This window comes from Mycobacterium sp. M23085 (assembly GCF_045343915.1).
Classification (GTDB): domain Bacteria; phylum Actinomycetota; class Actinomycetes; order Mycobacteriales; family Mycobacteriaceae; genus Mycobacterium.
In genome coordinates this window covers 5,189,884-5,420,569 of sequence record NZ_CP174280.1, presented here as the reverse complement: position 1 = coordinate 5,420,569, position 230,686 = coordinate 5,189,884, and the positions used below count along the sequence as shown (strand labels likewise).

General features: G+C 66.2%; 196 protein-coding genes, 3 tRNA genes, 1 other RNA gene and 2 pseudogenes (2 of these 202 running past the window's edge). 93 read left to right on the top strand and 109 right to left on the bottom strand.

The genetic code is table 11. The features are described from left to right. On the top strand, positions 1–1,376 hold the 3' portion of the coding sequence (gene glnA / locus ACIUM1_RS25240; protein ID WP_406815198.1) for a type I glutamate--ammonia ligase. It extends 61 nt beyond the left edge of the window; only the last 1,376 of its 1,437 coding nucleotides appear in the window; its start codon lies off the left edge, out of view; the stop codon is at positions 1,374–1,376. A 142-nt stretch (positions 1,377–1,518) separates the two neighbouring features. Here the strand turns inward: glnA (ACIUM1_RS25240) and ACIUM1_RS25235 are convergent, their stop codons facing one another. The 11 genes from ACIUM1_RS25235 to ACIUM1_RS25185 form a co-directional block, all read right to left on the bottom strand. Next, on the bottom strand, positions 1,519–1,803 hold the full coding sequence (locus tag ACIUM1_RS25235) for a hypothetical protein (protein ID WP_406815197.1): 285 nt from the start codon (positions 1,801–1,803) through the stop codon (positions 1,519–1,521). A gap of 135 nt (positions 1,804–1,938) precedes the next feature. Beyond that, positions 1,939–2,430: a hypothetical protein gene (locus ACIUM1_RS25230; protein ID WP_406815196.1), complete on the bottom strand. Its 492-nt coding sequence runs from the start codon at positions 2,428–2,430 to the stop codon at positions 1,939–1,941. Between the two features lie 106 nt (positions 2,431–2,536). Further along, positions 2,537–3,397: a TIGR03619 family F420-dependent LLM class oxidoreductase gene (locus ACIUM1_RS25225; RefSeq protein ID WP_406815195.1), complete on the bottom strand. Its 861-nt coding sequence runs from the start codon at positions 3,395–3,397 to the stop codon at positions 2,537–2,539. After that, positions 3,394–4,038: a PaaI family thioesterase gene (locus ACIUM1_RS25220; RefSeq protein ID WP_406815194.1), complete on the bottom strand. Its 645-nt coding sequence runs from the start codon at positions 4,036–4,038 to the stop codon at positions 3,394–3,396. Before ACIUM1_RS25220 ends, ACIUM1_RS25225 begins: the two co-directional genes overlap by 4 nt. Beyond that, entirely contained in the window at positions 4,035–7,019 is a 2,985-nt protein-coding gene (locus ACIUM1_RS25215) for a bifunctional [glutamine synthetase] adenylyltransferase/[glutamine synthetase]-adenylyl-L-tyrosine phosphorylase (protein ID WP_406815193.1), read from the bottom strand. Before ACIUM1_RS25215 ends, ACIUM1_RS25220 begins: the two co-directional genes overlap by 4 nt. A gap of 50 nt (positions 7,020–7,069) precedes the next feature. Continuing rightward, positions 7,070–8,410, bottom strand: a complete 1,341-nt coding sequence (gene glnA / locus ACIUM1_RS25210; protein WP_406815192.1) for a type I glutamate--ammonia ligase — start codon at positions 8,408–8,410, stop codon at positions 7,070–7,072. Between the two features lie 119 nt (positions 8,411–8,529). Beyond that, positions 8,530–8,946, bottom strand: a complete 417-nt coding sequence (locus ACIUM1_RS25205; protein WP_406815191.1) for a DUF732 domain-containing protein — start codon at positions 8,944–8,946, stop codon at positions 8,530–8,532. Between the two features lie 149 nt (positions 8,947–9,095). Next, positions 9,096–9,245, bottom strand: a complete 150-nt coding sequence (locus tag ACIUM1_RS25200) for a hypothetical protein (protein ID WP_406815190.1) — start codon at positions 9,243–9,245, stop codon at positions 9,096–9,098. Between the two features lie 271 nt (positions 9,246–9,516). Next, positions 9,517–11,085, bottom strand: a complete 1,569-nt coding sequence (locus ACIUM1_RS25195; protein ID WP_406815189.1) for an alpha/beta hydrolase — start codon at positions 11,083–11,085, stop codon at positions 9,517–9,519. Positions 11,086–11,227: 142 nt separating this feature from the next. Continuing rightward, complete coding sequence (locus tag ACIUM1_RS25190) at positions 11,228–12,790, bottom strand: alpha/beta hydrolase (protein WP_406815188.1); 1,563 nt, start codon at positions 12,788–12,790, stop codon at positions 11,228–11,230. A gap of 52 nt (positions 12,791–12,842) precedes the next feature. Then, entirely contained in the window at positions 12,843–14,234 is a 1,392-nt protein-coding gene (locus tag ACIUM1_RS25185; protein WP_406815186.1) for a WS/DGAT/MGAT family O-acyltransferase, read from the bottom strand. A 144-nt stretch (positions 14,235–14,378) separates the two neighbouring features. Between ACIUM1_RS25185 and panB the strand changes: the two genes are divergently transcribed. After that, positions 14,379–15,227, top strand: coding sequence for a 3-methyl-2-oxobutanoate hydroxymethyltransferase (gene panB / locus ACIUM1_RS25180; protein ID WP_406815185.1), 849 nt, complete (start codon positions 14,379–14,381; stop codon positions 15,225–15,227). A gap of 193 nt (positions 15,228–15,420) precedes the next feature. Further along, positions 15,421–16,611, top strand: a complete 1,191-nt coding sequence (locus ACIUM1_RS25175) for a 1,4-beta-xylanase (RefSeq protein WP_406815184.1) — start codon at positions 15,421–15,423, stop codon at positions 16,609–16,611. 9 nt (positions 16,612–16,620) lie between these two features. Here ACIUM1_RS25175 and ACIUM1_RS25170 read toward each other — a convergent pair whose 3' ends face one another. Beyond that, positions 16,621–17,001, bottom strand: a complete 381-nt coding sequence (locus tag ACIUM1_RS25170; protein WP_406815183.1) for a heme-binding protein — start codon at positions 16,999–17,001, stop codon at positions 16,621–16,623. Positions 17,002–17,183: 182 nt separating this feature from the next. Here ACIUM1_RS25170 and ACIUM1_RS25165 point away from each other — a divergent pair, with 182 nt between their 5' ends. The 3 genes from ACIUM1_RS25165 to ACIUM1_RS25155 all read left to right on the top strand — a co-directional run bounded on the left by ACIUM1_RS25165 (position 17,184) and on the right by ACIUM1_RS25155 (position 20,510). Then, the gene (locus ACIUM1_RS25165; RefSeq protein WP_406815182.1) at positions 17,184–17,429 is read left to right on the top strand and encodes a hypothetical protein; all 246 of its coding nucleotides are present in this window, start codon (positions 17,184–17,186) and stop codon (positions 17,427–17,429) included. A gap of 157 nt (positions 17,430–17,586) precedes the next feature. After that, entirely contained in the window at positions 17,587–19,134 is a 1,548-nt protein-coding gene (locus ACIUM1_RS25160; RefSeq protein WP_406815181.1) for a CHAD domain-containing protein, read from the top strand. Positions 19,135–19,382: 248 nt separating this feature from the next. Then, positions 19,383–20,510, top strand: a complete 1,128-nt coding sequence (locus ACIUM1_RS25155; protein ID WP_406815180.1) for a PPE family protein — start codon at positions 19,383–19,385, stop codon at positions 20,508–20,510. A gap of 482 nt (positions 20,511–20,992) precedes the next feature. On the opposite strand, the gene rnpB is transcribed toward ACIUM1_RS25155, so the two are convergent. After that, positions 20,993–21,394, bottom strand: an RNA gene (gene rnpB / locus ACIUM1_RS25150) — RNase P RNA component class A. A 77-nt stretch (positions 21,395–21,471) separates the two neighbouring features. Here rnpB and ACIUM1_RS25145 point away from each other — a divergent pair. After that, a complete protein-coding gene (locus ACIUM1_RS25145) occupies positions 21,472–22,182 on the top strand; it encodes a 2OG-Fe(II) oxygenase (protein ID WP_406815179.1) in 711 nt (236 codons plus the stop codon). A 6-nt stretch (positions 22,183–22,188) separates the two neighbouring features. Here ACIUM1_RS25145 and ACIUM1_RS25140 read toward each other — a convergent pair whose 3' ends face one another. Beyond that, positions 22,189–22,761, bottom strand: coding sequence for a class I SAM-dependent methyltransferase (locus ACIUM1_RS25140; protein WP_406817858.1), 573 nt, complete (start codon positions 22,759–22,761; stop codon positions 22,189–22,191). A gap of 107 nt (positions 22,762–22,868) precedes the next feature. On the opposite strand from ACIUM1_RS25140, the gene ACIUM1_RS25135 reads away from it, so the two are divergent. The 3 genes from ACIUM1_RS25135 to ACIUM1_RS25125 all read left to right on the top strand — a co-directional run bounded on the left by ACIUM1_RS25135 (position 22,869) and on the right by ACIUM1_RS25125 (position 24,774). Then, positions 22,869–23,444, top strand: coding sequence for a helix-turn-helix domain-containing protein (locus ACIUM1_RS25135; protein WP_406815178.1), 576 nt, complete (start codon positions 22,869–22,871; stop codon positions 23,442–23,444). 132 nt (positions 23,445–23,576) lie between these two features. Continuing rightward, a complete protein-coding gene (locus ACIUM1_RS25130) occupies positions 23,577–24,419 on the top strand; it encodes a helix-turn-helix domain-containing protein (RefSeq protein ID WP_406817857.1) in 843 nt (280 codons plus the stop codon). Then, complete coding sequence (locus tag ACIUM1_RS25125; protein WP_406815177.1) at positions 24,373–24,774, top strand: VOC family protein; 402 nt, start codon at positions 24,373–24,375, stop codon at positions 24,772–24,774. The genes ACIUM1_RS25130 and ACIUM1_RS25125 overlap by 47 nt, the downstream gene beginning before the upstream one ends. 46 nt (positions 24,775–24,820) lie before the next feature. On the opposite strand, the gene ACIUM1_RS25120 is transcribed toward ACIUM1_RS25125, so the two are convergent. Genes ACIUM1_RS25120 through cobC form a run of 4 tightly spaced genes read right to left on the bottom strand, consistent with a single transcriptional unit; the run spans position 24,821 to position 28,891 of the window. Further along, positions 24,821–25,963: a bifunctional RNase H/acid phosphatase gene (locus ACIUM1_RS25120; protein WP_406815176.1), complete on the bottom strand. Its 1,143-nt coding sequence runs from the start codon at positions 25,961–25,963 to the stop codon at positions 24,821–24,823. Further along, positions 25,960–26,697 carry a zinc ribbon domain-containing protein gene (locus ACIUM1_RS25115; RefSeq protein ID WP_406815175.1) on the bottom strand — a complete coding sequence of 246 codons (738 nt, stop codon included), beginning with the start codon at positions 26,695–26,697 and terminating at the stop codon, positions 25,960–25,962. The genes ACIUM1_RS25120 and ACIUM1_RS25115 overlap by 4 nt, the downstream gene beginning before the upstream one ends. Continuing rightward, positions 26,694–27,842: a Nif3-like dinuclear metal center hexameric protein gene (locus tag ACIUM1_RS25110; protein WP_406815174.1), complete on the bottom strand. Its 1,149-nt coding sequence runs from the start codon at positions 27,840–27,842 to the stop codon at positions 26,694–26,696. The genes ACIUM1_RS25115 and ACIUM1_RS25110 overlap by 4 nt, the downstream gene beginning before the upstream one ends. Continuing rightward, positions 27,839–28,891: an Rv2231c family pyridoxal phosphate-dependent protein CobC gene (gene cobC / locus ACIUM1_RS25105; protein WP_406815173.1), complete on the bottom strand. Its 1,053-nt coding sequence runs from the start codon at positions 28,889–28,891 to the stop codon at positions 27,839–27,841. The genes ACIUM1_RS25110 and cobC overlap by 4 nt, the downstream gene beginning before the upstream one ends. A 90-nt stretch (positions 28,892–28,981) precedes the next feature. Here cobC and ACIUM1_RS25100 point away from each other — a divergent pair, with 90 nt between their 5' ends. Genes ACIUM1_RS25100 through ACIUM1_RS25090 form a run of 3 tightly spaced genes read left to right on the top strand, consistent with a single transcriptional unit; the run spans position 28,982 to position 31,027 of the window. Further along, complete coding sequence (locus tag ACIUM1_RS25100; RefSeq protein WP_406815172.1) at positions 28,982–29,695, top strand: HAD-IA family hydrolase; 714 nt, start codon at positions 28,982–28,984, stop codon at positions 29,693–29,695. A gap of 55 nt (positions 29,696–29,750) precedes the next feature. Then, entirely contained in the window at positions 29,751–30,185 is a 435-nt protein-coding gene (locus ACIUM1_RS25095; RefSeq protein ID WP_406817856.1) for a low molecular weight protein-tyrosine-phosphatase, read from the top strand. Further along, positions 30,185–31,027 (top strand): SURF1 family protein, encoded by an 843-nt coding sequence (locus ACIUM1_RS25090; RefSeq protein ID WP_406815171.1) that lies wholly within the window; start codon positions 30,185–30,187, stop codon positions 31,025–31,027. Before ACIUM1_RS25095 ends, ACIUM1_RS25090 begins: the two co-directional genes overlap by 1 nt. Here ACIUM1_RS25090 and ACIUM1_RS25085 read toward each other — a convergent pair. From ACIUM1_RS25085 to ACIUM1_RS25055, 7 genes are all read right to left on the bottom strand, one after another. Then, positions 31,009–31,932: a cobalamin biosynthesis protein gene (locus tag ACIUM1_RS25085; protein WP_406817855.1), complete on the bottom strand. Its 924-nt coding sequence runs from the start codon at positions 31,930–31,932 to the stop codon at positions 31,009–31,011. The two genes, ACIUM1_RS25090 and ACIUM1_RS25085, sit on opposite strands and share 19 nt — an antisense overlap. 101 nt (positions 31,933–32,033) lie before the next feature. Next, on the bottom strand, positions 32,034–33,152 hold the full coding sequence (locus tag ACIUM1_RS25080; RefSeq protein WP_406815170.1) for an epoxide hydrolase family protein: 1,119 nt from the start codon (positions 33,150–33,152) through the stop codon (positions 32,034–32,036). A 139-nt stretch (positions 33,153–33,291) separates the two neighbouring features. Beyond that, positions 33,292–34,311 carry a DUF732 domain-containing protein gene (locus tag ACIUM1_RS25075; RefSeq protein ID WP_406815169.1) on the bottom strand — a complete coding sequence of 340 codons (1,020 nt, stop codon included), beginning with the start codon at positions 34,309–34,311 and terminating at the stop codon, positions 33,292–33,294. Between the two features lie 866 nt (positions 34,312–35,177). Next, positions 35,178–35,252, bottom strand: a tRNA-Val gene (locus ACIUM1_RS25070). A 44-nt stretch (positions 35,253–35,296) separates the two neighbouring features. Further along, the gene (locus ACIUM1_RS25065; RefSeq protein WP_406815168.1) at positions 35,297–35,758 is read right to left on the bottom strand and encodes a peroxiredoxin; all 462 of its coding nucleotides are present in this window, start codon (positions 35,756–35,758) and stop codon (positions 35,297–35,299) included. Further along, on the bottom strand, positions 35,758–36,180 hold the full coding sequence (locus tag ACIUM1_RS25060) for a DUF3052 domain-containing protein (RefSeq protein ID WP_406815167.1): 423 nt from the start codon (positions 36,178–36,180) through the stop codon (positions 35,758–35,760). The genes ACIUM1_RS25065 and ACIUM1_RS25060 overlap by 1 nt, the downstream gene beginning before the upstream one ends. An 83-nt stretch (positions 36,181–36,263) precedes the next feature. Continuing rightward, positions 36,264–36,851: a hypothetical protein gene (locus tag ACIUM1_RS25055; protein ID WP_406815166.1), complete on the bottom strand. Its 588-nt coding sequence runs from the start codon at positions 36,849–36,851 to the stop codon at positions 36,264–36,266. A gap of 184 nt (positions 36,852–37,035) precedes the next feature. On the opposite strand from ACIUM1_RS25055, the gene aceE reads away from it, so the two are divergent. The 7 genes from aceE (at position 37,036) to ACIUM1_RS25020 (ending at position 46,873) form a co-directional block, all read left to right on the top strand. Continuing rightward, entirely contained in the window at positions 37,036–39,825 is a 2,790-nt protein-coding gene (gene aceE / locus ACIUM1_RS25050; protein WP_406815165.1) for a pyruvate dehydrogenase (acetyl-transferring), homodimeric type, read from the top strand. A 187-nt stretch (positions 39,826–40,012) separates the two neighbouring features. Then, the gene (locus ACIUM1_RS25045; protein ID WP_406815164.1) at positions 40,013–41,338 is read left to right on the top strand and encodes a PucR family transcriptional regulator; all 1,326 of its coding nucleotides are present in this window, start codon (positions 40,013–40,015) and stop codon (positions 41,336–41,338) included. Between the two features lie 140 nt (positions 41,339–41,478). After that, positions 41,479–42,387: an ACP S-malonyltransferase gene (locus ACIUM1_RS25040; RefSeq protein ID WP_406815163.1), complete on the top strand. Its 909-nt coding sequence runs from the start codon at positions 41,479–41,481 to the stop codon at positions 42,385–42,387. 87 nt (positions 42,388–42,474) lie between these two features. Then, positions 42,475–42,822 carry a meromycolate extension acyl carrier protein AcpM gene (gene acpM, locus ACIUM1_RS25035; protein WP_007770614.1) on the top strand — a complete coding sequence of 116 codons (348 nt, stop codon included), beginning with the start codon at positions 42,475–42,477 and terminating at the stop codon, positions 42,820–42,822. Continuing rightward, complete coding sequence (gene kasA, locus ACIUM1_RS25030) at positions 42,819–44,069, top strand: 3-oxoacyl-ACP synthase KasA (RefSeq protein ID WP_406815162.1); 1,251 nt, start codon at positions 42,819–42,821, stop codon at positions 44,067–44,069. Before acpM ends, kasA begins: the two co-directional genes overlap by 4 nt. An 81-nt stretch (positions 44,070–44,150) precedes the next feature. Next, positions 44,151–45,410 (top strand): 3-oxoacyl-ACP synthase KasB, encoded by a 1,260-nt coding sequence (gene kasB, locus ACIUM1_RS25025; RefSeq protein WP_406815161.1) that lies wholly within the window; start codon positions 44,151–44,153, stop codon positions 45,408–45,410. 41 nt (positions 45,411–45,451) lie between these two features. Beyond that, positions 45,452–46,873, top strand: a complete 1,422-nt coding sequence (locus ACIUM1_RS25020; protein ID WP_406815160.1) for an acyl-CoA carboxylase subunit beta — start codon at positions 45,452–45,454, stop codon at positions 46,871–46,873. Between the two features lie 81 nt (positions 46,874–46,954). Here ACIUM1_RS25020 and ACIUM1_RS25015 read toward each other — a convergent pair whose 3' ends face one another. The 5 genes from ACIUM1_RS25015 to ACIUM1_RS24995 all read right to left on the bottom strand — a co-directional run bounded on the left by ACIUM1_RS25015 (position 46,955) and on the right by ACIUM1_RS24995 (position 52,163). Further along, a complete protein-coding gene (locus tag ACIUM1_RS25015; protein ID WP_406815159.1) occupies positions 46,955–47,698 on the bottom strand; it encodes an SGNH/GDSL hydrolase family protein in 744 nt (247 codons plus the stop codon). Continuing rightward, complete coding sequence (locus ACIUM1_RS25010; protein ID WP_406815158.1) at positions 47,695–49,305, bottom strand: FAD-dependent monooxygenase; 1,611 nt, start codon at positions 49,303–49,305, stop codon at positions 47,695–47,697. The genes ACIUM1_RS25015 and ACIUM1_RS25010 overlap by 4 nt, the downstream gene beginning before the upstream one ends. Positions 49,306–49,383: 78 nt before the next feature. After that, on the bottom strand, positions 49,384–50,013 hold the full coding sequence (locus ACIUM1_RS25005; RefSeq protein WP_406815157.1) for a TetR/AcrR family transcriptional regulator: 630 nt from the start codon (positions 50,011–50,013) through the stop codon (positions 49,384–49,386). Positions 50,014–50,052: 39 nt separating this feature from the next. Next, positions 50,053–51,597, bottom strand: a complete 1,545-nt coding sequence (locus ACIUM1_RS25000) for a glycerol-3-phosphate dehydrogenase/oxidase (protein ID WP_406815156.1) — start codon at positions 51,595–51,597, stop codon at positions 50,053–50,055. Beyond that, positions 51,594–52,163 carry a TetR/AcrR family transcriptional regulator gene (locus tag ACIUM1_RS24995; RefSeq protein WP_406815155.1) on the bottom strand — a complete coding sequence of 190 codons (570 nt, stop codon included), beginning with the start codon at positions 52,161–52,163 and terminating at the stop codon, positions 51,594–51,596. The genes ACIUM1_RS25000 and ACIUM1_RS24995 overlap by 4 nt, the downstream gene beginning before the upstream one ends. A 47-nt stretch (positions 52,164–52,210) precedes the next feature. On the opposite strand from ACIUM1_RS24995, the gene ACIUM1_RS24990 reads away from it, so the two are divergent. Both ACIUM1_RS24990 and ACIUM1_RS24985 read left to right on the top strand, forming a co-directional pair. Next, positions 52,211–53,791 carry an FAD-binding oxidoreductase gene (locus ACIUM1_RS24990; protein WP_406817854.1) on the top strand — a complete coding sequence of 527 codons (1,581 nt, stop codon included), beginning with the start codon at positions 52,211–52,213 and terminating at the stop codon, positions 53,789–53,791. Next, on the top strand, positions 53,788–54,714 hold the full coding sequence (locus tag ACIUM1_RS24985; RefSeq protein WP_406815154.1) for a diacylglycerol kinase: 927 nt from the start codon (positions 53,788–53,790) through the stop codon (positions 54,712–54,714). Before ACIUM1_RS24990 ends, ACIUM1_RS24985 begins: the two co-directional genes overlap by 4 nt. Positions 54,715–54,808: 94 nt before the next feature. On the opposite strand, the gene ACIUM1_RS24980 is transcribed toward ACIUM1_RS24985, so the two are convergent. The 3 genes from ACIUM1_RS24980 to ACIUM1_RS24970 all read right to left on the bottom strand — a co-directional run bounded on the left by ACIUM1_RS24980 (position 54,809) and on the right by ACIUM1_RS24970 (position 57,349). Continuing rightward, positions 54,809–55,321 (bottom strand): DUF3145 domain-containing protein, encoded by a 513-nt coding sequence (locus tag ACIUM1_RS24980; RefSeq protein WP_406815153.1) that lies wholly within the window; start codon positions 55,319–55,321, stop codon positions 54,809–54,811. 151 nt (positions 55,322–55,472) lie between these two features. After that, positions 55,473–56,291, bottom strand: coding sequence for a serine hydrolase domain-containing protein (locus ACIUM1_RS24975; RefSeq protein WP_406815152.1), 819 nt, complete (start codon positions 56,289–56,291; stop codon positions 55,473–55,475). Beyond that, complete coding sequence (locus tag ACIUM1_RS24970) at positions 56,291–57,349, bottom strand: class I SAM-dependent methyltransferase (RefSeq protein WP_406815151.1); 1,059 nt, start codon at positions 57,347–57,349, stop codon at positions 56,291–56,293. The genes ACIUM1_RS24975 and ACIUM1_RS24970 overlap by 1 nt, the downstream gene beginning before the upstream one ends. Positions 57,350–57,427: 78 nt before the next feature. On the opposite strand from ACIUM1_RS24970, the gene ACIUM1_RS24965 reads away from it, so the two are divergent. From ACIUM1_RS24965 to ACIUM1_RS24950, 4 genes are all read left to right on the top strand, one after another. Then, positions 57,428–58,513 (top strand): S-(hydroxymethyl)mycothiol dehydrogenase, encoded by a 1,086-nt coding sequence (locus tag ACIUM1_RS24965; RefSeq protein WP_406815150.1) that lies wholly within the window; start codon positions 57,428–57,430, stop codon positions 58,511–58,513. Further along, entirely contained in the window at positions 58,513–59,136 is a 624-nt protein-coding gene (locus ACIUM1_RS24960) for an MBL fold metallo-hydrolase (protein ID WP_406815149.1), read from the top strand. Before ACIUM1_RS24965 ends, ACIUM1_RS24960 begins: the two co-directional genes overlap by 1 nt. A gap of 46 nt (positions 59,137–59,182) precedes the next feature. Further along, a complete protein-coding gene (locus ACIUM1_RS24955; RefSeq protein WP_406815148.1) occupies positions 59,183–60,277 on the top strand; it encodes an SAM-dependent methyltransferase in 1,095 nt (364 codons plus the stop codon). 69 nt (positions 60,278–60,346) lie between these two features. Further along, the gene (locus tag ACIUM1_RS24950; RefSeq protein ID WP_406815147.1) at positions 60,347–60,736 is read left to right on the top strand and encodes a hypothetical protein; all 390 of its coding nucleotides are present in this window, start codon (positions 60,347–60,349) and stop codon (positions 60,734–60,736) included. A gap of 26 nt (positions 60,737–60,762) precedes the next feature. On the opposite strand, the gene ACIUM1_RS24945 is transcribed toward ACIUM1_RS24950, so the two are convergent. Beyond that, on the bottom strand, positions 60,763–62,589 hold the full coding sequence (locus ACIUM1_RS24945; protein ID WP_406815146.1) for an Hsp70 family protein: 1,827 nt from the start codon (positions 62,587–62,589) through the stop codon (positions 60,763–60,765). A gap of 107 nt (positions 62,590–62,696) precedes the next feature. Further along, the gene (locus tag ACIUM1_RS24940) at positions 62,697–63,782 is read right to left on the bottom strand and encodes a dihydrodipicolinate reductase (RefSeq protein ID WP_406815145.1); all 1,086 of its coding nucleotides are present in this window, start codon (positions 63,780–63,782) and stop codon (positions 62,697–62,699) included. A gap of 122 nt (positions 63,783–63,904) precedes the next feature. Here ACIUM1_RS24940 and ACIUM1_RS24935 point away from each other — a divergent pair, with 122 nt between their 5' ends. From ACIUM1_RS24935 to ACIUM1_RS24920, 4 genes are all read left to right on the top strand, one after another. Continuing rightward, complete coding sequence (locus ACIUM1_RS24935; protein ID WP_406815144.1) at positions 63,905–64,252, top strand: MmpS family transport accessory protein; 348 nt, start codon at positions 63,905–63,907, stop codon at positions 64,250–64,252. A 36-nt stretch (positions 64,253–64,288) separates the two neighbouring features. Further along, positions 64,289–65,596, top strand: coding sequence for a cytochrome P450 (locus ACIUM1_RS24930; protein WP_406815143.1), 1,308 nt, complete (start codon positions 64,289–64,291; stop codon positions 65,594–65,596). A gap of 82 nt (positions 65,597–65,678) precedes the next feature. Beyond that, positions 65,679–66,221 carry an ester cyclase gene (locus tag ACIUM1_RS24925; protein WP_406815142.1) on the top strand — a complete coding sequence of 181 codons (543 nt, stop codon included), beginning with the start codon at positions 65,679–65,681 and terminating at the stop codon, positions 66,219–66,221. A gap of 36 nt (positions 66,222–66,257) precedes the next feature. Beyond that, positions 66,258–66,710, top strand: coding sequence for a hypothetical protein (locus ACIUM1_RS24920; protein WP_406815141.1), 453 nt, complete (start codon positions 66,258–66,260; stop codon positions 66,708–66,710). Positions 66,711–66,715: 5 nt separating this feature from the next. Here ACIUM1_RS24920 and ACIUM1_RS24915 read toward each other — a convergent pair whose 3' ends face one another. Both ACIUM1_RS24915 and ACIUM1_RS24910 read right to left on the bottom strand, forming a co-directional pair. Continuing rightward, entirely contained in the window at positions 66,716–68,203 is a 1,488-nt protein-coding gene (locus ACIUM1_RS24915; RefSeq protein WP_406815140.1) for a flavin-containing monooxygenase, read from the bottom strand. A 303-nt stretch (positions 68,204–68,506) separates the two neighbouring features. Continuing rightward, positions 68,507–68,734, bottom strand: a complete 228-nt coding sequence (locus ACIUM1_RS24910; protein ID WP_406815139.1) for an acyl carrier protein — start codon at positions 68,732–68,734, stop codon at positions 68,507–68,509. A gap of 233 nt (positions 68,735–68,967) precedes the next feature. On the opposite strand from ACIUM1_RS24910, the gene ACIUM1_RS24905 reads away from it, so the two are divergent. Next, entirely contained in the window at positions 68,968–69,723 is a 756-nt protein-coding gene (locus ACIUM1_RS24905) for a cutinase family protein (RefSeq protein ID WP_406815138.1), read from the top strand. 54 nt (positions 69,724–69,777) lie between these two features. Here ACIUM1_RS24905 and ACIUM1_RS24900 read toward each other — a convergent pair whose 3' ends face one another. The 6 genes from ACIUM1_RS24900 to ACIUM1_RS24875 all read right to left on the bottom strand — a co-directional run bounded on the left by ACIUM1_RS24900 (position 69,778) and on the right by ACIUM1_RS24875 (position 74,198). Continuing rightward, positions 69,778–70,557, bottom strand: coding sequence for an Rv3717 family N-acetylmuramoyl-L-alanine amidase (locus tag ACIUM1_RS24900; RefSeq protein ID WP_406815137.1), 780 nt, complete (start codon positions 70,555–70,557; stop codon positions 69,778–69,780). A 183-nt stretch (positions 70,558–70,740) separates the two neighbouring features. Continuing rightward, positions 70,741–71,283, bottom strand: coding sequence for a TetR/AcrR family transcriptional regulator (locus tag ACIUM1_RS24895; protein ID WP_406817853.1), 543 nt, complete (start codon positions 71,281–71,283; stop codon positions 70,741–70,743). A gap of 111 nt (positions 71,284–71,394) precedes the next feature. Further along, positions 71,395–71,952 (bottom strand): carboxymuconolactone decarboxylase family protein, encoded by a 558-nt coding sequence (locus ACIUM1_RS24890; RefSeq protein ID WP_406815136.1) that lies wholly within the window; start codon positions 71,950–71,952, stop codon positions 71,395–71,397. After that, positions 71,949–72,473, bottom strand: coding sequence for a carboxymuconolactone decarboxylase family protein (locus tag ACIUM1_RS24885; RefSeq protein ID WP_406815135.1), 525 nt, complete (start codon positions 72,471–72,473; stop codon positions 71,949–71,951). Before ACIUM1_RS24885 ends, ACIUM1_RS24890 begins: the two co-directional genes overlap by 4 nt. Positions 72,474–72,509: 36 nt before the next feature. After that, the gene (locus ACIUM1_RS24880) at positions 72,510–73,172 is read right to left on the bottom strand and encodes a C39 family peptidase (protein ID WP_406815134.1); all 663 of its coding nucleotides are present in this window, start codon (positions 73,170–73,172) and stop codon (positions 72,510–72,512) included. A 186-nt stretch (positions 73,173–73,358) separates the two neighbouring features. Continuing rightward, a complete protein-coding gene (locus ACIUM1_RS24875; protein ID WP_406815133.1) occupies positions 73,359–74,198 on the bottom strand; it encodes an ANTAR domain-containing response regulator in 840 nt (279 codons plus the stop codon). Between the two features lie 164 nt (positions 74,199–74,362). Between ACIUM1_RS24875 and ACIUM1_RS24870 the strand changes: the two genes are divergently transcribed. Further along, on the top strand, positions 74,363–75,073 hold the full coding sequence (locus ACIUM1_RS24870) for a cutinase family protein (RefSeq protein ID WP_406815132.1): 711 nt from the start codon (positions 74,363–74,365) through the stop codon (positions 75,071–75,073). 979 nt (positions 75,074–76,052) lie between these two features. On the opposite strand, the pseudogene istB reads toward ACIUM1_RS24870, so the two are convergent. Together istB and istA are read right to left on the bottom strand one after the other, a co-directional pair. Beyond that, positions 76,053–76,845, bottom strand: a pseudogene (gene istB, locus ACIUM1_RS24865) (IS21-like element helper ATPase IstB). Next, complete coding sequence (istA, locus tag ACIUM1_RS24860) at positions 76,842–78,359, bottom strand: IS21 family transposase (protein WP_406815131.1); 1,518 nt, start codon at positions 78,357–78,359, stop codon at positions 76,842–76,844. Before istA ends, istB begins: the two are co-directional and overlap by 4 nt. A gap of 267 nt (positions 78,360–78,626) precedes the next feature. Between istA and ACIUM1_RS24855 the strand changes: the two genes are divergently transcribed. Then, positions 78,627–78,989, top strand: coding sequence for a hypothetical protein (locus tag ACIUM1_RS24855; RefSeq protein WP_406815130.1), 363 nt, complete (start codon positions 78,627–78,629; stop codon positions 78,987–78,989). Between the two features lie 223 nt (positions 78,990–79,212). Beyond that, entirely contained in the window at positions 79,213–81,066 is a 1,854-nt protein-coding gene (gene dcm, locus ACIUM1_RS24850; protein WP_406815129.1) for a DNA (cytosine-5-)-methyltransferase, read from the top strand. Here the strand turns inward: dcm and ACIUM1_RS24845 are convergent. From ACIUM1_RS24845 to ACIUM1_RS24820, 6 genes are all read right to left on the bottom strand, one after another. After that, a complete protein-coding gene (locus ACIUM1_RS24845; protein ID WP_406815128.1) occupies positions 81,063–82,337 on the bottom strand; it encodes an ATP-binding protein in 1,275 nt (424 codons plus the stop codon). The genes dcm and ACIUM1_RS24845 overlap by 4 nt on opposite strands. A gap of 29 nt (positions 82,338–82,366) precedes the next feature. Continuing rightward, positions 82,367–82,771, bottom strand: coding sequence for a very short patch repair endonuclease (locus tag ACIUM1_RS24840; protein WP_406817852.1), 405 nt, complete (start codon positions 82,769–82,771; stop codon positions 82,367–82,369). Positions 82,772–82,911: 140 nt separating this feature from the next. Then, entirely contained in the window at positions 82,912–87,990 is a 5,079-nt protein-coding gene (locus ACIUM1_RS24835) for an FtsK/SpoIIIE domain-containing protein (protein ID WP_406815127.1), read from the bottom strand. Next, positions 87,987–89,261 carry a hypothetical protein gene (locus ACIUM1_RS24830; RefSeq protein WP_406815126.1) on the bottom strand — a complete coding sequence of 425 codons (1,275 nt, stop codon included), beginning with the start codon at positions 89,259–89,261 and terminating at the stop codon, positions 87,987–87,989. The genes ACIUM1_RS24835 and ACIUM1_RS24830 overlap by 4 nt, the downstream gene beginning before the upstream one ends. A gap of 2 nt (positions 89,262–89,263) precedes the next feature. Continuing rightward, positions 89,264–91,120 carry a hypothetical protein gene (locus ACIUM1_RS24825; RefSeq protein WP_406815125.1) on the bottom strand — a complete coding sequence of 619 codons (1,857 nt, stop codon included), beginning with the start codon at positions 91,118–91,120 and terminating at the stop codon, positions 89,264–89,266. A 421-nt stretch (positions 91,121–91,541) separates the two neighbouring features. Then, complete coding sequence (locus ACIUM1_RS24820; RefSeq protein ID WP_406815124.1) at positions 91,542–91,994, bottom strand: VOC family protein; 453 nt, start codon at positions 91,992–91,994, stop codon at positions 91,542–91,544. 148 nt (positions 91,995–92,142) lie between these two features. Between ACIUM1_RS24820 and ACIUM1_RS24815 the strand changes: the two genes are divergently transcribed. Next, the gene (locus tag ACIUM1_RS24815) at positions 92,143–93,411 is read left to right on the top strand and encodes a cytochrome P450 (RefSeq protein WP_406815123.1); all 1,269 of its coding nucleotides are present in this window, start codon (positions 92,143–92,145) and stop codon (positions 93,409–93,411) included. 4 nt (positions 93,412–93,415) lie between these two features. Here ACIUM1_RS24815 and ACIUM1_RS24810 read toward each other — a convergent pair whose 3' ends face one another. After that, positions 93,416–94,024 (bottom strand): TetR/AcrR family transcriptional regulator, encoded by a 609-nt coding sequence (locus tag ACIUM1_RS24810; protein WP_406815122.1) that lies wholly within the window; start codon positions 94,022–94,024, stop codon positions 93,416–93,418. Positions 94,025–94,088: 64 nt separating this feature from the next. On the opposite strand from ACIUM1_RS24810, the gene ACIUM1_RS24805 reads away from it, so the two are divergent. Both ACIUM1_RS24805 and ACIUM1_RS24800 read left to right on the top strand, forming a co-directional pair. Further along, entirely contained in the window at positions 94,089–94,580 is a 492-nt protein-coding gene (locus ACIUM1_RS24805) for a DUF1707 domain-containing protein (RefSeq protein ID WP_406815121.1), read from the top strand. A gap of 42 nt (positions 94,581–94,622) precedes the next feature. After that, a complete protein-coding gene (locus tag ACIUM1_RS24800) occupies positions 94,623–95,150 on the top strand; it encodes an IS1096 element passenger TnpR family protein (protein WP_406815120.1) in 528 nt (175 codons plus the stop codon). Positions 95,151–95,189: 39 nt separating this feature from the next. Here ACIUM1_RS24800 and ACIUM1_RS24795 read toward each other — a convergent pair whose 3' ends face one another. After that, positions 95,190–96,677 (bottom strand): serine/threonine-protein kinase, encoded by a 1,488-nt coding sequence (locus ACIUM1_RS24795; RefSeq protein ID WP_406815119.1) that lies wholly within the window; start codon positions 96,675–96,677, stop codon positions 95,190–95,192. 261 nt (positions 96,678–96,938) lie between these two features. Here ACIUM1_RS24795 and ACIUM1_RS24790 point away from each other — a divergent pair, with 261 nt between their 5' ends. Further along, positions 96,939–98,324: an FAD-binding oxidoreductase gene (locus ACIUM1_RS24790; RefSeq protein ID WP_406815118.1), complete on the top strand. Its 1,386-nt coding sequence runs from the start codon at positions 96,939–96,941 to the stop codon at positions 98,322–98,324. A 20-nt stretch (positions 98,325–98,344) separates the two neighbouring features. Here the strand turns inward: ACIUM1_RS24790 and trxB are convergent, their stop codons facing one another. Then, positions 98,345–99,337, bottom strand: coding sequence for a thioredoxin-disulfide reductase (gene trxB / locus ACIUM1_RS24785; RefSeq protein WP_406815117.1), 993 nt, complete (start codon positions 99,335–99,337; stop codon positions 98,345–98,347). A 293-nt stretch (positions 99,338–99,630) separates the two neighbouring features. Between trxB and ACIUM1_RS24780 the strand changes: the two genes are divergently transcribed. Together ACIUM1_RS24780 and ACIUM1_RS24775 are read left to right on the top strand one after the other, a co-directional pair. Next, on the top strand, positions 99,631–101,298 hold the full coding sequence (locus ACIUM1_RS24780) for a nitrite/sulfite reductase (protein WP_406815116.1): 1,668 nt from the start codon (positions 99,631–99,633) through the stop codon (positions 101,296–101,298). A gap of 7 nt (positions 101,299–101,305) precedes the next feature. Further along, entirely contained in the window at positions 101,306–102,022 is a 717-nt protein-coding gene (locus tag ACIUM1_RS24775) for a sirohydrochlorin chelatase (RefSeq protein WP_406815115.1), read from the top strand. On the opposite strand, the gene ACIUM1_RS24770 is transcribed toward ACIUM1_RS24775, so the two are convergent. After that, complete coding sequence (locus tag ACIUM1_RS24770; protein ID WP_406815114.1) at positions 102,019–102,969, bottom strand: LysR family transcriptional regulator; 951 nt, start codon at positions 102,967–102,969, stop codon at positions 102,019–102,021. The two genes, ACIUM1_RS24775 and ACIUM1_RS24770, sit on opposite strands and share 4 nt — an antisense overlap. Before the next feature lie 183 nt (positions 102,970–103,152). On the opposite strand from ACIUM1_RS24770, the gene fdxA reads away from it, so the two are divergent. Both fdxA and ACIUM1_RS24760 read left to right on the top strand, forming a co-directional pair. Continuing rightward, the gene (gene fdxA, locus ACIUM1_RS24765) at positions 103,153–103,479 is read left to right on the top strand and encodes a ferredoxin (protein ID WP_007770504.1); all 327 of its coding nucleotides are present in this window, start codon (positions 103,153–103,155) and stop codon (positions 103,477–103,479) included. Between the two features lie 53 nt (positions 103,480–103,532). Then, on the top strand, positions 103,533–104,825 hold the full coding sequence (locus ACIUM1_RS24760) for an alpha/beta hydrolase fold domain-containing protein (protein WP_406815113.1): 1,293 nt from the start codon (positions 103,533–103,535) through the stop codon (positions 104,823–104,825). Between the two features lie 14 nt (positions 104,826–104,839). Here ACIUM1_RS24760 and ACIUM1_RS24755 read toward each other — a convergent pair whose 3' ends face one another. Both ACIUM1_RS24755 and ACIUM1_RS24750 read right to left on the bottom strand, forming a co-directional pair. Then, complete coding sequence (locus ACIUM1_RS24755; protein WP_406815112.1) at positions 104,840–105,274, bottom strand: protease inhibitor I42 family protein; 435 nt, start codon at positions 105,272–105,274, stop codon at positions 104,840–104,842. 104 nt (positions 105,275–105,378) lie between these two features. Next, on the bottom strand, positions 105,379–106,281 hold the full coding sequence (locus ACIUM1_RS24750; protein WP_406815111.1) for a helix-turn-helix domain-containing protein: 903 nt from the start codon (positions 106,279–106,281) through the stop codon (positions 105,379–105,381). Between the two features lie 119 nt (positions 106,282–106,400). On the opposite strand from ACIUM1_RS24750, the gene ACIUM1_RS24745 reads away from it, so the two are divergent. The 13 genes from ACIUM1_RS24745 to ACIUM1_RS24685 all read left to right on the top strand — a co-directional run bounded on the left by ACIUM1_RS24745 (position 106,401) and on the right by ACIUM1_RS24685 (position 120,683). Beyond that, positions 106,401–107,318 carry an alpha/beta hydrolase family protein gene (locus ACIUM1_RS24745; RefSeq protein WP_406815110.1) on the top strand — a complete coding sequence of 306 codons (918 nt, stop codon included), beginning with the start codon at positions 106,401–106,403 and terminating at the stop codon, positions 107,316–107,318. 56 nt (positions 107,319–107,374) lie between these two features. Then, positions 107,375–108,982 carry a Na+/H+ antiporter gene (locus ACIUM1_RS24740; protein WP_406815109.1) on the top strand — a complete coding sequence of 536 codons (1,608 nt, stop codon included), beginning with the start codon at positions 107,375–107,377 and terminating at the stop codon, positions 108,980–108,982. Positions 108,983–109,015: 33 nt separating this feature from the next. Beyond that, a complete protein-coding gene (locus tag ACIUM1_RS24735; protein ID WP_406815108.1) occupies positions 109,016–110,203 on the top strand; it encodes an AAA family ATPase in 1,188 nt (395 codons plus the stop codon). 85 nt (positions 110,204–110,288) lie between these two features. Next, positions 110,289–110,921, top strand: coding sequence for a TetR/AcrR family transcriptional regulator (locus tag ACIUM1_RS24730; protein WP_406815107.1), 633 nt, complete (start codon positions 110,289–110,291; stop codon positions 110,919–110,921). Beyond that, on the top strand, positions 110,914–112,434 hold the full coding sequence (locus ACIUM1_RS24725; RefSeq protein WP_406815106.1) for an FAD-dependent monooxygenase: 1,521 nt from the start codon (positions 110,914–110,916) through the stop codon (positions 112,432–112,434). Before ACIUM1_RS24730 ends, ACIUM1_RS24725 begins: the two co-directional genes overlap by 8 nt. A 26-nt stretch (positions 112,435–112,460) precedes the next feature. Further along, positions 112,461–114,143, top strand: a complete 1,683-nt coding sequence (gene alsS, locus ACIUM1_RS24720; protein WP_406815105.1) for an acetolactate synthase AlsS — start codon at positions 112,461–112,463, stop codon at positions 114,141–114,143. A gap of 5 nt (positions 114,144–114,148) precedes the next feature. Continuing rightward, positions 114,149–114,937 (top strand): acetolactate decarboxylase, encoded by a 789-nt coding sequence (gene budA, locus ACIUM1_RS24715; protein ID WP_406815104.1) that lies wholly within the window; start codon positions 114,149–114,151, stop codon positions 114,935–114,937. Positions 114,938–115,067: 130 nt separating this feature from the next. After that, positions 115,068–116,213 (top strand): glycosyltransferase, encoded by a 1,146-nt coding sequence (locus ACIUM1_RS24710; protein ID WP_406815103.1) that lies wholly within the window; start codon positions 115,068–115,070, stop codon positions 116,211–116,213. A 70-nt stretch (positions 116,214–116,283) separates the two neighbouring features. Continuing rightward, complete coding sequence (locus ACIUM1_RS24705; RefSeq protein WP_406815102.1) at positions 116,284–117,138, top strand: sulfurtransferase; 855 nt, start codon at positions 116,284–116,286, stop codon at positions 117,136–117,138. A gap of 192 nt (positions 117,139–117,330) precedes the next feature. Beyond that, a complete protein-coding gene (locus ACIUM1_RS24700; RefSeq protein WP_406815101.1) occupies positions 117,331–118,059 on the top strand; it encodes a TSUP family transporter in 729 nt (242 codons plus the stop codon). A 111-nt stretch (positions 118,060–118,170) separates the two neighbouring features. Beyond that, a complete protein-coding gene (locus tag ACIUM1_RS24695) occupies positions 118,171–118,953 on the top strand; it encodes an SDR family NAD(P)-dependent oxidoreductase (protein WP_406815100.1) in 783 nt (260 codons plus the stop codon). A 179-nt stretch (positions 118,954–119,132) separates the two neighbouring features. Then, positions 119,133–119,651: a lipoprotein LpqH gene (locus ACIUM1_RS24690; protein ID WP_406815099.1), complete on the top strand. Its 519-nt coding sequence runs from the start codon at positions 119,133–119,135 to the stop codon at positions 119,649–119,651. Between the two features lie 42 nt (positions 119,652–119,693). Then, positions 119,694–120,683, top strand: a complete 990-nt coding sequence (locus ACIUM1_RS24685) for an alpha/beta fold hydrolase (RefSeq protein ID WP_406815098.1) — start codon at positions 119,694–119,696, stop codon at positions 120,681–120,683. 53 nt (positions 120,684–120,736) lie between these two features. Here the strand turns inward: ACIUM1_RS24685 and ACIUM1_RS24680 are convergent, their stop codons facing one another. Continuing rightward, positions 120,737–121,939: a cytochrome P450 gene (locus ACIUM1_RS24680; RefSeq protein ID WP_406815097.1), complete on the bottom strand. Its 1,203-nt coding sequence runs from the start codon at positions 121,937–121,939 to the stop codon at positions 120,737–120,739. 36 nt (positions 121,940–121,975) lie between these two features. Then, positions 121,976–122,638 (bottom strand): TetR/AcrR family transcriptional regulator, encoded by a 663-nt coding sequence (locus ACIUM1_RS24675; protein ID WP_406815096.1) that lies wholly within the window; start codon positions 122,636–122,638, stop codon positions 121,976–121,978. 196 nt (positions 122,639–122,834) lie between these two features. Here ACIUM1_RS24675 and ACIUM1_RS24670 point away from each other — a divergent pair, with 196 nt between their 5' ends. After that, positions 122,835–123,620 carry a spirocyclase AveC family protein gene (locus ACIUM1_RS24670; protein ID WP_406815095.1) on the top strand — a complete coding sequence of 262 codons (786 nt, stop codon included), beginning with the start codon at positions 122,835–122,837 and terminating at the stop codon, positions 123,618–123,620. A 24-nt stretch (positions 123,621–123,644) separates the two neighbouring features. Here ACIUM1_RS24670 and ACIUM1_RS24665 read toward each other — a convergent pair whose 3' ends face one another. After that, complete coding sequence (locus ACIUM1_RS24665; protein WP_406815094.1) at positions 123,645–124,619, bottom strand: LLM class flavin-dependent oxidoreductase; 975 nt, start codon at positions 124,617–124,619, stop codon at positions 123,645–123,647. A gap of 45 nt (positions 124,620–124,664) precedes the next feature. After that, positions 124,665–125,726, bottom strand: coding sequence for a dihydrodipicolinate reductase (locus ACIUM1_RS24660; protein WP_406815093.1), 1,062 nt, complete (start codon positions 125,724–125,726; stop codon positions 124,665–124,667). 455 nt (positions 125,727–126,181) lie between these two features. On the opposite strand from ACIUM1_RS24660, the gene ACIUM1_RS24655 reads away from it, so the two are divergent. Together ACIUM1_RS24655 and ACIUM1_RS24650 are read left to right on the top strand one after the other, a co-directional pair. After that, positions 126,182–127,279: a dihydrodipicolinate reductase gene (locus ACIUM1_RS24655; protein WP_406815092.1), complete on the top strand. Its 1,098-nt coding sequence runs from the start codon at positions 126,182–126,184 to the stop codon at positions 127,277–127,279. Between the two features lie 26 nt (positions 127,280–127,305). Beyond that, positions 127,306–128,511, top strand: a complete 1,206-nt coding sequence (locus tag ACIUM1_RS24650) for a MalY/PatB family protein (protein ID WP_406815091.1) — start codon at positions 127,306–127,308, stop codon at positions 128,509–128,511. A gap of 42 nt (positions 128,512–128,553) precedes the next feature. Here the strand turns inward: ACIUM1_RS24650 and ACIUM1_RS24645 are convergent. Continuing rightward, a pseudogene (locus ACIUM1_RS24645) lies at positions 128,554–128,705 on the bottom strand (DUF2652 domain-containing protein); the annotation flags it as partial. 120 nt (positions 128,706–128,825) lie between these two features. Between ACIUM1_RS24645 and ACIUM1_RS24640 the strand changes: the two are divergent. Then, positions 128,826–129,731 carry a haloalkane dehalogenase gene (locus ACIUM1_RS24640; RefSeq protein ID WP_406815090.1) on the top strand — a complete coding sequence of 302 codons (906 nt, stop codon included), beginning with the start codon at positions 128,826–128,828 and terminating at the stop codon, positions 129,729–129,731. A 7-nt stretch (positions 129,732–129,738) separates the two neighbouring features. Here the strand turns inward: ACIUM1_RS24640 and ACIUM1_RS24635 are convergent, their stop codons facing one another. Then, positions 129,739–130,770 (bottom strand): amidohydrolase family protein, encoded by a 1,032-nt coding sequence (locus tag ACIUM1_RS24635; RefSeq protein ID WP_406815089.1) that lies wholly within the window; start codon positions 130,768–130,770, stop codon positions 129,739–129,741. Between the two features lie 320 nt (positions 130,771–131,090). Next, positions 131,091–131,819, bottom strand: coding sequence for a 3'(2'),5'-bisphosphate nucleotidase CysQ (locus ACIUM1_RS24630; RefSeq protein WP_406815088.1), 729 nt, complete (start codon positions 131,817–131,819; stop codon positions 131,091–131,093). Between the two features lie 148 nt (positions 131,820–131,967). On the opposite strand from ACIUM1_RS24630, the gene ACIUM1_RS24625 reads away from it, so the two are divergent. Next, on the top strand, positions 131,968–132,558 hold the full coding sequence (locus ACIUM1_RS24625) for a hypothetical protein (protein ID WP_406817851.1): 591 nt from the start codon (positions 131,968–131,970) through the stop codon (positions 132,556–132,558). Between the two features lie 25 nt (positions 132,559–132,583). Here ACIUM1_RS24625 and ACIUM1_RS24620 read toward each other — a convergent pair whose 3' ends face one another. After that, the gene (locus ACIUM1_RS24620; protein ID WP_406815087.1) at positions 132,584–133,759 is read right to left on the bottom strand and encodes a thiolase family protein; all 1,176 of its coding nucleotides are present in this window, start codon (positions 133,757–133,759) and stop codon (positions 132,584–132,586) included. A 223-nt stretch (positions 133,760–133,982) separates the two neighbouring features. Between ACIUM1_RS24620 and ACIUM1_RS24615 the strand changes: the two genes are divergently transcribed. From ACIUM1_RS24615 to ACIUM1_RS24595, 5 genes are all read left to right on the top strand, one after another. Then, entirely contained in the window at positions 133,983–134,375 is a 393-nt protein-coding gene (locus ACIUM1_RS24615; RefSeq protein WP_406815086.1) for a hypothetical protein, read from the top strand. Between the two features lie 106 nt (positions 134,376–134,481). Then, a complete protein-coding gene (locus ACIUM1_RS24610; RefSeq protein ID WP_406815085.1) occupies positions 134,482–135,378 on the top strand; it encodes a DMT family transporter in 897 nt (298 codons plus the stop codon). Positions 135,379–135,484: 106 nt separating this feature from the next. Continuing rightward, the gene (locus tag ACIUM1_RS24605; protein WP_406815084.1) at positions 135,485–136,234 is read left to right on the top strand and encodes a sensor domain-containing protein; all 750 of its coding nucleotides are present in this window, start codon (positions 135,485–135,487) and stop codon (positions 136,232–136,234) included. 198 nt (positions 136,235–136,432) lie between these two features. Then, entirely contained in the window at positions 136,433–137,770 is a 1,338-nt protein-coding gene (locus tag ACIUM1_RS24600) for a magnesium transporter MgtE N-terminal domain-containing protein (protein ID WP_406815083.1), read from the top strand. Next, complete coding sequence (locus ACIUM1_RS24595; RefSeq protein ID WP_406815082.1) at positions 137,767–139,452, top strand: NRAMP family divalent metal transporter; 1,686 nt, start codon at positions 137,767–137,769, stop codon at positions 139,450–139,452. Before ACIUM1_RS24600 ends, ACIUM1_RS24595 begins: the two co-directional genes overlap by 4 nt. On the opposite strand, the gene ACIUM1_RS24590 is transcribed toward ACIUM1_RS24595, so the two are convergent. From ACIUM1_RS24590 to htpG, 3 genes are all read right to left on the bottom strand, one after another. Continuing rightward, positions 139,442–140,464, bottom strand: coding sequence for a TIGR03617 family F420-dependent LLM class oxidoreductase (locus tag ACIUM1_RS24590; protein WP_406815081.1), 1,023 nt, complete (start codon positions 140,462–140,464; stop codon positions 139,442–139,444). The two genes, ACIUM1_RS24595 and ACIUM1_RS24590, sit on opposite strands and share 11 nt — an antisense overlap. A gap of 87 nt (positions 140,465–140,551) precedes the next feature. Continuing rightward, complete coding sequence (locus ACIUM1_RS24585) at positions 140,552–140,767, bottom strand: hypothetical protein (RefSeq protein WP_406815080.1); 216 nt, start codon at positions 140,765–140,767, stop codon at positions 140,552–140,554. A gap of 68 nt (positions 140,768–140,835) precedes the next feature. Then, complete coding sequence (gene htpG, locus ACIUM1_RS24580; RefSeq protein ID WP_406815079.1) at positions 140,836–142,782, bottom strand: molecular chaperone HtpG; 1,947 nt, start codon at positions 142,780–142,782, stop codon at positions 140,836–140,838. 104 nt (positions 142,783–142,886) lie between these two features. On the opposite strand from htpG, the gene ACIUM1_RS24575 reads away from it, so the two are divergent. Further along, positions 142,887–143,507 (top strand): TIGR03085 family metal-binding protein, encoded by a 621-nt coding sequence (locus ACIUM1_RS24575; RefSeq protein WP_406815078.1) that lies wholly within the window; start codon positions 142,887–142,889, stop codon positions 143,505–143,507. A 169-nt stretch (positions 143,508–143,676) separates the two neighbouring features. On the opposite strand, the gene ACIUM1_RS24570 is transcribed toward ACIUM1_RS24575, so the two are convergent. Both ACIUM1_RS24570 and ACIUM1_RS24565 read right to left on the bottom strand, forming a co-directional pair. Beyond that, positions 143,677–144,519, bottom strand: a complete 843-nt coding sequence (locus ACIUM1_RS24570) for a thioesterase family protein (protein ID WP_406815077.1) — start codon at positions 144,517–144,519, stop codon at positions 143,677–143,679. Positions 144,520–144,635: 116 nt separating this feature from the next. After that, positions 144,636–145,349, bottom strand: coding sequence for a VIT family protein (locus tag ACIUM1_RS24565; RefSeq protein WP_406815076.1), 714 nt, complete (start codon positions 145,347–145,349; stop codon positions 144,636–144,638). 297 nt (positions 145,350–145,646) lie between these two features. On the opposite strand from ACIUM1_RS24565, the gene ACIUM1_RS24560 reads away from it, so the two are divergent. Then, positions 145,647–146,420, top strand: coding sequence for a chitin-binding protein (locus ACIUM1_RS24560; RefSeq protein WP_406815075.1), 774 nt, complete (start codon positions 145,647–145,649; stop codon positions 146,418–146,420). 97 nt (positions 146,421–146,517) lie between these two features. Here ACIUM1_RS24560 and ACIUM1_RS24555 read toward each other — a convergent pair whose 3' ends face one another. The 4 genes from ACIUM1_RS24555 to ACIUM1_RS24540 form a co-directional block, all read right to left on the bottom strand. Further along, positions 146,518–147,153, bottom strand: a complete 636-nt coding sequence (locus ACIUM1_RS24555; RefSeq protein WP_406815074.1) for a class I SAM-dependent methyltransferase — start codon at positions 147,151–147,153, stop codon at positions 146,518–146,520. Then, a complete protein-coding gene (locus tag ACIUM1_RS24550; protein WP_406815073.1) occupies positions 147,150–148,082 on the bottom strand; it encodes a class I SAM-dependent methyltransferase in 933 nt (310 codons plus the stop codon). Before ACIUM1_RS24550 ends, ACIUM1_RS24555 begins: the two co-directional genes overlap by 4 nt. Positions 148,083–148,279: 197 nt before the next feature. Then, positions 148,280–148,603: an STAS domain-containing protein gene (locus ACIUM1_RS24545; protein WP_406815072.1), complete on the bottom strand. Its 324-nt coding sequence runs from the start codon at positions 148,601–148,603 to the stop codon at positions 148,280–148,282. Beyond that, on the bottom strand, positions 148,603–151,176 hold the full coding sequence (locus tag ACIUM1_RS24540; RefSeq protein WP_406815071.1) for a SpoIIE family protein phosphatase: 2,574 nt from the start codon (positions 151,174–151,176) through the stop codon (positions 148,603–148,605). Before ACIUM1_RS24540 ends, ACIUM1_RS24545 begins: the two co-directional genes overlap by 1 nt. A gap of 327 nt (positions 151,177–151,503) precedes the next feature. Here ACIUM1_RS24540 and ACIUM1_RS24535 point away from each other — a divergent pair, with 327 nt between their 5' ends. Genes ACIUM1_RS24535 through ACIUM1_RS24525 form a run of 3 tightly spaced genes read left to right on the top strand, consistent with a single transcriptional unit; the run spans position 151,504 to position 162,858 of the window. After that, the gene (locus tag ACIUM1_RS24535; protein WP_406817850.1) at positions 151,504–160,506 is read left to right on the top strand and encodes a BTAD domain-containing putative transcriptional regulator; all 9,003 of its coding nucleotides are present in this window, start codon (positions 151,504–151,506) and stop codon (positions 160,504–160,506) included. Beyond that, complete coding sequence (locus ACIUM1_RS24530) at positions 160,503–161,219, top strand: Type 1 glutamine amidotransferase-like domain-containing protein (RefSeq protein ID WP_406815070.1); 717 nt, start codon at positions 160,503–160,505, stop codon at positions 161,217–161,219. The genes ACIUM1_RS24535 and ACIUM1_RS24530 overlap by 4 nt, the downstream gene beginning before the upstream one ends. 37 nt (positions 161,220–161,256) lie before the next feature. Continuing rightward, entirely contained in the window at positions 161,257–162,858 is a 1,602-nt protein-coding gene (locus tag ACIUM1_RS24525) for an AAA family ATPase (protein ID WP_406815069.1), read from the top strand. A 57-nt stretch (positions 162,859–162,915) separates the two neighbouring features. On the opposite strand, the gene ACIUM1_RS24520 is transcribed toward ACIUM1_RS24525, so the two are convergent. Beyond that, positions 162,916–163,824, bottom strand: a complete 909-nt coding sequence (locus tag ACIUM1_RS24520) for a TPM domain-containing protein (protein ID WP_406815068.1) — start codon at positions 163,822–163,824, stop codon at positions 162,916–162,918. A gap of 217 nt (positions 163,825–164,041) precedes the next feature. Here ACIUM1_RS24520 and ACIUM1_RS24515 point away from each other — a divergent pair, with 217 nt between their 5' ends. Together ACIUM1_RS24515 and ACIUM1_RS24510 are read left to right on the top strand one after the other, a co-directional pair. Beyond that, a complete protein-coding gene (locus ACIUM1_RS24515) occupies positions 164,042–165,448 on the top strand; it encodes an aldehyde dehydrogenase family protein (protein ID WP_406815067.1) in 1,407 nt (468 codons plus the stop codon). 174 nt (positions 165,449–165,622) lie between these two features. Beyond that, a complete protein-coding gene (locus ACIUM1_RS24510) occupies positions 165,623–166,948 on the top strand; it encodes a hypothetical protein (protein ID WP_406815066.1) in 1,326 nt (441 codons plus the stop codon). Here the strand turns inward: ACIUM1_RS24510 and ACIUM1_RS24505 are convergent. Further along, complete coding sequence (locus ACIUM1_RS24505) at positions 166,945–168,201, bottom strand: fatty acid desaturase family protein (protein ID WP_406817849.1); 1,257 nt, start codon at positions 168,199–168,201, stop codon at positions 166,945–166,947. The two genes, ACIUM1_RS24510 and ACIUM1_RS24505, sit on opposite strands and share 4 nt — an antisense overlap. A 390-nt stretch (positions 168,202–168,591) precedes the next feature. On the opposite strand from ACIUM1_RS24505, the gene ACIUM1_RS24500 reads away from it, so the two are divergent. Continuing rightward, a tRNA-Cys gene (locus tag ACIUM1_RS24500) sits at positions 168,592–168,665 on the top strand. 21 nt (positions 168,666–168,686) lie between these two features. Here ACIUM1_RS24500 and ACIUM1_RS24495 read toward each other — a convergent pair. The 10 genes from ACIUM1_RS24495 to ACIUM1_RS24450 form a co-directional block, all read right to left on the bottom strand. Continuing rightward, positions 168,687–169,085 carry a YchJ family protein gene (locus ACIUM1_RS24495; protein ID WP_406815065.1) on the bottom strand — a complete coding sequence of 133 codons (399 nt, stop codon included), beginning with the start codon at positions 169,083–169,085 and terminating at the stop codon, positions 168,687–168,689. Positions 169,086–169,104: 19 nt separating this feature from the next. After that, complete coding sequence (locus ACIUM1_RS24490) at positions 169,105–169,851, bottom strand: hypothetical protein (RefSeq protein WP_406815064.1); 747 nt, start codon at positions 169,849–169,851, stop codon at positions 169,105–169,107. Next, positions 169,848–170,762, bottom strand: a complete 915-nt coding sequence (locus ACIUM1_RS24485) for a VWA domain-containing protein (protein WP_406815063.1) — start codon at positions 170,760–170,762, stop codon at positions 169,848–169,850. The genes ACIUM1_RS24490 and ACIUM1_RS24485 overlap by 4 nt, the downstream gene beginning before the upstream one ends. Beyond that, positions 170,759–171,736, bottom strand: a complete 978-nt coding sequence (locus ACIUM1_RS24480; protein ID WP_406815062.1) for a hypothetical protein — start codon at positions 171,734–171,736, stop codon at positions 170,759–170,761. The genes ACIUM1_RS24485 and ACIUM1_RS24480 overlap by 4 nt, the downstream gene beginning before the upstream one ends. Further along, positions 171,727–172,200: a hypothetical protein gene (locus ACIUM1_RS24475; RefSeq protein WP_406815061.1), complete on the bottom strand. Its 474-nt coding sequence runs from the start codon at positions 172,198–172,200 to the stop codon at positions 171,727–171,729. The genes ACIUM1_RS24480 and ACIUM1_RS24475 overlap by 10 nt, the downstream gene beginning before the upstream one ends. After that, positions 172,190–173,056, bottom strand: a complete 867-nt coding sequence (locus tag ACIUM1_RS24470; RefSeq protein ID WP_406815060.1) for a DUF58 domain-containing protein — start codon at positions 173,054–173,056, stop codon at positions 172,190–172,192. The genes ACIUM1_RS24475 and ACIUM1_RS24470 overlap by 11 nt, the downstream gene beginning before the upstream one ends. An 18-nt stretch (positions 173,057–173,074) precedes the next feature. Then, the gene (locus ACIUM1_RS24465; protein WP_406815059.1) at positions 173,075–174,076 is read right to left on the bottom strand and encodes an AAA family ATPase; all 1,002 of its coding nucleotides are present in this window, start codon (positions 174,074–174,076) and stop codon (positions 173,075–173,077) included. Positions 174,077–174,146: 70 nt separating this feature from the next. Next, on the bottom strand, positions 174,147–175,526 hold the full coding sequence (locus ACIUM1_RS24460) for a hypothetical protein (RefSeq protein WP_406815058.1): 1,380 nt from the start codon (positions 175,524–175,526) through the stop codon (positions 174,147–174,149). Between the two features lie 425 nt (positions 175,527–175,951). Beyond that, positions 175,952–178,498, bottom strand: a complete 2,547-nt coding sequence (locus ACIUM1_RS24455; protein WP_406815057.1) for an ABC transporter — start codon at positions 178,496–178,498, stop codon at positions 175,952–175,954. Between the two features lie 63 nt (positions 178,499–178,561). Then, a complete protein-coding gene (locus tag ACIUM1_RS24450; protein WP_406815056.1) occupies positions 178,562–178,780 on the bottom strand; it encodes a ferric uptake regulation protein in 219 nt (72 codons plus the stop codon). Between the two features lie 427 nt (positions 178,781–179,207). Here ACIUM1_RS24450 and ACIUM1_RS24445 point away from each other — a divergent pair, with 427 nt between their 5' ends. Then, positions 179,208–179,630, top strand: coding sequence for an MmpS family transport accessory protein (locus tag ACIUM1_RS24445; protein ID WP_406815055.1), 423 nt, complete (start codon positions 179,208–179,210; stop codon positions 179,628–179,630). Beyond that, positions 179,627–182,563 (top strand): RND family transporter, encoded by a 2,937-nt coding sequence (locus tag ACIUM1_RS24440; RefSeq protein ID WP_406815054.1) that lies wholly within the window; start codon positions 179,627–179,629, stop codon positions 182,561–182,563. Before ACIUM1_RS24445 ends, ACIUM1_RS24440 begins: the two co-directional genes overlap by 4 nt. 45 nt (positions 182,564–182,608) lie before the next feature. Here ACIUM1_RS24440 and ACIUM1_RS24435 read toward each other — a convergent pair whose 3' ends face one another. Both ACIUM1_RS24435 and ACIUM1_RS24430 read right to left on the bottom strand, forming a co-directional pair. Then, the gene (locus ACIUM1_RS24435; protein ID WP_406815053.1) at positions 182,609–183,343 is read right to left on the bottom strand and encodes a type 1 glutamine amidotransferase domain-containing protein; all 735 of its coding nucleotides are present in this window, start codon (positions 183,341–183,343) and stop codon (positions 182,609–182,611) included. 103 nt (positions 183,344–183,446) lie between these two features. Beyond that, positions 183,447–184,604, bottom strand: coding sequence for a low temperature requirement protein A (locus ACIUM1_RS24430; protein WP_406815052.1), 1,158 nt, complete (start codon positions 184,602–184,604; stop codon positions 183,447–183,449). A 628-nt stretch (positions 184,605–185,232) separates the two neighbouring features. Between ACIUM1_RS24430 and ACIUM1_RS24425 the strand changes: the two genes are divergently transcribed. The 7 genes from ACIUM1_RS24425 (at position 185,233) to ACIUM1_RS24395 (ending at position 192,381) form a co-directional block, all read left to right on the top strand. Beyond that, complete coding sequence (locus ACIUM1_RS24425; RefSeq protein WP_406815051.1) at positions 185,233–185,991, top strand: SRPBCC family protein; 759 nt, start codon at positions 185,233–185,235, stop codon at positions 185,989–185,991. Positions 185,992–186,048: 57 nt separating this feature from the next. Further along, on the top strand, positions 186,049–187,185 hold the full coding sequence (locus ACIUM1_RS24420; RefSeq protein ID WP_406815050.1) for a zinc-dependent alcohol dehydrogenase: 1,137 nt from the start codon (positions 186,049–186,051) through the stop codon (positions 187,183–187,185). An 18-nt stretch (positions 187,186–187,203) separates the two neighbouring features. After that, positions 187,204–187,761, top strand: a complete 558-nt coding sequence (locus ACIUM1_RS24415) for a type 1 glutamine amidotransferase domain-containing protein (protein WP_406815049.1) — start codon at positions 187,204–187,206, stop codon at positions 187,759–187,761. Positions 187,762–188,252: 491 nt separating this feature from the next. Continuing rightward, positions 188,253–188,924: a hypothetical protein gene (locus ACIUM1_RS24410; RefSeq protein ID WP_406815048.1), complete on the top strand. Its 672-nt coding sequence runs from the start codon at positions 188,253–188,255 to the stop codon at positions 188,922–188,924. Then, positions 188,921–189,778, top strand: a complete 858-nt coding sequence (locus ACIUM1_RS24405; RefSeq protein WP_406815047.1) for a hypothetical protein — start codon at positions 188,921–188,923, stop codon at positions 189,776–189,778. The genes ACIUM1_RS24410 and ACIUM1_RS24405 overlap by 4 nt, the downstream gene beginning before the upstream one ends. 225 nt (positions 189,779–190,003) lie before the next feature. Next, positions 190,004–191,163 (top strand): IS3 family transposase gene (locus tag ACIUM1_RS24400; protein ID WP_406815046.1). Its coding sequence is split into 2 segments (ribosomal slippage): positions 190,004–190,295 and positions 190,295–191,163, totalling 1,161 coding nucleotides; the frame shifts between segments, so codons are not numbered across the junction. A 78-nt stretch (positions 191,164–191,241) separates the two neighbouring features. After that, positions 191,242–192,381 (top strand): hypothetical protein, encoded by a 1,140-nt coding sequence (locus ACIUM1_RS24395; RefSeq protein ID WP_406815045.1) that lies wholly within the window; start codon positions 191,242–191,244, stop codon positions 192,379–192,381. Positions 192,382–192,512: 131 nt separating this feature from the next. On the opposite strand, the gene ACIUM1_RS24390 is transcribed toward ACIUM1_RS24395, so the two are convergent. From ACIUM1_RS24390 to ACIUM1_RS24365, 6 genes are all read right to left on the bottom strand, one after another. Beyond that, positions 192,513–192,586: transfer RNA gene (locus tag ACIUM1_RS24390), tRNA-Ile, on the bottom strand. Between the two features lie 130 nt (positions 192,587–192,716). Then, positions 192,717–193,091: a hypothetical protein gene (locus ACIUM1_RS24385; RefSeq protein WP_406817848.1), complete on the bottom strand. Its 375-nt coding sequence runs from the start codon at positions 193,089–193,091 to the stop codon at positions 192,717–192,719. Positions 193,092–193,467: 376 nt separating this feature from the next. After that, on the bottom strand, positions 193,468–193,893 hold the full coding sequence (locus tag ACIUM1_RS24380) for a hypothetical protein (RefSeq protein ID WP_406815044.1): 426 nt from the start codon (positions 193,891–193,893) through the stop codon (positions 193,468–193,470). Positions 193,894–194,304: 411 nt separating this feature from the next. Beyond that, positions 194,305–195,162, bottom strand: coding sequence for a carboxymuconolactone decarboxylase family protein (locus ACIUM1_RS24375; protein ID WP_406815043.1), 858 nt, complete (start codon positions 195,160–195,162; stop codon positions 194,305–194,307). Positions 195,163–195,202: 40 nt separating this feature from the next. Then, positions 195,203–196,576, bottom strand: coding sequence for a metallopeptidase TldD-related protein (locus ACIUM1_RS24370; protein WP_406815042.1), 1,374 nt, complete (start codon positions 196,574–196,576; stop codon positions 195,203–195,205). Beyond that, on the bottom strand, positions 196,573–198,090 hold the full coding sequence (locus tag ACIUM1_RS24365; protein WP_406815041.1) for a TldD/PmbA family protein: 1,518 nt from the start codon (positions 198,088–198,090) through the stop codon (positions 196,573–196,575). The genes ACIUM1_RS24370 and ACIUM1_RS24365 overlap by 4 nt, the downstream gene beginning before the upstream one ends. Before the next feature lie 73 nt (positions 198,091–198,163). Between ACIUM1_RS24365 and ACIUM1_RS24360 the strand changes: the two genes are divergently transcribed. The 3 genes from ACIUM1_RS24360 to ACIUM1_RS24350 all read left to right on the top strand — a co-directional run bounded on the left by ACIUM1_RS24360 (position 198,164) and on the right by ACIUM1_RS24350 (position 201,264). Next, complete coding sequence (locus tag ACIUM1_RS24360; protein ID WP_406817847.1) at positions 198,164–199,033, top strand: carbohydrate ABC transporter permease; 870 nt, start codon at positions 198,164–198,166, stop codon at positions 199,031–199,033. Continuing rightward, positions 199,020–199,844, top strand: coding sequence for a carbohydrate ABC transporter permease (locus ACIUM1_RS24355; RefSeq protein WP_406815040.1), 825 nt, complete (start codon positions 199,020–199,022; stop codon positions 199,842–199,844). Before ACIUM1_RS24360 ends, ACIUM1_RS24355 begins: the two co-directional genes overlap by 14 nt. 79 nt (positions 199,845–199,923) lie before the next feature. Beyond that, positions 199,924–201,264 carry an ABC transporter substrate-binding protein gene (locus ACIUM1_RS24350; RefSeq protein ID WP_406815039.1) on the top strand — a complete coding sequence of 447 codons (1,341 nt, stop codon included), beginning with the start codon at positions 199,924–199,926 and terminating at the stop codon, positions 201,262–201,264. A 7-nt stretch (positions 201,265–201,271) separates the two neighbouring features. Here the strand turns inward: ACIUM1_RS24350 and ACIUM1_RS24345 are convergent, their stop codons facing one another. From ACIUM1_RS24345 to ddaH, 3 genes are read right to left on the bottom strand one after another with little or no spacing between them, the layout of a single operon-like run. Then, on the bottom strand, positions 201,272–202,726 hold the full coding sequence (locus ACIUM1_RS24345; protein WP_406815038.1) for an amino acid permease: 1,455 nt from the start codon (positions 202,724–202,726) through the stop codon (positions 201,272–201,274). A 28-nt stretch (positions 202,727–202,754) separates the two neighbouring features. Further along, on the bottom strand, positions 202,755–203,996 hold the full coding sequence (gene rocD, locus ACIUM1_RS24340) for an ornithine--oxo-acid transaminase (RefSeq protein WP_406815037.1): 1,242 nt from the start codon (positions 203,994–203,996) through the stop codon (positions 202,755–202,757). Then, positions 203,993–204,859: a dimethylargininase gene (gene ddaH / locus ACIUM1_RS24335; protein WP_406815036.1), complete on the bottom strand. Its 867-nt coding sequence runs from the start codon at positions 204,857–204,859 to the stop codon at positions 203,993–203,995. Before ddaH ends, rocD begins: the two co-directional genes overlap by 4 nt. 122 nt (positions 204,860–204,981) lie before the next feature. On the opposite strand from ddaH, the gene ACIUM1_RS24330 reads away from it, so the two are divergent. Continuing rightward, positions 204,982–205,428: an Lrp/AsnC family transcriptional regulator gene (locus ACIUM1_RS24330; RefSeq protein ID WP_406815035.1), complete on the top strand. Its 447-nt coding sequence runs from the start codon at positions 204,982–204,984 to the stop codon at positions 205,426–205,428. Positions 205,429–205,510: 82 nt separating this feature from the next. Here the strand turns inward: ACIUM1_RS24330 and ACIUM1_RS24325 are convergent, their stop codons facing one another. Together ACIUM1_RS24325 and ACIUM1_RS24320 are read right to left on the bottom strand one after the other, a co-directional pair. After that, positions 205,511–206,365 (bottom strand): CbiQ family ECF transporter T component, encoded by an 855-nt coding sequence (locus ACIUM1_RS24325; protein WP_406815034.1) that lies wholly within the window; start codon positions 206,363–206,365, stop codon positions 205,511–205,513. Then, entirely contained in the window at positions 206,362–208,404 is a 2,043-nt protein-coding gene (locus tag ACIUM1_RS24320; protein WP_406815033.1) for an ATP-binding cassette domain-containing protein, read from the bottom strand. Before ACIUM1_RS24320 ends, ACIUM1_RS24325 begins: the two co-directional genes overlap by 4 nt. Before the next feature lie 108 nt (positions 208,405–208,512). Between ACIUM1_RS24320 and ACIUM1_RS24315 the strand changes: the two genes are divergently transcribed. From ACIUM1_RS24315 to ACIUM1_RS24305, 3 genes are all read left to right on the top strand, one after another. After that, on the top strand, positions 208,513–209,001 hold the full coding sequence (locus ACIUM1_RS24315) for a MarR family winged helix-turn-helix transcriptional regulator (RefSeq protein ID WP_406815032.1): 489 nt from the start codon (positions 208,513–208,515) through the stop codon (positions 208,999–209,001). A gap of 130 nt (positions 209,002–209,131) precedes the next feature. Next, complete coding sequence (locus ACIUM1_RS24310) at positions 209,132–211,603, top strand: ATP-binding cassette domain-containing protein (RefSeq protein WP_406815031.1); 2,472 nt, start codon at positions 209,132–209,134, stop codon at positions 211,601–211,603. A 97-nt stretch (positions 211,604–211,700) separates the two neighbouring features. Next, the gene (locus ACIUM1_RS24305; protein ID WP_406815030.1) at positions 211,701–213,653 is read left to right on the top strand and encodes an acyl-CoA dehydrogenase; all 1,953 of its coding nucleotides are present in this window, start codon (positions 211,701–211,703) and stop codon (positions 213,651–213,653) included. A gap of 55 nt (positions 213,654–213,708) precedes the next feature. On the opposite strand, the gene ACIUM1_RS24300 is transcribed toward ACIUM1_RS24305, so the two are convergent. Then, complete coding sequence (locus ACIUM1_RS24300) at positions 213,709–214,176, bottom strand: LppP/LprE family lipoprotein (RefSeq protein WP_406817846.1); 468 nt, start codon at positions 214,174–214,176, stop codon at positions 213,709–213,711. 327 nt (positions 214,177–214,503) lie between these two features. On the opposite strand from ACIUM1_RS24300, the gene ACIUM1_RS24295 reads away from it, so the two are divergent. The 4 genes from ACIUM1_RS24295 to ACIUM1_RS24280 all read left to right on the top strand — a co-directional run bounded on the left by ACIUM1_RS24295 (position 214,504) and on the right by ACIUM1_RS24280 (position 221,439). Continuing rightward, positions 214,504–218,742, top strand: a complete 4,239-nt coding sequence (locus ACIUM1_RS24295; protein WP_406817845.1) for a molybdopterin-dependent oxidoreductase — start codon at positions 214,504–214,506, stop codon at positions 218,740–218,742. Between the two features lie 147 nt (positions 218,743–218,889). After that, the gene (locus ACIUM1_RS24290) at positions 218,890–219,135 is read left to right on the top strand and encodes a hypothetical protein (protein WP_406817844.1); all 246 of its coding nucleotides are present in this window, start codon (positions 218,890–218,892) and stop codon (positions 219,133–219,135) included. Between the two features lie 282 nt (positions 219,136–219,417). After that, the gene (locus ACIUM1_RS24285; RefSeq protein WP_406817843.1) at positions 219,418–220,770 is read left to right on the top strand and encodes a rhodanese-like domain-containing protein; all 1,353 of its coding nucleotides are present in this window, start codon (positions 219,418–219,420) and stop codon (positions 220,768–220,770) included. A 69-nt stretch (positions 220,771–220,839) separates the two neighbouring features. Then, entirely contained in the window at positions 220,840–221,439 is a 600-nt protein-coding gene (locus ACIUM1_RS24280) for a rhodanese-like domain-containing protein (protein WP_406815029.1), read from the top strand. 71 nt (positions 221,440–221,510) lie between these two features. Here ACIUM1_RS24280 and ACIUM1_RS24275 read toward each other — a convergent pair whose 3' ends face one another. The 9 genes in view from ACIUM1_RS24275 to ACIUM1_RS24235 are tightly spaced (at most 17 nt apart) and all read right to left on the bottom strand, a layout consistent with a single transcriptional unit that may run on beyond the window. After that, the gene (locus ACIUM1_RS24275; RefSeq protein WP_406815028.1) at positions 221,511–222,017 is read right to left on the bottom strand and encodes a CAP domain-containing protein; all 507 of its coding nucleotides are present in this window, start codon (positions 222,015–222,017) and stop codon (positions 221,511–221,513) included. Positions 222,018–222,031: 14 nt separating this feature from the next. Next, a complete protein-coding gene (locus ACIUM1_RS24270) occupies positions 222,032–222,652 on the bottom strand; it encodes a hypothetical protein (protein WP_406815027.1) in 621 nt (206 codons plus the stop codon). Beyond that, positions 222,649–223,308, bottom strand: coding sequence for an Mce protein (locus ACIUM1_RS24265; RefSeq protein ID WP_406815026.1), 660 nt, complete (start codon positions 223,306–223,308; stop codon positions 222,649–222,651). Before ACIUM1_RS24265 ends, ACIUM1_RS24270 begins: the two co-directional genes overlap by 4 nt. A 17-nt stretch (positions 223,309–223,325) precedes the next feature. Then, positions 223,326–224,807: an MCE family protein gene (locus ACIUM1_RS24260; RefSeq protein WP_406815025.1), complete on the bottom strand. Its 1,482-nt coding sequence runs from the start codon at positions 224,805–224,807 to the stop codon at positions 223,326–223,328. Next, positions 224,808–225,929 carry an MCE family protein gene (locus ACIUM1_RS24255; protein ID WP_406815024.1) on the bottom strand — a complete coding sequence of 374 codons (1,122 nt, stop codon included), beginning with the start codon at positions 225,927–225,929 and terminating at the stop codon, positions 224,808–224,810. Next, entirely contained in the window at positions 225,926–227,284 is a 1,359-nt protein-coding gene (locus ACIUM1_RS24250) for an MCE family protein (protein WP_406815023.1), read from the bottom strand. The genes ACIUM1_RS24255 and ACIUM1_RS24250 overlap by 4 nt, the downstream gene beginning before the upstream one ends. Next, complete coding sequence (locus ACIUM1_RS24245) at positions 227,281–228,465, bottom strand: MCE family protein (protein WP_406815022.1); 1,185 nt, start codon at positions 228,463–228,465, stop codon at positions 227,281–227,283. The genes ACIUM1_RS24250 and ACIUM1_RS24245 overlap by 4 nt, the downstream gene beginning before the upstream one ends. After that, entirely contained in the window at positions 228,462–229,490 is a 1,029-nt protein-coding gene (locus tag ACIUM1_RS24240; RefSeq protein WP_406815021.1) for an MCE family protein, read from the bottom strand. The genes ACIUM1_RS24245 and ACIUM1_RS24240 overlap by 4 nt, the downstream gene beginning before the upstream one ends. After that, positions 229,487–230,686, bottom strand: partial view of an MCE family protein gene (locus ACIUM1_RS24235; protein ID WP_406815020.1) — the 3' portion only. The gene runs 69 nt beyond the window's last position; only the last 1,200 of its 1,269 coding nucleotides appear in the window; the start codon falls outside the window, past its right edge; the stop codon is at positions 229,487–229,489. Before ACIUM1_RS24235 ends, ACIUM1_RS24240 begins: the two co-directional genes overlap by 4 nt.

Below are 230,686 nucleotides of genomic sequence, written 5' to 3'. Positions count from 1 at the left end.
TCGACGTCCGGTTCTGTGACCTGCCCGGCATCATGCAGCACTTCACAATTCCGATTTCGTTCTTCGACGAGAGCGTTTTTGAGGAAGGCCTGGCCTTCGACGGCTCGTCGATTCGCGGATTCCAGTCCATTCACGAATCCGACATGCTGCTCCTCCCCGATCCCGCGACCGCGCAGATCGACCTGTTCCGCGAGGCGAAGACGCTGAACCTCAACTTCTTCGTGCACGACCCGTTCACCCTGGAGCCGTACTCGCGCGACCCGCGGAACATCGCCCGTAAGGCCGAGAACTACCTGATCAGCACGGGCGTGGCGGACACCGCCTACTTCGGCGCCGAGGCCGAGTTCTACATCTTCGACTCGGTGAGCTTCGACTCGCGCACCAACGGCTCGTTCTACGAGATCGACGCGATCGCGGGTTGGTGGAACACCGGTTCGCCGAACGAACTCGACGGCAGCCCGAACCGCGGCTACAAGGTGCGCCCCAAGGGTGGCTACTTCCCCGTCGCCCCGGTCGACCACTACGTCGACCTGCGCGACAAGATGCTGTCCAACCTGATCACGGCCGGCTTCAGCCTGGAGAAGGGCCACCACGAGGTGGGCACCGGCGGTCAGGCCGAGATCAACTACAAGTTCAACACGCTGCTGCACGCGGCCGACGACATGATGCTGTACAAGTACATCGTCAAGAACACGGCCTGGCAGCACGGCAAGACCGTCACGTTCATGCCCAAGCCGCTGTTCGGTGACAACGGCTCCGGCATGCACACCCACCAGTCGCTGTGGAAGGACGGCAGCCCGCTGATGTACGACGAGACCGGCTACGCCGGCCTGTCGGACACCGCCCGCCACTACATCGGCGGCCTGCTGCACCACGCGCCGTCGCTGCTGGCGTTCACCAACCCCACGGTGAACTCCTACAAGCGTCTGGTGCCCGGCTACGAGGCCCCGATCAACCTGGTCTACAGCCAGCGCAACCGGTCGGCGTGTGTCCGCATCCCGATCACCGGGACCAACCCCAAGGCCAAGCGGCTCGAATTCCGTTGCCCCGACTCGTCGGGCAACCCGTACCTGGCGTTCTCGGCCATGCTGATGGCCGGCCTGGACGGAATCAAGAACAAGATCGAGCCGCAGGCGCCGGTCGACAAGGACCTCTACGAGCTGCCGCCCGAGGAGGCCGCCAACATTCCGCAGGCTCCCACGCAGCTGTCCGCGGTGATCGACCGGCTGGAAGAAGACCACGAATACCTCACCGAGGGTGGCGTGTTCACGCCCGACCTCATCGAGACGTGGATCAGCTTCAAGCGGGAAAACGAGATCCTGCCGGTCCAAATCCGGCCGCACCCTTACGAATTCGCGCTGTACTACGACGTGTAGGCCAGCCGGCGCAAACCTGCCGGGACGCGCCTGATCTGGTCACCGCGTCGGCAGTAGATCCGGTGAAATCCACCCGCTCGGCGATCACAGCACCGATCGCCGGGCGGGTGGACTCATCGACGTCCGCCCTTGCTGCGCAACGTCATCCGTCAGCGGCGTCTGCTGCGGCGAGCAACGCCCTGCCCAGCTTGCGAGCTTCGGCCGGCGCGATGATCGGGGTATCGGGACAGTCGATGACGACCTGGCACTCGGCGCGCCCGTCAACGTATTGCCGCCCGACGACGGAGACCACGATATCGGTCGGTGACCCCTGGCCGGGGTAGTTGATGCTCCACTCCGGGCCGTCGAACACCCGGAAGGCCGCCCCGGCGGTGTCCCATTCGTCGACCATGGTGGCGCTGGTCGGCGGTGCAAGGTTGGGTTTCATGGCTAGATCGTCGCCGCGATTCCGCGCGCGGGCGTGAGTAGTGCGCTACTCCACTTGTATGGCGAGGGCCGGCTGACGAAACCACCCGCGTGGAGATTGCCGCGCGGGTGGTTTCGCATTTTGCCGCCTCGGCTGTTATCCGCGGCGCGCGCAGTCCTGGTCGGCGGGCGCTGACGGCCACGCGCACGCGTCGATGTCCGTTGTGCCGCCGAAGTAGCCCCCGCCGGTGAAGGCCCCGAAAGCGTTGCCATTCCTCGCGGTATACGTGGCCCCGCCGCCGCCCGGTCCGGCATCGGCGCTATCGACGATCAGCGTCCAGTTCATGCTCAACAGCGCGGTCTTGTAGGCGCGCATCACGTCGGTCGGGGACCCGTTGACGAAGAAGTGCACATGAATGCCGCCGTCGCGAAGGGCATCGGGGCCGTCGGTTCTGGTGGTCACCGGCGTCGGGATCAGCGACCGCAAATACGCGACGGCGGCGGTCGCGGTCGAGCGCGAGGCGAGGCTGGTGACCGTCGTGGCGTGTGGCCCGCGCGTGGTGGTCGCGAAGCCCGCATACGGTGAACCACCGCACCCCGCCGTCACCACTGCGATGGTGGCCGCCGCAGCGCAAACAGTGGGGCGCATGTCCACTCCGTTCGGGGTGAGGATCCCCGAAACATAGGTGATGGTCGGCCGCGCGAGCGTGCCTTGGGCGCCGATTAGGTGCCGGCGGGCGTCGAATTAGGTGTCGTCAGCCGTCGAGCGCGAGGTCTTTGCGGAAGCGTTGCATGCCGTCGATCTTGTCGTCCAGGCTGGCGTCGGGCCCGGCGTAGAACATCCACGGCATGGTGATGATGCCGGTGATGCCGGCGTCCTCGGCGCGCCGATAATCGGCGGTGGTGAACGCATCGGTCAGCGGTGTCAGAATGGTGAAATCGTGCATGCCCAAACCGTTTTCGGCGCGCATCTGGCGTAGCCGCCCGACCGCGTCGATGGCCCGCTCGGTCTTGATCAAATCGCCGATCCAGCCGTCGTTGCGGGCGGCGCGGCGCAGCGCGATATCGGACAGGCCGCCGACATACACCGGTATCGGCGGCGGAGTGGGTTGCATCTCCAGCCGCGGCGCTTGATAGAACTCGCCCTCGAACTGCGTCCAGCCCGGCGACCACAGCGCCCGCATCAGCTCGATGATCTCGTCGGTCCGCTTGCCGCGCCCCTCGAATCGTTCACCCATCAAAGCGAATTCCTCGCGGCACCAACCCACGCCGATGCCCAGCTCCACCCGGCCGGACGCCAGCACCGCCGCGGTGCCGATCGCTTTGGCCGCCGAGTACGGGTTTCGCATCGCGGGGATGTAGACGGTGTTGACGAACCGCAACCGCGTGGTGACCTGGGCCAGCGCGCCGACGAGCACCCAGGGATCGGGCCAGTCGGTGAACGGCTGCCAGCGCCGTTCGCCGTCCCTGGTGTACGGGTACGGGGTGTTCAGGGTCTCCAGATTGACGACGTGGTCGGGGATGCCGATCCCGTCGTAGCCGAGCTCGTCGGCCGCTTTGGCGAGCTCGATGATCTCGCGGGTATTCAGGAAAGCGCTGCTGATGTAGAACTTCACTGCGTCTCCTGCGCCCAGGCCGGCTCGATGAAGACGCCGTCGGCCTCGACAGTGACGCCCTCGGCATCCGAAATCGTGCCGCGCGCAAAGACTTTGCGCCCCTCCTTGCCGTCGACCCAGGCCTCACAGCGAAGCGGGCCCAGCGGGGTGCCGCGCAGATATTTCACGGTGATGGTGCCGGTGAACCGCGCCTTGGACAGCCCCTCGCTGGCCGCCTCGCCGAGCATGTGGTCGAGCACCAGCGCGCTGACGCCGCCGTGCACCAGTTTGGGCGGACCCTCGTAGGCCGAGCCGAGGATGAACTCGCTCCAGCAGCGCCCGTCGCTCTCGTGGTGCACGACGATCGGCGGCGCGATGGGGTTGCACACACCGATCGCGGCGTTGCCCAGCGGCAGCGGGCGGCCGTCGACGCGGTAGCTCACCCCGATCGGGCGGGTGCGTTGCCGCAACGACGCGGTGACGGCCTCGATCGCCCGCGTGGCTCCGGCGACGACGTCATCGTCGGCCTGGGTCCGGACGGTGGCGTCGACGAGCTCGCGGACCGCATCGGCCAGCGGAGCGTACAGCGCGGTCACCCGATCGGCCTCCGCCGCGCTGAGCACCTCGAAAATGGCGTCCAACGCGCCGGCCTCCTGACTCAACTTCCAAACACCTTGCGCACGACGGCTTTTGCGCGTCGCGTCACCCGTAAATAGTTGTCCAAGAACTCCCCGCCCTCATCGGTCGGCCAGCCCGCGGCCACGGCGACCGCGTTGAGCTGGCGCCCCGGCCCGGGCAGCTGATCGGTGGGCTTACCGCGGACCAGCACCAGCGCGTTGCGGGCCCGGGTGGCGGTCAGCCAGGCCTGCCGTAACAGCTCCACCTCGTCGGCGGGCATTAAACCGGCCGCGGCGATCGCGTCCAGACACTGCAGCGTCGACGTGTTGTGCAGCGCCGGAATCTCGTGGGCGTGCCGCAGTTGCAGCAGCTGCACGGTCCATTCGATGTCGGCCAGTCCCCCACGGCCCAGCTTGGTGTGCGTGTTGGGATCGGCACCGCGCGGCAACCGCTCGGAATCGACGCGGGCCTTGATCCGCCGGATCTCCTGCATCGCCTCACTGGACACCCCGCCGGGTGGATACCGCGTCTTGTCGGCCATCAGCAGGAACCGCTGCCCCAGCTCCGCGTCGCCGGCAACCGAGTGCGCACGCAGCAGCGCCTGGATTTCCCACGGCTGCGCCCACTGCTCGTAATAGGCGGCGTAGGACGCCAGGGTGCGCACCAGTGGACCCTGACGGCCCTCCGGCCGCAGATTGGCGTCAACTTCCAGCGGCGGGTCGACGCTGGGCGTGCCCAGCAGGGCCCGCACCTGCTCGGCGACGCCCGTCGCCCACCGCACCGCCGCGGAATCCTCGACGCCGGGCGCCGGTTCGCAGACGAACATCACGTCGGCGTCGGACCCGTAGCCCAGCTCCGCACCGCCCAGCCGGCCCATGCCGATAACGGAGATGGCCGCCGGCGCCTTGCCGTTCTCGGGCAGGTTGACCCGGATCATCGCGTCCAGCGAGGCCTGCAGCACCGCCACCCACACCGAGGTCAGCGCCGCGCAGACCTCGGTGACCTCGAGCATGCCGAGCAGGTCGGCGGACGCGATGCGGGCCAGCTCACGACGCCGCAACGTGCGCGCAGCGGCGATCGCCCGCACCGGGTCGGAGTGACGGCCGGCCGCCGCGACCAGCGCGCGGGCCACCGCGGCGGGTTCGATGGTGAGTAATTTGGGGCCGGACGGCCCGTCGCCGTAGTCCTGAATCACCCGCGGCGCGCGCATCAGCAGGTCCGGCACGTACGCCGAGGTGCCCAGCACATGCATGAGCCGACGGGCCACCGCGGGCTTGTCACGCAGCGTGGACAGGTACCAGCTTTCCCCGGCCAGCGCCTCGGACAGCCGGCGGTAGGCCAGCAGACCACCGTCAGGGTCCGGCGTGTACGACATCCAGTTCAGCAGCCTGGGCAGCAGCACCGACTGCACCCGGCCGCGCCGGCCACTCTGGTTGACCAGGGCCGACATGTGCTTCAGCGCGGTCTGCGGACCCTCGTAGCCCAACGCCGCGAGCTGCCGTTCGGCGGCTTCGGAGGTCATGCCGCGGGTCATCTCCAGCCCGGGGGGGCCGATCGATTCCAGCAGCGGCTGATAGAAGAGTTTGGCGTGCAGCTGGGACACCCGCAGGTTTTGGTGCCGCAGCTCCTCGCGCAGCACCCCGGCCGCGTCGTGGCGTCCGTCCGGCCGGATGTGGGCGGCCCGCGCCAGCCAGCGCACCGCCTCCTCGTCGTCGGCCTCGGGCAGCATGTGGGTGCGCTTGAGCCGCTGCAACTGCAGCCGGTGCTCGAGCAGCCGGAGGAACTCGTAGGAGGCGGTGAGGTTGGCCGCGTCCTCGCGGCCGATGTAGCCGCCCTGGCCCAGCGCGGCCAGCGCGTCCACCGTCGACGCCACGTGCAGCGAGTCGTCGCCGCGGCCGTGCACCAGCTGCAGGAGCTGCACGGCGAATTCCACGTCGCGCAATCCGCCGCTGCCGAGCTTGATCTCGCGGCCGCGGACCTCGGCGGGCACCAGCTGCTCGACCCGGCGGCGCATGGCCTGGACCTCGACCACGAAGTCTTCACGCTCGCAGGCGACCCAGACCATCGGCATCAGCGCGTCCAGGTAGCGCTGCCCGAGTTCCGCGTCACCCACCGCCGCACGGGCTTTGAGCAGCGCCTGGAACTCCCACGTCTTCGCCCAACGCTGGTAGTAGGCGATGTGCGACTCGACGGTGCGGACCAGTTCGCCGCTGCGTCCCTCCGGCCGCAGGCCGGCATCGACCTGAAAGAAGGCCTCGGAGGCCAGCCGCATCATCTCGCTGGCCACCCGGGTGGTGACCGTGTCGGCCTGCTCGCCGACGAAGATCACGTCGACGTCGCTGACGTAGTTCAGTTCGCGCGCACCACATTTGCCCATCGCGATGACCGCCAGCCGCGGCGGCGTCCGGTCGCCGCAGACGGTCTTCTCGGCCACCCGCAGCGCGGCGGCCAGTGCGGCGTCGGCCAGGTCCGACAGGTGGGCCCCCACCACGGGGAACGGCACCACCGGTTCGTCCTCCACGGTCGCGGCCAGATCCAGCGCCGCCAGCACCAGCAGCCGGTCGCGGTACAGGGTGCGAAGTCGCACCATGGCCGAGCCCGGCGCCGCCAGCGCCTCGTCGACGCATCGGGCGAACATGTCGCACAGCTCGTCGCGGGTGGGCAGTTTTACGTTGCCGCGCAAGAGTTTCCAGGACTCCGGCTGGGCGATCAGGTGATCGCCCAGGGCCAGCGACGAGCCGAGCACACCGAACAGCCGGCCGCGCAGCGGGCGTTCGGCGAGCAGGGCGGCGTTGAGTTGATCCCACTCGGCGTCGGGATTCTCCGACAGCCGGACCAGGGCGAGCAGCGCGGCGTCGGGATCCGCCGCGCGCGACAGCGACCAGAGCAGGTCGACGTGGGCCTGGTCGTCGTGCTCGTACCAACCCAGTTGCGCCATGCGTTCGGCCGCTTGCGGATCGACCAACCCGAGCCGGCCGACGCTGGGCAGCCTGGGGCGCTGCGTGGCGGGTTTGGTCACGACCACGACCGTAGCGCAAGCCGCCGCTCTTCAGCCCGATCGGCGCTCGATACTGGCTACAGCGACAGGTAGGTGCTCAGCTCGTAGGGGGTGACGTGGCTGCGGTAGTTGGCCCACTCCGTGCGCTTGTTGCGCAGGAAGAAGTCAAAGACGTGCTCCCCCAGGGTTTCCGCGACCAGCTCGGAGGCCTCCATGGCGCGAAGCGCGCTGTCCAGGCTGGTCGGCAGCTCGCGATATCCCATCGCGATGCGTTCCTCGGCGGTCAGGTCCCACACGTTGTCCTCGGCCTGCGGCCCCAGCACGTAGCCCTTCTCCACCCCGCGCAGCCCGGCGGCCAGCAGCACCGCGAAGGTCAGGTACGGGTTGCATGCCGAGTCGGGGCTGCGGACCTCCACCCGACGTGACGACGTCTTGTGCGGCGTGTACATGGGCACCCGCACCAGCGCGGACCGGTTGGCCGCACCCCACGACGCCGCGGTGGGCGCCTCGCCGCCGCCGACCAGTCGCTTGTAGGAGTTCACCCATTGATTGGTGACGGCGCTGATCTCCGAGGCGTGCTCGAGGATCCCGGCGATGAAGGACTTGCCCACATCGGAGAGCTGCAGCGGGTCGTCGGGGCTGTGGAACGCGTTGACGTCGCCCTCGAACAGGCTCATGTGGGTGTGCATCGCGGAGCCGGGGTGCTGCCCGAACGGCTTGGGCATGAAGGTCGCGCGAGCGCCGTTGTCGATTGCGACCTCCTTGATGACGTAGCGGAACGTCATCACGTTGTCGGCCATCGACAGCGCGTCGGCGAAGCGCAGGTCGATCTCCTGCTGGCCGGGCGCGCCCTCGTGGTGGCTGAACTCCACCGAGATGCCCATGAATTCGAGGGCTTCGATCGCGTGGCGGCGGAAGTTCGAGGCGGAGTCGTGCACGGCCTGGTCGAAGTAGCCGGCGTTGTCGACGGGGACCGGCGGCGTCCCGTCGTCCGGACCCGGCTTGAGCAGGAAGAATTCGATCTCGGGGTGCACGTAGCAGGAGAAGCCCAGGTCGTTGGCCTTCTGCAGCTGGCGGCGCAGCACGTGCCGCGGGTCCGCCCACGACGGCGATCCGTCCGGCATGGTGATGTCGCAGAACATCCGCGCCGAGTGGTGGTGGCCGTTGGCAGAGGCCCACGGCAGCACCTGAAAGGTGGACGGGTCGGGGTTGGCCACGGTGTCGGATTCGGAGACCCGCGAGAAGCCCTCGATCGAGGAGCCGTCGAAGCCGATGCCCTCCTCGAAGGCGCCCTCGAGCTCGGCTGGGGCGATGGCGACCGACTTGAGGAAACCGAGCACATCGGTAAACCACAGCCGAACGAAGCGGATGTCTCGTTCCTCGAGCGTGCGGAGGACGAATTCCTTCTGTCGATCCATAATCCGAACAGTAGGCAACGGCTGTTAACGCTGTGTTACCGATGCCCGCTCAGAAGCGTTGCGAAGCTTGCCGGGCGCTGGTCAGGACTGGCAGTCGGCACCCCGAATGCGGTTGGGCGCTACGGAAGCTCGCCTTGATGGCCCGGACAGTAGACGTCCACCGATGCGGTGACGAATTTGACGGCGGTGCGGGTGACGCGATCAGAAACTATGCGTAAGGACGGATTTTCCGTGTACGCCCTGTTCATTTCCTCGTTCACGGCGTCCTGGACCGAGGACCCGTGATCGAGTTCGCCACAAATCTCACGGGCTCGATAGACGAGCCCCGGCACGTTGTCGGTGGCCGGAATCTGTTGCTGGGCGAGCAACGCCACGAATTGCGCGTCCTGACTCGGGTCGGCCCCCGCGCCGCCGGCGCAGATAACTGGGGCGGCAAGCAGCATCGAAGTGTTGACCAGAGCCTCTGCGAGGCGGGCGATTCGGACGCGCACGGTGGAATTTTCGTTTCTTTGTGTCACCTGCTCGGCAGATCTCATCTATTGGATACCGAGCGGTAACAGCGGAGGTAGCTGGCGCCTGCAATGATCGACATCATAACCGGTCGTCGTCGTCGATCACCACAGCGCTTTCGCGCGAACCCGCAGCTGAGCGGCATCGCGCGACGGCGGCATCGGGGCGCGCCCCTTCAGGTGACGGCGTGTGCGGTGATCGCCGCGTTGCTGAGCACGCCCCCGATCGTGGCCGGCACTGCACAGCTGCCGGCGGCTCGCGCATTCAGCGCCCACGGCATAGTGTCCACCGCGTTGGTCAAGCCGGCTCCGGTAGGCGAGCTCACGCCCGATCCGCCCCAGATCCCGCCACCACCAACGGTTAAGCCGCTCGAGCCGCCTGTCGCGGCGCCCCCACCCCGGGCGGAGCAACCGCAGTCCCCGCCGCGGCAACAAGCACCCGCACCGCAACAGGACGCACCACCGCCTGCACCACCGCCTGCACCGCCGCCTCCGGCCCAGCCTCCACCGCGGGGCCATGTCCAGCTCTCACCGTGAGCCAAAGCCGGGTGAAAAAGCTATGACTCGCATCGCTCCGCGGGCGGGGGCCGGTGCTGATCAGGACTGGCAGCGGTAGCCGGCCGGCGGCGGCGCGCCGGCGACGAGATAGCGGACGACGGCGGTGTCCACGCATTGGTGGCCGTTGAACACCGCGGTGTGCTGCGTCCCGTCGTAGGTGATCAGCGGGCCGCCCAACTGGCGGGCCAGGTTCACGCCGGCCTGATACGGCGTGGCCGGGTCGTGCGTGGTGGACACGACGACGACCTTGCCGGGCGCCATGGACGGGGCGGCGTGCGGCGCCGACGTGGCCGGTACCGGCCACAGCGCGCACAAATCGCGGGGAGCGTTTCCGGTGAACTGCCCGTAGCTGAGGAAGGGTGCGGCCTGGCGGATCCGCTGATCGGCGCTCACCCAGCTGGCCTGGTCGGTCGGATTCGGCGCGTCGACGCAACGGATCGCGTTGAACGCATCCTGGTCGTTGGAGTAGTGCCCGTTCTTGTCGCGCCCCTCGTAGTCGTCGGCGAGCAGCAGCAGGTCGCCGGCGTCGGTGCCGCGCGCCAAGCCGAGCAGGCCGCTGGTCAGGTACTTCCAGTGCGCCGGTGTGTAGAGCGCGTTGATGGTGCCGGTGGTCGCGTCGGCGTAGCTCAGGCCGCGTGGGTCCGCGGTACGGCCCGGTTTGGTCGCCAGGGGGTTCACCAGCGCGTGGTACCGGTTGACGAATTGGGTCGGGTCGGTGCCCAGCGGGCAGCCCGGCGAGCGGGCGCAGTCGGTGGCGTAGTCGTTGAAAGCGGTTTGGAATCCCGCCATTTGGTTGACGTTCTCGTCGATCGGGTCGACGGTCGGGTCGATGGCGCCGTCGAGCACCATCGCGCGCACGTGGTTGCTGAACTTCTCCAGATAGGCGGTGCCCAACTCGGTGCCGTAGCTGTAGCCCAGGTAATTGATCTGGTCGTCGCCCAACGCTTGGCGTACGGCATCCATGTCCCGGGCGACCGAAGCCGTGCCGGCGTTCGCCAGAAACGCCGCGCCCATCCGGTTGACGCACTGCTGGGCCAGCTGCCGGTAGAGCTGCTCGATGTGCGCCACCCCGCCGGGGCTGTAGTCGACCATCGGCTCACGCCGGTACGCGTCGAACTCCGCGTCGGTGCGGCAGCGCAGGGCGGGTGTCGAGTGACCGACTCCCCTGGGGTCGAAGCCGACCAGGTCGAAGTTGCGCCGGATCGGGGAGTTCTCCAGTTGCGGGGCCATCGCCGCCACCATGTCGACCGCCGAGCCGCCGGGACCGCCGGGGTTGACCAGAAGGGATCCGATCCGTTGTCCCGTCGCGGGTACCCGGATCACCGCGAGCCGGGCCTGCGCGCCGCCCGGGTTGTTGTAGTCGACCGGCACCGACACGGTGGTGCACAGCGCGGCGGGGATATCGCTTGTGTCACCGACGAATTGGCCGCAGCTTCCCCAGCCCTGCGGCACCGCGGCCGACGGTGGATTCGGGCCCGGTGTCTGCCCGGCGCCGGGTTCCGGTGTGGCGACGGCTTCGTACGGCGCGACGACGCATGGACCACCGAGCAGCAGCACGAACGAAAACAGCGCCGAGCTCAGCGATCTCAGGCGCGACATGGCTGTCATCGTTGCAGCCCCGGGTACCCGTGACAGCGCGAAACGGTTACGCCTTGGTCTCGGCTGCCGTCTGCACCCAACGCGCAACCGGCTCGAAAAAACGACGAAAGTTTCGCGGCGAGTTCAGGTTCGGTTCAGCGCGAGTGCCGGGCTAGCACTTGGCGCCCTCGGGCGGGATGGACCCGCTGACCAGATACGCCGTGATGTAGTTGTCGATGCAGCCGTCGCCCTGGAAGACCACGGTGTGCTGGGTGCCGTCGTAGGTGAGCAGCGAGCTGCGCAGCTCGTTGGCCAGATCGACGCCGGCCTTGTACGGGGTCGCCGGATCGTGGGTCGTCGACACCACCACCGTGGGCGCCAGGCCGGGCGCGGAAATGGTGTGCGGCTTGCTGGTCGGCGGCACCGGCCAGAACGCGCAGGTGCCCAGTGGGGCGTTACCGGTGAACTGCCCGTAGCTCATGAACGGCGCGAGCTCGCGGGAGCGCCGGTCTTCGTCAACCACCTTGGCGCGGTCGGTGATCGGCGGCTGGTCGACGCAGTTGACCGCCACCCGCGCGTCGGTGGCGTTGCTGTAGTGGCCGTGCGAGTCGCGGCGCATGTACATGTCGGCCAGGGCGAGCAGGGTGTCGCCGTGGTGGTCGACGAGTTCGGACAGACCATCGGTCAGGTGATGCCACAGGTTCGGCGAGTACAGCGCCATGATGGTGCCGATGATCGCGTCGGAGTAGCCCAGCCCGCGTGGGTCGTTCGTCGGGACCGGCCGGCCGACCATGGGGTTGTTCGGGTCGACCAACGGGTCGACCAGGCTGTGGTAGACGTCCACCGCTTTGGCCGGGTCGGTGCCCAGCGGGCAGGTTGGTTGCTTCGCGCAGTCCGCGGCATAGTCGTTGAACGCGTCCTGAAATCCCTTGGCCTGGCGCAGGTCGGCTTCGATCTGATCGGCGTTCGGGTCGACTGCGCCGTCGAGAATCATCGCCCGCACGTTGTGCGGGAACGCCTCGGCATACGCGGAGCCGATACGGGTGCCATAGGAGTAGCCGAGGTAGGTCAGCTTCTCGTCACCGAGCGCCGCGCGAATGGCGTCGAGATCGCGTGCGACGTTGACGGTCCCGACATTGGCCAGGAAGTCTTTGCCCATCTTGTCGACGCAGCGGCCGACGAACTGTTTGGTTTCGTCCTCCATGTGGGCCACCCCCGCCGGGCTGTAGTCGACGTTGGGCTCCGTGCGCAACCGGTCGTTGTCGGCGTCGGAGTTGCACCAGACCGCCGGGCGTGACGCCCCCACCCCGCGGGGGTCGAAGCCGACGAGGTCGAATCGTTCGCGGACCTTCTTGGGCAACGACTGGACGACACCTAATGCCGCTTCGATGCCGGACTCTCCCGGGCCGCCGGGGTTGATCACCAGCGAGCCGATCTTGTCTCCGGTCGCGGGGAAACGAATCATGGCCAGCGTTGCCACGTCGCCGTCGAGGTGGTTGTAGTCGACCGGGACGGCCAGTTTGCCGCACAATGCGCCGGCCGGAAGTTTGACCTTCGGGTTCGCGGCCCGGCACGGCGTCCATTCGACGGCCTGGCCCAGCTTCGGCCCCGACATGACGGCGCGCCCGACCACCACGCGGACACAGCCCGCCGCAAGCAGCGCGACGGCAGCCATCGACGTCCAGATCAGCAGCGTGCGCGCGATCTTGGCGCGACGAGACAGGCTCATGCCCACCTATGCTGCCAGAGGAAACCTGAGATCCTGATTAGCGGCACCGCCACCGGACCTACCGCGCGAGCGCGAGCAGCTCTTCCATCGCCACCGGGAACTCGTCGGCAATATCCCACAAGTCCGGCAGCAGATCCGGGCAGGAAAGCAGGCCGATGTCGAGTTTGCCCCGCAGCGACATTGCGGTGATGTTGAGTCCCGAGCCGTGAAATATCGGCCCCAACGGATACATCGATTTGACTTCGCAGCCCAGCATGTACAGCGGAACCTGCGGTCCCGGCACGTTGGAGACCACCAAATTGTGTACCGGCATGCTGTCGGTGAATCGGGTTCTGGCATAGAGCCGCATCGCGATGCCGAAAACCGCCGGCGCGGCGAATTGCGTCCAATCCTGCAGCAACGACGCGCCGATAGCTGAACTGTGTTCTTTGGCAACCGAATTCGCCCGGGCGATGGCTTTCAGGCGTACCACCGGATCGCTGATTTGGGTATGCAGACTGGAAAACATCGCCGACACCTGATTGCGGCCCGGCCGGTCGGATTTGCCGTGCACCGAAACCGGCACCGACGCCACCAGTGACGAATCCGGCAATTCGTTTCGGTCGGTCAGGTATTGGCGAAGCACCCCGGAGACCAATGCCATCACCACGTCGTTGACTTTGACGCCGAAATGGTCCTTCACCGCTTTGATGTCGTCGATATCCAATTCGGCATAGGCGACGTTGCGACGGTCACTGATCCGGGCGTTGAACACGGTTGCCGGCGCCGCAAACGGGCGGGCCATGGTCAGGCCGTCGCGGGCCCGTCGCACCGTGGCGAGCACCGACGAGACGGTGTCGGGTACCACGTTGGCCAGGTGCAGGGGCCGGGCCGCGAAGCGGACCAGCCCGCCGGCCGCGATCTGCCACCCATGAGCCCCGCCGACGCCCTCGGCCGGTTCCGGGGCCGGGGCGTCGGCCTCGGTCGCACACAGCTGCGACATCAGGTTGGCGCCGGTCACCCCGTCGACGCCGGCGTGGTGCACCTTGGTCATCACCGCCAGCCGCCCGTCCCGGTGGCAATCCGTGCCGGCCACGCCCTCGATGACCCACATCTCCCATAGCGGCCGGCCGCGGTCCAGCGGCCTCTCGGCGATGTGGCCGCAGATCTCGGAGAGCTCGAACCGCCCTCCCGGCGCCGGGAGCGCGATGCGGTGCAGGTGGCGATCGATATTGAATTCCTCGTCGTCCACCCAGACCGGGTGGTCGAGATTCAGCGGACTGTTGGCGAGCCTTTCGCGGAACGCCGGAATCGCCTTGATGCGCAGCGCCAAGGCGTCGCGCAGCCGGTCGAACGTGTAACCGCCCGGCACCGTCGACGTGTCCAGCTCGACGATCGAACACACATGCAGGGGCTGTGACGACGTCTCCAGGTACAAGAAGCTGGCGTCCAGCCCGCTCAGCCGCTGCATGCGCGAATGGTATGTCTCACACCACCGCGGCGGTGCAACTGCGCAAAAGAAATGGCAGAATCGGGTAGTCAAACGAACCCGGGGACCAGTCAGGACGAATCCTGGCGGCCACGAGGATCGAACCGACCACCATTAGGGACAATGATGTCTGAGCACAACGTTTACGGTGTCAACTCCCCCGCGCAGCCCGAAAAGCCGCGGACCAAGATCCGCATCCATCACCTGCAGAAGATGAAGGCCGAAGGCCACAAGTGGGCCATGCTGACGGCCTACGACTATTCGACCGCCCGCATTTTCGACGAGGCCGGCATCCCGGTGCTGCTGGTCGGCGACTCGGCGGCCAACGTGGTGTACGGCTATGACACCACCGTGCCCGTCTCGATCGACGAGTTGATTCCGCTGGTGCGCGGCGTGGTCCGGGGCGCCCCGCACGCGCTGGTCGTCGCCGACCTGCCGTTCGGCAGCTACGAGGCCGGGCCGGCCGCCGCGCTGGCCGCCGCCACCCGGTTCATGAAGGAGGGCGGCGCACACGCGGTCAAGCTCGAGGGCGGCGAGCGGGTCGCCGAGCAGATCGCCTGCCTGACCGCCGCCGGCATCCCGGTGATGGCGCACATCGGGTTCACCCCGCAAAGTGTCAACGGCCTGGGCGGGTTCCGGGTGCAGGGCCGCGGTGACGCCGCTGAGCAGACGGTGCACGACGCGATCGCCGTGGCCGAGGCCGGCGCGTTCTCCGTCGTCATGGAGATGGTGCCGGCCGAATTGGCCACCCAGATCACCGGCAAGCTGACCATCCCCACCGTCGGGATCGGGGCCGGACCCAACTGCGACGCCCAGGTCCTGGTCTGGCAGGACATGGCCGGTATGAGCAGCGGTAAGGCCGCCCGCTTCGTCAAGCGGTTCGCCGACATCGGCACGGAATTGCGCCGGGCCGCAACGCAATATGCGCAAGAGGTGGCCGGCGGGGCGTTCCCCGCCGACGAGCACTGCTTCTGATCCACCGCCGATCGACCCCGCTATTTGCGCGCTAAGGCCGTCCGTCTGCGCGTCGCACCTGGTTGACGACGTTATTGCCGTCACCGCGAAACCGCTGAAAAGCGTTGCGGTACAGGGCTGTACGATTGCTCGCAGAGACTAACTCTGACGAGCAGGGGTGGACCACATCGACCGGGGGAATCGCGGTGACTTGGTGCACCGTCGAGCGGTGTTGGCCTTACCGCTGCTACTGGCGGGAGGCATGGCGCTGGCCCACACACCACGCGCGTCCGCGGAACCACCGCCTCGCACCTCGCCGCAGGCAAGCCGGTGGTCGCCCGAGCGCGCCAACCGCTGGTATCAGGCGCAGGGCTGGCCGGTCGGCGCGAACTACATCACCTCCAACGCCATCAATCAGCTGGAGATGTTCCAGCGTGAAACCTTCGACCCCCGGCGCATCGACACCGAATTGGGCTGGGCGCGCACCAACGGGTTCAACGCGATCCGGGTCTTCCTGCACGATCAGCTCTGGGCCCAGGACTCTCGCGGGTTCCAGGGCCGTCTGGCCCAGTTCGTCGACATCGCCGCCCGCCGCGGCATCAAACCGCTGTTCGTCCTGTTCGATTCGTGCTGGGATCCGTTTCCCCAGGCCGGTCCGCAGCGCGCGCCGCGGCCCGGCATCCACAACTCCGGCTGGGTGCAAAGCCCGGGGGCGGCGCGCCTCGACGATCGCGGCTACCTGCCCACCATGCGCGGCTACGTCACGGGAGTCCTGACGCAGTTCCGCACGGACGATCGCATCCTGGGCTGGGACCTGTGGAACGAGCCCGACAACCCCGCGAACGCCTACGCCTCGGTCGAGCGCAGAGACAAGGTTGATCTTGTCGCCCAGCTGCTGCCCCAGGTGTTCGAGTGGGCGCGGCTGGTTGACCCTTGCCAGCCGTTGACCAGCGGGGTCTGGCACGGCGAGTGGGTCGACCCGGGTAGCCGCAGCGTCATCAGCGGCATCCAGCTGGACAACTCCGACGTGATCACGTTTCACTCCTACGCCGAGCCGGCGGAGTTCGAAAGCCGCATCGCGGAACTGGTTCCGCTGGGCCGCCCCATTCTGTGCACCGAGTACATGGCCCGGCCGCTGGGCAGCACGGTGCAAAGCATCCTGCCGATCGCCAAGCGTGCCGGCGTCGGCGCGTTCAACTGGGGACTGGTCGCCGGCAAGACGCAGACCTACTTCCCGTGGGATTCCTGGGATCAGCCGAACCCCGACCCCGCGATGCCGCAGGAATGGTTTCACGACCTGCTGGGCCCTGACGGGCGGCCGTTCCGCGACACCGAGATCCAGACGATCCTGCAACTGAGTGACCTGGCGATGCACCTGCAACCGCCGCCACCACCGCCGGGCTGAGGCGACCGGTCAGCGGCACCGATCCTGGAAGTCGGTCAGCGGCTGGCGAATGCCCTCCAGGTCGGCATGGGTCTGCGGGTTGGCATCCATGTATTGCTTCAGCTGCGCGCGCATATCGTCACGGGGCTGCCCCTTCAAGCTGGTGAAGTACGCGTTGACGTCCGGGTGCGTGAACAGATACGCCGAGGTCGCCGCGGCAACGCCGGACGATACCTGGGCAAGGTCGGCCGCCGTGCAATTCGGTTGCGACGACGGTGCCGGTTCCGGATCGTCCATCGGCCAGTCCGCGGCTGCCGAACCCGCCGTCGCGAAAAGCGTTGCCAGACTGACCGCGCCGGCCGCCATTGCGCCGGCAACGACTCGGGCTGCCGGGCGAATAAAAGACACCATGGAAACGCTCCTTCGTCGGGCATCCGCAACCGCGGCCGTTATCCCTACCGCAAACCATAAAAGGTTTCTTCGCCGCGCATGCGCTAATCAGCCGGCAAAGAAATTTGAGGCATTCTTCGATCTCGACCCGCACGTCGGGCCGCGACGGCAGAATGCTTGTGGTGGCAGGAAGGAGGCCGCAGATGAATCGGCGCCGCTGGTTTGCCGCAGTGCTGGTGTTCGCGGGCTTTGCCGCGACTCCGGGAATCCTCGTCGTGGTGCACTCCGCCGATCGCGCGGAGGCGACCGTGTGTGTGGGCGGGGGCCGGCGCATCTCGGTCAGCGGATGCACCAACATTGCGGACAACATCGAACGCTATGTCCCGCCGCCGGCCGCTTATGCGCCGCTGCCGGAGGACGACGCGCCGCCTCCTCCCCCGCCGCCCTAGCGGCGGCCGCGACGGGCGCCGCACTCACCGGCGCCGATCCGCGGCGGTCTGGCCACTTCGGTATGGCAGGCTATGGGTGCCCATTCCCCCCGTCCATCGTGTTCACGGCCGCGGTGCCGCGCCCAACGCGCCCGCCCGGCCCTCAGTGGAGCCGAAGATGCCTGCAAAAGCGTCGCAACCCTCGCGTCATCTCGAGGTCGAGCGCAAGTTCGACGTGAGCGAATCCACCGTGTCACCCTCGTTCGAAGGGATCGCCGCGGTTGCCCACGTCGAGAAGTCGCCGACGCAAACCCTCGATGCGACGTACTTCGACACGCCCATCCACGATTTGGCGCGCAACAAGATCACCCTGCGCCGCCGTACCGGGGGCTCCGACGCGGGATGGCATTTGAAGCTGCCGGCCGGTCCCGACGCCCGAACCGAGGTCCGCCTTCCGCTGGACGCATCGGGCGGAAACGATTCGGTGCCCGAGGAGTTGACGGACGTGGTGCTGGCAATTGTCCGCGACCGTCCGCTGCAGCCCGTCGCGCGAATCACCACTCAGCGCGAGAGCCAGGTCCTGTACGACGCCGCGGGCACCGCGCTGGCCGAGTTCAGCAACGACCATGTCACGGCGTGGTCCACGCGGGGATCCGAGGACACCGACTCGGCGCCGACCGAACAGGAATGGCGCGAGTGGGAATTGGAGCTCCTCGAGGCGAGTGGGCTGGCCAACGGCACGGCCGGGGTGGAGCTGCTGAACCGGTTGACCAATCGGCTGCTGGACGCCGGGGCCGCGCCGGCGGGGCACGGCTCCAAGCTGGCCCGGGTGCTGGCCACCACGCCCTCGCCCAACGGCGCTGCGCCGTCCGACGATCCGCTGCAGCGCGCGATCGCCGAGCAAGTTCGCGAGCTTGTGGTGTGGGATCGCGCGGTGCGCGCCGACGCCTACGACGCCATTCACCAGATGCGGGTGACCACCCGCAAGCTGCGCAGCCTGCTGCGCGATTACCAGGACTCGTTCGGGCTGCCCGAGGAAGGGTGGGTCTTAGACGAGTTGCGTGAGCTCGCCGGAATCCTGGGTGTGGCCCGCGACGCCGAGGTGCTCGCCGAGCGATACGAACACGATTTGGACAGCCTCGCACCGGAATTGGTGCGAGGGCCGGTGCGCGAACGTCTGGTCGGGGGCGCTCGGCGGCGCTACCAGACCGGGCTGCGGCGGTCATTGATCGCCATGCGCTCGCAGCGGTACTTCCGCCTGCTGGACTCCCTCGACCTGATAGTGGCCCAAACCCCTGGCGCCGCCACGGCCCAGGAACCGGCGCCGGTGACCATCGATGCCGCCTACAAGAAGGTCCGCAAGGCGCAGCGGGCCGCCGCCCAGGTCGACCGCGAGCACCCGGACGACCCACACCAACGCGACGAGGCGATACACCGGATCCGCAAGCGGGCCAAGCGACTTCGCTACACCGCCTCCGCCACCGGCGCGGCGAAGGTGTCCGAACGGGCCAAGGCGGTCCAGTCGTTGCTCGGCGATCACCAAGACAGCGTCGTCAGCCGCGAGCATCTGCGGCAGGAGGCCGAAACCGCGCACGCCGCCGGCGAGGACACCTTCACCTACGGGCTGCTGTATCAGCGGGAGGCCGACCTGGCCGAGCGCTGCCGCGACCAACTCGACGACGCCCTGCGCAAACTCGCCAAGGCGGTCCGCAACGCGGGGCATTAGAACTGACGGCATCGGTTGCACCACCCGATGAACGCGGCGAGCTGACCAGGTGAATCTTTGGATTTTCGGTGTGAGTAACCGCGCGGGCGTAGGCTCCCAATCGACGAATCGGCCACGCAGCAAACACGAACGTCACCGAGGGGGCCGGCAGGTGGGACTCGACATCGGTCGTTGGGTGAGAGCCAGCGCGGCGCGGACCTGTATGCCCAACATCGACACCACGGACGCCGAATTTTGACGGGGTAGCCGTGGACTTCTGGGCTCCTCCCGAGATCACTTCAGCGCTGATTCATTCAGGGCCGGGGCCCGGGTCGTTGCTCACCGCCGCCGACGCCTGGCGGCAGCTGGCGATCGAGCTGGGGCAAACGGCCGCCAACTACGCCGCCATCGTGGCCGCCATTCCCTGGCAGGGACCATCGGCGACGGCGATGACCGCATCCACGCTGCCCTACGTCGCGTGGATGCACACCACCTCTCTGCAGGCCACTCACATGTCGGTGGCGGCGGACGCCATGGTCAGCGCGTTTGCCGTCACCCAGGCGGCCGTGGTGCATCCGAGCGTGGTCACTGCCAACCGCACGCTGCTGGCCCATCTGATCGCGACAAACATCTTCGGCGTCAACTTCCCCGCCATCGCCGCCACCGAGGCCCAATACCTGCAGATGTGGGCGGCTAACACGACGGCCATGCTCGGCTATCAGGCGACCAGCCTGCAGACCATGGCGATGCCGACGTTCGCGCCCCCATCGCCGATGACCAACCAGAACGCACCCGCGGTTCAGACGGCCGCGGTGGCCAGGGCGGCAGCCACGCCTGCAGCCGCTGCCGATCCCCCGGCCCTCAACCTTCCCACGGATCCGTTCTTCTCCAACCCCACCATCTCGGCCTTACTTAACCAGGTGGGCCAATTCGTCTCGAGCGGGTTCCCGTTCAACGCCCTCAGCGTGTTCACCGGAGGTCATGACCTCTTCCCCGGCCAGTTCCCAGACGTTCTGGCCCCCACTCCCCGCAACCTCGCTATCGCGTACAACCTCACCGGCCCCGAGGCCGTGGGAGGGGCTCCCAACTTCTACGCTCCCGCAGCGGCCGCCGCCGAGACCAGTGCAATGGAAACTTCCGTCACCGCTTCGCTGGGCAGCGGAATGTACGTCGGTAACCTGGTGGTCCCGCCTTCGGCGGTCACCTCCCCGATTCAGCTGGCGGCCGCAGAGGCGCCGTTGGTGGCAACAGCAGCCGACGGCACTCCACTGATCCCGATGTTCGTCCCGCCGATGCCACCGGGAGCGCGCAAGGCCCAGCGGGATAAGCCCGACGAGAAGGGCTATGGACCGCCCATCCCCGGCACCATCATGCGGCCGCCTCCGTCAGGCGGATGAGCGAAGGCCCGCCGCGCGGGTTCCTCAGCGCCGCAAGCAGAATGAGTATTGCCGGGATCAGGCACGTCACCGAGCTAGACTTCCCATAGCCGGTTCTTTTGTTTCACAGCCGATCTATGTCGTCCGGGGATCGGGAAGGACGGACTGATGAAGCGGTCAGTAATGGGCGTGGCGGCGCTGGCCGCCGTGGGACTGGCACCCCTCTGCGTTCCGGCGGCGCAAGCGCAGGCCGACGATCCATGCGCAAGCATCACCGATCCGGCTGCCTACCAGGCTTGCATCGACAAACGCGATAACCCCATGCACAGATACCAAGGTAATTGCGATGCATTCCCCCTGTACGGGCAGGAGGGCCAGCTTTGTCGGGACTTTTGGGTCCGAAAGTCCGCACCCCCGGAATCAGTCCTTTTCGCGTAACCGGCCCTCCACTGCCGCATTGCGGACGGAGGTATCAGCCGGATGCGTGGGCGCCACGCTGAAGGCGGACGAGTTGGCCTGTAAGCCGGATTCTGTTCCCCGCCGCCGCGCATGAGCAACGGCGGCGGGGCGGCGACCATCCATCTGGACACACCGTCACCGGGTGCCTCGAGCGGCCTACCCGCAGGCTCGGGCGAGCAGCCCTCGAACGCCTGCGCGGCCACACCTTGCGGTGCGGCCTTCTTGGCCTTGCTTCGGGTGGGGTTTGCCTAGCCACCCCGGTCACCCGGGATGCTGGTGCGCTCTTACCGCACCGTTTCACCCTTACCACCGCGAGGGTGGCGGTCTGTTTTCTGTGGCACTTTCCCGCGAGTCACCTCGGATTGCCGTTAGCAATCACCCTGCTCTGTGAAGTCCGGACTTTCCTCGAACCGCTTGCGACGGTCCGCGGCCGCCCGGCCAACTCGTCCGCGACGATCCACGGTACTACCTGCGACATGCCGGGGCCAGCAACGATGGCTCGCGCGGCTCTATCGTGGACCTGATGGAGCAGTGGCAAAAGCGTGTCGACCGCGGCGATTGGGATGCCATCGCCGCCGCTGTCGACGAGTACGGGGGCGCGCTGCTGCCCCGGCTGGTCACGCCCACGGAAGCGGCCCGGCTGCGCAAGCTCTACGCCGACGACGACCTGTTTCGGTCGACCATCGACATGGCGCCCAAACGCTACGGCGCCGGCCAATACCGCTATTTTCACGCGCCCTACCCCGACCCGATCGAACCGCTCAAGCAGGCCCTCTATCCCCGGTTGCTGCCGATAGCGCGTGACTGGTGGGGCAAGCTCGGCCGGGACGCACCGTGGCCGGACAGCCTCGACGATTGGCTGGCGACCTGTCATGCCGCCGGCCAGAGCCGATCCACTGCCCTGATGCTGAAATACGGGGCGGGCGACTGGAACGCGTTGCATCGGGATCTGTACGGGGACTTGGTCTTCCCGCTACAGGTTGTCATCAACTTGAGCAACCCCGACACCGACTACACCGGCGGCGAATTCTTGCTCGTCGAACAACGGCTGCGTGCCCAATCCCGAGGCATGGCAACACAACTGCCGCAGGGTTACGGGTACGTTTTCACTACCCGGGAACGACCGGTGCCCTCGGCCCGGGGTTGGTCCGCGGCGCCGGTGCGCCACGGCGTCTCGGTCGTCCGCTCCGGCGAGCGCTACGCGATGGGGCTGATCTTTCACGACGCGGCGTAGCCGTTGCTAGCCGGTTCGCCGCAAGACCATCAGGTTGTCGGCCGTCGTTGCGACTTCCCCGTTCGGACCGACCATTTCGCGCTCGACGGCCTCGGTTCGCAGCCGCGTCCAGCGCGGCGGGTCCAGCCGCAGCGAAGCGAGTACCTCCTCGACACCGGCGAAGTGGTGATCGTGATGCTCCGCCCACGGCGGAGGCGCTCCATGGTCGACGATCAGCAGCACACCGCCACGGTTCACCCGCTCGGCCGCGCGTTGCAGCACCCCGTCGCGCTCCAGTCGCGCCGGTGAGTGCAGATACTGCGCGGAGACCAGGTCGAAGGTCCCTTCGGGAAAGCTCTCGTTGAGATCGTGTCGTTGAAAGTCGATGTGTGCAAGCAAGTTCCGCGCCGACGCCGCGTCGGTGGCGCGCCGCAGCGCGGTGGCCGAGATATCGACGGCCACCACCTCCCAGCCGCGCTCGGCCAACCACAGCGCGTCGGCCCCTTCCCCGCAGCCCAGGTCGAGGGCCCGGCCCACCGGCAGGCCGGCGGCCACCTCGGCCAGCCGGGGATTGACCCGTCCGCTCCACACCCGCTCCATCGATCGGTAGCGCTCCTCCCAGAACCGCTGGGCGTCATCAGTTTTGCACGAATTGTCCACGTCGCAAGCTTGCCTACCCGGCACTTCTTTTGCCAAGCTGAATTGCCATGCAGGCAAAAACCACGCCCGACATCGACCTCCTGGTGCGCCGGCGACTGCGTGAACTGCGCGTGCAGCGCGGCCTGACGCTGCACGAGGTCGGCGAGCGCGCCGGCATCGACGTGTCCACGCTCAGCCGGCTGGAATCCGGAAAACGCCGGCTCGCATTGGATCACCTGCCGCGGCTTGCCCGGGCCTTGTCGGTCAGCACCGACGACCTGTTGCAGACGCCGCCGACGCCCGATCCGCGGGTGCGTGGCACCGCACACACCCACCACGGTGTGACCTATTGGCCGCTGACCCGTCAGGGCCCGGCCGGTGGCCTGCACGCGTTCAAGATCCGGGTCAGCGCGCGGCGCCGCACGCCGCCCGCCGAGCTGCCGGTGCACGAGGGCCAGGACTGGATGTATGTGCTGTCCGGCCGGCTGCGGCTCATCCTGGGCGACCGTGACTTCGCCATCGATCCGGGCCAAGCCGTCGAGTTCTCGACGTGGACGCCGCACTGGTTCGGCGTGCTGGACGGGCCGGTGGAGGCCATCGTGATCTTCGGACCCCACGGCGAGCGGCTCCACCTGCACAGTTGATCAGCGCTGTGGCTCAACGGCCTTTTCGCCCGCGGCCTTCGCGTTCGGCCGGCGCGGCGTTAGCGTGGCGTGGTGGATCGGGTTTGGGAATACGCCGTGGCGGCGCCGCGCATCGCGCCCGGTGTCGTCTCGATGGTCGGATACCGGGCGCTCGACGTTCCCGACGGCGTCCACCGCGGCATGCCGTCCTCGGCGTTGACCTTCATCGTCAGCCGCGACGACGGGGTGGAAGCCGGTGACACCGCCGACGCGCTCGCGGTCGCCCGACCCAATCCGCTTCTCCTCGCCGGCCTGCACGTGCAGGCGAGTCACGTGCGGCAACGGCGCGGCCAGGCCGGCGTGCAGCTGGCGGTGCATCCGCTCGCAGCCCGTGCGCTGTTCGGCGTACCGAGCGCCGAGCTCCTCACCGCCGACTACGACGCGACGGCCGTATTGGGCCGTGGCGCCGTCGAACTGCACGATCGGCTGACCGAACCTCACGGGTGGCCCGACGCGTTCGCGCTGGTGGCCGAATACCTCATCGATGCACGACGACGGCGGGACGGCGTCACCGTGCGTCCCGACCTCGCGTATGCCTGGCAGCTGCTGGAGCGCAGCCAGGGCATGGCACCGGTCGCCGGCCTGGCCGAAGCGGTCGGCCTGACGACGCGGCACCTGACGACGTTGTTTCGCCGGGAGGTCGGTCACTCACCGAAGACGGTGGCGATGCTCATGCGATTCCAGAACGCGACGGCGCAGATCGCCGAGTCGGCACGCCGGTACGGCCGCGTCGATCTTGCACGAGTCGCGACCGCCACCGGCTACTCCGACCAGGCGCATCTGACCCGCGAATTCGGCCGGTTCGCCGGTGTGCCGCCACGACAGTGGCTGGCCGAAGAGTTCCGAAACATTCAAGACGGCGGCCACTCGTTCAACGCAGACTGGGAGCATGACCGCTTCGAATCCGACCGTCTGGTTGACATTGCAGGCCCATGACGCACCCAAGCTGATCGATTACTACGTCGACACGTTCGGCTTCGCCCTCGCAGCGCGCTACGGGCAAGGCGAAATCGTGGATCATGCGCAACTGAACTGGCCACACGGATACGGCGGCATCATGCTGGGTAGTTACAAGCCCGGCGCCCAATGGTGCCGCGAACCCGGCACCGCCGGCGGATACATCGTCACGTCCGATCGCGACGCGCTCTACGAACGGGTCCTGCAACACAAGGCCGACGTCGTGCGCCCTCTCGCCGAAACCGATTATGGCGCACTTGAATTCACCGTTCGCGATCCGGAAGGTAACCTGTGGTCCTTTGGCGACTACCGCGGCGAAGCACTGCCGGCGTGACGCTGTGGTCCACCGTCGGCGGCGACGCCTTGAACCGATGGTGTTCTCAGCCGGTCAGATACGCCGTCTGGTTGACCAACCGCACCGAAGACGCTCCGTCGGAGTAGAACTCGGCGATGCTCAACGACGCCAGGTCGAGGTGCAGCCGGTACAGGATGCCGGGTCCGGCGTCCAGCGCCTGGCGCAGCAGCATTTTGATGGGTGTCACGTGCGACACCAACAGCACCGTCGTGCCCTGGTGTGCGGCGATGATCCGGTCGCGGACGCTCGACACCCGGTCGGCCACCGCGTCGAAACTCTCCCCGCCCGGCGGTGCGGTGCTGGTGTCGCGCAGCCAGCGACCGTGCAGTTCGGGGTCGCGCTCGGCGGCCTCGGCGAACGTCAGCCCCTCCCATTTCCCGAAGTCGGTCTCGATCAAGTCGTCGTCGACGGTCACATCCAGGCCCAGCGCCTTGGCGGCGGCCGCCGCGGTGTCGTAGGCCCGTTGCAGCGGTGAGGCGAATACCGCCGAAATCCCGCCGCGCTGCGCCAGATAACGCGCCGCCGCATCGGCCTGGCGGTGCCCCACCTCGGTCAGCGCCGGGTTGCCGCGACCCGAGTAGCGGCGCTGCACCGACAGCTCGGTCTGGCCGTGCCGCAGCAACAGCAGCCGCGTCGGGGTGCCGCGCGCGCCGGTCCAGCCGGGCGCCGGTGGGGATGCGACAGTGGCGGCGGCTGGCGGTTCGGGCTGGTCCACCGGGTCGGAACGTTGGGCCGGCTCGAGGCCTTCCGTCGCGCCGGTGGCCTGGGCCGCGGCGTCCATCGCCTCGTTGGCCAACCGATCGGCGTGCGTGTTGCGCTCCCGCGGAATCCACGAGTAGCTGATCTCGGCGAACCGTGCCGCTCGGCTTCGGGCCTGCGCGTGCAGTTCGATCAGGTCCGGGTGCTTGACCTTCCACCGCCCGGACATCTGTTCCACCAGCAGCTTGGAATCCAGGTACACCGCGGCCTCGGTGGCACCCAGGTTCAAAGCGTCGTCCAAACCGGCTATCAGGCCCCGGTATTCGGCGACATTATTGGTTGCCCGGCCGATGGCTTGCTTGGCCTCCGCCAGCACGGCGGTGCGGTCCTGGGTCCACACCACCGCACCGTATCCGGCCGGCCCGGGGTTGCCGCGTGATCCGCCGTCGGCTTCGATGATGACTTTCACTGATCGAATCCCGTGACCCGCAGCAGGATCGCGCCGCATTCCGGGCAGCGCACCACTTCGTCTTCGGCGGCCGCCGAGATGCGGGACAGCTCGCCGCGGTCGATCTCGAGGCGGCAGGCCCCGCACCGGCGCCCCAGCAGCTGCCCGGCGCCCGCGCCTCCCCCGGCACGCTGGCGTTCGTAGAGGGCGGACAGCGCCGGATCCAGGGCGGCGCTCAGCGAGTCGCGCCGCGACGACTGAAGCTCGCGGGCCTCGCTGATTTCGGCGACCGCCGCGTCGAGAGCCTGTCGGGCGCTGGCCATCTCGGCCTCCAGTGACGTGAGTGTCTGCTGCTCACCGTCCAGCTGGGATTGCAGCTCCTCGCGACGTTCCATCACCTCCAGCAGCGAGTCCTCCAGGCTGGTTTGACGACGCTGCAAGGTCTCCAGCTCGTGCTGAAGATCGGACAGTTGCTTGGCGTCGGTCGCTCCCGACTGCAGCAGCGAGCGGTCGCGGTCCTCGCGCTGGCGGACCGCATCGATCTCCGCCTCGAGCCGCGCTACCTGGGCGTCGATGTCTTCCAAGGCGATGCGGACCGTGGCCAACCGGTCACCGGCCGCCTCGAACTCCACCTGCAACCGCTCGCACGCTTCTTGTTCCGGTAGATGCTTCGCCCGGTGCGCGATCCGGGACAGCTCGGCATCCAATTTCGACAATTCAAGCAGCGAACGCTGCTGTGCCACTTCTGCTTTCATGATCCGTCACCCCCGGACTCGTTGCCAACCTGCTCGACATTCCAAGGGTCGGTGCGAATCGAGCTCACCCGCACCGGGAGCTCCGCACCGAAACGCGACCGCAGCAAGCCGGCGGCCTGTTCACACCAAGGGAATTCACTTGCCCAATGTGCCACATCGATCAAGGCCACATCCGAGGCACGGCGATGCTCGTCGGCCGGATGGTGGCGCAGGTCGGCCGTCACGTAGGCCTGCACGCCGGCACTTGCCACGGCGGTCAGCAACGAATCCCCGGCGCCGCCACAGACGGCGACCCGCGACACCGGCGAGTCGGGATCGCCCGCCGCCCGCACTCCCCACGATGTCGGCGGCAGCGCGGCTCTGACGCGGGAGACGAAGTCGCGCAACGGTTCCGGGCGTGCCAGCGTCGCAATGCGGCCCAGCCCGGCGTCGCTCGGCGGGGGCACCAGCGCGAGGATGTCGAAGGCGGGCTCCTCGTAGGGATGGGCGGCGCGCATCGCCGCCAGCACCGCCGCCCGGCAACGTGCGGGGGCGACGACCTCGAACCGGTCTTCGGCCACCCGTTCGACGTTCCCGACGCTGCCCACGGCGGGCGAGGCGCCTTCGTGCGGCAGGAACTGCCCGATGCCGCTGACGGTCCAGCTGCAGTGCGAGTAGTCGCCGATGTGGCCGGCCCCGGCCGCAAACACCGCCGCCTGCACCGCTTCGGCGTTCTCCCCGGGCACGTAGACCACCCACTTGTCCAGGTGGGGCGTTCCCGATGCCGGTTCGAGCACGGCCTCGACCGTGAGGCCCAGGGCCGCGGCCAGCGCATCGGAGACGCCGGGGCAGGCCGAGTCGGCATTGGTGTGCGCGGTGAACAACGAACGCCCGGACCGGATCAGCCGGTGTATCAGCGCACCCTTGGGCGTGCTGGCCGCCACGGTGTCCACCCCGCGCAACAGCAGCGGATGATGGGCCAGCAGCAGGCTCGCCCAGGGCAGTTCGTCGACGACCGCCGGCGTCGCGTCGACAGCGACGGTCACCGACTCCAACTCGTCGTCGGGGTCGCCGCACACCAGGCCCACCGAATCCCACGATTCAGCGAGCCGCGGTGGGTAGGCCTCATCGAGGACGGCGATGACATCGGCCAGCTTCACGCTCACCGCTGCCCCCCGATGCCCTCCACCGCGACCGCCTCCGAAATAGCCTGCACCAACTGCGGCCACTCGCGGCGCACCGCGGCCCGCAGGTACCGCTCGTCCAAGCCGACGAACGTATCACAGCGGCGAATCGCAATTCCCCTGTCATGCAGACGCTTTCGTATCTGGACCGCGTCGGGCGTGCGGAACAGCACGAACGGGGCCTCGCCATCGACCACGTCGGCGCCCGCCGAGACCAGGCCGGCCACCATGTCGGCGCGCAGCCGGGCCAATCGCGCCGCCCCGGTCGCCGCGTCGGTCACGGCGCGCCGGCTGCAGCACTCGGCGATGGCCGTCAGTTGCAGCGTCCCCACCGGCCAGTGCGCCCGCTGCGCGGTCAGCCGCGCCAGCACCTCCGGCGAACCCAGCGCATAGCCCACCCGCAACCCGGCCAGCGCCCAGGTCTTGGTCAAGCTGCGCAGCACCAGCACGTCGGGCAGCGCGTCACCGGCCAGCGATTGCGGCTCGCCGGGAATCGAGTCGGCGAACGCCTCGTCGACCACCAGGATCCGGCCGGGCCGGCGCAACGCCAGCAGCTGAGCCCGGGTGTGCAGCACCGAGGTGGGGTTGGTCGGATTACCCACCACGACCAGGTCGGCGTCGTCCGGCACCGCCGCACCGGCCAGGCCGAACGGCGGCTCCAGCACGACGTGGTGCACCGGCACCCCGGCCGCGGTCAGCGCGACGGCCGGCTCGGTGAACGCCGGCGCGATGACCGCCGCCCGCTGCGAGCGCAGGTTGCCCAGCAGGACGAATGCCTCGGCCACCCCGGCCAGCGGCAACACCTCGTCGCGGGTCCGGCCGTGTCGTTCGGCGGCCGCGTCCTGCGCCCGCTGCACGTCGTCGACGCTCGGGTAGCGCGCCAGGTCGGGCAGCCGCTGGGCCAGCCGGCGCAGCAGCCACTCCGGTGGGCGGCCGTGCCGGACGTTGACGGCGAAATCCAGCATCCCGGGCGCGACGGCCTGATCACCGTGATAGCGCGCCGCAGGCGGGCTCAGGTTCAGACTCGCCATCCGTGAAACACTAGTGCGCCGGCTATGCCGCCCGGCGGAGCATCACCAACACCGTCACACCCGGCCGCAGCCATCAAGGACAATGGTGAGGTGACAGGCACAACGTCAGCCGATCGCCAGGCTCCCGGCGACGCCACCTCCAAGGGGGCGCAGCTGGTGATCTTCGATCTCGACGGCACGCTGACCGACTCCGCGGAGGGGATCGTCGCCAGCTTCCTGCATGCGCTCGACCACATCGGCGCCCCGGTGCCACCCGGTGACCTCGTCGCGCAGATCGTCGGCCCGCCGATGGACGACACCTTCCGGGCCATGGAACTCGGTGACGACGCCGAGGAGGCGATCGCCGCCTTTCGCGCCGAGTACGGCGCCCGCGGCTGGGCGATGAACGCGCTCTTCGACGGGATCGAGGCCCTGCTGGCAGATCTGCGTGCGGCCGGTGTCCGGTTGGCGGTGGCCACCTCCAAGCTCGAGCCGACGGCCCGGCGCATCCTGGCCCACTTCGGGCTCGACCAGCACTTCGAGGTCATCGCCGGCGCCAGTCCCGACGGTTCGCGCAAGACCAAGGTCGAGGTGCTGGCCCACGCGCTGGCGCAGCTGGAGCCGCTGCCCGAGCGGGTGCTGATGGTCGGCGACCGCAGCCACGACGTGCACGGCGCGGCCGCCCACGGCATTGACACCGTGGTGGTCGGCTGGGGCTACGGCAGGGCCGACTTTCCCGATCGCGCCGCCGGCGGCAGCCCGGACGCTTCCGGCGTGACGCACGCCGCGACCATCGACGAACTACGGAGGGCGCTGGGTGTCTAGTCGTGAGCCGCTGCACGTGACGTTCGTGTGCACCGGCAACATCTGCCGTTCGGTGATGGCCGAAAAGATGTTCGCCGACCAGCTGCGCCGGCGCGGCCTCGCCGACGCGGTCCGGGTGAGCAGCGCCGGCACCGGCAACTGGCACGTCGGTGAGTGCGCCGACGAGCGGGCGGCCGGCGTGCTGCGCGCCCACGGCTACCCCACCGACCACCGCGCCACCCAGGTCGACGCCGAGCACCTGGGCGCCGATCTGGTGGTGGCTCTCGACCGCAACCACGCCCGGATGCTGCGGCACCTGGGCGCCGACGAGGACCGGGTCCGGATGCTGCGGTCCTTCGATCCGCGCACCGGCGCCCACACCCCCGATGTCGACGACCCCTACTACGGCGACACTGCCGATTTCGAACGCGTCTACACCGTCATCGAGGCCGCGCTGCCGGGCCTGCACGACTGGGTCGATGAACGGCTCGCGCAGAACGGGTCCGGTTGATGCGCCGCTTGCTCTTTCTGCTGCGCCCGGGCTGGATAGTGCTGGCGCTGGTGGTCGTCGCCTTCGCGTATCTGTGCTTCACGGTGCTCGCGCCCTGGCAGCTCGGCAAGCACAGCAGGACCTCGCAGCAGAACCGCCAGATCGAATCCTCGCTGAACACCGCGCCCGTTGCGTTGAAAACGCTGCTGCCGCAGCAGAACTCGGCGGCTACCGGCGCTCAGTGGCGTCAGGTCAACGCCACCGGGCACTACCTTCCCGGCGTGCAGGTGCTGGCCCGGTTGCGGGTGATCGATTCGAAGCCGGCGTTCGAGGTGTTGACGCCGTTCGTCGTCGACGGCGGACCGACCGTCCTGGTCGATCGCGGCTACGTGCGGCCCCTGGAGGGGTCTCGCGTTCCGCCCATCCCGCCGGCGCCGGCGCAGACGGTGACCATCACCGCGCGGCTGCGTAACTCCGAGACGGCCCCCGTGAATAAGGATCCGTTCGTCAGAGACGGTGTGCAGCAGGTGTATTCGATCGACACCGAACAGATCGCGGTGCTGACGAAAGTGCCGCTGGCCGGGTCCTACCTGCAATTGATCGACGGTCAGCCCGGCGGGCTCGGAGTGGTCGGCGTGCCGCAGCTGGACGCCGGCCCGTTCCTGTCCTATGGCATCCAGTGGATCGCGTTCGGCATCCTTGCGCCCATCGGGTTGGGCTACTTCGCCTACTCGGAGATCCGCGCCCGCCGCCAGGAGAAACAACACCGGCCGTCGCCGGAGACGGCGCCCAGGCCCGAAGCTTCGGAGGCGCCGCAGTCCGTGGAGGCCAAACTCGCCGACCGCTACGGCCGCCGGCGGTAACGGAACAGGTAGATCGAGAGGCCGGCCAGCACCGCGGCGCCCGCCTGCACCAGCGACGACAGTGCCACCGCGCGCCGCAGGTCGGTCACCGTCGGCGCCCGGCCGTCGCCGAGGGTGGGCCGGATCTGCAGCTCGTGGCGGTATTGGGTGGGGCCGCCCAGCCGCACGCCCAGCGCCCCGGCGAAGGACGCCTCGACGACGCCGGCGTTGGGGCTGGGATGGCGGCCGGCATCGCGGCGCCAGGCCCGCGCCGCACCCGACGGCGACCCGCCGACCAGCGGCGCCAGCAGGACCGCCAGCGATGCGGTCACCCGCGCGGCGGCGTAGTTGGCCACGTCATCCAATCTCGCTGCGGCCCAACCGAATCGGAGATAGCGCGGTGAGCGATGGCCGACCATCGAGTCCAGGGTGTTGATGCCTCGATACGCCAGCACAGCGGGCACGCCACCGGCCGCCGCGCACAGCAGCGGCGCCACCTGGGCGTCAGAGGTGTTCTCGGCGATCGATTCCAGCGACGCGCGGGTCAGGCCGGCGCCGTCCAGTGCGGCCGGATCACGCCCACACAGCGAGGGCAGCAGCGCCCGGGCGGCCTCGACGTCGCCGCGCTCCAGCAGCTCCGACATCGCCAGGCCGGTGCGCGCCAACGAGGTTCCGCCCAGCGAGGCCCACGTGGCCGCGGCGATCGCCGCCGTCGACCACGCCGGGCCGTGACACCCGGCGGCCCGTTGCACCGCCAGGCCGAGCAGGCCCACCGCCCCGATCAAGGCGCCGACATGGACGACGCCCGCGGCTCGGCTGTCCCGGTAGGTGACGCTTTCCAGCGCGGCGGCGGCCCGGCCGAACTGCGCGACCGGGTGGCCCCGTCGCGGGTCGCCCAGCGCCCGATCGGCCAGGTAGCCGATCATCACGCCCGCGATCCGGGTCTGCCTCGCCACCACCTCGGCAGCGTCTCACACCGGAATCTATGGGCGTTACCGGAGTTCTTCGCCCCGCCCGGCTGATCGGCTCAGCGCACCGTCGCGAAGAACGCGCGCAGGTCCTCGACGAACAGCTCCGGCTGTTCGAACGCCGCGAAGTGCCCGCCGCGCGGCATGTCCGTCCAGTGGGTGATGTTGTAGACCGGCTCGCACCAGCTGCGCGGCGCCTTGAGCAGCTCGGCGGGGAAAGCCGCGACGCCCGTGGGCAATTCGACGCGATCCCCGCCGCCCCACACCGCGAAGCTTTCCCAATACAGGCGGGCCGAGGACGCGGCGGTGTTGGTCACCCAATAGACCATCACGTTGTCGAGCAGCTCATCGCGGCTGAGCGCGTTCTCGGGGTGCCCGTCGCAATCGGCCCAGTCCCAGAACTTTTCGACGATCCAGGCCAGTTGCCCCACGGGCGAATCGGCCAGGCCGTAGCCCAGTGTCTGCGGCCGGGTGGACTGTTGCTTGGAATAGCCGGTGCCCCACTTGCGGTGGTTCGCCAATCCGGCCAGCGCTCGCTGCTCCTCCTCGGTCGGGTTCGTCAGCGAGTCCCTGGTGGGCCGGCCGACCGGCATGTTCAGGTGGATTGCCGCGCAGTGGCCGACATTGCGGCCGATCTGTGTCGTGACTGCGGCGCCCCAGTCGCCGCCCTGGGCGCCATAACGGTCATAGCCCAGGCGCAGCATGAGCGTCTCCCACGCCTGCGCGATCTTTTCCACGCCCCAGCCGGTGTGGGTGGGCTTGCCGGAGAACCCATAGCCGGGCAGCGACGGGCAGACGACGTGAAAGGCGTCCTCGGCGCGCCCGGACGCCGGGTTGGTCAACGGCTCGATCACCTTGTGGAACTCCACAATTGAGCCGGGCCAACCGTGCGTGATCACCAGCGGGAAGGCATCGGCGTGCGGGGAGCGCTGGTGGATGAAGTGGATGTCGAGGCCGTCGATGTCGGTGGTGAACTGATCGAATCGGTTGAGCGCGGCCTCCCGCGATCGCCAGTCGTAGTCGTTGGCCCAGTACTCGGCCAGTTCGCGGGTGTAGGCCAACGGCATCCCCTGGGTCCAGTCGTCGACGCATTCGGCCTCTGGCCATCGGGTGCGGGCCAGCCGCGAGCGCAGATCGTCGAGTACGTCGTCAGATACGTCGATGCGGAACGGTTTCACGCATTTGATAGTGCTCCCGCGCACGGACGCTGGCGGCGCACGCCCCCGGGAACCTTTCGCTCGCGAGCGTAAGTGCACTGCGAAATCCGCACCGATTTTTCGCAGTGGCCTTACGCTCGCGACTCGCGCGACCGCTGTCTCAGGGCGCCAGCCTGACAAACCCCGGCGCCATGGGTCGCGTTGGTGGCGGCGCTGGCGGCGCCGGCGGCGCGGGTGGTGGCGGCGGCGGGGACGCCACGGGTGGCGCGGGCGGCGGCGCCGCTGGGAGGTCACCGCCGGTGCTACCGCCGCCGGCATCTCCTGGTGCGGCCCCTGGCTGCGGAGCAACCTTGGGAAGGGGCGGCGAGTGTTGTGGTGGCGGCGGCACCCGCTGCGGTCGAGGCGGTGCCGCGATCGGCTCAGGTGGCGTCTGCAGATGCGCCACCGGCGGCGGTGGTGCCGGAAGTTGCGGTGGGTTCGGCCGATTCACCTCTCCGGAGGGAACCGCTCCAATCCGCGAACCGAGCGCTGCGCCACGCCCGCGGAAACCCGCGCCGTCGCCAAAGGTTCGGGCCATCCCCCACGCGTCGCCGTCCATCGAAGATGGCAGTCGCACCGCACCCGCGCCCGTCGATTCCTGCCAGTGCGCCCGCGTTGTGAATGTTGTTGACGCCGTGGGCGATTCCAGCTCAGCGCCTGCTGAGCTGACCGCATTGTGCGCGTGCGCGTCCCCCGGGGGCGTCGGCACATTCCATGCCGAGGCGGGATTAGCGATCAGGGAAGCGATCTTGCCGCGATCGTACGGGCAGTAGGCCCCCACTGAGGCAGTGACGAATCGCGCCTCGGTGCGCGCGAGGCGCCCCGGGTCGTAATTGCGCTCGGCCGGGTCCTGGCTGTACGCAAACTGCACCATCGCGTCCACGACGGCATTGCCCGAGAAGCCGGCGTCTACTGCCCGACAAACCTTGTGGGCGGTATCGATGAGGTATGGAACACCTTCGAGGGCGGGGATGCCTTCTTGGTCGAGGAGCGCGAGAAACTGATCGTCTTGGTTCGAGTCGGCCGCCGCTGCGCCGCCGCGCAGAATTGCAGCGCCGGTTAGCACCAGGGTGGCGGTAACCAGAGTGCCGACGTGGCTGTGCCTGGTGATGCCGGTGGACCTGGTAATGCCGGTAAACATGGCAGTACCTTCGTTCTGCTAGGGCCCGTCAGACGGCGGGCAGTGAATATTCATCTACGCCACGGGTGTGGGTAGCTGTGGGGTGGCGTTGCCTGACCAGACACAGGAGCTGCGGACACCCGGGGCGGGACTGGCGGAAATCGCACCAGGATTTCGTCGCCGTGGGCCCCCGGGTTTGATCCGCACGATATTCGGGGGCCCGCCCTGCAACGGGGTAAACCAGCCGTAGGATGGCGTGTCCAGCAATTGTTTCGCCGCTAATTAACGGCATGTCAATATCGTATCGTCGCGGTTTTGGGATGAGTTGGACAATTCCTGAGTCCTTGCTTCGCGTTAGCTGTTATCCTTTTTGCGAAGAAATGATCCAGCATGCGAAATACTAGACAAAAACGGAACATAAATACCGCATGAATCCGCTGGTGGTAGCTGCGCGCCGGTCCGCAGACGGTCTACGTCGCAATGATTCGCCGGACCGTCTTTGGGACGTTTGCAGGCCCGTTGGTTATCGGTCCCCGCGCCGCGTGAAAGGCCGTCGAATTCTGCGGCACGCATTCCGGCATCGCCGGTTTCGAAGTCGATTGCCTTGATGCTGTGGCCAAAGGTTTCTTCGCAGCTATCTACGGTGGACTTTCACACGACCCGATATCCGAATTCGCCACCGCGGTTCACTTCGCTTCGGGGCTCGTGCGCGACAGCCCGCCGTCGGCTCAGGCGGTCAAGGGAATGCCCCGCCATTTGACACCGGAGCGCCATGGAGGCGCCGAGACCGACGGTATGACGTCGCAATGGCCGCCTTGGCCCGGAAAGGGACTAGATCCTGCCTGCCAACCCAACCGGATCGCGGCCTGAGGGACCTGCAATCACTTTGGTGGGCGCGGACGGTATCGAACCGCCGACCGCTGGTGTGTAAAACCAGAGCTCTACCACTGAGCTACGCGCCCGTTGCTGCGGGCAGGCTACCCGCCCGACCGCCAAGTCCCCAAAATCAGGCCCGCAAGGCCGCCAGGGCGTCGGTCCAGAGCCGCTGATCGCGGGATTCCCCGGGCTGTTTCATCTCGGCGAAGCGAATGATCCCCGACCGGTCGACCACGAACGTCCCGCGGTTGGAGTAGCCGGCGTCCTCGTTGAACACGCCGTAGCTCTGGCTGACCGCGCCGTGCGGCCAGAAGTCGGACAGCACCGGAAAGGTGAAGCCGCTGTCCAGCGACCAGACCCGGTGCGTGGGCGGCGGACCCACCGAAATGGCCAGCGTCGCGCTGTCGTCGTTCTCGAAGTCGGGCAGGTGGTCGCGCAACTGGTCGAGCTCGCCCTGGCAGATCCCGGTGAAGGCCAGCGGGAAGAACACCAGCAGCACGTTCTTGGCGTCCCGATAGGAACTCAGCGTGACCCGCTGTTGATTCTGGTCGCGCAAAGTGAAATCCGGGGCGGCGGTGCCGACGGGCAGCATCAACGCTTCCCGGCGCGGGATTTGGGCTGCACCAACCGGCTGGCGCTCCAGTCCCCCAGGTTGACCGACGAGGTCGGCATCAGACCGGCGGTGGGGGCGGCCTCGGCGATTTCGGCCGGCAGCACATGCCCGGGTTTGCCGGTCTTGGGCGTCAGCACCCAGATCACGCCGTCTTCGGCTAGTGGGGTGATCGCGTCCATCAGGGTGTCCACCAGGTCACCGTCACCGTCACGCCACCACAGCAGCACGACGTCGACGACCTCGTCGGTGTCTTCGTCGAGCAGCTCACTGCCGCAGGCTTCCTCTACCGCGGCGCGGATCTCGTCATCGGTGTCTTCGTCCCAGCCCCACTCCTGGACAACATGGTCGGGTTGGATGCCCAGTTTGCGAGCGTAGCTCGGGGCGTCATCCGCCGCGACCACCGTGGAGCCTCCTTAACGTCCGCGCGCTATGCGATTGGGGATTATCGTCGCACAGCCGGATCCTGGTCCATACTTCCGCATCATCAGGTTGCCAGGCACAGTTTTATCGCGTTCTTTTTGGTGTCGTTGAGTTGATCGACCCGTTGGTTGAATTCCCCGGTCCCCGCGTGGGTGCCGATGGCGTTGGCCACCGCGCGGGCGGCATCGATATAGGCGTTGAAGGCGTCCTTGATCTGCTGCGACATCGCGTCGCTGAAACTGTTGCTCACCGTGGTCGCGCTGTCGTTGAGGGCGTCGATGGCCGGGCCTTCGGTCGGGCCGGTGCCGCGGCCCGCGTTGAACGCCTGGACGAATTCGTTGGTCTTGTCGATGGCGTTCTTGCTGGTGGTGATCAGCGTGGCGCAGGCGGTGCGGACCGCCCTGGTGGTCAGCGACTGTTGCCGCTGGGACTCCCGGATGCTCGAGGTCGCCGACGACGCGGACACCGACGCCGACACCGATTGCCGGTAGGCCGGCGCCACCCTGGTATCCGGCGTTGCCGTGCCGTTGGTGACGGAGGTGCACCCGACGATGCCCATCAGCGTCGCGGCGACACAACCGAGGGCCAAAGCCCCGCGCCGGGGCAAAGCCTTCACCTGCGCCTGAGAGGCGGCACCCCACCGGATGAGCACAGGCCAGACGTTACCGGGTGGGTCGCGCAGCCGTTCCATACACGCCGAGTTGGTGTTCGCCGGGTGAACCTGGATCGGCTACTCGATGTCGGCTGTCCGCGCGAAACACAGGTGCGGCACGATGGTGGGCAGGGTGCGACCCACCCATTACGGCACACATTCCGCCAACAACAGGAGTAGTGCGTTGACAACTGAGTTCGTGCGCCACGATCTGGCCACAAACCCCAACGGCACAACCGAACCCGACCGTGTCCGGGTGATCCGCGAGGGGGTGGCCTCCTACCTACCCGACATCGATCCCGAAGAGACGTCGGAGTGGCTGGAGTCCTTTGACGAATTGCTGGAGCGCTCCGGCCCATCGCGGGCGCGCTATCTGATGCTGCGATTGCTGGAACGGGCCGGCGAGCAGCGAGTCGCCATCCCGTCGCTGACGTCAACCGATTACGTCAACACCATCCCGACCGAACTCGAGCCGTGGTTCCCCGGCGACGAGGACGTCGAACGACGCTACCGGGCGTGGATCCGATGGAACGCCGCCATCATGGTGCACCGCGCCCAGCGCCCGGGAGTCGGTGTGGGCGGCCACATTTCGACCTACGCCTCGTCGGCGGCGCTGTACGAGGTCGGCTTCAACCACTTCTTCCGCGGCAAGTCGCACCCCGGCGGCGGGGACCAGGTTTTCATCCAGGGCCACGCGTCCCCGGGCATTTATGCGCGCGCCTTCCTGGAAGGCCGGCTGACCGCCGACCGGATGGACGGCTTCCGGCAGGAGCACAGCCACGCCGGCGGCGGCTTGCCGTCGTATCCGCACCCGCGGCTGATGCCCGACTTCTGGGAATTCCCCACGGTGTCGATGGGTTTGGGCCCGCTCAACGCCATCTATCAGGCGCGGTTCAATCACTACCTGCACGACCGCGGCATCAAGGACACCTCCGACCAGCACGTGTGGTGCTTCCTGGGCGACGGCGAGATGGACGAGCCGGAGAGCCGCGGCCTGGCGCACGTCGCCGCGCTGGAGGGCCTGGACAACCTCACGTTCGTCGTCAACTGCAACCTGCAGCGCCTCGACGGCCCGGTGCGCGGCAACGGCAAGATCATCCAGGAGCTGGAGTCGTTCTTCCGCGGCGCCGGCTGGAACGTCATCAAGGTGGTCTGGGGCCGCGAGTGGGACGCGCTGCTGCACGCAGATCGCGACGGCGCGCTGGTGAACCTGATGAACACCACGCCCGACGGCGACTACCAGACCTACAAGGCCAACGACGGCGCCTACGTGCGCGACCACTTCTTCGGCCGCGACCCGCGCACCAAGGCGCTCGTGGAGAACATGAGCGATTCCGAGATCTGGAACCTCAAGCGCGGTGGCCACGACTACCGCAAGGTCTACGCCGCCTACCGGGCCGCGGTCGACCATAAGGGTCAGCCGACGGTGATCCTGGCCAAGACCATCAAGGGCTACTCGCTGGGCGCGCATTTCCAGGGCCGCAACGCCACGCACCAGATGAAAAAGCTTGCGCTGCAGGATCTTAAGGACTTCCGCGACGCGATCCGGATTCCGATCAGCGACGCCCAGCTGGAAGCGGATCCCTACCTGCCGCCCTACTACCACCCCGGCCCGGACGCCGAGGAGATCCGCTACATGGTCGATCGCCGGCGTACCCTCGGCGGCTTTCTGCCCGAGCGGCGGACCAAGACCAAGGCGCTGCGTCTACCCGGCCGCGAGATTTACGCCGCGCTGAAGAAGGGGTCCGGAACCCAGGAAGTCGCCACCACCATGGCGACGGTACGGACCTTCAAGGAAGTGTTGCGGGACAAGGAAATTGGTCCGCGGATCGTTCCGATCATTCCCGACGAGGCGCGCACCTTCGGCATGGACTCCTGGTTCCCGTCGCTGAAGATCTACAACCGCAACGGCCAGCTGTACACCGCCGTGGACGCCGAGCTGATGCTGGCCTACAGGGAAAGCGAAGCCGGGCAAATCCTGCACGAGGGCATCAACGAGGCCGGGTCGGTGGGCTCGTTCACCGCGGCGGGCACGTCGTATGCGACGCACAACGAGCCGATGATCCCGATCTACATCTTCTATTCGATGTTCGGCTTCCAGCGCACCGGTGACGGCCTGTGGGCCGCCGCCGATCAGATGGCGCGCGGGTTCTTGCTCGGGGCCACCGCGGGGCGCACCACACTGACCGGCGAAGGTTTGCAGCACGCCGACGGCCACTCGCTGCTGCTGGCGGCCACCAACCCGGCGGTGGTCGCCTACGACCCGGCCTTCGCCTACGAGATCGCCTACATCGTCGAGAGCGGGCTGGCGCGGATGTTCGGGGAGAACCCCGAGGACATCTACTTCTACATCACCATTTACAACGAGCCGTACGTGCAGCCGCCCGAGCCGGAGAACTTCGACCCCGAGGGCGTGCTGCGGGGCCTCTACCGCTATCACGTCGCCACCGAACAGCGGGCCAACAAGGCGCAGATCCTGGCGTCCGGGGTGGCGATGCCGTCGGCGCTGCACGCCGCCCAGATGCTGGCCGCGGAGTGGGACGTCGCCGCCGATGTGTGGTCGGTGACCAGTTGGGGCGAGCTGAACCGCGACGGCGTGGCCGTCGACAGGGCGCGACTGCGCCATCCGGACCGGCCGGCCGGCGTCCCGTATGTCGCCCAGGCCCTGTCGAACGCCACCGGGCCCGTCGTCGCCGTCTCGGACTGGATGCGTGCGGTTCCCGAGCAGATCCGGCCCTGGGTGCCCGGCACCTACGTCACCCTGGGCACCGATGGGTTCGGCTTCTCCGACACCCGGCCGGCCGCGCGGCGCTACTTCAACACCGACGCCGAGTCGCAGGTGGTCGCCGTGCTGGAGGCGTTGGCGCGCGACGGTGAAATCGACCCCTCCGTCCCGATCGCCGCCGCCCGCCAGTACAAGATCGACGACGTGCTGGCCGCCCCGGAGCAGACGTCGGATCCCGGCGTGGCCTGACCTCCGGCCGCAAGCAGCCCGCCGCGGCGTCGAGCGTGAAGTCACTTTCACGGTCGACGCCGGGCGTGAAACTAGCTTCACGCCCGCGATCCGACGCACGCGCGCGGGACCGGGCTCTGAGGCATTCTTAAGACGCCACGCGCCCCCTTTGGCGGAAACTTCCAGAAAAGGCGCGTAGGTTTTAGGGGTGAATGACAACCCGTTCGCCGGTCCGTTCGCCAAACAGCCCCGGTCGCCGCTGGAGCTGCTGGACACCGTGCCGGAGCCGGTCCTGCGCCGGTTGAAGCAGTACTCGGGCCGGCTGGCCACCGAGGCGGTCTCGGTCATGCAGGATCGGTTGCCGTTCTTCGCCGATCTGGAAGCGTCGCAGCGGGCCAGCATGGCGTTGGTGGTGCAGACGGCGATCAACAACTTCGCCGAGTGGATGCAGGACCCGCACAGCAACGTCAGCCACACCGCGCAGGCCTTCGAGCTGGTGCCCCAGGACATCGCCCGCCGCATCGCCTTGCGCCACAGCGTCGACATGGCGCGGGTGACCATGGACTTCTTCGAGGAAGTCGTCCCGCTATTGGCTCGCTCCGAAGAGCAGCTCACCGCGCTGACGGTGGGCATCCTCAAGTACAGCCGGGACCTGGCGTTCACCGCCGCGACCGCCTATGCGAACGCGGCCGAAGCGCGCGGGAGCTGGGACAGCCGAATGGAGGCCAGCGTCGTCGACGCGGTGGTTCGCGGCGATACCGGCCCGGAGCTGCTGTCCCGCGCAGCGGCGCTGAACTGGGACACCACCGCCCCGGCCACGGTCGTGGTCGGCACTCCGGCACCCGGACGCGACGGGTCGACCGGCCCCGACGACAGCGAGCGCGCCAGTCAGCACGTCCGCGATATCGCCGCACGGCACGGGCGCGCGGCCCTCACCGACGTGCACGGCACCTGGCTGGTCGCGATCGTGTCCGGCCAACTGTCGCCAACTGACAAATTCCTGGGCGATCTGCTGGTGGCGTTCGCCGATGGCCCCGTGGTGGTCGGACCCACCGCGCCCATGCTGACGGCGGCCTATCACAGCGCCAGCGAGGCGATATCCGGCATGAACGCCGTGGGCGGCTGGCGCGGAGCGCCACGCCCGGTGCCGGCCCGCGAACTGCTGCCCGAACGGGCGCTGATGGGCGATGCGTCGGCGATCGTGGCGCTGCATACCGACGTGATGGGCCCGTTGGCCGACGCGGGTCCCACGCTGATCGAGACCCTTGACGCTTACTTAGATTGTGGCGGCGCCATTGAGGCTTGTGCCAGAAAGTTGTTCGTTCATCCAAATACCGTGCGCTACCGACTCAAGCGGATCACCGACTTCACCGGCCGCGATCCCATGCAGCCCCGTGACGCGTATGTGCTGCGAGTGGCGGCCACGGTCGGCCAGCTGAATTACCCGACCACTCCGTCCAGCGCCGCCACCAACGCGATGCCTCCGCTCCCGCTGCCGGTCAAAGCGGCTGCCGCCGGGCAATCCGGGCGATAGTGACCTGGGCAACAGGTTGCGGCACGATATCAAACCCGTAGCTTACGGAGCCGTTTTGTAGGGTGTACACAAAAACCTAAGACGAGGTTCATAATCTGTTACACCCGCCAAAACCGTTTCCACAGTGTTCTCTTAAACACGTGATTGCATTGCTTGCGCCCGGACAGGGTTCGCAGACCGAGGGGATGCTCTCGCCATGGCTGGAGCTTCCCGGCGCCGCTGACCAGTTGGCGCTGTGGTCCAAGGCCAGTGGCCTCGACCTCGCGCGCCTGGGCACCACCGCCTCGACCGAAGAGATCACCGACACCGCGGTCACCCAGCCGCTGGTGGTGGCCGCCACGCTGCTGGCCCACCAGGAGCTGACCAAGCGCGGCCTGCTGTCGGACGCGGACCTCGTGGTGGCCGGCCATTCCGTCGGCGAGATCGCCGCGTACGCGATCGCCGGCGTGATCGCCGCCGACGACGCCGTCGCGCTGGCCGCCACCCGTGGCGCCGAGATGGCCAAGGCTTGCGCCGTCGAGCCGACCGGCATGTCCGCGGTGCTCGGTGGCGACGAGGCCGAAGTTCTGGCCCGCCTCGAGCAGCTCGACCTGTTCCCCGCCAACCGCAACGCCGCCGGGCAGATCGTCGCGGCCGGTGCGCTGACCGCGCTGGAGAAGCTGGCCGAGGACCCGCCGGAGAAGGCCCGGGTGCGTGCCCTCGGTGTGGCCGGGGCATTCCACACCAAGTACATGGCGTCGGCGCTCGACGGCTACGCCGCCGCGGCCGCCGCCGTGCAGACGTCCGAGCCCACCGCCAAGCTGCTGTCCAACCGCGACGGCAAGCCGGTCGCCTCGGCGGCTGCGGCGATGGAGGCACTGGTCGCTCAGCTGACCCAGCCGGTCCGTTGGGACCTGTGCACCGCGACGCTGCGTGACCTGGAAGTCACTGCGGCCGTGGAGTTCCCGCCCGCGGGCACTCTCACCGGTATCGCCAAACGAGAACTTCGGGGGGTTACGGCTCGTGCCGTCAAATCGCCCGCAGACCTGGACGCTTTGGCCGAGCTCTAAAGCCAGCTCGACCAGTTGCACAACCAGTACAACCGCATAACACGTCAATTCGACTAACACACAACAGATTACGAAGGGGAGCACGCTGTGGCTGTCAGCCAGGAAGAAATCATTGCCGGTATCGCCGAGATCATCGAAGAGGTGACCGGTATCGAGCCCTCCGAGGTCACCCCGGAGAAGTCCTTCGTCGACGACCTGGACATCGACTCGCTGTCGATGGTTGAGATCGCCGTTCAGACCGAGGACAAGTACGGCGTCAAGATCCCCGACGAGGACCTCGCCGGTCTGCGCACCGTCGGTGACGTCGTCTCCTACATCCAGAAGCTCGAGGAAGAGAACCCCGAGGCTGCCGAGGCGCTGCGCGCCAAGCTGGAGACCGAGAACCCCGAGGCGGTCGCCAACGTCAAGTCGAGGCTGGAAGCGGACAGCAAGTGAGCAAGCCTTCCACTGCTAATGGCGGTTACCCCAACGTTGTGGTAACCGCCGTCGCGGCGACGACTTCGATCGCGTCGGACATCGAGAGCACGTGGAAGGGTTTGTTGGCCGGCGAAAGCGGCATCCACGTCCTCGAAGACGAGTTCATCACCAAGTGGGATCTGCCCGTCAAGATCGGCGGGCACCTCAAGGACCCCATCGACGAACGCATGAGCAGGCTGGACATGCGGCGCATGTCGTACGTCCAGCGGCTGGCCAAATTGCTGAGCACTCAGCTGTGGGAAACCGCCGGTAGCCCGGAGGTCGACCCCGACCGGTTCTCGGTCGTGGTCGGCACCGGGCTGGGCGGCGCCGAGCGGATCGTTGAGAGCTACGACCTGATGAATGAGGGCGGCCCCCGCAAGGTGTCGCCGCTCGCCGTTCAGATGATCATGCCCAACGGCGCCGCGGCGGTGGTGGGCCTGCAACTCGGTGCCCGCGCCGGGGTCATCACCCCGGTCTCGGCCTGCTCGTCGGGTTCGGAGGCGATTGCCCACGCGTGGCGTCAGATCGTCATGGGTGACGCCGACTTCGCCGTCTGCGGCGGTGTCGAGGGTCCGATCGAAGCGCTGCCCATCGCGGCGTTCTCGATGATGCGGGCCATGTCGACGCGCAACGAAGAGCCCGAGCGCGCATCGCGGCCGTTCGACAAGGACCGCGACGGTTTCGTGTTCGGTGAGGCCGGCGCGATGATGATCATCGAGACCGAAGAGCACGCCAAGGCCCGTGGCGCCAAGCCATTGGCCCGGCTGATGGGTGCGGGCATCACTTCGGACGCGTTCCACATGGTGGCGCCGGCGGCGGACGGCGTGCGCGCCGGTCGCGCCATGACGCGATCGCTGGAGCTGGCGGGGTTGTCACCCAAGGACATCGACCACGTCAACGCCCACGGAACGGCAACGCCGATCGGTGACACCGCCGAGGCCAACGCCATTCGCGTCGCGGGTTGCCAGGACGCGGCGGTCTACGCACCGAAGTCAGCCCTGGGGCACTCCATTGGTGCGGTCGGGGCGCTGGAATCTGTTCTCACGGTATTGAGCCTTCGGGACGGCGTGATACCGCCAACGCTCAACTACGAAACCCCCGATCCCGAGATCGATCTGGACGTAGTCGCGGGCGAACCCCGCTATGGCGACTTCCGTTATGCGATCAACAACTCGTTTGGGTTCGGTGGCCACAACGTGGCGCTCGCCTTCGGGCGTTACTGAGCACGTCGTCCGGCGACGATCCGGGCCGCAAGCGGTCCGAAGAAGAGCCGGGCAATTATGGAAGGAACGTTCGCAAGACCCATGACAGAGCTGGTTACCGGGAAAACTCTCCCCAACGTGGTCGTCACTGGCGTCGCCATGACGACCGCGCTGGCAACTGATGCCGAAACCACCTGGAAGCTGTTGCTGGACAGCCAAAGTGGTATCCGCAAACTCGAGGATCCGTTCGTCGAGGAGTTTGACCTGCCGGTGCGCATCGGCGGGCATCTGTTGGAGGAGTTCGACAGTCAGTTGACCCGTGTGGAGCTACGTCGGACGGGCTATCTGCAGCGGATGTCGACGGTGTTGGGCCGGCGGGTCTGGGAGAACGCCGGCTCCCCCGAGGTCGACAGCAACCGTCTGATGGTGTCCATCGGTACCGGTTTGGGTTCGTCGGAAGAGATGGTCTTCAGCTACGACGACATGCGCGCTCGTGGCATGAAGGCCGTCTCTCCGCTCGGGGTGCAGAAGTACATGCCCAACGGCGCCTCGGCGGCGGTGGGACTGGAGCGGCACGCCAAGGCCGGGGTGGTCACCCCGGTGTCGGCGTGCGCCTCGGGTTCCGAGGGTGTCGCGCAGGCCTGGCGCAACATCGTGTTCGGCGAGGCCGACATCGCCATCTGCGGTGGCGTGGAAACACGTATCGAAGCGGTGCCGATCGCGGCGTTCGCCCAGATGCGCATCGTGATGTCGACCAAGAACGACGACCCGGTGGGCGCCTGCCGTCCGTTCGACCGCGACCGCACCGGCTTCGTGTTCGGTGAGGCCGGCGCGCTGATGGTCATCGAGACCGAGGAACACGCCAAAGCCCGCGGCGCCAACATCTTGGCCCGCATCATGGGCGCCAGCATCACCTCCGACGGCTACCACATGGTGGCGCCGGACCCCAACGGCGAACGCGCCGGGCACGCGATGAGCCGCGCCATTCAGCTCGCCGGGCTGAGCCCGTCCGACATTCACCACGTCAACGCGCACGCCACCGGCACCTCCGTCGGTGACGTCGCGGAGTCCAAAGCGATCAACAACGCCTTGGGTCCGCACGGCGGCAACGCCGCCGTCTACGCCCCCAAGGCGGCGCTGGGCCACTCAGTGGGCGCGGTCGGTGCCGTGGAATCCATCCTGACCGTGCTCGCCCTGCGCGATCAGGTGGTGCCGCCCACGCTCAACCTGGAAAACCTCGACCCCGAAATCGATCTGGACGTGGTGGCCGGTAAACCGCGCCCGGGCAACTACGAGTACGCGATCAACAACTCGTTCGGGTTCGGCGGGCACAACGTGGCCATCGCCTTCGGGCGGTACTGACCTTCGACACCTGGCAACATCCGAACATCAGGAGACCTGCGATGACTATCACGGCCCCCGAGACGGTTGGCGAGTCGCTCGACCCCCGCGACCCGTTGTTGCGCTTGAGCAATTTCTTCGACGACGACAGCGTCGAGCTGCTGCACGAGCGCGATCGTTCCGGCGTCCTGGCCGCCGCGGGGACCGTGAACGGTGTTCGCACCATCGCGTTCTGCACCGACGGCACCGTCATGGGCGGCGCGATGGGCATCGAGGGTTGCACGCACATCGTCAACGCCTACGACACCGCCATCGAGGAGCAGAGCCCGATCGTGGGTATCTGGCACTCCGGCGGTGCCCGGCTGGCCGAGGGTGTCAAGGCACTCCACGCGGTGGGCTTGGTGTTCGAGGCGATGATTCGCGCGTCCGGCTACATCCCGCAGATCTCGGTGGTGGTCGGCTTCGCGGCCGGCGGCGCCGCCTACGGGCCGGCCCTGACCGACGTGATCGTAATGGCCCCGGACAGCCGGGTGTTCGTCACCGGGCCCGACGTGGTGCGCAGCGTCACGGGCGAGGACGTGGACATGTGCTCGCTCGGTGGCCCGGAGACCCACCACAAGAAGTCCGGGGTGTGCCACATCGTCGCCGACGACGAGCTCGACGCCTACGAGCGTGGTCGCCGATTGGTCGGATTGTTCTGCCAGCAAGGGCATTTCGACCGCAACAAGGCCGAGGCCGGTGACACCGACATCCACGCGCTGCTGCCCGAGTCGGCGCGGCGGGCCTACGACGTGCGCCCGATCGTGACCGCGATCCTGGACGACGAGACGCCGTTCGACGAGTTTCAGGCCAACTGGGCGCCGTCGATGGTGATCGGTCTGGGCCGGCTGTCCGGCCGCACGGTCGGGGTGCTGGCCAACAACCCGTTGCGCCTGGGCGGTTGCCTGAACTCCGAAAGCGCCGAGAAGGCAGCACGTTTCGTGCGGCTCTGCGACGCGTTCGGCATTCCGCTGGTGGTGATCGTCGACGTGCCCGGCTATCTGCCCGGTGTCGACCAGGAGTGGGGCGGCGTGGTGCGCCGCGGCGCCAAGCTGCTGCACGCGTTCGGCGAGTGCACGGTTCCGCGTGTCACGCTGGTCACCCGAAAGACCTACGGCGGGGCCTACATTGCGATGAACTCCCGGTCGCTCAACGCGACCAAGGTTTACGCGTGGCCGGACGCCGAGGTTGCGGTGATGGGCGCCAAGGCCGCCGTCGGCATTCTGCACAAGAAGAAGCTGGCCGCGGCGGCGGATCACGAGCGTGAAGCGCTGCATGACCAGCTGGCCGCCGAGCACGAGCGGATCGCGGGCGGCGTGGACAGCGCCATCGAGATCGGCGTGGTCGACGAGAAGATCGACCCGTCGCACACCCGCAGCAAGCTCACCGAGGCGCTGGCCCAGGCGCCCGCCCGTCGCGGCCGCCACAAGAACATCCCGCTGTAATCGCCCTTTCCCGCGTGAGCAGACGCAAAAGCCCCCGACACGCCGCGCGTGCGGGGGCTTTTGCGTCTGCTCGCGGCGGCCTCAGGAGTCCAGGAAACGCTGAACTGCCTCGGTGAGGATGCGGCCGCCGTTGGTCTTGAGGTGAATGCCGTCGATGTGGAATTCCCAACCGTTGCGCCGAGAGATCTCGTCAAAGCTCTGGCGCATAATCATTTCCCGCCATAGGTAGTCGCGGTACAGCGACGCGAAGCAGAAGCGGGTGAACGATTTGGTCGTCGCTGCCCGCGTCAGACACTCCTGGAATGCCTCGTAGAACGGGATGTAATCGGTGGACTCCCGAGCGGCGGCCGCACGGATGATGCCATTGTAGGTGCTGAACAGGTCATTGAGCCGCGCCTGAACCGGATGGCGTGAGCCGGGCTCTTCTCCAACCGGGGCAAGGGAACTCAGCGCGACCCTGGCATGGGCATCCCGTTGCAGCCGGCGCACCATGAGGCCCAGGTTCTCGTCGAACCGCTCCGGTGTCGGTTCGTCATGGAATCGCTTGGCGACGCGAACGAATCGCCGGAAGTTGGGAAAGACGCTCGCCATGATGTCGTTGCTCCCGATGAGCACGATGACCCGGTCCGGCCGTCGTGCGATCACCCGGTCGAGGCGCCGGACGGCATTGGCCGACAAATCCCCGCCAACGCCGAAGTTGACGAAGCGAAATCGGCTGTTGGAAGGCCGCCTTTGCAGCTCGTCGATCCATTTGTAGGTTCCCCTCGACGCGGTGGTGCTCGACCCCAAGCAGGCCACCGTCTCGGGCCGCGGCGGGCCGGTCATGGCGTGCGGCCGAGCACCCTACACAGCACCCGACCGAGCTCGTCACCCGGTGAGCGAGGGATCTCGTCGGCGCGCCAGGCGACGAAGTCGTCGGGCCGCACCAACAACGCCGCGTCGGGCGCGAGTCCCGCGGCGGCGGACCACGAGCCGTCGACGTCAACCGCGGTAGCGATGCGCCGCACGGTGATTGCGACACCGGCGGCCTTCGACGCGCACGCCGCGGCATCCGACCAGGCGGCGTCGTCGTCTCCGGTGAGCAGCGTGAAGCCGGGACCGAGCAGGTCGAGGGTCGAGACCCGCTTTGCGCCGTCGACGACCCAGGCGTGCGGGACCCGGGTGCCGGGCTGCCCGCGCAATTCGTCCACCAGTGACACGGCGTCGGCATCCGGCGGAACGGGATCATCGGAAACCACTGCGGCAGAACGGTATCGGTATCCGATCAGCAGCGCGAACATGGGCGCCTCTTCGTCTGGCGGCAATAGCGGCCGGTCGTCGTCCAACCGCAGGAAGGCCAGCGACGGCCCGGTGAGCGATTGGCGGGCGTTGAAGCGCCCGACCGGGTGCCGCTCGGCGTGGTAGGTCCCTAACAACGCCGGGCCGGCGGTTCCGTTCAAGACGCTAGCCAGCTTCCAGGCCAGGTTGTGCGCGCTCTGAATGGCGGTGTTGGCCCCGCCCGCCTTGAACGGCGGCATGGTGTGGGCCGCGTCACCGACGAAAAACACTCGGCCGCAGCGGAATTGGTCGGCGACCCGCTCGTACGGCTGCCACGGCGCGACGTCGATGATCTCCACGTCGATCGGCTCGCCGATCGCTTTCGTCAGCAACTCGCGGCACCGCTGCGCGGTGAACTGTTCGGCGGTTTCGTTGCGGGCGGGAAAGTAGGTGTTGATGAACATGCCGAAGTCGTCGCGCACCGGCAGGAAGATGCCCTCCACGTCCGGGTTTTTCACTTGGATGCCGTCGCCCGGCCCGAGGTCGCGGGCGAATTGTCGCCACGGCGCCCGGAAGTAGACGAACACGACATAGATCGGCAGTGCCCCGTAGCCGGAGGTCGTCACGCCCAGCGCGTCGCGGATCGGGCTGTGCACTCCGTCGGCGGCCACGAGATAGTCGGCGCGTAGCGTTTCGGTCGCGCCCGACTCGCGATCGCGGATGACCGCGGTGACGCCGCTTTTGTCCTGGTCAAACGAGCCCAGCTCCGTGTTGTAGCGCGCCTGGCTACCGTGCCGGCGGATGTAGCTGAGCAGGATCGGTTCGAAGGCACTCTGCGGGCAGTACTGGCCGCCGGGCTCCGGGCTCAGGTCCTTGAACGGCGCGAAGATCGCGTTGACGTCGAGCGCCTGACGCTGTTCGGCGCTGTTGAGCGTCGGCTTGGTCAGCATGTCGGAAACGCCGTGGGCGATCGCGTGAACCTGGTCGGCCAATCCAAGGCCGCGCAGGATCTCCAGGCTGCGGAAGCTCAGGTTGCGCGCCTTCGGGTAGATGAACACCTCTTTGCGTTTTTCGACCACCAGCGAGCGCACACCGTGTTTGGCGAGTAGCGCAGAGGTGGCCAGGCCGGCGGCTCCCGCGCCGACGATCAGCACCGGGACATGCTCTACGTTCATCGCCGGCTCCCCTCTTGACGGAACTAACTAGTTCCGTCTTGCCTCCAATCTGGCACGGCGCGACGGGATGCGCAACAACTACGGGGCCGGTCCCCCGGCCATCGGCAGGATCACGTCCTCGAGCACGCGCCGGACATAGACCCGGTCGATCGGCCGTCCGGTGATCACCCGCAGCACGTTGAGGCCCAGTGCGACGTCCGGGATCAGGCTCAAGTCGCGGACGGCCGGAATTTCCCCGCGAGCCACCGCGTGGTCGAGCACCGCGCGGACCACCTGCCGCGGCGTCGACAGCACTAGGTCGTCCAGGGCGGCCGCCAGGACGGGATTGTGCATGGCGGCGGTCGCCACCCCGACAACCACCCGAATCATATGCGTATCAGCATCATTCAAGTCAGGCGTGGCCGCAACCAACGCGTCGATGTCGCCGCGAAGGCTGCCGGTGTCGGGCGGTTCGAGCGGGCCCAGCCGCCGCCGCCAATGCGCGATGGCATCGGCGACCACTACCGCCTTCGACGGCCAGCGACGATAGATCGCCGCCTTCCCGACGCCGGCGCGCGACGCGACGTCGTCCATGCTCAACCGGTCATAGCCGACTTCGGCAACGCCGGCCAGCGCCGCGTCGAGGATGGCCGCGTCCAGCGATCGATCGAGCCGTCGCGGGCTTCGGGTCCGGCTCGACGCGCTCGCCTGGCTGCCTTCGGGCTGCATACGTCTAACGATACGGGCTCGTTCCGCCTAACGATATCCTCAGCCGAAGCGCGCCACGAATTCTTCGGCCACAGCGACGGCCCGCTCCCGATCGCGCGCCACCAACCCGATCCGGGTCCGCCGATCCAGGATGTCGGCGGCATCCAGCGCGCCCTCATGGGTTATCGCGTACTCGAATTCCGCCCTGCTGACGTCGATGCCCTCCGCCACCGGCTCTGTCGGCCGGTCGCAGGCCGCGGCGGCGACCACCTTGGGTGCTTCGGCGCCGTAGCGCCGCACCAGCGACGCCGGCAACGCGGCGGTGTCCGGCGCCGCAATCTCCCCGGGATTGGTCGGGGCTCCGATCAGCGGAAGGTTGCGGGTCCGGCATTTCGCGGCGCGCAGGCGCCGCACCCGGATCGCGCGATTCAGCACATCCTCTGCCATATACCGGTATTCGGTCAGCTTGCCGCCGATCACGCTGATCACCCCGGACGCCGATTCGACGACGGCGTGTTCGCGGGAGACGTCCGCGGTGCGGCCTTCGCCGGTGTCGATCAGCGGCCGCAGCCCGGCGTAGGCGCCGATCACGTCGGTGGCGGACAGGCCGGTCCCCAACGCGGTGTTCACGGTGTCGAGCAGGAACGTGATCTCTTCGACCGACGGCTCGGGTACATCCGGAATGGGACCGGGGGCCGCTTCGTCGGTGAGTCCCAGATAGACCCGGCCCAGTTGTTCGGGCATGGCGAAGACGAAGCGGTTGAGCTCGCCGGGGATCGGAATGGTCAGCGCCGCAACCGGATTGCCGAAGGCCTCGGCATCGAACACCAGATGTGTGCCGCGGCTGGGCCGCAGCCGTAACGCGCCGTCGATCTCGCCCGCCCACACCCCGGCCGCGTTGATGACCGCACCCGCCGACACGTCGAACGATTCGCCGCCGCGCAAATCGGTCAGTCGCACGGAGGTGCCGGTGGCCCGGGATGCCGAGACCCGGGTGAGGATCCGGGCGCCGTGCTGGGCCGCGGTGCGGGCGACCGCGGTGACCAGCCGGGCGTCGTCGATCAGTTGCCCGTCGTAGGCCAGCAGGGCCCCGTCCAGGCCGTCGCGTCGCACGGTCGGCGCCATCTCCACGGCGCGCCGCGCCGAGACGCGCCGCGACCGCGGCAGCACCGACGACGGCGTGCCGGCGAGGAACCGCAACGCGTCACCGGCCAGGAACCCGCCGCGCACCAGGGCCCGCTTGCCCGGACTCATCGACGGCAGCAGCGGCACCAACTGTGGCATCGCACGAACCAGATGGGGGGCGTTGCGTGTCATCAAGATTCCGCGCTCGATGGCGCTGCGCCGGGCAATGCCCACGTTGCCGGTCGCCAGGTAGCGCAGCCCGCCGTGGACGAGCTTGGAACTCCACCGACTGGTGCCGAACGCCAGATCGCGTTTCTCCACCAAGGCGACCCGCAGCCCGCGGGCGGCGGCATCCAACGCGATGCCGGCACCGGTGATGCCACCACCGATCACCACGACGGCCAACGGCTCACCGTCGGCGAGCGCGGTCAGGTCGGCGGCGCGCCGCGCGGCGTTCAGGGCGGTCGGATCGGGTATCACGACAGGTATCCGTTCAACGAGTAGGCCAGCTCGGTGGCCAGCGCGTCGGCGTCGAGCATCGGTTCGACGATCCGCGCCGACTGGATGGTCGACTGGGCGATCAGCAGCACCATGGTCGCCATCTGCACCGGGTCGCCGAGTCGGACGCTGCCGTGCCGCTGCGCCACCCGCAGCCGGGCCGCCAGCGCGTCGATCAACATGCGCTGGCTGGTGCCCAGGCGTTCGGTGATGTACGTCGACGCGAGATCCGAATGCAGCACCGACGTCACCAGTCGGTCCGCTCGCAACCGATTGGTCACCGTAACGATCTGTCGCACAAGGGATTCACGATCCTGCCCGCGCAACGGCGCGTCGCGCATCACCTCGGTGACGTGCCGGGTCAGCAGCGCCGCCACGATCGACTGCGTGTCGGGCCAGCGCCGGTATACCGTCGGCCTGCTCACCCCGGCGCGCCGGGCTATCTCGGCGAGGGTCACCCGCTCCACGCCGAAATCCACCACGCAGCTGGCCGCCGCCGCGAGGATGCGTTCGCCGGTGTCCAGCGTTGTGTTACGGATTGACAACATATGTAATACTGTAACGCATGACCGATCCCCAGGGGCTATTGCCGCCGATGAAATGGAACGCGTGGGGAGACCCGGCCGCCGCCAAGCCACTGTCGGAGGGGATCCGATCGTTGCTGCAGCAGGCCGTGGGGGTCGAGGCGTCCGGCACGGCCGAACTGCGATCCGACGAGGTGCAACTGCGTCCGTCGGCGTTGTCGCGGTCCGATCAGGAGGCCCTGGCCGCCATTGTCGGCGCCGAATACTGCCGTACCGCCGATGCCGATCGACTGCTGCACGCGGGCGGCAAATCCACCATCGACCTGCTCAACCGCGCTCAGCGCGGCCCGCAGGATGCGCCCGACGCGGTGTTGCTTCCCGGCGACGACGACGCCGTTGCCGCGGTCCTGCGCTACTGCTCGCAGCATCGCATCGCCGTCGTACCCTTCGGCGGGGGTACCAGCGTGGTCGGTGGGCTCGATCCGCACCGCGGGGAGTTCGCCGCGGTCGTCTCGCTCGACTTGCGCCGGTTCGACCAACTGATCTCGCTGGACGAGGTGTCCGGCCAGGCCGTCTTCGGGGCCGGGGTCACCGGCCCGGACGCCGAACGACTCCTTGGCGCACAAGGCTTTTCGCTCGGCCATTTCCCACAGAGCTTCGAATACGCCACCATCGGCGGCTTCGCCGCGACCCGCTCCTCGGGTCAGGACTCGGCCGGCTACGGCCGGTTCAACGACATGGTGCGCGGGCTGCGCGTGGTCACTCCGGTGGGCACCATGGATCTGGGTCGCGCGCCGGAATCCGCCGCGGGCCCCGACCTGCGCCAGCTGTTGATCGGCTCGGAGGGCACCCTGGGCGTCATCACCCGGGTGCGGCTGCGCGTGCATCGCACGCCGGAAGCCGTCCGCCACGAGGCCTGGTCGTTCCCCGACTTCGAGACCGGGGCCGCCGCCCTGCGCGCCGTCACCCAGAATGCCACCGGCCCCACCGTCATTCGGCTCTCCGACGAGGCCGAGACCGGGGTCAACCTGGCCACCACCGACGCCATCGGTGAATCACAGATCACCGGCGGCTGCCTGGCCATCACCATGTTCGAGGGCACCAAGGAACACGTCGAGAGCCGGCACGCCGAAACCAGCGCACTGCTGGCGGCCCAGGGCGGAACCTCGTTGGGCGACGGCCCGGCCCGGGCCTGGGAGCGTGGCCGGTTCGGCGCACCGTATCTGCGCGATTCGCTGCTCGCCGCGGGCGCGCTGTGCGAAACGCTGGAGACCGCCACCGACTGGTCGAACATCTGCACGCTGAAAGCCGCTGTGACTCAAGCACTTACCGATGCGCTCGCCGCGACCGGCACGCCCGCTCTGGTGATGTGTCACATCTCGCACGTCTATCCCACCGGTGCGTCGTTGTACTTCACCGTCGTCGCCGGCCAGCGGGGCGACCCGATTCAGCAGTGGAAGGCCGCCAAAAAGGCCGCCTCGGATGCCATCATGGCCACCGGCGGGACCATCACCCACCACCATGCGGTCGGCGCCGACCACCGGCCGTGGATGCGCGACGAGATAGGCGAGCTGGGGGTACAGGTGCTACGTGCGGTCAAGGCGACATTGGATCCGGCGGGAATTCTCAATCCCGGCAAGCTGATTCCGTGACCGCGGAGCCAGGCCGCCGCGAAATCGGCAAGGTAATCGCGCTGACCAACCCAGTGTCGGGCCACGGGGCCGCGGTGCACGCCGCCCAGCTCGCCATCGCCCGGCTGCACCGCCGGGGTGTTGAGGTCGTCGAAATCATCGGCGACGACGCGCAAGACGCGCGGCATCTGGTCGGCGCGGCTATGGAGAAGGGCACCGACGCGGTCATGGTGACCGGGGGCGACGGCGTCGTCTCCAATGCCTTGCAGGTGCTGGCCGGCACCGACATTCCGCTGGGCGTGATTCCGGCCGGCACCGGGAACGACCACGCCCGCGAATTCGGCATTCCCACCAAGGACGCCGAGGCCGCCGCGGACATCGTGGCCGGCGGCTGCTCGGAATCAGTTGACCTGGGCCTGATTCGGGACAGTAGCGGAAACGAGAAGTGGTTCGGCACCGTCGCGGCCACCGGCTTCGACTCGCTGGTCACCGATCGCGCCAACCGGATGAGCTGGCCGCACGGTCGGCTGCGCTATTACGTCGCGATGCTCGCCGAGCTGTCGCAGCTGCGGCTCTTGCCATTTCGCATGGTGCTCGACGGCACCCAAGAGATCGACGCGGATATCACGCTCGCCGCCTTCGGCAACACCCGCAGCTATGGCGGCGGGCTGCAGATCTGTCCCGGCGCCGACCACACCGATGGTCTGCTCGACATCACCATGGTGCACGAGGCATCCCGGACCAAACTGGTCCGCCTGTTCCCCACCGTGATGAAGGGCACCCACGTCGACCTCGACGAGGTGAGCACGGCGCGGGCGAAATCGATCCACGTCGAATGCCCCGGCATCAACGTCTACGCGGACGGCGATTTTGCCTGCGCGCTACCGGCCGAGATCTCGGTGGTGCCGGGCGCTCTGCAGATTCTGCGCCCGGCCAAGCGGTGATCGCTGTCGCAAGACCGACAGCGCTAGCGCGGTTGAACGCCGCCTATCGCTCCGGACTCCGCCGGCTGCGGCGGAGTCCGGACAGGCCGATCGACTAGCCCACTCCCCGGCTGAGCCAGGTCACCTCGCCGGCGTCGCCGCCGTCGCGGTAGGCCTCCAGAGCCTCGTCCCAGGCGGTGCCCAGCACCGAGTCCAATTCCGCGGCCAGGGTGTCGGCGCCCTGGGCCATCATCGACCGCAGGCGCATCTCCCCGACCATGATGTCGCCGTTGGCGCTCATCGCCCCGCTCCACAGGCCGAGCTGCGGGGTGTGGCTGAACCGATGGCCGTCGACGCCGGGGCTGGGGTCCTCGGTGACCTCGAACCGCAGCACGGACCAGGACCGCAACGCGTTGGCCAGTTTGGCGCCGGTGCCCACCGGCCCGACCCAGTTGGTGACCGCGCGCAGCTGCCCGGGCATCGCCGGCTGGGGCGTCCAGGTCAGATTCGCCTTGGCACCCAGGGTCGACGACAACGCCCACTCGACATGCGGGCAAACCGCCGCGGGCGACGCGTGCACGTACACCACGCCGGTCGTCACGTCGGCGAATTGATTCGACGCTCGCATTTCCTGCTCCTTCGGTTCCACGAGGGACGTCTTCCCCAACGACCTGCGGACCCGACAAACAGGGCAGCGTGCTCAATTTTTCGATTTTTACTGTGTCGTGCGTGTCTATTGTGCCTTGTGATACCCGTGTTGCGCTAGTGTGCATTTCCCACTAGCCGTATTCGGCAATCACGGCGTCTGAAATCGCCGGCCACGGCCGCAGCGCCCACTCCCCGAAATCCCGGTCCGTGAGGACCACCAACGCCAAATCTTTTTCGGGATCTGCCCAGATGAAACCACCCGCTTGGCCGAAATGGCCGTAGGTTCGCGGGGAATTCCGCCCGCCCGTCCAGTGCGGTGATTTCGCGTCCCGGAGCTCGAAACCCAGCCCCCAATCGTTGGGCCGCTGCACCCCGTAACCGGGCAGGACGCCGTCCAAACCGGGGAACTGCACCGTCGTCGCCTCGGCGTGCAGGTCCGTCGAGACCGTCACCGGGCGCAGCAAGTCCGCGGCGAACGCCGCCAGGTCGGCCACCGTCGACCTGGCCCCGAACCCGGCGGCCACCGCCCCGCCGTTCAGGTGGGTCGCCGCCATGCCCAGCGGCTCGCACACCGCCTCGGTCAGATAGCGCGCGAACTCGATGCCGGTCTCTTGTTCCACCGTCTGGCCCAGCACGGTGAACCCCTGGTTGGAGTAGATCCGGCGGGCGCCGGGGGCGGCCAGCACCTTGTCGGAGTGCATGGACAGACCCGAGGTGTGGGCCAGCAGGTGGCGGATGGTCGCGCCGGGCGGGCCGGCGGCCGCGTCGAGTTCGACGGCGCCTTCCTCGAGCGCGACCTGCACGGCCCGGGCCGCCAGTGGCTTGGTGACCGAGGCCAGCTCGAACACCCGCCCGGTGTCGCCGTGGCTGGCCAGTATTCCGCCAGGCCCAACCACCGCGGCGGCCGCGGCCCCGACCGGCCATCCGTCCAGGGCGTCGAGGGCCGTCATCACTTCCTGGCGATGTAGTAGTTGTTGATCGGGTCCGACTCGACCTCGGCCACGCGCACGTCGCCGAAGCCGGCGTCAGCCAGCATCGAGACGGCCAGCTGCGTCCCCCACGCGGTGCCCAGTCCGGCGCCGTCCAGCGCCAGCGACACCGTCATGCAGTGCATCAGCGACGTCGTGTACAGGTAGGTGCTCATCGGGACACCGACGTTCTCCTCGAGCCGGCTCGACGCCTTGATGTCGGCCATCAGCAGCACGCCGCCGGGTCGCAGCGCCCGGTAGATGTTCTCCAAAACCCGCGCGGGCTGCGCCTGATCGTGGATGGCGTCGAAGACGGTGATGACGTCGTAGGCCTCCGTTTTGTCCAACTCGGCGAGATTGTGGCTTTCGAAGGCCGCATTGGACAGGCCCCGCTCGGCGGCTTCGGCGATCCCGGTGGCGATGGCTTGCTCGGAAAAGTCGATGCCGGTGAAGCGGCTGGCCGGAAACGCTTGTGCCATCACGTTGATGGCGTGTCCGCTGCCGCAGCCGAAATCCGCCACGTCGGCTCCGGACCGCAGCCGCTCCACGAGGCCGTCCACCAACGGCAGCACCACGTCGACCAGTGCGGTGTCGTACACCGCGGCGCTCTGCTCGGCCATCAACGCGTGGAAGCGGGGAAACTCGCTGTACGGCAATCCACCGCCGGCGCGAAAACACCCGATGATCTTTTGTTCGACCTCGGCGAGCACCGGAACGAGCAGCGTCACCAGGGCCAGGTTGTCCGGCCCGGCCGCGCGCGTCAGCACTTTGGCGCGCTCCGCGGGCAACGAGTAGCTGGCCGTGTCGGGCTCGTACTCGACGACGCGGCCGGTGGTCATGCCGCCCAGCCACTCGCGGACGTAGCGTTCATTGAGGCCGGCGGCCTCGGCGATCTGCTCGCTGGTGGCGGGCGGCAGCCCGGCCATCGTGTCCAGCAGCCCGGTCTGATGCCCGATGCTGAGCAACAGGGTCAGGCTGGCGCCGTCGATGGCCGCGGTGATTCGTTCGGTGAATTCTTCGGTGGTTTCCAAAGCCGTCACGCCCAGCGACGCTACACCCGGTTCATGGGTGGCCAACCCGTCGAGAGATGTATGGCGGCGGTCAGTAGGTTGAAGCCCATGAGTCAGACAGTGCGCGGCGTGATTTCACGCAAAAAGGGCGAACCCGTTGAGTTGGTGGACATCGTCGTCCCGGACCCCGGACCCGGGGAGGCTCTGGTCGACGTCATCGCCTGCGGGGTGTGCCACACCGACCTGACCTACCGCGAGGGCGGCATCAACGACGAGTATCCCTTCCTGCTCGGGCACGAGGCCGCCGGCCGGGTCGAGGCCGTCGGCCCGGACGTGACCGCGGTCGCGCCGGGCGATTTCGTCATCCTGAACTGGCGGGCGGTCTGTGGGCAGTGCCGGGCCTGCAAGCGCGGCAGGCCGCACCTTTGCTTCGACACCTTCAACGCCAGCCAGAAAATGACGCTGACCGACGGCACCGAGCTGACTCCGGCCCTGGGCATCGGGGCGTTCGCCGACAAGACGCTGGTGGCCGCCGGCCAGTGCACCAAAGTCAATCCTGAGGCCGATCCCGCGGTCGCCGGTCTGCTGGGCTGCGGGATGATGGCCGGGCTGGGTGCGGCGATCAACACCGGCGCGGTCACCCGGGACGACACCGTCGCGGTAATCGGTTGCGGCGGCGTGGGGGACGCGGCGATCGCCGGTGCCGCGCTGGTCGGGGCCCGGCGGATCATCGCCGTCGATACCGACAACACCAAGCTGGACTGGGCCCGCAAGTTCGGCGCGACGCACACCATCAACGCCCGCGAGCTCGACGTGGTGAAGACGATTCAAGACCTCACCGACGGGTTCGGCGCCGACGTGGTGATCGACGCCGTGGGCCGGCCCGAGACCTGGAAGCAGGCCTTCTACGCCCGCGACCTCGCCGGAACCGTTGTGCTGGTGGGTGTTCCGACCCCCGACATGCGCCTAGACATGCCGCTGGTGGACTTCTTCAGCCACGGCGGCTCGTTGAAGTCGTCGTGGTACGGCGACTGCCTGCCCGAGCGCGACTTCCCCACGCTGATCGACCTGTACCTGCAGGGCCGGCTGCCGCTGGAGCAGTTCGTCTCCGAGCGCATCGGGCTCGGCGACGTGGAAGAGGCGTTCCACCGGATGCACAGCGGCGAGGTGCTGCGGTCGGTGGTGGTGCTCTGATGGCGGGCATCGAACGGCTGGTCACCCACGGCACCTTCGAACTCGACGGCGGCAGTTGGGAAGTCGACAACAACATCTGGATCGTCGGCGACGACTCCGACGTGGTGGTGTTCGACGCCGCCCATGCCGCCGAGCCGATCCTGGCCGCAGTGGGTAACCGCAATGTGGTCGCGGTGGTGTGCACCCACGGCCACAACGACCACGTCACCGTCGCCCCCGAATTGGGTGCTGCCCTGGACGCACCGGTGCTGTTGCATCCCGGCGACGACGTGCTGTGGCGAATGACTCACCCGGACAAGGACTTCCACACGATCGCCGACGGCGATACGCTCGACGTCGCCGGCACCGAGCTGCTGGCGCTGCACACCCCGGGCCACTCCCCCGGATCGGTGTGCTGGTATGCCCCAGAGCTGGGCGTGGTGTTCAGCGGCGACACCCTGTTCTCCGGCGGGCCCGGTGCGACCGGGCGGTCCTATTCGGACTTCCCGACCATCCTGGAGTCGATTTCCGGCCGGCTCGGCACGTTGCCCGGCGAGACCGTCGTGCATACCGGCCACGGCGACAGCACCACCATCGGCGACGAGATCGTGCACTACGAAGAATGGGTGGCCCGCGGCCACTGATTTGTCGATCCGGACCGACAGCCGGCTCCGCCACTATCGTTGACCCATGCGGCCCGAACCGATGCCCGAATCGAGCGTTGTGGTGCGGCCCGAGCCCGCCTATACCGAGGCGTCGCGGCTGCGGGCCGCCGGTTTGTCGCAGGCGGTCGCGGTGTTCGAACGGGCGGCCGAAGAGGTGCTGTTGCCCAAGCCGCCGCAGCCGATCGTCATCGCCGACTACGGCGCCGCCAACGGCCACAATTCGCTCAAGCCCCTGTCGGCGGCCATCGCGGTGCTGCGTCGCCGCACCCGCCACGATCACGCAATCCTGGTGGCGCACACCGATGTACCGCGCAACGACTTCGCGGCGCTGTTCGCGACAGTGGCCGACGACCCGGAGAGCTACCTGCACTCCGACACGGCGACTTTCACCTCGGCGGTCGGCCGGTCGTTTTACGACCAGATCGTGCCGTCCAAGACGGTCAACCTGGGATGGACGTCGTGGGCGACCCAATGGCTGAGCCGAACGCCCTGCGAGGTGCCCGATCACCTGGACGTCTCGCGGAGCAAGGACGACACCGCGCGGTCGGCATACGCCAACCAGGCGGCGCTGGACTGGCATAACTTCGTCGCCTTCCGCGGGCGGGAACTGGCTCCCGAGGGCCGGCTGGTGGTGTTGACGCTGGCCGCCGACGAAGACGGCACGGCAGGCTTCGGACCGTTGCTCGACGCCATCATCGAGGCGCTGGCCGATCAGGCCCGCGAGGGTGTGCTGCGCTCAGAGGAGTTGCGGCGCATGGCGATTCCCACGGTTGCCCGCTCCGAGAAGGATTTCCGAGCCCCCTTCGCGCCCAAGGGGCGATTTGAAGGTCTGATGATCGAGCACCTGGAGATGTTCAACGCCGAGGATCGGTTCTGGGCTCGCTATCGATCAGACCACGATGCGGAGGCGTTCGGCGCGCAGTGGGCATCGTTCGCCCGCTTCGCAATGTTCCCCTCCCTGGCGGCCGCCCTCGACGGCGGCACCCACGACGAGCGGGCGGCGCACTTCGTCGAGCGGCTGACGTGCGCGGTCGCCGAGCGTCTCGCGAAGGCACCCGAGCCGATGCGGATTCCGCAGGCCGTGCTGGCGCTGGTCAAGCGCGACGCACTGCGCCGATGAGAGTTTCGGCACAACGGCGCAGCGGGTAATCCCCTGCAAGTCAACCTGCGACCGCAAGGGGGTAGACGCATGAGCGTGCAGGACGATAAAGGGACTGATCAAGAAGATAAAGGGACTGATCAAGAAGATGAGCAACGGCTGACCGAGAAACCAGAGCCGGACGAGGACGACAAAAAAGAGGCCGCCAAGATGATGGAGGCCTACGAGGACAAGCCCACGATCGTGCTGCCCGGCACCGGGGGGAGCGTGTCCGGTACGGCCGTCAACGATTGGCTGGACGAGGACGGCAACCCCAGGCACGAAACGCCCGAGGGTTCGGACGCCTCGGACACCGAGTCGAAATCCGATGATGACGAGCGTCACCAACAGGCTTTGCAGGACCAGATCGAGAAGGACAAGGCCCTGAACGAGACCCTCCGAGAGGCCGCTAAAGCGGAGAACAAGGGCGAAAAGGATTGAGCTGAACCCGAATTGCCGGGCGAGGCTCAGCGGGCGGGGATAGGTGCCGGTGCGCTGATGCCCAGGTTGCCCTCGATCTCCTGAATGATCTGGTTGACCCGGTCCAGCCCGGGAATGGGTTCGTTGACGCCCGGAATCGGCGGAATCGGCGGGGCCGCCACTTTGCGTGGGGCGGCTGGCGGGGCCGCCTGAGGAGTGGCCCGTGGCGTGGTGGTCATCGGCGTCTCGGTCTCGGCGGGCGGGGTGGTGTCCGAAGTGGACGGCACCGGCACGTCCGGCGGCGGCGGGGCGGGTTCTGCGGTTGCGCTGTTCGGCGCCGGTGGCGGGGCTGCCGGGGTGGTACTCAAGGCCGGAGTCGGCGTGATCGCCGATTTGTTCTGCGAGGTCAGGCCGATCGCCACGGCGGTCCCCACCAGCAGCACCGCGGCGACGGTGATGATGATCGCCGCCGTCGGCAGCAGATGCCAGCGCGGCAGCAGCCGCTTACGCTTGACGGCCTCGGCCGCCCCGGGCGCGGCGTCGGCCGCCCCGGTTGCGACGTCGGCCGCTCCTGGCGGGGAGCCGGCGTCGAGCGCCGAAAATCCCGTCGTACCGGCGGCGCTGACCCGCGAGTTGTGGCCGGTGGCCGACCAGGCACGAGCCAGCTGGGCCTGTGTCGGCTCGGCCGGTGGCGCCTGGGTGGCCGCGGTCGCTTCCGGCCGCGGGTCGGAGCGCACCGACGCACGAACGGTCGCGCCGGCAGGCGCGGCAGGAGCCGAGAGCGTCGCGCCGGCGGTCGCGGCGGGAGCCGAGAGCGTCGCGCCGGCGTCGCCGGGACCGTGCGCCACCCGCAACGCGGCGCCGACCGCGGCCGTGAGTTGCGGGCGCGGTGTCGTGGCGACGGGAACGCGGAAATGCCGCGACAGCGCGGTGGTGACGGCTGGCAGATTGGCCCCGCCGCCCGTCGAGACCACCGCGACGAGGTCACGGATTCCGTTGCGCGCCAAGGCGTCGTCCAATGCCGCGATCACGCCGTTCAGCGAGGGGCGGATCGCGTCGTCAAGTTCGTGCCGGGTCAGCCGGATTTCGCCGCGCGTCCCGGCCAGCCCGTCGGTCAGCGTGGTCACCGTGCTCGAGGACAGCTGCTCCTTGGCGATCCGGCACGCGCTGCGCAACCGGCTCAGCGAGCCGATCGCCGCGCTGCCTGACGGGAACGCACCGGTGGTCGGCATGTTGGCGATGACGACGCCCAGCAGCGCCTGATCGATCAGGTCGCCGGAGAGATCGCGGTGCCGGACGGTCGGGGCCAGCGCGCGGTAGTCACCGTCGGCGTGCATCAAGGTGATGTTGGTGCCGCTGCCGCCGAAATCGCAGAGGGCCACGGTTCCATGCGGCGGTATGCCCGGGTTGGTCCGCACGGCGAGCAGAGCCGCGGCGGCGTCGGGGATCAGCAGGATGGGCCGCGCGCGTCGCGACCATTCCGGGATTTCTCCCAGAGCGGCGCCGAGGGCCTCCACCGCATGCGACTCCCAGTGGGCCGGATAGGTGACCGCGATGTCGTCGGGCAGGGCGCGTCCGCCGCTGGCGGCGTACGCCAGCGCCCGCAACCCGTCCGCGACCAAAACCTCGCTGCGGTGCACCGACCCGTCGATGGCGACGACGCCTCGCGGGTCGCCGACCCGGTTGACGAAGCCGGTAAGCACCACGCCGGGGCCCTGCAATCGCGGGTTCTCCGCGGGGATGCCGATCTCGGCGGGACGATCCGGATACAGCGTCAGAACGGGCTTGCGGGTGATGGCGTTGTCGGAGGTGACGGCCGCCAGGTTGGTGGCACCGATCGACAAGCCCAGCGCGGTCCCCACTTCATTGGCCATATCCCGATCCCCATATCCGCCGCACCAACCCGCATCGGCTAGCCGTCATTGTGCCGCCAAAACCTGTATTCCGTGTCAGCGATAGCTATGCGCCCGCTGTGCACCGGTCATCGGATGCTGCCCTGGCCGGCGATCAGCGGCAGGTCGAGCGGGGTGACCCAGCCCGGCCGTAAATCGTTGACCGCCGGAACGGCATTGAGTGCGCGCAGGCCGGTCGCCAGGCAGCCGGCCGCGGCGGCGTCGCGCCCCGAGCCGTCGGTGAACCGGAACGCGGTCTCTTGGAAGATGCTCGGGGTCCCCTCGATATCCACCCGGTAGACGTCGTTGTCGTGGCCCGTCGGCCAGTCCGGGGCGGCGTCCAGCCCGATCCGGTTGACGTGTTCGAGCTGGATGCGGGTCTCACCCTGATAGACGCCGTTGATGGTGAACCGGACGGCGGCCACGTGCCCCGGCTTGATGACACCCCTGGCGGAGTTGCGCTCCGTCGGGGTCACCCACTTGTCCCAGGTGGTGGTGATCTCGTCGAGCATGATGCCGGCCGCGTGCGCGATCATCGGGACCGTGGCGCCCCACGCGAAAATCAGCATGTCGCGGTCTTCGAGCAGCGGCTTGAATTCGGGCTCGCGGCCGATGCCCATCTCGAATTCGTAGTCGCCCTCGTAGTTGGTGTAGTCGAGCAGCTCGGAAGCCCGGACCCGGCGCACCTCCGAGCACAGTCCCATCAACGTCATCGGGAACAGGTCGTTGGCGAACCCGGGGTCGATGCCGGTGGTGAAGCAGGACGACTCCCCCAGCTCGCAGGCCTCGGTGATCGGCTGGATCCAGTTGGGCGGGTTGAGGCTCATGGTCGGCCAGACCCACGGGGTCATCGCGGTCGAACACACGTCGATGCCGGCCCGCAGGAACCGGGTGATCAGTGCGATGTTCTCCTTGGCGTGCATCGCCGTGGGGCCGTAGTGCACCAGCGCGTCGGGTTTGAGGGCGATCAGGGCGTCGATGTCGTCGGTGGCGGTGATGCCGACCGGCGCTGCCAGCCCGCAGATCTCGCCGACGTCGCGGCCGACCTTGTCGGGGTTGCTGACCCCGACACCGACCAACTCGAACAACGGATGCTTGACGATCTCGGCGATCACCATCTTGCCGACGAAGCCGGTTCCGTACACCACCACACGCTTTGAGCCGTGTTCCGCCATGTCTTGACGCCACCTTTCCGGTCACCAGCCGAACTTCACATTAAGCGCGCGGGCAGGCGGCATCCAGCCCGCATGCGCGAAAGCGCTTCCGTGCCGCCGCTCGTGGTGACACGATGCAATTCATGACCAAGCACCTCGCCGGACCTTCGGTCCTGTTGGCCATCGGTTTCGGATTCGCGAATGCGTGCGGCGTAGCCCATGCCCTTCCTCAGATGCCGAAGGTGCGCTACGAGATCAACGGGCCCGCCGTCGCCGAGTTCATCTACTACCAAACCGACACCGGGCAGCTGCATCAGGTGAATGCGCCGCTGCCCTGGTCGACGGAGTTCACCGGTTACGGCGGCGAGGTGTTCGCCATCAGCGCGCAGGGGCCCGGCCCCATCTCCTGCAAGATCTTGCTCGACGGCAACGTGGTGAGCGCCGCGACGGCCACCACGGGCGCGCCCGCCAGAACCATCTGCACCCACTGACCGGCACTCCCCTTTTTCACGACGAAGGAGGTCTCGGTGAGCCTCAAGACGGGTCCCAGGAAAGGCCTGGCGCCGCGGACGAACGGGACGCCACCGCCCGACATCCCGCTCGCCGACATCCATCTCGAGTCACTGGATTTCTGGGGGTTGGATGACGACTTCCGCGACGGCGCGTTCACCACGCTGCGCCGAGAGGCGCCGATCTCGTTCTGGCCGGCGATCGATTACGAGGGCTTCGAACCGGGCAGCGGGCACTGGGCGCTGACCAAACATGACGACGTACATTTCGCGAGCCGTCACCCAGAGATCTTCAGCTCCAGCCCGAATATCACGATCAGCGACAACACCCCGGAGATCAGCGAGTACTTCGGTTCGATGATCGTGCTCGACGATCCGCGTCACCAGCGGCTGCGCTCGATCGTCAGCCGCGCGTTCACCCCGAAAGTCGTGGCGCGCATCGAGGCCTCGGTCCGTGAGCGGGCCCGCCGGCTGGTCGCGTCGCTGATCGCCAACCATCCCGACGGCGAGGCCGAGCTGGTCAGCGAGCTGGCCGGTCCGCTGCCGTTGCAGGTCATCTGCGACATGATGGGCATCCCCGAACAGGACCATCAGCGCATATTCCATTGGACCAACATCATTCTCGGGTTCGGCGACCCGGACCTGGCGACGGATTTCGCTGAGTTTCTTCAGGTCTCGATGGACATCGGCGCCTACGCCAGCGCACTCGCCGAAGACCGGCGGTCCAATCACCACGACGACCTGACCACCAGCCTGGTGGAAGCCGAGGTCGACGGGGAACGGCTGACGTCGGCGGAGATCGCGTCGTTCTTCATCCTGCTGGTGGTGGCCGGCAACGAAACGACGCGCAATGCGATCAGTCACGGTGTGCTGGCGCTGTCGCGCTATCCCGAGGAGCGGCAGAAGTGGTGGTCCAACTTCGACCGCCTGACCCCCACCGCCGTCGAGGAGATCGTGCGGTGGGCCTCCCCGGTGGTCTACATGCGGCGCACGTTGACCCGGGACTTCAAGCTCAGCGGCACCAAGATGAAGGCCGGCGACAAGGCCACGCTGTGGTACAACTCGGCCAATCGCGACGAGTCGACGTTCGCGAATCCCTGGGTCTTCGCCGTGAGCCGTACCCCCAATCCGCACTTCGGCTTCGGCGGCGGCGGTGCCCACTTCTGCCTGGGCGCCAACCTCGCCCGTCGTGAGATCAGGGTCGTCTTCGACGAACTGCGCCGCGAGATACCCGACATCGTTGCGACGGATGAGCCCGCGCGGCTGCTGTCGCAGTTCATTCACGGCATCAAAACCCTGCCGGTGGCCTGGACGCCGCCGCGGTAGTCCCCGCGTCGAGTTCGCCTCTGTCCGAAGGCATATCACGCGCTAGCGCATGCGCTAGCAGTTCCGGGATTACGCTGACCCCGTGACCATTCCCGCGTTTCCCCCCGCCGAGGTGCTGGCCGCCCGCCAGAAACTCGTGCTGGACCACTTCCACGACGAGGTCCGCCAGGACTGGGACGACGTCTTGTCGACCTTCCCGCATCCGCGCTACGAACTGATCCCCCAGATGCTCGTGCATGACGGCGATGCCGCGGTGCGCGACTACTACGCCTACACGCGGACCGCATTTCCCGACCAGGACCACGAAATCATCGCGCTGCGCCACAGCGCCGACGCGGTGATCGTCGAATTCTGGCTGATGGGCACGCACCGCGGTTATCTGGGCAAGGTCCCGCCCACGGGCAGCCGGTTCCGCGTCCGGATGACCGCGTACTTCGTCTTCGATGACACCGAAACGCTTGTCTGCGAACGCATTTACTTCGATACGCTGACCATGATCAAGCAGCTGCTGGGCGGCCTGGACATGAAGAAGCCGGCGAATTGGTGGCTGGCCGCACGGTGCGTGCGCGGGTTCTTGTCGATGTCGTCGGAAAAACCGGACCCGGCGCTGACCAACACGCCCTAAACTGCACGGCTAAGGGATGGAGCGAGGGAGGCTGCGATGCGGTTTTCACGCCTTCACACGATGTGCGGCCTCGCCGCCGCAGCCATGTTGAGTTCGTCCGCGATGGCTACCGCCGCCCCGTTGCAGCCGGGGTCGCACACCGAGAAGTGGATCGAGCTGCAGACCGGTCAGTGCGTGGCCGACTTGCCACCGGCCGACGGGAGCCGCGTCAACGTCACCGTAGTGGATTGCGCGACAGCGCATTTAGCGGAGGTGTACCTGCGCGCTCCGATGGCCGTCGACACCGCCATCGCCACCGTCGCCAATCGAGACTGCGCCGCCGGATTCGCACCGTACACCGGCCAATCCGTTGACGGCAGCCGGTTTTCGATCACCTATCTCATCGACTCGAACCAAGACCGCACCGGCGCCAACCCCACCCCGAGCACCGTCATCTGCCTGCTGCAGTCCGCCAACGGGCAACCGTTGACCGGATCCGCGCACCGCTGAGGTGTCTAGGCGATGACGTAGTCGCTGAACGAGAAGGTCGCGGCCTCTCGTATCGAGTTGAGTGTTGACGTCGGCCGTAGCAGGGACGCCTCACCGCTGGGACTGAAGTAATACGACCGGGACGTGGCGCAGTTGCCGGCGTAGAACACCGAATTGTCCAGCCGTTTGGTCATCCGCTCCATGAATTGATCGGTGGCCTCTTCGGTCACCTCGAAGGTCGTGGCACCGCGGCGCTTGACCTCGCCGAGCAGCCGGTCCATGTGCCGCATCTGGTATTCGATGGTGTGGAAGAAGGACAGTCCGGAGAAGGCGAACGGACTCGCCAGGCTGATGTAGTTGGGGAAGTAGGGCACAGAGACGCCCTGGTAGGCCTGGAACCGGGTCTCCCGCCACCACTTTCCGAGGTTGCGTCCTTTCCGGCCGACCACCTCGATGGCCGGGAAGTTGGCCTCCCAGAGGTCGAATCCCGTCGCGAGCACCAGCGTGTCGATGACGGTCTTGTGCCCATCGACGGTGACAACGCCGTCCGCCGTGAACCGCTCGATCGCGTTGGTCTCGAGGTGAACGTTCGGTTGCGTGAAAGCGCGGTAGAAGGTGTTGGAAAAGGTCGGTCGCTTGCAGCCGAGGTCGTAATCCGGCGTCAACTTGGCGCGCAGTTCCTTATCCCGGATCCACCGGAATCGAGAGATCTTTGCCAGGTCGGAGGAGGAAATGTTCCCCCGCCCTCGCGACTCCCGAAAATGCAGCGCCATCACGACCATGATGAGCTCGAGAATGATGTCGCTCACCCATCGCAGGGCCCGCTGCGTCGCCGGCAACCGCGCGAAGAGGCGTCGCAGGGCCGGGGAGATCGGGAAATCAAACTTGGGAATCACGTGGGTCGCGGTGCGCTGGTACACGGTCAGGTCCGCGGCCCCTTTGGCCAGCTCAGGAACGACCTGCACCGCGGACGCTCCGGTACCGATAACCGCGATACGGCGCCCCGCATAGTTGTAGTCGTGGTCCCAGGCGGTCGTATGGACGACCTTGCCGGCAAAGCTCGCGATGCCAGGGATGTCGGGCACGCGCGGCTGGGACAGGAAGCCGGTTGCGGTGATCAAAAAGCGGCAGGTCAAGCTTTTGCCGTCGGCCAGCGCAACCCGCCACACCGCGGCGTCCTCGTCCCAGTGCGCACCCTCAACGGTCGTGTTGAACCGCATGTGGCGGCGCACGTCGTACTTGTCGGCGACGTCGACGGCGTAGCGCTTGACTTCAGCGCCGGGCGCGAACAGCCGCGACCAGTCGGGCTTGGGTTCAAACCAGTACGAGTAGGTGGTCGACGGGATGTCGACGGCGATGCCCGGGTAGTGGTTGACATGCCAGGTGCCGCCCAAGTCGTCCTCGCGCTCGAGGATGACAAAGTTGTCAAACCCGAGGCGCTTGAGCTGGATAGCGGCGCCGATGCCACCGAACCCTGCACCTACGATGATCGCGTCGTAACGGTCCGTGTCCACAGCCTTGCTTCCGTGCTACCTGGTTTCATACTTAACGAATCATAAGCTTTCCCTAAGATACGTAACTCTAATAGCGCGGCACGCCGGGCGCATCCGAGCTTTGCCGGTATGTGACCTTGCCGACACATAAGCAGCGCGTCGCAGCCGGGCCTCTCAGACCCGGTTTTAAGTCCCTCAACTGGGCAAATGGTCCAACCGGCGACGACTACGCCGGTTGCGACCTCGATTCGTGCCGTCGACTTAGCTCCGGGTGAAACCCCGGCGAGTCGGCGGCGGACCACGAATTTCTCAGGTTGTGGCCGGTCAGCCCGTTGGCGCCCCCTGCAGCCGGCCCAGGAACTCGTGGCATCGCCGCGCGCGCTCGGAGTCCTGAGCCATCACATCGCTGAAGAAGGACGCGATGTCATCTAAACCGGCGTTCTTCGCGTCGCGTACGTATTGGCCGTAATCGTGCCCGGCCTTCAGCGAGTGGTATTGAACCGAAATGAGATCGAAGGTTACGTCGTCGAAACCTGTTTCACCCGTTGCCATGTCGTCACCTCTCGGACAGTGAGTGCAGAATGTGGTGTCCGCGGTGAGCGGCTACCCCGAATGGACAACGCCAAACGACGGCTTAAAGTGTTTTTGTGGGCAACCCGACTGCGCAATAGCGCCGCGGGTCCGATGGCGTCGACGCCGCCGCTATCCACCGCCGGTCGCTGCGCCCGGTACACAGGAAAACATCACGAAATGGTTGGCAAGTTGACAGTTTGGGAGGGGCTGGCATGGGCACCTTGGACGCCATGATTGCACGTCACATCGTTCGTACCCTTAGTTCAGCAGCAGTTATCGCAGCGTCGGGCGTGGCCGTGTCGGCACTGTCCACGTCCGTTATCCCCTCCGCCTCGGCCCAGTGTCCAGACGTGCAAGTGGTCTTCGCCCGCGGCACCGGCGAAGAGCCGGGCGTCGGCCCCACCGGCCAGGCCTTCGTCGACGCGCTGCACCAACGCGTCGGCGATCGGTCGTTCGACGTGTACCCGGTCAACTACCCCGCCAGCGATCAATGGGATACCGGGATCGACGGCGTCAGAGACGCGGGCGCGCACGTAGTTTCGATGGCCCACGACTGCCCCAACACCAAGATGGTGCTCGGCGGCTACTCCCAGGGCGCGGCCGTGATGGGCTTTGTCACCTCGGCCTCGGTGCCCGATGGCATCGACCCCAACACCGTCCCCAAACCGCTGTCCCCCGACGTCGCCAACCACGTCTCCTCGGTCGTGCTGTTCGGCATGCCCAACGTGCGGGCGATGAACTTCCTCAACGAACCGCCCGTCGTCATCGGCCCGCTCTACCAAGACAAGACGGTCAAGGTGTGCGCCACCGAGGACCCGGTCTGCTCCGACGGCCTCAACTTCGCGGCACACAACACCTACGCCGACGACGGCGCCATGATCGACAAGGGCGTCGCCTTCGCCTCCAGCCACCTGGGTCTGGGTGGGCCGGCTCCGGTCACGGCGCCGCCGGTCGGCTTTGGCAGCTGAGTAGTCGCCGGCTTTAGCCGGGGATCCTGCTCGGGCGATCAGCTCAACCGCGCGTCAGCCGGTCGCGGCTCTGGAGTTCAGAAACGCGACTATCCCCTGCGTGACGGCGGCGGCGTATTTCGCCCGACCCTCCGGACTTTCCATGCGCGCCAAGTCACCCGCGTTTTTCATGTTGCCCAGTTCGACCAGGACCGCCGGGTACTTGGCCAGGTTCAGCCCGGCGAGGTCATCGCGGCCGTACAGGCCGTCCGAGCCGATGTAGGTGGCGGGCTGAAACCCCGACTGAACCAGGGCATCCCGCATCGTGTGCGCCAGCTGCACGGCGGGTCCGGCCTGCACGTCGTTGAGCGGCGGGCTGGAGTAGTTGACGTGGAATCCGCTGCCGGACGGCGGCCCGCCGTCGGCGTGGATGCTCACGATCGCGTCCGGATGCATGGCGTTGGCCGCCGCGGCGCGTTGGTCGATGCACGGGCCAACCCCGCTGTCGCTGTCGCGGGACAGCTGAGTGCGCACGCCCAACTGGGCCAGCGAATCGTTGATCAGCCCCACCACCGCCCAGGTGAACGCATGCTCGGGATAGCCGTCGTCGGCGACCGCACCCGACGTCTGGCATGGCTTGGTGCCGCCGCGCCCGTTGGGGACCTGTTGGTTGATGGATGCGTCGTTCACGGCGTTATGGCCCGGGTCGAGGAAGACCGACGTTCCGGCCACCCCGGCCGTGGCGCGCGGGGTGGCCAGCCATGCGCCGGCGGTGACGACCGCCGGCAGGACACCGGCGATCTTCAGCACGTCGCGGCGGGCAACGGATCGCCGCCCATAAGGGCGATCACTCACCGCGCGATGGTAGCAGCCTGGCCTCGTTGGTGGTGACTCCGCTCGTATAGTCCTCATCGATACACATTGGGGCGCAACACTTCTCCGATCCGGTGGCCAAGCATGATCGGCTACCTCGCGACGAGTACGACACGAGCCGAGAATTGGCCGGGGCGTTGGCGATTGGCGATTGGCGCGACGATTTCACCCGTCGCCATGGTGTGAATTTACCGTCTCCAGCTCCCCCAGCATGACGGCCAGGAATCGCTCTCGCTGGGCAACCGATTGGGCCTGCTCGGCCGAGCTCGTGAGGTGCAGCAACCCGATCCCCGCGGCAAAGGTCAATTCGGCGCGCAGTTTGGCGTCCTCGAAGCTGAACCCATAGTCGCAGTAGGCCTTTATCACGGTGCGAAGCAGCCGCCGATCGGCGGCGCGGATGTTTTCGGCGGCCACCGGGTCCAGGCGGGCCCATTCGCGCATCGCCCGCTCGAGCACCCAGTATTTGGGGCTGACCAGCGTTCGCGTCAGGGCCAACAGTCGTTCGCGGGGTGGCAGCCCGTCGAGCTCGGCGAGCGCCTGACGGTCGCGTTCGAGGAATTTGTTCCACGACTCGACCAGTGCGGCCCGATACCTCTCGATGTCCTCGAAGTGCCAGTAGAAGCTGCCGCGGGTAACGCCCGCCTGCTGGCAGAGGCGTTCGACTTTGAGTGCGCGCACTCCCTCCCGGGCAAGCACGGTGTAACCCACCTCGAGCCAGTCCTCGGCCGACAGGCGGGTCGACGGCTGCTTGCGCTCCACCACTCCATGGACATTACGGGAGGTGTTCCCGGCCGGAGGAAGATTAGGAATTCTCGCTAATTACCGTTGCCCTTGCGTCGTCGGCGGAACGGGAAGTCGGGCGGTGTTGTCGAGGTCGACATCGAGCGCGTTGAGCATGAGCGCCAGACCCGCGTATCGGCCGATGACCATCAGCGCTTCGACGGTGGCCTCCGAACCGAGAGCCGTGTGGACCTGCTCGAACAGCGGGGCCGCGACGCGCCGGGTGGTCACCAGCTCGGTCGTCAGCCGCAGCACAGCCAGCTCGATGGTGTCGAATTCTGCTGTCTGCCAATCCGACTCGGAGGTGATGGCGTTGATGGTGGCGACGTCGACTCCGACCGTCTGCGCGACGTCCCTGTGTTGGCCGAGTTCATAGGCGCAGTCCATGAGATACGCGGTGCGCAGGACGATCAGTTCGCGAAGTCTTCTCGGCAGTACCGGGCTGGTCAGGGCGGCGTCACCGGCCACCATCCAGCCGGTATAGACCTTCTCGGCGTGGGCCAGTGTGCGGTAGACGTTGAGATTGCCACGCCGGGCGGTCAATTCGCGGGCGAGTTCGGTCATGTCCGCGGGGTCGCGGTACGGGATACGAGTCATCGGGCGGGGGCGTCGATGTCGAGGTCGACGGCGTTGAGCACCAGCGCCAGGCCGTAGTAGCAGCTGACGATCATCAGCAATTCGGTGAGCGCCTCGTCGCCGAGCACGGTGTACGCGGTGGCGAAGGAGTCGTCGCTGAGCCGGCGGGTGGTGCACAGCTCGGTGACGGTGTCGATGACGGTGCGTTCGTCGCCGCTGAATCCGGCCGCGTCCAGATCCCCTTTGTCGAGCAGGGCGTCGATCTGTTGGTCGGTGAGCCCCGCGGTGCGGCCGAAGATCACGTGCTGGGCGAGTTCGTAGGGCGAATCCTGCAGATGTGCTACCCGCAGGATGATCACTTCGCGCATCCGCGGGGTGAAGGTCGGGCTTGTGAACAGCTCGCCCGCCATCTGTGCCCATCCGTCAAAGACGTTGGGGGCGTTGGCGAGCAGTTTTAGCACATTGAGAGTGTCGGGACGTGCGAGAAGCTCTTGGATGTGTTCGGCTTGCTCGTCCGGGTTGGCCAGAGGCATCCGCGTCATCGCCGACTCCTTTCTTGTCTCGTGTGTCGCCGACGGTCACTTGGTGACGATTGCCGAGTTGTAGTTGGGGGCCCACGCCCGCTCGAAGACGGAGATGGGGATCTGCTCGTCGCGGCCGGTGCTGATGCCACTGTCGTTGAGATGCACCACACCGGCCCTGCTGTCGATGCCGGTGACAACCACGAAGTGGTTTGCGATGTTTCGCTTCCCGGGACGGTTCCAAATCGTTTCGGCATTGACTATGGCGATGACTTTGTGGTTTTGCGCCAGGTTGCGCGCTAGGGCGTCGGTGTCGGTCTGGATGTTGTCGGCTCGGACCCGGTAGTGCCACAGCAGAATCGGAAGGTCGGCGATGTCGGTGGTGCCTTTTGGCTGCCAGATCGGTCCGTGATGTGTTGCGCCCGGCGTGTTTTCGGCCAAGTCGATCATCTGCTGCTCGGTGGGTTGGCGACCGGTGATCTGGCCGACCACATCGGCCACGGCCATTTCCCCACAGTCGGAACCGGATTGCTGGCGCCAGTAGGGCGCGGCGGCGACGGGATCGCCATACATTCCCAACTCGTGGTCGGCGTCGGGGACGGGAGCGCCCGGGTTGGCGTGGACGCCGGCGGCCAATATCACCGGCGACACTGCGGCGGCGGCGGCCACCAGAACGGTTTGTGTGGCGGTGGCAACCCTTGCCCGCACGGTGCTCGTCATAGGCGCCCGTTCTCGAGCCGCAGCGGCGGCGTGTAAAGGCTCAGGTGTGGCCCTGGACGGAGGTTCGCAGAAACTCGGCGAAATGCCGCATCGACACGCGGGTAGATACCGCTATGAAATCAAGCCGCTGGTCGTACGCACCGAACCTCGTCGCGCACCTATTGCATCGCAGCGGCCAGTGCGAGCTCAGACGGCCTGCGGCGCATCGGCTTCCGGGTCGGAAGTCGCGCTGAGTTGCTGTACGAGATCGGCGGCGACGGCGCGCAGCGGGACGTTCTTCTCCTGGCTTTTCCGGCGAAGCAACTCGAAGGCCTGGTCGGCGTCGATCTGGTGGATGGCCATCAGCATGCCTTTGGCCTGTTCGATGGGGGCGCGGGTCTGCAGCGCACGCTGGATGGATTCGGCCACTTCGCGGGCAGACCGGAAGCGGGCGAAGTCGCCGATCGCGCGGGACACCGCCGCGGTGAGCATCGCGAGGATCTCGGCATCGAAGTTGTCGAATGCCGACCGCGAACGTCCGTAGAGATTGAGCGATCCCAGCGTTTGGTCGTCGGCGAACAGGGGTGCGGCCAGGAAGCTCAGAATTCCTTCGTCGCGGGCCGCGGCGGCGAATCTCGGCCACTTAGCCGCGGCGTCATCGGAGTCGACCAGCACGATGCGGCGGGTCCGGGAGGCGTCCAGGCACGGTCCCTGACCGGCCTCGTATTGCTCGGTATCGACGCGCAGCGTGCGTTGGTCGGTGTGCACCGCGGTATAGATGCGGCCGCCCAGGTCGATGGTCACGCCCGTGCTGTCGGCGCCGTCGACGGCGTCGTGCGCGATCTCGCAGACATGCTGCAGCAGCGTCAGTAGATCGTCTTCGTCGGCGATGCTGCGACTGGCGCTGACCAGCATCTGGCCCAGCATCGTCGGCGTGATCCTGTTGCCGGCGGCGGCCTGGATGACCAGGTCGGCGACCTGCTCGCTGTCCTGCGCCGACGCCGCGGCCGGAAGGGAGTCGTCGATGCGCCGATCAGGGGAACCCATCAGCACAGTGTGACACGAGTTGGCGGCGTTTACGCCTGGTGAGCAGGCATTCAGGTCTGTTGTGATCGCCTTCGGGGTGACGAACATGAAGGGTTCGTCAGGGCGACACCGCGGACATCGTTGGCGCCGGTTTCAGCTTCCATACCAGCGGGCATCCGCCAGCGGTGAGCGCACTACGATTAATCCGTTTGCTGGGGACCGCCGTGGCTACGGCTTGGGCGTGCGTGGTCAGCGCACCCGTCCCCATCGTATCCGCCGCCCCGTGTCCTGACGTCGAGGTGGTGTTCGCCCGCGGGACTGGCGAGCCACCCGGAGTCGGCGGGGTCGGGCAGGCATTCGTCGACGCGCTGGGGTCGCGCATCGGCGGTAGGTCCCTCGGGGTGTATCCGGTCAACTACGCGGCCAGCGCCGATTTCAATGGCGGCATCGCTTTCGCGGCGACGGTCGTCGAAGGGATCAGAGACGCCGGCGCTCATCTGGAATCCACGGCGGCCAGCTGCCCCAACACCAGAATGGTGCTCGGCGGCTACTCGCAGGGCGCGGTAGTATCCGGCTTCGTCACGTCGGCCTCCGTGCCGAAGGAGGTGCCCGCGGAGTTCGCCTCCTCGGTGCCGCAGCCGCTACCGCCGGAGGTGGCCCGCCACGTCGCCGCGGTGGTGCTATTCGGGACGCCGTCCAACGAGTTCTTGCGCGATGCCGGCGCGCCGCCCATCACGATCGGTCCCCTGTACGCGCCCAAGACCCTTCAGTTGTGCGCTCCCGACGACAACATCTGCGATGGCGCCCCTCCGGGGCCGCCCGGTATCGCCCATACCGCCTATCCGGTGAACGGCATGGTGAATCAGGGCGCTGATTTCGCTGCGAGTCATTTGTAGGGTGCGTTGTTGATTTTGTCGGAGATGGGTGCGATTAGTCCAAGCCACCAGCCAGATTGGTGGCGGACCAATCGGAAACCGGTGTGATCCCAGGGAATAGCAACTACTGCGGGCGAGGGCCGGTCCATTCGAAGTAATTCCGCTCACTTGCAACGGAGAACGGCTGCGACTTTCCGCGGACACCGCGACGCAATATCTTCTGCGCAGAAGCGCTGAAAGCCTTACTACCGGAACCGCCTGCACTCTGCGCGCGCTTGGGTGATAGCCGGCTCTTCCCGCAGCCTTTGGAGACACCCGCCCGCGATCCCGCCGCCTGTTAAGGACCATCAAGAGCAGGGCTCGTTGCTGCCTGTAGTTTCATGCGTATCGCGTAAACACCCGCCACGGCCAACATGTGCGCAGTATTAGCGGTGAGGAAGAAGGTACCGTCAGAACCTCCACCGGCAAGCGCGGCGGCGGCGCCAGCCCCAGGTACGGTGGCGACACCGTCCGTTGCGACACCCGTGGTCGTTACAGTCGTTGAGGACAAAGTCTCGTGCCTCGAAGCTTTCGCTGTCGGCGTCCCCATCGCTGCAACCCTGTCTCCCAAGGCCTCCCATTCCACCGCCGCGGCTGCCAACCACTGGCTGCGACGCGCCTCCGCGTCCCAGCCGTTGCTGTTTCCGCGAGCCTAAACACACCAGCAAACGAGCGGGTGGCTGTCCGAAACTTCTACCTCTAGGGGTCGCCGGAGACCCGTTTGGAATCGCGGCGTCGTTCCGCGCCCAACCAACAGCAGGCCCGCATCCATACCGGCAACGCTGGAGTGACCGCCGAAACGTGCGATGGTGTCCTATGGCCTTTCCCATGTGGAATTATTTCCCCCGCAACGCTCAGCCACCCGAGTGGGTTACGAAGCTTGTCGATGTCAATGGCCAAGTCTTTGTCGCCATTGGTGGCCGGATAAAAGTCCCCACTCCCGTGCGGTGATTCTTGGTTGTTAGGGCTGCTCCTTCCGGTGTTGGGCGTCTTTCATCCGGTAGGAGTCACCGTCGGTAATGACGACGGTGGCGTGGTGCAGCAGGCGGTCCAGGATGCTGACCGCGGTGGTCTGCTCGGGCAGGAACCGGCCCCATTGCTCGAAGGGCCAGTGCGAGCCGATGGCCAGCGAGCGGCGTTCGTAGGCGCCGGCGACGAGCCGGAACAACAGCTGGGTGCCGGTGTCATCGAGGGGTGCGAAGCCTAGTTCGTCGAGGATGATCAAGTCGACCCGGAGCAAAGATTCGATGATCTTGCCGACTGTGTTGTCGGCCAGTCCGCGGTAGAGGGTTTCGACGAGGTCGGCGGCGGTGAAGTAGCGGACCTTGTGCCCGGCGTGGATCGCGGCGGTCCCGAGTCCTATCAAGGTGTGCGACTTGCCCGTTCCAGCTGGTCCGATTATCGCCAGATTCTGTTGCGCACGAATCCATTCCAGGCTCGATAAGTAGTCGAACACCCTGGGCTGGATCGACGAGGCGGCCACGTCGATCCAGCATCTTGGGAACGGGGAACGCCGCGGCCTTGAGCCGGTTGACGATGTTGGAGGCGTCCCGGGCGGCCAGTTCGGTCTCGACCAGGGTGCGTAGCACTTCCTCGGGAGTCCAGCGTTGCGTTTTGGCGGTCAGCAGGACTTCGGGTGCGGTGCGCCGGATCGCCGCGAGCTTGAGGCGGCGCAACCCCGCATCCAGATCAGCAGCCAATTGTGGGAGCGACGGTGGTGCAACGGGTTTGATCTCTTTGGCCGTTGTTGTCATGACGTCGCCTCGCCGTCGGCGACGGGAGCGATCTTGTAGGCGTCCAGCGAGCGAGTCGGGGCGACCGGCAGGTCGAGGATAAGGGCATCCCCAGCTGGGCGTGGTTGGGGTGTTCCGGTGCCGGCGGCCAGGATCGAACGAACATCGGTGGCCCGGAACCGCCGAAATGCGACGGCCCGGTGCAACGCGGCGACCAAGGCGTCGGTGCCGTGGGCGGCGCCCAGCGCCAGCAGGATCTCCAACTCCGATGCCAGCCGGGTGTTGCCGATCGCGGCGGCCCCGACCAGGAACGCCTCGGCGTCTTCACCGAGGTCGCAGAACTGTTTCTCGACGCTGGTCTTCGGGCGAGGTCCGCGGTCCGGCGCTGGCCGGGGTCCGTCGTAGTGGGTGTCGAGTATCGATGCAGCGCCGGGGGCGACCAGCTCGTGTTCGGCCACGATCATCCCCGTCGAAGGCTCGACCAGACAGACCGCGCCGTGATCGACGACAACTGCCACGGTGGTGCCGATCAGCCGGGTCGGCACCGAGTACCGAGCCGACCCGTAGCGGACACAGGACAGCCGATCGACCTTGCGCAGTACCGACGGTGCCCCGACCCGCAGTCGTAGCGACGGCAATGGTTGCAGCAGTTCCCGTTCGGCGCTTAGCCGCTCGTCGGGGATGGCGCAGATCTCCGCGTGCACCGCGGCGTTGACCTCAGTGCACCAGGCTGCCGCAGCAGTGTTAGCGACTCGCACGTTGACCGCAGTGCCGGCGATGGCGGCCTCTGTCAGCAGCGGAACCGCGAGATCGCGCTGGGCATAGCCGCACAGGTGTTCCACGATGCCCTTGGACTGCGGATCATTGGCGTGGCAAAAGTCCGGAGCGAACCCGTAGTGGCTGGCCAGCCGCACGTAGTCCGGCGTCGGGACCACCACGTCGGCGACCACCCCGCCTTTGAGGCAGGCCATCCGATCAGCCAGCACCCGGGCTGGGACCCCGCCGATCGCAGCCAAGGTTTCGGCGATCAACGCCAGCGTGGTGAACGCCCGCTGATCGGTGGCGAACCGCACGAACCGCCACCGCGAGAACGCCAACACGGCGCAGAACAAAAACAATCCGGGTGCTGCTTGGGCCCAGTCGATGACTAGATACTCACCCGGCGACCACACCGCCGGACGGCGACCCACGTGATTGTTGCTGCGCCACAACGCTTTCGCTTGAGCGACCAGCCGCCGGAAGTTGCGGTCCGAGCCCTCATAACCCGCGGCCGCCGCGATGGGCAGCAACCGTTTGGCCGAGATCCGGCCCTGGGACTTGGCCACGCGTTCGGCGACCAGCCCGGCCACCGCGTCGTAGTTGTGGGCCCGTCCAACCCGCGGTGCAGGCGTATCGCCGGCCTGGTCGGCCTCGAACTTGTCCACGACACGCTTGACGGTCTTGTGGGTGGTGCCGCACTGCTCGGCGGCGGCTCGGTAGGTCCCGAGTTGTTGATAGGCAGAAATGATGTCCATGCGGTCCTTCGCAGACTTCAATGGAACTCCCCGGTGGTGGCGGCGATTGGTTGGCGCCTTCACCGTCACCATCGGGGCCCGCAGTTCCTGGTCGACACGACGAACACGGGGTGGGGACTTTTATCTGGCCACCAGCGGGGACCTCCACTTGGCCACCAGTGGGGACTTTTTCATGGCCACGGACAGTCGAAGTCTCGCATCAACAGAGCAGACCATTTCGACCGTCGATAAAAGACTGGGCTCAGCAGCGACCAAGTCTTGAGACATCTGAGCACTGGCATGACCGGTATGGGTTTCAAAGTGGAGTCGGGCAAGACAAGGGAGGCAAAAATAGTCCGACCGGTCCTCTACGGAGAGAACGGTGTGCCATCCGTCTCGTACGAAATAGATGCCTTCCACGATGAATTGGGCATTGCGGCGGAGATAGAAGCAGGGCGAGGCGCCCACAACAACGCCGAGTATCGCGATATCCTACGAACCTCTTCGCTGCTCAGCGCAGACTACCTAGTGCTGGTGATGCCCATCGCGTACCGGTGTGGCGCATCCGCGTTGACACCTGCTTACAAGAGGATGCTAGGCCAACTTGAGGCAATCTACGCCTCGAGAGGGTTGCCACTCCCTTTTGCAGGTCTCCTGCTTGTCGGCTACTGAAACACGACGATGCCGAGCGCGGCAATGATCGCAGGTCGTCGGACGCCAAAGCTATGGTTACGCTATGTCGTCGCCACCATCGGAAATCTCGAAGAAGAATGCCTACGGTGTGCGCCTCGTCCGAGGGCCGTTCCTCACGCTTCCGCCGCACCGCGATCACATTGATGACGTTGACAACTTCGTCTCATACGCAAGAGGCGTTCGTGAAAGAACTGAGGCACCCTTGGCCGTCGATTTCTTCAGCGGGGCAGGTGGCCTGAGCTTGGGCTTACAGCAAGCCGGATTCCAAGTTGTCCTTTCAGCAGACCACGAGCCGTTCGCCAACCGGACTCATGCGCATCACTTCGGAGGAGTGGCGGTCGACTGGGATCTCTCTGATCCTGCGGTTGTCGCCAAGCTTGGTGACCTTGTTGGCGAGGCAGAAATCGACTTGGTCGCTGGAGGCCCACCTTGCCAGCCATTTTCCAGAGCCGGTCGTTCAATGCTCCGTTACCGGGTCCAATCCGGTCTGCGTGATCCGCACGACGAGCGTAGAGACCTGTGGCGCTCGTTCCTCGAGCTCGTCGATCGGGGCCGCCCAAAGGCAGTTCTGATGGAGAACGTGCCCGACATGGCTCTCGACCGCGAGATGTTCATTCTTCGGAGCATGGTCGAAGAGCTAGAGCAAATGCACTACTCCGTCGAGGAACGTGTGGTCGACACTTGGCGCTACGGCGTTCCACAGTTTCGTCAGCGGCTGATCCTGGTGGCACTACATAACAACACAGAATTCAGATGGCCTGCGGAGACTTCAGAGCCAGTCAGCGTCTGGAACGCTATCGGAGACCTACCAGAAGTTGAGGGCGGATGGCGTCCGGAGGGGGGCGAGCACGGTTGGGCAGAGTACGCAGGACCGATCACGAACTTCCAGCATGAGATGCGTAGCGGAGTTGCGCCTGGCGATGCGCACAAAGTGTTTGATCACATCACGCGGCCCGTCCGAGACGACGATCGTGAAGCATTCGAGTCGATGACGTACGCGTCGAAGTACACCGACCTCAAAAAAGAGCATCAGCGCTATCGCGGCGACATCTTCGACGACAAGTACAAGAGGTTGAACGAGAACGACCTGTCTCGGACAATCACGGCGCACATTGCAAAAGACGGTTACTGGTATATCCACCCGCGCCAGAGCCGCACGCTGACGGTTCGGGAAGCAGCCCGGCTACAGACGTTTCCCGACGACTTCAGGTTCGATGGTCCTCCGTCTGCGGCGTTCCGTCAGATCGGCAACGCAGTTCCACCAAGGCTCGGTTTTGTTATGGGACAAGCCATCCGCGAATCCTTGAGCAATCCGCGAGACGCTGGCCCGTCCACCCGAGACACCGCAAAGTCACTGGCCGACTGGATGACGAATTCGGACCATGTCCGAGCACTGCCCTGGCTGCAGTGGGTTCGGGGTGTACCGCCGTCGCGTTGGTTGGTCGTTGCGTCAGAAGAACTGCTTGACAGGGCCCCAGCGTCGCTGATGCGACAGGCCTGGAAGTTGTTGCGGGACAATGACAAGCCTTGGGCCCTCCCGCTCGCCAAACGTCGACAATTTGAAGAACACATGCAATTCATCACCGCAAATACCGGACGCGAGCCTCGGATGCAGAGAATCCTGGCCCTCCTCGACCAGTTGAAGAAGGCGCCAGAGGCTTTGGACGGTCCCGTCGAGCAGATACGCACGAATCTCAATGTCACCCAATCAGTCGCGGACCTGGCCGTGCTCGTCTCACCGATCGATCCAGTAGACACGCCTGATGCGGCAGCCGAGGAACCCGTCCTCGTTACTAAAGGAGTACTGCGCGTTGCTAGTCGATTCCAGGCCAGTGATGTCGACCGCAAGAACCAACTCACCGACGGGCGGCTCGCCGTGGCCAGAATGATCGGATTCGGCGCCTATTCGCGCGCCGCCCACCTCGGGCTCATTGAACTCGCGAACAGCTGGTGCCGGCCGCTGAACCCAGAATGCCCGCGGTGTCCGCTTCAGGCTTGCTGCCCGGAAGGCAAGCAGGTTACGGAATCCAGCCCAAGGCTGTTTGATCCGGATTAAAGGCCTAAAGCCTTCGCGATCTTAGGCTCGGACCTACGAAGTTCGGCCGCGATCCTTTTGAACGCGTCGACCTCACCTGCGTCAAGGGCGGCGCCCTTCAAGGCGAGCCCTACATCGAGACCCGCCGAGAAGTTGTCGGTGATGGGGCGGTCGCGTTCTCCTTTAGACTTCGATGATTTACGGTACAAATCGTCCGCAAGGCTGCAGATTTCGTTGATGGGACGCTCGATCATGTGTCGGAGCTGACTCGGCAGGGCGACCCGCATCTTCGCAACGTTGATGTTGAACGCTTCATCCAGGTCGGTGTCGAACTCGATACTGGCGCGTGCCAATTTCGTATGCTCGTCGATGCTTCGGATTCCGCTCCATCCGCCCCATTGGACCAACCGTCCCGCGCGGTAGGTGTACAAACCCTGCTGGCGATTCCACTTGAGCGGCCCTGACATGCGCTCGAATTCCGCCGATGAACTGAACTGGTCGCGGCCGGGAAGTACAAATCGCCGGAGGGTTACCTGGCCGGTTGCGTCACCGTGCTCGATCTCGAAGACCTGAGGTACCAGTTCCCGGGTGGCCAACTCGGAACGCGCAAACGGGTCCCACGGAACTAATTTTTGACCATTAACAGTGATAACCAGGCGATCTGAGCGAGCCTCACCGCTGAGGAATTTATGGAAGACCATAGCGAGGTGCTCGGCCGCCTTCTGCTGCAGCGTCTCAAATCGACGCTTCGCCCAACCACCCGAAGCATTCTTAGCTGGAACGACCCGGTCTAGCTTCTCCCAGATCACGACAGTCCCGGTAGCATCCTCAAGGAGGTTTTGCGCCCTCGCTACGAGTTCGGTCCGTTCCGGCTCGATAATGAGCCAATCATCAAATTCCGCCACTAAGTCGAGGTCAAGCTGGCGCGTCTGGATGACACGCCTTCCCGCCGATGTCCGAGTTACCACAGTGAAACACCGACCCTGCGATAACGAGGCGGTCTTCAATCCCAAGCCGTACCGCCCGAGGTCGCCCGTACCGTATTTCCGTCGGCTACCGAATCGCATGGCTTCGGTCAGACCGTTGATGGTCATGCCTTGCCCGTTGTCGGAAATGAAGACTCGCGATGCCGCGCCATCGAACTCGATGACAACATTAACTTGGGTAGCCTCCGCCGTGATGCTGTTGTCGACAAGGTCTGCAATGGCCGAGCTGAAGTCGTACCCGATATCTCGCAGGGAGTCCGTCAGGCGTGCCGCGGACGGAGTCACGCTCGTCATACGTCTCGGCATCGCCGTACCCTTTCGTTAGGACCAGGTTCTCACGAATCGCTGGCCTCATCTATTCGACCCGCCGAGGAACCGACGCGTTCCAGCCAAATTTTGTAGATCCCCGCGGCGGCGACCACTGGATCCTCGTGCTCCCACACATGAACGGATATCCAGCCGATATCCTGCAGCTGCAGGTCTTTGCGACGATCCCGCGCCACGTTCCCTTCAAGCTTTGCGGCCCACCACGTCGAATTGTTTTTTGGTGATGTTCCGTGTTCGGGGCAGCGATGCCAGAAGCAGCCGTCTACGAACACAGCGACACGCGCCTTCGTCAATGCGATATCAGGTGTTCCCGGCAGAGTACGTAGATGCAGCCGGTATCGTAGGCCGATTCGATGCAGCTCACGGCGAAGCGCGAGCTCGACGCCAGTGTTGCCACGGGGCATCGACTGCATCTGCCGCCGGACGATTTCATTAAGCGGTCGCGGTGCAGTGCTGCGGCGACGGTCTTGGGACACCACAAGTCTTCCAGGAACGGACTTCGAACAGCTACGGCCTATCGGATGCTGACAGGGTAGAACATATTTTGCCGCCACTATCCGTCAGGCTCGGCATTGGTTACCATCGCGCATTGGACGCGCTCGAGCCGGTCCGCGACCTTCAAAAACGCGTCACCCTTACCGTTTAAAGTTTCCGCGCCAGGTTCGTCCATTACGATGCGGCTTTCAGTCGCGCCGCGGCAGCGAAGAGCTAGCTGAGCGGGAAGATTTGACCGAACTGTCGTGCTTATGTTCTCGGCACTTGGCTTCTGCGTAGCGATGATTAAATGGATTCCGCACGCTCGAGCTTTCTGCGAGAGACGCTTAACAGCCGCTTCGATCGCACGGCGGGCTTCAGGTTCGGATACGAGATCCGCGTACTCGTCAAGGACGACGAGCTGCCACGGAAGTTGCTCATTAGCCATCACAGCACGGTTGTACTCAGGCAGGCTTCTGACCTTTCGAGATCGGAACAACTCGTAACGCCGCTGCATTTCACCGACGGCTTGTTCCAAGGAGGCGACGGCGTCGTCGTCAAAGAAACCAATCTGACCCAACAGGTGCGGACTCTGCTCAAACGCGAGCAGCTCGGTCTGTTTGGGGTCGATTAGGACAAGCTTAAGTTCATCAGGGGAGTAGAAGCGCGTCAACCCGTACAGAATCGTATTAAGCGCTTCCGATTTCCCGCTGCCGGTCGCGCCGCCGATTAGCATATGCGGCGAATTGGCTGATGAGAAGTTGATCTCAATTATCTCGTCGCGTTGATTAACACCGATTGGTACGGCGAGGCCTTCGGCCGGCACTCCTGGCCATCGTTGCCAAAGTTCTTCTGCCGAAACGAAGTAACGGTCATTATCCGCCTTGGGTACGTCAATATTGACAGTTCCCCCGCCGATCGAGATGCGTAGCTGCTTCCCTTCTTCTAGAGCAAGGGCGAGGCGTAATGAGCTGTCGCAGTCGCTGATCCGCTTCGGTGCAACCCCTCTGTCAGGCTTGACGCGAAATTGCACAAACGCAGGGCCTTCAATGAACAAGGGTTCGCCGTCTTCCGGGCTGCCGACACTCACCCCGAACTCAGACAACGTATCGAGGATTAGCTGGTACATCTCGACCAATTGCAGTCGTGTCATACCACCGTGGCGTTCGGACGCCCCGACGTCAGCAGATGTGGAGGGCGTCGGGCTCGTTTGCTCGTCTGGCTCGATACTTTTGTCGGCCTCGGCGGGGGTTAGGTCAATCGCCGTCCCAGGCTCCCAGTCGTGGCCTTGATGGTGCTCGTCGCGGATATCGGCGAGGACGTCGGTTTGATCCAAAGAAGTAAGCGTATCGGCACCCTCGATGAGGTCGAGGATCTCCAATGACGACGAGCGATATACAAAAACACCATCGGCTAGCTGCCGAGAGAGCGGCGCTTGGCGTTCATAGATGCAGATCGAATACAGGGCCTCACAGTAGGCGATGTCGAATTCCCCGGTACGAATGTCCTCGCGCGTCACTTCATCAATAACACTTGAGTCTGAGCCAGGTGTCCGCCCAGCTGCGCCGCGGAGGGCCGACAGCACCGCGCGCCGCCAGAACAGAGCATCGGCGGCGACCGCCGATCCATCGCCGTTCGGTTCCAACGCTTCACCGACGAGCCGCGCGGTTATGGCGGCCTGTTCTTCGCCGTGGGCGTCATAGGCCTGACGCAGCTTGCCTTCTACGGCCAAGATGCCGACCTGAAGCCGCCCCTCCTCCCTGTAGACCTCGACCCGACACAAGTCAGCGCGTACCGCATTGTCCCCTCCGAACCAATCTGAGTGTTCGTCCAAGGAGATCCAGACCGTTGAGTCAGACGCTATCGGGCGGTGTCGTTCGGCGATCCTTTTAGCAACCATCAGGCCGAGGACTTCCTCGGTGATGCGCGAGACACCCATGGACCGAAGAATCAATCCGGGTGCGACAGTGCGGATTTCGTCGTAGATGTGCATTGCGAGGGCATGCCAGTCGAGGCGTGGGATCGCGCGCGAGATCCTTTCGAGCTTTCGCCCAAGCCGCCGCACCACGAATGCCTTGCCGGCGTTCGAGGATACAACGAGCGTCGACAATCCGCTCTGTCCTACACCTTCACGGACAGTCAGGACGTCGGGACGCTGCGGAAGACTTTCTATCTGGTCGCGGCCGACATACCTGTCCAGCGTTATGACCCAGTGGCTGCAATCGTGTAACGCGGCGAAGAAGGGGCCGGCTTCTTCGAACCTGATCCTCAGCTTCACGTAGTCAATGGCGTCTGGGGACTGTGGCGAGATCGCCTCGGACCGGAGCAGTCGGACGTTTGCGGTCGACCAGTCGTCCAATACGGAGTCGGCCGACTCGGTGCGCAGCACGATCGAGACCGATCCGGCCGCCGCTTCCTGATCGACGTAGGTGGGGTCATCGTGCAGTGTGTGGAAAGACCCTGCGCGCTCTTGGGGCGCGTCGGCGTATTCGTTGACGTCGACCTTGTCACCGAAGAAATTTGGAATGACGGCAATGTCGAACTCGAGCTCCGAAAGCTGTTGTGCTGCTTGAACTTCTCCTGTCCATTCGGCAAGTTCTAACTGCAGTGGCGGACTGTGCCGCTCACCTCCGGCAATCCGGCTTTGTGTCTCGAGCCGCTGAAATGCTGCGACCAAGGCGTCCCAGCTATCCCTTGGGGCGAATACGTGGCAACTGACCGGTAGATTCTTCCATTCGTTCCTGCGGAGAAGGCCGACAAGCGCTTGCGGTACAGTGCCCCCGGCTGGCAGTACGAAAACCAGACTGATCCCATCACTCTTGTGGGGGTGCGCTCTGAGATAGTTCACAATCTGGTGCGCCACTTCAGCAAGCGCGGAGCTGTCGAGTTCCGCCTTCCACAGCCCAGTGACCTGACCCTCCTGCTTGATCGCGGCATAAGACTCGGTGTATCCGTGCTCGGCAACCGGTACCAACAATGTTCGCGCGCAGTTGGCCAGAAGGGGAGGCTGTCCGTGGGGTGAGAGTGATTCAACAGCGTCCAGGTAAAAGTTTTCGTTGATGCTGTTGAGTTTCAGAGCGCGGTCGAGCGCGCGCTGACAGATGATGGTTGTCTCGCGCAAGTAAGCGCCGAGCCACCGAAGCCGTAGCGGGTGGGATAGCAACATGAGGGCCCGTGACTGGCCGATGCTATGAACAACGTCAAACGATAGAACGGCTTGGAGGCGCGGATCCAGTACACCGTTGGGAACGAACCGTACCCTGGCTTCGGCGAGCTTAGCCGTCCATGCCTCAACATACTGGTCGATGCTGGTGGCACTGAGCCCGTCATCCGAGACCGAACGGAGAAACGCCTGGCGGAGTTTGACGATCTCCGAAATAGTGTCGTCATCCGCGGAGACCGAAATGTCACTTGGCTGAGTTCCGAGCAGGTCAGCGATGGGCGCGAGGCGAGCCGCAGCCTCTTGCGCTAGCAACTCGAAATCGCCGGATGGTAGGTCGAGGAGAGGCAGGGCCGCCGGCGCGTCGTCAGCGCCGACCATAATCCAGCCGAACGCCAACCACGTGATGTTTGTCGGGTGCCAGCGGAGGTTGGTCACTTCTTCCAGGACACCACCGCCATGATCGTCACCGCTACGTAGAACAATTTCGATCGGTACACCGTCCCATTCGACGGGGACCTCCACCGCCTCGTCCGCGTCGGCATCGTTTTCTTGACCGGCCCCCGAACCGACCCGCGGAGCCTCGTGAAACTCGAGGAGGATTGGATCGACGAACAGTTGGACACCTGATGGGTCAAGGCTGGAAGCCTGAATGAGCTCGTTCAGGCTCTGGGCATACAGGAATCGGAACAGTCCAATAGAGGGATGCGACGCAGATTTGTCCGGCATCCGTCCGCACCGGATCTCAAGTTCGGCGCCCTCCAACTCATCCGGAGTGAAGCTTCTGAGCACCTCAACAATCTGTGTAAACGGGTTAGCGAAGAATCGGTCTCGGGGATAGGCGAGCTTGCGGAGCAGCTTCTGCGTCTGCACGGTGAGTAGGTCGACTAGCGGGGCCGCCTCGTCGGGAGGCGGCGCTTCCACGAGGCGGCGCGCCGCCTCCTGCTCTCGGAGGTTGAGACTCTCTTGGAGATCAAGCTCGTCGAATTCATACAATCGGGAGGCATGGTCGCGCGTCAGCTCTTCTCGGACGCGGTCACCCAACGGCACGCCAGTCACCACTGCCTTGGAGAAGATCTGCTGATATACCCAGAGCGGGAGTTGGCGGCGCGCTTCCTCGGACCGATTCTCGACAAAGGCGGCGCATGCGTTCTGCCAACTCTCGACCGTTGCCCGGTCAAGGGCTCCGCCGCTTTCGTCGGTGAACTGAGTTGCGCGTATTCGAGCGAGCAGCTCCTCTGGGTCTTGATCAACTCCGTTCGGATCCATTAGGTCCGCCAGTCGGTAGTTGGTCAGCAGCCGGCGGGAACTACGCGAGTCAGAGTCCCACGCCTCATCGGGAAGCAAACCCAGGCTTGGCAGCGAACGACCGACCGTCGCGGTGAGTGCACTGTCGTCGAATACCTCGCGCCCCTCCGCGCGCAGCGACCCAGCCACAGCCAACGCGAAGTCGGCAAACATCCTCACCGAGATGTTGATGTGGTTCAGCAGCGAACGCCTCAAGTCGGCGAGCAGGTTTGCCAGGCGGCTAGGCATAGCGGCAGGCCCCGAACCCGCTTGTTCCCAGGCGATTTCAATAATTCTACGCTCAGGACTGAATCCATCTGAATCCAACGACCCGTCAAGGTAGTTGCGGTCTTGAACGGTGAACATCGACTCCAACCCCTGTTCGTCGGATTCGACCTTTGTCTGCACGTAAAGCAGGCCACCGTCATTGTTGTTGCGGTACCACGTAATCGCTTTGTCGGAGTCAGCCAGAAAGCGTTCATCGCAGGCGACATCCGTATCACGTGCCAGAACGACACGGACGGCGCCCATTCCATCGGCCTCCGCGCGGCTGGCCCACAGCTGCAGCAGCTCCTCAACTTCCGGATCAAGCAAATTCTTCACCCTAAGAGCCGGCTGGTCGGCTTCGCCGCCACCCTGCGTGCTGTACGAGTCTCTAAGCACGTGTCTTGCGGTTTCGTAGGCAAGCGTGGCGATTAGTGATGTAGTCATTTCAGCGCACCTGTACCCACCATGCGTGTGGCGTCTGAGTACGCATGCATCAACCCGGCGGTAAGAAGTTGCGTCGCGAACGCAGCTTCGTTGTCTTCGAAGATGCTGGCGTCGAGGCGGTTTAACGCGCCAGTCCGCGCAGCCGCTTCTCGCCCGAAGACAAGACCGTAGTTGTCATAAAGAACGCGGGTGAAGTTTTCGAATGAAATTTCTGCATCAGCTTGGACGTGCGCCAGGGTGAGCGCCTCGACCAGATCGAGACCGATGACGAAATAGCGTCGACCCGTAAATGCATTTAGCATGCCGATCCACGCACACGTTCGAGTAAAGAAGCCTTGAAGGTCCTGCCGCGATTTTGTTTTCAATAACTCGTCCTCCGGCAGGCAGTCCTGCGCGGCGGTGACGATGGTCGCCACGATCTCTTTGAGCGCTCGTGCAGACTCTCGTCTGAGCTGACCCGGACCGGTCCCGCAGTCGATAACGATGCTGGTTGGCTCTGTTCCCAATCGGCCTGCGGAGCGGTTCTTCTGGCAGATGGCGAGCCAGAAGCCAGTCCAGTTCATGATCGCTTTGACACGGGCCGTAGAGGACAGGTCGGTATGGGAGAGGATGGAGCGGATACCGTTCCGGAAGTTGCCATCCAAGGCATCCTCGCGTGGACTCGCCTGCTGCTCAATCGGGTCGACTTGAGCGTCCGTCTTCGCTCCATACCTGGAGAGCACCGAAGCCAGGCTGTCCAGCGGCGTGGACGCATCGTCCGGCATCAGTTCGCGGAAGCCCACGCGGATGGTCTCTCTCCGGTCGCGGTCAGGGTCGCTTCGGAGCACTCGATGAGCCAGTGCACCGCCACCCCTTAGATATCGCCTCTCGACCCGGACGCTATCTCGCGCGCTCGACCGCCGGGTTCGCGCGTCCCAGTGGATGAGGGATCTGGTGTACGGAAAAAAGTGTGCCGCTTCCCAGTTTGCGGATTTGCGATCAGGAACCGGAAGCTGCAGACATTTCAAGAGAGCGGCGAGAACAGCGCTGGCGTCCTCCCCGACAAAAGCGTCACTTCCCATATTGTCAGCCGCGAATCTGTCCTGATCCCACACGAGGCGCCGCGCAAAGTCGTGACCGACCCTCACAAAGGTGGGCGCATCAGCATCCGACAGGATATCCGTCGGACAGCCGTAGATGTAGTTCAGCAGTTCGAGGCCAGGGTAGAGCCCAGCAGCGTCGGCCAATAAGATTCCGCCAACCATCTCGTGTGAAATTTCGGGAGTTTGCATGCTCAATCTCCACTGACGACGATCACATCGCCCTCCTCGAGGGCCACGGTGTGCATCCGCCCGCTGACCATGACGTCGATGCTGTCGTGGTCGCTCTGGCGTCCGCGTTCGGCAAGAAGGCCAAGGAAGTTTGTGATCCTCCGTACGTCGTGGGCATAGAACGCGTCGGGCAGATAACCGGAAGCTGCACGCATGATGCAGTCGAAAGTAAGTAAGTCCAATGGGTACGTGTGCTTATGGCCAGTGGCGGTCTCTACGGTGAGAAGAACGACACGGTCAATCCAGTCAACCGCCTCGGTGAGCGAGTGGCGACGCTGCTCGGCAGGAACATCCCATCCTTCTGACTGCGGGACAAGCTTGATCTGCCGGGAGGGGATTTTCCTGGCAATTATCGCTGCGTGATTTGTTGACCGGCCGAAGGCCGGATCTACAAGGTGCAGGGTGTTCTCGCTGCCCGGCAGCCTAAGGCCTTGGATGGTGTGTAGACCCGCAATCAAACGGTTTTTGATACGGACCTTGCGGTTGTTGTCTTGCTGGTCACCGAGCAGCCAACGAAAATTATCATAGAAACCGAATCCGAGACGGCCGGCCTCAATGCCGTCACATCCGTGATGGTCGAAGAAGTCGCGGCGTCTTAGGCCTCGGATGACTTCGCGTGTGAAGTCCGCCTCGTCGTCTCGCTGCTCTCTGCTTCGGGCGTTCGCGACAATCTCATCGATTCCGTTTTTCGCGTCGATCGTGACATCTCTTCCTGCGAAACGCTTCGTGAAGACAAGTTCAAACGAAGCATCGATTAGTGTGTCCGGATCATTGATCAAGCGATCATCGACGTGACGCTCCGCGACAAGGCCGGGGTCAAGCGGCCGCAGCTCTCTGAGCAGAGGGATGCGGGCAAGCTTATCTCTGCTCAAGCTCGACGGATTGGTGAACAATAGGCTGTAGAAAGTGAATTCATGTTGCCAGCCGAATTTTTGACGCGTGTACTCACGGTGAACATCCGCACATCGCAAACCGCCGGTGAGTAGATAGGCGACGGTCATCAGGATCTCTCGTATGGTGATGACCGTTCCGAGCCTCTCGGCGATCGCCATTACCTCACGCACGCGGTCGCGCCGATTCTGTCCTTCAGGCCCGTCCAACATCGCTGCGTTCCTGCGGATGGGGCAGCCACCGGACGCATCGCAGTTGTCGCAAGCGTTCCAGCGTCGTTGGGCTAGCCAGCCAAGGCGCTGCCCTTCGCCGCTGAGCACACGTTCAATTACCGAATTCTCTTCTTTAGCCACAGATTGGTAGTTGAGATTGACGATATGAAGTTTGCCGTCAGCGGAAGCAAGGCCCGAAGAGAAGGAGCTGCCGAAGGCTTGGCGGAGCACTACGAGATGCGGGTTGTCGGCCCCGGCGAAAATGGAACGAAGTCTGCCCTCGTTCACGCAGACGATGCTTGTCGAGGTTTTGTCGGTCGCGGCGCCGGCGAGTTCGCTACGCGCGGTCGCAAGTGTCAGCTCTGAGAAGTCTTTGAAGATGCGAAGCCGCTGTCGACCGCCTTGCGCTGTCGATGGTTCGAGTACTCGCCCGTCACAGTGCTCTCGAATCGTCCTACGCGCAGTTTCCGGATCGTAGCCAAGGTGATCGCGGATCAAGCGGCTACAGAGATGCGTCTTTCCGTGTCCCGCATCGCCAGTGAGTATGACGAGACCAGCGCCATCACCTAGGACTTTTTTGAGGTATGCCAAGGCACGGGTCTCAATTTCCAAGGAATCGTCTGGGTGGCGGTTCTCCTCGTAGATCTGGTCGTGAGACGCGTCGAACGGCAAGTATCTATGCAGCCGCTCGACATGCGGATTGATCTTGAACGCCAAATCTTCCCCTTGTCGCCCAGCAACCCCCACTCCAACTCGGAGCGGGCGGCTCCCGCGAGCCTAGTTCGCGTCGTTGCACTTGCTCAGGGAGTACTCGGAGGCGAATTTCGTTCGGAGGCAGACTAGCAACGACCGTCGGTTCGATGCTGTCAAATCGAAAACAAGGTGGCTAATCCGGAAGCGAGCCGAGCTGTTCTCAGCCGACGCCCAATTTACCCCCGCCTCTCGGTGAGGTCATTCCACAACCGCCGGCGGCTTAGGGGCGGTGTCGAGCAAGTGGCCACGGGTCTTGTGGGGCGCGTGAGCTGTCTGCCTACCACGCCTGCAAGAACCAATTCTGCACCGTGGTCGTCCTGTGGTCGCACAATGGAGCACGGTGAAGAGTGAACGACGCGGACGGCAAGCTCTCACAGGGCAAGTACTAAGGCCTCACCGGCAATGCCGCCAACCACCCATCCGAAAGCAACTCCAACAGCTGCCCATCCGGATCCCGGATCATCGCCATCGCCTCACCCACGGACCCGTCAACCACCGCTCCCCCGAACTCGGCCACTCGTTCCAAAACCCCCAGAAGATCCGACACCGAGAACGAGATGTGCGTCAGCCCGACCTGATCCATGACTCGCTCCGAGCCGGCATGAACCTGACGCTTCGAATAGTCCATCAGCTCGAGCACCAACCCATCCCGCACCAGATACGTCGCATGCACGCCGATCGGCTCGGGCAGCCCAACCAACCGGGAGGTCGGGCCGTCGGGCGGGTCCAGTTCCCACCAGAACTGGAACCCCAGCAGGCCCTCGTAAAACCGGCGCGACCGCTCGCGATCGCGAACGCATAACCCAACGTGATTGAAAACCGTCCGATGGCTCGTCATGACAACCTTTCCGCAGCAAATCCGGCCTTCGCGCCCACGCCGCCCGACCCACAAATCACTACCGTCGCCCAGCTCAACCGCGCAATAATGCAAAAATAACAAGCACACCGCCGAACAAGCAGATCACCTTCCCTCGGAGGGCTTTTCGATGGCCACACGTCCGAACGTCAGCGCCGACGCAATCGTTGACTTCGACCATCATTCCGACGCCTTCAACCTCAACGAGCTGGCCGTCAACGCCGAGCTGCGGCAGCGATGTCCGGTGGCGTGGAACGAGAACTACGGCGGATTCTGGTTCCTCAGCAGCTACGACGCCGTGAGCCAAACCGCCCGCAACGGCGGCACTTTCGCCCACAAGTACGAGCCCAACGCCGCAGACGGCGTCGACTATCAAGGCGAGATGGGCGTCCCCCGCCCCGACGGCCAACCGGCCCTCGGCATCGGCGAAGTCGACGGCCCCTACCACCAAGCGCTACGGCACGCGCTGGCCCCGTTCTTCTCGCCCGGCGCCGTCGAGAAACTCAAACCGTTCATGGAGCAATCCGCCCACTGGTTTCTCGACCAGCACATCGCCGACGGGCACATGGACCTGGTGCTCGACTACGCCAGCCCGGTCCCGGCCATCCTGACCATGAAGCTGATGGGCCTGCCGTACGACAATTGGGACTTGTACGCCAACCTCTTTCACTCCGTCATGGCCGTCCCCCAGGACAGCGACGAGTACGCCAGCGCGATCGCCAAAGTGCCCGCCATGATGCAAGAGGTCCTGGAGTTCGCGGCCAACCGCAGGGCCGGCGCCCGAGAAGACTTGACCAGCTTCCTCATTCAGTTCGAGTTCCAGGGCCAGCGCCTCACCGACGAGCAGCTGCTCAACATCTTGTGGAACCTCATCGGCGGCGGCGTCGACACCACCACCTCCCAGACCGCGCTCACCCTCAGACACCTGGGCATCCACCCCGACCTCAGGCAGCAACTCATCGACCACCCGGAGCTCTACCGGACTGCCACCGACGAATTTTTGCGCTACTTCTCGGTCAACCAAACCCTCAGCCGCACAGTCACTCACGACGTCGTGCTCGCCGGCCAGCGCCTGCGCAAGAACGACAAAGTCGTCATCAGCTGGCTGTCGGCCAACCACGACGAAAACGAGTTCGACCGGCCCGACGAGATCATCCTCGACCGCACACCCAACCGCCACGTCGCGTTCGGGCTCGGGCCGCACCGCTGCATCGGCTCGCACCTGGCCCGGCTGATGTCCAGCGTGATGGTCAAAGCCGTCCTCTACCGCCTCCCCGACTACCAGGTGGACGTCGAAAACGTCCACCAGTACCTGGGCAACCCGAGCATGACCGGCCTGGCCACGCTCCCGGTCACCTTCACCCCGGGAGCCAGCCAGGGAACACAACGCCCCTGGTGAACGCTCAAAGCACTTGAGCCACAACGCCCGCGACTAGTTCGTCGGGGGCCTGCACAATCCCGACAGCACCCAACTGGCCGCCGATGGCAAGTGACGCGATGCCGTGCACCAGCGACCACAGCGGCGCGGCCACCTCACGCGGATCCCGACCCTCGACGATCCCCGCCTGCTGGCACTTGGAGATCCCGTCGAGCAGGTCGCCAAACGCCTGCTCGCCGGCCATCGCCATGCCCGGCTGCTCGGCCTTCAGCGACTCCGCGCCGAACATGACCTGATAGTGGTCGGGATGGGCGATGGCCCACTGCACGTAGGCGCGGCCGAGCTCGACGACTCGCTCCTTGGGATCCGAGGCGCGCTCGGCGGCCGCAACCAGAGCGGCGTGCAGGTCGTGGAATCCCTGTTCGGCGACGGCGGCCAGCAGCTCGGCCTTGTCGGCGAAGTGTCGGTACGGGGCCGCGGCGCTGACGCCGGCGCGCCGCGCCGCCTCGGTGAGGGTGAATCCCTTCGGCCCCTTTTCCGCCACAAGGGACAGGGCGGCGCTGGTCAGGGAGCGTTTGAGATCGCCGTGGTGATAGCTCTGACGACGCTCGACGGACGACCGCTGCACTGCCATGTTGACGACATTAACATTCTGGGTCTATGTTAATGCTATTCACATCGGCGCCGAAGGAGACGACATGTCGAACCTGCTGGAAACCACGTCCACTCTCGCCGGCACCCGCGATCGGGAGAAGACGGCCGACCTGCTCGGTCAGGCGCTTGCCCAGGGCTACCTGCAGGTAGACGAGTACGACCGACGGCTGCAAGCTGCTTTCCAGACGCACACGGCCCACGAACTACGCGAACTCATCGCCGACCTGCCGCTCGATGCGATCCGGCGACACGACCCCCGCCGGCGTGCCGCTCGCATCGCCGCGGCTCGCCGTGGACTGCGCGCTCATCTTGCCGCGTACCTCGCCATGGTCGTCATCGTGCTCGCCGTCTGGGCCGCCGTCGCCATGACGACCGACGCCACCTACTTCTGGCCGATCTGGCCCATCCTCGGCGCGGGCATCGGGCTCGTCAGCCACGCCGTGTCGATACCACGCGGCAACCAAAGCCGTTGGCAAACGAAGCTTTCCGGTTTCGTCACACCCGCATGGTGCCGCGAACTGCCGCGCCGGTGGTGACCCCTTGCGCGCCAACGCGGCGCGACTGCACTATGGCTAGCCATGGCGCAAACATGGTTGTCGATCAGGGTCGATCTAATCAGCGGTCGCGGCGAGGACTATTGGCCGCGACCCGGCCGAATATTCGCCGCAAATCGCACCCACCGCTTCAGTCAGCTCGCTGAGGCGATCGACGCCGCCTTCGCCCGCTGGGACCGCTCGCATCTCTACAAATTCGAGCTAAGCGACGGCCGCGTGATCGGCCAGCCCGAGTTCGACGACTTCGACCAGGGCTTGCTCGACGCCGACGCAACAAAACTGTCGACGCTGTCGTTGGGTGAGCAACTCGTCTACGAGTTCGATTTCGGCGACGGCTGGACACATCTCTGCACGGTGGGACCGGAAGTGATCGATCCGGAAGACGAATTGGGGATTGTGCCGAGGTCCCCGCTCGCCTACTTCGGGTGGGGCGACATTCCCGACCAGTACGGTCGCCGGTGGATCGACGATGACGGCGAAGGCAATGAGCCACCCGATCCTGAACTGAGCGATCTGCCGCCATTGCAGCCGGGGTGGGGGTCCCAGACCTGAGGGCCGCTTGGCCTCCGAAACAGCCTTCGCCCGTGCTGATTACGACGCCGTCGCGTATTGCAGCACCGGCTCCGAGGAATCGACGTGGCCGAAGCTGATGATCCGCAGCCGGTTCGGCCGCACCTCGTAGACCACGCCGTCGACCGGGTTGGTGACGTCGAAGCCGTCCTCGACCCGCTCGGCGTTGGAGAGCTCGATGTGGGCGCCGTCGCGAATCCGCTCGCCGCGGTAATAGTAAGTGCCGCTGAGGTTTTTGCACACCACCACCAGCGACTGGGCGGTGCGCAGCACGGCGGCCGGCGGATTGCCCGGGTCGCAGCGGGCGGTTTCACCGACGAACCCCAATCCGTCGGCGCCCTTCACCGGACGTGACAACGTCGGCGTCAGCGGTGCCGGCGGGGTGGTCGGGGCGGGAGGCGCCGCCTGCGCCGTCGACGGCAGCGGAGCCCCAGACCCGTTGTGATGGCTTCCGCCAACCAGATTCACCGACAACAGCAGCCCCGCGATCAACAGCACCGCCGCCACCGCAGCCACCACGAGAGGCGTGCGGCCGATCGCCGGCCAGTGCCACGAGGGACCGGAGGCCGGAGGAGGCGGCTCGGGGCCGCCGTCGGCGGGCTCCTCGAGTTCCACAAACGACACGGTCGGCAACGGACGCGTCTTGAGCGGAGGACCGCTTCGGCCCGCGGCGGCACCCACCGGTTCGTAGGCCGCGAACACCGCCTCACTGGCGGCGCGGGCGAGCTCACCGGCGGACCCGAATCGCGCCACGCCCTGTTTGGCCATGCCCCGGGTAATGATGTCGTCGTACTCCCGGCCGACCCCGCGACGCATGATGCTGGGCCGGGGTGCGGGCGCCAACATGTGCGCGCGCTTCAGCTCCCCCGCGTCCTCGCTGTCGAACGGCGGCTGGCCGGTAAGGCACTCGTAGAGCACGCACGCCAACGAGTAGACGTCGGTCTGCGGCCCGGTGCGCCCGGTGGTGAATCGCTCGGGCGCCATGTAGGTCCGGGAGATCTTCTCGTCGCCGGCGGCCTGGGCGATGCCGAAGTCGGCGAGATAGGTGAAGTGGTCGTGGGTGAGCAGGATGTTCTCGGGTTTGACGTCGAGGTGCACCAGCCCACCGGCGTGCGCGGCGTCCAGCGCGCGCGCCACCTGCGCGGTGATCGAGGCCGCGCGCGACGGCTCCAGCCCGCCCTGCTCGCGCAGCAGATCCTTGAGGCTGCCCCCGTCGTCGACCAGGTGCATGTCGATGAAGGGCACCCCGTCGATCTCGCCGAAGTCGTGTAGCGGCAGGACGTGCGGCTCCTGCAGTCGCGTCACCTTCCGGCATTCACGCCAAAGTCGTTGCTGGAAGCCAGGGTCCGCGGCCGTCTCGCCACGTAAAAGCTTGACGGCGACCATCCGGTCCTTAACCGTGTCGTATGCGCGGTAGACCTCGCCCATCGCCCCAGCACCGATCAGCGAACGCAGCTCGTACGGCCCGAACCGGGTACCGAGCCGCGAACCGCGGGACGAGGAGGTCACGTCAGCAATCCTTTCTCAAGACAGTCCAGAGCGCGAGTTCCCGAATCGGGCGTCGACATAACGTGCGCAGCCTCACGCGTGTCGCTATACCGGGACACCGCTGATCGCCGCTATTGTTCGCCGGCCGGCTGGCCGACAAGATCAGCCTGCACGAAACCGCGCCAGCCCCACCCTAGCGGCAGCGCCGCCGAACTTCTTCTCCGCCGCGAGTCGCAGCACCGATACTGTAATTGTCCGGCATGTAAGAAGGTGAGGCCTTCGATGACCGACATGACGGCGCAGTTCGCGGAGATCGTCGGCGAGCACAACCTGCTTACCGGCGACGCCATTTCCGACGACTACTCGCACGACGAGGTGCTGACCAAGCCGCCGCAACGGCCGGCATACCTGGCCAAACCCGCGACCGCCGACGAAGTCGCACAACTCCTCAAGCTCGCCACCGAACACCACGTGCCGGTGACGGCCCGCGGCTCGGGCACCGGCCTGTCGGGCGCGGCGATACCCCGCGCCGACGGGCTGCTGATTTCCTTCGAGCGCATGAACGCCGTGCTGGAGGTCGACGTCACCAACCAGGTCGCGGTCGTGCAACCCGGCGTGACGCTCACCGAACTGGACGACGCGACCGCCCGCACCGGGCTGCGGTACATGGTGCATCCGGGCGAGTTGTCGTCCAGCGTCGGCGGCAACGTCGGCACCAACGCCGGCGGCATGCGCGCGGTCAAATACGGCATCGCCCGCCACAACGTGCTCGGGCTGCAGGCCGCGCTGCCCACCGGTGAGCTCATCCGCACCGGCGGCAAGATCGCCAAGGTCTCCACCGGCTACGACCTGACCCAGCTCATCGTCGGATCCGAGGGCACCCTGGCCCTGGCCACCGAGGTGACCGTCAAACTGCATCCACGCCTCGCCCACAGCGCCACCGTGCTCGCCCCGTTCGCCGACTTCGACCAGGTCATGGAGGCGGTGCCGCGGATCCTCGCCAGCGGCCTGGCGCCCTACATCCTGGAATACATCGACAACGTGACGATGGCCGCCCTGGTGCACACCCAGAATCTCGAGCTGGGAGTGCCCGATAGCATCCGCGACAGTTGTCAGGCCTATCTGGTTGTGGCACTTGAGAATCGGACCACGGATCGGCTCGACGAGGACGTCGAGACAACCGGCGAACTGCTCGCCGAACTCGGTGCGGTGGACGCCTACGTGCTCGAGGGCGGCTCGGCACGCAAGCTGATCGAAGCGCGCGAAAAGGCGTTCTGGACGCTCAAGGCACTCAACGCCGACGACCTCATCGACGCCGTGGTGCCGCGCGGCGCGATGCCGAAATTCTTGTCCGGTGCGCGCGGCCTGGCGGCGGCGGCCGGCGGTGCCGCGGCGGGCTGCGGACACGCCGGTGACGGCAACGTGCACCTGGCCATCTTCTGCCCTGACCCGGCGATACGAACGCAACTGTTGACCGACATCTTCGCGCTGGCAATGGAATTGGGCGGAGCGATCTCCGGCGAGCATGGCCTGGGCCGCGCCAAAGCCCCCTACTTCGTGAAACTCGAAGACCCGGTCAAGGTCGACCTGATGCGCCGGATCAAGGCGAGCTTCGACCCGGCGGGCATCCTCAACCCCGACGTCGCGTTCGCCGCGGGCGACGCGTAATCGACCCCGCAGCGTAAACCTCAGTTACGCAACGGCTCTCGACCCAGCGCAGGTGTGACGGAGGCGTCCACCTCGGTCTCTTCGTTGTCGGTGAGCCAGCGTTCGGCGTCGATGGCGGCCGCGCAACCGCTGCCGGCGGCGGTGACGGCTTGGCGGTAGGTGCGATCCACCAAATCCCCGGCGGCAAACACCCCGTCGATCGAGGTGGCCGTGGTGCGGCCCTGAACCAGCACATAACCGTCGGGATCGGTCTGCACCACATCGCGCACCAGCTCCGAGCGCGGGTCATGCCCGATCGCCACGAACACCCCGGTCACCGGCAACGTCGAGACCTCACCGGTGCGCGTGTCACGCAACCGCAAACCCGTCACCGTCTGCTCACCCTCGACCGCCTCGACCGCCTTATTGGTCAAAATAGTGATCTTGTCGTTGGCCTTCGCACGCTCCAACATGATCCGCGACGCCCGAAACTCCTCCCGCCGATGCACCAAGGTCACGCTGCGGGCAAACCGGGTCAAAAACGTGGCCTCCTCCATCGCCGAGTCCCCACCACCGACCACCGCGATGTCTTGATCCTTGAAAAAGAACCCATCACAGGTCGCACACGACGACACCCCCCGGCCCAGCAACTCCTGCTCCCCAGGCACCCCCAAATACCGCGCGGCGGCACCCATCGCCAAGATCACCGCCCGCGCCCGCACCGTGGACCCCTCGGCCGTGGTCACCGACTTGACCGGACCCTGCAGCGACACCGCGTCGACGTCTTCCATCCGCAGATCCGCCCCAAACCGCAACGCCTGCTCACGCATCTGATCCATCAACTCCGGACCCGTAATCCCATCACGAAAACCCGGGAAATTCTCCACCTCGGTGGTCGTCATCAACGCCCCACCAAACGCCGTCCCCTCAAACACCACCGGCGCCAACTGCGCCCGCGCCGCATACAACGCCGCGGTATACCCCGCAGGACCCGAACCAATAACGATCACATCGTGAACCGTGGAGGAGCTCATAACCGGCCACAATACTGCGAATCCGTTAAGTGCCAGGTCAATCCCCCTGGCGGCCAAGGCGAAGACGTGAACCAGCGCACACAACACCGGGTTGTGCCTTCACAACACATGACCTCTACTGACACCGCCGTCGGCGGTGCACTATGGAAGTCGCGACCCGTGGGTCCAACGACGAACTTGCGGGTGCCTACAGACCCAACATCATCGCGATGCCGCGGCGCGACAGCCCGCCCTGCGGCCGCATAACGGCCGATCTGAGGCCCGTGCCGCGCCACGAGGAATGAGAACACCACATGACCACCGCACGTCCCGCCAAGACCCGCAACGACGGTCAGTGGGCGCTGGGCGATCGTGAGCCCCTCAACCACGCCGAGCAGTTCAAGAGTGACGACGCGCCGCTGAACGTGCGCGACCGCATCATCAACGTCTACTCCAAGCAGGGCTTCGACAGCATCGCCAAAGACGATCTGCGCGGTCGGTTCCGCTGGATGGGCCTCTACACCCAGCGTGAACAGGGTTACGACGGCAGCTGGACCGGCGACGAGAACACCGACAAAATCGAAGCCAAGTACTTCATGATGCGGGTCCGCTCCGACGGCAAGGCGATGACCGCGCACACCATGCGCACGCTGGGCCAGATCTCGACCGAGTTCGCCCGCGACACCGCCGACATCAGCGACCGGGAAAACCTGCAGCTGCACTGGATCCGGATCGAGGACGTGCCCGAAATCTGGCGGCGGCTCGATTCGGTGGGCCTGCAGACCACCGAGGCCTGCGGTGACTGCCCCCGCGGCATCCACGGCTCGCCCCTGGCCGGCGACTCGCTCGACGAAATTCTCGACCCGTCACCCGCAATCGACGAGATCGTCCGGCGCTTGCTGAACAACCCCGAGTACGCCAACCTGCCCCGCAAGTACAAGACCGCGATCTCGGGCCTGCAGGACGTCTCGCACGAAACCCATGACATCGCGTTCGTCGGCGTCAACCACCCCGAACACGGCCCCGGCCTGGACCTGTGGGTGGGCGGCGGCCTGTCGACCAACCCGATGCTGGCCCAGCGGCTGGGCGTGTGGGTTCCCCTGGACGAGGTCCCCGACGTCTGGGAGGGTGTCACCCGGCTGTTCCGTGACTACGGCTACCGGCGGCTGCGCGCCAAGGCCCGGCTGAAGTTCCTGGTCAAGGACTGGGGCGTCGACAAGTTCCGCGAAGTTCTCGAACAGGAATACCTCAACCGGCGGCTGATCGATGGACCGGCGCCCGCGCCGGTCAAGCACACCATCGATCACGTCGGGGTGCAGCGGATCAAGAACGGGCTCAACGCCGTCGGCGTCGCGCCGGTCGTCGGGCGGGTGTCGGGTAGCACCCTGTCAGCGGTGGCCGACCTGATGGAGAAGGCCGGCTCCGACCGGGCACGGTGGACCCCGTTCCAGAAGCTGGTCATTCTCGACGTTCCCGACGACAAGGTCGACGAACTGGTCGCGGGCCTGGACGCGCTGGGCCTGCCGTCGCGGCCGTCGTCGTGGCGCAAGAACACCATGGCGTGCACGGGAATTGAGTACTGCAAGCTGTCATTCGCCGAAACCCGCGTGCGGGCACAGACTTTGGTGCCCGAGCTGGAACAGCGCCTGGCCGACGTCGACTCCAGGCTGAATCTGCCGATCAGCGTCCACCTCAACGGATGCCCGAACTCGTGCGCCCGAATCCAGGTGGCCGACATCGGGTTCAAGGGTCAGTGGATCGACGACGGCGACGGTAACTCGGTCGAGGGTTTCCAGGTGCACCTCGGTGGTGGACTGGGCGAGCAGAGCGGCTTCGGCCGAAAACTGCGCCAGCACAAGGTCACCAGCGCCGAACTCGGCGACTACATCGACCGGGTGATGCGCAAGTACCTCGACGGCCGCCATGACGACGAGACCTTCGCTTCGTGGGCGCTGCGCGCCGACGAGGACGACTTGCGCTGAGGCCGCGATGAATACACTCGTACTCACCGCGCACGGCAGCCGCGACCCCCGTTCGGGCGCCAACGCCGAGGCCGTGGCCGACCGCCTGGCCACGACGCGGCCCGACCTCGACGTGCGGCTGGCATTCCTGGAACTCAACACGCCGAACTTCGTCGACGTGCTGGCCGGGTTGCCGGACAGCCGCCGCGCGGTGGTCGCACCGTTGCTGCTGGCCAGCGCCTATCACGCGCGCCTGGACATCCCCAAGCAGATCGCGGACGCCGGCGCCCACGGCATTCGGCAGGCCGACGTGCTCGGTGAAGACGAGCGGCTGGTGGCCGTGCTGCGCGAACGCCTCGTCGAGGTCGGGGTATCCCCCCTCGACGACGATCTCGGAGTGATGGTCGTCGCGATCGGCTCGTCGAACCTCGCCGCCAACGCGCGCACCGCGAAGGTGGCGGCCAGGCTGGCCGCCGGCACCCAATGGGCCGGGGCCACAACGGCCTTCGCGGCCAGGGCCGAGGCGTCGGTGGCCCGCGCCGCCGACCAGTTGCGCCGCCGCGGCGCACGCCGGCTGGTGATCGCGCCGTGGTTCTTGGCGCCGGGCCTCATCACCGATGGGGTGTCAAACTTCGCCCGTGACAACGGCGTTCCCATGGCTGCCCCGCTGGGGGCACACCGACTGGTGGCCGAGACGGTGCTGGATCGCTACGACGAGGCGATGTCCGAGGACGCCGCTGCCTAGGCCTTCGCCGCCGATGTGCGGCTGAGGATGTGGCTGAGCAGGTCGCGGATCGCTCCGGGCGGCGGGGTCTTGCCGCCGATCCAGATGGCCCGAAACTTGCGGCGTAGGTCCAACTCCGGGATGTTTACCGCGTGCAGCCGGCCGTCGGCCAGGTCGTCGGCGACGGCCAGCTTGCTCATGGTCGCCGGTCCCGCGCCGGCGAGCACGGCGGCACGCATCGCCGCCGCGGACGTCAGTTCCAGCACGGGCGCGGCCTGTTGCATGTCCTCGCCGAGCACCTTGCGCAGCGCCACCGTCAGCGAATCGCGGATGCCCGAATGGAGTTCGCGCGCCACCAGTGGCGTCTGCGCGAGCTCCCGGGCGGTCACCACCCGCCCCCGCCGGGCCCACTTGTGATCCGGTGGGACCACGATCACCAGCTCGTCCTCTCCCACTACACAACTGCCCAAACCCTTTGGCGTGCCGGGGCTTTCGACGAAGCCGAGATCGGCGCTGCCATCGCGGACCGAGGCGATGGCGTGGTCGCTGTTGGTGGCGGTCAACATCACCTGAGGCGCGCTCTCGCCGCGCCCATTCGCCTCGGACTGCAGGGACAGCAGCCAGTGCGGCATGAGCTGTTCGGAGATCGTCTGGCTGGCCGACACCCTGATGCGTTCGCGGCCTTCCTTGCGCAGCGAACCCAGACCCGCATCGATCTCGCCCGCGACCTCGAGCAGGCGGGTCGCCCACTCCGCGACGATCAGGCCCGCGGGCGTCAGTTGCGAGCCCCGCGTTGTCCGGACGGCCAGGGTGACGCCGACCTGGGCCTCCATCGTGGCCAGCCGCCGGGATATCGCCTGCTGGGTCAGCCCGAGTTCGCGCGCGGCGCGGCCGAGGCTGCCGGTCTCGGCGATCGCCAAAAACGCCTCGAACGAGGCGAGTTCGGGCAGCCGGGGGCTGAGGGGCATGGGCGACAGCTCACAATCAAATCGTGTGACACAACTATAGCTTGTGACGCCACAACGCCAACCCTCTACTCACGCCCCGCCCGACCCGCAACGATGGGCGTGCGCGCTAAATTAGCCAGCCAGGCCGTGTTTTGACGGCTCGCACCCGGCTGACCCCGCTAGTCAGAAGGAAGGACAACACTCGTGGCCTACGTGATCGCCGAGCCCTGTGTCGACATCAAAGACAAGGCGTGCATCGAGGAATGCCCCGTCGACTGCATCTACGAGGGCGCCCGGATGCTCTACATCCACCCCGACGAGTGCGTGGACTGCGGTGCCTGCGAGCCGGTGTGCCCGGTCGAGTCCATCTTCTACGAGGACGACCTGCCCGACGAGCACAGCCAATACCTGCAGATCAACGCAGATTTCTTCACCGAGCTCGGCTCGCCCGGCGGCGCGGCGAAGGTCGGGTTGACCGAGAACGACCCGGCCCCGGTGAAGGCGTTGGAGAGCCGGGCCGAGGCGTCGTAGCCTCGCGCACCAGCCGATCCGAGCGTCATCTGCCCGTTTCGTAAGGTGAGGCAATGCGGACAGCTCGAATCATCCACGTCATGCGGCAAATAGGCTCAGCCGCGGTCACCACCGTCACCGCGGCGTCCACGCTGAACGCCTACCGGCCGTTGGCGCGCGGCGGATTCCCATCGCTGTACGCCTGGATGTTCGGGCTCGTCGTCACCGAATTACCGCTGCAAACGCTGCTGACCCAGCTCGGTGGACTGGCGTTGACCGGCCGTCGCCTGACCCGGCCGGTGCGGATCATCGCGTGGGTGGTCGCGGGTCTCTCCGCGCTGGGCCTGCTCAACCTCAGCCGCGTGGGCCATCGGGCCAACGTGCCCCTGACCGAGGCATTGGACGCCGGACTGGGACCCGACCGCCTCACCGAGTCGGCGAGCCTGTGGCGTCGGCCGTCCGGCGGTGGCACCGCCAAGACGCCGGGACTAGTACGGATGCTGCGCATCTACCGCGACTACGCCCACGACTCCGACATCAGCTACGGCGAATACGGCAGCGCCAACCACCTGGACATCTGGCGGCGTCCCGATCTCGACCCGGCCGGCAAGGCGCCGGTGCTCTTCCAAATCCCCGGCGGCGCCTGGACCACGGGAAACAAACGCGGACAAGCCCATCCGTTGATGAGCCACCTCGCCGAGCTGGGTTGGATCTGCGTGTCGATCAACTACCGGCACAGCCCGCGCAACACCTGGCCCGACCACATCGTCGACGTCAAACGTGCCCTCGCCTGGGTCAAAGAACACATCGGCGAATACGGCGGCGACCCCGACTTCGTCGTCATCACCGGCGGTTCGGCCGGCGGCCACCTGTCGGCGCTGGCCGCGCTCACGCAGAACGATCCGCAGTTTCAGCCGGGATTTGAAGACGCCGACACCCGGGTGCAGGCGGCGGTGCCGTTCTACGGCATCTACGACTTCACCCGGTTCGACAAGACGCTGCACCCGATGATGCCGGGGCTGTTGATCAAGTCGATCATCAAGCAAAAGCCTTCGACGCACCGGCAGACGTTCGAGGCCGCGTCACCGGTCAACCATGTGCGCGCCGACGCTCCCCCGTTTTTCGTCCTGCACGGCACCAACGACTCGCTGGCCTACGTCGAGCAGGCCCGCACGTTCGTCGAGCGACTCCGGCAGGTCAGCAATCAGCCGGTGGTGTACGCCGAATTACCGCTCACCCAACACGCTTTCGACATCTTCGGCTCGGTCCGCGCCGCGCACACCGCGGTGGCCGTCGAGCAGTTCCTCGCCGAGGTCTACGCCGCGCACCTGCGGGCCGACGTCGTCGCGGCCCCCGGGGTGTCGTAACGCCAACGCCCGACTTATTGCACGGTGACGGTCAGCGTGTAGGTGCATGCCGGTTTGGCGTCCTTATCCACGAAGCTGGTGTAGGCCGTGCTGACGGTGGTGGACCCCGGTTTCAGGGCGCTGAACGTCCACACTTCGTTGCCCGGCGCGCCCAGGGCGTCCGATGCCGGCTGCTCGAACTCGTGGCTGAGTTGCTTGATCACCGACGGGTCGCCGATTTTGGTGTCGGGGTTCCAGCGGTAGGGAGTGGTGTAGTTCGAACCCAACTTCACGATCAGGGTGTTGCCGACGGTAAGGGTGACGGTCTGGCTGATCTCGCTCTGCGTCAGCACGTCGGTCATGGGGACCTGGAGCGTTTTGGTCGACGGCGGGTTCCTGGATGCGAAGTGGCAGCCCACCACCGTCGACAACATGAGCACGGCGACTGTTACCAGCAGCCTGACCTTCACCGGATCCCCCTTCGATTCCGCTCCGGAGCCTAATAGGTGTCGATCCAGATCGAAGATAGGCACCGGACGCCCTCGCCGCCTCCCCTCGCCCGAATACCGGGGCCTTATTCGAGTGCCGTGCTGGGAGTATCGCGGCCGACCACGCCGGGGTCTGCGGCGTGCTCTTCGAGGCTCCAGCTGGCCAGGATCCTCAGCGCCTGCTCGGAGGGAGAATTCGGTTGCGCGGTGTATCCGACCAGGGACAGGCCCGGCGCCGCGGTGATGGCGAAAACGTTGTAGGTCAACGTCAATGCGCCGAATTCCGGATGGCGAAAAAGTTTCACGCCGTGCCGATGCGCGGTGACGTTGTGGGCGGCCCAGCGGCTGCGAAAGTCGTCACTGCGGGTCGCCAGCTCGCCGACTATCCGGGTGATCGCGGGCGAATGGGGACAACGGGCGGCCTCGGCTTGCAACAGGGCGACCACCTCGTCGGCCGACCTTTCCCATTCCGGGAACACCTGCTCGGCATAGGTGTCGAAGAAGATGAATCGAGCGAAGTTCGGCACACCGGTCGCCCGATCGAACATGGGGGCGTACAACGCGCGGCCAAGCCGATTAGCTGCGAGGATGTCCAGGCTTCCGTTCATCACGATCGCGGGCGAGGCGGCCATGCCGTCGATCAGCGCCTGGACGCCGTCGGGAATCGTCTGGCCGGTCTCCCGCTTCGGGCGACCCACCGTCCGCGTGCCGATCGCCGCCCGCACCAGGTCGAAGAAGTGGGTCGTCTCGTCGTCGGTGAGCCGCAGCGCACGCGCCACGGCATGCAACACGTCGTCCGACACCCCCGCGACGCTGCCGCGCTCGATCTGTGTGTAGTACTCCGTGCTGACCCCGGCCAGCTGCGCGACTTCCTCGCGTCGCAAACCGGGCACTCGACGTCGCCGGCCGGACGGCAACCCGATCTGCTCGGGGCTGATCCTCGCCCGCCGGGTCATCAAGAACTCCTTGATGTCCTTGGCGATGTCCATATTCGCCACAGTAGGCAACCACCGGGTGTGCCAGGCAGGGGCTGGCGGTACCCCCGATAACCGGCGCCTCCCTGTCGGCCCGCTGCGTGCGTAGCGTCGCAGAAAAGGAGGTCATCAACATGCCCAACGAAGATCAGGCACAAGCAGCATTCGACAATTTCGTCCAGCTGTGGGCCACCGGCACGACGGCGGGCCGGCGCGCCCCGGTCTTGCGGCGTCCCGACGAGGTCGGTCTCGACTACGAGGACGTCTTCTTTCCCTCGATGGACGGAGTGCCGCTGGAGGGCTGGTTCATCCCCGCCGACTCGGACCGGCTGATCATCCACAACCACTTCCTGCCGGGAAATCGCTACGGCTACCCGGGTCACCTTCCCGAGTTCGGCGGCCTGGGCGGATTCGAGGTCAACTTCCTGCCCGAATACAAGGCGTTGCACGACGCGGGATACAACGTGCTCGCCTATGACATCCGCAACCACGGGATGAGCGGGCAGGGCAACGGCGGCATCGCCGGCATCGGCCTGACCGAATACCGCGACGTCATCGGCTCGCTGCGCTACGCGGCGGCCCGTCCGGACACCAAGACCATGAAGAAGGCATTGCTGTCCGTCTGCCTGGGCGCCGATTCGACCGCTGTCGCGTGGTCCAAGCACCCCGACGAGTTCTCCGAAATTCAGGCCATGGTGATGCTGCAGCCGGTCTCCGGGCGCTACATCGTCGAGGAGTTCGTCAAGAGCATCGGCATGGAAGACGGCTACCAGAAGTTCGATAAGGCGGTGCACGAGCGCACCGGCTTCCATCTGTCCGAGCAGTCACCGCTCGAGCATGTGAAGGCCGTCAGCGTGCCCACGCTGGTGGCACAGGTGCACGACGACTCGATGACACGCCCCCAAGACGTGGAGGACATCTACGACGCGATTCCCGTCGACGAGAAGCGCCTGTACTGGATCGAGGGCACGGACCGCCGCTTCGACGGCTACAACTTCTTCGGTGTGCACCCCGAGCTTCCGATCGAGTGGTTCGACAAGCACATGAGCTGACGACCCCGCCCAAACCCGAAACCGCGCAAATCGAGCGGGTCCGGCAGGATGGGCTGGTGTTTGGCCTCGTACTGATCGTTGCCCTGGTGTCCACCGTCATCGTGGGCACGGTCATCGGCCGGCGCTATCGCGTGGGACCCCCGGTCCTGCTGATCTTGCTGGGCGCCCTGCTGGGCCTGATCCCGCAGTTCGCGCACATACATATCAACGGCGAGGTCGTGCTGCTGCTCTTCCTGCCCGCGATCCTCTACTGGGAGGGCCTGAACACCAGTTTCCGCGAGATCCGGGCCAACGCACGCATCATCGTGTTCCTCAGCGTCGCCCTGGTGATCGCCACCGCGGTAGCGGTGTCGTGGACGGCGCGGGCGCTGGGGATGGATCCGCACGCGGCCGGGGTATTGGGTGCGGTGCTCTCGCCGACCGACGCGGCCGCGGTGGCCGGTCTGGCGAAGAAGCTGCCGCGGCGATCGCTGACAGTGCTGAAGGCCGAGAGCCTCATCAACGACGGCACCGCCCTGGTTCTGTTCGCCGTCAGCGTCCACGTCGCGGTCGGCGGGGCCGCAATCAGCCCGCCCGAGGTGACCGCCCGGTTCATCGGCTCCTACCTCGGCGGCATCGTCGCCGGGTTGCTGGTCGGTGGAGCGGTGACGCTGCTGCGCAAGCGGATCGACGCGCCCCAGGAGGAAGGGGCGTTGAGTCTGGTGACGCCGTTCGCGGCCTTCCTGCTGGCCCAGTCGATGGAGTGCAGCGGGGTGGTCGCGGTCATGGTGTCGGCGCTCGTCCTCGCCTATGCCAGCCCCCTGGTGATCCGGGCCCGGTCCCGTCTGCAGTCCTTCGCCTTCTGGGACATCGCGACGTTCCTGCTCAACGGATCGTTGTGGGTGTTCGTCGGTGTGCAGATCCCGGGTGCGCTGCGCGGCATCGAGGGCGTCGACGGCGGTATTCGCCACGCGCTGTTCGTCGCGCTGGTGATCACCGGCGTGGTGATCGTGTCACGCATCTTCTGGGGCGAGATCACTACGCTGCTGATCCGGCTCATCGATCGGCGTGAGGCACAACGCGAACGCCGGGTCGGCTGGCGCCAGCGCTTCGTCACCGTCTGGGCTGGATTCCGTGGCGCCGTGTCGCTGGCCGCGGCGGTGGCCGTGCCGATGACGACGCTGAGCGGCGCGCCGTTCCCTGACCGCAGCCTGTTGATCTTCATCGTGATCGTCGTCATCCTGGTGACCGTCCTGATCCAGGGCAGCACGCTGCCCGCCGTGGTTCGGTGGGCGAACATGCCCGAAGACCCGACCCATGCCGAGGAACTGCAGCTGGCTCGTTGCCGGGGCGCTCAAGCCGCCCTCGCCGCGCTGCCTGCGGTCGCCGACGAAGTGGGTATCGGCGACGATCTGAGGCGGCGGCTGCAAAAGGAGTACGAAGAGAAGGCGGCGCTGGTGCTGGCCACGGAAAACGGTTCGCCAGACAGCCGCATACTCAAGGGCCGCGATAAGGTCCGGCGGGTGCGTCTGGGCGTGCTCGAGCACAAGCGCCGGGAAATCACCGCGCTGCGCAACCAGAACCTCATCGACGACATCGTGCTGCGCGAATTGCAGAAAGAGATGGATCTCGAGGAAGTGCAACTGATCGCCGCCGCAGCCGACGACGACGACGAGGACGAATAGGGCCCGTCAGTGGCCGACCGTACAGTCGGCCCCATGCTGCATACCGTTGCGGTCCGCGGGTATCGCTCGCTGCGCGAGGTGATCCTGCCGCTGGGTCGTCTGTCGGTGATCACCGGCGCCAACGGCGCCGGCAAGTCCTCGCTCTATCGCGCGCTGCGCCTGCTGGCCGACTGCGGCCGCGGCGAGGTGATCGGGTCGCTCGCCCGCGAGGGCGGGCTGCAATCGGTGCTGTGGGCCGGTCCCGAGCGGTTGGCCGGCGCCCGACGCACCGGGAAGACCGAGGGCACCGTGCGCACCCGCCCGGTGTCACTCGAATTAGGCTTCGCCGCAGACGATTTCGGCTACCTAGTGGACCTGGGCATCCCCCAGTCCGCCGGGGAATCCGTGTTCGCCCGCGACCCAGAGATCAAGCGGGAAGTGTTGTTCGCCGGCCCGGTGCTGCGGCCCAGCTCGACGCTGGTGCGTCGGTCGCGGGTCTTCGCCGAGGCCAGCGCCGACTCCGGCAGCGGCTTCGACGAGTTGTCCCGAGCCCTGCCGTCGTACCACAGCGTGCTCGCCGAATACGCCCACCCGCACGCGCTTCCCGAGCTGGCGGCGGTGCGAGAACGGTTGCGCGGCTGGCGGTTTTACGACGGCTTCCGCGTCGACGCGGGGGCACCGGCCCGGCACCCGCAAGTGGGCACCCGCACCCCGGTACTCTCCGACGACGGCAGCGACCTGGCGGCCGCGACCCAGACGATCCTCGAGTCGGGGATCGACGACCTGAACCGGGCCGTCGCCGAGGCGTTCGACGGCGCTACCGTCTCGGTGGCCATCCACGACGGCCTGTTCGACCTCCAGCTGCGGCAGCGCGGCATGCTGCGCGCGTTGCGCGCCGCCGAGATATCCGATGGCACACTGCGTTTCCTGCTGTGGGCCGCCGCACTGTTAAGCCCGCAACCGCCCTCGCTGATGGTGCTCAACGAACCGGAAACGTCACTGCATCCCGACCTGGTGGCGCCGCTGGCGTCGCTGATCCGCATCACCGCCGCGAAGACTCAGGTCGTGGTGGTAACCCACTCCCGCTCGCTGCTCGAATTCCTGGACGCGACGCCGCTGGCGGAGATAGCGGACGCCGAGGGTCAGGCCGTTGAGATCGAGCTGTACAAGGACTGGGGCGAGACACGCATCAGCGGCCAGACCATGCTGACGACGCCGCGGTGGGATTGGGGCACGCGCTAGGCGAATTTCGTTTTGCGCACTCGTAGCTGAAGTTGCCCGCCGGGCAATCTTGCCCACTGGGCAATGTCGGCGTACGTTGGTGCGCATGACCGGACTCCGCGAGCGCAAGAAGGCCGATACCCGTCGCGCCCTCAGCGATGCCGCATTGCAGCTGGCTTTCGAGCGCGGGCTGGAAAACGTGACACGCGAGGACGTCGCCAACATGGCAGGCGTCTCACTGCGCACATTCAACAACTACTTCAGCGGCAAATACGAGGCGCTGGCCTACCGGCAAGCCGAACGCGTGCGCCGCAGCGTCGCCGTGCTGAAGCAGCGACCCCTCGACGAACCGCTGTGGACGGCCCTCACCCACGCCGTGCTGGAACCGTTGGAGGCCGACTTCGGCGACGTGCATGGCGACGAGAACCGCGCCCCCAGCCGCCGAGAACTCGTCGAAGTCCGCAAACTCGTCATGCACCCGCAGGTACGGAATTCGGTGCCGCACAACCTGTTCGAAGAGATGCTTGAGGTGATCGCCGAACGCACCGGCACCGACCCCGACCGCGACCTGTACCCACGATTGGTGATGGCCGTCGTTCGCGCCGTCGGCGACGCGGCCGCCGATGCCTACGTGCGGGCCGATCCGCCGGTGGCCATCACCACACTGATCCGCGAGGGATTCGCCGCCGTCAGCGCGGGGTTGCCCGAACCACCCAGAAAGAAGGCGCGCCATGGCTGACGAACACGTCGATGTCGTCGTCGCCGGTGCCGGACCCAACGGTCTGCTGCTGGCCTGCGAGCTGGCACTGGCCGGCGTCAGGCCCGTCGTGCTGGACACCCTGCCCGGTCCCAGCTCCGAACCGAAGGCCAACGGCCTTGTCGGCCAAGTCGTTCGGATGCTTGACATGCGCGACCTGTACCGGGAGTTCACCGGCGACCCCGCTCCCCCGCAACCGGTCCAGGGGTGGATCTTCGCGGCCATGACGCTGAACTTCCTCGGCGTGCCCGATAACCCGATGTACGCGCTGCCCATCCAACAGCCCCGGGTGGTGTGGCTGTTGGAGAAGCGGGCGAGGGACCTCGGCGTGGACCTGCGCTGGGGGCACGAATTCACCGGTCTGCGGCAAGACGCGAATTCCGTTGAGCTGACGGTGTCCTCGCCGGAGCGCGAGTATCGCATCGACGCCCGGTATCTGGTGGGCGCCGACGGCGGGCGCAGCCTGGTCCGCAAGACCGTGGGCATCGACTTCCCCGGGTATACATCACAGACCGTGGGGCGGCTGGCCCACGTGCACATCCCCGACGGACTCCGCCGCGCCGACGGCGGCATCGACGTCCCCGGACACGGGCGGATTGCGTTCGGCCACACGCGGTTGGACCGTGGCGGTGTGATTTATGCCGAATTCGAGCCCGGCCGTTCGCTATTCGGCACCATGGAGTTCGGGCCGCCGGTCGAGGACAAACCGATGAGCCTTGCCGAACTGCGCGAGAGCGCGCGTCGCGTCCTCGGCGTGGATCTGCCGTTCGAGGAACCGAAAGGCCCGGGGCCGCACGCCCTGCGCCGGATCAACGGGCAGAACACGCGCCACGCGGAGCACTACCGCGACGGACGGGTTCTGCTGCTCGGCGACGCCGCCCATGTGCACAGCGCCATGGGTGGGCCGGGCCTGAACCTTGGCCTGCAGGACGCGGTGAACCTGGGCTGGAAGCTCGCGGCACAGCTCAACGGCTGGGCACCGGCGGGATTGCTCGATACGTATGAGTCCGAGCGCCACCCGGTGGGCGAGCGCGTCATGATGCACTCGATGTCGCAGACCGCCCTCATGGCGCCGGGACCCGAAGTCGCTGCGTTGCGAACACTCATGGGTGAACTGTTCGCCATGCCCGACGTCGCCCGGCACATGGCGAAACTGCTGGCCGGCGCGGACGTGCGATATGACGTGGGTGACGCTCATCGGCTGTCGGGCTCGCTCGTGCCTGACCTGACGCTCGATGACGGCCGACGGGTCGCCGAGTTACTGCGTTCAGCCCGGCCGGTATTGCTCGACCTGGGCGGTGTCGCCGATGGCGCGCGCGACTGGGCCGATCGCGTGGACACCGTCCGCGCGAGCGTGGCTGACCTGTCCGTCGCCGCGCTGCTGATCCGGCCGGACGGCTATGTCGCCTGGGCTGCCGATGAATTCGGGCCGGCCGAAGAGGTGGCCCTGCGCGCGGCGCTGCAGCGCTGGTTCGGGCCGCCGACGAGCGCATAGCGGCGCCAACGGCCAGACTGGGCAACATGGCGTCCCCACAACACGGTGAGCCCGCGCGCAGCGCCCAAAAAGTTGTCGACGTCTTGTCGGCGCAGGGCGTGCGGTACGTGTTCGGTGTGCCCGGCGCCAAGATCGACGCCGTCTACGACGCGTTGGTGGACGGTGGACCGCAGCTCGTGGTGTGCCGGCATGAACAAAACGCGGCGTTCATGGCTGCGGCGATGGGGCGGCTCACCGGCATCCCCGGCGTCGTACTGGTGACGTCGGGGCCCGGCACCGCCAATCTGGCCACCGGTCTGTTGACCGCCAACACCGAACAGGACCCGGTGGTCGCGCTGTGCGGCGCGGTGCGCCGGGAGGACCGGCTCAAGCGGACGCATCAGTCGATGGACGCCGCCGCATTGCTCAAGACGGTGACCAAGTTCACCGGAGAGGTCAACGACCCCGACGACGTCGCCGAGGCCACCGTCACCGCCTTTCGGGCCGCGGTCGCCGAGCCGCGCGGAGCGGCCGCCGTCGTGCTGCCCGCCGACGTGTTGGCCGCACCCACGACGGCGAGCATCACCCGCCGGCTTCCGATCCCCGAGACGGCGGCGGCCCCGACGTCGGCTATCCGCACGGCCACCGAGGCGATCCGGGCCGCGCGCCGCCCCGCGCTGCTGGTGGGTAGCCGCGGCGCCGATCCGGACAGCTGCCTGGCGCTGCGCGCCCTGATCGCCACCACCGGTCTGCCGGTGGTGGAGACGTTTCAGGCCGCCGGGGTGGTGTCGCGCTCGCTGGAAGACAGCTTCTTGGGCCGGGTCGGCCTGTTCCGCAACCAGCCCGGCGATGTCATCGTCGGGCAAGCCGACGTCCTGGTCACCGTCGGTTACGACGCCGTCGAATATGACCCGGGGTTGTGGAACAACGACGTCGCCCGCACCGTGGTGCACATTGACTCGATTCCAGCCGGCATCGACAACAACTATCAGCCGACGTGCGAGCTGCTGGGTGACATCGCGGCCACTCTCGCCGCGTTGACGGACACGCTTAGCGACCTCACCCTGACGACCGAGTACCAAGCCGAGATCGACGTATTGCGAAACCGCTTGTCCCGCATCGATATCGCTGCGGGCACTCGGAAGCCGCAGGGCGCCGGCCTCAATCCGGTCGCCGTTGTGCTGCGGCTGCGCGAGGAACTGGGTGACGACGCCACCATCGCTTGCGACATCGGCTCGGTCTACATCTACATGGCCCGCCACTTCCGGGTATACGAGCCGCGCCGACTGCTGTTCTCCAACGGGCAGCAGACCCTCGGGGTCGCTCTGCCGTGGGCGATGGCCGCGTGCCTGGCGCGGCCCGGTACGCCGGTGGTATCGGTCTCCGGAGACGGTGGGTTCCTGTTTTCCAGCCAGGAGCTCGAGACCGCGACCCGCCTGGGTTTATCGTTCACCCACATCGTCTTTCGTGACAACACCTACGACATGGTGGGCTTTCAGGAAGCCCTCAAATACGGTCGTAAGTCCGACATCCAGCTCGGCGACTACGACATCGTCTCTTACGCAGCGGCTTTCGGGGCTAACGGCTACCGGGTGACCAGCCTGGACGAGTTCAGCGCCACGGTACGCCAGGCGCTGGCCGAGGGCGGGCCCTCGCTGATCGATGTTCCGGTGGATTACAGCCACAACGTCGACCTGGCCGAAGAATTACACGACGACCCGTTCGAGTAGGGACCATGGACAAGCACTCAGGCGCGTACGAGCGATTCCGCAGCTGGGCGACAGGGCTTCTCGCTCATCAAGACGCCGGCAACGAGGTCTATCAGTTCTCCACGATCAGCGCGTTGCTCGAGGGTGTTTACGACGGTGACGTCACCGTCGCCGAGCTGCTGCGGCACGGTGATTTCGGCCTGGGCACCTTCAACCACCTCGACGGCGAGATGGTGGTGCTGGACGGGGTGTGCTACCGGCTGCGGGCGGACGGATCCGCAAGCCAAGCGGCGCCGACCGACCGCATTCCGTTCGCGGCGGTCACCAGATTTCGGACCGACTTCGAGATCGCTATCCAAACCAGCACCGGCCGAACGGATTTGACAGGTGCCATCGACCGCCAGATCGAAAGCCCCAACCTGATCTACGCCATCCGGGTCGACGGGCAGTTCCGCGAACTGCACACCCGCACCGTGATGGCGCAGCAGCCGCCCTATCCCCCATTGACCCAGGCCACCGAAGAGCAGTCCGAGACCGTCTTCACCGACGTCTCGGGCACCGTGGTCGGATTCCGCACTCCCGACTTCGAACAGGGCATCTCGGTGGCCGGCTACCACCTGCACTTCCTCAACAGCGACCGCAGCGGTGGCGGCCACATCCTCGACTTCACTCTCGACCGCGGCACCGTGGCGATCAGCGGGGCATCCCAGCTGCATCTGAGCCTGCCCCGGTCCGGTGCGTTCCTCGACGCACAACTGTCGGGCGCCGACCTCGCCGAGCGGATCAGCAAAGCCGAAGGCCCGAAAGGCGACTGACCCGAACGCCGGCGTCAGCGTGTCGAACGCGGACGCCACGGGCAACCGTGCAAGCGAAATTCACAGAGTGTTCAGGCACCCGTCGGTTCAGCATTGATGAGTGCACATGCGCACCGCGTGTCCTCACGTTATGCGTGTCGTACAGGTCGCCAATTTCTATGGCCCTCGCTCCGGCGGCCTCCGCACCGCGATCGACCGGCTGGGCGCGGAATACTGCGCCAGTGGCCACGAGGTCTTCCTGATCGTTCCCGGTCAACACGTCGAGCGTGCCCAGCTGTACACCGGCGTCGTGCGAATCACTTTGCCGGCCCGCCTGATTCCCTTCACCGGCGGGTATCGGGCGGTGATGCCGGGTCCGGTGAAGGCGCTGCTGGCAGCGCTGCGACCCGACGCGTTGGAGGTTTCGGACCGCCTCACCCTGCGGTCGCTGGGCCGTTGGGGCCGCGACTACGGTGCCACGACGGTGATGATCTCCCACGAACGCTTGGATCGCCTTGTCGGACAGGTACTTCCGCGCAGGGTCGCGCGCAGGTTCGCCGACGTGGCCAACGCCCGCACCGCGGCGAACTATGACACCGTGGTGTGCACCACCGGTTTCGCCCGTGAGGAATTCGACCGGATCGGCGCCGACAACACCGTCACCGTCCCGCTCGGTGTGGACCTGCAGACGTTTCATCCGCGCCGCCACTCGTATCTGGTGCGTGACCAGTGGGCCGCGCCGAGTCAGATGCTGCTGGTGCACTGCGGGCGGCTGTCGGTGGAGAAGCGCGTCGACCGCAGCATCGATGCCCTCGGTGCGCTGCGCCACGCCGGCATCGACGCGCGGCTGGTGGTCGTGGGCGAGGGTCCACTGCGGTCCAGGCTGGAGCGACAGGCCGCGCGGCTGCCGATCGACTTCACCGGCTTCGTCTCAGATCGCAACGCGGTGGCACAACTGCTGGCCTCGGCCGACGTGACGCTGGCACCGGGGCCGCACGAGACGTTCGGGCTGGCCGCGCTGGAGTCGCTGGCCTGCGGAACACCGGCCGTGGTCTCGCGCACGTCGGCGCTGACCGAGATCATCACCCCGGACAGCGGCGCGTCCGCCGACAACGATCCGGCCGCCATCGCAAACGCGGTCAGCGCCATCGTCGGTCGGCCCGAATGGCAGCGCCGCATTTCGGCGCGCCGCCGCGCCGAGGACTTCACCTGGCACCGCGCCGCGACCGGCATGCTGGCCTCGTTGGGGGCGCCGGCCTCGGACGACCAGCGCGGCGATTCCGAACAGACCGCCTAGCGGTCAGATGTCGGCGGCAGTCCGCTCGCCGTGCTGGCTAGGCTCGCTGGAGACCGACAAGGAGGTTCCGGTGGGAGCACGCAATCAGGTACTGATCACCGCCGCCGAGTTGGCGGACATCGTTTCGGTCGGCGACCCGGTGACCATCCTGGACGTGCGGTGGAGGGTCGACGATCCCGATGGGCGGCCGGCCTATCTGGCCGGGCACATTCCGGGCGCAGTGTATGTCTCACTCGACGATGACCTCAGCGACCACAGGATCTCGGGCAGGGGCCGTCACCCGCTGCCGTCGGGGCGCGACCTGCAGGCCGCCGCGCGTCGCTGGGGGGTTCGGCAGGACGCGTTGGTGGTGGTGTACGACGACTGGAATCGCGCCGGTTCCGCGCGAGCGTGGTGGGTGCTGACGGCGGCCGGGCTCGAGAACGTCCGCATTCTGGACGGCGGCTTGGCCGCGTGGCGCTCGGCCGGACAATCGCTCGAGAGCGGACCGGTCGACCCAGCACCCGGGAATGTGACTGTGCCGCACGATGATCTGTATGCGGGAAACCGCCGTACCTTGACGGCCGAGCAAGTCGGCGAGGACGCCGTGACGCTACTCGATGCGCGCGCACCGGAGCGCTACCGCGGCGATGTCGAACCTCTTGACCCCGTCGCCGGCCACATTCCGGGTGCGAAGAATCTGCCGAGCGGCTCGGTCCTGGCGGCCGACGGCACCTTCCTCGACGACGACGCACTCAATCAACTGTTGTCCGATCGCGCAGTAGAGCGCCACGACGCGGTGGCCGCCTACTGCGGCTCCGGCGTCACCGCCACGGTCACGATCGCCGCGCTCACCGCGATGGGCCGGGAGGCGGCGTTGTATCCGGGGTCGTGGTCGGAGTGGAGCTCGAACCCGGACCGTCCGGTGGAACGCGGCGGGCAATAGTAGTCTTGCGGCGCCGAGCGGACGAACGGTGAACCTTGTTAATCTGTGGTCGATAGCGCCTAGGGTTCCGACTTTGCAAGTGCCTGGTCCGAGCGGCGCCACCGCGTCCCCCGACGGGACGCGGTCATCTGAACGGACAAAAGCCTGGAGGACCCCGGTCGGTGCGCGTCGCGCCGTCCAGAAGGTCCTTTCATGCTGGCTCTTTTCGTCCTCTTTGTCATCGCGCTGGCCGCCGGCGCGCTCGGCGGATTGGTGGGCACCGGATCGTCCCTGGTGCTGCTGCCCGCGCTGGTCATGATGTACGGCCCGCGAATTGCGGTGCCGGTCATGGGTATTGCCGCGGTCATGGCCAACGTCGCCCGTGTCGCCGCGTGGTGGCGCCAGATTCGCTGGCGACCGGTGCTCGCCTACGCGCTGCCGGGGACCCCTGCGGTGGTGCTCGGCGCCAACACCCTGTTGAGCATCCCACAAGCGGTGGTCGATGGGCTGCTCGGCGTATTTTTTCTGACGATGATTCCGGTCCGCAGGCTCGCGCACGCCCGCCAGTGGCGGGTGCGGCTCTGGCACCTTGCCATGGCGGGGGTTGTCGTCGGCTTCCTCACCGGGTTGATCCTGTCGACGGGGCCGCTGAGCGTTCCCATCTTCACCGGCTACGGGCTCTCCGGCGGCGCCTTTCTCGGGTCCGAGGCCGCCAGCGCCTTGGTGCTCTACATCGGCAAGATCGCCACCTTCGGTCAGCTGGGTGCGCTGAACGTCGCCGTCGTGGCCCGCGGGCTGGTCATCGGCGCCGCCTTGATGATCGGCCCCTTCGCAACGCGTTCGATCGTGCGGCGGGCCCATCCGCGCCATTACGCGATTCTGATCGACCTGGTGCTGCTAGTCGCCGCCGCCGGCATGTTCATCGCGACGGCATCTTCTTGAATTGCCTTGGCGCCCCGACTCTTGCGACGCCTAGCGGCCGATCCTCCCGAGCCGATGATTCGCGAGTTGCTAGAATCTGCCCGGCATGAATCCGCCTGGGAAGACGACGCTATGACCGGCCGGCTCGACGGCAAGGTCGCGATCATCACTGGGGCCAGCACCGGCCTGGGGCCGGTATTGGGTTCGCTGTTTGTCCGTGAAGGCGCCAGGGTCTTGCTGGCCGCACGGCGTGAAGAGCTGGTCCACGCCGCCGCCCGCGCGGCCGGTCCCGGCGCCATCGCCATGCGCGCCGACGTGACCGACGAAAACGACGTCGCGGCCATGGTGGCGCGGGCGGTCGACGAGTTCGGCCAGGTCGACATCTTGTGCAACAACGCCGCGGCGCCCGGAGAGGACCGCTGGATCTGGGAGCAGACGCTGGACAACTGGAACGCCACCATCGCCATCGACGTCACCGCGGCGATGCTGTGCACCCGCGAAGTGCTCAACCGGTCGATGCTGCAGCGCCGCCGCGGCTTCATCCTGAACTTCTCCTCCACCGTCAGCTACACGGGGATGGCCCGCAAAACGCACTACGTCACCGCCAAGGCGTCACTGCGGGCATTCACCAAGGCCGTCGCGCTCGAGGTCGGCCCGCACGGCATCCGGTGCAATTGCATTGTGCCCGGGGCCATCGACACCGAGCTGTGGCGCAAATGGGTGCAACGCACCGCGGACGAGCAAGGCGTCGACGCCGAAACGGTCCGCAAGAAGCAACTCAAAGGTGTTGCTTTGCAAGACATCTCCTCGGCCGAGGACGTCGCCAACCTGGCGCTGTTCCTGGTCGGCGACGAAAGCCGCACCATCACGGGCCAATCGATTCCCGTCGATGCCGGAGGGTACCTGCAGGGATGAGCGGACAGGCCAAACTGTCGCTCGCCGAACTCCATTGCCCCGCGGGTTGCGCCTGATGCGCCGCAGGGCACGGGTAGTCAGCCGCATTACCGCGGCTCCGGCCGACCACCACGGCGTTAGGAAGCCTGGCCTTAACGAACGGGCTTATAGTCCTCATGACCGTCTAGCAGAGGACAGGTATGACGAATCTGAGCAGACAGTGGTGTGCCGCTCGCGCGGCAGCCGCACTCGGCCTGATGGCGTTGGGGATCGGCCTGCCGGCCTGTTCCAGCAACGGAGATCACCCGGCCGCCGCCCCGAGTTCAGGTCCGGCTTTGGCCAGCACCACCGTCATGATCGACGGGAACAAGCACACGATCGTCGCCGCGGTGGACTGCACCCGATCGGCGGCCCAGCCGAGCGCGTCACCCCCGGAGTCAGGCGACCTCACCACCCGAGTCAGCGTGCATGACGATTCCGCGTCGGTGTCGCTGGCCATCTCCGATGAGCAGCCGCCCAATGTCGACGGCTTCGCCATTGCGCTCAAGCTGGACAGCGGCCAGTACCAATTGCCTTACCAGGGAACCAAATCGCCCACTCAGGTCCAAGCTACCAAGGACGGCAAGAGCTACACGGTGACCGGGACGGGCCAGGCCACGACGCCCGGCCAAAGTGAGTTGCGGGATGTGACATTCGGAGTTCACGTGACGTGCCCGTGAGCACGTATTGTGTGCCGCGACCACCTCTGCGATGCTGACAGCTTGGACATCTTCGCGCAGTGGCAAGACGGCGGCTCCGAGCTGCGTTGGCGATCGACCACCGCCGCCAACGACGGCCAAGAGGTCTCGGTGTTCAGTCGCCGGTGCGGCACCGCTGGTGCGCCCGCATTGGTGTTGGTACACGGCTTTCCGACCAGCAGCATCGACTATTTCGCGTTAGCGAGCGAACTGAGCGCGGAGTTCGACATCTACCTGCTGGACTTTCCCGGCTACGGGCTCTCCGACAAACCGCCCGAGCCCTACGTGTACTCGCTCTACGACGATGCGCGCCTGCTCGTCCACGCGATCACTCAGGTGTGGGGGCTCACCGACTACCGGATGCTCACCCATGACCGCGGCAGCAGCGTCGCCATGATCGCGGTGGGCGTGCTGGCCGCACAAGATCCGCCGCTCGCACCCGTCGACCTGATTCTGACCAACGCCAACATCTACCTGCCCCTTGCCAACCTCACCGCCTTCCAGACCGCGCTGCTCGACCCCGCGACCGCGCGTGCCACCGCGGCGGCGACGACGCCGGAGATGCTGGCGGCCGGCATGGGCGCGAGCACATTCATGCCACGACGCACACTGGAAGATCCGGAGATCGCCGCGTTGGCCAAATGCTTTGCCCACAACGACGGAATCCGCGTGCTGCCCGACACCATTCAATACCTGCACGAGCGTGCCGCGGATGAAACCGGTTGGCTGGAGGCGCTTTCCACGAGCAGCGTCAACACCACGGTGGTGTGGGGCGTCCACGACAACGTGGCACCGCTGCGAGTGCCCAATTACGTCTGGCAGACATATCTGAAGACAAAGCCGGGCCGCAATCGCTACTGGGTGGTGCCCGGCGCCGACCACTATCTGCAGTGCGATGCCCCCGGGCAACTGGCCCAGATCGTGCGCCTCACCGTTCAGGGCGAGAGTATTCCGTTGCAGACGTTGGGAAACCAGCCCGACGGCGCGGTCTTGGTGGATCAAAGCGCGGTTTAGCGCTCGCCGAGCGTGAAACTGACTTCACCTTGGCAAAAGACCCGGCGCGCACCTTAACGTGTGAAGACGGGCAGGCGTGCCCACCCGCGCACGCTGGCGGTATGGGCCCGCTGGGCGTTCGCATAGTCGACTTCCCAATCGGGCCAACGCTTGAGGACTTCTTCGAAGGCCACCCGCGCCTCAAGCCGGGCCAGCGCCGAGCCCAGGCAGAAATGCAGGCCCTGCCCGAAGCTGAGATGGCCTCCGCGCCGGTGGATGTCGTAGCGATCCGCGTCCGGGAAGTGGGATTCGTCGCGGTTGGCCGAGGCGTTCAGCAGGAGCATGAACGATCCCTCGGGTATTTTGCGGCCGTAGTGCTCGGCATCGCGCGCGACGTAGCGGGCCTGCACCGGTGACGGCGGCTCGTACCGCAGGGTCTCCTCGATCGCGCCGGGGATCAGCGACGGGTCCGCGACAAGTTCGCGGCGTTGATCCGGGTGGTCCGACAACAGTTGGCCCATGAAACCTATTAGGCGAGCGGTGGTCTCGTTGCCGGCACCGGCGATCATCGCGGTGTAGGACAACACCTCGGTCCGCGACAGGGGACGGCGTGTGCCGTCCGGCTCGTCGATCTCGGCCCGCAACAGCTCGGTCATCAGGTCGTCGGATGGGTGGCCGGCCCGCCATTCGATGTACTCGGCGAACAGGGCAATAGAATTGGCGAACACATTTGCATCGACCGCGGCGGGGTCACTGTCCCTGGACAACTCGATGTTGGCGACGCTGCGATCCCGGATCTTTTCTTGATCGGCCTCCGGAATGCCCAACAGGTAGCCGATGGTCCGCATCGGCATCATCGCGCCGAGATCCGCGATGAAGTCGAAACCACTCTCGCCGACCAGCGGGTCGAGCTCGCGCACACAGAACCCGCGCACAAGATCCTCCACAGCCAGCATGCGCCGGGGCGTGAAGACACGGGACAGCAGTTTGCGGTGCAGATCGTGCAGCGGTGGATCCTCGAACAGCAGAATGCCCGGGGGCACTTCGATGTTCGCGAACAAGATGTCGGCGGTGGTGCCCTTGCCGGAGCGGTAGGTCTCCCAGTTCGGCAGCTCGCGCACCACATCGTCGTATCGGCTCAGCGCGTAGAAGTTGTACTTCTCGTTGTAGTACAGCGGCGCTTCTTCGCGCATCCGCTTCCACACCGGATATGGGTCCGAGTCGATCTCGACGTCGAACGGGTCGTAATACAACTCGACGGCGCTGGAGCTGGTCATTTCCAATTCCTTTGGTGGAGTGACGGATTGAACGGCTCAGCCGTTCCTGTGCAGGAAGCCGTGCAGAATCGCCTGGATGAGTTCGTCGACGATGGTCTCCCGCGACGGCGGCTTGGTGCCGAAGTAGGTGGACCGCAACGCCGCCATGCCGGCGATCATCGCCACCGTCGAGTGGGCGGGGAGATCGGGGTGGTCCGACCGCAGCCCGCGCAGGTGCATGCCCTCGGCGCTGATCTGTCCGAGCGAGGTAATCGCCTGCCTGATCTCGGCGATACCGGCGTCGGCCTTTTCGTCCTCGCTCAGCGCCTCCGATGCCATCAGGGTCAAGAGCAGGCCCTGGTTGTCGACGAACACGTCGTAGAGCTGCCCGACGAACCGCCGTGCCAGCTCCTCCTCATCGGTCTCCTCCGGCACGACCGACTGCCAGGTGCGGCCGAACTCCTCGACGAAGTCGGTAAAGGGCGAAACGAGCGCCTCACGGAACAGCGCGGCCTTGGAACCGAAGTGGCGGAACAGCAGGTGCTCGGTGACGCCCGCAGCCTGGGCGATTTCACGCGTCGTCGTGCTGCGGTAGTCCTGCCGAGCGAAGCGGGCCCGCGCGGTATCGAGCAGCAGCTTGCGCGGCGCCCCACGAGGCCGGCGGATCGAGGCCGGCGTCCCCGCCGTGCTGCGCTTGGTGTCTGACGGCCGCTGGACCACGCCCTTATCCCCTCACCGATGGTTGACTCGCCTTTAGGATAGTGTGCACTATCTAATGAGTCGAGCTCGGATTGGGAAAGGATGCGACCGTGGGCGCTGTCATCATGCTTGGCACGCTGTTCGGACTGATCGCGCTGATATTCGGTCTGGTCCTGCGCTTTGACCCGCAAGCACGCCGGAATGATGGCGACGGCCAGTGAGCTCGCAGATGACACCGGTGATGCAGGCGGCCAGTGACTTCGCGCTCATCGGGGGCATCGGGTTCACCGTGCTCGGGATCTATTTGAGCGTTCGCCAGCACCGCCTGCACCCGCTGCTACTGCTGTGCATCTCGGCGGTGTCGTTCTCCTGGATCGAGGCGCCCTACGACTGGGCGATGTACGCGCAGTTCCCGCCCGCCATCCCGCGCATGCCGTCGTGGTGGCCGCTGAACGTGACGTGGGGCGGGCTGCCGTCGTTCGTCCCGGTCGGCTACATCTCCTACTTCGTACTGCCGGCCGTGACGGGCACCGCGCTCGGGCGATGGCTGAGCACCTGCTTCGGGTGGCGCAGGCCCCAAACGCTTTTGGTGGTCGGCCTCATCGTCGGCTTCTGTTGGGCGCTGTTTTTCAACGGATTCCTGGGCGCCAAGCTCGGGGTCTTCTACTACGGCCGGGTGATTACCGGGCTCGCGATCCGCGAGGGAACGGTGCACCAGTATCCGCTCTACGACTCCCTGGCGATGGCCATCCAGATGATGCTCTTCACCTACCTACTCGGCCGCACCGACGTGCAGGGACACAATGTCATCGAGATGTGGGCTGAGAAGAGGTCGAAGAGCCGCGTCGGCTCGTCGATCCTTTCCGTCATCACGGTGATCGTCATCGGAAACGTCGTCTACGGCGCCGTTTTCGCGCCTCACCTGGCGACGAAGTTGGGCGGCTGGGTGACGACGGCGCCCACCGGCGAGCTGTTCCCGGGGGTACCGAATCAGCCGAAGTAGGCGCGCGAGCCGCCGAGCTTGAGGTCAGCCGAGAGCCTCAGGCAGCACCACTTCGCCCACGCGCTTGAGGTACGGCCACGCGATTTCCGGTGGCAGCCCGCCGCAGAGCGGCGACAGGTTGAGCACCTGGCCGGCCTTCACCCGCGAAATCGCCTCGGGCACAGAGATGATCACGTGCGACGTCCCCGTCTCACGCAGCTCGTCGATGGTGTTGACGTGGCTGAATCCCGCCGTCGTCTCGTCCCCCGGATTCCACGCGGCGTAGGTCCGCACGTCGTGCAGCAGGTGCTCGCCGATCTCTTTCCACGCCTGATCCACGTCCTCGGCGACGAACACGACCGAGGGCGTGTTGCGGTCGGGGAACATTGTCGGGCCGGGCGTATGCCCGTGCTCGCGGCAGGCTTCCTCGTAGGCCTCCTGCATGCCCGGCGCATTGGCGTTGCCCAGCATGCCCAGGCCGTACCGGCCGGCCCGGCGTGCCGCCGCGACCGTTCCCCCGCCCCACATCAGTCCCGGCCCGCCGGGCGTCAGCGGGCGGGGCGTCACACTGATCCGCCGTCCGTCCTCGATGACGGTTTCACCGGCAAGCAGTCGCCGCAACAGCGCGAGTTTCTCGTCGCAGAGGCGACCGCGCTTCTTGATCGGCAGGCCGAAGTGCTCGAACTCCTCGGGCCGGTAGCCCAGGGCCAGGATGTAGGAGGCCCGCCCGTTGCTGATGATGTCGAGCACCGCCATGTCCTCGGCGAGGCGCACGGTTTCGTAGAACGGCAGGATCAGGATCAGGCTCAGCGCCAGCCGCTGCGTCCGCGCCGCCACCGCCGAGGCCAGCAAGAAGGGCGACGGCAAGTAGCCGTCCTCGGACCCGTGGTGTTCACACAGGACGGCGGCCAGGCCACCGTGTTCCTCGGCCCACGCCGACATCTCGGGCGCCGCGGCGTACAGATCGGCTGGGGCCGCGGCCCATTCGGGATCGCGCATGTCGAACCGCAGTGTGTACACGGCAACCTCCTAGGTGGCCTAACCTTGGTGATGCACGTTACACCTTCAGTCGAATGCGTAAAGCGGCAGCGTGGTCGGGAGGTCCAGCGAGCTCAGCAGGCCCGGGGACGCGTCAATGACATACGGGATCGCATTGACGACGCGCATCGCCGTGGACGCCATCGCGGCTCGCCCGGCCCCATGACCCGCACGCTCGCCCAGCGTCATCTCGCAGTGGATGTCGGGATCGCCTTGGATGTCGACCCGGTACGTGGCGTCGCATTCCGAGGTGGGCCAATCGGGTGCGACCTCGCGGCCCATCCGGATGACGTGCTCGATCACGATGGCCTCGCGGCCATTGACCACTCCCGCCGCCCGGGTCCGCACTGCACCGCACGTGCCGGCCTTGACGGTGCCGAAGGCCACCTCGATGCCCCGGTCCGTGAGCGCACGGTCGAGCGAACCGCGAATTTCGTCCACCTCGACACCGAGGCCCTCCGCCATCAGGTGAATCGGTGCCTGCCAAGCCATTTCGATGAACCCGGGCGTCTTCAGCATCGGTTCGAAGTCCAGCGGCCGGCCAAAGCCCATCCCGTCCATCATCACGTCGGCCACCGGGTAGTGATCGTTGAGCGCCACCTCGCTGGCCGTGATCCGGCGGATGCTCTTGGACTGGGTCGTCATGAGCAGCGCGAGCTGATCGGAGGCAAAGCCTGGGAAGATGCCCGACACGTAGAACGACGCCTGGCCGGCTTTGGCGGCCGCGTCCATTTCGTCGCGCCAGTTGGGCGCGAAGTATGACGGCGGGTACACCAAACTCGTCGAGGACGTCGACACCACGTTGATGCCCGCCGCCAGCAGGCGCACGTAGTCGGGCACGGCCGCGCCATCGCGGTCCGGGCCGCTGGCCGCGTAGACCACACAATCGGGGGCCAGCGCGATCAGGGTGTCGGCATCATTGGTGGCAACCAGCCCCAGCGGCGTACCGCCAGCCAGCTCGCCGGCGTCCTTGCCGACCTTGTCGGGTGAATGCACCCACACGCCAACAAGTTCCAGGTCCGGCCGGCGCCGGATGGCATCGATCGCGTTCGAGCCGACTCCCCCGGTCGACCACACGACAACACGCATATGCACTCCCCACTAGTCGTCTGCCAAAGGCGAGCGGCACCGGCAGATGACCGTCGTCGGCGCCGTGCTGTTCGGAGAGCACCGCCAGCACGGCGCCCCGCGTTTCGGCCCACTCGCACATGTCGATGGCCGCGGCGTACAAATCGGTGGCCGGTGCGCGCCACACTGCGGAGCGCGCATGTCGAACCTTAAGGGTGCACATCAGCGCCCGCCGCCCCGAATTGTCGTACGGAGGCGGGCAAAACGCTGGTCGGCTGTCACAGCTGCAGATTAACCTAAAATATGTTCTTTAAGATAGTGCCCGCTTTCTTAAACCCTTGACCGCGCGGAGTCGCGGGCGTAGTTTCCAAGTCGAACGTCCAGTGACAGCCGCCGGCTAACAGAGGCGTAAACGCAACGGCCGCTAAGGCTTTCATCATGTCCGCGCGACGCGTACGCACCAAAGGAGGGACAAGATGACGGCTCATCGGGTGGTGGTGTGGGCGACGGGTGGCATCGGCTCAATCGCGATCCGCGCCATCCATCGGCGCCCCAACCTGGACTTGGTAGGCGTCTGGGTCCACTCCCCGGAAAAGGACGGCAAGGACGCCGGCGAACTCGCCAACGGCGAGTCGATCGGCGTGCAGGCCACCCGTGACGCCGACGCGCTGATCGCGCTGGCACCCGACTGCGTCGTCTATGCGGCAAGCGGCCCGGAACGCGACGCCCTGGCCATCCCGGACTATGTCCGGCTGTTGGAGGCCGGGATCAACGTCGTCACGACCAGCACCACGCGACTGGTCAATCCACACGCCTACGAACCCGCCGAGTGGCGCGACCAACTCGCCGCCGCGGCCAAGCAGGGCCAGGTGTCGCTTTACGCGTCCGGGATCGAGCCGGGCTTCGCCGCCGACTACCTGCCCTTGGTGCTGTCCACCCAGTCATCGTCGATCGACAAGATTCACGCGTACGAGATCGGCTTGTACGACGACTACGGCGTTCCCGACATCATGAGCGACGCACTGGGTTTCGGCCGAGCCCTCGACTATGAACCCTGGATCGGCTTTGCTGGTGCGATCGCCGGTGAATGGCAGGGCCAGATCCGACTCATCGGCGACGCGCTGGGAGTCGAAGTCCAGGAAGTCCGCGAGTTTTTCGACCGCGCCGTCACCAACCGGACGCTGGAGGTCGCGATGGGCACCGTCGAGGCCGGCACCTGCGGCGCGCTGCGCATGCGGGCGACGGGCGTGGTCGACGGCCGCGAGGCCATCGTCATCGAACACGTCACCCGGCTCGCGCACGACGTCGCCCCGGATTGGCCCACCGGCATCGGCGACCTGTCTTACCGGGTCGTCGTCAGTGGCGATCCGGACATCGACTGCACGCTGGCCGCAACCCTGAAGGACCCGCACAAGGCCGGAGTCGGCGGGATGACCTCCGGGGCCGGCGCCATGGTCGCCACCGCGATGCGCGTCGTCAACGCCGTCCCGTATGTCGTCGCCGCGTCGCCAGGGCTGCTCAGTTCGGTGGACTTGCCATTGACGATCCCCCAACAAGCGTTTGTCCGGGACTAAGCCGCGCGCCGGTTACTCTGCGGGGCGTGACGGTTAATCCGCTCGAGGAATTGACGCTGCAGCAATTGCGGCGGCGGACCAGCATGAAGTGGTGCGCGCATCCCGCCGACGTGCTGCCGCTATGGGTCGCCGAGATGGACGTCAACCTGGCACCGACGGTGGCCTTGGCGCTGCGGAAGGCCATCGACGACGGTGACACCGGATACCCCTGCGGAACCGCGCTGGCCGAAGCGGTCAGCCAATTCGCGGCGCGGCATTGGCAGTGGCATGACCTGGACGTGAGCCGCACCGCGCTGGTTCCCGACGTCATGCTCGGTGTCGTCGAGGTGCTGCGCCTGCTCACCGATCGCGGTGACGCAGTCGTCGTCAACCCGCCGGTCTATGCGCCGTTCTACGCGTTCGTCGCGCACGACGGCCGCCGGGTCATTGAGGCGCCCCTCGCCGATGGACGAATTGACCTGGACGCCTTGGAGAATGCCTTCGCTCGGGCCCGCGCTGGGACGGGTACTGCCGCAAAGGTCGCCTACCTGCTGTGCAATCCGCACAACCCGACCGGATCGGTCCACACCATCGACGAACTCCGCGCGATCGCCGAGCTCGCCCGGCGATTCGGCGTGCGCGTGGTGTCCGATGAGATCCACGCACCCGTGATCCTGCCCGGATCGCGATTCACCCCGTTCCTCACCGTGCCGGGGGCCGAGAACGCCTTCGCCCTGACCTCGGCGTCGAAGGCGTGGAACCTGTCCGGCTTGAAAGCTGCGCTGGCCATCGCCGGACCGGAGGCGTCCGCCGACCTGGACCGGATGCCGGAGGAAGTCAGCCATGGACCCAGTCATCTCGGCGTCATCGCCCACGCCGAGGCGTTTCGGAGCGGTGGCGACTGGCTCGACGCGACGCTGCAGGGCCTGGACGCGAACCGGACATTACTGGGCGAGTTGATCGCCGAGCAACTTCCCGGGGTGAAATACCAATGGCCGCAGGGCACTTACCTGGCGTGGCTGGATTGCCGAGAACTTGGTTTCGACGAAGATGCCGCCGATGGCCTTGCGGTGGTTGCGGATTTGTCCGGGCCGGCCCGCTGGTTCCTCGATCACGCACGGGTCGCGCTCAGTTCCGGCCACGTGTTTGGAACCGGCGGAGCCGGACATGTGCGACTGAACTTCGCGACCTCGCGAGCCATTCTCATCGAGGCCGTTTCGCGCATGAGCCGGGCCCTGGCCGACGCCGGATAGTGGATCGGCGCCTCGCTACAGGGGTTTTCGGCTACGCCGCTACAGGAATGACGCGCGCATCCGCGACAGCCGGTCGCACACCTTCACTTTGGCGCAGCTGTCCGGGGCCCAGAAGAACGCGGCGTGGCCGGCTTCGAACCGTTGCACGCGTTGATAACCGACTCCAACAGGGCGGGAACCGTGAGCTGGGCATGGAATTGCCAGGATCAACCCAGTTCAATAGCCGTTGGCCCCAGCTCAATAAATCTCCCACTAGACGAAATCGCTTCGGCGCGAGAGGCTAGCAGAGGTGCCGGTTCACCGGAGGAGCTGATATGCATGTGCTGCGAACCCCGGACTCCCGATTCGAAAACCTGGAGGACTACCCGTTCGTTGCGCATTACCTTGACGTAACCGCGAGCGACACCCGGCCGCTTCGCATGCACTACCTCGACGAGGGCACGATCGAAGGGCCGCCAATCGTTCTGCTGCATGGCGAGCCGACGTGGAGCTACCTTTACCGCACGATGATCCCGCCTCTGACCGACGCGGGGAACCGTGTACTGGCGCCCGACCTGATCGGTTTCGGCCGTTCGGACAAGCCGAGCCGCGTAGCGGATTACACCTACCAGCGCCACGTGGAGTGGGTGATCTCGTGGTTTGAGCATCTCAACCTCAGGGACGTCACGCTGTTTGTGCAGGACTGGGGATCGCTGATCGGGCTGCGCATCGCCGCCGAACAGCCCGACCGCATCGGGCGGCTGGTGGTGGCCAACGGTTTCCTGCCCACCGCTCAACGGCGCACCCCGCGCGCCTTCTACGCCTGGCGTGCCTTCGCGCGCTACTCCCCCGTCCTGCCCGCCGGCCGCATCGTCAGCGCCGGGACCGTCCGTCGGGTGCCGTCGAAAGTCCGGGCCGGCTACGACGCGCCCTTTCCCGACAAGAGTTATCAAGCCGGCGCCCGAGCATTTCCTCAATTGGTGCCCACCTCACCCGCCGACCCGGCGATTCCGGCCAACAGAAAAGCGTGGGATGCCCTCGGCCGCTGGGAAAAGCCGTTCCTCGCCATTTTCGGAGCCCGCGATCCCATCCTCGGGAGGGCGGACAGCGCCCTGATCAAACACATTCCCGGCGCCGCCGGCCAGCCGCATGCCCGCATCAACGCCAGCCACTTCATTCAGGAGGACCGCGGGCCCGAACTGGCCGAACGCATCCTGTCGTGGCAGCAGGCCTGGCGCTGAGTGGGGGTCAGCGGGTGTTGACCAGCCGTACCACCCCGCGCATGACCGCCCGGCTGACGCCGCGACGCGCCCTGGCGAGCGCCGAGCGAGGCTTGGGTGGTGCGGCGGCGCCGAGCCGCGGGAACAGCGCAAGCGCGGCGTCGCGGTCGATGGCCGCGCGCTCATCCGGGCGCAGGCCCGGGTAGGTCTCCAGCCCGGCGGCGAACAGCTTCCCGGCCGCCACCGGCGCGAAGGGCCAGTCCGAACCGAAGGTCACGTGTCCGGGCTTGGCGAACGCGAGCAGGCTCGGCAGCGCGGCGGCGCTGGAGGACAGCGCGGTGTCGAAGTAGAACCCGGCGAAATCGTCCAGGCTGTCGCTGGGGCTGCGTCCAGTGTCGCCCATGATGCTGACCGCCATGCGATGTGAGGCGTAAGGCACGAACCCGCCCGCATGGCTGAGGATGAACCTGATGTTCGGATACTTGCGGCAAATGCCGTTGCGCACAAGCAAATACGCCGCGCGGGTGGTGTCGAGCAGGAAGTCGACGGCAAAGGGTGCGACCCCGTCGATCACCGGGCCCGGCAGTTCGCCGGGATGGATGAACGCCACCGCCGAACGGGCGTCCAGCGCGGCGAACAGGTCGTCCTGACCGTGTTGCCCCAGGTAGGTCCCCATGCTGTTGGCCAGTAGCACCACCCCGTCGGCGTGCAATTCATCGAGCGACCTGGCAACCTCGTCGACGGACTCGCGCAGGTGCGGCATGGGGATGGTCGCGAAGAATCCGAACCGGCTGGGTTGGTCGGCGACGAGCCCGGCGAGGTAGTCGTTGAGGTCGCGGGCCAGCGAGGCCGCGTCGGCGGCGCTCGGTAGAAACGCGGTGCCGGGCGTCGATACCGAAAGCATCGCGGTGGCGACGTTCAGCTCCGCCATGGTCTGCAACGACCCGTCCGGGCTCCAGTTCGGCAGCGCCCGGCCTCCTGCTTCATCAATCCTGGCTTTTCGCAGCATGTCTCGATAGAAAGACGGGATGGCGTGATGGTGCGTGTCGATCCGCGACATCATTGGCTGCTCCTCGGGAGAGGGTCGACGATCCGATTCCAGCGCCGGCGCATGCGGTGCGATGCCTTTCATCATGTAACAGCGCGGCGGCCCCGGTGCGCGTCGGGTGGACGGCAGAACAATCCAACCCTGACACTGCTCTCACTCGAGATCGGGCGGATCGAAAGGGGCTGGACCGACGAGGCGAAAGGCAACCGCCGGCCGGGTCGGGGCGGATAAGCCGGGGCAGCCGCGCACCCGGGTCCGGTCCGATATCGAAAAGAGTTGCCGGACAGTTCAAATGACCGCCCCGCCGGCCACCCTGTCCGCAGGCGGTGGCTTCAGCGGGTAACCGCGAGTACGGCTTCCGCCAGTTCGGGACGGCAGACCACCAGGTCGGGCAATTTCGGGTCGGGCTGGTTGTACGCCAGGGCGGACCCGTCAATGCGAGAGGTGTGCAATCCGGCGGCCCGTGCCACCGCCACCGGCGCGGCGGAGTCCCACTCGAACTGGCCGCCGGCATGCACGTACACATCCGACAAACCCTGGACGATCGAGGCGACCTTGGCCCCGGCGGAACCCATCTCCACCAGGACTCCATCCAGCGCATCCCGCACGTCCAACGCGACGGCGGGTGGGCGGGTGCGCGACACCACGATGCGCGGCTTGCCCGGCACGGCAGGAGGCGAATCCACGATGGGGGTCGCCAGCGTAATGCCCTGCGCGGGCAGCGCCACGGCGCCCGCCACCAGTTCACCGGACTGCCACAGCGCCACGTGCACCGCCCAGTCGTCGCGGCCAAGCTCGGAGAATTCCCGGGTGCCGTCCAACGGATCGACGATCCAAACGCGCTCCGAGCGCAACCGCACCGGATCGTCGGCACCCTCTTCGGACAGCACCGTGTCACCGGGCCGCTCGGCGGCCAGCGCCTTCATCAAAAAGTCGTGGGATCGCTTGTCCCCCGCAGCTTTCCGATCGCTCGCTTCCGCGTCGGCGAACTCTTGCCGGACCCCGAGCAATAGCCGTCCGGCCTCGGAGGCCAACCGTGCGGCCAGATCATGGTCATTCATCGGCGACTCCACGGAATCCTCAATATGTTGGTAGCGATGACCAACTTTACCCTGTGAGGCCCATCCGCGGGCAGTGCCCCTGCCGAACCGTTGCACCCGTAATCTGGTGACCGTGAGCGGCAACGCCAACGTCCCTTTATTGAGACGGTTGCGGCACACCTCGCGGGGGCGTTTGATCGGGGCCGGCCTTGTGACGGCTGTGGTGCTGGTCGGGATCCTCACCGTGGTGGGCGTGCAACTGAGCCAGAGCCGGCAAGGCGCGACGGCGCCCGGCACCCAACCGTCACCGTCAGCGCCGCAGAGCTTCGCCATCCCGGGCTGCTACAACCCGTCCGTCCCGCCGGTCGCGCGACCGAAGAGGCTCAACGTTTTGGGCTGCGCGAGTGTGGCCGTCGCGTTGCAGGACATGACATGGAGTTCTTGGGGGCCGCAGGGCGCCGACGGGACCGGCACGGCTGTGTTCAAGCTCTGTGACCCCAACTGCGCGACGGGATCTCAGCTGACCGAACCGGTGATCGTGCACGCGTGGAATCCACAGCCGCCGCGGCGCGAGGCCATCTGCCAGGTCGGCTTGGAGATTTTCGCCGACATGATTCTGGCCTTCCCCAACGGCACCCCGCCACCGACCGTGCAGAAGATGAACACCCAGTACAACGGGGCGCCGGCCGTGCACTTCGCCAACTACGCAAGCGGCGACACCCGCGGCACCCAATTCATCGGCTACACATTCTGCAACTAGCCGACGTGGACCCCGTTGGGGTGCCTCAGACCTCGATGACGACGGCGCCGCCCTGGCCGCCGCCGGCACACATCGCGGCGACCCCGATGCCGCCGCCCCGGCGGGCGAGCTCGTAGGCCAGCGTGGTCACCATGCGTGCGCCGGAGGCCGCGATCGGGTGACCGAGGCTGCAGCCGCTACCGGAGAAGTTCACCTTCTCCTCGTCGAGGCCATATTCGCGGCAGGCCGCGATGGGCACGGACGCGAACGCCTCGTTGATCTCCCACAGCGCCACGTCGCCGGGCGACAGACCGGCCCGCTGCAGCACCTTGCCGATGACCTTGACGGCGCCAAGACCGCAATCCCTGGCCGGTACACCCGCGGCGGCCCAGGCCCTGACAGTGCCCATCACGTTGAGCTTCTCGGCCTGGGCGTAGTCACTGTCGACGAGCGCGACGGCGGCCGCGGCGTCGTTGGTGCCGCTGCTGTTGCCGGCCGTGATCGAGAAGCCCTCGATCTCGGGGTGCAGCACCTTCAGGCCGGCCAGCTTCTCGACGGTGGTGTCGCGACGGGGGTGCTCGTCCACGGCGAATTCGGTGACCGAGCCGTCGAACTGGGTGATTTTCAGCGGCAGGATCTCGTCGGCGAACTTGCCGGCGTCCTGGGCCGCCACGGCGCGCTGATGCGAGCGGGCCGCCCAGGCGTCCATCTCCTCGCGGCTGATGCCGACCGCCTGCGCGGTGTTCCAGCCCACGGTGATCGACATGTCCTTGGCGGGGGCGTCCGGCGTCTCCACGTGCGTCGGCGGCATCCAGCGCTCCTCGAACTTCAGCTCGGGGCCGGGAATCCGCCAGTTGGTCAGCGGGGTCATCGACAGCGACTGCACGCCGCCGGCGATGAGCACGCGCTCCATGCCGGAGCCGATCTGCGCCGCGGCGTTGCCGATGGCCGTCAGGCTGCCCGCGCAGTGCCGATTGACCGACTGACCGGGCACGTGCTCCAGGCCCGTCGCGGTCGCCGCGTAACGCGCCAAATCCCCACCGCCGTAATGTGATTCAGCGAATATGATGTCGTCGATATGTGCGGGGTCGACACCCGACCTGCGGACAACCTCGGGCAGCACGGCGGTGATCAGAGTCTCGGGCGGCGTGTTGACCAACGTCCCCTTGAACGATCGGCCGATCGCGGTCCGCACGGCTCCGACAATGACGGGTGTTCCCATGTTCTCAACCTCGTTGTTGTGGGCGGTCAGCCGCCGCGAATCGTATCAAGTACTGTATAGACAATAGTAATGGTCTAAGTTCGGTAAGCCGACTCGTGTGACCGCGCTAACAATTAAGCGGTTCGGATAACACGGAGACCAGCGTGCACAATGAGCGCGGCGTCATTCGCTACACCGACGCCGACCCGGGATAGGCGATGGCCGCAGTGGGCACAATAGCCTCATGACCACCAGACCCCTCGCTGTCCGTGATTCCACCCAGCAACTGGCCTACCGGGTGGCGGCGATGCTGCTCGGCATCGGCACCCTGCACTTCGTTGCGCCGAAACCGTTCGACGCCATCATCCCGGTCGAGCTGCCGGGGAGCCCGCGGTTTTACACCTACGCCTCCGGCGCGGCCGAGTTGGCGACCGGGGCGTTGCTGGTGCCGCGGCGTACCCGGCGGTTCGCCGCCCTGGCCGCCGCTGCCCTGTTCATCGGTGTCTTTCCGGGCAACGTCAACATGGTCCGGCTGTGGTGGGGCAAGCCGTGGCCGATGCGGATCGTGGCCCTGGCGCGGCTGCCGCTGCAGATTCCCATGGTCACCACGGCGCTGAAGATCCGGCGCAACAGCTGACGTTCGCCGGGGCGACGTTTGGATCCGCTGCAGCCGGGTAGCGATCAGCCATGCAAACCGGTTGCGGCACAAGCGGAATTCCCGGCCAGGCGCAGAGGAGGTCTTCGTGAGCAAGACGGCCATCGCCGCGGTGCTTGCGATGGCGGCCGCCCTGATGGTGGGCGCCGGGGACGTCGCTCAGCAGCGGTCCGCTCAACAGGTCACCGATAAGCCGGTCGGCACCTTCACCTTGTTCCGCCGGCTGCTGCGCGACCGGCAGTGGTGGACGGGCAGCCTGGTGGCCGGCGCCGGGTTCGGTTTCCAGGCCGCGGCACTGGGGCTGGGTTCGGTGGTGCTGGTGCAGGCGCTGCTGGTGACGTCGTTGCTGTTCGCATTGATCATCAGCGCACGGGTGAACCACCGCAGAATCACACGCGGGCAAGGGGTTTGGGCGATCTTGCTTGCAGCCGCGGTGGCGGTGGTGGTGACGGTCGGCGACCCACAGCAGGGTACCCCGCGAGGGTCCCTGCAGACGTGGACCATCGTGGCGCTGGTCATGGGTCCCGCGCTGATTCTGTGCGTGATCGGCGCGCGGATGTTCCCGGGCACGGTCGGCGCCTTGCTGCTGGGCCTGATGTCCGGCTCGTTGTGGGGGCTTTTCTCGGTGTTGACCAAGGGCGTGGTCGACCAACTCGACCGCGGCATCCCGGCGTTGTTGCGCGCACCCGAGCTGTACGTGTGGGTGGTGGTGGCGATTGCGGCCACCGCCTGGGAGCAGTCGGCGTTTCGGGCCGGTCCGCTCACTGCGTCGCTGCCGGCGGTCACCGTCGCCGAGCCCATCGTAGGCTCGCTGCTCGGGATCACCGTGCTGGGTGAGACGTTGCGAACCAACGACATCGGCTGGGTGGCTTTGGGCCTGTCGGTGGGTCTGATGGTGGCGGCGACGGTGGCCCTGGCCCACAGCCAGGCCAGCCATGCCCCGTCATCCGACCAAACGCCTTCTCCTGCAACGGAGAAAGGTTGAGGTCAACTTGGGCGGGAGCCGACCCGGTGCGCGGTGTCGTTATGCGGAGCCGCATATTTCGCGAATTCGCGTGCGGCGCCACGCTGCTGTCGTATGCTCCATGCGCATGAGGAGCCAGCTGACCGCGGCAGTGGTCGTTGCCGCCGCCGCAATTCTGCTCGCCGGGTGCAGCGGTGACAAGGCGGGCGGCAGCGCCTCGCCGTCGGCCACCACCGCGACGGCTTCGCCGAGGACTCCCCTGGCGCAGGCCGCGCTGCCGGATCTGATGCTCTCACCGAACGACATCGACACCGTGCTGGGCGTCACCGGAACGTCGAGCGATCCACCGGTCACCAAGTTGTTGGAAGACCCGTTCAAACGCCAGGACTACACGTTCCCGGCCGAATGCCGGTACGCGCTGCACGCGGCGTTGGCCTCCGTTTACGCCGACAGCGGGAGCACCGCGGTCTACGGCTACCACGACCAGGCGCCGGCGCCCGCGGCCGAGGATCAACTATTGAGCCCCGACGTGTACCAATTCGTGGTGTTGTTCCCGTCCCCCGAGCAGGCGAGCGCGTTCTTCACCACGTCGGGCCAGCGCTGGCCTGCCTGTGCCAACCGTCAGGACACCGTGCCCGCCGCCGACGGTAAGCCGGAACTTCAGTGGAAGGTGGGCCAGGTCTCCAACGCCAACGGAGTACTGAGCGTTCCGGTGACCGTGACCATTGTCGGCAACGGCGCGAGCGTGACCATGCCCTGCCAGCGGGCACTGACCGTCCGCAGCAACGTCGTCGTCGACATCGACGCGTGCCGCAAGGACGTCGGGGAGCTCGGCGTGAGCATTGCCAACCAGATCGCCCGCAAAGTCGACATGTAAGTAGTTGTCCGCTGGGGCATGACCACCCCAATAGCCTTCTGCCGTTTACCTATTGGCGGTAGTCATGCACCGGAACCGGAGCGTATGCTCTGGCGGCCGAGGCGGTCCAACTATCGATTTGAAGCCGTACATGGCGCCGCGACACTTAAGTCGGGTACTTTGTCCGCGGGTTCGGTCTTAACGCCTTGAGGAGGGATCATGGCCTTATCGGAAAAGGCGTCCAAACAACGCGCCCGGCACCAGGTCATCCATCTCTCGCAGTTGTTGCGCGCCCCGGTGTTGGCCCGCGCCGGCGAAACGGTGGGCCGCGTCGAGGACGTGATCGTGCGGCTGCGCGGTGCCGACGAGTATCCGCTGGTGACCGGCATCGTGGCCGGGGTCGGCGGGCGGCGGGTTTTCATCGGCGACAAATCCATTGACCAATACTCCGCGGACCGAGTTCTGTTGACCAAGAACAAAGTTGACCTTCGCGGGTTCGAACGCCGTGAGGGTGAGGTGCTGTTGCGCACCGATGTGCTGGGCCACCGATTGATTGACGTGGCCACCGTCGAACTGGTGCGGGCCTACGACGTCGAGCTGGAACAGACCGGCGACGGTTGGATAGTCACCCGTCTGGACACCCGCCGTCCACCACGGTTGTTCGGGCTGATCAAGCATTCGGGCGGGCACGCCTCTCGCGATTGGAAGGCATTCGAGCCGCTGATCGGCCACGCGCGTTCCGACGCGGTGCGCCGTCTGTCGGATCGCTTCGGCGAGCTCAAGGCCGCCGAGATCGCCGATCTTCTCGAGGAAGCGGACAAGGCCGAAGGCGGCGAGATTCTCGACCGGGTGCACAGCGACCCCGAATTGGAAGCCGACGTCTTCGAAGAACTGGACCCCGAAAAGGCCAGTCGACTGCTCAACGACATGCCGGACGACGAGGTCGCCGCGCTGCTGGGCCGGATGCGCGCCGACGATGCCGCCGACGCCATCGTCGATCTACGCCAGTCACGGCGCCGCCGCGTGCTCGAGCTGATGCCCGCCCCGCAACGCACCAAGGTCATAACCCTGATGGGGTTCAACCCCGAAAGCGCCGGCGGGCTAATGAATGTCGACACCGTGACATCTTCGCCCACCGCCACCGCGGCCGAGGCGTTGGCGTTGATCGCCGCCTCGCGCAGCATTCAACCGGAAGCGCTCATCAAGGTGCACGTGCTCGATGAGGAGAAACGTCTGGACGGCGTCGTTTCGGTGATCACCCTGTTGCAGGTCGATCCTACCGAAACCCTTGCAGCCCTGATGGATTCCGATCCTGTGCGGGTCAACGCCGACGCCGATCTGACCGACATCGCGCTGCTGATGGCCGATTTCAATCTCTACTCCATCCCTGTCGTCGACGAGCAGGACCGTCTACTCGGCATCGTCACCGTCGACGACGTTCTGGAAGCGACCATTCCCGAAGACTGGCGTCGCCGCGAGCCCGCGCCGCGGCCCATCCGCGAAATCACCGCTCTCGACGACCGTGACACGCCGCCCGCCGGGGGTACTTCGCAGTGAGTCCGGGCGGGGAGAACACCACGCAGGACGACGCGCAGGGCGTCGAGGTTCAACGCCCCGAGTCGGCGCAGACGCGGCGCACCGCCGTGCTGGACAGCGCGCATCTGGGTGACATCGAGGGAGCGTTCGGTCGCATCAGCGTGGGGGAGACCGACCATGCCCGAACGTGGCGGACACGGCTGCTGACGCTGCTGGCGATCGTCGGGCCCGGGATCATCGTGATGGTCGGCGACAACGACGCCGGCGGGGTGGCCACCTACGCCCAAGCCGGGCAGAACTACGGCTACTCGCTGTTGTGGGTGTTGCTGCTGCTGATTCCGGTCCTCATCGTCAACCAGGAAATGGTGGTTCGACTCGGCGCGGTCACCGGGGTCGGACATGCCCGGCTGATCAACGAACGCTTCGGCCGTGGCTGGGGCTGGTTTTCGGTCGGCGACCTGTTCTTGCTCAACTTCTTGACGATCGTCACCGAGTTCATCGGCATCAGCCTGGCCGCCGAATACATCGGCGTCTCCAAATACGTCGTGGTACCGATCTCGGCGGTGGCGTTGGTGGCGATCATGGCCAGCGGCAGCTTCCGGCGATGGGAGCGGGCCATGTTCGTTTTCATCGCCATCACGCTGCTGCAGATCCCGATGCTGCTGATGTCGCATCCGCAGTGGGGGCGCGCGGCGAAGTCGTTTGTCGTGCCGAGCATTTCGGGAGGAATCAGTTCGGACGCGGTGCTGCTGATCATCGCCATCGTCGGCACCACCGTGGCGCCGTGGCAGCTGTTTTTCCAGCAGTCCAACGTCGTCGACAAGCGCATCACGCCCCGGTTCATGGGCTACGAACGCGCGGACACCGTGCTGGGCGCCTTCGTGGTGGTGGTCGGCGCCGCCGCGCTGATGATGACCGGTGAGTGGGCGGCGCGCTCCACCAACACCATTGGCGGCTTCACCGACGCCGGCGCTATCGCTCATCTACTCGGTCAACACCGCGGGTCATTGGGCTGGATCTTTGCCATCGTGCTGATGGACGCCTCGATCATCGGGGCCGCCGCGGTGACCCTGGCCACCAGTTACGCGTTCGGCGACGTGTTCGGATTGAAGCACTCGCTGCACCGCGGTTTCTCCGATGCTAAACAGTTCTACCTGTCCTACACCGCGATGGTGGCGCTGGCCGCGGCCATCGTGCTGATTCCGGGTGCCCCGCTCGGGTTGATCACCACCGCCGTTCAGGCCCTTGCCGGTCTGCTGTTGCCCAGCGCCAGCGTGTTTCTGCTACTGCTGTGCAACGACCGAGAGGTCTTGGGGCCCTGGGTCAATCGCGCCTGGCTCAATTGGGTCGCCGGGCTGATCGTCGGCGTCCTGCTGCTACTGTCCGGGATCTTGATGGCCACCACGCTGTTCCCGGGTCTCGATGTCGTCGTGGTCGCGGGTTACCTGACGCTGGCCCTGGTCATCCTCGCGGCGGTCGCGGCGCCGGCGCTGCGTTGGCTGGCTCGCCGGCAGCCCTCGCGACCCCAGCCACAGCTGCGGGCGCGCGGCGTTGACCGCACCACCTGGCGCATGCCGCCGCTGGCACTGCTCGAGCCCGTCACCTGGTCACCCGGAACCCGGCTCGCGATGATCGCGCTGCGCGCCTATCTAGTCGTCGGCGCGTTGCTTCTGGTGGTCAAAGCCATCCAGCTCAGTCGCTGAGCGCTTGTATGCGGCGGGCTACTTCGCCGTACCGTTCCAAGCGGTCCTGATCGACAACGGAGTTGTACATCACCAACCGCGTCGCGGTCCCGGCGTATTTGTCGGTCAGCGCGTCGGCCAGCCCATCCCAGGTCGACTCGGTGGCGAACACCGCGATGTGGTCGTCGCTGACCTGGGCGGCCATGCCGGCGAAGTCCCCGGCCTTCTGCTTCTCCCGGATCCGGGCGGTTGTGCCCTCGAACCCCGCCTCGTCCCAGATGAACGCGTAGTTGGGCGTGCTGCCGTAGAAGGCCATGCTGGCGCGCACGACTTCGCGCTGCTTGTCACGCTCTTCGTCGGTGTCGCCGACGATCGTCATGACCGGCACGATGACCGCGATGTCCGACGGTGAGCGACGCGCTTTCGCCGCCCCTTCGGCGACCGTCGGCAGGACGTGACGGGTCAGGTAGCCCGGCTCGCCGATGGGGTGGACGTGAACCCCGTCGGCCACCTCGCCCGCCATCCGCAACATCCACGGATTGACCGCTGCGATATCGACTTTCGGGTCGGGAGCGTCGATGGGACCCGGGCTCCACTGCGGGGTGATGAAGTCGAGATCGTAGAAGTCGCCGTGGTGGTCGAGCGTCCCGGAACGAAACGCCGCGAAGCACGCCTTCACGGCGAGCAGGTAGTCGCGCAGCCGGGGCCCGGGCCGCTCGAACGCCGTGCCGTAACGCCGCACCACGTGGGTGCGCACCTGGGTACCCAGGCCCAGCCGGAACTTCCCGTTGGTGGCTTCCTGAAGTTCCCAGGCCGCGGCCGCGGTCACGAAGGGACTACGCGGAAAGGCCACCGCGACGCCCGTCGACAATTCGAGATCCGGCGCGGCCTGAGACGCCACCGCGGCGTTCAGGTATGCGGTGCGCCCCGTCTCGGTGAACAACAAACCGGAGAACCCGGCGGATTTGGTCCGCCGGGCAAGCTCACCGATGTGCCCCAGCGGCTGGGGAATCGTCATCGCGTCGACATGCATGGTGGGAGCGTACGTCGGCCGCCAGATCGAAATCGCGGCGGCGCGCAGCGTTCTCGATGCCCGCGACGACAGCTCCTGGTGCGGCTCTCAGCGCTTCGTCGGTGGGCGGCTCACCGGCGCGGTGAAGCCTTCGGTGTCATCGAAGAATGCCCACTGCCCGTCGTCGTTGACCTCCATGCGCCAGCCCAGCTCGGTATTGCCGCCCACCGAGTTGACGAACCAGACGTACGCCGCCTCCGCGTCGGCAAAATTCTTCGTCGCGACGACCCGGCCCCGTGGGTCGATAACGCGAAACGCAGGCATGGGATGTAATTATCCCTGCCAGCGAGTTTTCAATCCGGAAAATCGCCCATTTACCGGTTAACGCGGGGTTACAGCGTGCGAGCCAGCCGGTCGGCGAGTATCTCGGCAAACCTTGCGGGGTCGTCGAGTGCGCCGCCTTCGGCAAGAAGTGCTGTGCCGTAGAGCAATTCCGCGGTCTCCGCGACGGAGGGGTCGTCGCTACGGTCGTGGTGCGCTTGGCGCAGCCCGGTGACGAGCGGGTGATTGGGGTTGAGTTCCAGGATTCGCTTCCCCACCGGAATGTCCTGACCGGAAGCGCGATAGATGCGAGCGAGCGCCGGTGTGATCCCGAAGGCATCGGTGATCAGGCACGCGGGCGAATCCGTCAGCCGGGTGGACAGCCGGACCTCCTTGACGTGATCGGTCAAGGTCTCCTTCAGCCAGGCGAGCAGGTCGGCGAATTCCTTCTGCTGCTCCTCACGCTCGGCCTGGCTCTCGTCACCGTCGGCGCTGAGGTCCACTTCGCCCTTGGCGATGGACTGCAGTGGCTTGCCGTCGAACTCCGTCACGGTACCCACCCAGACCTCGTCGACCGGGTCGGTGAGCAGCAGCACCTCATAGCCCTTGGCTTTGAACGCCTCGAGGTGCGGCGACTTCAGGATCTGCTGACGCGACTCCCCCGTGGCGTAGAAGATCTGCGTCTGGCCCTCCTTCATGCGCTCCACGTACTGGGCCAGAGTGGTGGCTTCCTCGTCGCTGTGCGTCGAAGCGAATGAGGAGATCTGCAGCAGCGTCTCCTGGTTGTCGAAGTCGGACAGCAGGCCCTCCTTGACCACCCTGCCGAACTGGGTCCAGAAGGTGCGATAGTCCTCCGGGCGCTCGGACTGCAGCTCCTTGATGGTGGAGAGGACCTTCTTGGTCAACCGCCGCCGGATGGCCTTGATCTGCCGATCCTGTTGCAGGATTTCGCGCGACACGTTGAGCGACATGTCCTGCGCGTCAACGACACCCTTGACGAAGCGCAGATATTCGGGCATCAGCTCGTCGCAGTCGCTCATGATGAACACCCGCTTGACGTACAGCTGGATCCCGGTCTGGGCGTCCCGGTTGAACAGGTCGAACGGTGCGTGCGACGGGATGAACAGCAGTGCCTGGTATTCGAAGGTGCCCTCGGCCCGCATCGCGATGACCTCGAGCGGGTCGTCCCAGGCGTGCGCGATGTGCTTGTAGAACTCCTTGTATTCCTCCTCGGACACCTCTTCCTTGGGCCGGGCCCACAGAGCCTTCATCGAGTTGAGGGTCTCGGTCTCGATGACGACCTCTTCGCGGGTCTCCTCCGAGCCTTCCGCGCCCTCTTCTTTGGGAACCTGGATCCGACGCTCGACCTCCATCCGGATGGGCCAGGCGATGAAGTCGGAGTACTTCTTGACCAGGCTCCTGATCTTGAACTCCGCGGTGTAGTCGTGCAGCTCGTCCTCGGCGTCCTCGGGCTTGAGGTGCAGGATGACCGATGTTCCCTGGGGGGCGCCGTCGACCGATTCGATGGTGTAGGTGCCCTCGCCGCTCGATTCCCATCTGGTGGCGTCGCTCTCGCCGGCCTTGCGGGTGAGCAGTTCCACCTTGTCGGCGACCATGAAGCTGGAATAGAAGCCGATACCGAACTGGCCGATGAGTTCTTCCGAGGCCGCGGCGTTCTTGGCCTCGCGCAGTTGCTTGCGCAGCTCGGCGGTGCCGGACTTGGCCAGCGTGCCGATCAGATCCACCACTTCGGCACGGGTCATCCCGATACCGTTGTCGCGAATGGTCAGGGTGCGGGCATCCTTGTCCACGTCGATCTCGATATGCAGGTCGGAGGTGTCGACGTCCAGGTCCTTGTTCCGGAACGCTTCCAGCCGCAGCTTGTCCAAAGCGTCGGAAGCGTTGGAGATCAGCTCCCGCAGGAACGAGTCCTTGTTGGAGTAGACGGAGTGGACCATCAGATCCAGCAGTTGCCTGGCCTCTGCTTGAAACTCCAGCTGCTCGACGTGCGTGCTCATGAGATTCCCTTCGACAACATGACGTTTCAAATTTACCGAGCCGCCGGCCACTGGTGTTCGGTGGACCCGCCCTCTCCGGGCGTGACCGGCTCTAGGCTGAACGCATGTCTGTTGCTCAACGCGAACGTGCCGCCCTCGTGGAAACCATGCGCGCCGTCGGGCCGGACGCGCCCACTCTGTGCGAGGGCTGGCGGGCGCGGGACCTGGCCGCCCATCTGGTGATCCGTGAGTACCGTCTCGACGCCGCGCCCGGCATCATGATTCCCTTCTTCGCCTCCTACACCGAGAAGGTGCAGAACCAGGTGACCGAGCAGAACGATTGGGACGAGCTGGTGGGCAAGCTGGCCGCCGGCCCACCGGTGTACTCGCCGTTCAAATTGCTCGACCCGGTGGCCAATGTGGCGGAGATGTTCATCCACCACGAGGATGTGCGTCGCGCGCAGCCGGGCTGGCAGCCGCGCTCGCTGGAGCCCGCGCTGGACAAGATGCTGCGGCGCACCCTGCCGTTGATGGCCCGGCTCACCCTCGCCAAGGTGCCGGGCCGGGTGGCGTTGCGCACTTCGGAGGGCAAGACGGTGCTCACCGCCGGTCAAGGCCCGGCGGTGACGGTGACCGGGGCGCCCGAGGAGCTGCTGCTGTTCTCCGTCGGGCGACAGGCCCAGGTCGAGTTCGACGGCGATGCCGCGGCGGTGCAGGCCGTCCGCGATGCGCCCAAAGGGCTGTAGGCCCCGTCGCCGACGTCCAGGTGTTCGGGGTGTGTATACCTGCTGAGTCCTCGTGATTGACGGTGCTGCGTAAGGGATTCCAACGACACCCCGATGACAGCGACGGCGGGAGGGGTGGCCCACGCATTCGCGACTTCCCGGGCAGAGATGTTCTAAGGCCTTTCCGCCCTCAGCCGGCCGACGCGTCGGTGGAGGGCGGACGGAATCCCGCGTGCGCGACCGCGACCGACACGCCGGTGCCGATCGGTCCCTTCTCATCCATCAGGACGGCCGAGCCGCTGGCCACGCCGTCGTGACTGTGATGCGTCAGCGAGGCGAGCCCGATATGGTCGCCCTTGGGCAGTCGGCTCAGCGTGAGCGTGTAGTCGACATTGATGAACTGCAGGGAGTTGGTGCCCCAGTTGGCGATCGAGGCCGTGATGTCACCGGCCATCGCCACGCGGGTGAAGGCGGTGAGCGGTTCGTCGTCGATCAAGGGCCGCGTCTCGTGAATCCACGTGTATTTGGGGCCATCTGTCTGGGGCCAGTCCGGATCGGGATTCTGTACATCGGCGCCCCATCCGTACGTTCGCATGAACAACGTCGAGTAGGCCGCGTCCCCTGGGATCGGTGGCATCTGCACAGGTGGCGAAAAGACGTGCCCGTCGGGCTGTGCGCCGCGCCGCAGAAAGAGTGCGCTCGCCTGTGCGACCGGGGCGCCCTGCTGGATGATCACGGCCTCAATAAGCCGTAGTCGACGCCGATCCTGTCGCACCTGCGTGTGCACCTCGAGCGGCGCCAGGGCCGTTGGCCGGGGCAGATCGACGGTCAACCGCGCCGGTTGCAGTTGCTCATCCTGAGCCGCGTCCTCGACGGCCCACGCCAAGAGTCCGCCGACGACATGGCCGCTCAGCGATGGGCCCCATCCCCCGCGCGCGATTTGGGTTGGGGCGAAGTAGTTTTCGTCGCGCACGAAGTAAGGCACCGATTCCGTCCATTGAGCTTCATTCGGCACGATGTGGGGCTCGGCCACCGCATGACCCTCCGCTGATCGGATCGCGGACTCTGCTGAGGACCGCAACTGTGGATGTTACAGTTGCCTTTCCAGTCGCCGCATAGCACCGCCGCGACACCGGGATGGCCCGGCCGTCAGCCGATTGCGCCGCCCACCAGATGACCGATCACGTAGGTGATCGCCAACGCAAGACTGCCGCCAATCGCGTTGCGCAGCACCGCACGACCCTTCGGCGCTCCGCCCAATCCGGCCGAGACCGCACCGGTGATCACCAGCGCTATGAGGACCGCGGCGACCGTGACCGGGACTCGCCATGTGGTGGGCGGGGCCAGGATTGCGATCAACGGCAACAAAGCACCGATACCGAACGAGAGCGCCGACGACGAGGCCGCGTGCCAGGGGTTGGTCAGCTCATCTGGATTGATGCCCAGTTCGACCTCGGCGTGAGCCAGCAGCGGGTTGTGGTCGGTGAGTTCCTCGGCCACCGTTCGAGCGGTCGCCGGCGTCAGGCCTTTGGCCTCGTACAGCGTTGCAAGCTCATCCAATTCGGCGACCGGATCGTCGCGCAATTCGCGACGCTCCTGGCTCAACAGCGCCTTCTCCGTGTCGCGCTGGGTGCTGACGGAGACGTACTCGCCCAGCGCCATCGACACGGCTCCCGCGACCAGTCCGGCGCTGCCGGCGGTCAAAATCGGGGCGCGTTCGGCGGTGGCCGCAGCGACCCCCACGACGATGCCCGCGGTGGAGACGATTCCGTCATTGGCGCCCAGGACGCCCGCGCGCAGCCAATTCAACCTCGACGACACCGAACCGACATGGGGTTCGTGCGGATGTGGCGCACTCGACACGGCCGCAACCATATAGAGGAAAACCCTGGCCGACTAGCCAACATAGCCTGCCCAAACCGCCCAGGCGCAGGCCGGGAAACGCCTCGCACACGGCCAAACCGCTGGTGACGCGGGGCCCGACAGCCGCGACTCCGGGTGAGGTTATGGGGCAAACCACATTGAGCGGAGCGGCCGGCCAAAAGTTCTGCATGGGTAAGTCACAGCTAGCCCATAGGAAGACTATCTAGCGTCAGGGGTGTAACGGGGGGTTGTTCCAAGGAACTTCCTTGCAAAAATCCCTAGTGGATAGGAAGCATCATGAAGTTGAAGCAACTTGTCGGAGGGGTGACCATTGCCGGCGCGCTGAGCGCTGCGGCCCTGGGAATGGGCGCCGGGTTTGCCAACGCTGCTCCCGGAGGGCCGCAGCCTCCGGGTGGTCACGGCGGACAGGCGCCTAGTAACATCCACCCTCCTACTGGTCCTAATGACCCGGGCGGTCCGGGCGGCCCCGGTGGCCCGGGTGGGCCCGGCGGTCCCGGTGGCCACCCCGGCGGTCCCGGCGGACCACCGCCCGGTGGCCCCGGTGGACCCGGCGATCACCCCGGCGGTCCCGGTGGACCCGGTGGGCCCGGCGATCACCCCGGCGGCCCGGGCGGGCCCGGTGATCACCCCGGCGGCCCGGGCGGGCCCGGCGATCACCCCGGCGGACCCGGCGATCACCCCGGCGGCCCGGGCGGCCCCGGCGATCACCCCGGCGGCCCCGGTGGACCCGGCGATCACCCCGGCGGCCCGGGCGGCCCCGGCGATCACCCCGGCGGCCCCGGTAGATTCGGACCGGATCCTCACCCTGGCGGCCCATGGCATGGAGACGCCCAGCGCGGCTACTTCCATGGCGCCCCGTGGGGCGACGGACCCGCCCCGTGGGGCGCGGGCGAGCCGCCGCGGCCGGCATGGGATCGACCGCTTCCACCGCCCGGTGGGCGCTGGGACTACGGCCCGATCAACTACTGGGGCTACCAGGAAACGCCCATCTGGGATCCCGGTTTCAACCAGTGGGGCTTCTGGCTCTTCGGGGTGTGGATCCCGCTGTGATCGATAGCTGACGAAACGCCCGCTTCGCCGATTGGCGAAGCGGGCGTTTCGCTTGAGGGCGTTGACCGCCGAGTTGTTTTCACACCCGGCGCTGCAGTCAGCTTTTCGTGCCGACAGTCAACAGGTCGGACACGAGCGCCGTCCACACCGGCCGCGGGATCCGGTGTTGATCGGTGATCACGAACCCGGCGTCTTCGAACAGCTTCCGCATCTCGGGCGCGGACGCATTGTGTTGCGGCTTCCACCGAGAGTCCGCGGAGGACTGCAGCCGGGGTTGCCGAGTACTCAGCGCCGAGACCGCCACCAGGCCGCCGGGAGCCAGCACCCGGTGGAACTCCCGCAGCGCCGCGGGCTGGTCGAAGAAGTGGAAGGCCGACGTCGTCACGACGGCATCGAGGGCGCCGTCGTCAAACGGAAGCTGCTCGGCGGGGCCGCGCATCCACTGCACCCGATCCGATCTGGCACGAGCCTGGCCGAGCATGCCTTCGGACATGTCCACGCCATAAATCTCGTCGGGCTGCAGCTCGCGCTGGATTCGATCACTCAGTATGCCTGTGCCGCAGGCGATATCAGCGATCTTACGTGCGCCGTGGTTGCGCAGCTGGGCTATCACCTCGTTGTGCGGCGGCCGGTACACCCACCGTTGCAAGAAGGGCAGGTCGTAAGCCGGCGCGAGGAAGCTCCACATCCTCGTCACGGCCTCGTTGAGCCCTCGTCGCTGCGGTGCCGTCATTTGCTCAGCACCGAGCTGTAGTAGATGGTGTCGGCCAGCGACACGGAGTCGTTGGTCTGCGGAATCGCGTCAAGACCGGAGTTGGCCAACAGCTCGGTCATCCGAACTCCCTCCGACCGCCACCCCAGGTTGTCCAGATAGACGGCGACGTCATTACGCTCGCCCTGGTAGCCGAGCTCGCCGAATTCCAGGTCAAAACCGTGCTCGCGCCATTTTGCGGTGGCCCTGTTCATCATCTCCTGGGCTTTCTCCGTGTCTACCGCTGACATGTCCGGAATAGCTTCGCACGCCAGCCGGCTGCCGTCAGCGCTGAGTGCGGTGATGTTGTCCAGCAGCCGGTCCTGCGCCTCCGGCGGCAGATACCCGAAGAGTCCCTCCGCGATCCATGCGGTGGGCTGGTGCTTGTCAAACCCGGCCTCCACCAAAGCTTTTGGCCAGTCGTTGCGCAGGTCGACGGCGACCGTGCGCAACTCGGCCTGTGGGGCGGCGCCCAGCTTGGCCAGCGTGGCGGCTTTGAATTCGATCACCTGCGGCTGGTCGATCTCGAACACCGTCATATCGGCCGGCCACGCCAACCGATAGGCGCGCGCGTCGAGCCCCGACGCAAGAATCACGGCCTGGCGGATCCCGGCCTGCGTCGCAGCGTGGAAAAACGAGTCGAAGAATCGCGTCCGGGCAGCCATTGCGACCGGCATGTGCTCCAGCTTCCAGCCAGATTCGTGGTCGTCGACGTCGGCGACAACCAGGTCGCCGGAGACCCAGCGAGTGAAAAAGTCCACCCCGACGGCGCGAACCAGCGGTTCCGCGAAGCGGTCTTCGATCAGCGGCTTGTCGGCATTGGTTGCGATCGCTCGCGCGGCTGCGACCATCGTCGCGGTCGCTCCCACACTGGTCGCCAAATCCCAGGTGTCGTTGTCTGTGCGTGGCATGCGGCTCCCCCTCGGAATCTCAGGTTATTTAGCTGATATAACGACCGGAGGCCGGGCGGAGTTCCCAGTCGCCAACATTCCAGCTAGTTCACCGGTTTGAGCGAGCTCAGCGCGTCGTCAGCCACTACGTCATCGTGGCGCACGGCGTGGGTTCGATCACAAGTGGTGACGAAATACGCTGTGCGACAGCGGTATTCTTACTGCCCCGCTGTCGGCGGCGCGGCTTGGACGCTGGTCAATTCGCTCAGGCCGCTGATCCTGAGGACAGACATCAGGATGGGGTGAGCCACGACCTCGATACGGTCGGCATGGCTGGCGAGGGCGCTGATCGCGGCGCTGTCCAGGTACTCCACCGCGCTGAGGTCGACGAGGAGCGCCCGGTGGCCGCCAGTGGTCTCCGCCGCGGTGACCAGGGCTTGGTTGAATTCGTCGATGTTGCTGAGGTCGATTTCGCCCGCGACGACCAGCGCGAGTTTCCCGTCGCTGGCCTGTGCGGTGTCGAGGGTGAGCGGCGTGGTCATCAGGGGATCCTCGCGGATAGGTGAACTGTGGTTCCGTCGTCGTCGGGCCGGATGTCGACGTCGTGCATCAGACTTCGCATGAGGGGGATGCCGCGGCCGCGATGAGGATAGGAAGCCGGGCGCGGCGCCTTCCACGAGCCGGTGTCGGTGATAGTCAGGTGGACCTCATCACCGAGTGCAACCGCTCCCAGACGAATGACTCCATCCGGTCTATGTCGGTGACCATGCTCGATGGCGTTGGCAACGGCCTCCCCGGCCGCGACGAGCACGTTCAGCGTCTGATCGGGGTCCAGCCGGACCCGTCCCAACCAGTTGCGCAAGGCGGTGCGGGTCGGTGCAAGCTGGCTGACGTCGGCGGGAAACTTCAGCTCCAGCGGCGCCGGGTGGCGATAGAGCATGAGGACCACATCGTCCTGATACCCGTCACGTGGCGCGATACGAGACATGACCTTGTTCGCCAAATCTTCGAGGTCTGAATCACGGGAATCCTGCGCGACGGCGGCGACACGGGAGATGCCGTGATCCAACGGCACACGGCGGCGTTCGACCAGACCGTCGGTGTAGAGCAGAAGCGTCGAACGCGCCGGGATCGTCACGCGGGCTTCGGGCCGTACCCAGTTACCTCGTATCCCCAATGCGATGGTGTGACCCTGGTCCAGTATCTCGGTGCTGCCGTCGACGTTCACCAGGATGGGCGGCGGGTGACCGGCACTGGAATAGACAAGTTCACCGGTGTCCGGGGTGAGCACGGCGCAGACGGCGGTGGTGCATTGGGCGCCGGGCAGCCGCGCGGCGAAGCGATCCAATCCCGCGAGAGCTTCACCGGGGCTTGGGTTTTCGAAAAGTAGGGCGCGGCAGGCGCTGCGCACCTGGCCCATCACGGTGGCGGCGGCGAGGCCATGTCCCACGCAGTCACCGACGATCAAACCGATCCGCCCGTCATCGAGGTCGACGATGTCGTACCAGTCGCCGCCCACCTGAAGGGGTCTTGTCGCGGCCTGGTAGCGCACCGCGAACCCGCTGGGCAGATCGGCTGGTCCGAGGATGGCATGCTGCAGAGCCAGCGCGGTTTCGCGCTGCTGGTCAACCTGATGCACCCGCTGCAGGCCCTGGCCGAGGCGGCCGGCCAGAACCGTGAGCAAGGTCTGGTCCTCGAGGGTGAACGGGCGTTGCGCGGTCAGCTCCATCCAGACGACGAGCACGCCGTCGGGATGCTGCAACGCGATGCCCGCCGTCCCCGGCTGCGACGCGTTGGGGGCCAACAGGTCGCCGTCGCGCAATGAGCTGAGCGACTGCCGGGTGGGCGCGGACAGGTCCATCCACTCGATGGGCCGGTCGCCCACCGACACCACCCGCGGCGCCCCGAAGGCCGCTTCGCTGGCCGAACTGTTGGTCGGGAAGGTCACCGCCAGAACCCGGCGCGCCCGCCAGAGCCGGCGCAACTCCTCCGCCGCCGCGTGCACCGCGTCGTCGACCGTGTCGGCTTGGGCCAATTCCTGGTTGAGCGCATGCTCGCGACCTGCCGCCAACGCCAAGGCGATCGCCGCGTGCCGCGCAAAGTCACTGACTAGATCGAGGTAATCGTTGCCGAACGCGGGCTGGTGCGGATCGCGCGCGACGGCAATGACACCAAGCACCGCCCCGTCCGCGATCAGCGGCATCACGATCGCGGAGCGTTCACCGACGTCGGTGAACCCCTCGATCGGGTACTGGAAGGACTCGGTGATCAGCGGCAGGCCGCGGCGCGCAACGCCGCCGGTGGTAGAGCCGTCCATCGGAACCTGCCGACCGATCACCTCCGAGGAGTACCGACCCGCGGTCGCCGCAACCACCAGGGTGTCGACTTCGTCGGCGGGCTGTTCCGGCTCGCGGGGAACCAGCAAGATCGCCTGCTCAGCGCCGGCCAATTCCAGCGCCCGGTTGACGATCAGCTGCAACGGTCCCGTCTGCGGGTCGCCGGATAGCAGCGCGGTCGTGATCTCGCGGCTGGCCTTCGTCCATTTCGCCGACTCGCGCTCTCGCTCGAACAGCCGGGCGTTGTCAATGGCGGCGGCCGCCGCCGTGGCCATGGCACGCACGGCGCCCTCCTGCGAGGCGGAGAAGACTCGACCGGGCCGGTCGTCGGCGAGGTAGAGGCTGCCGAAGTTGGCCGCTCGCACGGTAATCGGTATTCCGAGAAGCGCATGCATCGGCGGTTCGTGTCCGGCCAGTGCCGTGGTGTGGGGATGAGAGTTCAGATCGTCGACGCGCAGCCCATCGCCGACCGGTAAATCGCCAAGTCGCCGCGCAGTGTCGGCGTCGATGCCGGCGTGCACGAAGGAAACGAGCGCTCCATCCGATGAGCGGATGCCCAGGGCGGCGAAGCGGGCGCCGGTCAGCTCCATCGCCGCTTTGAGGACTCGATGCAGCGTCACGTCCAGGTCCAGATCGGAGCCGATCTCGACGATGACCCGTACCAATTGCTCCATCTGGTCACGCGCTGCCACCAACTCATCGAGCTGGTCGTGCATCCGGCTGACCAGTTCGCGCCGGCCCTGCCAGGTGAAGGCGGAGTCACTCCGGTCGCTGTCCATGGGTGTCCACGGTAAACGGCGCAGTTAAGCCGCCGGTGCTCGGACCGCAAGCCTTGGCAGCACAGAGCCCAAACGACGGGGGTTGCCGCGGCCCGGCCGGGTAACTGAGCGGCGTCAACCGAGCTCATACGAGGTTGCGCGACACCGTTGAACCGCAGGCAGCGTCGCCTTTACCCGACCTTGACCATGTTCTGAATTATCCCGCCGAAGATTGCTGAGGTGAGTACGCTTTCATCGGTGCAACTGGGGGTTTTGGGGCCTCTCCAGGTCCGGCAAGACGGGGCGCCCGTCGCTATACCGGGCGCCAAACCTCGCGCCATCCTCACAATGCTCGGGCTGCACGCCGGTTCCGTGGTCGCGGCCGACACGCTGGTCGAGCTGCTCTGGGGCGAAAATCCGCCGCGCACCGCCGTCAAGGCCCTGCAGACCCACATCTCCTCGTTGCGCCGTGCCCTGGGCGACGGCTTCGTCTTGACGCAGGGAACGGGTTGGAGCCTCGCCGACAGCGAGATTGACGCCACGCATTACAAATCAGCCGCCCGACGCGGACGCGATGCCGCCGCCTCCGGCGACATCAGTCAAGCGGTGTCCTGCTTCGAGACGGCCCTTGGCTTTTGGCGCGGCGCCCCCGAGCTTCCTGACGGCCGGCGCGGAACATCCGAAAAGACGCGGTGGATCGAGGGCCATGCCGCGCTGGTTGAGGACCGAGCCGACGCGCTGCTGGCCACGGGGCGCGCGGCGGAAATCATCGGCGACCTGGAGGCCGCGGTGGCTGAGGCTCCGTTGCGCGAAAGGCGATGGGGACAGTTGATGCTCGCCCTTTACCGCGCCGGCCGGCAAGGCGAGGCGCTCGGCGCCTACCAACGGGCACGATCGCTGCTCGCCGACGAGTTGGGAGTCGACCCCGGCCCCAAACTTCGCTGCCTCGAGGCTGCGATCGTGGCACAGGATGCCTCGCTGGACATCGCTGTGGCACAACATGCTCCGTCCGTGACGCGCGCCGTGACGTTCCTGCTCACCGACATCGAAGGGTCGACGGCCGCGTGGGAGGCAGACGCCGACGCGATGGCGGTTGCGCTCGCACGCCACGACGAACTGGTCGAGCAGGTCGTCACATCACGTGGCGGACGCCTGATCAAGACGCGTGGCGAAGGTGATGCGACGTTTTCGGTCTTCGACCGGCCCTCTGCGGGCGCCGCAGCGGCAATTGAGCTGCAGGACGCGATCATTCACGAGCCGTGGGTATCGCGCGACCCCATCCGGGTCCGAATGGCGCTGCATACCGGAGAGGCCGAGCTTCGCGACGGCGACTACTTCGGCCGGGCGGTCAATCGCGTCGCGCGGCTACGGTCGCTTGCCGAGGGTGGCCAGATTCTGTGTTCCGGTGCGACCGCCGAGCTCGTCATCGACTCGCTGGCCGACGACGTGGTGCTCAGCGACCTGGGCATGCGTCAACTGAAGAATCTCGCGCGCCCCGAGCATGTGTTCGAACTGCGACTGGAAACCGCTACGGAGCAACCGAAGCGCGCACCTGAAGCAGCGCCCTTGCAGCGTCCCGACCTTCCCGCGGTACTGGTCGGCCAGGGGCCATTCGTCGGACGTGGCAACGAACTTCAGCGGCTGTTGTCCGTGTGGCAGACCGCGCTGGCGGGCGGTGTCCGAACGGTGCTGGTCGCCGGCGAGCCCGGCGTCGGCAAGACGCGCTTGGCCGGTGAATGGTCGCAGCGGGCGTACGAGCGAGGAGCGGTCGTGTTGTATGGCCGTTGCGACGAGGACCTAGGCGCGCCCTATCAGCCGTTCGCGGAAGCATTGCGTTCGCTGGTGCCCTGCATGGGACCCGACCGGTTGAGGGGGCTGCGCGGCGTCGAGGCGTTGCTGTCCCTCGTGCCCGGGCTGGCCGACGTCGTGCCCGATCTCACCCGCCCTGCGCACTCGGACCCCGACACGGAGCGCTACGCACTGTTCGATGCCGTCGTTGCGCTGCTGGAAACTGCGTCGACGACTACGCCGGTCGTTCTTATCCTCGACGACCTGCACTGGGCGGCCAAGCCGACGCTGCTCTTGTTGCGGCACGTGCTGCGCTTCGGCGATCACGCGCGCGTGCAAATCGTCGGCACCTATCGGAGCACCGACCTCGACCGCGCCCATCCCCTGGCGGCGACGCTCGCCGACCTGCACCGGGACGGCACGGCCGACCGGCTCAGCCTCAGCGGGCTTGACGAGGACGATGTGACCACCTACGTCGCCGAGGCCGGCTACGACGACGAGGAACTCGCGCGCGCACTGGCATCGGTCACCGGCGGCAACCCCTTCTTCCTCATCGAAGCCCTGCGCCATGTCGATGAGAGTGGCGGCGTGTGGGATCAGAGCACCCTGCCCCAGGGTGTCCGGGAAGCGGTGAGCCGCAGGCTTTCCCGGCTTCCGGCCGACACCAACAAAGCCCTCGCCGCCGCCGCGGTGATCGGCAGCCGGTTCGCCGTGGAGTTGGTCGAACAGGTGGTGGGGGCCGACCTGATGGATGCGTTCGACGAGGCGCGCCAGGCCGGCATCGTCCTCGAAGAGCCCGGTGGCTACTACCGGTTCAACCACGCCATCGTCCGACAGTCATTGCTGGCAGAGCTGGCGTCCGTGCGGCGCATGCGCTTGCACCAGCGCATCGCCACGACCTTGGAGACGCTGCCCGGCGCCGGCGACGAGTTGCTGGCCGAACTGGCCCACCACTACTTCGAATGTGCTTGGGCCGGAAACGCAGCGAAGGCGGTCTTGTACTGCCGACGCGCCGCCGACCAGGCGATGGCACGACTCGCCTATGAGGGTGCCGCCGACCTTTACCGCCATGCCCTGCAAGCGCTGGAAGAACTTGACGACGACCTACCCGACCGCGGAGAGCAGACCGCCGAGTTGTTGATCGCGCGCTGCGAGGCGTTGTTGGCCGCGGGCGACGTGTCGTCGGCGGCGGGCGCGGTCTCTCAACTGCGGGAAGCGACAGTGGATTCGCCTCGTCTGGCGGCGTGGGCAACTTGCTTCGACGGCCAGCTGTCGATGTTGATTCACCCCGAGCGGTTAGACGAGGTCGAAGCCGCGTTGGGGGCGGCGGCCGTCAAGCTCGCCGCACTCGACGACGCCGCCGGAGAAGCGAAGGCGCACACCGTTCGCGCTGGGTGCCTCGCCCGACTTGGGCGGATCGGTGACTGCGAGGTCGCTCTGGATGATGCGCTGACCGCAGCGCGGCGGGCGCGCGAACACCGCCGGGTGAACGCGGTTTTGGCGGGTGCGCCGCTCGCGGCCCTGTGGGGCCCCAATCCCGTCCCCCGGGCGGGCGGACGGTGTCTTGATGTGGTGCGGCTGCTGCGAATCACCACCGACTCCCCCGCCGTCGAGGCCACCTCGACGCGATGTCAGGCCGTGTTGGAGGCCTTTCGCGGTCGCACCGCCGCGGCCCGGCGAATGATCGACTCGGCGCGGCGCACCGTCACCGAGCTCGGCCTGCGTCATGCGCTGCTGGAGGTCGAGCAGTTCGCCGGCATCGTGGAACTCATTGGCAATGAATTCTCCGCAGCAGAGACACATCTGCGCAAGGCCTACAACGGTTTTCGTCGCATGGGCCTGGACGCTGACACCGCCGAGACCGCCGCGCTGCTGGGCCGCGCATGCCTTGCTCTCGGCCGCGAGCCTGAGGCGGCCGAATTGTGCACAGAAAGCGAGCGTCTGGCCGGGCACGCGCTGAAGGCCTCGATCGCGTGGCGCACGCTTCGGGCGCACTTGCTGGCGCGTGGTAACGACTACGACGGGGCCCGGCGGATTGCCTCGGACGCAGTGGCGTTGGCCGAGCGCACCGACGCCCTGGGCGATCACGGCGATGCATGCCTGACCTTGGCAACGGTTTTGAGCGCCGCCGGTGATATGGCGGGAGCGCAAGCCGCCGCCGGCCAAGCCGTCGATTTGTACGAACGGAAAGGTGCTGCGGCGCTCGCGGAGATGGCGCGACAGGCTCTCGGCGAGCCAGCTGAGCAGCCGACCCCGGCTCCTTCCCAGGTGCCCGTTGTCGAGCTAGACAGCGAATGCGTGCGGGTGGGTGAACGCGTGATGGCCGCTGTTCATCGTAAGGACTGGGATGAGTTCGAGCGGCTGTTCGCCCCAAATGTCTCCATCGATAATCGGCGGAAGATCGTCGGCGTTGACCACCCATCGGACGCGATGCGGCGTGAGACGAGGCGTGAACTCGAGGCCGGTGTCACGCGTATCAACCATGTCATGATCGCTGCACGAGGCGAGCGGCTGGCTCTGTCTCGATTGATCACGAGCGCTGTCGACGAGAGTCCCGGAGCGCCGCACGACGAGCTTCTCCAGCTATACGCCATTGATGAGAATGGTCAAGTCGTGCGACAGGTGTGGTTCGACGTCGAAGACATGGACGCCGCTATGGCCGAACTCGACGCGGCCTACGCGCGTCTCGAGCACGAGCATTCGCAAACGCGTCACCTGGAAAATGCCGCGACGCTCGCATACGAGCGCCTGCACGCCTATTTCAAGGCCCGCAACTGGGACGCGATAACCGAGCTACTCACCGACGACTACTGCGGCGACGATCGTCGTTCGGTGGTAGGTTCCGGGATCCGACGCGGCCGGGGTGCTGCGATCGAAGACTACCGGTCGGCCGCCGACATCGAGGTGACGGACGCTACGTCACACGCGGTCGCAACCCGTGGGGGGTGCCTCGCCCTCAGTCGTGCCCGCTACTCGCGAAGTGGCTTGGAACCAGAAGCGTTCCACGTCGATTTCCTACAAATAGTCGAAATCGACACTGCCGAGAGAATTGCGGCGATGGCCGCTTTCGACCTCGACGACTTCGACGCCGCCGTAGCCGAACTCGACGCCCGCTACCTCGCCGGCGAAGCGGCGCCGCATGCGGAAACGTGGTCGGCCGTAGCGCAAAGTTACGCCGCGCTCAACCGACACCAGCCACCATTGACCAGTTCGGACTGCGTCAACGTCGACCACCGACGGGAGACAGCGTTCGGGCCTGGCGACGTATCCGCTTACATCCACGCCGGGTGGGACCCTCAGCAGGACATCAACATCTATGTCGAGCAAGTGCATCGGCTGAGCGATGTCGGGACAGTCATCACTTATGCGGCACAGGAGTTTTCGCAAGAGGGCATGGCGGCCGAGTGGCGCGGGATCGCGCTATTCGCGGTCCAGGGCGGCAGGATAACTCGGACCGAGGTCTTCGACGAGAGCGACATCGACAACGCGATCGCAAGCTTCGAACAGCTCAACCCACCGGCACCGCGGCTGGAAAATGCGGCGGCGCGCGTATTCCAGCACGTCTGGTCGCACTTCGCGACTCGCGACTGGGACGCCATGGCTGCAATGGTCGCCGACCGCTATGTCGGAATTGATCACCGACGAATCGTGAGCGCCGAGAACCAGCATGGTCGAGATCAAGTGATCAGAGACCTGCAGGCAGCGGCAGAAGTCGGATTCACGCTTTCGATGGTGAGCGCCCTTGCGATTCGCGGGGAACGCCTGGTCCTCACACGAACTCGCGCCACCGGGCGCGACCCTGACACAGCCCAAAACGATGCCCTCAACATCGTTGAGATCGATACCGACGACCGCATCGCCAGGGTCGTGTCGTACGACCTCGAAGACATCGACGACGCCATCGCCGAACTCGACGCCCAATACGCCACCGGCGAAGCGGCAGCCCATGCGCGCACATGGACGGCAATCGCGGACGGCTATGCCGCGTTCAACCGGCGCGAGCTCGCACCGCTGGCGCCGGACTGGGTGAACATCGACCATCGTCGCGGAGCAGGTTTCGCCCCCGGCGACTTCATCCCCTACATCCAAGCGGCGTGGGGCGACTCGCCCGACACCAAGATCTACATCGCGGCGGTACACCGCCTCACGAACTTTGGAGCGGTCGTCACCCATGTGGCGCATGGCATCTCACAAGAGGGATTCGACGCCGAGTGGCGGGATGTCCACGTGCTGACGCTGGAAGGCGATCTGTTCACCCGCTCCGAGCTGTTTGACGAGGCCGACCTCGACGCCGCGATCGCGACGTTCGAACAACTGACCGGGCCGGCGCCACAACTGGCGAACGCGGCAAGCCGTGCGAACGAGCGGTTCCAGGGGTCGTTCGCGGCCCGCGACTGGGAGGCGCTCACGCACGGCTTGGCCGACAACGTCTCACACGATGACCGACGACGAGTGGTCGGGGCGGGACTGCGGCGAGGCCGGGACGCCCTGATCGCCGAGATACGGACTCTTGTCGCGATCGGCGTCACGAGCGCAACATCAGACGTCATCGCCATCCGCGGTGAGCGCCTCGCCTTCAGCCGGGTCCGCACGTGGGGCCGCGACCAGCGTCCCGAGGCATTCCAGACCGATGCCCTCGAGATCATCGAAATCGGCACAGACGAGCGGATCGTGGCACGCGTCGTGTTCGACGTCGAGGATTTCGATGCCGCTTTCGAGGAGCTCGACGCGCGGTACGTCGCAGGCGAAGCGGCCGCCCACGCGCACACGTGGTCGGCGATCACCCTGGCCTACGCTGCACTCAATCAGCGTCAACAGCCCAGGACAACACCGGATTGGGTGAATATCGACCACCGCAGCGGGCCGTCTTTCGCGCCCGGTGAATTGCCGTCCTTGCTGGCCAACTGGAACACCACCCAACAGTTACGCAGCTACATCGCGGCGGTGCATCGGCTGAGCGACCTGGGAGCGGTGGTCACTTCAGTGACGCATGAAACGTCCCATGACGGCTTCAAAGCCGAGTGGCGGGGGATCAACGTTCTCACCATCAAAGGCGGCCTCGTCGACCGCTTGGAAGTCTTCGACGAGGTAGAAATCGACGCAGCGATCGCAAGGTTCGAGGAGTTACACCCGCGCACGCGACAACTGGAAAACATGGCAAGCAAGATCAGTGACCGTTTCTTGGCGAACTTCGGGGCGCGCGACTGGGATGCGCTGGCCGAGATGACGGCTGACGGGTTCTCGAGCGACGATCGCCGTCGCGTGGTGGGCGCGGGAGTTCAACTAGGCCGAGATGCCGACATCCAGAATATGCGGGTATGGGCTGGCGTCGGCATCAGAAGCATCGCGTCAGACGTCATCGCGACCAGGGGCGAGCGCCTATTCCTCGGTCGTACCAGATTTTTCGGGCCCGACGCGTTCCAGAGCGATGTGCTCGGCCTCTTCGAGGTCGACGCCGCCGGCCGAGCCTTAGCGCGCGTCGTGTTCGACCTAGACGACATTGACGCGGCATTCAACGAACTCGATGCCCGTTACGTCGCGGGCGAAGCGGCCGACTATGCCGATACGTGGTCGGTGGTAGCAGGCGTGCACGCGATGTTCAACCGGCACGAACTTCCTCCGGTCGACTGGGTGACCATCGACCACCGGCGCGGCACACCATTCGCCGCAAACGAGATGACTCCGGCCATCCACACCCTCTTCGATCTCACACCGGACTTTCATGTTCGTATCGAGACGGTGCATCGGCTCAGCAGTTTCGGGGCGTTGATCACCAACAAAGCGCACGGGTCCTCGCACGACGGCGTGGATGTCGAATGGCGCATGGTGATGCTTCACATCGTCGATGGCGACCGACTCACCCGATGCGAGGTGTTCGACGAGGACGACTCGGACGCCGCGATCGCGCGATTCGAGGAGCTCAGCCACCCAGCATCCCGCCTGGAAAATGTCGCGACCCTGGTGACCGGACAATTCCTGGCGCACTTTGCGGCACGCGATTGGGAGGCCATGGCGGAGCTGATTGATGAGAAATTCTGCTCGGACGACCGCCGTCGCGGCATAAACGCCGGAATCAGACGCGGTCGCGAGGTCGAGATGGCGAATTGGCATGCCACCGCCGAGGTTTGGATGTCTGACATGCGGGCGGCAGTCGTTGCCACCCGCGGGGAGCGCCTCGCACTCTTCCGTTTCACCTTCGTCAGCCAAGATTCGCTGCCCGCAGCGTTCCAGGCCGCGGCGCTTTCCGTCGTGCAGGTCAACGATGACAACCAATGCGCCGCTACGGTCATTTTCGACCCCGACGACGTTGAAACCGCATTCGAGGAACTCGAAAGCCGTTACCTCGCAGGCGAAGCGGCCGCCCATGCGCACACCTGGTTCGTGATCATGCAAGCCTATGCCGCACTCAACCGGGCTGAAATACCCCCGACTCCCGACCTGGTCGACATCGACCGCCGGAGTGGAGCGATGACGATGGCACCAGGTGACCTGATCGACTACCTCCACGCGGCATTCGGCGATACGACCTTCAACGCCCTCTATGTCGAAGCCGTTCATCGGCTGACCCACGCAGGCGCGGTCGTCACCCATGTCGCGAAGGGGACGTCACGAGACGGCTTCGACGCCGAGTGGCGAATGATCATCCTCATCACCGTCGAAGGCGATGCGGTCAACCGCGGTGAACTCTTCAACGAGACAGACCTCGACAGCGCGCTGGCGCGCTTTGAGGAACTGCAACGGCAGGCACAGCGGCTCGAGAATGCAGCCAGCCAAACGGAACACCAACTCTTTGCGCTCTCGGCGGCCCGCGATTGGGCAGCCGTAACCGAGATCCTGGCCGACAACAGTTACGTCGAGGATCGCCGTCGAGTGGTGAATGTCGGCCTGTGGGACGGTCGCGAAGTCGTGCTGGCGAACATGCGCGCCCTGGAAGTGGGCCTCGCCCAGGTCACGTTAGCGGTCACCGCGACCCGTGGGGAACGCCTCGCCCTCATTCGCATCCGCTCCTTCAACCCCGAGGTAGGGCGTGGGGAATTCTTCGTCGAGATGCTGGGAATCGTCGAGACCGACCCCAACGGGCGGATTGCGGCCCACGTATTTTTCGATGCCGATGACGTCGATGCCGCCTTTGAGGAACTCGAAACCCGTTACCTCGCCGGAGAAGCGGCCACCCACGCGCACGTGTGGTCGGTCATCACCAGGGAATGTGCCGCGTTCAACAGGCACGAACTCCCGGCGACGGAGTGGGTCACGGTCGACCACCGGCGGCTCGTAACGATCCACGCGAGTGATCTGCTGCCAAACATCCGTGCCACTTGGGACCTCATGCCGGACATCAGGGTCCATATCGAAGCAGTGCATCGTGTCGGCAGTTTCGGCACCGTCGTCACCTACACCGCTAAGGGCACCGCACAGGAGGGCTTCGTCGCCGAGTGGCGAATGATTCATCTCCTGGCGGTCGAAGGCGACCGGATCAATCGGTCCGAGCTGTTCGACGAGGTGGATCTAGATGCCGCGCTGGCGCGATTCGACGAACTCGCAGGTAAAGCTCAGCCAAAGTGACTGCGCCACAACCGAAACCGATCTTTTTGCTAGCGGACAGCCAGCTGCTGTTCTGGAAGCGTGACGGCAAACTGGTTCTCGACGCGGCCCTCGTTGAGTTGCCTCGGGACACACCGCCGAGCGCGGCGTACATCGGTGCATCCAACGGGGATCATCCAGAGTTCTACGAGATCTTCGAAGCGGCAATGGACGCCGTGGGGATCACCGATCGGCGGATGATCCATTCGTCGTTCGGCCCGGACGACCGCGCCTTCCTGCAGGGCGCACGGTTGATCGTCCTCGCGGGCGGCGATGTGGGTCTCGGCTGGAAGACGTTCGAAAAATCCGGCATGAAAGACGTGATTCTGGATCGGTACACGAAAGGTGCAATTTTAGTTGGTATTTCGGCCGGGGCGATTCAGCTCGGACGCTGCGGAATCGTCGAGACACTGCGTGCCGAGCAAGTGGAGTTGCTCGACATGTTCGATCTTGTCCCACTGGTCATCGACACACACGACGAGCGAGCGGACTGGGCCCGGCTGTCGCGGACGATTCAATTGCTCGAAGGAACCGCCACCGGTCTGGGCATCCCCGCCGGCGGTGGGGTGATCGCGCAAGCGGACGGCACCATCGAGCCTTTGCGCCTTCCCGCGTACGAATTCCGCTTGCAGGGCAGTGTGGTCGCACGCTCAGTGTTGCCCGCCGACGTTCGGCCACGACCCGAAACCCCTTGACGGCTAGCCGAACCGCCTGCCATCGTTCGGCAAGACCATGACGCATGCCTTCGACCCAACCGGACCCGACGGCCACCCACGGATCGTCGCCGATTTGCTGCGACCCGATGCCTACGACCCGCCGGCCGGCGACGTGCGTCTCCACGAGACGCACAGCTCGTGGGTGCTGCTCGCCGGCTCCTATGCCTACAAGCTCAAGAAGCCGGTGAACCTCGGTTTCCTCGACTTCACCAGCATCGAGCGGCGACGCGCCGACTGCGAAGAGGAGCTGCGACTCAATCGGCGGTTCAGTCCACAGATTTACCTGGGAGTCGTGGAGGTCACCGAGCTGGATGGCCGCTACCGGATAGGCGGTGAACCGGGGTCGGGCGAGCCGGCCGTGTGGATGCGGCGTCTGCCCGAGGAGGGCATGCTGGCGGCCAAGCTCGCGCGCGGCGACGTCGACATGCGCCTCGCCCGACGAATCGGTCGTACGCTGGCCAAGCTGCACGAGCGGGCCGAAACCGGTGCTGACATCGATGCGTACGGGCGCCCGTCCAGTGTGATCGCGAACTGGCGGGAGAACTTCGACCAGGTTGGCCCCTTCGTCGGTCAAACCATTTCGGGCCACGTCAACGAGGACATCCGACGCTACGTCGACCAGTTCGTGCGCGAACATGCGTCGTTGCTCGAGCGGCGCGTTGCCGACGGACACGTGCGGGACGGCCACGGGGACCTGCACGCCGACAGCATCTGCGTCGATGATGGGCAGATTCTGCTTTTCGACAGTTTGCAGTTCGCGCCGCGTTATCGGTGCGCCGATGTAGCCTCCGAAGTTGCTTTTCCGGCAATGGATTTCGAGCACCACGGTCGCGCGGACCTGGCGTGGGGATTCGTCGATTCCTATGTGCGCGCCAGCGGCGACGACGGGCTGGTCAGCCTGCTCGACTTCTATACCTGTTACCGGGCCTACGTGCGCGGCAAGGTCCGCAGCCTGCGCCTGGCACAGACCGAACAAGCATCCGCTGCGCAAGCGCGTCAGCTCGTCGCCGAATCGCGGGGGTATTTCGATTTGGCGTGGGCGCACGCGGGTGACCTGCCCCGCCCGGCGATGGTGGTCACCATGGGCCTGCCGGCCAGCGGTAAGACCACCCTGGCACGCGGGCTCGCCGGCCGATTGGGGCTGGTGCACCTCTCGTCAGACGTGGCGCGCAAGAGAATGGCGGGCATCGAGCCCACCCAACGCGGCAACGATGGATTCAGCTCGGGGCTCTACGATCCCGCCATGACGCGACGCACGTACGCCGCGCTACGTCGTGACGCCGCGCGGTGGATGCGCCGCGGCCGGGGCGTGATCGTCGACGCGACGTTCGGCAATCCGCGCGAGCGGGAACAGATGCACCAACTGGCGCACCGGCTTGGGGCCAATCTCCATGTCGTGCTGTGCGAGGCGGACGACGCCACCCTGATGGCTCGGCTCGAGCGCCGCGCCACCGAACAAGGCGTCGTCTCGGATGCGCGGATCGAGCTGTGGCCCGAGCTGCGAGCCGCATTCACGCCCCCCGATGAACACGCGGCCCTGCTGCGGGTCGACGCGACGCGGGATACGGAGGAGACCGTCGAGCAGGCGCTGACGCTGCTGCGTGCCGCCTACCGCTAACGGTGACGGTGTGTGGCAAAAGAGTCTGCAGGCCTTTGTCTTTGACAATCTGGCCGGTCAGCGCTTGGACGCAGTGCCGCGTCGCCGTGGTGCGCGGTGCGCTTCCAGGACGTCGGCGTTGGCCAGCGTCTGGGCTTGAGCGGCCAGCGTGGACGCCCTGTTGGCGTACGCAATTGCGTTGGCGCCGTTGCTCGTTTCTGTGGCATGTGCCGCCGCCAAGTGCCGCTTCGCCTCATCGAGCCGCGCCTGGGCCTCCGAGCCGATGTTGGAGCGATACCTGGCGACATAGTCGGAGATTTGACGCACCCGGGCGTCCGCGGTGGACAACGCCTGCTGCACTGGATGATCGCCCCCGCCAGAGTCCAGCGGCCCACCGGTCGCGGCGGCGCGGCGGCGGCGGTAGAGCAGGAAGAGCAGCGCGATTACCAGCACGGCGATGATGACGCCGATCACTATCGGCAGCCAGGCCTTCGACGCGCTGGCAGGTTTCGGCGAGCTCGCCACTTTGTCCAACCCGTCAGCGGCGGCGACCGCGACACCGCCCCAGTCTCTGGCACCAAGCACCGGTTCAATCTGATTGGTCCGCAAGCTGTTTAGCTCGGCCGAAGTCGAGCCCTGCACCTGCGGTGGCACGCTGAACGCATACAGCTTGGTGTTCGTGGCCACGGCCAGCAGCGCGTCGTGGTCGCCCATCCCGGTGGCGCTGCGGGTCCGGTCGGCCCAGTTGTCGGGTTTGAACCTGGAGAAGTTGTCGACGTAAACCACCCACAGTTGGATGTGGCGGTCCCGGTTGAGTCGGTCGATGGCAGCGCTGACCGCTGCCCGGTCGGACGCCGTCAACACCCCAGTGCTGTCGGTGATGTGATCGGTGAGCTTGGTCGGCGGCTGGGCGCCGGCGGGGGCCGCCCACAGCAGCCCCGCCGCGAGAATTGCCAGGACTACGCCGAGGAGGCGAAAAACCCGCATATGGGTAATCTAGCCGCCGATCCAAGATGGCGTGGTTGTGTTCAGGCCCGCGACCAGCAGATCATGCGTCCCGCCCCGACACACCGGTGACCAGCGGAATTTGCCTGCGTCTTACACCCGGCATGGCTCCGCCGCATGCTGGACACCCTGTGGTTAAGCGCGTAACCTCTGTCGCGCGACGACAGCAGTCCCGGCGAGCGAAGGGCGATGAGGAACATTGAGTAACACCATTGCGGTCTTCAACCCGTCCAACGAGGAGCAGATCGCCGAGGTCCCCGATTCCGACCAGGCGGCCGTCGACGCGGCGGTGGCCCGGGCACGCGAGACGTTCGAGTCGGGCGTGTGGCGCAAGGCGCCCGCGTCGCACCGCGCGAATGTCCTCTTCCGCGCCGCGCGCATCATCGAGGAGCGCACCGAGGAACTCGCCGCGCTCGAAGCCCAAGACAACGGCATGAACACCACGGCCGCGCGTCACATCATCCCGGTGTCGGTGGACATGCTTAAGTACTACGCCGGCTGGGTCGGCAAGATCCACGGCGAGTCGGCCAACCTCGTCTCTGACGGCCTACTCGGCACCTGGGAGACCTACCACACCTTCACCCAGCTTGAGCCCGTCGGCGTCGTCGGCCTCATCATCCCTTGGAACGGGCCGTTTTTCGTCGCGATGCTCAAGGTCGCGCCCGCGCTCGCGGCGGGCTGCAGCGCCGTTCTCAAGCCAGCCGAGGAGACCCCGCTCACCGCGCTGAAACTGGAGGAGATCTTCCGTGAGGCGGGCCTGCCTGACGGGGTGCTGAACGTCATCACCGGCTACGGCGAGACGACGGGCGCGGCGCTCACCGCGCATCCCGACGTCGACAAGATTTCGTTCACCGGGTCGACGGAGGTCGGGCGGCTGATCGTGAAGGCGGCCGCGGGCAACCTCAAGCGGCTGACGCTCGAGCTCGGCGGTAAGTCGCCGCTGATCATGTTCGAAGACGCCAACCTCGACAAGGCGATCATGGGGGCCGGCATGGGCCTGCTTGCGGGCTCGGGGCAGAACTGTTCGTGCACCTCGCGGATATATGTCCAGCGCGGCATCTATGACCAGGTGGTCAAGGGCCTCGCCGGGTTCGCGCGGATGTTGCCGATGGGCGGCAGTGATGACCCCGATTCGGTGCTGGGGCCACTGATCAGCGACAAGCAGCGCAAACGCGTCGAAGGCATCGTCAATGACGGCGTGGCCGCCGGCGCGCAGGTCGTCACCGGCGGCAAGCCGATGGACCGCAAGGGCTACTTCTACGAGGCGACGATCATCACCAACACCACGCCGGACATGCGGCTCATCAAAGAGGAGATCTTCGGCCCGGTCGGCTGCGTGATCCCGTTCGACGACGAGGACGAGGTGATTGCCGCCGCGAACGACACACACTACGGGCTGGCCGGCTCGATTTGGACCGAGAACCTGTCTCGCGCCCATCGTGTGGTGAATGAGCTTCGCGCGGGCCAGATTTGGGTGAACTCCTCGCTCGCGGCCGACCCGTCGATGCCAATCAGCGGCCACAAGCAGTCGGGTTGGGGCGGCGAGCGGGGCCGCAAGGGCATCGAGGCCTACTTCAACACCAAGGCGGTCTACATCGGCCTGTGATGGCCTTCGATCGGTTCGCGAGCGTAAGCCCACTGCGAAAATCGGAGTGATATTTCGCAGTGCGCTTACGCTCGTGCGTCTCGGCGGCGCGGGCCGCGCCTCGGCTTCGGCTGCGCAACAAGGGATACGCTGGACGTCTGGTCAAGGTCCGCATCAAGCCATGTGGGAGGGGCGGTGGAAACCGTACTCGGCGTGTCGATGACACCCACCGCGGTCCATATGGTCGTGGTAGAAGGGGAAAATGCCGACGGTGCCACCGTCGATACGGACAGGTTCGAAGTGTCCCCCACACACAACAGCGCAGATCAGGCGGCACCCCATCAGGTTGTCTCGGCGATCCTGGGAACGCGGCAGGCCGCGGCCGAAACCGGTTGCCAGCTGGCTTCGGTCGGCGTGACGTGGACCGATGCCACGGAGGCCGCCGTCCTGCAAGAGTTGCTGTCCGGTCAGAGGCTCGACAAAGTGATGCTGGTCTCGGCATTTCTGGCGGCGGCGGCGTTGGCTCAGACGGTGGGCGCTACGACTCGGTACGCGCACACCGCATTGCTGTTCGTCGAGCCAACCACCGCGACGATGGCTGTGGTGGACACTGCCGACGGTTCGGTCACCGATGTGCGCCGGCAGGAACTTCCCGACGACGAGTACGAGGCGTTGGCCATGTTGACCGCGATGGCCGCTGACGCCGAAGCGATGACGCAGCGGCCGGACGGTTTGTTCGTCGTCGGCAGCGACGGCGTCGACATCGCCGCGATCCGGGAGCAGCTGCAGGCAGCCAGTTCCCTTGTGCTGAGCACACCGGAGGAGCCGGAGCTGGCGCTGGCCAGGGGCGCGGCGCTGGCCTCAGCACATCCGCCGTTGTTCTCGTCCTCGACCGCCGCGATCGCTTACGCGCAGGATCCCGCCAGCGGTGCGGTGCTTCCCCATGCGGTGGCTCTCGGTTACGCGGACGGTGCTGTCACCGTGGCACGTGGTGCTGAGGCGTTGGCCTACAGCGCCGAAGCCGCAGAGGCCGGTGACGACTCGCCGGCCGGCCCGTGGACCGGCTTCGGTGCCGCGCCGGGCGAGCAGCGGGCCACTCGGCCGTTCTTGGTGGCGTTGAGCGTGTTGGCATTGTTTGTCGGCGGGGTCTTGGCCCTCGTCATCGCACTGGCGGTCGCGATTCGACCGCACGCCGATACGAGACCACAAATTGGTGCACGCGTGGTCGCGCCGGCTGCGCCCGCACCGCCGCCACCTGCCAGCGCCCCGACACCGGCGCCGGAACGTGTTGCACCGGCGCCCGCCGCGCCGGCGCCTGCGGCACCAGCTCCTGCCGCCCCGCCCGCGCTCCCGCCGCCCCCTGCGGGGTTGCCGTTGCCCCCGCCCCGGATTCCCGGGCCGGCCGCACCTCCGCCCGGCGCACCCGCGCCGCCGATTCCGGCACTACGTCCCCCGATCCCCGCCGGGCCGCCGGCCCTGCCCGTGCCGCACATTCCGCTGCCCGGCCTTCCTCACCTCTAGGACACCGTCAACGGTCTCACCCCGCGCCTTTGGCGCACCGCCGTAATCGCTGTCTTGAGCCCGCGGCGGCGCCCTGGCGGCTGGTCGGTCGAGGCGAAACCAGGCGCAAGTTGAGCGAACATCCGCTCGCTCCGGGTTTCCGGTGCGTCGTCGGCGGAGTCACGCAGGTACTTGTTCGGCAAAGACAGTTTGGCGATGGTGCGCCAGGTCTTGCCGTACTGGATCGCAAACGACCCCGTGGTGTAGGGCAAGTCGTACTTGTCGCATAACGCACGCACCCGCACCGAGACCTCGTGCAGCCGGTTGCTCGGCAGGTCAGGAAACAAATGGTGTTCGATTTGATGACACAGGTTGCCGCTGATGAACCGCAGCGCGGGCCCGGCCTCGAAGTTGGCGCTACCCAGCATCTGACGCAGATACCACTGGCCCTTGGTCTCGTCCACCATGTCCGTCTTGGTGAACTTCTCAGCGCCGTCGGGGAAATGGCCGCAGAAGATCACCGCGTTGGCCCACACATTGCGGATCACGTTGGCCACGACGTTTGCCTTCAGGGTCGATTTGTACGTCGCGCCGGGCGATGCCGAGGTAAGCGCCGGAAAGGCGATGTAGTCCTTGAACAATTGACGGGCGAGTTTGGCGGAGAACTCCCGTGTCTGTTCGAGGGTGAGGTCGCGCTCGGGACCGGGCTTCAGGACTTTTTCCAAATCGATGGCCTGCAAGCCGATTCCCCACTCGAACCCGAGCGCGAGGAGCGCATTGAACAGCACATTGCCCAGGTTGTAGGGCTTCCACGGCTGGTCACGGGTGACCCGCAGGATGAAGTAGCCGACATCGTCATCCATGTCGAGAATGTTGGTGTACTTGTGGTGCTTGACGTTATGCGCGGAAATCCAGTGCTTGGATGCCGCATTCATGTCCCACTCCCAATTCGTGGAATGAATCTCAGGATCGTTCATCCAATTCCATTGGCCGTGCATGACGTTGTGGCCGATCTCCATGTTCTCGATGATCTTGGCCGTGCCGAGGAGCACGGTTCCCGCCCACCACGCCCACCGCTTCGAGCTGCCGGCCAGCACAAGCCGACCCGACATCTCCAGTGCACGTTGCGCGGCGATGGTGCGGCGGATGTAGCGAGCGTCGCGCTCGCCGAGTGAATCCTCAACGTCGCGGCGGATCGCATCGAGTTCATCAGCCAGACGCTCGATGTCGGCGTCGGTTAAGTGGGCGAAGGCCGGAATATCGGTAATCGCCATGGTTTCCTCCCCTTTTGGTTTTGCTCTGCCGCGGTTCCGGCGTTCACGTGCGAGCAATTAGCGCAGGACGGACAAGACCGTTCCTTTGATCGTTCAACGCGGCTACAGATTCCGCGGTTCCGTCTTCACGACACGCTTACGTATTTCTAATCTCCACACGTGGTGCCAGTTTCTTTGTGCGTCAATACCGTTCGTCCATGTGGTGGCCAGCGCACCGCAAGATGAGCGAAGGCTTGGCGGAAGATAAGCGGGGCTTAGCAACAGCAGCGGCCAGGCCAGCCTAGACCCATCAGTCCCGGCTCCCGTCACCGCCGCGCCGCCAGACCGAAATGATCGGGGCGAGGAAAACGCTGGGTCGCGACCTCGGGTGCTGGCAGAGTAGCCGTTCGTGCGGGTGTGGCTGAGTGGCTAGGCAGCGGCCTGCAAAGCCGTATACACGGGTTCGAGTCCCGTCACTCGCTCCAAGGCATCAATGCGCGGCGACGTTATGCATCGTCCGCGATGCCGTCGAGGTAGAACCATCGACCGGCGCGGCGCTCGAAGCGACTGCGCTCGTGCAGGCTGCCGACGCGCCCGCGGGACTCGTAGCGGGCGCTGAATTCCACTTCGCCGGCATCATCGTGTGGCCCACCCGCGACCGTGTCGAGGACCTTCAGGCCAATCCAGGTGATGTCGTGGTCGACGGTCACGTGTGCCGGCCGGGTGCGCGGGTGCCATGTGCGAAACAGGTAGTCCGCGTCACCGAGCGCGAATGCCGCGTACCTGGAGCGCATCAACTCCTCGGCCGTCCGGGCCTGCGACTCACCCGCGTGAAGCGGTCCGCAACAGGCGCGGTAGCTTCTGCGGCTGCCGCACGGGCAGGACGGGCCGAGCAGTTCGCTCATGTCGAAAGCCTGACAGATCCTACGGCGACCCATTCGGGGGTGCGGCGCCCGCGGCGTCCTGCAGCACCTGCTGCAACTTGTCGAGCGGATCGGCTCCCGCGGGATCAAGCCGCCGTGGAGGGAACTGCCGGCCGTCGGGTGCGACGGTCGCGAGCGGCGGCGGTGGCGGAGGTGGCGCCGCCGGGGGCGGCGGTGGTGGCGGGGGTGGCGCCTCGGATGGCGGGGCATTGAGCGCAGTTCTTTTGGCCGCCAATCGGTTTGCAGCGTCGGCGCGCAGTGCGCGCCGCTGTGGGTCCGGGTCGGTGTTGCCGGCGAAGCAGGTGACGGGTGCGGCGTCGACAACGGACAGAGCGCTCAGATATCGCTCCTCGGCGCGCCCCCGGTCCCCCGCCGCCGCGGCGCGGTCGCCCTGGGTTTCGCGGACCAGTTCGAGGTTGACCCGCGCCGGGCATGAGCTTGCGACGTCGGTGCGGGCCAGCGCGTCGGAGAAGTGACCGTCGGCATCGTCGAGCCGGCCGTCGAGCACGGCGGCGGCGCCCGCGGCGAACGGCGCCCTCGCCGGTTCCACCACGTTTACCACGCCGAGGATTGCCGCATCGATACGCAGGGCGTCCCCGTCGCCACGGGCGAATGCTGACGCGGCGGAATCACCCACGAGGACAACGGAAATCAGTTTGGCGATCACCAGTAGCGTGACGGCCACCAGCGGCGCCGAATAGACGACCAGCCGCCGTCGCAGCCGCAGCCGAAATGGTTTCCCGGTCATGACGCCAAATCCCGTCGGGCGATGCGGCCGCGCCGGAACTCTCGGACCGAGAGGTAGATCTCGGCGAGCAATAGCACCGCTGCGAGTAGCGCGGGTAGCCAATACAGTTCGTTGGGTTCGGCGGCCGCGGCCCGGTGCGGCGCGTCAGGCAGTCGGATCGCAAACGTCTGACCGGGATCGCGGTGCAGGTACGGCACGTCGAGTTGCCCGGCGATCTGCCGTAACTCGGGTTCGTTGATCGCATCGCTGCGGCCGTAGCCCAACACCGCTCCCCCGCCGATCAAGGACTGCGCCACGTTGAAGTCGCCCTGCGGCGCGCGCGAACCGGGCGCACCGGAGCCCAAGTACAGCACCACATTCCGGGAACCCGGATATTGCTGCGCCGCCTGCATCAGCTGATATCGCAACACGGTGCCCGCAGCAGCGGCGTTGACGTCCGCGCCGGTCTGGTCGGATGTGAGAGCGGCAACGGTCGGCCGCAGACTCCAAACGTCGTCGGACAGTGGCCAATCCAGCGAGGCCTTCGAGGCAAAGGCGATAAGCGCGTACCGCGCCGCGGGGTACTGCTTGGTGAGCGCCGCAATGTCGTCGCGCATCGCCGCGATCCGCGATTCACCGTCGCCGTAGTCCTCGGCACTTGAGTCCGCCGACCGGTCCACGAGCAGGAACACGTTGAGATTGGCACCGGCCGGGGTTGTCTGGTTAGTTTCGTCGCTGCGATAGCCGGGGCGTGTGGTCGCGGCGATGAGCAGCAGTACCGCCAAAGTCACGCCACCCCAGCGCGCTACCGCGCGACTCCGCCGGCGTCCCGCCGAGAGCAACACCTGGCGCAGCGCGACCAGGCGTGCCAGGACGAGCGCGCCGGCGACGACCGCAAGGATCGGCCAGGGCAATACGGGCTGAAACGTCATCGGCGCAACACCAATAAAGCCACCGAGAGCACGGCCGCCGACAACAACCCGATGATCAACGGTGCCATTGGCGCATCGTGGAAGTCCGCCGCCACGACCGCGCCGTCGGCTCGGCGGGCCGGCGGAGCGTGCGCGCGCATCTCGGTGAGCGCTGCGCCCACCGATTCGGATCCCTGGGCGACGTACCGGCCACCGGTCTGCTTGGTGAGCGTGACCAGCGCCCCGCTCGCGGCTGACGGGGCAGTGTCGATCACATTGACCTGGGCCCCGGTCCGCTCGACCAGGGCCCGGACACTGCCATCGGTGAACAGCGCGGCCCGCTGCTCCCCCGCGCCACGAAGATCGGACGGGCCGAGATAGATCACCGAACGCCGGTGTGCGGTGCGCTGCTCATCCTCAGGAAAACCGGAGAGACACAGTGCGAGAAGGTCGTTCACACTTTCGGCGTAGTCGGTGTAGGGAACCGACGGGGCAAATGGAGCCGACTGCGCCTGGTGAGCCCCGATATAGTCGCCGAATCGGGCGGCGGCGTACTCGTGGTCGCGAGTCAGCGGGACGACCCGGCGGTTGGGCGATGTCAGGCCGATACGTTGCGTCTGGGGCGATGCGGTGGTGTTGCGTGCGAAGTAGTCGAGCAATTCCGCCGTCGCGGCGTCATTCACCGGCTGTCCGACGCACAGCATGAGGTCCTCGGGGTGAGCGGCGTCGAAATCGTTGCTCGCCACGCTCGGACGCGCCGCCGCCCACGTCGCGGCGCCGAACATCGCGGTCAGGACCACCAGCGTCACAATCGTGGACAGCGAACGCAGCCGGGCCACCTTCGCGTACTCGGGCAATCGGGTCAGTCGGGCGACGTTGGCCAACGGGCGCAGCCGTCGGCGGGCCGCGGTCATGGACAGTAACGCCGCCAGCGCGACAACCGCGACGAAGCAGGCCGATCCGATGGCCGTAACCGGCCACCACTTCAGGTCCACGAGCGGATCAACTCCTGCGCGCGGGCGCTCACATCGTCCACGTCGACTCGCGTCTGCGCGTTGAATTGCCCGTCACCGAGCCGGGTCAGTAGCGGCGCGGCGGCGGCCAGATTCACCTCGGCCATCGCGGCGACCTGTAGGTACTGGGCCCGCGCGCCGGTCGCTTGGTGCAGAAAACTGCGCACGGTCCGGCTGATCGCCGCACACGCCGCCGGAGCCGACATCCGCCCGGCATCATGCTCGTCGACGATGCTGCGCACGCAGCGGGCGAATCGATGACGGATGACCCGGGCGTGCATTCGCCGCACGATCGGGATGCGCCGCAACCGGTGTGACGGCAGCGTCCACACGAAAACACCCGCGTACCAACCGACGACGGCGAGTATCAGCAGGACGGCCAACCACAGCCACCCCGGCGAGTACGGCTGCGGACCGGACACGTGGCGCAGTAGGTCATCCGGCACGGGCGGCCACCTCGGTCAGGCGAACAAGCTCGCGCCGAATGTCATTGCTGCCGGCGATAGTCGCGTGCGGAATGGCGTGAGCGGTGAGGAACGCATCGAGGCGGTTGCGACGCCTCTCCTCGGCGCGCCGGTACGCGGTGACGACCCGTGGGCCGAGGTCGGCTCCGTTCAGGACGAAACGACCGGTGGCGACGTCGTACCCGTCGGTGTTGTCGGGCCCCACCGCGGGCATGTCCGACACCATCGCCCACATGATGTCGTGACGTCCGGCCAATCTGCTGAGCACGTCGCTGAGCCGGTCGTCGACGTCGGGCTCGTCGGACACGACGATGACCAGCATTGTGTGCCGGTAATGCGTTGCCACGTAATCGAGTTGGGCGATGACGTCGCTGCGGCCGGGTCCGGTCGTGGCGTGCTGGTACCAGCGATGCAGCATCCCCTCGATATGCGACTCGCCGCGCCGCTGCGGGATGTTGACGCAGCCGCGCCGATCGCCGTAGACCATGCCGATCTGATCGGATCGTCGTAAGCCGATCAAGCCCACCGCGCCCATGATGTGCGCGGCGACGTCGCGCTTGTATTCCCCGCTCGGGGCCAGCGCTGACATGTTGCGACCGGCGTCCGCGACGAGCAGGATCTTGTGATGCTTTTCGGACACGAACCGCTTGATGAGCACGCCGCCCGAACGCGCGGAAGCCTTCCAGTCGATGTCCCGCACGTCGTCGCCGGGAACGTACGGGCGCAGGTCATCGAACTCCATGCTCCGCGTATGCAATAGCGCATAGCGACCGCCTTCGAGCAAGCCGCGGGTGTCGGTGCCGAAGTGTGCCTTGGCCCGGTTGAGGTGTTTACCCACGATTGGCCTTCCGGCGCCTCAAGGGACCCGGACGGCCCGCAGCACGGCATCGACCACGACCTCGGGAGTGATGTCGGCGCTGGCCGCCTCGAAGCCGAGGATGAGCCGGTGCCGCAGCACCCGGTGCGCGAGCTTGGCGATGTCCTCGGGCAACACGTGCGCACGCCCGGCCAGCACCGCCTGCGCCCGGGCCGCCTTGCAGAAAGCGATGGTGGCGCGGGGGCTGGCACCGTACTCGACCAGGCGGGCGATCTGCTTGGGCAGTACCCGCGCGGGGTGCCGCGTCGCGTCGACCAGTTGGCTGGCGTAGAGCATCAGCGCGCGGTCCATGTGGACGTGACGGACCACCTCCTGCACGCGCAGCACGTCCCCGAGGCTGACCACCGGCGCGGTCGGCTGCCCCCTGTCGTAGATGCCCGCGTCGATCCGCGACATCACTTCCACCTCCTCCTGCGGGGAGGGATAGCGAACGATCTCCTTGAGCAGGAAGCGGTCGGTCTGCGCCTCGGAGAGCGGATAGGTGCCCTCCTGGTCGACAGGGTTCTGGGTGGCGATGACCAGAAACGGATCCGCAAGGGGGTGGACCTGCCCGGCGATCGTGGTCTGCCGCTCCTCCATCGCCTCGAGCATCGCGCTCTGCGTCTTGGCGCTGGACCGGTTGATCTCGTCGAGCAACACGATATTGGCGTGCACCGGACCCAGTTGGGTGACGAACGAATTGGTCGCCGAGTCGTAGATCTGGGTGCCGATGATGTCGCTGGGCAGCAAATCGGGGGTGCACTGGATGCGCTGGAAGCTGCCGTGAATTGATTCGGCGAGCACCTTGGCCGCGGTGGTCTTGGCCAGCCCCGGCACGCTTTCGAGCAGGATGTGGCCGCCCGCGAGCAGACCGATCAGCAGCGACTCCCGCAGATCGCGCTGCCCGACGATCTTGGCTGCGAATGCCTGCGAGATGGCGCTGACGGTCCCTTGGACGCTATCGATTTCGTGCTGATGTGGTTGTGTCCGTGCTGTAGACATACGCCCGCAGGGATACCCAGGCGCTGATTTTCCACACTTCGCTTACGCTCGTCGGTCTGAACGAGACCGCCTACGGCTTGTCTCCTTCAAGGGGCCGTTTGGTCTTGCCTTCAGCCTCGAGCCGCAGCCGGATTGCCTTCGCCCGCGCCTCGGCAGCCCGAGCTTGGGCTTCGGCGGCTTCTGCCCCCGCCCAGATCTCGGCGGCCCGGGCTCGGATTTCGGCGGCCTCGGCGCGCGCCCGCGACTCGGCTGCCAGGGCCTCGGCTTCGGCCGCTTCGGCGCGCGCCCGCTCCCGTGCCCGCGCCTCGGCGGCCAGTGCCTGGATTTCGGCGGCTTCGGCGCGCGCCCGCGACTCGGCTGCCAGCGCTTCGGCTTCGGCGGCTTTCGCCCGCTTCCGCGCGTCGGCCGCAAGGACCTCGGCTTCGGCGGCTTCCGCCCGCTTCCGGGCGGCGGCGGCGATCGCTTCCGCTTCGGCGGCTTCCGCCTGCTTCCGCGCTTCGATGGCCAAGGCTTCGGCTTCGGCGGCTTTGGCGCGTGCCCGCTCCCGCTCCCGGGCCTCGGCGATCAAGGCTTCGGTTTCGGTGGCCTCTGCCTGCGCGCGCGCCTCGGCAGCCAGAGCTTCGGGTTCGGCGGCTTTGGCCCGCTCCCGAGCTTCGGCGGCCAGGGCGTGGGCTTCGGCCGCTTTGGCCTGCTTGCGGGCTTCGGCGGCCAGGGCGTGCGCTTCGGCGGCCTCTGCCCGCTTCCGCGCCTCGGCGGCCAGCGCCTCGGCGGCCGCGGCTTCTGCGTGTGCCCGCTCGCGCACCCGCGCCTCCGCGGCCAGCGCTTCCGCCGCGGCGACCTCTGCCAGAGCCTGCGCCTCGGCGGCCACCGCTTCGGGTTCGGCAGCCAGCGCTTCGGCTGCGGCGGCCTCGTCCTGCGCGCGCGCTTCGGCGGCCAGCGCTTCGGCTTCCGCGGCCAGCGCTTCGGCTTCCGCGGCCAGCGCTTCGGCGGCGGCCGCGTCTGCCCGCGCCCGCGCCTCGGCGGCCACCGCTTCGGCTTCGGCGGCCAACGCTTGGGCCGCCGCGGCTTCTGCGTGCGCACCCGCGTCAGCTTCCGCCTTCTCCTTAGGAGGCTTCTGCGGGGACGGCGCCTTGGGGTGGTTGAGGATCGGCTGACGGTTCGCCTTGTAACCGCCGGCCGCGAGGCGCGCCTTTTGCTCTGCCACTCTGTACGGGCCGGCCAAGAAATCGATCAGGATCAAAGCCGCGCCGGCCAGCAGTACCAGCGGAAGGGCCAAGGATGGGCGCGTGACCATCCCCCAGATGCCGGCGACGGTCATCGGCGCCGCGAACAGCACCGCGGCCCCGGGATATCGACCGCCCAGCTCGAGAATCGTCGCGGGCACCGCGGAGGCCCGCGCAGCCATCGGAAGCCGATCCGGCTGACCGCCGACGACTCTCTGAGAGACCACGATCCCTCTCCTTCGCGGAGACGATGGGACATAACAATATCGCGCGGACGGCCAAAACGGTGGCTGAAAATGTTTGTGTCTGAGTGGCAATGTCGCCGCAGTCCCGTCGCCAAACCGGGCGAATCGGGAGGCGACGGTAGTTCGCCCCTATGCGGAGCGTCGGTGGGACCGTCGAGCGCCGGGATTCGGACTGCTCACGACTACATGACCGGAATTCGCGCACCCGGTCGCGGGTATCGCGCCGGGCCCACGCCGCCGGTTAATCATGTGCGTCCGCCAGCGACGAGGTTGAGCGCATAGACGCTGCGAGGCATCAGCCGATCCGCATCGCACCAAATTCAACTGAGCGCAATTAGTCAAGATCCCACCGTCAGCGAAGAATGGTAACGGCCATCGAGTTTTGCTCGAATATTGCCGGAGCTTGCTCACTGAGTAACGGGTTGCGCCAACCGCTTGGCCAAATACGGCGCTGTGCGACTGTGTTTTGCGCGTGCCACCTTTTCCGGCGGGCCCGCCGCAACCACCCGACCGCCGTCGCCGCCGGCTCCCGGTCCCAGGTCGATCACCCAGTCCGCGCCGGCGACCATTCGCATGTCGTGTTCGGCCACCACCACGGTGTTGCCCGCGTCGACCAGGCGGTGCAGTTGACGATCGAGCAGATCCACATCGGCGGGGTGCAGCCCGGTGGTCGGCTCATCGAGGACGTAGAGGGTGTGCCCTCGCCGGGGTCTCTGCAATTCGGCGGCGAGCTTGATCCGCTGCGCTTCACCACCCGACAGTTCGGTCGCGGGCTGTCCGAGACGGAGATACCCCAGCCCGACCTCTCGCAGGGTGGTCAGGCTCCGCGCGGCGCTCGCGACGTGGGCAAAAAACTCCGAGGCCTCATCGACGGTCATCGCGAGCACGTCGGCGATCGTCCGGTCGCGATAACGCACCTCGAGGGTCTCGTCGGAGTACCGCGCTCCTTGACACGCCGGGCAGGTGGCGTATGTGCCCGGCAGGAACAACAATTCGACCGAGACGAACCCCTCCCCCTGACACGTTGGGCAGCGACCTTCGGCCACGTTGAACGAGAACCTGCCTGCTGTCCAACCGCGGCGACGCGCCTTCGGGGTCGCGGCGAATTCACGGCGCACCGCGTCGAACAACCCGGTGTAAGTCGCCAGCGTCGAGCGCGGCGTACGTCCGATAGGGCGCTGGTCGACCGATACCAGCCGATTGATCTCCTCGACCCCCTCGACCGTCACACCGATACTCGCGTCGTGATCGAGATCGGCGACCTCACCGTCGGTTTCCTCGCCGTCGGAGTCGGCCGGCTCGGCTACCCGTCCGGTGCCGAGATGGCGGTGCACGACGTCGCCGAGGACCTTGACGACCAGCGTCGACTTGCCCGAACCGGAAACTCCGGTGACGGCGGTGTACACACCAAGAGGCAGGTCGATGTCGAGGTCTCTCAAATTGTGGAAACAGATCCCGCGTAGCCGCAGTCGCGCGGACTGCGTGCGGGGTTGACGAGACGGCGACCCGGCCTCCTCGAAAAGGTATTGCCGAGTGACCGACCGCTCGATGTCGGCGAGTCCCGGGACCGGCCCGCTGTAAAGCACCTCACCGCCAAGCTCCCCGGCCCCGGGTCCAACATCGACGATCCAGTCGGCACGGCTCACCACGTCCATGTCGTGCTCGACCACGAACAACGAGTTGCCCGCGCGCCGTAGACGATCGAGCACCTCGAGCAGCGGTTCGGCGTCGGCGGGGTGCAAGCCGGCCGACGGCTCGTCGAGCACATAGAGCACGCCGAACAAGCCGGCGCGCAGCTGGGTGGCCAGCCGCAACCGTTGCAGTTCGCCGGGTGACACCGTCGGGGTGCGGCGACTCAGCGTGAGATAGCCGAGGCCGAGATCTATGAGTACCTGCAGGCGCGCAACGAGGTCGGCGGCGATCATGGTCGCCACCTCCGTCAGCTCGCCGGATTGTGTTGACTCGTACGCGGCGCCGGCATCGGTCCGGGAAGCCGTTGGGCGCAACGTGTCAGCAAGTTCGGCCAATGGCATCGCCGTGTACTCGGCGATGTTGCGCCCGGCGAAGGTCACCTTCAGCGCCTCCGGCCGGAGCCCGGAGCCGTCGCATACTGGGCACTCGACGCTGTCGACGTATTGCAGTACGCGCCGGCGCATCATCGCGCTGTGGGAGTTCGCCAACGTATGGCGGACGTGGCGTTCGGCGCTGGAGAACGTGCCGTTGTAGTAATAATCGGCCTGCACCGGGTGCTGGCTGGGGTCGATTTCGACCGTGGGTTGTTCATCGGTGAACAGAATCCAATCACGTTGCCGCTTAGGGAGTTTCCGCCATGGTTTGTCGATGTCGTAGCCCAGGGTGACGAGGATGTCGCGCAGGTTCTGGCCCTGCCACGCGCCCGGCCATGCGGCAACGGCGCCTTCGCGGATGGTCAGCGACGGGTCGGGGACCAGAGTCTCCTCGGTGACCCGATGGATTCGTCCCAGCCCGTGGCATTCGGGGCACGCCCCCACCGCGGTGTTCGGCGAGAACGCGTCGGAGTCCAATCGTTCCGTCGCGCCCGGCGGGTAGGTCCCGGCCCGAGAGAACAGCATCCGCAGCAGGTTCGACAAGGTGGTAACGGTGCCGACCGTCGACCGCGACGTCGCCGATCCGCGGCGCTGCTGCAATGCGACGGCGGGCGGCAGCCCGGTGATGTCATCTACCTTGGGCGCGCCGGTTGGCAATAGCAGGCGACGGGCGTAGGGAGCGACCGATTCGAAGTAGCGTCGCTGGGCCTCGGCGTAGATGGTCCCGAAGGCCAACGACGATTTGCCGGATCCCGAGATGCCGGTGAACGCGACCAGCGCGTCACGAGGCGCCACGACGTCGACACCCCGCAGGTTGTGGACCCGCGTCCCGTAAACACGCACGCAAGGGTCGATTTCGTCCGCGCTTCGATAGGACATTTGCGTCATCTTGCTCAGCCGAGTACCCCTACTCGCGCCGGCAAAAAGCACAATTGCTGTTGGAAGCGCGGTTTATCGTGCCGCCTTGGCGGCTTCCCGCCGAGCCTTCTCTTTCGCGTGGGCCGAGCAGCAATGCCCCATTTCGCAATGGAACCGGTCACTACATTCGTGCGAGCAATAGGCTGATGCGGCCGGCAGCCAGTCCGGATCGGACAGGTCATGCTGTCGGTCGTTCGGATCGAACGTGTGGCCGCAGTGCACGCACGCCTTGACCTTGGCTTTGGTAGCCATGCAGGTCAGGGTACCCGCCATGGCCCTAAAACGCTGCGCTTTTCCGATGACGGACGACAGGCCATCGGGTGGCAAACCGGTAATTCCAACGAATCAAACTGTGGCGCATAGGTTTACACTTCACCGATGCTATAACCGCCGCTGAGGGACGTTCGCCGTGGCGAGAAGGCCGTGCGGGTCGCCCAGCTGAACGCGGCTTTGTGCTTCCCCACCCGAGAAACGCATGCTGGCATTACACCCTCGCTAGCAAACTGACGAGGTGAGAGCACCACGCCGGGGACGCTACGGCGTGGGCCGGCGGCGCGGCCCCGACGCGAGGGCACCCCCGGAATTAACTCGGGGGGCTTGGCGTTCGGCTAGCCGTGGCGCACGCGAAGAGATGCCTTAATATCAGGCCGTCGAGCATTCCTGAGCGGGGGACACGACGTTGACGATTCTCAAGCGGGCATGGGTTCCGCTGGTCGTGGTCGTGGCACTGATCATCGGCGGAGTTGCGGTTCTCCGACTCAACGGCGTCTTCCCGGGACCCGGCCTACCCAAGCCCGACCCGCGGGATGCGACCCCACCGTATGCGGCCAAGACCGCCATCTACGAAATCCTGGGACCGCCCGGGACGACCGGCGTCGTCAACTGGATGGATGCCGACTCACTACCGCAGAAGGCCAGCTTCACCACATTGCCGTGGTCGAAGACGATCGTCGCCGAGATGCCCGGCATCTTCGCCTACGTCGTCGCCCAAGGTGACAGTCCCTTCATCGGTTGCCGCATCACCGTCGACGGCAAATTGGTCGATCAACAACAGGCCACCAACCGGGACGCGCAGGTTTCCTGCTTGGACAAATCCGCGTGACCGACGACACGAGCGACACGGACGAAATCCCCGTCGCGCCGCACTACCAAGTTGAGCGCAAACCGCGGCTGGCCCGCACCATCCGGGTGTTGGCGCTGCCGATCGTGGTGGTCTGGCTGCTGATCGCGGTCGTCGTCAACGTCTTCGTCCCGCAGTTGGAGAAGGTCGCCGAGGACGTCTCGGTGCCGCTCTCGCCGTCGGACGCGCCGTCGGTGACCGGTATGAAGCACATCGGCCAGAAATTCAAGGAGTACGACTCCGACAACCTCGTCCTGGTGACCCTGGTCGGTGACAAGCCTCTCGGCGAGGAGGCTCACCGGTATTACGACGACCTGGTCGGGAAGCTGCAGCGGGACCGCGAACACGTCGAGCATGCGCTGAATTTCTGGGGACAGCGATTCACGTCCTCCGGCGTGGAGAGCTACGACCACAAGGCCGCCTATGTCCAGGTCAACCTGCGGGGTGACCAGGGCGGAGCCGTCGGCGACAAATCGGTTGCGGCAGTTCGCAAAATAGTCGCGGACTCCAAGCCCCCGGCGGGGGTGAAGGCCTACGTCGCCGGTCAGGGAGCCCTGACCGCCGACACGATCGTTGTCGGCGACGCGAGCCTGGCCAAGATGACCATCATCACCATCATCATCATCGCGATCATGCTGATGTTCGTCTATCGATCCATCGGCACGGTGCTGCTGACGATGGTCATCCTGTTCGTCGGACTGGCTACCGGCCGCGGCGTGGTAGCGCTGCTGGGCGAGACCGGCATCATGGGACTGTCAACCTTCGCCGTCAACTTGCTGACGGCGCTGGCCATCGCGGCGGGTACGGACTACGCAATCTTCATGGTCGGCCGCTACCAGGAGGGCCGCGAACGGGGGCTGGACCGCGAAGCCGCCTACTACGACACTTTCGCCGGTGTCACCAAGGTGGTGCTCGGCTCGGGATTGACGATCGTCGGGGCGCTGGCCTGTTTGAAATTCACCCGGCTGCCGTACTTCAGTTCGCTGGCATTTCCGTGCGCGGTGGGCCTGCTGGTGGTGGTGGCCGCTGGGGTCACGCTGACGCCGGCGCTGATCGCCTTCGCCAGCGGCTTCGGCCTGTTCGACCCGAAGCGCGAGTTCAACTACACCCGCTGGCGCCGTTTGGCGACCGCCATCGTGCGGTGGCCGGCGCCCATCCTGGCAACCTCGGTCATCCTGGCGATCGTCGGCGCAATTGGCTTGATGGGTTTCAACCCCCGCTACAACGACCTGTACTACCTGCCGGCCAGCGCGTCGTCAGTGCAGGCGTACACCGCGGCGGATCAACACTTCACCCAAGCCCGCCTGAACCCGGACCTTTTGATGATCGAATCCGACCACAACCTGCGCAATCCCAGAGACATGCTGGTCCTGGACAAGATTGCCGGCGCCATCTTCCGGGTGCCCGGCATCGAACGGGTGCAGAGCATCACCAGACCTCTCGGCCCGCCGATTCAAGATGGATCAATTCCGTTCCAGCTCAGTGTGCAAAGCGCCCCGATCCGCAGCAACCTGAACTACCTGAAGGACCGCGTCGCCGACATCAAGAAGATCACCGGTTTCCTCGACACTCAGATCGCCCTGTTGGAGCGCCAGTACGCGGTGACCCAGAAACTCGCGAACGCCGCGGACGACAGCTCAAAAACCACGGCGGAGACGGCGGCCATCACGGACGAAATCCGGGACCACATCGCGGATTTCGACGACTTTTGGAGACCGATTCGCAGTTACTTCTACTGGGAGAAGCACTGCTACGATATCCCGATCTGCTGGTCGCTACGCAGCCTGTTCGATGCCCTGGACGGGTTCGACAAGCTGGCCGAAAAGTTCCACGCTCTGACCACCGACCTCACCAACACGGCCACAGCCACGCGCGAATTGCTGGCGATAATTCCCGAGAATATCGCTGTCTCAAAGTCGATCCGGGATACCACGCTGACCATCTACAGCTCGTTCGACAGTCTGATCGATCAGTTCGACCGGCTGACCGACACGAACGCCGTGATGGGCAAGTCCTTCAACGACTCTCAGGTGGAGAGCCTGTTCTACCTGCCACCCGAGATTTTCCAGAACCCAGACTTCTTGCTGGGGTTGAGTTTGATGGTGTCGCCGGACGGCAAAGCCGCCCGCTTCATCATCACGCACGCCGTGGATCCGGCGACGACCAAGGGCATCGCGTCGGTCGACCAAGAGCGCCAAGCGGCCAAAGAGGCGCTGAAACTCACCTCGCTGGAGAATGCCGACATCTACCTCGGCGGCACGGCCGCAACGTTTTACGACATTGCCAACGGCGCCAAGTACGACCTGATGATCGCCGGGGTGGCTTCGATCGTGCTCATCTTCATCATCATGGTGATCGTCACCCGCGCTTTGGTCGCAGCGGGCGTCATCGTCGGCACCATCGTCATGTCACTGGGCGCCGCCTTCGGGTTCTCGACACTGATCTGGCAGCACCTTGCTAATTTCCAGCTGCACTGGGTGGCAACCGAATTCGCGTTAATCGTGCTCTTGGCAGTCGGATCCGACTACAACCTGATGCTGGTGTCCCGAATCGAGGAAGAGATCGGCGCCGGTCTGAAAACCGGGCTCATCCGCGGGATGGGTGTGACCGGCCCGGTGGTGACAGCCGCCGGTGTCGTGTTCGCCGTCACCATGGCCACGATGATCACCAGCGACCTTCGGGCGATCGGACAATTCGGCACGACAATCGGCATTGGCCTGCTGTTCGACACCTTCGTCGTCCGATCGCTCATCACGCCCTCGATCATGACGGTGATGGGACGCTGGTTCTGGTGGCCGAAGAGGGTGCGGGTCCGCCCGGCCAGCCAGATGCTTCGGTCCGTCGGGCCTCGGCCGCTGGTTCGTGCACTGTTGCACCAGCCGCGGCACGCGGTGCCGGCGAATCCGCAGACGTAGCGCACACACACGCCGGGATCGGGGTGCGTTTCAGCTGAGGCCGAATCACCGGCCTCGGTCTCGGATGGACACCCGTCGCCGCAGCGGCGGCGATAGTGCGGCGGCGGCGACACCGGTCAGGGCCGCCGCGGAGGGTTTGGGCGACCAGCGCAAGGCGGCGACCGCCCAACTGAGCGGCCTGTCTTGCTGCGGATCCGAGCCGTTACGGTTGGCGACCGTCTGCACTTGACTTGTCGGCTCGGCGAAGATGTCCAGCATCGCCGGCACAAATGCCCTCATGTCCTGTGGACCTCTGCTGGTGACGAGATTACGGTCCCGCACGACCTCGCGGTCGAGCCAGGTCGCGCCGGCGTTAACCAGGTCATCGCGGATACCCGGCCACGACGTCAGGGTCCGTCCGGTAAGCAATCCCGCCGAAGCGAGCACCCACGGACCATGGCACAGCGTGACGATCGGCTTGCCGCCGTGATCGAACCCGCGGACGAAGTCCCGTGCGGCTGCCGACTGCCGCAGCAGATCGGGGTTGATGAAGCCGCCGGGCAACAGCAGCCCGTCGTAGGCGCCCGCGTCGACATCGGTAACAACCTTGTCCACGCCGACCCGGCTCGCCGGCATGTGCAGATTTACCCCCCGAATCCGCCCGCTGCGCAGCGATACGACATCGACCTTGGCGCCCGATAGCTGCAGCGCACGCAGCGGAATCACCAGTTCGACTTTCTCGAAGCCGTCGGCTGCCAACGCTGCGATCCGTCGCCCTGCAAGGCGTCGTGTGTGTGGCATGACCCTCTCCTGTCAGTCATGGCGCGCGAGCGCCGATCCACATTCATTCGGCTGGCTGCTCAACCGACCGCGGGCGTACCCACTTGGCTCGTCGCCAAGCGCCTCAGCGCGCCTGGCCTGCTACGCCGGGACCGATCCGGGGACGGCGCCACAACTCCCAGGCCAACCGGAAGGTCCCGATGGCGGCGAGCAGCCCAACAGCCGCGAGGGCGGGCATATGAAGCAACGCAGGCAGGGTCGCCGCGGCGGCCAGCCCGGCGGCGGTCCGATCGACGGGGATCTGCCGGTGGTCGCGCCATCGGTAAGCGACATCACCGAGGTAGAACAACGCCATGCCACCGGCCAGTGCGATGGCTGGAAGCAGCGGCAACGGGGCCGTGGCGTGCCCGACGGTGGTGTGCGCTCCGACGGCGAACAGCATGATGCCGGCGACAAGGGGTAGATGCAGGTAGCTGTAGGCGTCGCGGGCGAGATTGGCCCGTTCTGTGCCGGTGGTCTGCTCCAGTCGCTGCCGGGCTCCCGCCGTCAGTCCGAAGTATGTCCACCAGAATGTTGCCATGATGGCCACCCCCAAAATCAAGGTGGCAATTACCTCGGGTCGGTCGAGATTGGTTGCGGCGGCACCCAATTGGACGATTGCTTCACCCAGCGCGATGATGATGATCGAGCCGTGGCGCGATACGAAGTAGGACGGCGAGACGCGGAACCCGCCGAGGCCCACCACGGCCGGTGCGCCGTAGTCGATCACAGCTGCCGCGACCCATAACAGTTCTCGGCCAGGTCCGTCAACGAAGGCGGCGGCCACGATGCAGCCGGGCGCAGCGACGAAGGCCGGCGCCATCCGCCGCGTCCCGAGACGCAACCCAGCGTCCTCGTGCGACGAGTAGACGACAAACTTCACGACGTGGATCAACCTGACCACCAGCAAGGCGATGGCAAAGACCAGTGCTCCCGAGCCGAAGGCGGTGGGAAGCGCCGCCGCGGCGACGAGCATCGCCGCCATCGCGGCGATGATTATCGTCTCGTGCCAGACGTTGGCGGTGTCAAAGGTGTTGATCAGCCAGGTGTAGCCGACCCAGGCCCACCACACCGCCAACAGTGCCAATGCCGCCCGGCCGAACCCTGCCGGGGTTAAATCGTGCAGCATGAGTTGCGTGACCTGCGACATTGCGAAGGTGAACACCAGGTCGAAGAACAATTCGAGGTTGCCCTCGGAGGTTGCGCCCGAGCGCTGATCGGCGTCTTCCTCGACATCACTCACTACACACCCCCGCTTAAGCACAACCTCGCATAACCACCTCGAGAATGGCCGGCTGGCGGATATCTCAGCCGAGCAGCGCCACCGCCGCGACCGGCACCCGGGACAACGCTGCTCCTCTCGCCGAATCGCCCACCACTCGTCGGAGAGCCGGTCGTGCAGGCCGCTCACCGCGACGTTGCACCTGCGTACCCGCAGGCGCTCCGGTCAATCGAAAAGGATCCGGAGAACAGCCGCGGGTCGGTCGCATAACCCGGCCTGCGGCTGTGGAACCGGCGTTCATTCGCCCGTAGTCGACGAGATTCAGTCCCGCTTGAGTCCAGCCCGTCCAAATTTTCCGTCGCTTCTGGGCACGGCAGGACCAAATCGGCGACGCCGCAAGACATTGCGCATGGCGCACTTCGACCTGGGTAAGCGCGGTCCATGTCACTGTCACCGCGCGACCAAATCCAAGGGGGTCGGTATGAGTAGTCCCGTCGGCGCGACGCGAAGCCTAATTAAAGGACTTCGCGGCGCAAGCCTCGGTCTCGGAGTCACCGAGATCGTGGCGCCTCGCAAAGTTGCGGCTATCTCGGGAGTGCCCGACAACCGCCGGTCCAGGTCGACGATCAGAGCGCTGGGATTGCGGGAATTGGGACACGCCGCCGCCCTGCAATTCGGACCGAGTCAGCTGGTGTGGACAAGGGTCGCCGGCGACGCCATCGATCTGGCGGCGTTGGGCGCGGGATTGTCCAACCGCGCCGCAGGCCGCGCTCGCGGCGCGGTTGCCGCGCTCGGGCTGGTCGGAATCACCGCCGTCGACGTCTTCGCCGCGGTAAGAGCTCAACGCGATGGCGACGGGCAGCACTCGGTCCAGCCCGGGCAACGGGATCTCCGCGCGGCGGTCACTGTGTGGCGCAAACCGGAAGAGGTGTACAGCTTCTGGCGCAATTTCGAAAACTTGCCCTCGTTCATGTACCACCTCAAGTCTGTCAGCGTCGGCCCTGACGGCCGTTCGCATTGGGTGGCCAACGCGCCGCTCGGCGCGCAGGTGCAATGGGATGCCGAAGTGACCGAGGATGTGCCTAATCAGCGGATCGCGTGGAAGTCCGTGGCGGGCGCCCAGATAGACAACCGCGGTCGCGTCGAGTTCTCGCCTAGTCCAGACGGTCAAGGTACCGAGATACGAGTAACGATGAGTTACGCGATTCCCGGCGGCACGCTCGGCAAGGCGGTCGCCACCCTCCTCGGTGAGTCACCCGAGCAACAAGTCAACGATGACCTTCGCCGACTCAAGCAACTACTGGAAACCGGCGGGGTCGTTCGTTCCAATGGATCGCCAGAAGGGACGGCAGCTGTCCGCCAGCTTCATCAGCGACCCGCCCAGCCTAAGCAAGCTGCCAGCAAATAGGAGGAACCCATGAGAGCAACTGTGTGGGCCGGCCGCAACAGCGTCGAGGTCCAAAACGTGCCAGACCCGAAAATTCTTGATGATCGAGACGCCATCGTGCGCATCACGTCCACCGCGATCTGTGGCTCGGACCTGCATCTGTACGACGGCTACATCCCAACGATGAAGCGCGGCGATGTCTTGGGGCACGAGTTCATGGGAGAAGTCGTCGAGACCGGGAAGGCAGTAAAGAAGATCAAGGCCGGTGACCGGGTGGTAGTGCCCTTCCCTATTGCCTGCGGCGCGTGTTCGGCGTGTCAGCGCGGTCTGTACTCACTGTGTGAGAATTCGAATCCCAACGCGGGTATCGCCGAAAAACTCATGGGACACTCTCCGGCCGGCCTCTTCGGCTATTCGCACATGCTCGGCGGCTTTGCCGGCGGGCAAGCGGAGTATGCGCGGGTTCCGTTCGCCGATGTGGGGCCGCTGAAGATCGAGGATGACCTTTCTGACGATCAGGTGCTATTCCTGTCCGATATCCTGCCAACCGGTTACATGGGTGCCGACATGTGCGGTATCAAACCTGGCGACGTCGTGGCGGTGTGGGGTGCCGGACCGGTGGGCCAATTCGCGATGGTCAGTGCCTATCTGCTCGGCGCGTCGAAAGTCATCGCCATCGACCAGGTGCCATACCGCCTCCAGTTGGCGAGGGACAAAGCGGGAGCCATCCCGGTCAATTTCAGGGACGTCTCAGTGCTGGAAACGCTGCGCGATCTGACGGCGGGACGTGGACCTGATCATTGCATCGACGCGGTGGGGATGGAGTCGCGCAACGACAATCAGGTCGTCGACGCCTACGACCGGGTCAAGCAAGCGGCGCGACTGGAGACGGACCGTCCGCACGCGTTGCGTGAAGCCGTAATGAGCTGCCGCAACGGCGGCACCATTTCGATCATCGGCGTATACGGCGGCCTGATGGACAAATTCCCCATCGGCTCTGTGATGAACCGGTCGCTCACCATCAAGACCGGTCAGTGTCATGTGCAGCGGTACATGGAGCCGCTGCTCAAACGAATCCGCGACGGCGAGATCGATCCGACGTTCGTCATCAGCCACCACCTGCAACTAGACAAGGCGCCACACGGATACGAGATCTTCAAGCACAAGCAGGACCACTGCACAAAGATCGTGCTCAAGCCCTGGGCCAACAACTGATACCGAAAGGACAACAAAATGGCTAATGAACTGCAAGGCAAAAGGATTGCGATACTGGCGGCTGATGGCGTCGAGCGAGTGGAGCTGGAGCAGCCACGGGATGCGGTGCAGCAAGCCGGAGCTGAGACACAGGTAATCTCCCTCAAGCCGGGCGAAATCCAGGCGCGCAACAATGATTTGGAGTCGGCCGGCACCTTCACGGTCGATCGAATCGTCTCGGATGCATCGACCGACGACTACGACGCGTTGCTGCTTCCCGGCGGCACAGTGAACCCGGACAAGCTTCGAATGAACGACCAAGCGGTCTCCTTCGTACGCGATTTCGTCAACTCGGGCAAACCGGTCGCGACCATCTGTCACGGACCGTGGAGCCTGGTGGAAGCCGGCGTGGCAAAGGGTAAGACGCTGACGTCGTTTCCGAGCCTGCGCACCGACCTGCGAAACGCCGGTGCCAACGTCGTAGACGAAGAGGTCGTCGTCGACGGCAACATCACATCGAGCCGCTCGCCCAACGACCTACCGGCGTTTTGCCGGACCATCGTGCAGCAGTTCGCGCAGGTCTCCGCGGCAACTTGATCGTGACATCGCCCAATAGACCTCGGCGCTCAACCTCCCGCCCGGCGCCGGGGTAGTCGGGCGTGAACGTCCCACCTAGCCGCTCTGATGACTCCCAACCGGATCTGACCAGGCGTTACGAGTGGGGCGGGCGGGGCTCGAACCCGCGACCAACGGATTATGAGTCCCTAGGTCTGGCCAGATAGCAAACTCTGCTGGGTCCGAAAATTGCCCGGCACGGCCTGCAATCTCCTAGTTTTCCAGCGCTTCTATTTGAAATCCCGCCCTAGTACGATCTGCTAGCCGATCGCGGCAAACCAACACGTTGCCGTGCTTTTGTGGACGCCGTGTGGACGCGGGAGGCCGCACGAGGTCGCTCGGGGCAATAAGCCACCGGAACGCGGAACAGGAGAATGTACTACGCAGTGTCGTATAAAGCTACACGATTACAGTCGTAACGCCCAAATCGAGCTTGGTGTAGTGTTGTAGTACAGCACTACACAGGAGATTACGTGGCCGATTTCGATTCACAGCACTCGCCCGATACGGACGTTGTAGCTAAAGACGACCGTCCGTCTGAGTTGTTCACGGTGTCCGTCAAGGGCACAGGAGTGGAGTTGACCAGGACAGTCGACCAAGCCACCGCGCTCCATGTGATTTCAATAGTCCTCGGCGGCGCTGGTGTTGCGCCGCAGGCAGTTCCGCAAGCACCGGCGGCCAATCCGAACCCAACCCAGCGTGATGTGGGAAGCGGAAGCCATCCGGAGACGGACGATAACTTCGACCCCAGCACGACGGTGGGGGAATATATCGACGCGTGTGGTGCGCGCCAAAACCCTGCCAAAATTACGGCAATTGGCCGATACCTCCAGCTGAAGCTAGGACAAGACACATTCACGCGAGACGAAGTCAAGAGCCAGTTCCGGCCTGCAGGTGAAACGCCACCCGGCAACTACTCTCGTGACTTCGCCGACGCAATCGCACAGCGCTGGATCGCGGAAGATCCACACGCAAAGGGCCAGTACTACGTTGCGAACACCGGCATCGCAGCCATTGCGGCTAAGTTCGACAAATCGACACGCCGAGCAACGCCTGCACGGCGCAAGAGGACGGCGGCTAAATCTGACAACGGCGACACGACGTCCGATGACACTACTGAGGCGCAAGACCTGGATGCCGGATGACAAAGGCCAGCACCAAGTCAGTCGCGGTACGTGTTCAGCTGCTGGGCGGCGCAGATCAAACGCTTGCACTTGCCCGTATCGTTGAGGCACGAAGTAATGGAGGCATCATTCGTCCGCGGGATGTGGACGCAATGTTCGAAAATTTAGGGTTGCCGGGACCTACAAAGATTGCCAACGCCTTCGCGTCCCTCTCCAAGGCGGGATACATCACGAAGGCAGGCGGGCAAGGGCTGTACCGCATAACGCCTCTCGGCCGACATCACTCCAACAGCGTTATAACCGAATCCGAACTCCACGAGTTGCTAGCCGAAACCCAGAGCTACGGAGGAGCGCTGCTGGGTGCAGTCATGCACGCGCTAGTGCCCCCTACCCTTGCTCCCCCGGCCATTGTCGTGCCCGTTACAAAGTTCACAGAGACGTACCCTTTCGACCTTAACGTATTTGGCATGACACGATTCCCTGACGACGCCAGCGCCGATCCCGTCGAAGCAGCGCTTTCAGCGGCACGGGCCGAACTTCAGAACCATGGCCTCAACTTCCACTTGGCGTCTGACCGCGCCATGTCCGATGACCTCTGGACGAACGTCGCCGCACATATGTGGGCTAGCAGGTACGGAATCGCGATCTTCGAGGACCGACGCGGACGCGGATTGAACTACAACCTCACCATTGAGGTTGGCGGCATGATTATGACGGGCCGAAGATGCCTGCTGCTCAAGGACAAATCGATCGACAGGATGCCAACCGACCTGGTTGGCATGATCTATAAGCCGGTCGACCTGGACGACTCCGCGACGGTGACAAGTGCTGTCTACAATTGGGTCACAAACGATCTCAACCTGCCGACGTCGTAGCACGACTATATTCTTAAGTTAACAAGTGGTATAGCGAGGGTCCATGGACGGTCTACAGCCACTTCATCCGCTCGACGTTGCGCTCCAGAATCTACCTCCAGAAGCAACGATAACCGACCGCATGGAATGGTTTGGAGGTACTACGAGAACGTAACCGGGGGACTGCCCCCGGTTTGGTTGACTCCTGACCTGTGAGGATTCGTCCTTGCTGGAAGGATCAATCTCGTGCCGAAGCCGTTTCCCGCTGAGTTCCGAGCCGATGTCATCGCCGTGGCCCGCAAGGGTGAGGCGCCGTTGCGCCAGATCGCGCAGGATTTCGGGATCTCGGAGGCCTGCCTGCATCGCTGGCTCAAGATCGCCGACCGCGAGGACGGTGTTAACCGGCCGGGGTCTGCGGCGGCCTCTGGTGATGTGTCGGCGCAGCTGCGCGAGGCGCATAAGCGGATCAAGCTCCTCGAGCAGGAGGCTGAAGTGATGCGTCGCGCGGTCGGTTACCTGTCCCGGGATGCCAACCCAAAATGATCTACCCGCTGGTCCTCGACCTTGCCGATGACGGCGTGCCCGTCACGGTGACCTGCCGGGTCCTGGGATTCTCCACCCAGGCGTTCTACAAATGGCGCAAAGCACCTGTATCACAGCGAGATTGGGATGATGCGCACCTGATCAACGCCGCCCGCGACATCCATGCCGACGACCCCGCATTCGGCTACCGATTCATCGCCGACGAACTTCCCGGGCGCGGGATCTCCGCCAGCGAGAACCGTGTCGCACGGTTGTGTTCCCAAGAGCGCATCTGGTCGATTTTCGCCAAGAAGCGAGGACTGAACCGTCGATCGGGGCCACCGGTCCACGACGACCTCGTGCAGCGTCAGTTCAGCGCCCAGTGCGCCAACCAGGTCTGGCTGGCCGACATCACCGAACATCGCACCGATGAAGGCAAGCTCTACCTCTGCGCCATCAAAGATGTCTATTCCAACCGGATCGTGGGTTACTCGATGGACTCGCGGATGAAGTCCTCGCTGGCGGTGGCAGCCCTGGATCACGCCGTGGCGCTGCGTTCGCCTGCCGCGACGGTCGTTCATTCGGACAGGGGTAGTCAATTTCGCTCGCGAAACTTCGTCCGCGCACTGTCACACAACGGATTACACGGATCGATGGGTCGCGTCGGTGCGTGCGGGGACAACGCTGCCATGGAGTCGTTCTTCGCCCTTCTCCAACGCAACGTGCTCGACCGGCGACGCTGGACCACCCGAGCCGAACTGCGCCTTGCGATCGTGTCGTGGATTGAGCGGACCTACCACCGACGCCGCCGGCAACGCGCACTCGGCAGGCTCACCCCGATAGAGTTCGAAATGCTCCACACACCAGTCGCAACCGCGGCCTGAAAATCACACCCCGCGAGTCAACTGAACCCGGGGCAGTCCCATTGCCTTGGGGAAGGGTTAATCGCACTGCTGAGCGTGATGACCGCCGTGACGTTGGACTGGGCCGACACCCCCGATGTACGAGACCGCTTCACCCGCGAATCAGCCCAAGACCGTTCCAAAGAGGCATTGGACACTGTTGTGTCTGAGGGTCGCCGCTGCCTGGCTGAGGGCCTCCCGTCCGCCGATGAAGTGCAGCAACGGATTTCGGCGGTCGTCGCCGCCGTAGCTCAGGCCAAAGACATTATCGAGAATAAGAATGCCGAGCTAGATGCGCAGGACGCCGAAGCCGAGGTGGATCAGTACGGCGCGATACTGCTGTACCGCGACCCCCATGTCTCAGACGCACCCATCTTCACGAAGGTGTGTAAGTTCACGGAAGAAGAGAACACCAGGTACGTGAAGGCATACGACCGCCTTCGGCGGATGCTGGACAGTGATTTGCTGCAGCACATTGCCCACGAGAGCGATCGCCTGCTGGATGTGCTGATCGGCGTCCTTGATGAGCTGGACAGCCAGCGTGTGTCGCTGGCGAATGCTGAGGCAGTAGATGAGTGGAAGCGCAAACTGCGCTCGGCCCTGATCTCCTTCACCGCTGCGCTACAGATCCACGAGTACCAGACGATCCGCAGTGCCCGGCGGACGCTTGGCCTGCACCGTGAGCAGGTGGACGAGATCAAGCAACTGTTTGCCGACCTGAAACGGGAGTCATTCGATTACCGCTGGCTGGAAGCCTTGCGAGATGTGTTGCAGCACTGCGATATCAACGCGTTCAAGTGGAGCTTCAACGTCAGCGTTCGAACCGATCCAGAGGTGATCATCACCATGGACCGCGCATTTATGCTCGATGACTTCCTAACGGACAACCGGACCAAGCCCTGGCTGAAGCGGCGTGAGTTGGAAGAGCTGGATTCTGACCCCAACGTGCTTAACATGATCAAGGCTGTACAGCCGCTAATGGGTCCGCTGCAGGAAAAGTTGGACAAAGTGCTGTATTCCAACACGGCCGGGGACGCTGCGACCGTGCGGGAACTGATCGGACGCTTCGAGGGCAGGCAGGGCGCGTACTACCTGCAAACCGGGCCCGGCTTCACTCGGCGACAGCTGGCACCGCCTCAGATGCCACTTGAGCCGCGCGTGCTGGCCTTCGCGGACAGCCACCAGGCCGGTGCGGCCTGAACAGCGGGCCTGGCAAATCAGTGCAACCCGGTTGGAGACGGCTTTGCGCGAACGTGGACGCAGCGTGGACGCGGGAGCTGCCTCCGAACTGCCTGCGAGTCGACAAACATGCGCCTACCAGGCGTTAAGAGTGGGGCGGGCGGGGCTCGAACCCGCGACCAACGGATTATGAGTCCGCGGCTCTAACCAACTGAGCTACCGCCCCCGACGGGGTTGTTCCGTAGGAAACCGTAGCCGAAGACCGAAGTCAGGATGCGCCGGGCGGCGCCGCCGCCTCTAGACGGGCTGGGTGGGCGCTCCTGTTCGGGAGCGCCCAGCGGCAATGCGGATCGCTGTCAGGCCGGTGCCGGCTGCCCGGCTTGAGACTTGATCTTGGGAATCATGTCGGGCGCGTAAACGAAAATCGCCGACTCGACCTCCCATTCGGCCTGGGCCTGACTCATCGGCGTGGTTCTGGTGATCATGTTGATCAGCTCCTGGCCCTCCCCGTACGGGTTCGGGTTGCTCCGAACCTGATCGGCGAACCAACGCCCCTCGGCGGCCTCGCTGCAGTCGTTGAAGTCGGCGTTGTGCACCATCTTGTTCTGCGCCAGCAGGTTGACGTACTGATCGTCGGCTGGGCTCATGCTGCAGGACGCCGACGCCTGCGGCGCTGATACCACAGCGCCGCCAAACATCGCGGCCCCCAGCGCAAGGCCGGCGACGCCCACCGTCAGCACCTGCACGCGCGGTCGTGTCGTTGCCACTTCTCCGAACCCCCTTATCGTGAAATTTGCTCACTTCCTTTTGCGGCAACGATTGGGTACCACTGGCAATCAGCGCGGCAAACGACGCTTGCCTCGAACAACGCGTGAACAGCGACGAGCTAAATTTACTGTGCGAGAAACTATTCGGAACCAAAGTGGTAACGGTACGAGTCTCACCGGAAGAACAGGGAGCGTCTTGATCCACACCGTCGCTGGGTGATTAGTGCCCCGTTAAGAGTTAGCTGACGCGACAATTAAAAACGGCCGGAGGGCAATGCCCTCACGGCCGTTTAGGTTCGGGAAGTACGGAATCCGTTGCGCCGCAACGGCGCCCGGTCTCCTAGGATTCGGATGGCCAGTTTGCTTTTGCGGCCTGATCCTTGATCTTGGGAATCAGGTCGGGCGCGTAGACGTAAATCGCGGACTCGACCTCCCACTCGGCCTGGGCCTGGCTCATCGGCGTGGTGCTGGTGATCATGTTGATCAGCTCCTGAGCCTCACCGAACGGATTGGCGTTGGCGCGGACCTGATCGGCGAACCACCGTCCCTCGGCAGCCTCATGACAGTCACTGAAATCGGCGTTGTGCACCATCTTGTTCTGCGCCAGCAGGTTGATGTACTGATCGTCCGCCGGGGTCAAATTGCAGGATGCGGACGCGTACGGAGCCGACAGCACGGCGCCGCCCAGCATCGAGGCGCCCAGCGCGACGCCGGCAGCCCAGACCGATGACACTCGCACGTGCGAGCGTGTACGGGTGGTTGTCATTTTCGAACCTCCCTCTGCGCGGGAACGCGATCGCTGCCGCGGCAACCCTTGGCTATAAGTCCTGCAAACAAATTTCCGGCGGAGCCGTCCGGACCGCGACGCAGATTCGCGCGATCCGTGGCCACCCCGCTCGGGCCACGCTGCCATCTCGTTACCGTCACGTCTCAGTGTCATATCAGTGTCGGCGAACGGGCTAAAAGTAGCGAATGAGCCCCGCACACAGCGGAAACGCACGCTTGCGCGCCGGTGTATGAATGGTTAACATTTCGTGCCTTCGACTCCGGCGTCGACGGACGGCTGACCGCCAACCGCACCCGCCACCCGCGCCGCACGCAATCTACGGCCGAAGTTCGCCGCGCCGACAGCTAAGCGCGGTACGACTGGCCCCCGCCCGACTCGCAAACGTAGATGTCAGCTAAAAACCGTCTGGCCGTCGGCGTCGAGCAGGTACCGCTCGGTGCCGTTCTGGACGCGCGGCGCGTCGGCGGCCAATGACACGGCGATTTTATTGCTGGCATTGCGCATGATGTCAAAGGTGAGCTCAATGACCTCGGCCTCGGAGAACCGGGAGCGCACCTCGGCGACATCGTCGGCGACGAGGTGCGCAGGAGTCCAAATTAACGCATCGGCATAGCGAAGCGCTGCTTTGGCGCGGTCGTCGAGCAAAGTCGATGTTTCGAAATGTTCGATCTCCTCGTACAGCGTTTCCGAGCCACCGGCATCGAGCGCGCCGCCCTCACGTAGCGAGTTGCACAATCGGCAATTGTGCTGTGCTGCCCCGCGTAGCCGAGCCAACTCCGAAGTGACGGGGTCGAGCGCACGCATTCGCGCCACCGCGATTAAAAATTGGTTGAACACCATGTGCGCCGGATCGGTGGTGTGATCCCAGGCAATAGGTTGACCGACCCAGCCGAGATATTGCGAGCCGACTCCGAGCGCTTCCAGCCCGGCGCGCACCCGCGGGATGAAGTCGGCGATGTACATCTGCACGACGACGCCAAAGGTGCGGTCCCCTAATTGCTTCCACAGCCGCGACCGCTGCTCGGCGGTGACCGATGAGACGTCGGCACTGAATTGTTCGGCGAATTCGGCGACGGCGGCCTCGGCTTCCGACTCCGGCTCGCCGACTTCGACGCTCGCCGGCAGCGGCGGCAGCGACATCGTCTGCGCGCATACCCGGCGAACCAGCCCCGTTATGCGACCGTCGCCTGGGGATAGCGACACCAACCGCGTCAGCTGATCTTCTCGAACAGCAACTGGAGCTGCCATTCGTCACACGCTAGGACGCGCGGTGCCAGACGGCAATGGATTACTGGGCCTGGCTCACCGACGACATGTGAAAGTCGGGGATGCGCAGCGTGGGCATCGCGGCGCGGGTGGCCCAGTCACCCCATTCGCGCGGCAGGGTCTTCTCGCTGACGCCGGCCTCGGTGGCGCGGCGCAGCAGGTCCAGCGGACTCTCGTTGAAACGGAAGTTGTTGACCGCCGCCGTCACCCGACCATCTTCGATGAGGTAGACGCCGTCGCGGGTAAGCCCGGTGAACAACAGGGTGGTGGGGTCGACGACGCGGATGTACCACAGTGTGGTCAGCAGCAGGCCGCGCTCGGTCGCCGCGATCATGTTCTCCTGGCCGGCCGTCCCACCGGTCATCACCAAGTTGTCGGCGGCCACCGCGACCTCGGCGTCATACTTGGCGGCCGTGGCCCGCGGGTAAGCCAGCGCATTGATCACCCCGTCGCGAATCCAGTCCACATGGCTGATCTCCATGCCGTTGTCGAACGCCGACATCGTCTCCGAGGAACTGCTGACCGCGACGAAGGGCGTGCAGGCAAGGCCGGGTGCCATCGGATCGGAGAACAGGGTCAGCGGCAAGTCGGTGAGCCGCTCCCCCACCCGGGTTCCGCCGCCGGGGGCCGAGAACGCAGTCCGCCCTTCCTGTGCGCCGCGGCCGGCCATCGACCAGGCCATGTAGATCATCATGTCGGCCACCGTCGACGGCGGCATGATGGTCTCGTAGCGCCCCGCCGGCAGCTCGACCCTGCGCTGCGCCCAGCCCAGCCGCGTCGAGAGCTGCTCGAGCAGCGAATCGGTTGGCACGTCAACGAAGTCGGGTGTGCCGATGCCCGCCCAGGCGCTGGAGTCGCCACGTTTGGCATTGATTTCCACCGCACCGGTGGGCTGGGTGAAACGCCTGCGCAGTCCGGTCGAGGACGCCAGGAACGTCGTCGAAACACTGTGGTGGGCAAAGCCATACAGCCGGTCGGCGCCGCGGAAACCGCGGCTGAGCGAATCGGCGACACCGGAGAAAATCAGGGGCCCGGTGCCGGGCACCGGCGCATCCCAATCGACGGGCACCCCGGTATCGACCAGCAGCGGCGCGGCATCGCCGGCCTCCGGCGCCGAACCGGCCGCCTCCTGCGACGCGGCCACCAGCCCGGGCAACACCCGCGGGTCGGCCTCGGCGGACACCACCGTGCCGATGCGCGCGCCGGACCCGCGCCGCACCACCGAGATCACCGTCACGCTGCGGCTCACCGAAACCCCGTTGGTGGTCATCGAATTGCCCGCCCAACGCAACGTCGCCTCGACCTTGTCGGTGACCAGCACCATGGTCTCGTCGGCGCGGCCGAGCTTGGTCGCCTCATCGAGCACGATGTTGACGACATGCTGCGCAGTGATCATCGGCCGCCCTCGGTGCGGGTGTTGAGCACGTTGACGCCGCGGAACAATGCCGACGGCGAGCCGTGGCTGACCGCCGCGATCTGGCCGGGCTGGGCCTTGCCGCAATTGAACGCACCGCCCAGGCGCCAGGTCGACGGACCGCCAACGGCTTCCATCGAGTTCCAGAAGTCGGTCGTGGTGGCCTGATAGGCGACGTCGCGCAACTGACCGTCCAGCCGGCCGTCGCGGATCTGGAAGAATCGCTGGCCGGTGAACTGGAAGTTGTAGCGCTGCATGTCGATTGACCATGACTTGTCTCCGACGATGTAGATGCCGTCTTCCACCCGGCCGATCAAGTCGTCGGTGCTGATGTCATCCGGCGCCGGCTGCAGCGACACGTTGGCCATGCGCTGGATCGGCACATGATGCGGCGAGTCGGCGTAAGAGCATCCGTTGGAGCGCGGCTGCCCGAGTCGCCGGGCGAACACCCGGTCGAGCTGGTAGCCGGTGAAGATTCCGTCGCGCACCAGATCCCAGCTTTGCGCGGCCACCCCCTCATCGTCGTAACCAATGGTGGCCAAGCCGAATTCGAGGGTGCGGTCGGCGGTCACGTTCATCACCGGCGACCCGTATCGCATGACGCCCAGCTTGTCCGGGGTGGCAAACGACGTCCCGGCGTAGGCGGCCTCGTAGCCGATCGCGCGATCGTATTCTGTTGCGTGCCCGATAGATTCATGGATGGTCAGCCACAGGTTGCTCGGGTCGATCACCAGGTCTTTGCGACCCGCAATAACGCTGGGCGCCTTGATCTTTTCGGCCAACAATGACGGCAGCTGCGCCAGTTCGTCGGTCCAGTTCCACACCTCGTCGCCGGCCAGCACCTCCCAGCCCCGCCCCATCGGCGGCGCCAGCGTGCGCATCGAATCGAAGCTGCCGGCCGCCAGATCGACGGTCACCGCTTCCAGCGACGGCTGCACCCGGACCCGTTGCTGGGTGATCGAGGATCCGAAGGTGTCGGCGTAAAACGTCTGCTCCTTGACGGCCGTCAGCACCGCCGACACGTGACTGATGCCGTCGGCGCCCAGCAGCCGCCCGGAGTAGTCCTCCAGCACGGCGATCTTGTCGGGGGCCGAGATGTCGAACGGGTCGATGCGGTAGTCCGACACCCAGGTCGCGTCGGTGTAGACCGGTTCGGGCGCCAGCTCGACACGCTCGCGGCTCAGCGTCGCCAGCGTGGTAGCGACGTGCACGGCGCGCCGCGCCGTCTCGGCGGCCATCGACGGCGCCAGCTCCGCGTGCGAGGCGAATCCCCAGGTGCCGTCCACGATCACTCGCACCGCCAGGCCGACCTCACGGTTGATCAGCGCGGTCTCCAGCTCGCCGTCGCGCAGCTGGATGATCTCGGTGATGATGCGATGAACGCGCAGGTCGGCGTACGTCGCCCCGGCCGCTTTGGCCGCCGAAAGCGCGGCTTCGGCCAGCTCGTGGCGCGGCAGGTCCAGGAAGTCGGCGTCGATCCCCCGGTTCGCTGTCACGCTTACACCGTAACGGCCGGTCACGCCACGCCCCGGCGGCGCCCGCTTTAATTACCCCATGGCCAGCGCGGTGCTGAGGAAACAACCTCGATCCACCGCGCTGGGCTACGCGCTGCTGGCGCCCAGCCTGTTCGGCGTGGTCGCCTTTCTGCTGCTGCCCATCCTGGTGGTGCTCTGGCTGAGCCTGTGCCGATGGGATCTGCTCGGCCCCCTGCACTTTGTGGGCCTGGCCAACTGGCGCTCGGTGCTGACCGACGCCGGATTCGGCAACTCCTTGATCGTCACGGCCATCTTCGTGGCGATCGTGGTGCCGGCGCAGACCGCGCTGGGACTGCTCGCCGCGACCATGCTGGCCCGCCAGCTTCGCGGCACCAACCTGTTTCGCACCCTGTTTGTGCTGCCGTGGATTTGCGCACCGCTGGCGATCGCGGTGCTGTGGCGCTGGATTCTGGCCCCCACGGACGGCGTGGTGAGCACCGTGCTCGGACGCAGCATCGACTGGCTGTCGGATCCCAGCTTTGCGCTGCCGCTGGTTTCGGCCGTAGTGGTGTGGACCAACGTCGGCTACGTCTCGTTGACGTTTCTGGCGGGGCTGCTGGCGATTCCCGACGACATACACGCCGCCGCACGCACCGACGGCGCCACCGCTTGGCAGCGGTTCTGGCGCATCACCATGCCCATGTTGCGGCCCACCACCTTCTTCGTCGTGGTGACCGGGATCGTCAGCAGCGCGCAGGTTTTCGACACGGTATACGCGCTCACCGGCGGCGGTCCCGCCGGCAGCACCGACCTGGTGGCCCATCGCATCTACGCCGAGGCGTTCGGTTCGGCCGCCATCGGCCGGGCATCGGTGATGGCGGTGGTGCTGTTCCTCATCCTGATCGGCGTGACCCTGGTTCAGCACCTGTACTTCCGGCGACGGATCAGCTATGACCTCACCTAGCCGGACGGCGAATGTGGCGATCTACGCCGGGCTTTCGCTGGGCGCGTTGATCACCTTGGCGCCGTTCGCACTCGGGTTGATGACGTCGTTCACCTCGGCGCACCAATTCGTCACCGGTACCCCGTTGCAGCTGCCGCGGCCACCCACCCTGACCAATTTCGCCAACCTGGGCGGGGCCGGGTTCGGCCGCGCCGCGGCGGTGACCGCCTTGATGACGGCGGTGATCCTGTTGGGCCAGTTGACCTTCTCGGTGTTGGCCGGATACGCGTTCGCGCGCCTGGACTTCCCCGGGCGCGACGCGCTGTTCTGGGTCTACATCGCGACGCTGATGGTGCCTGGGACGGTCACGGTGGTGCCGATGTATCTCATGATGGCCCAGCTCGGCCTGCGCAACACCTTCTGGGCGTTGGTGCTGCCGTTCATGTTCGGCTCGCCGTACGCGATCTTCTTGCTGCGCGAGCACTTCCGGATCATCCCGAACGACTTGATCAACGCCGCCCGACTGGATGGGGCGAACACCTTGGACGTGATCGTGCACGTGGTGATCCCGTCCAGTCGCCCGGTCCTGGCCGCACTGGCGTTGATCACGGTGGTCTCCCAGTGGAACAACTTCATGTGGCCGTTGGTGATCACCAGCGGACACAAGTGGCGGGTGCTCACCGTCGCGACGGCCGACCTGCAGTCCCGGTTCAATTCCCAATGGACGCTGGTGATGGCGGCGACCACCGTCGCGATCGCCCCGCTGATTGCGCTGTTCGTCGCCTTTCAGCGCCACATCGTCGCGTCGATCGTCGTCTCGGGACTGAAGTGACCCGGCCACGCGGCGAGATGGCCGCCACGGCAGTCTGTTCCGCCGATTCACAACCCCCACCGCAATCTGGGCGCGCACCATGACCCGGCCCCGATTCTCCACGCTGGTCGCGGGATCGATTGCCCTGGTGGCGGTGCTGCTGGCCGCGATCGCGGTGCTGCTGGATTACTCCGACCGGCCCCACGGCGGCAAGACTGTCGTCACGGTGCGCATCTGGGGAGACCAGATCGGCGCGGCGTACCGGCAATCCTTCGAGGCCTTCAGCCGCGCCCATCCCGACATCGAAGTGCACCTGAACTTGGTGGCGTACTCGACGTACTTCAACACCCTGCGCACCGACGTGGCCGGCGGCAGCGCCGACGACATCTTCTGGCTGTCCAACGCCTACCTCGCGGCGTATGCCGACAGCGGCCGGCTCCTCGACATCGGCGCAGCGCTCGGGCCCGGGGCCGCCTCGGATTGGGAGCAGCCCGTCGTCGAGCAATTCACCCGCAACGGCAAGTTGTGGGGCGTGCCGCAACTGACCGATGCGGGAATCGCGTTGTACTACAACGCGGATCTTCTCGCCGCTGCCGGCGTCGATGCCGCCCAGCTGAACACCTTGCGGTGGAGCCCCGACGGCGGTGACACATTGCGTCCCCTGCTGGCTCGGCTCACCGTGGACGCCGACGGAAACCGCGGCGGCACATCACGTTTCGACGCCGCCCGGGTGCGGCAGTGGGCATACAATGCGGCCAACGACCCGCAGGGTATCTACCTGAACTACATCGGCTCGGCCGGTGGCGTGTTCCAGCGAGGCGACACGTTCGCGTTCGACAATCCCGCCGCCGTGACGGCCTTTCAATATCTGGTCGACCTGATCAACCGTGATCACGTCGCGCCGCCGGCCGCCGACACCAACGACAACGGCGACTTCTCCCGCAACCAATTCCTCTCCGGCAGGATGGCGCTGTTCCAGTCCGGCACCTACAACCTGGCACCGGTGGCGCGCGACGCCCGCTTCCACTGGGGGGTGGCGATGATGCCCGCCGGCCCGGCCGGCCGGGTCAGCGTCACCAACGGCATTGCCGCGGCGGGTAATGCCGCGACGAAGCACCCCGACGCCGTGCGCCAGGTGCTGACCTGGATGGGCAGCAAGCAGGGCAACGAGTACCTGGGCCGCGATGGCTCGGCCATCCCCGCGGTGTCATCGGCCCAACCGGTCTACTTCCGGTACTGGGCCGCCAAGGCTGTTGACGTCACACCGTTCTTCGCGGTGCTGAACGGTCCGCGCATCGCGGCCCCCGGCGGTGCGGGCTTTGCCGCCGGGTACGACGCCCTGAAGCCGTACTTCGACGAAATGTTCTTGGGCCGCGGCGATGTCGCAACGATGTTGCGGCGGGCTCAATCGGCGGCCAATAGCGCCGCGGCGCGCCAGTGAGGGTTCGTCATTTTGCATCTTCCGACGTTCGCGCGTCCGTGTCGTCGTTGAGCGCGCTATGGTGGCGGCCCCAGACGAAATAGAAAATCAGCGCCAATACCACCCAGCCGCTGAACGCGATCCAGGTGTACCAGTGCAGGCTGGCAAGGATGTAGCCGCAGGCCGCCACCGAAAGGATCGGTGTGACGGGGTAACCCGGGACTTTGAATCCCCGTGGCAGGTCGGGGTGGCGCACCCGTAAGACGATCACTCCGATGGAGACGACGACGAACGCGGTCAGCGTGCCGATCGACACCATGTCGGCGAGCTTCTGCAGCGGGACGAACGCCGCCAGAGTCGAGGCTGCGATCGCGACGATCACCGTGTTGCGCACCGGGGTCATGGTGCGTGGGTTCAGCGTCGCGAACCGTGCGGGCAGCAGTCCGTCGCGGCTCATGGCGAACAGGATGCGGGTCAGCCCGTACATGGTGACGAGCGTGACGCTGAAGATCGAAATGACCGCTCCGGCAGCCAGAATCGTGCCGGCCCAGCCGCCGTGCGTGACATTGTCGAGAATCGTGGCCAGCCCGGCTTCCTGCTGACCGGCGAAGTTCTGCCAGGGCTGGGTGCCCAGCGCGGCCACCGCGACCAGGACGTAGACGCCGGTGACGGTCAGCAGTGCGCCGATCAGTGCGCGCGGCATGGTCTGTTGTGGATCCTTCACCTCGTCGCCCGCGGTGGAGACGGCATCGAGGCCGATGTAGGAGAAGAAGATGGTGCCCGCGGCCGAACCGATACCCGAGATGCCGAAGGGCGCGAAGTCATGAAAATGCCTCGCGTCGAACGCCGTGAAGGCGACGATGGCGAAGACGACGAGGACGCCGAGTTTGATCATCACCATGATCGCGTTGACTCTGGCGGACTCGCTGGCACCCCGGATGAGCAACAATGCGCACATCACGATCAGCAGGACCGCCGGCATGTTCAGATAGCCGGGCTGCGCATCCCACGGCGCGGCCGATAGGGCTTGCGGCAGCTGGAATCCCAGCACATTGCTGAGCAACTTGTTCAGGTAGCCGCTCCAATTGACCGCGACCGCCGCGGTGGCAACCCCGTATTCCAATAGCAGGCACGCCGCCACGCCCACGGCCATGACCTCACCGAGAGTGGTGTACGCATACGAATACGACGACCCCGAAACCGGCACCGCCGAGGCCAATTCGGCGTAGCACACGGCCGCGAGACCGGCGGCGATCCCCGCGAGAAGAAAGGAGACGATCACTGCCGGCCCGGCCTCGGGCACCGCTACAGACATGACGAAGAAGATGCCGGTGCCGACGGTCGAGCCGACGCCGAACATGGTCAGCTGGAAGGTCCCGATGCCGCGCTTGAGGTGATCGGCGGTCCCGTGTGCGACGTGTGCACCCACCACGGGGCGCCGCCGGAGCATTTGCTCTTTCAGGCTGATCGACGTGGCTGGCAAGCGCCCCTCCTGTGGCCGGATCAGCTGATTATGAGGCAGCCTCCCGCAATACCGCAGCAAGCTGGCCAACCGCCCAGTCGATCTCCTGTGCCGTCACCACCAAAGGCGGAGCGAAGCGCAACGTCGAATCATGGGTGTCTTTGACCAAGACGCCGCGGTCGGCCAGGCGCAGGCTGATCTCCTTGCCGGTGCCCAGCGAGGGATCGATGTCGACGCCGGCCCATAAACCCAGGCCCCGCACCTCCTGGACACCGTGGCCGATCAGCTGTCGCAGCCGCCGATGCAGATGTGCGCCCAGCGCGGTCGCGCGGGCCTGGAATTCGCCGCGCGCCAGGATCGACACCACGGTGGTGCCGACGGCGGCCGCCAGCGGGTTGCCGCCGAAGGTGGAGCCATGTTCGCCTGGGTGCAACACACCCAGGACGTCGCGATCGGCCACCACCGCCGACAGCGGAACCACTCCGCCACCGAGTGCCTTGCCCAGCAGGTAGACGTCGGGAACCACCCGCCACCGATCGCAGGCGAACGTGTAACCGGTGCGGGCCAGGCCGGACTGGATCTCGTCGGCGATCATCAGCACGTTGTGCTCGCTGCACAGCGCTCGGACCGTCGGCAGGTAGTCGTCGGGCGGGACGATGATTCCGGCCTCACCCTGGATCGGCTCCAGCAGCACCGCGACGGTATTGCCGTCGATCGCCTGTGCCAGTGCGGCGGCATCACCGAACGGCACCGAGCGAAAACCGGGTGTGAAGGGCCCGAAACCATTTCGCGCCGCGGGATCCGAGGAGAAGCTGACGATGCTGATTGTGCGGCCGTGGAAGTTGTTGTCGGCCACGATGATGTTCGCCTGCTCCGCGGGGACGCCTTTGACGTCTGCGCCCCATTTGCGGGCGACTTTGAGACCACTTTCGACGGCCTCGGCGCCGGAGTTCATCGGGAGCACCATGTCCTTGTCACACAGGTAGGCAAGAGCGGCGCAGAATGGCCCGAGCTTGTCGGAATGAAACGCGCGGCTGACCAATGTCACCGTGTCGAGTTGCGCGTGCGCGGTGGCGGTGATTTCCGGGTTACGGTGACCGAAGTTCACCGCGGAATAGGCGGACAGGCAGTCCAGGTAGCGACGGCCGTCGATGTCGGTGATCCACGCGCCTGCGGCGCTTGCCGCGACCACCGGAAGCGGTGAATAATTGTGTGCCGCACGCTTTTCCACCAACCTGATCGCGGCGTCGATCCGATTGGCGATGACCTGCTGCGCGTCGAGAATCGTCATGGGAATACCTCCAAGGTGCAGCACTTGACGGAACCGCCGCCCTTGAGCAGCTCGGACAAATCGACGCCGATCGGCTCGAAACCTGCTCGACGCAGCTGAGCGGCGAAACCCGTTGCCGCGCATGGGAGCACCACGTGCAGACCATCGGAGACCACGTTGAGGCCCAGCACGTACGCATCGGCCGTGTCGGTGATGATGGCATCCGGAAAGAGCGCGCCCAGTTTCTCTTGGGCGGCGGCGCTGAATGCCGGCGGGTAGAACGCGATGGTGTGGTCGTCGAGAACAGCCAGGGCGGTGTCGAGATGGTAGAAGCGAGGGTCCACCAGCTCCAGTGAGATCACCGGCGCGCGCAGCGCCGCGGAGATTTCCGAGTGCGCACGCCGGTCGGTGCGAAATCCCCAGCCGGCCAGCACGATCTCGCCGACCTTGAGCAGGTCGCCTTGCCCTTCGTTGATGTGGCGGGTGTACATCGGCCGGTAGCCCAGCGACGACATCCACCGGGCGTAGGCGCGCGATTCGCCGACCCGTTCGGCAAACCGAAATCTGGCGACGATCGCGACATCGTGCGCGACGAACCCGCCGTTGGCGGCGTAGACCATGTCCGGCAGCCCGGCCACGGGCTCGATCACATCCACCTGATGGCCCAACCGCAGGTAGGTGGCATGCAAGCTTTCCCACTGCGCTTGTGCGAGAGCGACGTCGACGGGTGTGGTGGTGTCCATCCAGGGGTTGATCGCGTACTCCACCGCGAAAAAAGTCGGCGGCGTCATCGCGTACCGGCGGACGCTCGGCGTGCGGGCGAGCGTGGCGGGTCCGGCCGACCGCCTCCCGGTGCGGGGCGTCACCACATGCTGGTCCGTCATGAATTAACGGTATTTGCGGCCTATCTGTTAATCAATCTCCGTAGGTTGCGTGTCTATGCCTGATTTATTGCGTTATAGTGCGGCAAACGGAAATTTGTTGTGATCATCAGCGGAGGAGGGTCATGGACCGCTTGGACGAGACCGACGAGCGGATCCTCGCCGAGCTGACCGAGCACGCGCGGGCCACCTTCGCCGAGATCGGCGAGAAGGTGAATTTGTCGGCGCCGGCGGTGAAACGGCGCGTCGATCGGATGCTGGACAGCGGCGTCATCAAGAGCTTCACCACGGTCATCGACCGCAACGCGCTGGGCTGGAACACCGAGGCTTATGTGCAGGTGTTCTGCCACGGCCGAATCGCACCCGACGCGCTACGAGCGGCCTGGGTGGACATCCCCGAGGTGTTCAGCGCCGCGACCGTCACCGGCACACCCGATGCGATCCTGCATGTGCTGGCCCGCGACATGCAGCATTTGGAGAGGGCGCTGGAACGGATCCGGTCCAGCGCCGACATCGAACGCAGTGAAAGCATTGTCGTGTTGTCCAACCTGATCGACCGGATGCGGCCGTAACGCGCGGCGGTCAGCGTCGACGAAGCGGCCGCGCCGATTCGGGACGATCGTCATGTGCTCGGGCAGCCGGACGACGAGTTGCCTAGTGGAATTGCAGTATCGAGTCGAGCACGACTCCGAGGGCGCCGGCCGCGGTGGTGATGCCGAGCGCCACCCAGTCCGCCAGTTTCGGTCGTGCCGGTGCGGCCGCCAGCTGGCCGATACCGCCCCGGGCGGTGATCGCGTCGCCCATCTCGTCGGCCCGTCGCAACGTCACAACGATTGCCGCGGTGAGTAGGTCGATCATGTCCCGGGCCTGCTGGCGCCGGCGGGCTCTGCGGCTTCGGGGCTCCTGGTTGGGGCGCAGTCGCCGGGCGGCGTAGAGCACCTGGAATTCTTCGATCAACATCGGGAAGGCACGCAGCGCAAGCGCCAAGGCGACGGCCCATTCGTCGCTCGGGATCCGTAGCCAGCGCAGCGGTCGGCCCAAAGCCGCCAGCGCCGGCCCCATTTCGGCGACATTGGTGGTCCATGACAGCATCGCGCCCAGCCCGATCAACACGATCGACAGCACGGTGACCCGCACGAAGTGCAACGTTCCGCCCAGTCCGATGTGCACCCCGGCTACCGCGATCTCCGGACTTCCGGCGCCCAGTGCGGCGGTTATGGCTCCCACCGCCAGGGCGATCCATATCCAGCGCCGCGGCGAGGGCAGCGCGCCGCGCGGGATGTGGGCGAGCCGGGCCGCGGTGATCAGCAAGGCCAACATCAGCCCGACCGTCGCCCAGCCCGGGTAGAAGGTCAGCAGGATCGAAACACCAAGCACCACGAGCAGTTTGGTGCCCGCCCACAACTCGTGGATCTTCGACGTGCCGGGAACCGGCACCAACAGCACCACCGGCCGATGCGTACGCCGGTTGCGGCTTGGTGCCGGCTTGGTGTCCGCGGGAGCGGTCACGGCATACCCCCCGCAGCGGTCGACGCGGCTTCCAGCATTCCGTCGCGCAGGAACAGGGCTCGCGGGCAGAGCTCCTCCAGCCCGACGATGTCGTGGGAGATCACCACCACCGTCAGACCCCGTTCCCTGCGCAGGTTCTCCAGCAGCCGCAGCAGGCCGCGCTGGCTGCCGATGTCCAATCCTGCCAGCGGCTCGTCGAGCACCAACGCCCGTGGGGAGCGCGCCAGCAGCCCGGCCAGCACCACGCGGCGCATCTGGCCGCCGCTGAGCTGATCGATGCGGCGCTTGCCCATCGCCGGGTCCAGCCCGACGGACATCAGCGCCTCGGCCACGCGGTCGGTGTCGAGGTGCGAAAAACCCGCTGCGGATGCGACTTCGGCGTCGACATGATCGCGCATCAGCTGCAGCCGGGCGGACTGAAACGACAGCGCGACCTCGCCCACGCGTTCGTGGGTGGGCTCGCCATCGAGTAGGCAGCTGCCCCCCGTCGGCGTTGTCAGGCCGGCCATGATCCATGCCAGCGTCGACTTACCCGAGCCGTTGCCACCGTGGATCAACACCCCGTCGCCCTGTTCCACCACGAAGCTGATGTTGCGCAGGGCGACCTTGGACCACGGTGTGCCACTGGCGTATTCGTGGCTGACGTCGATGAGTTCCAGCACCGGGGTGCTGGAACCGGGACCGACGGCGGCGGCCTGGGCCGGCGCGGTCGCGGTTTCGGTCGTCACGGTGTTGTCCGGCGAGTCACTGAGGTTGATGATGCGGTCGGCGGATGCCGCCTCGTTGTCGTAATGGGTGATGTGCACCAAAGTCGTCTGGTGCCGTTTCGCGAGGCCGGACAGCACGCTCAGCAAGGCGTCTCGACCCTGCTGGTCAACCATGGTGGTGACTTCGTCGGCGATGAGCAGCGCCGGGTCCCGCGCCAGCGCGGCCGCGAGCGCGAGGCGCTGCAGTTCGCCGCCGGACAAACTTCCGGTGTCGCGTTCGGCGAGCCCTTCGAGACCGACCTCGCGCAGCAGTTGGTCGACATCGATCTCGGCATCCGGCGGCAAACCCCACACCACGTCGTCGGCGACCCTGGTACCCAGCACCTGGCTCTTGGGGTGCTGCAGCACGATCGCCGTGCCGCCCATCTCGCCGAGTCCCACCGTTCCCGGACGCTCGACCCTGCCGGCCGTCGGTGACCGGCCGGCCAAAATCAGCATCAGTGTGGTCTTCCCCGAACCGTTGGCGCCGGTCACCGCGATGTGTTCGCCGGGCCGGACATCGAGACTGACCTCGCCCAGGGCGTCCCGCTCGGCCCCGGGGTACCGGAACCGCACCTTGTCCAGCCGCACCGGCACCGGCCCCACCGGGCCGCCGCGCGTCTGCGCATCATCGGAGGTGTCCAGCTTGTGCACGTCAGGGATTTTGCGCATCCGCTCCAGCAGGCGGGACAGTGCCGACCAGCTGATGAACGAAACGATGACGACCAACAGGACCATGTACGGGAAAATCAGCAACGGCCAGTGCTTGATGCCGTCGGCGACGTATCGCTGCAGCCCGGCGCCGGCGCCGTGCAGATGGACCCAATTCAGAAACGCGGCCACTCCGTTGGCGTTGGCGGTGATGACGTCGAAGAACAATTGCCGCAGCCGGCTCAGCACCGCCAGCACCGCTACCCATCCGGCGCCCCAAAGGACCCCGGCGACCAGCGACAGCACGGCGACGGTCGGCAAGCCGCGCCCTTTGCGTTTGACGATCCCGCACAATCCGCCGACCCAGGCGCAATCGACGAGCATGAACAGACTGCCCAGTCCGGCGATCAAAAAGGCGACCACCCCACCGGCCACCGTCGCGGCCACCAGCGCTCGCGGTCGATAGCGGTAGGCGAGCAATCCCATGGGCACGGTGCCCAGCACGCCTAACCCCTGAGCGAATGGGATTACCGCGGCGAGGATCTCGATAGCCGCGCAGAGGGCCCCCATGACCGCGGCCTGTGCCAACTCATTCGGCCGCAGCGCCCCTTCGCCAGATCGCCGGAAACGCAGCAAGGTCACTTGGGCGATTCTGCCAGCCGTGCGCAGGAGTGTCCGATGAAGACGGGTTTTGCGCGCCACGCGCCGCATTTTTGGCCTCGCTTAGCAAAGCTATGCAACCATGGAGACATGGACAACGTCGGCGAAGCCGCAAACCTCGAGGGAGCGCAGGGACTGGGAGCCGATCTGCTCGCCGTGGTCGCGCGGCTGAACCGCATGGCCACCCAGCGCATCCAAATGCCGTTGCCCGCAGCGCAGGCCAGGCTGCTGGCCACCATCGAAGCTCACGGCGAAGCCCGGATCGGTGACCTGGCCGCCGTCGATCACTGTTCGCAACCGACGATGACAACGCAGGTGCGCCGACTGGAGGAGGCGGGCCTGGTCACGCGGATGGTCGACCCGGGAGATGCGCGTGCAGTGCGCATCCGCATCACGGCCGAGGGCAGGCGCACGCTCAACGCCGTGCGGGCAGACCGCGCCGCCGCGATCGAACCGCAATTGGCGCTGCTCGACTCCGCGGATCGCCAGGTACTGATGCAAGCGGTCGACGTGTTGCGCGGTCTGCTGGACAGCGCCTCGCTGGCCACCTCCGCTGCGGGCCGCCGCAACACGGTGTGAGCGACGCGACGCTGGTGGTCGCCTTCGGGCGGGGGTAGACACTTAAGCGAGCACGGCGACCGGCGCCCGAGGGCGAGGCAGTCCTGAAGGCGAACCAAATCGAGCTGACCGGTGACGAAAGGTGGCGGCCATGCCGACCGAGGCTTCGGCCCTCCCGGCCTCGCTGACGGTATGGGCCGGGCCGACGAGGTACGTCTTCACCCCGGGCCGCGACGTGATCGTGGGCTACGGCCCGGGCTGTGACATTCCGCTGGAGCGTCTGGGCAATCCGCCGCAGCCGCCCCCGGCGCCACGCGTGGACGTGATCGTACGGTTCACGGGAACGCACTGGGTGGCCATCGATCTGAGCCGCCGCGGCGTCTTCGTCAACGGATCCCGGGTGCCGACCGTGGAGATCCACGACGGCCTGGGGATCGCCATCGGGGATCCCCAGCGCGGTCCGCGGCTGGTCTTTCGAACGGCGCCCTCGGCCGCACCGCCCGGCCATCCCCCGCCCGGCGGCCCGGCGCAGCCCCCGCCGAATGCCCCGCAGGCGCCTCCGCGCGGCGCGCCACAGCCAGGTCGTCCGAATGAGGCCAACCCGCGGATACCGACCCAGAGCGCCACCCGACGCATGCCCGTCGTCGCGCCGGTACCGCCGGCCGCAGCGCCGCGGCCTGTGCCGCCCGGTCCGCTGCCTCCGCCGCCGCCCGGCGCGGTTCCCCCGCCCACGTCGCCCGTGGCCCAGCCGCCGTTTCCAGCGATGACCGCGCCCGCCGCGGAACCCGAGCAGCACAAGGGCCCTAGCCTGATCGAGCGCATGGTGACCAGCAAGTTCCGCGTCCAGCGCCCCTCCTTCCGCACCGCGGAAGCCAACTCCACCTTTCGCCTGCCGCTGCGAACCGCGTGGCGCACCACCGGGGCGACGGCCTACCGGCTGGGGTTGACGGTCGACGGGCACGACATGCTGTCAGGCATCTCGTGCACAGTGCGGCCCGGCACCGTGACCGCCGTCATCGGGCCGTCGGCCGCACGCAATTCCGCGCTGCTCGCGCTGCTGGCCGGCACCAGGGAACCCAGCTCCGGTCGCGTCACCGTCGACGGTCATGATGTCCGCGCCGAGCCGGAGTCCATGCGCACCCGCATCGGGCTGGTGTCGCGGGACGACCGCCTGCACCGGCAGCTCACCGTCGCGCAAGTCGTCGAGTACGCCGCCGAACTGCGGCTGCCACCGGACACCTTGCCCGAGGAGCGCGAGCGCGTGGTCGGCCAGATTCTCGACGAACTCGGGCTGGCGCCGCACCGGGACACCCGGATCCGCAACCTCTCACCGGAGGTGCGCCGGTCCGCCGCCCTGGCGGTCGAGCTGGTCACCCGGCCGAGCCTGCTCGTGGTCGACGAACCCACCGCCGGACTGGATGCGGCCCAACAACGTCACGTCATGGCGATCCTGCGGCACCAGGCCGATATCGGCTGCGCCGTCGTGGTCGCGATTTCGGCGCGCGACTCGCTGACCGACGTCAATGCCTGCGACCAGGTGCTGGTGCTCACCGCCGCGGGCACAGTGGCGTATCTCGGAACGCCGCTGCAGGTCGAGTCCGCCATGGGGACCACCGACTGGTCGAGGGTGCTCGCGCAGGTCGGGGCCGATCCCGAAGGAGCCCACCGTGCGTACCGGGCGCGGCCCCAGCCTGCGGCACCGACCACCCCACCGGAGGTTGAGGCACCCGGTGCGCCGCCACCCGGGCTGCCGTGGAGCCGGCAGGTCCAACTGCTGGCCCGACGCGAGGTTCACCTGCTTCTCGGCGATCGCCTCTACTTGGCGTTTCTGGCCATTCTGCCGTTCGCGTTGGCCGGGCTGGCGCTGCTGATCCCGGGTGACTCCGGCCTGACGCGGCCCGACCCGAACAGCGCCAACGCGCACGAAGCCATCGAGATCCTGGCCGCCTTGAATGTCGCCGCGGTGATCATCGGCACGGCGCTGACCGTCCGGGCGTTGGTGTCCGAACGCCGCGTCTACCGGCGCGAGCAGGAGGTCGGGCTGTCCGCACCGGCCTACCTGACCGCCAAGGTCACCGTGTACGGCCTGGCCGCGGCCATCTGGACGGCCGTCGTGTTCGCGATCGTGATCGCGGTCAAGGGCGAGCCGGACAACAGCGCCGTGCTGCTGCACAACGCCACGGTCGAGCTCTACGTGAGCGTGGCCCTCACCGCGATCGTCTCCGCGGTCATCGGCCTCGCGCTGTCGTCGCTGGGAAAGTCGCTGCGCGAGGTGCTGCCGCTGGTGGTTCCGGTGATCCTGGCCTCTGCGCTGTTCAACGGGAGCCTGGTGCAGCTGGTGAGTGTGTTGGGCCTGCAGCAGATCAGCTGGTTCGTCCCTGCCCAATGGGGCTTCGCGGCCGCGGCGTCCACCGCGAATCTGCGCAGAGTCGACTCGCTGGCCGCCAACGCCGTGACGTGGACCCACTACAGCGGCTGGTGGGTGTTCGACATGGGGATGCTCCTGCTGTTCGGCGTCATCGCGGCGGTGTTCGCGCTCTGTCGGCTCCGGTCGCGCCTCGGCGAGCGCCGCAAGCCGTCCACGGAGCGCCAGCCGCAGGAAGCCCCTCAACCCACGGGCTGACTTCGGGCGCCGGGTCGGTGGCCGTCCCGAAGTCTCTTTCGCGACATGAACTGTCGCCGTTGTTCCCGCGACGCGACCCGGCCATTACTGTCGGCTTATGGCGCCTGAAACGACTAGCACTGCCGAGTATCTGCGCAACGCCCTGGACGGGCGCTGGCGCGATGTCAGAAACCGGATGCGGGACACGCTCACCGAGGACCTGTTCCGACCGCACTACACACCGAACACCGTGATCGCGCGCACCAAGGTGGCGGAGCAGATGAGGATCATGGCGGCGTTCGGCGCGGCCGCCGACAGTTTCAAGAAAGAGCACGGCGGCACCGGCGACGTCGGCGCGGCGATCACGATGATCGAGATGCTGGCGATGTCGGACCTGTCGCTGATGGTGAAGGCCGGCGTGCAGTGGGGGCTGTTCGGCGGGGCCGTGGAGAACCTGGGCACTGAGCGCCACCACGAGATGTACGTGCCCAAGATCATCAACCTGGAGTTGCGCGGCTGTTTCGCGATGACCGAGACCGGGCACGGCAGCGACGTGCAGTCGCTGGAGACCACCGCGACCTACGACCCGGAAACGCAAGAGTTCGTCATCGACTCCCCCACCCCGTCGGCGCGTAAGGACTACATCGGCGGTGCCGCCGAAACCGCAACCATGGCAGCGGTTTTCGCGCAACTGATCACCACCGAGGACGGCAAGCCGGTCAATCACGGTGTGCACTGCGTCCTAGTCCCGATCCGCGACGAGGAGGGCAACGACCTGCCCGGGGTCACCACGTCGGACTGCGAATACAAGGGCGGGCTGCCCGGCGTCGACAACGGCCGCATTGTGTTCGACCACGTCCGCGTTCCACGGGTCAACCTGCTGAACAAATACGGCGACGTCGCGGAAGACGGCGCGTACAGTTCGCCGATCGACAACCCGAACCGCCGGTTCTTCACCATGCTGGGCACCCTGGTCCGCGGCCGGATCACCGTGGGCGGCAGCGCCGGCGCCGCCGGGCGGGTGGCACTGGATATCGCTACCCGATATGCATTGCAGCGCAGGCAGTTCAAGGCACCCGATGACGACTCCGAGGTGCTGATCATGGATTACCTGGTGCACCAGCGGCGACTGTTTCCGTTGATCGCGAAGTCATACGCGCTGCAGTTCGCGCAGAACGAGCTGGTCGGCAAATGTCATGACGTACAGAGCGCGGACGCACCCGACGCCGACGAGCAGCGTGAACTCGAGGCGCGTGCCGCCGGGCTGAAGGCCGCCAACACGTGGCATGCGAGCCGGGCGATCCAGGAGTCCCGCGAGGCGTGCGGCGGCGCCGGCTACATGGCCGAGAACCGGCTGATCGGACTGCGGGGCGACACCGACGTTTTCACCACCTTCGAGGGCGACAACCATGTGCTGACCCAATTGGTGGCCAAGGAACTGCTGACGGCCTATGCCGACGACATCAAGAGCATGAGCCCGGTCGAATGGGTACGCTTCGCCGCCAGCACCGTCGGCGACCGTGTGGTCAAACGCACTGCTGCAGAAGCGATTATCCAAACAATCGTCGATGCCCGGCAAGACAACGAGGAAGAGGGCAGCCTGTTCAACCGCGGTACGCAGATCACGATGTTCGAGGACCGCGAAGAATATCTGTTGGCATCGGTGGCCCGCCGGCTGCAGGCCAAATCCAAAGAGATGTCGGCATTCGACGCGTTCAACTCGGTGCAGGATCACGTGTTGCATGCCGCCAGCGCGCACATCGATCGAGTTATCTTGGAGGCGTTCGTCGCCGGGATCGAGGCATGCCCCGACGAGAAGGCTCGCGAACTACTCGGCATCCTATGTGACCTGTACGCCCTGTCGGTCATCGAGGACGATAAGGCCTGGTACATCGAGCACCGCTACCTGTCCACCGAGCGCGCAAAGGCGGTCACCCGGGGCATCAACGACCGTTGCCGCGCGCTGCGCCCGCACGCCGAGACGCTGGTAGACGGCTTCGGGATCCCGGAGCGTCTGCGTTACGTCGAGATGCTGCACCCGGAGAACCTGGCCGAGGCCGTCACGAGCTGACGGGCTGCTCGGCGAGCGCCTCCCGGATCGGCAGGGAAGTTATTGGCGCGGAACGTTATTGATTCGGAACCTTGCCCAGGGTTTGCAGCTTGCCATCTGGGCCGATCCGGAACTTCACCGTTCCGATCCCGGTGGGACAGCACAGCTGATCATTTCCCTTCTGCCACTGGTATTGAACGGTGACCGTGTCATCCGTGGGCGGTAGCACGGTTATATACGGCTTTGGGTTCGGGGTGGGGCTACCGAGCGGCGTGTTGTGGTCGAAGAAGAGCAATTGTTGCGGACTTGATTCGCTGGCGATGGTGGGGATGATCTGCACCCAGTACAACCGGCAGTTTCGCGTGTGCCCCCTGCCGATCTCGACCCAGATGGTGCCGGGGACGGCAATGGGAACCGCGGTGATGGCCCGTCGCACGGTCTCGGCCGTGGGTCCGTCGGAGTCTTTGCAGGTGTCAGGTCGGGCCTGTGGGGGCGCGGTCGGCTTCCCGCCGCAGCCGGAGGCCAGCAAAACCAGAAAGATCACAATGAGCTGACGCACGCGGTGAGCTTAGCGAAGACTGTGAATGTCCCGTCGGTTTGGTCAAAAACCCCGTTCCAAGAAGCGCTTCGAGGGCCGTTCTGAGTAACCTCGAGCGAGCCCTGCGGTCAACGATGACCTGCGCTAACGCAACCTTGAGCCGCACATTCCCCCGGCGAATTCACACCAGCGCGTCGGCCGTTGAGAGGAAGAAGTAAACCGGGGGAAATTTCGGGCAGCGATGCCGAAACATGCCTGCTAGACAATGAACCCACCCGATACGGAGCTAACCCGTACGCACGACGGAGGGACGCAAGCGTGGCCAGGGAGTCCATGGCGCCTGAAAACGCCGTGAACACCATGTGCGCTTACTGCGGCGTCGGTTGCGGCATGGTGTTGCAGATCACAACCGATCCGAAAGCGGGGCGGGATCACGTCGCCAGGTCGGTTGGGAACAAACAACATCCAGCCAACTTCGGCCGGCTCTGCACCAAAGGGGCCACCACCGCGGACATGCTCGGCGCGCCGGGCCGGCTGAACTCCGCCTACGCGCGGGCCGATCGAGGCGAACCACTCGAGCCCGTCGACATGGACCAGGCGATCTCCCAGTGCGCGAAGCGGTTACGGACGATCGTCGATCACCACGGCCCGGACGCCTTCGCGATGTATGTGTCCGGCCAGATGTCCATCGAGGCGCAGTACCTGGCGAACAAGCTGACCAAGGGTTTCATCGGCACCAACCAGATCGAGTCGAATTCGCGGCTGTGCATGGCCAGCGCGGGTTCTGGTTACAAGCTCTCGCTGGGCGCCGACGGCCCACCCGGGTCATACCAGGACTTCGAGCGCGCGGACGTATTTTTCGTCATCGGCGCCAACATGGCCGACTGCCACCCGATCCTGTTCCTGCGGATGATGGACCGAGTCAAGGCGGGCGCCAAGCTGATCGTCGTCGACCCGCGCCGCACCGCGACCGCCGACAAAGCGGACTTGTTCCTGCAGATCGCGCCGGGATCGGACCTGGCACTGCTCAACGGGCTGCTACACCTGATGGTCGAGAACGGCCACACTGACCCCGATTTCATCGGCGAATTCACCGAAGGCTGGGAGGTGATGCCCAGTTTCCTGGCGCAGTACACCCCCGACATGGTCAGCGCTGCCACCGGGATTCCAGAAGACGACATCCGCAAAGCGGCTCAAATGATCGGCGAAGCCCCGAATTTCATGAGCTGCTGGACGATGGGCCTCAACCAGAGCACCCACGGCACCTGGAACACCAACGCCATCTGCAACCTGCACCTGGCCACCGGTGCCATCTGCCGGCCAGGCAGTGGGCCCTTCTCCCTGACGGGGCAACCCAACGCGATGGGCGGTCGCGAGATGGGTTATATGGGGCCGGGTTTGCCGGGGCAGCGCTCGGTGGCATCCGAGGACGACCGCGCGTTCGTCGAAAACCTATGGGGCATACCGCGGGGAACGCTGCGCACCGAGGTGGGCAGCGGCACCATCGACATGTTCTCCCGGATGGCCGAGGGGCAGATCAAGGCGTGCTGGATTATCTGCACCAATCCCGTTGCCTCCGTGGCCAATCGGAAGACAGTTCTGGCCGGACTGGAACGCGCCGACTTGGTGATGGCCCAGGACGCGTTCTTCGAGACCGAGACCAACGAATACGCCGACGTGCTGTTGCCGGCGGCCCTGTGGACGGAGTCCGAAGGGGTCATGGTCAACTCCGAGCGGAACATGACGCTGTTCCAGCCCGCGGCGCAGGCGCCCGGCCACGCTCTGCCCGACTGGCAGATCATCGCCCGGGTCGCCTGCGAGATGGGATTTTCCGAAGCGTTCAGCTACAACTCCGCCGAGGAAGTCTTCGAAGAAATCAAGCGGTTCTCCAACCCGAAGACCGGCTATGACCTGCGTGGCGTCAGCTATGAGCGGCTGCGTCAGGGCCCGCTGCAGTGGCCGTGCGCGCCGGAGGGCGGGGGCGACCGCAACCCGATCCGTTACCTCAACGACGGTGTCAGCCAGACGCAGTTGGTCCGCGAGGACGGCAGCGTGCCCCGGTTGGCCTTCCCGACTCCGACGGGTCGTGCGGTGTTCTTCGCCCGCCCGCACCTGCTGCCCGAGGAAATGCCGGACGACGACTACCCGTTCCTGCTCAACACCGGTCGGCTGCCGCACCAATGGCACACCATGACCAAGACCGGCAAGGTCACCAAACTCAACAAGCTCAATCCCGGACCGTTCGTCGAGATCCACCCGGACGACGCCGCCCGCCTGCACATCGTCGACGATGATCAGATCGAAATCGCCTCCCGCCGGGGCCGTGCCGTGCTGCCCGCGGTCGTCAGTGACCGGGTGCGGCCCGGGAGCTGCTTCGCGCCCTTCCACTGGAACGACGCCTTCGGCGAATATCTGTCGATCAATGCCGTCACCAACGATGCCGTCGATCCGATCTCGAACCAGCCGGAATTCAAGGCGTGCGCCGTCACGCTCACCAAGGTCGCCGTCTCTCAACATGTTTCGTTCACCGAGGCACCGGCGCCCACCGACACGCCACGATCCGCGCCCACGGAGGTACGAGAAATCAGCGCGTCACAAGTCGACGCACTCGGCGAATTGCTGGGTGTGGCAACACAACCCAAGCCTGACTTCAACAGGGACGGCCGCGCATACCTGGCCGGCATGCTGTCCGGGCTTCGCTCGGACGCCGGCCGCAGCGCCGGCGGAGTACCGACCCTGCCACTGAATGCGCCATTCGATTCCAGCACCCGGCTATGGGTGGATGGCCTGCTGGCGGGACTGTTCTCCCGCATCGACGGACCCGAACCGGCGGCGCGGCCCGAGGGCGCCCAATCGCCTCCGCTGCCCTCCGCTGAGCAACCCCCCGCCGCGCCGGCGGACGCCAAACCCGCGGCCGAGCGCGCGCCCGTCGTGGTGCTATGGGCGTCGCAGACCGGGAACGCCGAGGAACTCGCCGCCGAGATCGCCGCCCGGTTGGGCGCCGCCGAACTCCCCGTCACGCTGCACAGCATGGACGACTTCCCGCTCGCCGAGTTGGCGGCGACCCGAGAGTTGTTGCTCGTCACCAGCACCACCGGTGACGGCGAAGCGCCCGACAACGGCGTTAACTTCTGGCGGGCACTGACCTCCGACGGCGCGCCGCGACTCACCGGCACCCGCTATGCCGTGCTCGCGCTGGGCGACTCCAACTACGACGACTTCTGCGGTCACGGACGCAAACTGGACGCGCGCCTCGCCGAGTTGGGCGCGACCCGCATCGCCGACCGGGTGGACTGCGAACCCGACTATGACGACCCCGCGGCGAAGTGGATAAGCGAAGTGATCGGCGCCCTGACCCGCAACCCCACGTCCGTCGGCGGGGATGGAAGCGCGGCGGTGGCCCGCACTTCCGCTGTTGCGGTGCCAGCGCGGCCAACAGCGCCGGCACCGAACGGCTACAGCAAAAAGCATCCGCTGATCACCGGCATGGTCCGCAACACCGTATTGAGTCAGCCCGAGTCGACAAAAGACGTGCGGCACTTGGTGTTCGACTTGCCGGAGGGATCCGTGACCTACGAGGCCGGTGACGCCCTCGGTGTGTGGCCGCGCAACAGCGACGAGCTGGTTGACGAATGGCTGTCGGTCACCGGACTGAACGGGCAGACCCCGGTCGAGGTTGGCGAGCACGGCCTGATGTCGTTGCGCTCCGCGCTCACCGAGCGCATCGAGATCGCCCACATCAGCCGGGACATGGTGCGGTTCGTGCAGGAGCGCACGGGTGACTCGACCCTCGCGGAGCTGCTGAAGCCGGAAAACAAACGCGCACTGGCGGATTGGACGTGGGGGCGCCAGTCCATCGACCTGCTGTCCAGGCTTCCGGTGTCAGCATCGGCACACGAGTGGCTGCGGGTGCTCAAACGCCTTCAGCCGCGACTGTATTCGATTTCGTCGAGTCCCAAAGCGTGCCCGGGAGAAGTTCACCTGACGGTCTCACCGGTGCGCTTCAACTTCCAGGGCGTGCCGCGCCGCGGAGTGTGCTCGACCTACCTTGCCGACCGCTCCCCCGGTGACCGAGTGGCCGTCTATCTGCAGCCCTCCCGCAATTTCCGGCCCCCGAGTGACTCCGACACGCCGATGATCATGATCGGCCCCGGGACGGGTATCGCACCCTTCCGCGGCTTCCTGCAGGAACGGCGGGCGCTCGGCCACACCGGACCCAACTGGCTGTTCTTCGGCGAGCAGCACGCCGCCACCGACTTCTACTACCGCGACGAACTCGAGCAGATGCGTGACGACGGGTTCCTCACCGAGCTGGACCTGGCCTTCTCCCGGGACCAGCAGCATAAGGTCTACGTGCAGCACCTGATGCGCAACCGGGGAGCGGAGCTGTGGAGCTGGCTGCAGGACGGCGCCCAGCTGTACGTTTGCGGCACCGCCGACCCGATGGCCAAGGACGTCGACCGGGCGCTGTGCGAGATCGCGGCCGAATTCGGCAGGCTCGACCCGGAGGCGGCGAAGGACTATGTCCAATCGCTGAGCGCCGACAAGCGCTACCACCGCGACGTCTACTAGCGCCCACCTGCCGCTGAACCCGTAACACAGCGGAAACACCGCACACCCGCCGCCGAAACTTCCGCGTCGCACGATGCACTCAAGAGGTCGCGCACCTGAAGGAGTGACGTCGTCGTGGCTCGGGAGTGTGATGGACCCGATCGGGTCATCAAGAACGGCTGCCCCCTGCAATGCCGGCTGCGGTACGGCGGAAACGGCGACGCACCGGTCAATGACCAGGTCGATTGGGCGGGGCTGCCCATCAACCTGGACTTCGCGTTCTCGCGGGCTCAACGCGACAAGGTCTACGCGCAGCATCTGCAGCGCAGACGCGGTACCCAGTTCGGGCCGTGGCGACCCGGCGCCCACGTGTGCGTCTGCGAGATCGCCGACGAATCGCTCACCGGCGGATAGCGACGCCCGCTCAGACCGCCTCACGGCGCTGAGACGCGGCGCGGGCGGGCGCAAAAATCACCGTGGTTGAAATCAGTTGATGCCGCGGCGGCCGATATACCTGCGCACGCCCAGCTGCGCCGACCCGGTGAGCATGGTTTTTGGCAGACGTTCCGCCCGGCAGTCATCGCACGTCGCCGTGCTCACGTAATCAGCTTTCGGGGTACCAGAAAATATGCCGATTGCCGAGAGCCGAAGAACAGCGCACGCCGCCGCCGCGCCGACAACAGGTTGAAAACGATGGTGGACGTGACGATCATCGAAACCTCCGGACTGGGCGACCGCAGTTATCTCATCAGCGACGGCACGGTCGCCGTCGCCGTGGATCCGCAACGAGACATCGATCGGGTGCTCGAGCTGACCGAAGACCTGCGCATCACCCACGTGCTGGAGACCCACATCCACAACGACTACGTGACCGGCGGGCTGGCACTGGCCGACGCGACCGGCGCCCAATACGTCGTTCCCGCAGGGGAAGACGTCTACTTCAACCGGCACGCGGTCGAAGATGGCGACCGGATCGACAGCGGCGGAATCCATTTGGAAGTGCTGCGCACACCCGGACATACCCACCACCACGTCAGCTATGTGCTGCGCGAGGAGTCCGGCGACGCCGTCGGTGTTTTCACAGGCGGGTCGCTGCTCTTCGGCAGCACGGGCAGAACGGACCTGGTCGGCGACCACCACACCGAGGAACTGGCCCGGCTGCAATACCATTCGGTCCGGCGCCTCGCCGACGAGCTGCCTTCGGCGACCGCGATCTATCCCACCCACGGATTCGGCAGTTTCTGTTCGGCTACGCCAGCCGACGGGGACGCCTCCACCATCGGCGAACAACGCCGCAGCAACCCGGCGCTGACCCAGGACGAACAACAGTACGTCGACGAGCTGCTGGCCGGGCTTTCGGCGTTTCCCGCCTACTACGCACACATGGGCGCCATCAACAAAGCGGGCCCCGAACCGGCCGACCTGTCCCCGCTCAAACCGGTAGACGCACAAGAGCTTCACCGCCGGATCGACGCCGGCGAATGGGTGGTCGACCTGCGGAACCGCACGGCGTTCGCGGCCGGGCATCTCCGCGGCAGCTACGGCTTCGAGCTGTCCGGGTCTTTCGTCAACTACCTCGGATGGCTGTACAGCTGGGGCGCACCGCTGACCCTGATCGGTGAGGACGTCCGGCAGGTCGCCGACGCCCAACGTGAGCTGGCCCGCATCGGCGTCGATCGCCTCACCGGCAGCGCCACCGGCGACATCCGCGCTCTGGCCGATGGGGCGGCGCTGCGCAGCTACCGGGTCGCGTCTTTCGAGGACCTCGTCGATGTGCTCGGCGACGGCGCGGTCACCGTCCTCGACGTCCGTCAGCCGCACGAATTCGAGCGCGGCCACGTGCGCGATGCGGTCAACATTGCGTTGCACGAACTACCGGAACGCCTCGGCGAAATATCGCAAGAACGCGAGCTGTGGATCCACTGCGCCAGCGGCTACCGGGCGTCGATCGCAGCGGCGCTGCTCGATCGGCATCAACGCCGTGTCGTGCTCATCGACGACGACTACGACAACGCGGAGAAGATCGACATCACCTCAGGTTCACCATGATTGAAAGGGCGGGTTCTCACCGCGACAGCGGGTAGTGCTAGAGGATGCGCCCACCACGGGAGGTATCACATGAGCGCACCGACCGCCGACGCCATCACGTCGGCTGAGCTGCGCAAGCGGCTCGAGTCTTCCGCCGCTCCGCGCATAGTCGACGTGCGGACACCCGCGGAGTTCGAAACGGCACACATACCCGGGTCCTACAACGTGCCCCTCGACGTAGTGGACGGACATGCTGCTCAGATCGCCCGACTGCTGGAACGGGACCGGGAGGTCGTCTTGGTATGCCGTTCGGGACAACGCTCTACCAAGGCCCAAACGCTGTTGCGGGACGCCGGTTTGACCGGCGGGCGCGTCCTGGAAAACGGAATCATCGACTGGGAAGAGCAAGGCTTCGTCGTCGACCGCGGCACCCAGCGTTGGGAGCTCGAACGTCAGGTGCGCCTGGTCGCCGGGTCGGTCGTGCTGTCTTCCGTGCTGGGCAGTGTCGCGCTCCCCAGGCTCAAATGGGTGGCAGCCGCGATCGGTGGCGGATTGACTTTCGCCGCCTTGACCAATACGTGCGCGATGGCCACGGCGTTGTCCAAGCTGCCCTACAACCGTGGCGCAACATCCGATCCGGAAACGGTTGTGTCCGCGCTCAATACGGTGGCCGCCGAGGCCGCGGGTTAGGCACATCTGTTCGCTGCCGGCAATTCGGTAGCCGTTTCGCGCCATTGCCACCGAACGTTTTCTGCTGCCGCTTACCGCTTCGGCGGGTCCGGCTGGCCGTAGACCGCCACCACCACGGTGCGGTCCACGCTGTTGTCCGACCACACCCCGATGGTGTTGTTGGCGCAGTCGCGGATGATCGCCATGTCGTCCGGGTTGTAATACCACTGGTTGACCAGCTCCAGGCTGCTGATCGCGATCGCCGGGTTGATGGCCACGGTTTCGGCGGCCCTGCCGCGAAAGCCCGCGGCATTGGCCCGGTCTTGCGGCGTGGAACCGTCAGAGCCCGTGTCGCCGTTGATGTTCCGATTGTTGATCATGTCTTCGGCGTGCCATTCGGCGGCAAGCGTGAGCGCATTGTTCCTGACGACGTCGTTCGTGCAGCCCGCCTGGTGCTGCAGGGTATAGACGGCCGAGACCACCGCGCTGTTGAGCCGCTTGTTGTCGGCACGTGCGGCGGGGGCCGCCAAGGTGGCCGCCCCCAACAGCACGACGCCGACGGGCAGGACTCGGGCGCAACGGCGTACGGATGTTTGCATGACGGTTTCTCGGCTCACACCGGGTCGAAGCGCGAGACCAGCCATCGCCCGTTGGTTTTGTCCAGGGTCATCCGCACGACGGGTTGGGTGTCGGTGGGAGCGCCTGCACCGATGGTCACCGTCTGGTCGACGTACACCAGGGCAACGGCGTGGTTCGCGGTGGCCGAAACCGAAGCTGCTGCAGTGACTTTGGCGGTCGATGAGATGTTCTTCTCTTTTGCACCGGGCACGACGACTTGACGCGTCAGCTCGGCATAGGCGTCCTTGAACTCACCGGTCAGCCGTTCGCGTGCCGCGGCGAGGTCCTTGTCCACCGTGTCGGCATGATAGGACAACAACGTGACCGCGTCGTCGCGGGCGGCCTGCACCGATTCGGCGCGCGCCAGTGCGAGATCATCGGCTGCCCCCGCCGACCACTTGAGGTACCCCGCGCCGAGCGCCAATACGAATGCCAGCCCGGGCAATATCCCGTAGCCGAACACCCGCGACCAACCGATGCGACGCTTTTGCCGCTCGGCCTTCGGCCGTGCCTCGGCGGACGACTCGGTGGGTTCGGATTCCCGGTGCGCGCCTTCGGTTGCCGATTTCAATTCACCGGCCGTGTCGACTTTCACGTCCTCCTTCAGTGTCGTCATGGCACGAACACCACGTTGGAGACCTTGGCGTCATCGCCGACCGATCGCACCTCGATTCGCATGCGCCACTCCCTGGGCGCCTCCTCGCCGCCGGCGGTGCGCGACTTCACCGCGACCGCCACCAAAACCTGCGCGGAGTCGCCTCGCTGGGATTCCAGTCCGGCATCGGTAACCGTCCCTTCCGATTTCGACTGTGCAGCCTTGACGACCTCCTCGAACGGCTTGGCCCGCTGTTCGAACTCGTCCCGGAATGCGCCGGTGGCCGAATCGAGGATTCGCTGCACGTCGGCGTCGACCTGGGTGTAATCGATCGTGGTGAGGTTAACCGCGCCCTGACGCGCGGTCGCGACGTACAAGTTCTGCCGCGCCTGGACGTCGTGCCTCTGGTAGGCCCGGTATCCGAGCCAACCAGTCAAGCCCGCCAACGCGACAACGATGGCGGCGCCGGCAATCAACGCCGACCCGACGCGCGACAGCCGCCGCCGCTGGGCAAACTCGCGCCACCGCGCGAGCCGGCCCGAGGATGGACTTTCGGCGTCGTCGCCATCGTCGGTCCGGTGCTGGTCGGCCTCGGCCGTCTCGGTGTCTTCGGCGCCGAGTGCCGTTGGCTCGTCGACGGTTTCCTCCGTTGTGGGGGTGTCAGGTCTGTCCGCCATGGTGCTCCTTCAAACTGTCAGGGTTGCGGGACAAGTAGTTGTTGCCAGTTCTTGGCCCGCGGGTGGGCCAGGTCGGATTGGGTATAGCGGCGGCCGTCGGGCCCGATGTAGTCGCCGGTGGCCGGGTCATAGGTCGCGACAGCGGGCGGCGGGGGCGGCGCGGCCGGCGCCGGCGCGGTGCCCCGCGGCGGTGGCAGCCGCGGATCTTGGCCCGGTGGATAAAGCGGCACGCCCTGACCGCTGGTGGTGGCGTTCGGGTCGCCCTTCCAGTTGTAACCGTCGTTGAGCGGCACGTACTCCTCATCGCTTTCGCACAGCTCTACCGTGGGCGCCCTCTTCCATGGCTTGCTCTCACACGGAATGTTCCGCACGCCACGGACATTGAACTCCGAGTCCTGCGGCACCCGGCAAAACAGATCCGCGGCCGGCCGGTCCGGCGCGTCGACGCTGGCCGGTGAGCGGCGCTGCTGCGGCGGCAGGTAGCCGGTGGTGCAGGGCGGCGGCAGGTTGAGGTTGAGGTTGAAGTCCAGCTGGGCGCCCCGGTACTCCTGCTTGGTGTTCGAGCTCGGCACGATGATGGCCGCCATGGCCGCGATGCCCTGCGGGAGCAGCACCAGGAGCTGCTCGATGTCGTGGCGGTAGACGACGGCGATGTCGCCGAGGCTCACCAGATTGGCGAACAGCACCGGCAACGCCGGAGTCACCCGGTCCAGCATCGCGCGGCCTTCCTCGACGCCGGAAGTCCCCTGCGTCAACAGATCCCGCACCGCGGCGTCCTGAGCCTTGAATTGCGCCATGATGGCCGCGGTGTGGCCGGCCCACGTGGCGATCGCATCCGACGTCTGCACCTGCGAGTCGAGTACCGCCGGCGCCTGATCGATGAGGGCGGCAAGCGGGTCGACGGTGCGACCACCGGCGATGGCCAGCGCGGTCGACCCGTCGACGATGCGGGATAGTTCCGGCCCGAGGCCACCGACCGCGCGATTCGTCTCGTCGATCACGGTGCGCAGGTTGTCGCGTGGAATCGCTTGCAGTGCGCGGTTCGTCATGTCGAGCAAGTGCCCGATGTCGACGGGCACGTCGACATGTCCGGCGGTGATGACGTCACCGTCACGCAGCGTTCGGGCATGTTCGCCGCCCTGGCCGGGGCGTGGCGTCAGCTCGATGTACTGCTCGCCGATCGCCGAGCGACTGTGCACCGACGCCTGCACGTCGGAGGGCACCTTGACGCCCGATCTCATGGCCAGCACCGCGCGCACCCTGGTGGCGGTGACGCCGACCGACTTGACCTGGCCCACATCGGTACCGCGGTAGGTGACCACCGAGGTCTCGTAGAGCCCACCCGATTGCGGCAGATCGACGGTGACCTTGTACTCGCCGATCCCGAACAACGTGGCCGGCAGCTTCATGAAATTGAATGCCATTGCGCCACAGGAAACGACGGTCACCAGCGTCAGGATTGACAACTGGATCCACGTCCGCCGATTCAACCGAAGCATTCAGTATCCCCCGAAATGGTATGGATAGGTCAGCGGGTTTCCCCCGGTGACCGGGCTCGGCTGCATGCCGATGGTGCGGCCCCACTGCAGTTCGAGTTGGGTGAGGTTGCCTTCCCATCGCGATCCGGTGAACAGCCCCTGGTCGATGCGGCTCAGCGTCAGGTCGACGACCAGGGTGAGGTTGGCGTAGTCCCCGCGGAACCAGTTGCGCACGGTGGATGCCGGCCATGGATAGGTCACCAAACCGTCCAGGCCCTTGGTGAGCGAAGGGCCGGCATCGGCCAGCGACCGCAACACCGGTGCGATGTTGCGCAGGTTGTTCACCAGAGACTCCCTGCTCTGGTGGATGGTGTCGGCGGCGATCGCGCTGAATTTGCCGACCTGATCGATCGTGTCGGCGATCTTCGCGCGCTCCTTGGCCAAGACGTCCAGCGCCTTGGGCACCGACGTCAGCGCTTTGTCCACGACGGGGTCGTTGGCCGCGATCTGCCCGGCCAACCCGTTGAGATTCTCCGCGGCCGCGATGATGTCGTCGGTCTGGTCGTTGGTTTTGGCGATGAACTCGTCGATCTGGCTGAGCAGGCTGCGCATGTCGTTCTCACGTCCGGCGAATGCTTTGGCCACCGCCTGGGTGATCTCCTGCAGCTGGCCGATTCCCCCACCGTTCAAAAGGATTGACACCGACGCCAGCGTCTGCTCGGTGGTGGGATACAGGCTCGCCCGCGACAACGGGATGACCGATCCCGCCATGAGCTGGCCGACCGGTTGCTCACCTTTGGGTGGCGCGAGTTCGATGTGCATCGAACCGAGCAGGCTGGTCTGCCCCAGCTTGGCGGTCGCATTGGCCGGCAGGTGCACGTCGCCGTTGATCCGCATGGTGACCAGCGCATGCCAATCCTGCAGCTCGATCTTGGTGACGTTGCCGACGTTGACATCGTCCACCCGGACCCGGGTGTTCTCCTGGATGGTGACCACATCGGGCATCTGCGCCTGGATCGTGTACGAGTTGGGTCCCCCACCCGCGGTACCGGGCAGGCTGAACGAATTCAGGCCGCGCCAGCCACACGCCGACACCGACGCTACGCATATCAGGCCGAGGAGAACGGCTACCGGGCGTCTCATGACGGCCCCGTCGGAAGCATCAGGTTCTGCAGCACCTCGATCGAGTTGGACGTGGTGTTCGGCGCCGGCGCGGGTGCCGGTTGCGGCTGATCGGCGAGTGCTGGCTGCCCGGGAGGCGGCGGCGGTGCGCCATCCGGCGGGGAAGGCGCATCGGGCGGCTGGGCTGCTTGCGGGGGCGTGTACCCGGGCCGTAGCCAGTCCTCGCTGTAGGTGATCTCGCTGGGCCGGGCCTGCGTCCCGACGAACGGGTTGATGCCCGCCGGAATGTAGTTGTAGATCCGGTTTTTGATGATCGGGTTGAGGTACTGCAGGCACAGTTTCGACACCCGGGCCAGCCTCGCCCGTGACGCCGCCTCGATCGAGCTGCAGATGAACTGCGGGATATCGGCGAAGTTGTTCAGGGCCAGGATTCCGGTCATCGCGCTCTGGGCCGGCTGGTAGATGTTCAGGAAGTTCTGGAACACCGTCGGCGCGATGTGCAGGATCTGCTTGATGTCACCGCGGCTGTCGTTGAGCGCCGTTGTGATGGAACCCAACCGATCGAACGTGACACCCGCCGCTTCGCGGTTCTCGGCGAGGAAATCCCGCACATCGGTGAGCGCCCCGTCCAGCGACTTCACCGCGTTGCCAACTTCGTTGGGCGTGTTCGACAACAGTGTCGTCACGCTCGCCAAGTTCTGGTTGAACGAGGCCAGCAGGTCGCTGCTGGAGTACAGCGCGGACACCAGCAGCTGCAGATTACGCACCGTGCTGAAGATGTCATCGGCGTGATCGCCGAGCGCCGAGGTCGCCTCGGAGAGCTTGAGTACGGTGTCTCGCGCGGTGTCTCCCTGACCGCGCACGTTGTCCGCCGCCGAGTCGATGAGTTCGCCGACCGAGTTGACCCCGTCCGGGCTGGTGGGCTGCAGGGCATCGGTCAGCTTTTCCAGCTGCTTGCGAAAGTCATCCCATTCCACCGGAACCGCGGTGCGGCTCAGCGGAATCGACGACCCTGCGCTCAGTTTGGGTCCGCCGGAGTAGGCCGGGACGAGTTGGATCGCCCGCGAGGTCACCAGCGAGGGCGACAGGATGGCGGCGCGGGCGTCGGCAGGGATCGAATACTGCTTGTCGACCGAGAACGTCACCTTGGAGCTGGCGGGCTGGGGCTCAATCTTGTCCACGACGCCGACGGCGACCCCGAGGATGCGAATCTCATCACCGACGAACAAGCCATTAGCCTCCGCGAAATAAGCGGTGTAGACGTTCTTTTCAACGTCTTTCCACAGCTTGTTGCCGACCAGAAAAGACGCCACGGCCAGCGTCAGGATCAGGCTGGCGGCGGTCACTTTGCGCAGGGCGCCTCGACTGATGATCATGGCGAATCGAAATCGTGCGGTGAGGGCGGCGGAACGGTACGGATGGGCGGCGTCGACGGTGGGGGCGATGGTGGCTGAGACCACAGCGGCACAGGCGCGTTCTCCGGCGGCACGGGCGGGGTGCCGGTGGGCGGGTCGACCGCTTCCGAGGGCAGCTTCTGGTTGGGGTCCAAGAACCGGTCATACATGTCCGCGTCGAGTACCGGTCCCCCGATCTGGCCGGGAACCAGGTTGGCCACGTAGGCCTTGAAAAACGGTCCGGATCCCAAGCATTCGCCGAAGGACATCGCGTAGCGCTTGAACTTGGGCAGCGTCTTCTGGATGTCTTCCTTGCGGTTGTCCAGGATTTCGAGCACGCCGTTGAGCTTGTCGAGGGCGGGCTTGAGCTGGGTCCTGTTGTCGTTGACCAGGCCGGAAATCTGGTGCGAGACCGCGGTGAGGTTGTTCATCAGGGCGTCCAGGGAATCTCGCTCATCGAGCAGCGCGGCCAACAGGGCGTTGGAGTTGGCCACCAGTCCCGCGATCTGCCGGCTGCGCTTGCCCAGCACCGTCGACACCTTGTTGGCGTTGCCGAGCAGGCTGCGTAGCTGCGCGTCACGTCCGTCGAGGGTGTCGGAGAACCGGGCGACGCCCTCCAAGGCTGGCCGCAGGTTGGACGGCGTCGCCTTGAGGGTGTCGGCCAATGTGGTGAGGGCCGTGGACAGTTGGGCGGTGTCCAGCCCACTGATGGTGGTCGTCAAATCGCCAAGCGCGTCGGGCAGCTCATATGGCGAGGTGGTGCGCTGCAGTGGAATGGTGCCCGACAACCGTCCGCTTCCGCGCGGCGTCAGCTCGAGCATCTTGGCGCCCAGTATGGTTTCGGTCTTGATCGCCGCCTCGGTGCGGTCACCGAGATCGACGCCCTTGCGGACGGTGAAGCCCACCCGCACCTTGGTGCCCTCCAGGCGAAGGTCGGAGACCCGGCCTACGCCCATGCCCGAAACCCGCACGGTGTTACCAGGTTTGATGCCACCAGCTTCGGAGAAGTACGCTGCGTAATCATCGGTGTTCTTGATGAACGGCAACTTGTTGTACTGGAAGGCCACGATGGTCACGCAAGCCAGGATGACGGTTCCCATCACGCCCAGCACGAAAGGGTTCCGCCGCTCGGCCGATTGGACCTTGGGGGTTTTCAGCTTCATCGCGGTGTGCACCGCCCGCTGGGCTGGCCCAACAGCTTGACGAAGATCGGGTTGCCCCCTTTACCGTTCAGCTTGAGCAATACCTCGCAGAAGTAGAAACCGAAGTAGTCACCGTTCAGGCCCTGCCGGGCGAGCACCTGGTAGATGTCCGGCAGATCTTTGAGCAGTTTGTCGACGTACTCTTTGTCGGAGAGCACCTGCCCGGACACGCGATCCGTCTGGTGCACGACGTCTTTGATGGGTTGACGGGACTGGGCGAGCAGATCGGTGATCGACCCCGCGGCCGCATTGATGTAGGCGAGCCCGGTCGAGATGTCGTTCCTGCGCTGGGCCAGGCCGTCGACCAGTTGGGACAGCTTGTCCACGCCGTCGGAGAACTCACGATCGCGGGTGGCGAAGGTGTGCAGCACGGTGTTCAGGTTGGTGATCAGCTGGCCGATCAGCTCGCTGCGCCCGGCCAGGGTCGAGGTCAGTATCGAGGTCTGCGACAACACCGACGCCAGCGTCCCGCCCTGACCCTGAAAGATCCGCAGCAGTTGACCGGACAGTGCGTTGACCTGATCGGGGTCCAGCGCGCGGAACAACGGACGGAAACCACCGATCAACGCGTCGAGATCGAGCGCGGGCGACGTCCGGGCCAGCGGGATGGTCGCCCCAGGCGGCAGCCGCCGTGGTGACCCCGCACCCTCCTCGAGCGCGAGATAGCGGTCGCCGATCAGGTTTTCATAACGCACGACGGCCTTGGTGCCCTCGCTCAGCCGAACGCCTTTGTCGACTTCGAAGTCGACGGTGACCGTGCCGTCGCGGTGCAGGCTCAGGTCGCCGACCTTGCCGACTTCCACCCCGGCGATCCGCACGAAGTTGCCCGACTTCAGACCGGAGATGTTGGTGAAGATCGCGCGATAGCTGGAGCGGTCCTCGAACCGCAGCTGTCCGAACACCGCGATGAGCGCGAAAGTGAACAGCAAGCAGACCGTCGTGAAGATCCCGACGCGTAGGATGATGCTGGATAATTTCCTTCTCACGGCGGCGGCTGCCCCCCGCGCCAGAAGTAGCGAGGACCTTCCGGGGGGTTCTTGGTGGTCGGGAACCAGTTGGCCCACCATGGATTACCCGCCGCGACATTGGTCCGGATCTCATTCGGGGCGGCACCCCATCCGGTATCGGTGACCAGCGCCCGCACCGGGAAGTTCGCGCTGGGGTCCGGTAGCGAACCGCAGCTCGGCTTGCCGCCCGGCCCGCCGGTGGCGTTGACCTTGGGCAGGTGTTTCGGATAACGGTAGGGGTCGTCGCCGAATAACAGTGCCGCGTCAAGGATCACGGAATAACCGTTGCCGCCCAAAGCGTCTCGACCGCCATGGTCGACATACCATTGCGCACCCTGGAACAGGCACGTATAGGTCGGAGAATACTTTTCCAGCAGCGCCATGGTCGGGTCGAGGAGGTTCATGGACCGCACGATGTTCGACTCGTTGCGGCCGATCACGTTGATGCCGGTCTGGCTGAATCCGATCGCGGACAGCAGCAACGAATCCAGCGAGCGCTGGTCCTCCGTGATGGTCGCGCTCGTCGTCGTCGCCGAGTCCAGAATGGACAGAATGTTTTGCGCCGCATCGGAATATATGGCGGTCGTCTTGCCGAACAGCTGCCAGTCCTGGTGGATGGTCTCCATGCGCGGGTTGACGGTGAGCAGCACGTTATTCGCGTCGGTGATCGCCTGTCCGATCCGGGCACCCTTGCCGCGCACCGATTGCGCGAAGGCCGACAGGATCGCGTTCAGCTTTGCCGGGTCGAGCGCCTGGACCACCGACTGCAGATTCTCGAAGACGGTGTTGACTTCCACGGTGACGTTGCGCGAGTGCAGCAGCGAACCGGGCTTCAGCGATGTGGGGCTCGGGTGGTCGGGAACGATCAGATCGACGTACTTGGAGCCGAAGGCCGTGGTGGATTTGATCTCAGCCTCGAGGTTGCTCGGCAGGTACTTGAAGGCATCCGGTTGGATTTTCAGCTGCAGCCGAGCCGTCTTCACGTCGGTGCCGATCGAAGCGACCTGGCCTACCTGGACGCCCCGCAGCTTGACCTTGGCGCCGTCTTCCATCACCAAGCCGGCGCGGTCCGACACCAGCGTGAGCGGCACGAAGGCCTGAAATTTGCCCGAGAACGAGGCCGCGGTCATCGCGATCAGGCCACCGATCAGGATGAATAACGTCGGCGCCCACCA

Excerpts from the sequence above, each read along its gene's own strand:
- ACIUM1_RS24845 (WP_406815128.1), bottom strand. The coding sequence starts at position 82,337 with ATGCCGAGACGTATGACGAGCGTGACTCCGTCCGCGGCACGCCTGACG.
- budA (WP_406815104.1), top strand. The coding sequence starts at position 114,149 with ATGGACAAGCACTCAGGCGCGTACGAGCGATTCCGCAGCTGGGCGACA.
- ACIUM1_RS24725 (WP_406815106.1), top strand. The coding sequence starts at position 110,914 with ATGGCTGACGAACACGTCGATGTCGTCGTCGCCGGTGCCGGACCCAAC.
- ACIUM1_RS24735 (WP_406815108.1), top strand. The coding sequence starts at position 109,016 with ATGCTGCATACCGTTGCGGTCCGCGGGTATCGCTCGCTGCGCGAGGTG.
- ACIUM1_RS24880 (WP_406815134.1), bottom strand. The coding sequence starts at position 73,172 with ATGACGAGCACCGTGCGGGCAAGGGTTGCCACCGCCACACAAACCGTT.
- ACIUM1_RS24760 (WP_406815113.1), top strand. The coding sequence starts at position 103,533 with ATGCGGACAGCTCGAATCATCCACGTCATGCGGCAAATAGGCTCAGCC.
- ACIUM1_RS24770 (WP_406815114.1), bottom strand. The coding sequence starts at position 102,969 with ATGCCCCTCAGCCCCCGGCTGCCCGAACTCGCCTCGTTCGAGGCGTTT.
- ACIUM1_RS25135 (WP_406815178.1), top strand. The coding sequence starts at position 22,869 with ATGCAGGCAAAAACCACGCCCGACATCGACCTCCTGGTGCGCCGGCGA.
- ACIUM1_RS24695 (WP_406815100.1), top strand. The coding sequence starts at position 118,171 with ATGACCGGCCGGCTCGACGGCAAGGTCGCGATCATCACTGGGGCCAGC.
- ACIUM1_RS24250 (WP_406815023.1), bottom strand. The coding sequence starts at position 227,284 with ATGATCATCAGTCGAGGCGCCCTGCGCAAAGTGACCGCCGCCAGCCTG.
- ACIUM1_RS25005 (WP_406815157.1), bottom strand. The coding sequence starts at position 50,013 with ATGCAGCCCGAAGGCAGCCAGGCGAGCGCGTCGAGCCGGACCCGAAGC.
- ACIUM1_RS24450 (WP_406815056.1), bottom strand. The coding sequence starts at position 178,780 with ATGGCTACCAAAGCCAAGGTCAAGGCGTGCGTGCACTGCGGCCACACG.
- rocD (WP_406815037.1), bottom strand. The coding sequence starts at position 203,996 with ATGACGATTCTCGACGCGCAGCAGGTCATCGCCAATCGGATCGACGCC.
- ACIUM1_RS24435 (WP_406815053.1), bottom strand. The coding sequence starts at position 183,343 with ATGCCACACACACGACGCCTTGCAGGGCGACGGATCGCAGCGTTGGCA.
- ACIUM1_RS24995 (WP_406815155.1), bottom strand. The coding sequence starts at position 52,163 with ATGTTGTCAATCCGTAACACAACGCTGGACACCGGCGAACGCATCCTC.
- ACIUM1_RS25015 (WP_406815159.1), bottom strand. The coding sequence starts at position 47,698 with ATGACCGGCCCGCCGCGGCCCGAGACGGTGGCCTGCTTGGGGTCGAGC.
- ACIUM1_RS24540 (WP_406815071.1), bottom strand. The coding sequence starts at position 151,176 with ATGGACAGCGACCGGAGTGACTCCGCCTTCACCTGGCAGGGCCGGCGC.
- ACIUM1_RS24310 (WP_406815031.1), top strand. The coding sequence starts at position 209,132 with ATGCCGACCGAGGCTTCGGCCCTCCCGGCCTCGCTGACGGTATGGGCC.
- glnA (WP_406815192.1), bottom strand. The coding sequence starts at position 8,410 with ATGGATCGACAGAAGGAATTCGTCCTCCGCACGCTCGAGGAACGAGAC.
- ACIUM1_RS25195 (WP_406815189.1), bottom strand. The coding sequence starts at position 11,085 with ATGACAGCCATGTCGCGCCTGAGATCGCTGAGCTCGGCGCTGTTTTCG.
- ACIUM1_RS24780 (WP_406815116.1), top strand. The coding sequence starts at position 99,631 with ATGACCACCGCACGTCCCGCCAAGACCCGCAACGACGGTCAGTGGGCG.
- ACIUM1_RS24370 (WP_406815042.1), bottom strand. The coding sequence starts at position 196,576 with ATGATCACTGCGCAGCATGTCGTCAACATCGTGCTCGATGAGGCGACC.
- ACIUM1_RS24395 (WP_406815045.1), top strand. The coding sequence starts at position 191,242 with ATGACCGCCGTGACGTTGGACTGGGCCGACACCCCCGATGTACGAGAC.
- ACIUM1_RS24260 (WP_406815025.1), bottom strand. The coding sequence starts at position 224,807 with ATGCTTCGGTTGAATCGGCGGACGTGGATCCAGTTGTCAATCCTGACG.
- ACIUM1_RS24270 (WP_406815027.1), bottom strand. The coding sequence starts at position 222,652 with ATGACGACACTGAAGGAGGACGTGAAAGTCGACACGGCCGGTGAATTG.
- ACIUM1_RS24600 (WP_406815083.1), top strand. The coding sequence starts at position 136,433 with ATGGCCTTATCGGAAAAGGCGTCCAAACAACGCGCCCGGCACCAGGTC.
- ACIUM1_RS25010 (WP_406815158.1), bottom strand. The coding sequence starts at position 49,305 with ATGAACGTAGAGCATGTCCCGGTGCTGATCGTCGGCGCGGGAGCCGCC.
- ACIUM1_RS24630 (WP_406815088.1), bottom strand. The coding sequence starts at position 131,819 with ATGAATGACCATGATCTGGCCGCACGGTTGGCCTCCGAGGCCGGACGG.
- cobC (WP_406815173.1), bottom strand. The coding sequence starts at position 28,891 with ATGGCGAGTCTGAACCTGAGCCCGCCTGCGGCGCGCTATCACGGTGAT.
- ACIUM1_RS25130 (WP_406817857.1), top strand. The coding sequence starts at position 23,577 with ATGGTCGGATACCGGGCGCTCGACGTTCCCGACGGCGTCCACCGCGGC.
- ACIUM1_RS25185 (WP_406815186.1), bottom strand. The coding sequence starts at position 14,234 with ATGCAGCGGCTGAGCGGGCTGGACGCCAGCTTCTTGTACCTGGAGACG.
- ACIUM1_RS24415 (WP_406815049.1), top strand. The coding sequence starts at position 187,204 with ATGGCTAATGAACTGCAAGGCAAAAGGATTGCGATACTGGCGGCTGAT.
- ACIUM1_RS25205 (WP_406815191.1), bottom strand. The coding sequence starts at position 8,946 with ATGAGATCTGCCGAGCAGGTGACACAAAGAAACGAAAATTCCACCGTG.
- ACIUM1_RS24690 (WP_406815099.1), top strand. The coding sequence starts at position 119,133 with ATGACGAATCTGAGCAGACAGTGGTGTGCCGCTCGCGCGGCAGCCGCA.
- ACIUM1_RS24855 (WP_406815130.1), top strand. The coding sequence starts at position 78,627 with ATGGGTTTCAAAGTGGAGTCGGGCAAGACAAGGGAGGCAAAAATAGTC.
- ACIUM1_RS24935 (WP_406815144.1), top strand. The coding sequence starts at position 63,905 with ATGACCAAGCACCTCGCCGGACCTTCGGTCCTGTTGGCCATCGGTTTC.
- ACIUM1_RS24940 (WP_406815145.1), bottom strand. The coding sequence starts at position 63,782 with ATGGCGGAACACGGCTCAAAGCGTGTGGTGGTGTACGGAACCGGCTTC.
- ACIUM1_RS24835 (WP_406815127.1), bottom strand. The coding sequence starts at position 87,990 with ATGACTACATCACTAATCGCCACGCTTGCCTACGAAACCGCAAGACAC.
- ACIUM1_RS24535 (WP_406817850.1), top strand. The coding sequence starts at position 151,504 with ATGCTCGGGCTGCACGCCGGTTCCGTGGTCGCGGCCGACACGCTGGTC.
- ACIUM1_RS24655 (WP_406815092.1), top strand. The coding sequence starts at position 126,182 with ATGACGGCTCATCGGGTGGTGGTGTGGGCGACGGGTGGCATCGGCTCA.
- ACIUM1_RS24800 (WP_406815120.1), top strand. The coding sequence starts at position 94,623 with ATGGCGCAAACATGGTTGTCGATCAGGGTCGATCTAATCAGCGGTCGC.
- ACIUM1_RS24560 (WP_406815075.1), top strand. The coding sequence starts at position 145,647 with ATGAAGTTGAAGCAACTTGTCGGAGGGGTGACCATTGCCGGCGCGCTG.
- ACIUM1_RS25160 (WP_406815181.1), top strand. The coding sequence starts at position 17,587 with ATGCCTGCAAAAGCGTCGCAACCCTCGCGTCATCTCGAGGTCGAGCGC.
- ACIUM1_RS24960 (WP_406815149.1), top strand. The coding sequence starts at position 58,513 with ATGGCGGGCATCGAACGGCTGGTCACCCACGGCACCTTCGAACTCGAC.
- ACIUM1_RS24945 (WP_406815146.1), bottom strand. The coding sequence starts at position 62,589 with ATGGCCAATGAAGTGGGGACCGCGCTGGGCTTGTCGATCGGTGCCACC.
- ACIUM1_RS24750 (WP_406815111.1), bottom strand. The coding sequence starts at position 106,281 with ATGGACATCGCCAAGGACATCAAGGAGTTCTTGATGACCCGGCGGGCG.
- ACIUM1_RS24585 (WP_406815080.1), bottom strand. The coding sequence starts at position 140,767 with ATGCCTGCGTTTCGCGTTATCGACCCACGGGGCCGGGTCGTCGCGACG.
- ACIUM1_RS24590 (WP_406815081.1), bottom strand. The coding sequence starts at position 140,464 with ATGCATGTCGACGCGATGACGATTCCCCAGCCGCTGGGGCACATCGGT.
- ACIUM1_RS24950 (WP_406815147.1), top strand. The coding sequence starts at position 60,347 with ATGAGCGTGCAGGACGATAAAGGGACTGATCAAGAAGATAAAGGGACT.
- ACIUM1_RS24265 (WP_406815026.1), bottom strand. The coding sequence starts at position 223,308 with ATGGCGGACAGACCTGACACCCCCACAACGGAGGAAACCGTCGACGAG.
- ACIUM1_RS24245 (WP_406815022.1), bottom strand. The coding sequence starts at position 228,465 with ATGAAGCTGAAAACCCCCAAGGTCCAATCGGCCGAGCGGCGGAACCCT.
- ACIUM1_RS24875 (WP_406815133.1), bottom strand. The coding sequence starts at position 74,198 with ATGGGTTCCCCTGATCGGCGCATCGACGACTCCCTTCCGGCCGCGGCG.
- kasB (WP_406815161.1), top strand. The coding sequence starts at position 44,151 with ATGACAGAGCTGGTTACCGGGAAAACTCTCCCCAACGTGGTCGTCACT.
- ACIUM1_RS24355 (WP_406815040.1), top strand. The coding sequence starts at position 199,020 with ATGACCTCACCTAGCCGGACGGCGAATGTGGCGATCTACGCCGGGCTT.
- ACIUM1_RS24815 (WP_406815123.1), top strand. The coding sequence starts at position 92,143 with ATGGCCACACGTCCGAACGTCAGCGCCGACGCAATCGTTGACTTCGAC.
- ACIUM1_RS24805 (WP_406815121.1), top strand. The coding sequence starts at position 94,089 with ATGTCGAACCTGCTGGAAACCACGTCCACTCTCGCCGGCACCCGCGAT.
- ACIUM1_RS24680 (WP_406815097.1), bottom strand. The coding sequence starts at position 121,939 with ATGACCAGCTCCAGCGCCGTCGAGTTGTATTACGACCCGTTCGACGTC.
- ACIUM1_RS24350 (WP_406815039.1), top strand. The coding sequence starts at position 199,924 with ATGACCCGGCCCCGATTCTCCACGCTGGTCGCGGGATCGATTGCCCTG.
- ACIUM1_RS24380 (WP_406815044.1), bottom strand. The coding sequence starts at position 193,893 with ATGACAACCACCCGTACACGCTCGCACGTGCGAGTGTCATCGGTCTGG.
- ACIUM1_RS24275 (WP_406815028.1), bottom strand. The coding sequence starts at position 222,017 with ATGCAAACATCCGTACGCCGTTGCGCCCGAGTCCTGCCCGTCGGCGTC.
- ACIUM1_RS24810 (WP_406815122.1), bottom strand. The coding sequence starts at position 94,024 with ATGGCAGTGCAGCGGTCGTCCGTCGAGCGTCGTCAGAGCTATCACCAC.
- ACIUM1_RS24955 (WP_406815148.1), top strand. The coding sequence starts at position 59,183 with ATGCGGCCCGAACCGATGCCCGAATCGAGCGTTGTGGTGCGGCCCGAG.
- ACIUM1_RS24375 (WP_406815043.1), bottom strand. The coding sequence starts at position 195,162 with ATGGCAGCTCCAGTTGCTGTTCGAGAAGATCAGCTGACGCGGTTGGTG.
- ACIUM1_RS24635 (WP_406815089.1), bottom strand. The coding sequence starts at position 130,770 with ATGTCGCGGATCGACACGCACCATCACGCCATCCCGTCTTTCTATCGA.
- ACIUM1_RS24775 (WP_406815115.1), top strand. The coding sequence starts at position 101,306 with ATGAATACACTCGTACTCACCGCGCACGGCAGCCGCGACCCCCGTTCG.
- ACIUM1_RS24575 (WP_406815078.1), top strand. The coding sequence starts at position 142,887 with ATGTCTGTTGCTCAACGCGAACGTGCCGCCCTCGTGGAAACCATGCGC.
- ACIUM1_RS25065 (WP_406815168.1), bottom strand. The coding sequence starts at position 35,758 with ATGCTGCCCGTCGGCACCGCCGCCCCGGATTTCACTTTGCGCGACCAG.
- ACIUM1_RS24640 (WP_406815090.1), top strand. The coding sequence starts at position 128,826 with ATGCATGTGCTGCGAACCCCGGACTCCCGATTCGAAAACCTGGAGGAC.
- ACIUM1_RS25230 (WP_406815196.1), bottom strand. The coding sequence starts at position 2,430 with ATGCGCCCCACTGTTTGCGCTGCGGCGGCCACCATCGCAGTGGTGACG.
- ACIUM1_RS25235 (WP_406815197.1), bottom strand. The coding sequence starts at position 1,803 with ATGAAACCCAACCTTGCACCGCCGACCAGCGCCACCATGGTCGACGAA.
- ACIUM1_RS25095 (WP_406817856.1), top strand. The coding sequence starts at position 29,751 with ATGGCCGAAAAGATGTTCGCCGACCAGCTGCGCCGGCGCGGCCTCGCC.
- ACIUM1_RS24830 (WP_406815126.1), bottom strand. The coding sequence starts at position 89,261 with ATGCAAACTCCCGAAATTTCACACGAGATGGTTGGCGGAATCTTATTG.
- ACIUM1_RS25140 (WP_406817858.1), bottom strand. The coding sequence starts at position 22,761 with ATGGAGCGGGTGTGGAGCGGACGGGTCAATCCCCGGCTGGCCGAGGTG.
- ACIUM1_RS24330 (WP_406815035.1), top strand. The coding sequence starts at position 204,982 with ATGGACCGCTTGGACGAGACCGACGAGCGGATCCTCGCCGAGCTGACC.
- ACIUM1_RS24745 (WP_406815110.1), top strand. The coding sequence starts at position 106,401 with ATGCCCAACGAAGATCAGGCACAAGCAGCATTCGACAATTTCGTCCAG.
- ACIUM1_RS24920 (WP_406815141.1), top strand. The coding sequence starts at position 66,258 with ATGCGGTTTTCACGCCTTCACACGATGTGCGGCCTCGCCGCCGCAGCC.
- ACIUM1_RS24490 (WP_406815064.1), bottom strand. The coding sequence starts at position 169,851 with ATGACCGGGAAACCATTTCGGCTGCGGCTGCGACGGCGGCTGGTCGTC.
- ACIUM1_RS25075 (WP_406815169.1), bottom strand. The coding sequence starts at position 34,311 with ATGTTTACCGGCATTACCAGGTCCACCGGCATCACCAGGCACAGCCAC.
- ACIUM1_RS24405 (WP_406815047.1), top strand. The coding sequence starts at position 188,921 with ATGACAAAGGCCAGCACCAAGTCAGTCGCGGTACGTGTTCAGCTGCTG.
- ACIUM1_RS25125 (WP_406815177.1), top strand. The coding sequence starts at position 24,373 with ATGACCGCTTCGAATCCGACCGTCTGGTTGACATTGCAGGCCCATGAC.
- ACIUM1_RS24965 (WP_406815150.1), top strand. The coding sequence starts at position 57,428 with ATGAGTCAGACAGTGCGCGGCGTGATTTCACGCAAAAAGGGCGAACCC.
- ddaH (WP_406815036.1), bottom strand. The coding sequence starts at position 204,859 with ATGACGGACCAGCATGTGGTGACGCCCCGCACCGGGAGGCGGTCGGCC.
- ACIUM1_RS24730 (WP_406815107.1), top strand. The coding sequence starts at position 110,289 with ATGACCGGACTCCGCGAGCGCAAGAAGGCCGATACCCGTCGCGCCCTC.
- ACIUM1_RS24280 (WP_406815029.1), top strand. The coding sequence starts at position 220,840 with ATGAGCGCACCGACCGCCGACGCCATCACGTCGGCTGAGCTGCGCAAG.
- ACIUM1_RS24885 (WP_406815135.1), bottom strand. The coding sequence starts at position 72,473 with ATGACGCGGATGCCTCTGGCCAACCCGGACGAGCAAGCCGAACACATC.
- ACIUM1_RS24315 (WP_406815032.1), top strand. The coding sequence starts at position 208,513 with ATGGACAACGTCGGCGAAGCCGCAAACCTCGAGGGAGCGCAGGGACTG.
- ACIUM1_RS24980 (WP_406815153.1), bottom strand. The coding sequence starts at position 55,321 with ATGCGAGCGTCGAATCAATTCGCCGACGTGACGACCGGCGTGGTGTAC.
- ACIUM1_RS24660 (WP_406815093.1), bottom strand. The coding sequence starts at position 125,726 with ATGCGTGTTGTCGTGTGGTCGACCGGGGGAGTCGGCTCGAACGCGATC.
- ACIUM1_RS25020 (WP_406815160.1), top strand. The coding sequence starts at position 45,452 with ATGACTATCACGGCCCCCGAGACGGTTGGCGAGTCGCTCGACCCCCGC.
- ACIUM1_RS25115 (WP_406815175.1), bottom strand. The coding sequence starts at position 26,697 with ATGAAAGCAGAAGTGGCACAGCAGCGTTCGCTGCTTGAATTGTCGAAA.
- ACIUM1_RS25085 (WP_406817855.1), bottom strand. The coding sequence starts at position 31,932 with ATGATCGGCTACCTGGCCGATCGGGCGCTGGGCGACCCGCGACGGGGC.
- htpG (WP_406815079.1), bottom strand. The coding sequence starts at position 142,782 with ATGAGCACGCACGTCGAGCAGCTGGAGTTTCAAGCAGAGGCCAGGCAA.
- ACIUM1_RS24790 (WP_406815118.1), top strand. The coding sequence starts at position 96,939 with ATGACCGACATGACGGCGCAGTTCGCGGAGATCGTCGGCGAGCACAAC.
- ACIUM1_RS24620 (WP_406815087.1), bottom strand. The coding sequence starts at position 133,759 with ATGGGAACACCCGTCATTGTCGGAGCCGTGCGGACCGCGATCGGCCGA.
- ACIUM1_RS24485 (WP_406815063.1), bottom strand. The coding sequence starts at position 170,762 with ATGACGTTTCAGCCCGTATTGCCCTGGCCGATCCTTGCGGTCGTCGCC.
- ACIUM1_RS24990 (WP_406817854.1), top strand. The coding sequence starts at position 52,211 with ATGAAATGGAACGCGTGGGGAGACCCGGCCGCCGCCAAGCCACTGTCG.
- ACIUM1_RS24605 (WP_406815084.1), top strand. The coding sequence starts at position 135,485 with ATGAGGAGCCAGCTGACCGCGGCAGTGGTCGTTGCCGCCGCCGCAATT.
- ACIUM1_RS24495 (WP_406815065.1), bottom strand. The coding sequence starts at position 169,085 with ATGAGCGAACTGCTCGGCCCGTCCTGCCCGTGCGGCAGCCGCAGAAGC.
- ACIUM1_RS25090 (WP_406815171.1), top strand. The coding sequence starts at position 30,185 with ATGCGCCGCTTGCTCTTTCTGCTGCGCCCGGGCTGGATAGTGCTGGCG.
- ACIUM1_RS24975 (WP_406815152.1), bottom strand. The coding sequence starts at position 56,291 with ATGACGGCCCTCGACGCCCTGGACGGATGGCCGGTCGGGGCCGCGGCC.
- alsS (WP_406815105.1), top strand. The coding sequence starts at position 112,461 with ATGGCGTCCCCACAACACGGTGAGCCCGCGCGCAGCGCCCAAAAAGTT.
- ACIUM1_RS24890 (WP_406815136.1), bottom strand. The coding sequence starts at position 71,952 with ATGACTCGTATCCCGTACCGCGACCCCGCGGACATGACCGAACTCGCC.
- ACIUM1_RS24545 (WP_406815072.1), bottom strand. The coding sequence starts at position 148,603 with ATGACCACGCCGCTCACCCTCGACACCGCACAGGCCAGCGACGGGAAA.
- ACIUM1_RS24465 (WP_406815059.1), bottom strand. The coding sequence starts at position 174,076 with ATGTCTACAGCACGGACACAACCACATCAGCACGAAATCGATAGCGTC.
- ACIUM1_RS24555 (WP_406815074.1), bottom strand. The coding sequence starts at position 147,153 with ATGACGGCACCGCAGCGACGAGGGCTCAACGAGGCCGTGACGAGGATG.
- ACIUM1_RS24525 (WP_406815069.1), top strand. The coding sequence starts at position 161,257 with ATGACGCATGCCTTCGACCCAACCGGACCCGACGGCCACCCACGGATC.
- ACIUM1_RS25165 (WP_406815182.1), top strand. The coding sequence starts at position 17,184 with ATGAATCGGCGCCGCTGGTTTGCCGCAGTGCTGGTGTTCGCGGGCTTT.
- ACIUM1_RS25170 (WP_406815183.1), bottom strand. The coding sequence starts at position 17,001 with ATGGTGTCTTTTATTCGCCCGGCAGCCCGAGTCGTTGCCGGCGCAATG.
- ACIUM1_RS24455 (WP_406815057.1), bottom strand. The coding sequence starts at position 178,498 with ATGACGCAAATGTCCTATCGAAGCGCGGACGAAATCGACCCTTGCGTG.
- panB (WP_406815185.1), top strand. The coding sequence starts at position 14,379 with ATGTCTGAGCACAACGTTTACGGTGTCAACTCCCCCGCGCAGCCCGAA.
- ACIUM1_RS24255 (WP_406815024.1), bottom strand. The coding sequence starts at position 225,929 with ATGAGACGCCCGGTAGCCGTTCTCCTCGGCCTGATATGCGTAGCGTCG.
- ACIUM1_RS24295 (WP_406817845.1), top strand. The coding sequence starts at position 214,504 with ATGGCGCCTGAAAACGCCGTGAACACCATGTGCGCTTACTGCGGCGTC.
- ACIUM1_RS24505 (WP_406817849.1), bottom strand. The coding sequence starts at position 168,201 with ATGGCGATTACCGATATTCCGGCCTTCGCCCACTTAACCGACGCCGAC.
- ACIUM1_RS24840 (WP_406817852.1), bottom strand. The coding sequence starts at position 82,771 with ATGCAGTCGATGCCCCGTGGCAACACTGGCGTCGAGCTCGCGCTTCGC.
- ACIUM1_RS24550 (WP_406815073.1), bottom strand. The coding sequence starts at position 148,082 with ATGCCACGCACAGACAACGACACCTGGGATTTGGCGACCAGTGTGGGA.
- trxB (WP_406815117.1), bottom strand. The coding sequence starts at position 99,337 with ATGAGCTCCTCCACGGTTCACGATGTGATCGTTATTGGTTCGGGTCCT.
- ACIUM1_RS25145 (WP_406815179.1), top strand. The coding sequence starts at position 21,472 with ATGGAGCAGTGGCAAAAGCGTGTCGACCGCGGCGATTGGGATGCCATC.
- ACIUM1_RS24700 (WP_406815101.1), top strand. The coding sequence starts at position 117,331 with ATGCTGGCTCTTTTCGTCCTCTTTGTCATCGCGCTGGCCGCCGGCGCG.
- ACIUM1_RS24615 (WP_406815086.1), top strand. The coding sequence starts at position 133,983 with ATGACCACCAGACCCCTCGCTGTCCGTGATTCCACCCAGCAACTGGCC.
- ACIUM1_RS24305 (WP_406815030.1), top strand. The coding sequence starts at position 211,701 with ATGGCGCCTGAAACGACTAGCACTGCCGAGTATCTGCGCAACGCCCTG.
- ACIUM1_RS24910 (WP_406815139.1), bottom strand. The coding sequence starts at position 68,734 with ATGGCAACGGGTGAAACAGGTTTCGACGACGTAACCTTCGATCTCATT.
- ACIUM1_RS24905 (WP_406815138.1), top strand. The coding sequence starts at position 68,968 with ATGGGCACCTTGGACGCCATGATTGCACGTCACATCGTTCGTACCCTT.
- ACIUM1_RS24820 (WP_406815124.1), bottom strand. The coding sequence starts at position 91,994 with ATGACGAGCCATCGGACGGTTTTCAATCACGTTGGGTTATGCGTTCGC.
- ACIUM1_RS24520 (WP_406815068.1), bottom strand. The coding sequence starts at position 163,824 with ATGCGGGTTTTTCGCCTCCTCGGCGTAGTCCTGGCAATTCTCGCGGCG.
- ACIUM1_RS24710 (WP_406815103.1), top strand. The coding sequence starts at position 115,068 with ATGCGTGTCGTACAGGTCGCCAATTTCTATGGCCCTCGCTCCGGCGGC.